The sequence below is a fragment of the Neorhizobium galegae genome (genome assembly GCF_017877135.1).
In the GTDB taxonomy this organism is placed as follows: domain Bacteria; phylum Pseudomonadota; class Alphaproteobacteria; order Rhizobiales; family Rhizobiaceae; genus Neorhizobium; species Neorhizobium galegae_A.
In genome coordinates this window covers 285823-513636 of the sequence record NZ_JAGIPH010000003.1, presented here as the reverse complement: position 1 = coordinate 513636, position 227814 = coordinate 285823, and the positions used below count along the sequence as shown (strand labels likewise).

Below are 227814 nucleotides of genomic sequence, written 5' to 3'. Positions count from 1 at the left end.
CGTTCGATATCCGGGATGAAGCCCATGTCGAGCATGCGGTCGGCTTCGTCGATGACGAGAATTTCGACACCGGTCATCAGCAGCTTGCCGCGCTCGCAATGGTCGAGAAGGCGGCCGGGGGTGCAGATCAGGACGTCTGCGCCGCGCTCCAGCTTGCGGTTCTGCTCTTCGAAGGAGACACCGCCGATGAGAAGGGCGACATTCAGCTTGTGGTTCTTGCCGTATTTTTCGAAGTTCTCTGCAACCTGCGCTGCCAGTTCGCGCGTCGGCTCTAGGATCAGCGTGCGCGGCATGCGCGCGCGGGCCCGTCCCTTTTCCAGAAGCGTCAGCATGGGCAGTACGAACGAGGCCGTCTTGCCCGTGCCTGTCTGTGCGATGCCGCAGATGTCGCGACGCTGCAGCGCATGAGGTATGGCGCCAGCCTGGATCGGCGTGGGAATGGTGTAACCCGCGTCGGTGACGGCAGAAAGGACTTTCTGGCTCAGGCCAAGATCAGCAAATGTGGTCAAAGAGAAAACTATTTCCGTTCCGGTTCACGAAGAACGCTGTGAGTCGGATCCGCTTGGCGTCCGACGATGGCCGCGACATAGGCGCAATAAGAGCCAAAGTCAAGAAAACAGCGCGTTTGCCTGCCGGATTGGTAAATCCGGCTGCACTTACAGATCAGATCGGAACAGTTTTAGCTCAATTCAAGTAGGATGTCAGTTTCAGCCCCGCATTGAGGAAGTGGATGGGATCGATAGCGGCGCCGTCGCGACGCACCTCGTAATGCACATGTGGCCCGGTCGACCGGCCCGTCGAACCGGCCCGGCCGATGATGTCGCCGCTCGACACCAGATCGCCCTCGGACACCAGAATACGCGACAGATGGCCGTAGCGGGTGGTGATGCCATGGCCGTGGTCGATCTCCACCATGTTGCCATAGCCGCTGGAGTCGCCGGCGACGGTGACCCGGCCGGCGCCGGTGGCGCGCACGGTTGCGCCGGTTTCGGCATCGAAATCGATACCCGCGTGCAGAGCCAGCCGCCCGAGGAAGGGATCGATGCGGTTGCCGAAGCGGCTGGTGATATCGTGGCCGGGGGCAGGGTTGCCATAGGGCAGGCTCACAGCCGTCTGGCGCACGGTTTCAAGCCGCGTCAGGGCGGCATCCAGCTGGTCGAGCTGGCTGTCGAAGGGGTCGGCGGCCGCCGGTTCGACAAACGGTCCGCCAATGCCGCCGTCCTCGTTCTTTGCGGCCTGCGGCGGCGGAACGGAAATGCCGGTGCGGCGCATGATCGACGTCATGGCATCGGTCGTTTCATCGGCGGTTGCCGTCAGGTCACGAATGCGCGCCAGTTGCTCATGCTCGATGCTCCTCAGCGATTGCGTCACCTGGAGCAGGGCGCGCGCTGTCTTCTCGCCGGCGGTTTTTGCCGGAAGCGGCTGGTCGCGAAGCGGCAGGAAGCCGAGTTTTGCGCCCTTGCCGTCACGTTCGCTCGCTGGCGTGATCTCGGGCATGATCAGGCGTTCGATGGCTTTCAGCGCACGATTGCGCGCGGTGGGTTCGTCCGTCGTGATCGGCTGGTAGGCCTGGGCTTGTCCTTGCGCCGTCTGCACGGTCGTCTCGGTCGTGAGGCCCGACGCTTGCGCCCGCTGCAGGAGATTGCCGAGCTTGCCGTGCTGCGACAGCAGGGCATTCTGCTGCTCGACAAGCTGCTTCACCTTGTCTTCCACCAGTTGCTGGTCGATGAGCTGGCGCGAGGTGATGCGGTCAATCTGGGCGCGCAGGCCCGATATGCGCTCCTCGTAAGCCTGCCGGATACGGCTCTGGCGGGCGAGCGATCCACCGATCAGATCGTCGCGCATCACAAGATAGGCTGTCGCGGCGAAATAGCCGGTGGAGAGAATGATGAGCAGGGTCGCGCCGGCGGCCACCATCCACGGGCGGATGGTCATGTGGCGCACTCTGTCGCCGGATGCCAGGATGAGCACAGGTCTGGAGGCTTTTTTGCCAAAGACGCGATTGTCGCAAGCTGTTGCCACGCCCGTCCCCCAGCCAATCCCCAAAGCCGTCTGCCTTGGGTAGATTAGAACCTGTTAAGGTTAATAAAGCGTTAATTTGGGGCGTTCAGGCGCTGCTGGTGGCGGTCAGCGCGCGGTAGAAGGAGGGTGTGAGGCCGGCTTCGGCGCGGGCGAGATCATTGAACGGAGGCTTGAGGGCGCCGCGGAAATTGGCGCGCACCAGGTCCTTGAAGGTCGCAGCCGGATCCTTGCGTTCCCGCGCGCAGAGGAAGCGGAACCACTTCGCGCCGATTGCCACATGACCCTTCTCGTCCGTGTAGATGACATCGAGCACGGCTGCGGTTTCATGATCGCCGGTTTCGCGCATCTTGGCCTGCAGCGAGGGCGTGACGTCAAGCCCGCGCGCTTCGAGGATCAGCGGCACGACGGCCAGCCGGGCGGTCAGGTCATTGCGGGTGGAATGGGCGGCCTGCCAGAGCCCGTCATGGGCCGGCATGTCGCCATAATCGGCGCCGAGATCGTTCAGCCGCTTGCGCACCATGCGGAAATGCTTGGCTTCTTCGAATGCCACCTGCATCCAGCCGTCGAAGAAGGAATTCGGCACCGGCTCGGTTGCGTAGCGGGCAACGATATCGAGCGCCAAGTCGACCGCGTTGAGTTCGATATGGGCAATGGCGTGCAGGATGGCGATGCGGCCCTTGGCCGTGTGCAGCGAGCGCTTTTCCACGAGCTTCGGCGGCACCAGATCCGGCTTGGCGGGGCGCCCGGGGCGGTCCGGCAGCGGCGGATCAAGCGGCGATCGCAGCGAAAGGCGTCGCTCGAACCAGCGTGTCGCGGTCTGCTGCGCCAGTTCCGTCTTCACGTCGAGATCGGCAGACGAAATGGCAAGGATTGCAGCTGCACGCAGCGACGATACCGGCGGCAGCGGGGTTTTCGGCAGGTCTTCGGGTTGGTGCGGGGCCTCTGTCATGGCCCCGTCCTTGTCACAAGGCCTTCACCGCTTCAAGCACTTCCTGCGCATGACTTTCCACCTTCACCTTCGGCCAGACGCGGGCAATCGTGCCATCGGCTGCGATCAGGAAGGTGGAGCGCTCGATCCCCATATAGGTCTTGCCATACATGCTCTTCTGTTTCCAGACGCCGTAGGCATTGGCCGCCACCTGCTCCTCGTCGGCGGCGAGAGCCACCGAAAGGCTGTGCTTCTTCACGAACTTGTCGTGCTTGGCGGCCGAATCCGGCGAAACGCCGATGACGGTGGCGCCCAGTTTTTCGAACTCGGCGGAGAGAGCGGTAAACTGCAGTGCCTCGGTGGTGCAGCCGCTGGTGTCGTCCTTGGGGTAGAAATAGACAACCACCGGCTTGCCCGCAAAGGCGGACAGGGTGATGTCACCGCCGCCATCGCGGGGAAGGGTGAAATCCGGAGCCGGCATGCCGCTTGTGAGGTCCGTCATAGTTTTCCTTTCTTTCGCCTGCATATGAGGTAAATGTCACCTTAATCGTTATATACTGGCGCTGCGTCGGTCCAGATCACCCCGGCCGACCGGTGGCATGAGCTTTGGAGAAAAATGGCGGAAATCAGAGGGGAAAAGGTCAGCTTCGGCCGCAAGGATATGGTCGCGCTGCATGAACTTCCCTCCGCGCAGGTGCATGATCCGCTGATCGTGCACTGCCCGCGCGACCGTTCGCGTGCGCAAGGCATCCTGCGCTTTTGTCTTCTGTTTCTCGCCCTTTGCGCCGGCGCCGTGATCAGCGGTTTTTTCGCCATCGAAACCGGCACGATCGATGGGGCACTGAATGCGCGCGCCCAAAGCGCGCTGTCCAACGCCATCGGCAATCGTTACAGCGCAACCGTCGGCTCGACGGCCATCCGCTTCGACCACGACTTCCGCCTGGCGCTGGAAGCCCGCGACGTGGATATTGTCGAAGTGGCGACCGGCGAGCATCTGACCCGCACTGCCGCCATCCGCCTTGCCATCGATCCTGTGGCGCTCCTCAGCGGCCGGGTCTCGATCCGCCGCATGGAAGCCGACAATATCTCGCTCGATACGGCGCTTCTGCCGGCCGGCGATCCGATGGATCTGTCAAAAACCCGCGTCGACCGCCTGCCGGCAGCGCTTGAACAGGCCTTCCAGCGCCTGGACGAGGCGCGCGGCATCATCGAGCGCACGGGGACTGCGCTCGTGCGCATCAACGGCATCAATATCCAGTTTCCGCCGAATCGCGAGGGCAAGGTTTCGACGCTTGTCATCGATGATCTGAAGCTGGCGCTCACGCAGGAAGGCATGGTGGGGCTGACCGGGATCCTGGAGCTCGACGGCCGGCGCGCCAACCTCAATGTGCAGGCAACAGCGGTCAATGGTGTCACACGGCAATTGACGGCGCATGTGGCCGGCCTCGACATGACGCCCTTCCTCCTGCAGCGGATGCCGGACGGTGAGCCGCGCGAGGGCCTGCAGGGTGCGATCGATCTTGATCTCAAGGCGACCCGTGATACGCAGGAAAACGAGCCCTCGATCGAGGCGAGCATTCACCACGCGCCGGGCTTCTTCTATTTCGATGGTGTCGGCCAGGAACTGTCCGGTGCGGAAGTTCACACGGCCTATGATTTTGCCCGCAACACCATCGAGATCCGCCCGTCGAAGTTCCGCTTCGGGCCGACTGTCCTGCCGCTGACCGGCGCGATCGTTGATCTTGATCGGCTGAATACCGCGGAAACGCGGCCGGGATTCGGCATCAGCATGTTGATCAGCGGCGGCCATGCACAGGCGGCCAATGGCGGTGAACAGCCCGTCCTCTTCGATCTCAATACCACGGGCCGATATTTTTCCGCCGATCACGTGCTCGAATTCGATGACATGCAGGTCTCGAGCCCCGCAGGCCAGATGGCGGGCGCTCTGAAGGTGCATTTCCCCGGTGTCGTTTCGCCGGAAATCAGTTTTGGCGCGCAGTTGCCCCGCATGGATGTGGCGGGCGTCAAGCAGCTGTGGCCGTTCTGGATGGCGCGCAAGGCCCGCGACTGGGCCGTGGCCAACATGTTTGGCGGCACCGTTACCAATGGGTCGATTTCGGTCTTCATTCCGGCAGGCCGGATGCATGGACCCGGCATCCCGCTGCAACTGGACAGCAACGAACTGAGGATCGCGTTCGATATTGCCGATACGAGGCTGACGCTCCCGGGTGATCTTGCCCCTGTGCGCGACCTTGGTGGCCATGTGGAGGTGCAGGGCGCGCGCGTCGACGTCGGGGTCCGCAAGGCCGCGTCCTATTTCCCCTCCGGGCGCCAGGTCGTGGTCGATGAGGGCCGGTTTGTCATCGAATCCACCTACCGGCAGCCGTTGATGGCGGATCTGTCGCTCAACGTCACCGGATCGGCGGATGCGCTGGCCGAACTTGCCAGCTTCAAGCCCATCGACGGGCTTAAAAACCTGTCGTTCAAGCCGGACGATTTCAAGGGCGATGCCGAGGCGGCGGTGACGGCACGGTTCGGCCTGGTGGCATCGCAAAATCCGCCGAAACCTGCGTTCAGCGCCAAGATCGATCTGCAGGGCGTCGATGTCGGCCAACCGATTGCCGGGCGAAAGATCGGAAATCTGGAGGGGGATCTCGACATTGACGGCAGCGCCGCCCGGCTGTCCGCCAAAGGCACCATCGATACGGTTCCCGCCCAGATCAAGCTGGTCGAGCCGATTGGCAAGACATCCGAAGTGGCGCGCGACCTGCTTGTGACGACGACGCTCAGCAACGAGCAGCGCGACAAGCTGGCGCCGGGGCTTTCCGACATCGTCAGCGGACCGGTCGGTGTCGAGGTGAAGCGTATCGATGACGATCGCCAGAGCGTGAAGCTCGATCTTGCCGCTGCCGTTCTGTCTGTGCCGGGGATCGGCTGGAGCAAGGGCAGCGGCATTCCGGCGACCGCCACGTTTGAGCTCAGCGAGAAGGACGGCAGCGCCGATATTCACAAGCTGGACGTCAGCGGTGATGGCTTTGGCGTGCGCGGCGATCTGAAAATGGGAACGGGTGGGCTGGTCTCCGGCGATTTTTCGCAGGTGCAGCTGTCGCCTGCCGATGACCTTGCCGTGTCGGTCCGCCGGTCCAAGGGTCTCTACGATATTTCGGCCTCCGGCAAGGCCGCCGATCTGCGCCCTGTCCTGCAGCAGATGCGTGCGCAGGGCGGTTCCGGTCCCGGCGGCGGCGGTGACAAGGCGTCAAGCAGCGTACGGGTGCGCGCCAAGCTCGACCGTGTCATCGGCTTCAATGACGAGAGCCTCGGGAATGTCGATTTCTCGCTCACCCTTCGCGCCAGCAAGCTGCGCCAGGTGGATCTCAACGCCGTGACCGGCAGCGGACAGGCGGTGGTGGCCCAGACGGCGGCCGGTGCCGGCGAAGGCGGCGAAACGATCACGCTCACCAGTGGCGATGCCGGCGCGCTCGTGCGGTTTGCCAATCTCTACGATCATATGCGCGGCGGCTTGCTCAATATCCGGCTGAACAACGAAGCAGCGGGTGACATGAGCGGTTCGGTCGATATCCGCAGTTTCTCGCTGGTCAATGAAAACCGCCTGCAGTCCATCGTCTCGACGCCGGTCGGCGAGGATGGGCGAAGCCTCAATGCGGCGGTGAAACGCGATATCGACGTCAGTTCGGAAAAATTCCAGCGTGCCTTTGCCCGCCTCGTCTATCGCGGGGGAGCGTTGTCCGTGGAAAACGGCGTGGTGCGCGGCGAACAGATCGGCGCTACCTTCCAGGGCATGCTGCGCGATGCGGCGGGGCGCATGGACATGACCGGCACCTTCATGCCGGCCTATGGCCTCAACCGGCTGTTTGCCGAACTGCCGATCATTGGTGCCATCCTCGGCAATGGCCGCGACCGCGGTCTGCTCGGCATCACCTTCAAGGTGGCCGGTCGTTTCGACCAGCCGAAACTGACGGTCAACCCGCTGTCGATCATCGCACCCGGCGTCTTTCGCCAGATCTTCGAGTTCCAGTAAGCCCGCTGCCTTTGCAGCCATGTTCCTGCGGGCAAACAAAAACCCGGCAGATGGCTGCCGGGTTTTCCGTTCAGGATGGCGGTGGTTGCCTCAGGCGGGGCGCACCAGAATATGCTTCTTCTTGCCGAGCGACAGCTTGATCACGCCGTCGCCGGTGACTTCACCCGCGCCGATCAGCTTGCGCTCGTCGGCCACCGGCTGATCGTTGATGCGCACGGCACCGCCCTGAACGTGGCGGCGCGCTTCGCCGTTGGAGGCGGCAAGACCTGCCTTGACGATCAAGGCGAGGAGGCCGATGCCGGCCTCCAGTTCTGCCGACGCCACCTCGATCGAGGGCAGGTTGTCGGATAGCTGTCCTTCCTCGAAGGTCTTGCGGGCCGTCTCTGCCGAGGCTTCGGCGGCCGCACGGCCATGCAGGATCGCGGTAATTTCGGTCGCCAGGATCTTCTTGGCCTCGTTGATTTCCGAGCCGCCGAGGCTTGCGAGCTTCTTGATCTCGTCCATCGGCAGCGTCGTGTAGAGTTTCAGGAAGCGCTCGACATCACCGTCCTCGGTGTTGCGCCAGTACTGCCAGAAGTCGTAGGCCGACAGCAGGTCGGCGTTCAGCCAGACGGCACCGGAGGCCGACTTGCCCATCTTGGCGCCGGACGAGGTCGTCAGGAGCGGCGAGGTCAGCGCGTAAAGCTGCGGCGTGCCCATGCGGTGGCCAAGGTCGATGCCGTTGATGATATTGCCCCACTGGTCGGAGCCGCCCATCTGCAGACGGCAGTCGTAGCGCTTGTTGAGCTCGACGAAATCGTAGGCCTGCAGGATCATGTAGTTGAATTCGAGGAAGGACAGCGATTGCTCGCGGTCGAGCCTCGTCTTCACGCTGTCGAAGGACAGCATGCGGTTGACCGAGAAGTGGCGCCCGACATCGCGAAGGAATTCAAGGTAGTTCAGGCCGCGCAGCCATTCGGCATTGTTGATCATCAGAGCGCCGCCCTTCGGGCCCGCCTCGTAGTTGAGGTAATGGGCAAAGCAGCGCTTGATCGAGGCGATGTTCTCCTCGATCTTGTCGACGGTCATCAACTGGCGGGCTTCCTCCTTGAAGGAGGGATCGCCCACCATGCCGGTGCCGCCGCCCATCAGGGAGATCGGCTGGTGGCCGGTCTGCTGGAACCAGTGCAGCATCATGATCTGGATCAGGCTGCCGACATGCAGGCTCGAGGCCGTCGGGTCGTAACCGATATAGGCCGTCACCGTCTCTTTCGCCAGCAGGTCATCCAGCCCGGTTTCGTCGGAAACCTGGTGGATGAAGCCGCGCTCGTCGAGGGTGCGGAGGAAGTCGGATTTGAACCTGGACATGATCGATCTCTGGCAGATGTTGCTTTGTGAGGATTGGCTCTTGCGTGCCGCGCCTCTAGCACTCTTTGCCCGGATAATCACTTCAAAAGTTGACGCGCGCGGTTCTGTCCAGGCGCATAAGGGGGCGACGTTGCCAGCCTATCGCGGCGACGGATGCGAATTTTAGCGTTTTGTTTGCGTTGCACATTGAAACGAACCCATGCTGCACTGTATCAAAACGACGGAGGTGGCATTATTCGCATAGCGATGGGCCGGCCTTGGCCGCAGTGCCCCTTCGGCTTTCGGGACCCGTGACCTGCGGAGGATACCGTTGTTTCGGAGGCTCGGAAGCAGCGATGGTAACCGTTCCTGCGCCCGCCGGATGGCGAAAGCGTCGAGACATGGAGGAAGGACGAGGGTTATGAACGGCGCCGACTTTTTCCTCGTCATGAATTTCTTCATCGCGATGTCATTTGCCGTGGTGTTCATCGTCGTGTCCACCCGTAGCCGTTCGCGCGAAGCCGCCCGGTGGTTTGCCGCAGGATTTGCGGTTGCCTCCCTGTCGGCGCCCGCAGAACTTCTGGTGGCGCATACGGACTTTGTGAGGTTCGGCGCCTGGCTTGCGTTTGCCACCGTCCTTGCCGGGCTTCTGCTGTTGCGGGTCGGGATCGGCAAGCTTTACGGGGCACCGGCCGACCGGGTGATGCTCGTCATCTTCTGCTGTGCGGCTTTGGCAACAGACGCCCTGATCTATCCTTTGCCGCGGGGCAGTCTGGGGCATGCGTTCCTCTACCAGATGCCCTTTGGCATCGCGCTCCTGTTCAGCGCGCTTGCGGTGATGCGGTCACCCTATCGCGCCGCCGTCGACCGCGCGCTTCTGACGCTCCTTCTCGTCACCGCCGCGCATTTTCCCCTCAAGGCGGCCCTTGCGGTGATTTTTGGGGCCGGGGTGACGGCGAAAGACTATATCGGGTCCAATTACGCGCTGATTTCCCAGAGCATGACGGCCGTGCTGATGGTGATGACGGGGCTGATGCTGCTTGCCGTTCTGGTGCTGCAGATCATGGCGGACGAGCGCAGCAATTCCGAAGTCGATGCGCTGTCGTCGCTTTTGAACCGGCGCGGTTTCGACAATCACTGCGAACGCTTGCTGCGGCGCCAGCCCAATGGACCGTATGCGCTCATCCTGTGCGATCTCGACCACTTCAAGAAGATCAACGATACCTACGGCCATCTGAGCGGCGATTCTGTGATCAGCCTGTTCGGTCAGTTGCTGACCGCCAGCGCGCCTGACAACGCCATTATCGGGCGCATCGGCGGCGAAGAGTTTTGCGTGCTGCTGCCCGGGCAGATGGCGGATGCGGCGCTCATGCTGGCGCAGGCCCTGCGTGGATCACTGGCCATGCAGGTCGTTCCCGGGCTGCCGCCGGCCTTTCGGGCAACTGCGAGTTTCGGCGTTTCCACCTTCAGTTCGTCCGCGGATCTATCGACGGCGCTGCGGCAGGCCGATCGCGCCCTTTACGAGGCAAAGGAGGCGGGACGCAATTGCGTGCGCCTCTATCGCCAGCACGCACCGATGACCCTGACGCTCGTCTGAGTTGGCTTTAGTCCTGTCCCAGAATGCCAAACGGCCCCGAAGGGCCGTTCGCTGATCAGGACGTGGAAAGCTATCGAACGTCTTAGCGGATGCGCTTGGCGGCCGGTTCCGGCACCAGTTCGCCGTTCAGGCGACGGTCCAGGTAATCCTCGCATTCGGCCATCAGCGGCTCCACCTTGCCGTTGAAGAAGTGGTTTGCCCCTTCGACGACGCGGTGGGTGATGAGGATGCCCTTCTGCGTTTTCAACTTTTCGACGAGGCCGTTCACATCCTTTTCCGGAGCCACCTTGTCGCCGTCGCCATTGATGATGAGGCCAGACGACGGGCAGGGCGCGAGGAAGGAAAAGTCGTAGATGTTCGGCTGCGGCGCAATCGACATGAAGCCTTCGATTTCCGGACGGCGCATCAGGAGCTGCATGCCGATCCAGGCGCCGAAGGAATAGCCCGCAACCCAGCAGCTCTTGGAATCGGGATGCAGGCCCTGCACCCAGTCGAGCGCGGAGGCCGCATCCGACAATTCGCCGGCGCCGTGGTCGAATTCACCCTGGCTGCGGCCGATGCTGCGGAAGTTGAAGCGCAGCGTGGTGAAGCCGCGCTTCTGGAACATGTAGAAGAGCTGGTATACGATCTGGTTGTTCATCGTGCCGCCGAACTGCGGATGCGGATGCAGGATGATCGCGATCGGTGCGCTCTTTTCCTTGGAGGGCTGGTAACGTCCTTCGAGGCGGCCTGCAGGGCCGTTGAAAATCACTTCGGGCATCGGTACTCCGGTCAGCTTTTTGATGTTTCCAACTGTTTCATGATGGCTTTGACTTGACGAAGTCGCTCATCTTTTCTAGAAACAGTTTAGAACCATTCGAAAGTGGGCTGGCGTGTGCCGCCCAGTTGGTCGTCTCATACGGCATGCGCGGCGAAAATTTCAAGGAAAATGCGTCGCACGGGAAGATCTAGACCGGGAAGCTCTGCAGGCAATGGCAACGGCACGGACATATCTGGACTGGAACGCGACGGCGCCGCTCTCTGAGGCGGCAAGAAGCGCCATGCTGGACGCCTACGCCCTGCCGGGCAACGCCTCTTCGGTGCATGCGGAGGGCCGTGCGGCCCGCGCCGGTCTCGATCGCGCCCGCCGGCAGGTGGCAGCGCTTGTCCGTGGCGATCCGCAGCATGTGATCTTCACCAGTGGTGCGACGGAAGCGGCCAATCTGGTGCTGACGCCGGATTACCGCATGGGGCGCGCGCCGCTTGCTGTCGGGCATCTGTACGTCTCGGCCATCGAACATCCGGCCGTTCGCGAAGGCGGGCGTTTTCTGCCCGGAAAGATCAGCGAGATTGCAGTGACGCCGCAGGGTGTGATCGATCTTGCGGTGCTGGAGACAGCGCTTGCGCGCCACGATATGGCAGGCGGCCTGCCGATGGTTGCGGTCATGCTGGTCAACAATGAGACCGGCGTCTTCCAGCCGGTCGAAGAGGTTGCGCGCCTCGTGCATCAAAAGGGCGGTCTGCTGGTGGTGGATGCCGTCCAGGCGGCCGGGCGCATTCCGCTCGACATCCAGGCGCTGGATGCCGATTTTCTCATTCTCTCCTCGCACAAGATCTGCGGGCCGAAGGGCGTGGGCGCCCTCGTGTCGCGCGGCGAGGTGATGATGCCAAGGCCGCTGATCCATGGCGGCGGACAGGAAAAGGGCCATCGTTCCGGCACGGAGAATTTTCCCGGCATCATCGGCTTTGGCGCGGCCGCCGAGCAGGCGTCGACTGATCTTGCCGCGAGAAACGCCGGCATCGGAGAGTTGCGCGCCGTTCTGGAGGCCGGAATGGCGGCGGCGGCACCGGATGTGATCATCCATGGAGCCGGCGTGGCGCGGGTGGCCAATACGACGTTTTTCACGCTGCCCGGCCTCAAGTCGGAAACAGGCCAGATCGCCTTCGACCTTGAGGGCGTGGCGCTGTCCGCCGGTTCCGCCTGCGCCTCTGGCAAGACCGGGCAGAGCCATGTGCTGGCGGCGATGGGATGCGATCCGGGCCTCGGGGCGCTGCGTATCTCGCTCGGACCGGACACCACCGGACAGGATATCGAAAAGGCCCTTGCGGCCTTCACCAGAATTGCCGGGCGGCGCAGGCTGCCCGGACAGGCCGCGTAATGCGGTGAACTATTCGCGGCGACCCGACCGGTCGATTGCGAAAACGCAAAAATATGCTTGCCAAACGGTGTGAAAACCGCCTTCTGGCGCCTACATAGAGGCGGACCCCCGCCACGACCGACAAGCTGCCGGACCCTTGATTCCGGCGAGATTGGAGAATGAACATGGCTGCTGTGCAGGAGACGATCGATCAGGTTCGCCAGATCGATGTGGACCAGTACAAGTATGGCTTCGAAACCGTCATCGAAGTCGACAAGGCTCCCAAGGGCCTTTCCGAAGAGATCATCCGCTTCATTTCGGCCAAGAAGCAGGAGCCGGATTGGATGCTGGAATGGCGTCTCGACGCCTATCGCCGCTGGCTGACCATGGAAGAGCCGACCTGGGCGCGCGTCGATTACCCGAAAATCGATTTCAGCGACCTGCATTATTATGCGGCACCGAAGACGACCCCCGGCCCGACCTCGCTGGAAGAGGTCGATCCGGAACTGTTGAAGGTCTATGAGAAACTCGGCATTCCGCTGCGGGAACAGGAAATCCTCGCCGGCGTCGAAAAGCCGCGCGTGGCCGTCGATGCCGTGTTCGATTCGGTCTCGGTCGTCACTACCTTCAAGAAGGAACTGGCCAAGGCCGGCGTGATCTTCATGTCGATCTCGGAAGCCGTGCGCGAGCATCCGGACTTGGTGAAGAAATATCTCGGCTCCGTGGTGCCGACGACCGACAATTATTACGCGACGCTCAATGCGGCGGTCTTCACGGACGGCTCCTTCGTCTTTGTGCCGAAGGGCGTTCGTTGCCCGATGGAACTGTCGACCTATTTCCGCATCAACGAGAAGAACACCGGCCAGTTCGAACGCACGCTGATCATCGCGGAAGAAGGCGCCTACGTGTCCTATCTCGAGGGCTGCACGGCGCCGCAGCGCGATGAAAACCAGCTGCATGCGGCGGTCGTCGAGCTTGTGGCTCTGGACGATGCCGAGATCAAGTATTCGACGGTGCAGAACTGGTACCCGGGCGATGCGCAGGGCAAGGGCGGCATCTACAATTTCGTCACCAAGCGTGGCGATTGCCGTGGCCATCGCTCCAAGATTTCCTGGACGCAGGTGGAAACCGGTTCGGCTATTACCTGGAAGTACCCGAGCTGCATCCTGCGCGGCGACGACAGCCGCGGCGAGTTCTATTCGATCGCCGTCTCCAACGGCCATCAGCAGATCGACAGCGGCACCAAGATGATCCATCTCGGCAAGAACACGTCGAGCCGCATCGTCTCGAAGGGTATTGCCGCCGGCGTTTCGCAGAACACCTATCGCGGTCAGGTCTCGGCGCATCGCAAGGCCACCAATGCCCGCAACTTCACGCAGTGCGACTCGCTGCTGATCGGGGACCGCTGCGGCGCGCATACGGTGCCCTATATCGAGGCGAAGAATTCCTCCGCCCAGTTCGAGCACGAGGCGACCACGTCGAAGATTTCGGAAGACCAGCTGTTCTATTGCCTGCAGCGCGGCATTCCGACGGAAGCGGCGATTGCGCTGATCGTCAACGGCTTCGTCAAGGAAGTTATTCAGGAACTGCCGATGGAATTTGCGGTCGAGGCCCAGAAGCTGATCGGGATTTCGCTGGAAGGGTCGGTGGGCTGAAGAAGGCTGCGTCGGTCGTCTACCCACCGTCATCCTCGGGCTTGTCCCGAGGATCTACTGACGAAAATGGGTGTTCGGCATTACGACAGGAATGCGGTGGGCCATGAACGGAGCGGCGGAGTAAACCTAGCAGATCCTCGGGACAAGCCCGAGGATGACGAAAGGGGCGCCTGGCATGACAGGCTTCGTCTACATGATGTCAGACAAGCCTCGCGGGGTCATATATACCGGCGTCACGAGTGACATTCAGGGTCGTGTTTGGGAACACCGCAATGAGATCCACAAGGGCTTTACCGAGCGCTACAAGGCAAAGGTATTGGTTTGGTTTGAGCGGCACCCGAATATCGTTCTTGCGATCCAGCGGGAGAAATCGCTGAAACGGTACAACAGGGAGTGGAAGATCAAGTTGATCGAAGGATTGAACCCAACATGGTTGGACCTTTTTGAAAGGATCGATGAGATCGATAACGCCTACATGCCGCATCGAAATACGACGAAATGGCCTGACTACAATTGATGGGCAGGTAGATCCTCGGGACAAGCCCGAGGATGACGGATTGAAGCGCCGGTTAGGCGAAGATGGAAAAACAAGCGGCCCTTGAACCGCTTTTGGACAGGACGACAAACATGCTTGAGATCAAGAACCTGCACGCCCGCATTGCCGAAGATGGCACCGAAATCATCCGCGGCCTGAACCTCACCGTGAAGGCCGGCGAAGTGGCGGCCATCATGGGGCCGAACGGCTCCGGCAAGTCGACGCTGTCCTACATCCTGTCGGGCCGCGAGGACTATGAGGTGACCGACGGCGAGATCCTCTATAACGGCGAAAGCATCCTGGAACTGGATCCGGCCGAGCGTGCGGCGAAGGGCATTTTCCTTGCCTTCCAGTATCCGGTCGAAATTCCTGGCGTTGCCACCATGCAGTTCCTCAAGGTCGCGATGAACGAGCAGCGCAAGGCGCGCGGCGAAGCGGAACTGACGACGCCGGACTTCATCCGTCGCGTCAAGGAATCGGCGGCCGAGCTGAAGATCAACCCGGACATGCTGAAGCGTCCGCTGAATGTCGGCTTTTCCGGCGGCGAGAAGAAGCGCGCGGAAATCCTCCAGATGGCACTGCTCGAGCCGAAACTGTGCGTTCTCGACGAAACCGATTCCGGTCTCGACATCGACGCGCTGAAGATCGTCGCGGACGGCGTCAACGCGCTGCGCTCGCCTGATCGCGCCGTCATCGTCATCACCCATTACCAGCGCCTGCTCGATTACATCGTGCCGGATACGGTCCACGTTCTCTACAAGGGCCAGATCATCCGCACCGGTGACAAGAGCCTGGCGCACGAACTGGAAGCCAATGGCTATGCCGACATCATCGGCGAAGCGGCCTGAGGCGCCAGCAGAAGGATTTTTGCCATGAACATGCAGACGACAGCCCGGCAGACGGCCGCGGAAGCTGCGTTGATCGAGGCGTTCAACGCCCAGGTGGGTGAGCTGCCGGGCAATGGTGCGGTGATCAGCGCCCGCGACCGCCTTGTCGATGACCTGAAGAGCAACGGTTTGCCGACACGCCGCATCGAGGCCTGGCATTACACGGATTTGAAGACGCTGCTGCGCGCCATCCCGGCGGCCGTGCCGGCCGCCGTGGTCGATACGCCGGAACCGCTGGTGGCGGGATCTGCCGTCATCACCACCCGCCATGGCCTTGCCGATCAGAAAGTCGGCATCGGCGGCGTGCTGGTGAACGCCTTTTCGGACATGCTGTCGGAAGGCACGGCAGCTCCTGGCCTGTCGGTGATCGACCGCGACGACACGATCGGCAAGATCAACGGCTCCTTCGTGCGCGATGGTTACGTGCTGGAGTTTCCCGCTGACGCTACGATCGAAAAGCCGGTCGAAATCCAGGTCCTTCATGGCGATGGACAGGTGCATACCCGCTTTCCGGTGAGCTTTGGTGCCGGATCAAAGGCAACCGTGATCGAGCGACATCTGCCGACCGCCAAGGGCGAGGCCTTCGTGACCTCCGTCAGCGATATTTCGCTGGAAGACGGCGCCGATGTGACCTGGATCATCGTGCAGCAGCAGGGTGCGGCCGATACGCATCTTGGTCAGCTGCGCGTGCGCGTCGGCTCCAATGCCAAGCTGCGGCTCTACGTCATCAATGCCGGCGGCAGACTGGTGCGCCAGGAGCTGCGGATCGACGTGGCGGGCGAAGGCTCCGATCTGCAGCTGCGCGGCGTCAACCTTCTCGGTGGCGAAACGCATACGGATGTGACGCTGGTTCTCGGCCATCATGTGCCCAACACCACCTCGACGGAAATCTTCCGCAACGTGGTGTTCGATCGCGCCCGCGGCGTGTTCCAGGGCATGATCAAGGTGGCGCTGGATGCGCAGAAGACCGATGCCCGCATGGCCTGCAACACGCTTCTGATGTCGGACGAGGCGGAGTTTTCGGCAAAGCCGGAACTGGAAATCTTTGCCGATGACGTGCAGTGCGGCCATGGCGCAACGGTTGCCGATATCGACGCCAACCATCTCTATTACCTGATGGCCCGCGGCGTTCCGAGGAACACGGGGCGCGCCATGCTGGTCAACGCCTTCGTGGCGGAGATCGTCGAGGAACTGGAAGATGGGCAGCTGGTCGAAGCACTGGAAGCGATCATTTCGAGCTGGCTCGAACGGCACGCCTGAGAGGGCCGGCCTGTGCGGCGCGACCTCTCTTGCCTCAGGCTCGGGCACGTCCCGAGCATGAGGGAGGGGTTTGCTGCACCGTGAATGGATCCTCGGCCAAGAGCCGAGGATAACGCTGAGCAAGGAGCGATGCTTGTCGGCATCAGGTGGCCTCGTGCGAGGGCTCTGTCCGAAAGCGGAAATCGAAAGGGTCTGCAATGGGCCAGTTGAATTCGACCACCTATGACGTCGAGGCGATCCGCCGGGATTTCCCGATCCTCTCGACGATGGTCCACGGCAAGCCGCTGGTCTATCTGGACAACGGCGCCTCGGCGCAGAAGCCGCAAAGCGTGATCGATGCCATTTCTCACGCCTATTCGGCCGAATATGCCAATGTCCATCGCGGCCTGCATTATCTCTCGAATGCCGCGACGGAGGCTTACGAGGCCGCGCGCGAAAAGGTGCGCCGGTTTCTGAACGCGCCGAGTGTCGATGAGATCGTCTTCACCAAGAACTCCACGGAAGCCATCAACACGGTCGCCTATGGCTGGGCGATGACGCATCTGAAGGAAGGCGACGAGATCGTTCTGTCGATCATGGAGCACCACTCCAACATCGTGCCCTGGCACTTTCTGCGCGAGCGGCAGGGTGTGAAGCTGGTGTGGGTGCCGGTCGATGAGGATGGCGCCTTTCATCTGGAAGATCTCGAAAACTGTCTGACGGAAAAGACACGGCTGATCGCGATCACCCAGATGTCCAATGCGCTCGGCACCATCGTGCCGATCAAGGATGTCTGCCGCGTCGCCCACGAGCGCGACATTCCCGTGCTGGTCGATGGCAGCCAGGGCGCCGTCCACATGCCGGTCGATGTGCAGGATCTCGGCTGCGACTGGTATGTGATGACCGGCCACAAGCTCTACGGCCCCTCCGGCATCGGCGTGCTCTATGGCAAGAAGGAGCGCCTGTTTGCGATGCGCCCCTTCCAGGGCGGTGGCGAGATGATCATTGACGTGGAGCAGGATTTCGTCACCTATAACGATCCGCCGCACCGTTTCGAGGCCGGCACCCCGCCTATCGTTCAGGCAATTGGTCTTGGCTATGCGCTCGACTATATCGAAAGCATCGGCCGCGCCAGGATTGCCGCCCATGAGGCCGATCTCGCCGCCTATGCGACCGAACGGCTGACGGCGATCAATTCGCTGCGCATCATCGGCAATGCGCCGGGCAAGGGGGCGATCTTCTCCTTCGAGCTTGCCGGCATTCATGCCCATGACGTGTCGATGGTGATCGACCGCAAGGGAGTGGCCGTGCGGGCCGGCACCCATTGCGCCATGCCGCTCTTGAAACGCTTCGGCGTCACCTCCACTTGCCGTGCATCCTTTGCGATGTACAACACGCGCGCCGAAGTGGACGCGCTGGCCGACGCGCTCGACTACGCGCGAAACTTCTTTGCCTGAGGATTTTGCCATGGCTATCGACGAACCCGAACTGAAATGGGATGCCCGCGAGGGGCTGATCCAGTCTCAAATTCCGCAGGAGGAGCTGGCGCGCCTGTCCGACGACGTCATTTCGGCGCTGAAGACGGTCTACGACCCGGAAATCCCGGCCGATATCTTCGAGCTCGGGCTGATCTACAAGATCGACATCGAAGACGACCGCATGGTGAAGATCGTCATGACGCTGACGGCGCCCGGCTGCCCGGTCGCCGGCGAAATGCCGGGCTGGGTTGAAAATGCCGTCGGCGCCGTCGAAGGCGTGTCCGGCGTCGAAGTGGAGATGACGTTTGATCCGCCATGGACGCCCGAGCGCATGTCGGAAGAGGCGCAGGTGGCCGTCGGCTGGTATTGAGGGCCGCGATGCGCTAATCTCGTGTCGGAAGCGGAGTAACCTTTCATGGCGCGCGCACATCCCATTCGCATCGAGCTTTCGCCTGACATGAGCGACCTCGTGGAGAGCGTCGTCCAGTCCGGCGATTTTCAATCGCCGGACGAGGTGGTTGCCGCGGCGCTCAATGCCTGGCAAGCGCAGCGCATGGTGGGCAATTTTTCCGTCGAAGAGCTTGATAGCTTGATCCAGCAGGGGCTGGACAGCGGCGAACCCATTGATGGTGAGGAATCCTTCCGGCGTCTTCGCGCGGAATTCGAGCGCGAGTTTGGGGTCAAGGCCTGATGGCTTATCGTCTCAGCCCGCTGGCCGAGCGCGATATCTATCAGATCATGTCCTATATCGCTCTGCGGAACCCGCGCGCCGCCTTGCGCTGGCAGATTGAGATCTATGCGACATTTGATTTTCTGGCTGCGATGCCTGGAGCTGGAACGCAACGGCAAAGTGATCGGCTGAACGTCAGCATGTTTCCGAAAGATGGGTATCTGATTTTCTATCAAATCAACGAGACGAACATCGATATTCTGCGTGTTCTGCATGCCGCGCGCGACTGGCCAAAACTGGTTCGGTGAACACAGTTATTGATCGTGCGCCCTGGTGTGCCTACATTGAGAAACGAAACCGCCGGGCCTTGAACCCGGTTGCGTGAAGGAGAATGAGCCAATGGGCTTTGCCGTGATGACCATGACCGATGCCGCCGCCGATCGCGTGAAGGCAATTGTTGACAATGCCGGGCCGCAGGCGCTCGGGATCCGCGTCGGTATCAAGAAGGGCGGATGCGCCGGCATGGAATATACGATCGATTTGGTGACCGAGCCCAATGCCAAGGATGATCTCATCCAGCATGGTGGCGCAAGCGTCTGGGTCGAGCCGTCGGCCGTGCTTTATCTTCTCGGCACGCAGATGGATTTTGAAGTCACCAGGATGCGCTCCGGCTTTACCTTCAACAATCCCAACCAGACATCCGCCTGCGGCTGCGGCGAATCGGTGGAGCTGAAACCTGCCGATCTGGCGGCACTTGCCCGGGAGAGGGCAGGGCAGGCACCCTCGGCCTGAACCCTGGCCGCGCCGCGCGAATCGTCCGGCTGCGCCGGGTGATCGGTCCATTCGTATTCTCACACACCGGCCGGGACGTCACTGTCCGCTGATCGAATCAGCTTGATCGGATCAAGTCGTCGAGCAGTTTTTCCGTGGCGACGGCGGCGCCCGCTGCATCCTGTCGCCCGATGGCGCGGATGACCCCGACATGCAGGCCGACTGATCGGTCCATCGCCTCGATATCGGCGGTGGAAAACCACAGGCGACGCGAATGGCTGCGCAAGGGCGCAAGCGCGCTGGTGATGAAGCGGTTGGTGCAGGCTTCGTCCACGATATCGTCAAACCGTTTGTCTGCCGCCAGGAACCCCGCCATGTCTGCGGTGGCTGCCGCCGTCGTCATGTCGCGCGCACAGTCTACCAGCCGCGTGCGCTGGCGCTCATCGGCGTGGGTTGCCACAAGAGATGCAGCCAGTGGCTCCAGCCGGCGCCGCACGGCCATGATGTCGGCAGCATCACCGGCCGCAATCTCGGCGACCTGCAGCCCGACGCGCGGACGCACCAGCATCAAGCCCTGCCATTCCAGCTTCTGAATTGCCTCACGCACCGGCGTGCGGCCATGGCCGGCGATCTCGATCAGCTGCTTCTCCGTTACGAGCGCGCCCGGCGCCAGGCGCAGCATCACGATCATCTGCTCGAGCGCGTCGTAGGCCTGGCGGGCAAGGGAATCGGATGCTGGAGGCGTGTCGACGGTCTTCATGACAGATCTGATATATCAGTTCTTCTGCCATCGCAAATCACGTCCAGTCTTATGCTGATATATCAGTGCTGTCTGTGCTCCCCCTCGTTGCTAACGGCCGCTTCGCATGGCCATACAAAGCAAGAGGAAACCGTTCAGAATCAGTCGCTGCCTTGGGATCTGGTCGAGCGACATGTCGGACCGCCAGACCCACGCGAGGCCGCTCCTATGCATCCTTTTCAGCCGCCAGGCGTTTGATCTCCATCGAAACCCAACGACGGAGATGATCATGATCGAGGCAGAACGTATTCGGGAACACGCAAAGGTCATTGGCGCCGATGGCATTCCGGTCGGCACGGTGGACCGGGTGGTGGACGGCCGAATCAAGCTCACCAAGCGCGATAGCGGCGAAGGAAGCCATGAAGGCCATCATCACTTCATCCCGCTCTCGCTTGTCGCCTATGTCGATGGAGATACCGTGCGGCTCTCCTCCAATGGCTCGGTCTCGGTGTCCTACGAGCAGGAAGAAAACGGCAGCAGCGCCCATTAAGATATTTCGCTGTTGAAACATCCCATAATTTCGCCTTTCGCGGGTTGACCGCGGAAGGCGCCCTGCCTATGTTCCGCGCACTTTCGAAGGGCAGTCAAAAGCCGCCTCGGGAGAGCGTAGCTCAGCCGGTAGAGCAACTGACTTTTAATCAGTAGGTCCAGGGTTCGAACCCCTGCGCTCTCACCATTTTCCAGATTGTATGCAATCGCTTCAACCCCTGCCTTGCTGATGCGGTGGGTGCACCCAATTGGTTGCGTCATAATTTTGCCGCCGGGCGGGCCGAGCCCTTGCGTCATGCGTGTACAATATTTCCTGATCGCGTTTCTTCTCAGCATGATCATGTGGGTGCTGTCGTTTGACGTTGCCCGCGACGCCTATCACGTTGCCGAATCGGCGCACTTGATTCCGAACGAGCATATCCGTCACCGGTTGAGCCACATTCTCTAGTGTGGCATGCGGCGGGCGCGTACGCGGACCCTCGACGTTCTGGCAGATGACTGTGGGGCGATGCGCCCCCAGAACCCCGCACTTGCCCGAACCCAAGCACATATTTGCGCGACACAGCCGAAAAGGCCATTGGCAGACGCAGCGGAGCCTGCTTTAGGAAGAGGGGTAGTGCGACGCGGAGAATGTCTTGTCGATTGCCGAAATATCGCTGTTCAGCGCCCTGATCGCCGGCGCCCTGTCGTTTCTGTCGCCGTGCGTGCTGCCGCTGGTGCCGCCCTATCTCTGTTACATGGCCGGCGTCTCGGTCGAGCAGTTTCGTGACGAAGCTGCGGCCCGAAGCACGTCGGTGAAACGGTCGGTGCTGCTGTCGTCACTGTTCTTCACGCTCGGCTTTGCAACGGTGTTCATCGCCCTCGGTGCCGGCGCAACGACGATCGGCGTGATGCTGCGCCAGCATATCGATCTTCTGGCGAAAATCGGCGGCGTCATCATCATCATCATGGGGCTGAATTTTCTTGGCCTGTTTCGCATCGGCCTTTTGTCGCGTGAGGCGCGGTTCCAGTCCGGCGGCAAGCCGGCCACCGTCTCCGGCGCCTATGTGATGGGGCTCGCCTTTGCCTTCGGTTGGACGCCCTGTATCGGTCCGGTGCTGGGCGCGATCCTTGGCGTTGCGGCATCCCGCCAGACGGTCGGCGATGGCGCGCTGCTTCTGTCCATCTATTCGCTGGGTCTTGCCGTTCCGTTCTGGATCGCTGCCGGTTTTTCCGGCGCCTTCATGCGGTTTCTCACGCGCTTCCGCCGCCATCTGGGGCTGGTCGAAAAGCTGATGGGCGCCTTTCTGGTGCTGACCGGGCTTGCTTTCATCTTCGGCCTGGTGAGCGACATGGCGATCTGGTTTCAGCAGAGCTTTCCAATCCTCATGCAAATCGGCTAAGCGATTCCCTGCTCGCGGTGCTCTTGCCGCGGCGGAGGATTGAAATGGCTGCCATTCTTGCTTTGCTGCTTCCCTTTTTCGGGCTGATCCTCATCGGTTATGTGGCGGCAAAGGCAAGCGGGCAGGGTGCAGAAGCACTCGGCTGGATGAACACATTCATCGTCTACGCGGCCCTGCCGGCTTTGTTTTTCAAGCTTGTCTCGCGCACGCCGATCGAGGACCTGACGCGGATCGATTTCATCGTCACGCAGCTGGCTGCCGTTTACTGCGTCTTTGCGCTGGTTTTTGCCATCGGGTTTTTCGTCCGCAAGGCCGGGACCGCCGTCTCCACGATCCAGGCCTTTGGCGGTGCCTACGGCAATATCGGCTATATGGGGCCGGGGCTTGCGCTACTGGTGCTTGGCGATACGGTCGCGGTGCCGGTGGCACTCATCGTCTGCTTTGAAAACGCCACGCATTTCGTCGTGGCGCCGGCCATGATGGCGCTTGCCGGCGGAGACAGGCGCCCGCCGCTCGCCCTCATCTCGGACGTCCTGCGCAAGGTGGCGCTGCATCCGTTCATCCTGTCGACGGCGGCCGGCTTTCTGGTGGCGGCACTTGGAATTCAGCCGCCGCTTGCCGCCATGCGGCTGGTGGATTACCTCGCGCAGGCGGCAGCGCCGTGCGCGCTCTTTGCCATGGGGGTGACGCTGGCCTTGCGCCCGCTGACGCGCATTCCGGCTGAAATCGGTGTGATTGCACTCGCAAAACTCGTCGTGCTGCCGACAGTCGTCTATCTGGCGCTGACTGCCGTCGGCGGCATTGAACCATCCTGGATCCAGGCGGCCGTGTTGCTCGCGGCCCTTCCGACCGCGACCAATGTCTTCGTCATCAGCCAGCACTACGGCGTCTGGCAGGAGAGGGCCTCGGCAACCGTGCTGATCACCACCGTCCTCTCCATCGCCACGCTGCCGGCGGTGCTTTACCTCATCTCATCCGGTTTTCTTGGCGGAGAAGGGATGCCGTAGCCCGCCTGCGAATTCGCGCAGGCTGCGACCCGGCTCGATACCTTCGCGCATCAGCACATTGCGCAGCGGCCCGATGGCCGTCAGCATGTGGAGACCGGCGGCACGCGCTACCTGCATCGGCAGGAAATCCGACAGCAGCGAGCGGTTGAGGAGATCGACCCCGAAGGTACGCGTCATGATGTCCGGCCGGCGGTGACGGTTGAAGCGGTCGCCGGTGTCGGCGGCAACGGCCGCAGTGCCATCCGTCTTCAGGAGATTGGCGAGTTCCATGACGTCGCGCAGCGATAGGTTCAGCCCTTGCGCGCCGATGGGCGGAAAGGCATGCGCGGCCTCGCCGATGAGGGCAACGCGCCCCTTGCCGAAACGGTCCGAGATGAGGCTGGAGAGCGGCCAGGATTCGACCCCTTCCTCGACCGTCACTTTGCCGAGCATGGATTGCATGCGCTGCTCGACTTCGAGCGAAAGCGTCTCCGGTGACAGCGCCAGCAGGCGCTCGGCTTCTGCCGGCTTCTCCACCCAGACCAGGCTGGAGCGGCTGCCGGGCAGCGGCACCTGCGTGAAGGGGCCGGTTTCGGTGTGAAATTCGGTCGAGACATTGCCATGCGGCTGCTCGTGGGAAAAATTGAGAACGACGGCCGTCTGCGGATAGGCCCAGCGGCGCGTGCCGATGCCGGCCTGTTGCCGCACCGTGGATCCGCGCCCGTCTGCGCCGACCACGAAACCGGCCTTCATGGTATCTGCGCCCGCAAGCGTCAAAACGGCGCCATCGCTCGCAAGGTCCAGATGCTCAAGGCTTGCATCGATCCGCGTGATATTCTTTTCGGCGGCAAGCGCTTCGCCAAGGACGGCCATCAGCGCCCGGTTTGGGATATTGTAGCCGAAAGCGGCCAGCCCGAGATCGGCTGCACGAAACTGCGCCGGCGGCGCCCGAAACAGTCGCTTGGTGCCATCGAGGATCTGCATGGTCGAGAGGGCGGAGGCGTCCGGCGCAATGGCATCCCACAGGCCGAGGCTGTCCATGAAGCGCACCGATTGATCCATCAGCGCAGTCGTGCGCCGGTCCTGCCGGTTGATCTGCGGCGCCACCAGCGCCACCTTGCGTCCGGCCCGGGCCAGCGCGAACGCTGCCACCGATCCCGCCAGACCCTCACCCACAACTGCAATGTCGAACTCGTTCATGACCTGATACTTCTTCATGTCCCGCTCCTGAGAGGGCGAACTGACCACGCGGTGTCTTGGCCCACTTTGCCGCCCCTTCGTCGCCCCAGGGCCGCCCCAGGGCCGCTAAGGAGGCCTCTACCGCCCGTCTTCTATCTAGGCAAACTTGTGACACTTATCCATGGCCGTGTCCTCCGTTTGCGACGCAGATGTTGCAAAGCGCGCCGATTGGCCGCATATCAGCCGTTCGATTTTTAAGCTCCGGAGCAGGGCGTGATCAGGCGAATCTTCAATTACCGCAAAGTGCCCTATGCCGAAATCCGGGCATTTTCGGTCCATGTGCTGACCGCATCCGGATCGTTCCTCGCCTTTCTCGGCGTCGTCGCGGCGGCTGAACACCGCTTCGTCGACATGTTCTGGTGGCTGGGGCTGGCGCTTTTGATCGATGGCATCGACGGGCCGATCGCCCGCAAGGTGCGCGTCAAGGAAGTTTTGCCCAACTGGTCGGGCGATACGCTCGACAACATCATCGACTATGTGACCTACGTCCTGCTGCCGGCGTTTGCGCTCTACCAGAGTGGCATGATCGGCGAGACCTGGTCCTTTGTCGCGGCCGGCATGATCGTCGTCTCCAGTGCCATCTATTATGCCGATACGGGCATGAAGACGGAGGAGTATTTCTTCTCCGGCTTCCCGGTCGTCTGGAACATGGTGATTCTGACGCTCTTCGTCATCAAGGCCAGCGAAATGACCGCGCTGATCGTCGTCATGGTGTCTGTCTTCTTCACCTTCCTTCCCATCAATTTCCTGCATCCGGTGCGGGTGAAGCGGCTGCGCCGGCTCAATCTTAGCATCTTTCTCCTGTGGTGCGCGCTGTCGGCCTATTCGCTTCTGCTGCATTTCGATTCACCCGCCTGGCTGGTCTGGGGCGTGGTGGTCACCGGCCTTTATCTCTACGCCATCGGCGGCGTGCTGCAGCTTTTCCCCAGTCTTGGAAAATCCAAGTAAAGCGCCGGGAAAGCTGGACTTTCCTGTTGTGCACAGCACCAAAACGAGTATCAATCGAGTTCTATGCCGCATGGAGACGGCAAACACAGGACACGCCTTGGCAGCCGTCAAAACCTCGCAGAAGGTTGGCCCAGGGTGGATGAGGGGATGTGAGTGAGCGAAGCGCAGGTTCCGGAAGCGGGTACGCTTCTGAAGGTCCGGGGACTGACCAAATATTTCGGAAGTTTTGCCGCCTGCAACGGTATCGATCTGTCGATCGCGCCGGGGGAAATCCACGCGCTGCTGGGTGAAAACGGTGCCGGCAAATCGACCCTTGTGAAGATGCTGTTTGGCGTTCTGCAGCCGAGCGAGGGGCAGATCGTCTGGCAAGGCAAGCCGGCTGTCATCGGCTCACCCGGCGAGGCACGCGCGCTCGGTGTCGGCATGGTCTTCCAGCATTTCTCGCTGTTCGAGGCGCTGACGGTCGCTGAAAATATCGCGCTCTCGCTCGATCCGAAAATCCCGTTGGCAAAGATCGCCGAGGAAGCGAAAAACCTGTCGCGTGACTATGGCCTGCCGCTCGACCCGAACGCCCATGTGGCTGATCTCTCCGTCGGCGAGCGCCAGCGCATCGAGATCGTGCGGGCGCTCCTGCAGAACCCGAAGCTGATCATCCTCGACGAGCCGACCTCGGTGCTGACGCCGCAGGAGGCCGACCGGCTGTTCGAAACGCTGTTCAAGCTGAAGGCGGAGGGGCGGTCGGTTCTTTACATCAGCCACCGGCTGGAAGAAGTGCAGCGCATCTGCGACCGGGCGACCGTTTTGCGCCACGGCAAGGTGACGGGCGCCTGCGATCCGCGCCGCGAGACTCCGGCGTCGCTGGCGCGCATGATGGTGGGCTCTGACGTGGCCGGCGTCGAACGGGCGTCCGATACGCCGCTTGGCGACGTGCTGGTCTCGGTAAAGGACCTTGCCGTTCCCGCCCGCACGCCGTTTGCCGTTACATTGTCCGGCATCTCCATGCAGGTGCGCGCAGGCGAAATCGTCGCCATTGCGGGCGTGGCCGGAAACGGGCAGGGGGAATTGTTCGACGCGCTGTCGGGCGAGGTCACGGTGCCGCAGGACGATGCGATCGAGATCTGTGGCCGTCCGGTCGGGCGCACCGGCATCAACGGGCGCCGGCTGCTGGGCGCCGGGTTCGTGCCGGAAGAGCGTCATGGCCATGCCGCCGTCTCCGACATGGCGCTGTCCGACAATCTTCTGCTGTCGCGCAGTACATCCGACCGCAAGGCATTCCTGTCGGGCGGCGTCTTTAACGTCATCCGTCATGATGTCATCCGCTCCATCGCAAAGCGGATCTGCGGCGAGATGGATGTGCGCAAGAGCGGCGACGACCCCGCCGCCGGTTCGCTGTCGGGCGGCAATCTGCAGAAATTTATCATCGGCCGCGAACTCGATCGCAAGCCGCAGGTCCTCATCGTCAACCAGCCGACCTGGGGGGTGGATGCCGGGGCCGCCAGTCGCATCCGCCAGGCGCTGATCGACCTTGCGCGCGCCGGCTCGGCCGTCGTGGTGATCAGCCAGGATCTCGACGAGATTTTCGAGGTGGCGACCAGTATTGCGGTGATTTCCGAGGGACGCATGTCGAGGCCCTATGCAGCGGGCGAACTGACGCTGGAGAAGATCGGCCTGTTGATGGGCGGCATTCATGATTCCACCAGCCCGCGGGAGGCCGTCCATGCGCATTGAACTGGAACGGCGTGCCAGCGCCTCCGGCCTGTTTTCCGTCGTCTCGCCTCTTTTAGCGCTGGTGCTGACGCTTCTGGCCGGTGCACTGATGTTCCTCATGCTCGGCAAGGATCCGCTCTACGCGCTCTACAGTTTCTTCATCGATCCGCTGCTGGAAGTGTGGTCGCTGCATGAACTGGCGATCAAGGCCGCGCCGCTGATCCTCATCGCGGTCGGCCTCTCCGTCTGTTATCGCTCCAACAACTGGAATATCGGCGCGGAAGGGCAGTTCACCATCGGCGCCATCTGCGGCTCGATCCTGCCGGTTCTGGTACCGCAGTGGCATTCGGTTCTGGTGCTGCCGCTGATGCTTGTCATGGGCATGCTGGGCGGCGCGCTTTATGCCGGCATTCCGGCACTGTTGAAGACGCGCTTCAACACGAATGAGATCCTGACGAGCCTGATGCTCGTCTATATTGCCCAGCTGTTTCTCGACTGGCTGGTGCGCGGCATGTGGCGTGATCCGAAGGGCTTCAATTTCCCCCAGACGATCAGCTTTGCGCCGGAAGCGGTGCTGCCGGAGCTTCTGGCATCGGGGCGCGCCCATTGGGCGATCGTCTTTGCGCTCGTGGCAGCGCTTGCCCTCTGGTTCATGATGCGCTTCATGCTGAAGGGCTTTGAAGTCACGGTCCTCGGGCGCTCGGAGCGGGCAGGGCGTTTTGCCGGCTTTTCGGCCCGGCGCATGGTGTGGTTTTCGATGATGCTGTCGGGGGCGCTGGCCGGGCTCGCCGGAATTTCGGAAGTGTCCGGCTCCATCGGCCACCTGCAGCCGAGCATTTCGCCCGGCTACGGGTTTACCGCCATCATCGTTGCGTTTCTCGGGCGGCTCAATCCGCTCGGCATCATCGCCTCGGGCTTCGTGCTGGCGCTCACCTATCTCGGCGGCGAGGCAGCGCAGCTGTCGATCGGCGTGTCGGACAAGGTGACGCGGGTGTTCCAGGGCCTGCTTCTGTTTTTTGTCCTCTCCTGCGATACGCTGATCCTCTACCGCGTTCGCCTGGTGTTGGGCACCGGCCGCAATGTTGACGTGAGGTCCTGACGATGTTCGAAGCCATTCTTCTGACGATCGTCACGGCTGCCACGCCGCTTGTCATTGCAGCCGTCGGCGAACTGGTGACGGAACGCGCCGGTGTCTTGAACCTCGGCGTCGAGGGCATGATGATCATGGGTGCGGTCTGCGCCTTTGCCGGCTCCTATCTCACAGGCGTACCGGTTCTCGGCGTGCTGTGCGGCATTCTGGGAGGGGCAGCCTTCTCGCTGCTGTTCGGGTTCCTGACGCTGACGCTCGTGGCAAACCAGGTGGCGACGGGGCTTGCGCTGACGCTGCTCGGTCTCGGGCTTTCTGGCCAGATCGGCGAAAGTTTCGTCGGTATTCCCGGTGTCAAGCTGCAGCCGATCGTGGTTCCGGTGCTGTCGGACATTCCCTTCATCGGCCGCCTGCTGTTTGCCCAGGATATCACCTTCTACCTGTCGATTGCGCTGGTGGTCGGGGTTCACTGGTTCCTGTTCAGGAGCCGCACGGGCCTAAAAATGCGCGCCATCGGCGACAATCACGGCTCGGCCCACGCGCTCGGCATCCATGTGGTGCGCACGCGCTATCTCGCCGTGATGTTCGGCGGTGCCTGTGCGGGGCTGGCCGGTGCGCAGCTGTCGCTCGTCTACACGCCGCAATGGGTGGAGAACATGGCGGCCGGCCGCGGCTGGATTGCGCTTGCCCTCGTTGTCTTTGCCTCCTGGCGTCCGTGGCGGGTCCTGGCCGGCGGCTATATTTTCGGCGCGGTCGGCATCCTGCAATTGCATGCCCAGGCCCTTGGCATCGGCATTCCCTCGCAGTTTCTCTCGATGCTGCCTTACGCCGTCACTATTGTCGTTCTCATCATCATCTCGCATAATCGCCGCACAACGCTCATCAATACGCCGGCTTGCCTGGGGAAACCCTTCGTTCCGGACCGCTGAGGCGGCACCATCCATACCGTAGCTTCGAGCCAAACAGGGGTTGAATATGAAGAAGCTGATTATCGCACTTGCCGCCACGGCTGCCACGCTTGGCAGCTTCACCGTGGGCGCCGAGGCGCAGGAAAAGACCAAGGTGTGTTTCATCTATGTCGGCACCAAGACCGATGGCGGCTGGACGCAGGCGCATGATCTTGGCCGCCAGGAGCTGCAGAAGGCACTCGGCGACAAGATCGAGACGCCTTATCTGGAAAGCGTGCCGGAAGGCCCGGACGCCGAGCGCGCCATCGAGCGCATGGCCCGCTCCGGCTGCTCCCTGGTCTATGCCACGTCCTTCGGCTTCATGGATGCGACCGTGAAGGTTGCGGCAAAGTTCCCGAAGGTGAAGTTCGAGCACGCCACCGGCTTCAAGGCCGCGGAAAACCTCGCTACCTACAATTCGCGCTTCTATGAAGGCCGCTATATCCAGGGCCAGATTGCTGCCAAGATGTCGAAGAAGGGTGTAGCAGGCTACATCGCCTCCTTCCCGATCCCGGAAGTCGTCATGGGCATCAACGCCTTCGAACTGGGTGCGAAGTCGGTCAACCCGGACTTCAAGTTGAAGGTCGTCTGGGCCAACACCTGGTTCGACCCGGGCAAGGAAGCCGATGCCGCCAAGGCGCTGATCGACCAGGGCGTCGACGTGCTGACGCAGCATACCGATACGACGGCTCCGATGCAGGTTGCCGCCGAACGCGGCATCCTGGCCTTCGGTCAGGCGTCCGACATGATCGCCGCCGGCCCGAAGACGCAGCTGACCGCCATCGTCGACACCTGGGGCGCCTATTACATCAAGCGCACCAAGGCGCTGCTGGACGGCACCTGGAAGTCCGAGCAGATCTGGGACGGCCTGAAGGACGGCATCCTGACCATGGCGCCCTATACGAACATGCCTGACGACGTGAAGGCGATGGCCGAAGAAACCGAAGCCAAGATCAAGTCCGGCGAACTCCATCCCTTCACCGGCCCGATCAACAAGCAGGATGGTTCGGCCTGGCTGAAGGCCGGCGAGAAGGCCGAAGACGGCGTGCTGCTCGGCATGAATTTCTACGTGCAGGGCGTCGACGACAAGCTGCCGCAGTAAAATGCAGGCGGTTCGCCGGGCTTTGCCCGGTCGCTCCCGATGAACGACTATGGAAAAGGGCGCCCCCAGGACGCCCTTTTCGCATGCCGGGAACTGATGTGCACAAAACAGACAATGCACGCAGAAAGGTAACGAGTGGAAGGATCGCACTGCCTGTTGGCGCCTGCGCGAAACTGCTGATATGAAGCGCGCACAGACGTTCATGGAGACCGCAATGCCCCGCACCTGCCTCGCCGTAATCCTCGCCGCCGGTGACAGCACCCGGATGAAGTCCTCCATGTCGAAGGTTCTTCACCCGATTGCCGGGCTTTCGATGATTGGCCATGTCATGCGCGCCGTAGGCGGCGCCGGAATGGAGAATGCCGCGCTGGTGCTCGGGCGTGATGCGCAGGCAGTGGCAAAGGCCGCCGAAACCGACGGTGTGAAGATCGAAAGCTTCCTGCAGACGGAGCGCCGCGGCACTGGCCATGCGGTGCTGATGGCGCGTGAGGCGATTGCGCAAGGCTTCGATGACGTTGTGGTGACCTATGGCGACGTGCCGCTGGTGCGCCCGCAAACCTTTCTGTCGGCCCGCGAGAAACTGGCCGAAGGCGCCGATGTCGTGGTGATCGGCTTTCATACGCAAAAGCCTTTCGGTTATGGCCGGCTTCTGGTCAAGGACGGCGAACTGGTGGCGATCCGCGAGGAGAAGGACGCAACCGACGAGGAGCGCAGCGTCACCTGGTGCAATAGCGGTCTGATGGCCATCAACGGCGCTCGCGCGCTCGAATGGCTGGAAAAGATCGGCAACAGCAATGCCAAGGGCGAATATTACCTGACGGATCTCGTGGAAATCGCGAGGGCTGATGGCGGCCGCGTCGTCGCCATCGATGCGCCGGAGGCAGAGCTTGCCGGTTGCAACACGCGCGCCGAACTTGCGCTTCTGGAGACAAGCTGGCAGCAGCGCCGCCGCCATGAGGTGATGCTGTCGGGCGTTTCGATGATTGCGCCGGAAACAGTGTTTCTCGCCCATGACACCGTGCTTCAGCAGGATGTGCTGATCGAGCCGAATGTCGTCTTCGGACCGGGCGTGACCGTCGAATCGGGGGCGGTCATCCATGCCTTTTCGCATCTGGAAGGGTCGCATGTGGCGTCCGGTGCAACGGTCGGCCCGTTTGCGCGCCTGCGGCCCGGCGCCCATCTCGGCGAGGGCGCCAAGGTCGGCAATTTCTGCGAGGTGAAGAAGGCCGAGATCGGCGCCGGCGCCAAGGTGAACCATCTCACCTATATCGGCGATGCCATCATCGGCGCCGGCAGCAATATTGGGGCCGGCACCATTACCTGCAATTACGATGGCTTCAACAAGAGCGAGACGCGGATCGGCGAAAATGCCTTCATCGGCTCCAATTCCGCGCTGGTGGCGCCTGTCACCATCGGCAATGGCGCCTATGTCGCGTCGGGCAGCGTCATCACACAGGACGTGCCGGACGATGCGCTGGCCTTCGGCCGCGCGCGCCAAGAGGTGAAGCCGGAGCGCGCGAAGGCCGTGCGCGAACGGGCACAGGCGTTGAAGGCGAGCCGCAAGGCCAGTGCCTGAACCCGGCCACATTACCGTTCGATACGGAAATTGACCGCCGGAGCGATTGCGTCTGCCACGCGCTCGGCTAGGAATTCGCGCCAGGCGCGACCAAGAAAATGAGGTTCATCTATGTGCGGTATCGTTGGCATCGTCGGCAAGGCGCCGGTGGCGGAGCGGCTGGTCGATGCGTTGCGGCGGCTCGAATATCGGGGCTATGATTCGGCCGGTGTCGCCACGATCCATGACGGCGTGATGGAGCGCCGCCGCGCCGAGGGAAAACTCTTCAACCTCGAAAAGAAGCTGTCCGTCGAACCCTTGCCCGGAGAGATCGGCATTGCCCATACGCGCTGGGCAACCCATGGCGTGCCGAACGAGACGAATGCGCATCCGCATTTCGTCGAAGGCGTGGCGGTCGTTCATAACGGCATCATCGAGAATTTTTCCGAGCTTCGCGACGAATTGTTGGCCGAAGGCGCTGTCTTCGAAAGCCAGACCGATACGGAAGTGGTGGCGCATCTGCTTGCGCGCTATACCCGCGAGGGCCTCGATCATCGGGCCGCCATGCTTGCCATGCTGAACCGCGTGACGGGCGCCTATGCGCTGGTGGTGATGTTTGCCGATGATCCGCAAACGATCCTCTGTGCCCGTTTCGGGCCGCCGCTTGCCATCGGCCACGGCAGGGACGAGATGTTTCTGGGCTCCGACGCCATCGCGCTTGCACCCTTTACCAATCGCATCACCTATCTGGTCGATGGCGATTGCGCGGTGATGACGGCGCGCGGTGTCTCGATCACGGATTACGCCGGAAAGCCTGTCTCGCGTCCGATGCAGATCTCGCAATCGGCCGCGCTGATGGTCGACAAGGGCAATCACCGCCACTTCATGGAAAAGGAAATCTACGAGCAGCCGGAAATCATCTCGCATGCGTTGAGCCATTATGTGGATTTCGCAGGCGGCACGGTGAAGACGCAAGGCGCCGCCATCGATTTTGCCAAGGTGAGAAGCCTTGCCGTGTCCGCCTGTGGCACGGCCTATCTTGCCGGCCTGATCGGTAAATACTGGTTCGAGCGCTATGCGCGCCTGCCGGTGGAAATCGACGTGGCCTCGGAATTCCGCTACCGCGAAATGCCGCTGTCGTCGGATCAGGCAGCGCTGTTCATCTCGCAGTCGGGCGAGACGGCCGATACGCTCGCCTCGCTGCGCTACTGCAAGGAGGCGGGGCTGGCGATCGGCGCCATCGTCAACGTGCGCGAATCGACCATTGCGCGGGAAGCCGATGCGGTGTTTCCGATCCTGGCCGGGCCTGAAATCGGCGTAGCATCGACAAAAGCCTTCACCTGCCAGCTCGCGGTGCTGGCATCGCTCGCCATCCAGGCCGGCCGCGCCCGTGGCACGCTGTCGGAGGCGGACGAAAAGGCTCTGGTGCGCCACCTGATCGAGATGCCGCGCGTGATGAGCCGCGTGCTGAACCTTGTTCAGCCGCAGATGGAAAGCCTGTCGCGCGACCTGTCGCGGTTCAAGGATGTGCTCTATCTCGGTCGTGGCACCAGCTACCCGCTGGCGCTCGAAGGGGCGCTAAAACTCAAGGAAATTTCCTATATCCACGCGGAAGGTTATGCGGCGGGCGAGCTGAAGCATGGTCCGATCGCACTGATCGACGAAAACATGCCGGTCATCGTCATTGCCCCGCATGACCGGTTCTTTGAAAAGACCGTTTCCAACATGCAGGAAGTGGCAGCCCGCGGCGGCAAGATCATCTTCATCACCGACGAGAAGGGGGCGGCTGCCTCGAAACTGCCGACCATGGCAACCATTGTGCTGCCCGTGGTGGACGAGGTGATTTCGCCGATGATCTTTGCCCTGCCGATCCAGCTCCTTGCTTATCATACAGCCGTCTTCATGGGCACGGATGTCGATCAGCCGCGCAATCTGGCGAAGTCCGTCACGGTGGAATAGGCGCGCGGCGTCATCACGGCTGGTTGATCGTGCGTTCGTCAGTGACAATTCGGCGGCTCTGCCCTTGCGGGGGGCGGAGCGCTCCTTCATTGTCCGGTCTCACCCGACTTTTACGGCGATGCAGCATGAATGACGGATCGAGATGACGGATAGCCCGGAACGCATAACGCTCGCCGGCCGGCTGCGGAACAATTTCCTGACCGGCCTCATCATCTGCGCCCCGCTTGCCATCACCATCTGGCTGACGTTCGCCTTCATCGACTGGGCCGACAGCTGGGTGACGCCCTATATCCCGGAGCGCTATAACCCGCAGTATTATTTCGATATAGCCATACCGGGCACCGGGCTTCTGATCGCCATGGTGTTCATCACTCTGATCGGCTTCCTCGGCAAGAACCTGATCGGCCGTTCGGTGGTCAAGTTTGGCGAATCCATCCTGCACCGCACGCCGCTGGTGCGCACGCTCTACAAAAGCCTGAAGCAGATTTTTGAAACCGTGCTGAAGGACCAGTCCACCTCGTTCAAGAAGGTCGGCCTGATCGAGTTTCCCGGCCCCGGCACCTGGGCGCTGGTGTTCATCTCGGCGCAGGCGCAAGGCGAGGTTGCCGCCCGCCTCAACGCGGACGGCGAGGAGATGATTGCCGTCTTCCTGCCGCCAACGCCGGTGCCGACGGCGGGGTTTCTGCTCTTCGTGCCGAAAAGCCGCATTATCATGCTCGACATGACGCCGGAGGATGCCGCCAAGCTTCTGATCTCGGGCGCGCTCATTACACCGCCCTGGACGCCGAAGACGCCCTTGCTGACCGAACGGCCGGGCGATGAGACACCCGAGCCCGCCTGAAGCGCTGGCGCGACAAAACCTTCATCCCGTTGTCATATTGTCCCCCTAGAGACTGGATCAGGGGGCGTTCCAGGCGGATGGAGGAGGGGTGTATCTCTTTCGCCATTCGGTCCGTCATTCAAGCCGTCAGGCAGCGTGCCCCTCCCGAAATCTGTCCAGAGGGCTCGCATCATGCGCCATTCTCCCATTCGTGTTTCGCATTGCCTGAAGATGGCGCTTGCCGCCTCCATCTCACTGTCGCCCGTTGCCGCCTTTGCCGAAGGCAGCGTCAGCGCGGCCGGCATCACCATTGCCAACAAGGGCCTTGTCGCCATCGGCCGCATGCCGGCAAACCTCAAGGACAAGTTCGGCGAGACCTTCGGCTCCGGCTCCGGCATGGCCTTCGACACCAAGAGCTGGAAGAAGGATGGCGATGCCTATACCGGCGCGCTCTGGCTGCTGCCCGACCGTGGCTATAACGTCGAAGGGACCACGGATTACAATACCCGCATCAACCGCATCGAACTGCGCCTGACGCCGGCCGCCGCCGGAACGACGCTTGCGGCCGACAAGCAGCAGACCGGCCTTCAGGCAAAGCTTGCCGATACCTTTCTGCTTCTCGACAACCAGGGCAAGAACATGACCGGGCTTGATCCGGAATCGGGCGTGCGCGCGGCAGCCGGCGATCTTCCGGCGCTTCCGGAAGCCCGCACCGGCAAGGTCTCGCTCGATCCGGAAGCCGTTGTGCTGCTGAAGGATGGCTCGATGCTGATCAGCGACGAATACGGCCCCTACATCTATCGCTTCGGTGCCGACGGCAAGCTTCTTGCCGCCACGCAGCCGCCGAAGGCGCTGTTGCCGATGCGCAAGGATGCGCTGAACTTCTCCTCCAACAATGTCGATGCCGCCGGCAAGAAGCCCGACCCGAAGGATCCCGACACCGGTCGCCAGAACAACCAGGGGCTTGAAGGCCTGTCGATCACGCCGGACGGCAAGTTCGTGATTGCCCTCCTGCAATCGGCCACCCGTCAGGATGGCGGCGATTCCTCCTCGACCCGCATGAACACCCGCGCACTGGTCTACGATGCCAGCGATGTTTCGAAGCTGAAACTGGTGCATGAATATGTCGTGCCGCTGCCGACCTTCGACAACAAGGGCAAGGTGGCCGTCGCTGCCCAGAGCGAAATCCTGGCCCTGTCCGAAAAGGCTTTCCTGATGCTGGCCCGCGACAGCAACAATGGCCAGGGCCTGAAGGGCGACACCTCCGTCTATCGCAAGATCGATCTGGTTGATCTTTCGTCCGCCACCGACATCGCCAATAGCGATTTCGACGGCCTGAAGCCGGTTGCGCCCAAGGGCGTGGTGGATGCATCGGTCAAGCCTGCGACGGTTGCGCCTTTCATCGACCTCAACGATCAGGCTGATCTGGCTCGTTTCGGCCTGCACAATGGTGCGCCGAACGACAAGAACAACCTGTCGGAAAAGTGGGAAGCCATGTCGATTGCAAGTGTTCTCGACCCGTCGGCTCCGGACGACTACTTCCTCTTTGTCGCCAATGACAACGACTTCCTGACGCAGGACGGCTTCCAGGTGGGCGCCGCCTACAAGGCCGAAGGCGGTGCGGACGTCGACACCATGTTCCAGGTGTTCCGCGTCACGCTGCCGGGCATGGCGAAGTAAGCTTCTGATCCGCAGCGGCCCTTCGCAAAGGCAAGCAAGCAATGGCCCCGGTGCGCTGCGCCGGGGCCATTGTCGTTCAGGCGGGGTTGGACGCCGAGACCTTGACCGGCACGCCCTTATAGGCCGGCGTGCCCGAACGCTTGTCATGATCGGCCATGGCGATGACCGCGTTCATCTCCGGATAGTAGCCGGCAATCGTTCCGCGCGGCAGGTCATAGGCGACGGCGGTATAGCCTTCGACGCCGCGCGCCCGGCCATCGCCCGACACAAGAGAGCGCACGTCGATCCGGTCACCCTCGGCAAGGCCGCGCTCGGCAAGATCCTCGGCATTCATGAAGACGATGTCGCGGCGCCCGAAAACACCGCGGTAACGGTCGTCCATGCCGTAGATCGTCGTGTTGTACTGGTCGTGGGCGCGCAGAGTCGTGAGCACCAGCGCGTCGTCGGCCAGGCGCTCGCCGTCCTCCTGCAGGCCGCGGGCGACGAGAAACATCGCCTTGCCGGTCGATGTGTTCCATACCCGGTCGGAGGCCCCGACCGTGAGGCGAAAGCCACCCTTCACCCGCACACGGGCATTGTAGCCGGCAAAGTCGGGAAAGACGATTTCGATCTTGTCGCGGATGCGGTCGTAGTTTTCCAGCATGCCGTCCCAGTCTATGCCGTAGCGGTCGCCAAGCGTAGCCTTGGCCATGCCGATGACGATGGCCGGTTCCGAGCGCAGCAGCGGGCCGGGCGGATTGAGGAAGCCGCGCGAGGCATGCACCATCGACATGGAATCCTCGACCGTCACCGATTGCGGACCGGAGGCCTGCACGTCGAGATCGGTGCGGCCGAAACAGGGAAGCAGGAGCGTCGTCTTGCCTGTCAGCAGATGCGACCGGTTGAGCTTGGTGGCGATATGGACGGAGAGATCAAGCTTGCGCATCGCCTCGAACGTGTAGTCCGTATCGGGCATGGCAACGGCAAGGTTGCCGCCAAGGCAGATCAGCGCCTTGGCGCTGCCCGCATGGATGGCATCGACCGCTTCGACGGCATTATGGCCCTTTTCTCCGGTCGGCCGGAAGCCGAAGGCCTTTTCCATACCGGTGAGAAGCGCCTCGGTCGGGATTTCGGTAATGCCGACGGTGCGATCGCCCTGGACGTTGGAATGGCCGCGCAAGGGGCAGATACCGGCGCCCTTGCGACCGATATTGCCGCGCAGCAGCAGGAAATTGGCCAGTTGCTGGACGTTTTCCGTGCCATGGGCGTGCTGGGTGATGCCCATGCCGTAGCAGGCGATGACATTCTTTGCCTTGATGTAGATATCGGCGGCACTCGTCAGCGCCTCGCGCGACAGGCCCGATACGTCTTCGATCTCCGCCCAGGCGGTCGCATCGATATCCTGGCGCACCGTCTCGAGGCCCAGTGTGTGCTCGGCTAGGAAGGCGCGGTCGAGCACGCCGTCTTCGCCTCTGGCGAGACTTTCGTCGTCGCGCTCGAACACGGCCTTCATCAGGCCCTTCAGCGCCGCCAGGTCACCACCGGCCTTGACCTGGTGATAGGCCGAGGCGATCGGCGTCGAGGAGAGCGTCGCCATCTCGACCGGGTTCTGCGGCGAGGCGAATTTTTCGAGCGCCCGCTCCTTCAGCGGGTTGAAGACGATGATCGGCACACCGCGGCGCGCCTGGTCATGCAGCGTCGCCATCATGCGCGGATGGTTGGTGCCGGGATTATGGCCGAAGCTGAAAATGGCGTCGCACGCATCGAAATCCTCGAGCAGCACGGTGCCCTTGCCGACGCCGATCGACTGCGGCAGGCCGACGCTGGTCGCCTCGTGGCACATGTTCGAACAGTCGGGAAAATTGTTCGTGCCGTAGGCGCGCACGAAAAGCTGGAACAGGAAGGCCGCCTCGTTGGAGGCGCGACCGGATGTGTAGAACTCCGCCTGATGCGGGCTTTCCAGCGCGTTGAGGCCCTCACCGATCCGCGTGAAGGCTTCGTCCCAGCCGATCGGCTGGTAGCGGTCGAGCGTTGAGTCATAGATCATCGGCTGCGTCAGACGCCCCTGATCCTCAAGCTTATGGTCGCTCCAGGTCCATAATTCGCTCACCGAATGCTGGTGAAAGAATTCCGGGCCGACGCGCTTCGCCGTCGATTCCCAGGTGATGGCCTTGGCGCCGTTCTCGCAGAACTCGAAGGAGGAGGCGTGGCGGGGGTCCGGCCAGGCGCAGCCGGGGCAGTCGAAACCGTCCGGCTGGTTGGCCCTGCGCAGCGTGGCGCTGCCTTGGGCGACGATTTGCTGGCTGGCGAGTGTCTTGGCAACGGCGCGAAGCGCGCCCCAGCCGCCGGCAGGTGCGTCATAGGCCTTGATGCCTATGGGTCTTTTACTGGACATGGTGAACTCCGAATGTGTCAGGCGACAGCAGGCGTTGAAAGCGTCGAAAACATGACGTTTATCAAGTCAGAGCGGCAAACCGGTCAGCTGTCTTGGCAGTTCCTGCGGCAAATAAGCCGCGTGGTGAAAATTCGGTGAGAAACGCCCGCAAATGTCACGCGTTGCAGCTGGTGACGTCTGTGTCTGGTGCGCCTTACCCGGCACGCAGAAAACGGATCGCTTCATCGCGCCGGTGCAGATAGAGCAGCACCCGCAGCGCCTGGCCCCGCTCGCCGGTCAGGTCCGGATCTTTTTCCAGAAGATAGGCGGCATCCTTACGGGCGATTTCCAGAAGATCCGCATGGGCTTCCAGGCTTGCGATGCGAAAGCCCGGAGTGCCGGACTGGCGGGTGCCGAGCAGTTCGCCTTCGCCGCGCAGCTTCAGGTCTTCTTCGGCAATCAGAAATCCGTCCTCGCTGTCGCGCAGGATGGAAAGGCGTGCCCGCCCTGTTTCGCTGAGCGGCCCCTTGTAGAGAAGAATGCAGGTGGAGGCGTCCGCGCCGCGCCCGACGCGGCCGCGCAGCTGATGCAGCTGGGCAAGCCCGAAGCGCTCGGCATGCTCGATCACCATGATCGTCGCATCGGGGACATCGACGCCCACTTCGACCACGGTGGTTGCGACCAGCAGGCGGACATCGCCCGCCTTGAAGGCTGCCATCACTGCATCCTTTTCCGCGCCCGTCATACGGCCGTGGACAAGGCCGACCCGGGCGCCGTACTGCGGCCCCAGTGCCTTGACCAGCGCCGCGTGACGCTCTTCCGCCGACATCAGCTCCGACGCGTCGGACTCTTCGACCAGAGGGCAGATCCAGTAGGCTTTCTTGCCATCGGCAAGGGCGGCCCGCAGCCGGCCGACAATCTCGTCGGTCCGTTCGGTCGGAACGGTGACCGTCTGGATCGGCTTTCTGCCGGCCGGCTTTTCGGTGAGTTTCGATACATCCATGTCGCCGAAGGCGGCCAGAACCAGCGTGCGCGGAATGGGCGTTGCCGTCATCACCAGCATGTGCGGGGAAATGCCCTTGGCGGTAAGGCGCAGGCGCTGGTGCACGCCAAAACGGTGCTGCTCGTCCACCACCGCCAGCATCAGGTCCTTGTAGACGATGGCATCCTGAAACAGCGCATGGGTGCCGACGACGATCTGCGCCTCGCCGGAGGCAATGCGCTCCATCACCGCGTCGCGCTCGCGGCCCTTGACGCGGCCGGTCAGTACCTCGACCTTCAGGCCGACAGCCTGCCCGAACCGGCTGATGGTAGCAAAATGCTGGCGCGCCAGGATTTCGGTGGGCGCCATCAGCACCGCCTGGCCGCCGGCCTCCACCGCATCGGCCATGGCCATCAGCGCCACCAGCGTCTTGCCGGCGCCGACATCGCCCTGCAGCAGGCGCAGCATGCGTTCGTCCTTGGCAATATCGGCCCGGATATCGTCGATGGCTTTGCTCTGGCTGCCGGTCAGGGAAAAGGGCAGGGCGGCGCGGATGGCCGCGGCGATCGTGCCCTTCACCCGGATCGGCCGGCCGGCAACCTTGCGCAATTTCTGGCGCACCAGCGCCAGCGATACCTGACCCGCCAGCAACTCGTCATAGGCAAGCCTGCGGCGCGATGGCGTCTGCGGATCGAGATCATGGGCGTCGCGCGGATCGTGCAGCTGGCGAAAGGCGTCCGAGACCGAGGGCAGGCCCTGTTTCTGCTGAAGCGCCAGATCCATCCATTCGGGAAATTCCGGCAGGCGCGCAAGCGATCCCTCCACCGCGCGGCGCAGGACCTTCGGCATCAGGCCAGCGGTCATCGGATAGACCGGCTCGACCAGCGGCATGTCACCGACATCCGACACCTTCATCATCAGGTCAGGGTGAACCATGGAGGGGCGGCCGTTGAACCAGTCCACCTTGCCGCTCACCATCACCCGTTCATCGATCGGCAGCACCTTTTCCAGCCAGTTGCCCTTGGCGCGAAAGAAGGTGAGCGCCAGTTCGCCCGTCTCGTCGTGCAGGAAGACGCGGTAGGGCATGTTGGAGCCGGATGGTGGCGGTTGATGACGGTCGACCCGGCCTTCGATGGTGACGATGGCGCCCTGCGGCGCAAGCGCAATCCCCGGCCGGTTGCGCCGGTCGATGATCGAGGACGGCGCATGGAAGAGCACGTCCACGACACGGCAGTCCTCGGCATCCTCCCGATTGGTGACGCGGGCAATCAGCTCGGCCAGTTTCGGGCCGATACCGGCAAGGCTTCCGACAGGGGCAAACAGGGGATCAAGCAGGGCAGGACGCATGGCCGGCAAAATGCGCTGGAATTTGGCCGCTTGGCAAGGCTGACACGGAGAAGTTTTCATCCTATATCAGCGGCTCAACAAAGGTTTTACGCTCATGACCGGACTGTCGCGCTCCAGCGCTGATCTTGATCCCCGCCGCCGCCGGATGCTCTACCGCTGCTGGCATCGCGGCATTCGCGAGATGGATCTCGTCTTCGGCCAGTTCGCCGAAAACCATATTGCCGACCTGTCGGACGCCGAACTCGATGAGTTCGAGGCGATCATGGCGGAAGAGGATCAGGACCTGAACCGCTGGATTACCGGCGCCGACCCGGTGCCTGCCCGTCTTCAGACCCCTATGTTTGCCCGCCTGATGGCCTATCGCCCGGATTTCGACATCGTCACCATCGAGGCGCTTGAAGAAAAGCACGGTCGCCCGGAATGATTTCAGGTTTCGACGCAAAGAAGATCGCTGCGTCTGCGGCGGGGCTCACCATTGCCAATGTGCAGGCGGGCATGGAGCCGCTGCTGCTGGCCGAGCTTGCGCGCACCGGCCAGCCGGTGGCCTATGTGATCTCCGACGGCCAGCGCATGGCTGATATCGAACAGATGCTGTCCTTCCTGGCGCCCGATATTCCGGTGCTGACGCTGCCGGCCTGGGACTGCCTGCCCTATGACCGCGTCTCCCCGAGCGCCTATGTCTCGGCGCGACGGCTGACGGCACTGTCGGGCCTGATTGCCCATGCCAAGAAGCCGCATCCGGCGATCGTGCTCGTCACCGTCAATGCGATGATGCAGAAGATCGCGCCGGCCGAGGTGATCGACAGCCTGGCCTTTTCCGCGCGTCCCGGCAATGTCGTCCGCATGGACGATATTGCCGCTCGCCTTGAGCGCAACGGGTTCGACCGGGTGTCGACCGTGCGCGAAGTGGGTGAATTTGCCGTGCGCGGCGGCATTCTCGATGTTTTCGTTCCCGGAACAGAGGAGCCGGTGCGGCTCGATTTCTTCGGCGATACGCTGGAAACGATCCGCACCTTCGATCCGGCAAGCCAGCGCACGACGGGCCAGGCCCGCTCGCTCGACCTCAACCCGATGAGCGAGGTGACGCTGACGCCGGATACGATCAGCCGTTTCCGCAAGGCCTACCTGTCGACCTTCGGCGCGGCGACCCGTGACGACGCGCTCTATCAGGCGGTTTCCGAAGGCCGCCGCTACGCCGGCATGGAGCACTGGCTGCCGCTGTTCTACGATACGCTGGAAACCGCCTTCGACTATCTGAAGGGCTTTCGCATCGTCACCGACCACACGGCACGCGAGGCGGCCCAGGAGCGCTCCAAGCTCATTCTCGACTATTTCGACGCCCGCCAGAACACCGGCGGCACCGGAAAGGGAACGACGGCGCAATCGGCCCCCTACAAGCCTGTGTCTCCCGGCCAGCTTTACCTGACGGGCAAGGACATTGCCGCGCAACTTGATGCTGCCGGCGCCCTTCGCCTGACGCCGTTCAACGAGCATGACGGTGAGGCGCGCCGCGTGGTGGCGCTCGATGCCCATGCCGGCCCGCGCTGGGCAAAGGCGCAAGCCGATGCGGAAGCCGAACGCGTGCAGCGCGACGAGCGCGTCAACGTCTTTGATCTCGTCGTCAAGCATATCGCCGACAAGCGCGCCGAAGGCTCCAAGGTGCTGATCACCGGCTGGTCCGCCGGTTCGCTTGACCGTCTCCTGCAGGTGCTGGACGAGCGCGGCCTGAAGCGGGTGCGCCAGATCGAAAAATTCTCCGACCTGAAGACGCTGCAGAAGGGCGAGGCGGCCGCGGCCGTGCTGTCGCTCGAGGGTGGCTTCGAAACGGGCGATCTCGTCGTCATCGGCGAGCAGGACATTCTCGGCGACCGTATGGTGCGTCGCTCCAAGCGCCGCAAGCGCGGCGCCGATTTCATCTCGGAAGTGGCAGGGCTCGACGAAGGCTCGCTGGTGGTCCATGCCGAACACGGGATCGGCCGCTTTGTCGGCCTCGTCACCATCGAGGCGGCGGGAGCGCCGAGGGCCTGTCTCGAACTGCATTATGCCGATCAGGCAAAGCTGTTCCTGCCGGTTGAAAACATCGACCTCCTGTCACGCTACGGCTCGGATGCCGCCGAAGCCCAGCTCGACAAGCTCGGCGGCGGTGCCTGGCAGGCCCGCAAGGCCAAGCTGAAGAAGCGCCTGCTCGACATGGCCGATGCGCTGATCAAGCTTGCCGCCACCCGCATCACCCGCCGCGCACCGGTTCTCGCGACGCCCGAAGGGCTCTATGACGAGTTCGCCGCCCGCTTCCCCTATGACGAGACGGAAGATCAGGCGAATGCCATCGATTCGGTGCGGGAGGATCTGGCTGCCGGCCGGCCGATGGATCGCCTCGTCTGCGGCGACGTCGGTTTCGGCAAGACGGAAGTGGCACTGCGCGCCGCCTTCTTCGCCGCCATGAACGGCGCGCAGGTGGCCGTCGTGGTCCCGACGACGCTTCTTGCCCGCCAGCATTTCAAGACCTTTCGCGAACGCTTCCGCGGCTTGCCGATCCGGGTGGAACAGGCCTCGCGGCTCGTGACCACCAAGGAGCTTAACCAGACCAAGAAGGACATATCCGAAGGCAAGGTGGATATCGTCGTCGGCACCCATGCGCTTCTCGGCACCGGCATCAAGTTCGCCAATCTCGGCCTTCTCATCATCGATGAGGAGCAGCATTTTGGCGTGAAGCACAAGGAAAAGCTGAAAGAGCTGAAGAGCGACGTGCATGTGCTGACGCTGTCGGCCACGCCCATCCCGCGCACGCTGCAGCTTGCCATGACCGGCGTTCGCGAACTGTCGCTGATCACCACGCCTCCGGTCGACCGCATGGCGGTTCGCACCTTCATTTCGCCCTTCGATCCGCTGGTCATCCGCGAAACACTGATGCGCGAGCACTATCGCGGCGGCCAGAGTTTTTACGTCTGCCCGCGGCTTGCCGACCTGCCGGAAATCCAGGCCTTCCTGCAATCGGACGTACCGGAGTTGAAGGTGGCGATCGCTCATGGACAGATGGCGGCGGGTGAGCTCGAAGACATCATGAATGCCTTCTACGACGGCAAATATGATGTGCTTCTGTCGACCACAATCGTGGAATCGGGGCTCGATGTGCCTACGGCCAATACGCTGATCGTCCACCGCGCCGACATGTTCGGGCTTGCGCAGCTCTACCAGCTGCGTGGCCGCGTTGGCCGCTCCAAGGTGCGCGCCTTCGCGCTCTTCACGCTGCCGGTCAACAAGACGCTGACAACGACCGCCGAGCGGCGCCTGAAGGTGCTGCAATCGCTTGACACGCTGGGCGCCGGCTTCCAGCTCGCCAGCCACGATCTCGACATCCGCGGCGCCGGCAATCTGCTGGGCGAAGAGCAGTCCGGCCATATCAAGGAAGTCGGCTTCGAACTTTACCAGCAGATGCTGGAGGAGGCGGTGGCCGAGGTGAAGGGCGACGATGAGGTGCACGACACCGGCTGGTCGCCGCAGATTTCCGTCGGCATCACGGTGATGATCCCTGACAACTATGTGCCGGACCTTCACCTGCGCATGGGCCTCTACCGCCGCCTTGGCGAGCTGACGGAACTGTCGGAGATCGATGGCTTCGGCGCCGAGATGATGGACCGCTTCGGACCCATGCCGGTCGAGGTGCAGAACCTGTTGAAGGTCGTCTACATCAAGTCGCTCTGCCGCACCGCCAATGTGGAAAAGGTCGAGGCGGGCCCGAAGGGGATCGTGCTGCAACTGCGCGACAAGCAGTTCCCGAACCCGGCCGGCCTTGTGGGCTATATCGCTAAGCAAGGCTCGATGGCCAAAATCCGCCCCGACCACTCGATCATGCTCTCGCGCGATCTGCCAACGCCGGAAAAACGGCTGGCCACGGCAGCTCAGATCATGGTGCAGCTGGCAGAACTGGCGCGGAAAAGCTGAGGGCTAAGCCTCAGCCGCGCGTGTCGCCCGATTCCGGCTTCACTGCAAGCGTTGCTTCGCTCTGACCGGCAACGGGCGGGGGAAGGGCGACACCGCGGGTGCGTTCGCGTGACAGGGTGAGCAGGCCCGAGCCGACGATAAGGGCGATGCCGACGCCCATCCAGAGATCCACGCCATCGCCGAAGATGAGGTAGCCGAGCAGGATCGCCCAGAGCATCTGGCTGTACTGGATGGGGGTGACGACGGCCGCAGGCGCGTAGAAGGAGGCAACCATCAGAAGCACGGTGCCGACGGCGGCGAGGAGGCCGAAGATGACGATCAGCAGGATGTCGTAGGCGCCGGGCATCATGAGGTTCGGCAGCATGGCGACCGCGCAGACGCTGATGCCGCCGAGAAGACCGGCGCCATACATCGAGATGTTCTTTTCGCTCGGTCCCAGATAGCGATAGATGATGACGGATATGGCTGCGGTAAAGCCGGAGGCGAGCGCTGTCAGATGCGCAAACGACAGCTCGCGAAAGCCGGGACGCAGCACCACCAGAACTCCCAGAAAGCCGAGCGCCACGGCCGCCCAGCGCTTTGCGCCGACCTTGTCCTTCAAGAAGATCACCGACATGATCGTGGCAAAGGACGGCAGCAGGAAGATCAGGCAGAAGGCTTCCGCCATCGACAGATGCGTGAAGGCGACAATGCTGCCGACGGTGCCGATGGCCGAGCAGAAGAAGCGCAGCAGCCAGAGCGGGCGGTTGGTGGTGCGCACCATGTCCGTCCAGCGATCGCCGGATTTGAGAAGGAAGGGCACGGCCAGGACGCCGACCAGGGTTCCGATGAAGCCCGCCTGGAAGGGCGGTACGCGCCCCTCCACCAGTTTGATGGAGGCATCGCTGAAGGAGTAGGCGGCAAAGCAGGCAAAGGCGATCAGGACGCCCTTCAGGGTCGAATCGGAGGCGCGCACACAAAAAATCCCGGCAAGGTTCTTATCCTGCCGGGATAGGTCCGATGGACGGGCCCGTCAATCGCGCTTGGCAAAAGACGAGACTGTTTCAGTTCATGCCGGCGCGGGCCTCGGCTTTGGCCTTGGCAATCTCGCGAAAGGCGTTGGCCAGCACATCCGGCGTCTGGGCGCCGCTCACGGCATATTGCTGGTCGATGATGAAGAAGGGCACGCCGTTGACGCCCATTTTCTGCGCCGCCTCGATTTCCGCAATCACCGTATCCTTGTCGGCGTCGGAGGCGAGAAGCGGTGCAATGACGCTGCGATCGAGGCCGGCCTCCTCGGCAATGGCCAGCAGCACCGCATGGTCGCCGACATTTTTGCCCTCTTCGAAGTTGGCCTTGAACAGGCGGTCGACCACCTTGTCCTGGATCTCGCGTCCCTCGATCATCGCCCAATGGATCAGCCGATGGGCGTCCAGCGTATTGGGGCCGATGCGGATCGCATCGAAATCAAAGGCGATACCCACCTCGCGGCCGAGCCCGGTCAGCATCTCGTGCCCGCGCTTCACGGCCTCTGCGCCGCCGAGCTTTGCCTCGAGTGCGGCCTTCTGGTCGACGCCTTCAGCCGGATAATCGGGATTAAGACGATAGGGGCGCCAGTTGATGTCGATGCCGACCTCGTCCTGCACCTCGGCGATCGCCAGTTCCAGCCGCGCCTTGCCGAGATAGCACCAGGGGCAGACCACGTCCGAAACGAGATCGATTGTCAGTTTTTCCATTGCAAGGGTCCTTCAAGAGGGCGAGGCGAGACCGGCGCTATTGCGCACGGACATCCCACCAGGTGGGCAGCTGGTAGCCGTAGAGCGGCACCGTATCGGGATGGGCAATGGTGCGCCAGCGCGCCACCCACTGCTCGGGGATGTGGTAGAGTGGCACCATGTAGAAGCCGGCCAGCAGCAGCCGGTCATAGGCGCGCACGGCCGTGGTGAAATCCTCTTTCGAGCGGGCGTTCAGCATGGCCTGGATGACGCGGTCGACAACCGGATCAGCAAGGCCTGCAAAATTGAAACTGCCCTGCCGGTCCTTTGAATCGGACGCCCAGCGCCCGACCTGCTCGATGCCGGGCGACAGCGACGAGGGGTAGGACTTCATGATCACGTCGTAATCGAAACTGCCCGAGCGGGCCTGGTACTGCGAATCATCGACGGTGCGGATCGAGGCTTCGACGCCGATCATCTTCAGCGTGCGCTGGAAGGCGATGGCGACCTTTTCCTGGTCGGCACTTTGCGTCATGATTTCGAAGGCAAGCGGACGCCCGCTGCCATCGACCATGCGGCCCTTGTCGATGGCGTAGCCGGCCTTTTTCAGCCGCTCCACCACCTGGCGCAGCACCTTGCGGTCACCGCCGGAGCCATCGGTCTGCGGCAGCATGGAGGTGCCGGCGAGAATATCGGCGGGTATCCGGTCCTTTGCCTGCCCCAGAAGCGCCAGTTCCTTGTCGTCGGCGGCATGGCCAAGCGAGGAAAGCTCGGAATTCTGCCAGTAGCTTTGCGTGCGGGTATAGGCGCCATCGAAGAGGTTGCGGTTGGCCCATTCGAAATCAAACGCAAGCGTCAGGGCCGCGCGCACATCCGGATTGTAGAACATCGGGCGGCGCAGGTTGAAGACGAAGCCCAGCATGCCGGTCGGCAGTTTCGGCGAAAAGACGTCCTTCACAACATCGCCGCTGCTGACCGCCGGAAAATCATAGGCGCGCGCCCAGTGGGTGGGGTTGCCCTCGAGATAGACGTTGATCGCGCCCTTCTTGAAGGCCTCGAACAGGCTGTTTTCCTGCAGGAAATATTCAACCGAAATCTGGTCGTAATTGTCAAAACCCACCTTGGAGGGAATGTCCTTCCCCCAGTAGTCGGGCCGTCGCTCGTAGACAATCTTCTGCCCCGGCTGCACCGAGGCGATGCGGTAGGGGCCGGACGCCACCGGTGTCTTCAGCGTCGACTGGTCGAAACTGGCTACATCCACCGCGTGTTTGGGCAGGATCGGCGTGCCGGTTGCCAGGATGAGCGGAAACTCGCGGTCGGCCTTGCCATTGAAGGTGAAGCGCACGCCATGCTCGCCGACCTTTTCCATTTTTTCGATCGGGACCATGCGGGCGCTGAACGGGGTGCGTCCCTTGTCGCGCAGCACTTCGAGCGAGAACATCACATCCTCGGGCGTCACCGGTTCTCCGTCGGACCATTTGGCTTTCGGGTTGAGGTTGAACTGGATGAAGCTGCGCGCCTCGTCCGTCTCGACGCTTTCGGCCAGGAGTCCGTAGAGCGTAAACGGCTCGTCGGAGGAGCGCACCATCAGCGTCTCGTAGATCAGATTGCCGAAGATATTGTCCCAGATGCCGCGGGCTGTGGTGCGGATGCTTTTCAGGTTGAAAGGGTTCAGGCTGTCGAAGGTGCCGACCACGCCGTAGGCGATGCTGCCGCCCTTCTTCACATCCGGATTGACGTAAGGAAAATGCTGGAAACCGGGTGGCAGCGCCGGCTCGCCATGCATGGCAAGCCCGTGCTGGGGTGCAGCGCCTGCGGGGCCCGTGGCAAACGGGCCGGCCAGCAGAAGGGTTGCCAGCGACAGGGTGATCAGACGGCGCATCCTATACCTCTCGGTCTTCTCGACGATTCGGGCTCAAACTAGCGCATAGGCCGGACAAAGACCAATATAGCGGCCGGAAAGTTGGAGGGGAGCCAGCGAATTTCAAAACTAGTGCTGGATATCGCAGGCGCTGCGATGTAACAGATTCGCCCGAACACGCGGGTCATTCAATTGCCTCATTTAAACGACAGGTGGTGGACCAAGACCCCGGCGCGGAGCGGTGACAACTGCTCCAAAAAACCGCTTTCAGGAGACGGATTCTGGTATGATGCTTAAGGCAAACAAGGTTCTGCGGACGGCGATGTCCGCTTTGGCACTTTCCATCGGCGCACTTCCGGTCGCCGCTTTCGCGCAGAATGCTGCAGCACCGGCAGGCGCTCCGCCGCTCGGCTGGTTCAAGACGTGCGAAAAGCAGGACGACAGCGATGTCTGCGCCGTGCAGAACGTGCTTCTGTCGCAGAACGGACAGTTGATCACCGCCGTTGGCCTGATCACGGTCGAAGGCAAGGTCAACCGCAAGATCCTGCAGGTCTCGGTTCCCTCCGCTCGCCTCATTCAGCCGGGCGTGATGATGCAGATCGATGGTGGCAAGGGCCAGAAGCTCGATTACGTTCTTTGCATCCCCGACCGTTGCACGGCTGAAATTCCGCTGACGGATCCGATGATCGCCAGCCTGAAGAAGGGCAATGAGGTGGTCTTCACCTCGATCAATTTTCGCCGTGCGCCGAACCCGATCAAGGTTGCGCTGAACGGCTTCACCGGCGTCTTCGATGGTCCGGCAATCTCGCAGTCGCAGCTCGCCGAAAGCCAGCGCAGCCTCCAGGAAGGCATGCAGAAGAAGGCGGAAGAAGCCCGCAAGAAGTTGGAAGACGCGCAGAACGCTGCCAAGGCCGGCAACTGATACGACGGACCCGACGGTCGTCGACTGAATTCCAAACGACGCTGCGGCCACCGCAGCGTCGTTTTTTAATGGCCCTATCGTGCGACAGGACCGTGTCGGTCAGTGGGCCAGGATGGCTTTCGGGCGCAGCTGCCCGGACGGGGCGCGATCGAAAATCTGCGACACATGCGGATTGCGCAGGGGCTCCCCGCTCTCATCGTGGATGAGGTTTTGTTCCGACACATAGGCGACATAGGCCGTTTCGTCGTTTTCCGCGAGCAGGTGGTAAAACGGCTGGTCCTTGTGGGGACGGATTTCGGCCGGGATCGAGTTCCACCATTCCTCGGTGTTGGCAAATTCGGGATCGACATCAAACACGATGCCGCGGAACGGAAACACCTTGTGGCGAACCACTTCACCAATCGTAAACTTTGCGCTTCTCTGTTTCATGATGCGAACGTCCTTTCGCATGACATGTGGTCATTCATCAAACTGACATCAAGAGGGCGCAGGCACCAGCACATTTGAGGTTTTGAGGCGGGAAACACCGTCTTTTTTGTGCGCCGCGGCAAAAAGCGCGTGTGGGATGTGTCCACGAAAAAACCGGCAGGCGATGCCTGCCGGTTCCACTTCTTCCGGTCTGCCGCAAGCGGTGATCAGATCGAGTAATACATGTCGAATTCGACCGGATGCGGGGTCATTTCGAAACGCATGACTTCCTGCATCTTCAGTTCGATATAGGCATCGATCTGGTCGTCATCGAACACGCCGCCGGCGGTCAGGAATTTGCGATCCTTGTCGAGGCTGTCGAGCGCTTCGCGCAGGCTGGCGCAGACGGTCGGGATCTTCTTCAGCTCCTTCGGCGGCAGGTCGTAGAGATCCTTGTCCATGGCCTTGCCCGGATGGATCTTGTTCTTGATACCGTCGAGGCCGGCCATCAGCATGGCAGCAAAGCCGAGATAGGGGTTCTGCGCGGGATCGGGGAAGCGCACTTCGACGCGCTTGGCCTTCGGGCCGGAGCCGAACGGAATGCGGCAGGAGGCCGAACGGTTGCGGGCCGAATAGGCGAGCAGAACCGGGGCTTCATAGCCTGGAACCAGACGCTTGTAGGAGTTGGTCGTCGGGTTGGTGAAGGCGTTGATGGCCTTGGCATGCTTGATGATGCCGCCGATGTAGTAGAGGCAGGTTTCCGACAGGCCGGCATATTCGTCGCCGGCAAAGGTCGGCTTGCCGTCCTTCCAGATCGACTGGTGCACGTGCATGCCCGAGCCGTTGTCGCCATAGATCGGCTTCGGCATGAAGGTGGCCGTCTTGCCATAGGCGTTTGCGACCTGATGCACGACATATTTGTAGATCTGCATCTTGTCTGCATTGCGCACCAGCGTGTCGAACTTCACGCCGAGCTCGTGCTGGGCAGACGCCACTTCGTGGTGATGCTTTTCAACGACCACGCCCATTTCGGCGAGAACCGTCAGCATTTCCGAGCGCATATCCTGCAGGCTGTCGACCGGCGGAACCGGGAAATAGCCGCCCTTGACGCGCGGCCGGTGGCCGAGGTTGCCGGTCTCGTAATCGGTGTCGTCGTTCGACGGCAGTTCCGACGAATCCAGCTTGAAGCCGGTGTTGTAGGGGTCCGCCTTGTACTTGACGTCGTCGAAGACGAAGAATTCCGGCTCAGGACCGACGAAGACCGTGTCGCCGATACCGGATGCCTTCAGATAGGCTTCGGCCTTCTTGGCGGTGCCGCGCGGATCACGGTTGTAGGCTTCGCCCGAGACCGGGTCGAGAATGTCGCACATGACGACCATGGTCGACTGGGCGAAGAACGGGTCCATGTGAACCGTTGCCGGATCCGGCATCAGCACCATGTCGGACTCGTTGATGGCCTTCCAGCCGCCGATGGACGAGCCGTCGAACATGACGCCATCGGCGAACATGTCTTCGTCAACCGCCGCGACATCCATCGTGACGTGCTGCAGCTTGCCCTTGGGGTCGGTGAAGCGCAGATCGACGAACTTGACGTCGTTCTCCTTGATCTGTTTCATGATGTCGCTTGCGGTCGTCATGGTCTCTCCCTTGGATTATGAAATAGTGGCTCTATCCGGTTCTTTGAAGCCGGATTTGTGGCGCAGGATCAGATGGCGTCCACCCCGGTTTCACCGGTGCGGATACGCACGACTTCTTCCACGTTGGATACGAATATCTTGCCGTCGCCGATGCGTCCAGTCTGGGCCGCATTGCGGATGGCGTCGATCACGGCATCGACGTTTTCGTCGGCCAGAACGACTTCGACCTTCACCTTCGGCAGGAAGTCCACGACGTATTCCGCGCCGCGGTAAAGCTCCGTATGTCCCTTCTGGCGTCCGAAGCCCTTGGCTTCCGTCACCGTGATACCCTGCAGTCCGACCTCTTGAAGCGCTTCCTTAACTTCGTCGAGTTTGAAAGGCTTGATGATCGCTTCGATCTTTTTCATGAGAAAATATCTCTCCGCTTCTCCCTTGGGAGCAGGCCATTGCCCGCTCGCCCTTGTTGATGCAGGTATCGTGCCAAACCAGGACGAGTTTGGCAGAAATCCTCTGCCGGCTGCCAAGCCATTGCAGCTTGGCTGGCATGCACATGGCAGGCTATGGTTTCGCGATGCCTGTGGCAAGACCTGTGTGGAAACTTCCCATCGTGCTTTTGACCTGTTGAGCAAACTGCGACATCGTGGTGGCGTATAATTATTCAAATGCATGAAAATAAGGCATTTATTGCCGGAAATTCGGGGTTGCGTTTTCGGCTGCCTGCGCTTGAATGGTGGCATGGTTCCATTTGCATCAATTCTGCTCACCCCCGACGAAATGGTACGAGCGGATGCGGCAGCCGCAGCGTCCGGCATCCCCTCCTTTGATCTGATGGAAAGGGCCGGCCAAGCGGTGGCGGCGAGCGCGCTTCGCGCCTATCCGGGCGCGCGTCGCTTTGCAGTTCTCTGCGGTCCCGGCAACAATGGCGGCGATGGCTATGTCGCCGCGCGGGCCCTCAGCGAGGCTGGCGCCGAGGTCATCGTCCATTCGCTTTCTGATCCGTCAGGGCTGAAGGGGGATGCGCGGCAGGCGTTCGATCTTTGCCCCATCCCCACGGCCGCGCTTGCAGCATACCGGCCGCAGGCCGGCGATGTGGTGATCGACGCCCTGTTCGGGGCCGGCCTGTCGCGCGAGGTTCCGGAAGAGGTGGCCCGACTGATCGGCACCGTAGCGGAGGCGGGATGTCCGGTCCTTGCCGTCGATCTGCCGTCTGGCCTGTGCGGGGCGCGTGGTCTGGTGCTGGGGGCGGCCTTTCAGGCTGCGCGGACGGTGACGTTCATGACCCGCAAGCCCGGCCATCAGCTGATGCCGGGGCGTGATCTCTGCGGTGAGATCGAGGTTTTCGACATCGGCATCCCACACCGCATCATTCGGGCTGTGTCCGGCGGTCTGGCGGTGAACGGCCCGGGGATCTGGGGCGAGGACCTGCCGCGTCTCAGTGCGGTCACGCACAAATATACGCGCGGGCATCTGGCCGTCTTCAGCGGCGGCCCCTCCCATACCGGCGCCGCCCGCCTGTCGGCGGCTGCGGGCCTCAGCGCCGGCGCCGGTCTGGTGACAGTTGCCGCGCCGCAGGCGGCGATGGCCGTGCAGGCCAGCGCGCTGACGGCAGTGATGCTGCGCGCCGTGGATACGGTCGAAGAACTCCGCCAGTGGTGCGAAAGCGCAAAAATCTCCGCCTTCGTGCTGGGCCCGGGGTTCGGCGTCGGCGAGCGCGCCCGGGAATTTGCCCGCGCCGTGGCCCGCTATCCGCTGGTCGCGGATGCCGATGCGATCACCTCTTTCGCCAGCCATCCGCAGGAACTGTTCGACCTGTTTCGGGAGGGACAAACACGCTTGGTGCTGACACCGCATGAGGGCGAATTCGGCAGGCTCTTCCAGGATCTTGGCGCCGACGGGCGGCGCGGCAAGGTGGAGCGGGCCCTGGCGGCGGCGGAACGGGCCGGCGGTGTCATCGTCTATAAGGGGGCGGACACGGTGATTGCAGCGCCGGACGGCCGCGTGCTGATCAACGGTACGGCGCCGCCCTGGCTTGCGACGGCCGGCTCCGGCGACGTTCTCGCCGGTATCATCGGAGCGCTTCTGGCGCAGGGCGTTCCCGCCTTCCAAGCGGCAGCGGCCGGCGTCTGGCTGCACGGCCGGGCGGCCGCGGAACTCGGTCCGGGCATGACGGCGGAAACGCTACTGGAACGGGTGCGGCCGCTGGATGGCCCGCCGCCTCTTTGTCCCTGATCCGTCTCAGGAAAAATCAAGGAGCATGGCAACCCGACGCAGCGGATCAATACCCATGCGCACCTCCCGGGCCACAATCTTTCCCAGGTGATCCGGACAGTCTTTTGCCTCGACAATGACAAAGCCGAAGCGCCGGTAGAAAGGCGCATTGAACGGCACCCAGCGATCCGTCGTCAGCGAAGCGCCGCGCAGGGGACGGACCTTTGCCGCCTCAAGCAGTGCCTCCAGCAATCGCGTGCCAAGACCCAGGCGCTGCCAGTCGGGATGGACATCCATTTCCGCCACATGCAGCCGATCGTGCAGAACCAGCCCACCCGCAAAGGCAACCGGTCTTTCGGCATCAAAGGCGGCCAGCAAAAAGCCTGAGTCGCAATAGGCTTGCAGATCGTCCTTGGCGCTTACCACCGGTTCGCCCGCCACCCCGCCCGCAGCCGCGAGCGATGCGAAGGCTGCTCTTTCAATCGTCTGCAGATCGGCAAAGTTCGATGGACCTGCTTGCGCAATCCGAATGCGGGCGGCGCGGCCGGCCAACCCGTCCACCATCACTGCGCCACAGCCTTCTGCAGCAGACGGGCGCCGTTCGGCGCATTCACCTTACCGCCGGAGATGAAGAAGGCAAAGACGTCGCGCGGTTTTGCAGGCACCTGCCGGTCCGGCGCATGGAGCGCCAGATCGTCGGGCACCTTGCCCTCTGCATAGGTTTTCAACCGCTTTGCCCAGAGATCTATGTCTTTCGGCGGGTAGCAGCTTGGCATGTCGTCCGTTCCCTTCTGCAGGCGCGCATAGACGAAGTCGGCTGTCACATCGGCAAACATCGGATAGTCGGCATGATCGGCGCAGACGGCAGCCACCTGATATTTCGACAGGAGCGCCACGCATTCCGGCGTGCAGAAACTCTCATGGCGCGGCTCCACCACATGGCGAAGCGGCAAGCCATCCAGCGTCTTCGGCAGTTGCTGCAGAAAGGCTTCGAAATCTTCCGGCTCGAATTTCTTCGTGCCCATGAACTGCCAGAGAATGGGGCCGAGATGGGACCCGAGTTCGGCAATGCCCTGCTGCAGGAATTTTTCGATGGACGGACCCGCCTCCGCCAGCACCTTGCGATTGGTGCAATAGCGGCTGGCCTTCAGCGAGAACACAAAATTCTCCGGCACCTCCGCCGCCCATTTGGCGAATGTCGCCGGCTTCTGGCTGGAATAATAGGTACCGTTCACCTCGATGGCGGTGAGTTCACGGCTGGCAAATTCCAGCTGGCGCTTCTTTGTGAGCTTTTCCGGATAGAACGTGCCCTCCCAGGGATCGAAGGTCCAGCCGCCGATGCCGGTGCGGATGATGCCGGATGTACTCATGCGTTGGCCTTTCGATCAATGGGCTGGGTCCGGCGGCAGATCCTTATTCCGCCGCCTCGATTTTCTGAACGGGCCGGCGCTCCAGGAGATCCTTGAGGAACTGGCCCGTATAGGAGCGCTTTTCCTTCACGATGGCTTCCGGCGTTCCCGTTGCGACCACTTCGCCGCCGCCGGTTCCGCCTTCCGGGCCGATATCGATGACCCAGTCGGCCGTCTTGATGACTTCGAGATTGTGCTCGATGACGACGACCGAATTGCCTTGGTTGACCAGTTCGTGCAGCATTTCCAGGAGCTTTGCCACATCGTGGAAGTGAAGCCCTGTCGTCGGTTCGTCGAGGATGTAGAGCGTGCGGCCGGTCGAGCGTTTCGAGAGTTCCTTGGCAAGCTTCACGCGCTGCGCCTCGCCGCCCGAGAGCGTATTGGCCTGCTGGCCGACCTTGATATAGCCAAGCCCCACATCAAACAGCGCCTGCAGCTTGTCGCGCACGGCCGGCACTGCCGAGAAGAAGTCGACGCCTTCCTCCACCGTCATGTCGAGCACGTCGGCGATCGACTTGCCCTTGAAGGTGACATCGAGCGTCTCGCGATTGTAGCGCTTGCCATGGCAGACGTCGCAGGTGACATAGACATCCGGCAGGAAGTGCATCTCGATCTTGATCACGCCATCGCCCTGGCAGGCTTCGCAGCGGCCCCCCTTGACGTTGAACGAGAAGCGGCCGGGCTGATAGCCGCGGGCCTTTGCCTCCGGCAGGCCGGAAAACCAGTCGCGGATCGGCGTGAAAGCACCGGTATAGGTCGCCGGGTTGGAGCGCGGCGTGCGCCCGATCGGCGACTGGTCGATGTCGATCACCTTGTCGATGAATTCGAAACCGTCGATGCGGTCGTGGTCGGCCGGAATTTCCCGGGCACCCATGACGCGCCGCGCCGCCGCCTTGTAGAGCGTTTCGATGAGGAAGGTCGATTTTCCGCCGCCGGACACGCCGGTGACGGCCGTGAAAAGCCCGAGCGGCACCGCCGCCGTGACATTTTTCAGGTTGTTGCCCCGGGCGCCGACCACCTTGATCTCGCGACCCTTCTTCGGCTTGCGCCGCTCAGCCGGCACGGGAACGCCGAGCTCGCCGGACAGATATTTGCCCGTCAGCGATTTCGGATGCGCCATCACCTCCTGCGGCGTGCCGGCGGCAATCACCTCGCCACCATGGATGCCGGCGGCCGGACCGATATCGACAACATAGTCGGCCGTCAGGATCGCATCCTCGTCATGCTCCACCACCAGCACCGTATTGCCGATGTCGCGCAGGTGTTTCAGCGTGTCGAGAAGACGGGCATTGTCGCGCTGGTGCAGGCCGATCGAGGGTTCGTCCAGCACGTAGAGCACGCCGGTCAGACCCGAGCCGATCTGCGAGGCAAGTCGGATGCGCTGGCTTTCACCGCCGGACAGCGTGCCGGAATTGCGCGAGAGGCTGAGATAATCGAGCCCGACGTCGTTGAGGAACCGCAGGCGTTCGCGGATCTCCTTGAGAATACGCACGGCAATCTCGTTCTGCTTGGACGTCAGACGCTCCGGCAGGTCCTCGAACCAGTCGCGCGCCACCTTGATCGACATCTGCGTGACTTCGCCGATGTGCAGCTTGTCGATCTTCACCGCAAGCGCTTCCGGCTTCAGGCGAAAGCCGTTGCAGGCCGGGCAGGGGGCCGCCGACATGTAGCGCTCGATCTCCTCGCGCGCCCAGGCGCTGTCGGTTTCCTTCCAGCGGCGCTCGAGATTCGGCACGATGCCTTCGAAATTCTTCGTCGTCTTGTAGGCGCGGGCGCCATCGACATAGTGAAATTCGATTTTTTCGTCGGTGCCGTGCAGGATGGCGCTCTGCGCCTCCTTCGACAGCTTCGCCCAGCGGTCGGACAGCTTGAAGCCATAGACCTTGCCGAGGCCCTCGAGCGTCTGGTTGTAATAGGGCGAGGAGGATTTGGCCCAGGGCGCAATCGCGCCGTCCTTCAGCGTGCGCTCCGGCTCCGGCACGATGAGTGCCTCATCCACCTTCTGCTGCGAGCCCAGACCATCGCAGGTCGGGCAGGCGCCAAACGGGTTGTTGAAGGAAAACAGCCGCGGCTCGATCTCCGGAATGGTGAAGCCGGAAACGGGGCAGGCGAATTTTTCCGAAAACAGAACCCGCTCGTGGGTTTCGTTGAGTGATTTGTTGGCCGAGCCGCCAGCAGAGGTTTCCTCCGGCGGCAGCGGCTTGTCGGCAAATTCGGCAATCGCCAAGCCGTCCGCCAGTCTCAGGCACGTTTCCAGACTGTCGGCCAGACGCGCGCCGATATCGGAGCGCACCACGACGCGGTCGACCACCACGTCGATATCGTGCTTGTATTTCTTGTCGAGCGTCGGGGCTTCGGCGATCTCGTAGAAGGTGCCATCCACCTTCACGCGCTGAAAGCCCTTCTTCATCAGGTCGGCGAGTTCCTTCTTGTACTCGCCCTTGCGGCCGCGCACGAGCGGCGCGAGAATGTAGAGACGGGTGCCTTCCTCGAAGGCGAGAACCCGGTCCACCATCTGGCTCACCGTCTGGCTTTCGATGGGAAGGCCGGTGGCGGGCGAATAGGGCACGCCGACGCGCGCAAACAGAAGGCGCATATAGTCGTAGATTTCGGTGACGGTGCCGACCGTCGACCGCGGGTTTTTCGACGTGGTTTTCTGCTCGATGGAAATGGCTGGCGACAGGCCGTCGATCTGGTCGACATCCGGTTTCTGCATCATTTCCAGGAACTGGCGCGCATAGGCCGACAGGCTCTCGACATAGCGCCGCTGGCCTTCCGCATAAATGGTGTCGAAGGCCAGGGATGATTTTCCCGATCCGGACAGGCCGGTCATCACGATCAGGCTGTTGCGGGGCAGGTCGAGATCGATGCCCTTGAGATTGTGCTCGCGGGCGCCGCGAATGGAAATCGTCTTGAGTTCGCTCATCGTGAAAAAGGCTCTGTGGGAGGACAAGTCCCTTATCTAGTGATCCATCGGCCGGTGTCGAGGCGAAAGGCGTTGCCGAGTGGCTTTTCGATTCGTGCTACGCATCCGGGCGTTGACAGGATCATAGCGGAATACTAGAACAAAGAAAGAACAAATTTGCTTGTGGATTACCGATCTCCAAAACCCATTCGCCGCCGGCAATGGGGTAGAGTGGGAAAGGTTTTTAAAATTCGCGTGCCGCATGCGGCAGCAGACAAGGTGAAAAAATGGCTGGCAGCGTCAACAAGGTAATTTTGATCGGCAATCTCGGCGCCGACCCGGAAATCCGTCGGACGCAGGACGGCCGGCCGATTGCCAACCTGCGTATCGCGACCTCTGAGACCTGGCGCGACCGCAACAGCGGCGAGCGCAAGGAAAAGACCGAGTGGCACAGCGTGGTGATCTTCAACGAAGGTCTCTGCAAGGTGGCAGAGCAATACCTGAAGAAGGGTGCGACGGTTTATATCGAAGGCCAGCTGCAGACCCGCAAATGGCAGGACCAGACCGGCAATGACCGCTATTCGACCGAAATCGTGCTGCAGGGTTTTAACTCCACGCTGACCATGCTGGGCGGCCGGGGTGAAGGTGGCGGGCAGGGCGCTGGCTTTGGTGGCGGCCGTTCTGGCGGCCAGCCCGCTGGCGGTGGTGATTTCGGTGGCGGCTACGGCGACGATTACGACCGTGCTCCCGCAAGCTCCGGCCGCGGTGGCCAGTCCTCCGGCGGCGGTTTCGCGCGCGATCTGGACGACGATATCCCGTTCTGATCGATCCGTTCTATCCGCGAACAAATTTACGCAACGGCCGGTGGAGGAGGGCTTCCGGCGGCCGTTTTGTCTTCCAGCATGGCCACCAGCGCATCGGATTGCGAGATGATGCCCGCAAGCCGGTTTCCGCCCCGCACGACGGGCAGATGGTGCAGGCCGCCTTCGGCAAAGGCGATAATGGCGTCGGCAATCGGCATATCGGCGCTGACCGTGCGCACGGGGGTCGTCATGATGTCCTTGACGGTATCATTGGGCGCCGATGCGCCCGCGAGCATCAGGCGAAGGCGCTGTCTGATGGCAATGCGCGGACGCCCCGCCACCCAGCGCGGCTTATGCAGGAAATCGCTCTGCGTGACGATACCGACAACCCTGGCCTGCTCGTCGGTGACGGGCAGAGCGTGGAACTGGTGGCGGCGCATCAGGGCGTAGGCTTCCTGGAGGCTGGTATCGGGCGCCACCGCCACGACATCGCGCGACATGATGCTGCCGCAGTCGGCATGCTGGGCGCGCCGGCGGTAGGAGCGCAGTTCCGTGCGCCGCAGGATGGTTTCCAGATCGCCCCGGTCGATATCCAAAAACCGGTCATAATCCTTCAGCACCTCATCAAGATCTTCCGCGAGAAAGCCGATACGGGCCAGAGGCGCGGGATCGGCCGTCGCATGGGCCTGCGGCGAGGCCTGGGGGCGGTGTGGGTAGAGGCCGCCGGTGAGGAGATGATAGGCGAGCGCGGACAGGAGAAGCAGCAGCGAACTGCCCAGAACGGGCCATAGCACGAAGCCGAAACCGAGGTTTTGTATGGCGCCGCCGCCGATCACGGCCGTGAGCGCCACGGCGCCGCCCGGTGGATGCAGGCAGCGGCAGGCCGACATCACCGCGATCGCAAGGCTGACGGCAAGTGCTGCGGCCATAACCGGGTCTGGCACGAGAAGGCAGGCGACGACCCCCATCAGCGCTGACAGGCCGTTTCCACCGATCACGGACCATGGCTGCGCCAGCGGACTGGAGGGAGCGGCAAACAGAAGCACCGCGGACGCCCCCATCGGCGCAATCAGCATGGGCGCCATCAGGCCCTGGCTGAGCGCAAAGGCACCGCCGAGCCCCGTGATCGCGATCCCGACAAGGGCGCCGAGTGAAGCACGGGTCCGCTCCTTGAGACTCAAGGGTGGCTGGGATGGCAGGAAACGCTGAAGATAGGCGGTTATTCTCATTGTGTATGCCTGGAAGAGTTGTAGAGGGCGTCGATAGCCGACGCAGATGAGCGCCCGGTCGGCCGGCGCGGGGATGAAGGCGGGCCTTGGTTTGTCAGAGCACAAAGGCCGATTTGACGCCATCCACGACAAACTGTGCTGAGAGCGCAGCCAGCAGTACGCCGAGCAGACGCGTGAGAACGGCACGACCGGAGACGCCGAGATACCGGTCCAGCCGGTCGGCGATCATCAGCGCGATGAGAACGGTCGCCATGGCCATGGCCAGCATCAGAATGAGAACGGCCCGGTCGAGCGGTTGGGCAAAGGAGCCGGCAAGCAGCACGGTCGCGGAAATGGCGCCCGGTCCGGCGATCAGCGGCAGGGCGAGCGGAAATACGGCGATGTTCTGGATATGGTCGATGGTGATGGCCGTCTTGGAGGTTTCTTCCTTGCGGTCGTTGCGCTTCTGGAAAATCATCTCGAAGGCGATCCAGAATAACAGCATGCCGCCAGAAATGCGGAAGGCCCCCATCGAAATGCCGAGCAGCGACAGGATGCCGGCGCCGAAGACGGCAAACACCGCCAGAATGCAGAAGGCGATCAGCGAGCCGCGCCAGGCGACCTGGCGTCGCTGCGCCCGCGTCAAGCCGGCGGTGAGGCCAAGGAAGATCGGCGCCAGCCCCGGCGGATCGAGGGTGACCAGCAGCGTCGTAAACGCGCTCATGATGGTATCTGCGCTCGCCATCTGTCTTCCCCCTCACGCCGCTTGCGGCGGCCCATTAACATTGTTAGGACAGTTGCGCGGGCGAGGAAAGTTCCAGATGCGCAGTCTTTCGTGCATCTGCCCCGCAAACGTCGCAAAAGCCTGTTCAAAACCTGCCGGTAAATTGGCGTTGAACCGGCCTTTCGGCTATACAGAACCAACTGATTCCGAACAGAGATCGTATCCGATTTGACTGAGCAGAGCACCCCCGGCGGCGGAAAGCTGCCCCCCGGCATCGAACCTATTTCCATCATGGAGGAGATGCAGCGGTCCTATCTCGATTACGCCATGAGCGTGATCGTGAGCCGCGCGCTGCCCGATGTGCGTGACGGTTTGAAGCCGGTTCATCGACGCATCCTTTACGGGATGAATGAACTCGGCCTGGACTGGAACAAGAAATACGTCAAGTCGGCGCGCGTGACCGGTGACGTGATGGGTAAATACCATCCGCACGGCGATTCCGCGATTTATGACGCCTTGGCCCGCATGGCGCAGGACTGGTCGCTGCGCATGCCGCTGATCGACGGTCAGGGCAATTTCGGCTCGATCGACGGCGATCCGCCGGCCGCCCAGCGCTACACGGAATGCCGCCTGCAGAAGGTGGCCCATGCGCTGCTCGACGATCTCGACAAGGAAACGGTCGATTTCCGCGACAACTACGACGGCACCATGTCGGAGCCCGTCGTCGTGCCGGCAAAGTTCCCCAATCTGCTCGTCAATGGGGCCGGCGGCATCGCGGTCGGCATGGCGACGAATATTCCGCCGCACAATCTGTCCGAAGTGATCGACGGCGTCATCGCCATCATCGACAATCCGGCCATCGAGCTGCCGGAACTGATGCAGATCATTCCCGGCCCCGACTTTCCGACCGGCGCGCTGATCCTCGGTCGTTCCGGCATCAAGGCCGCCTACGAGACCGGCCGCGGCTCGGTCATCATGCGCGGGCGCGCCCGCGTTGAGCCAATGCGCGGCGACCGCGAGCAGATCATCATCGACGAGGTTCCCTACCAGGTGAACAAGGCGACGATGATCGAAAAGATCGCCGAACTCGTGCGCGAAAAGCGCGTCGAAGGCATTTCGGATCTGCGCGACGAAAGCGACCGCCAGGGCTACCGCGTCGTCATCGAGCTGAAGCGCGATGCCAATGCCGATGTGATCCTCAACCAGCTTTACCGCTATACCCCGCTGCAGACCTCTTTCGGCTGCAACATGGTGGCGTTGAACGGCGGCAAGCCGGAACAGCTGACGCTGATCGACATGCTGCGGGCCTTCGCCGTCTTCCGCGAGGAAGTGGTTAGCCGGCGAACCAAGTATCTTCTGCGCAAGGCGCGCGACCGTGCCCACGTCTTGGTGGGCCTTGCAATTTCGGTTGCCAATATCGACGAGATCATCAGCCTGATCCGCCGTGCACCCGATCCGCAGACGGCGCGCGAGCAGTTGATGACCCGCCGCTGGCCGGCCATGGATGTCGAGGCCCTGATCCGCCTCATCGACGATCCGCGTCACCGCATCAACGAGGACGGCACATATAATCTGTCCGAAGAGCAGGCGCGCGCCATTCTGGAACTGCGCCTGGCGCGCCTTACCGCGCTTGGCCGCGACGAAATCAGCGACGAATTGAACAAGATCGGCGCCGAAATCAGCGATTATCTCGATATTCTGTCTTCGCGCCTGCGCATCCAGACCATCGTCAAGGACGAGCTGATCGCCGTGCGCGACGAGTTCGGCACGCCGCGCCGCACCGTCATCATGGACGGCGGTCCGGACATGGACGACGAGGACCTGATCGCCCGCGAGGACATGGTCGTGACCGTGTCGCATCTCGGCTATATCAAGCGCGTGCCACTCACCACCTATCGCGCCCAGCGCCGCGGCGGCAAGGGTCGCTCGGGCATGGCAACCCGGGATACGGATTTCGTTACCCGGCTATTTGTTGCCAATACCCATACGCCGGTTCTGTTCTTTTCCTCGCGCGGCATCGTCTACAAGGAAAAGGTCTGGCGCCTGCCGGTCGGCACGCCGCAATCGCGCGGCAAGGCGCTCATCAACATGCTGCCGCTGGAAGCCGGCGAACGCATCACCACCATCATGCCGCTGCCGGAGGACGAAAAGAGCTGGGAGAACCTCGACGTGATGTTCTCCACGACGCGCGGAACCGTGCGCCGCAACAAGCTGTCGGACTTCATCCAAGTGAACCGCAACGGCAAGATCGCCATGAAGCTTGAAGAGGAGGGCGATGAAATCCTCTCCGTCGAGACCTGCAATGGGGCAGGCGCTGCCGATAACGATGCCGGCGACGACGTGCTGCTGACGACCGCGCTTGGCCAAGCCATCCGCTTCCCGGTCGATGAAGTGCGCGTCTTTGCCGGCCGCAATTCCATCGGCGTGCGCGGCATTACGCTGGCGCCCGGCGACCGCATCATCTCGATGACCATCGTCGGCCATGTGGATGCCGAACCGTGGGAGCGGGCCGCCTATCTGAAGCGGTCGGCTGCCGAACGTCGTGCCAGCGGTGTTGATGAAGACGATATCGCTCTGGTCGGTGAAGAGGTCGGCGAAGTCGGCGAGCTGAAGGAAGAGCGCTATCAGGAACTGAAGGCGCGCGAGCAGTTCGTGCTGACGATCTCGGAAAAGGGCATCGGCAAGCGCTCGTCCACCTACGACTTCCGCACCTCCGGCCGCGGCGGCAAGGGCATCCGCGCCACCGATACGTCGAAGACGGCGGAAATCGGCGAACTGGTCGCCGCCTTCCCGGTCGAGGGCAAGGACCAGATCATGCTCGTCTCCGACGGCGGCCAGCTGATCCGCGTGCCCGTCGACGGCATCCGGATCGCCAGCCGCGCCACCAAGGGCGTCACCATCTTCTCCACCGCCAAGGATGAGAAGGTCGTGTCCGTCGAGCGCATCAGCGAGCCGGAAGGCGACGAGGAGGCCGCAGGCCTGCCGGAAGAGGTGTTGGCCGAGACCGGTGACCTTGGGGCAGCTGCACCGTCCGAAGACGGGGCATCCGGCGACGGCGATGAGGGGCAGGCCGAATAGGCTTTCTTCTCCGCACGAAATCCTGAAGGCTGGGCGACGGTTCGCCCAGCCTTTTTTGTTGACCTGACGGCGAGGGATGGGCGGACTGATCGGTGACTACTTCGCGGAAAAAACGCCATGAAAAAAGCCAGGGCTTTCGCCGCTGGCTTTTTCAAGACCGGGATCACCGGTCGGTCAGTCCTGGGAGCAGGTCTTCATTGCAGGATGGGTGGCTGTCGCCGCCTTCCCATCCGGTCGGCCAGCGCCTTTGTCAAAAGGCACTGTGGCGCCGGGCAAAATCGCGCAGGTTGGCGCGTTCACGCTTTAATTCCGTCACGGTGGAAGTCACAGTTGCCACAAACATGGTGCTGATCAGACCAGCAAGAACGATCAATGTGACGTACATATGCATTCCTTCCTTGACGGATGAAACTCAGTAGTACGGCTGCTCCATATAGCTGCCCGTCATCTGAGTATAGTGGACTTCGTTGACGTTGGATTTTCCCTGGTAGAGCGTGACCGTTGCAGTCATCATGACTGCAATGACTGCCGTCCACACCACATTGATCATCGTGATCGTATCCGGCATGGCAGTCTTTCTCTTGGCAAACATTTCCAACTTCCTTTTCGTTGACCAGAACGTACAATACGCTCATGGGTTCCACCCGATTTTGGCGGAACCTTACCGAGTGGCCTCTGAAGCCTGCCTGAAGACGCCGTTCATCTGGCGTTCAGGAATCGTTAAGGTTCAGCCCCGGCTGGCGTTAATCGCAAGGGCTTCAACCGCAGCGAGCGGAAGCATCTTGCGGATCATCAGGCTCGCCAGCCTTGTTTTCATTCATCTTCGTGACACAAGAGGGTGTCGCGTCGTTTCGATGATGACAGTTAATCATGGATCGCCTGAAACGGCCTTGAACGCCGCGTTCATCTGTCGTTCATCGGGCTCACCGCTTGCGAACCGGCGGCTTCCGTGACACAAGGCGTCAAATCGCCAGGCGAGGTGCAATGCGGACAGCCTTCTATCCGGGATCTTTCGACCCCATGACGAACGGTCATCTGGATGTTCTCATCCAGGCGCTCAATGTTGCCGATGCGGTGACGGTGGCGATCGGCGTGCATCCCGGCAAGGTCCCGATGTTCAGTTTCGACGAGAGAGCGGATCTGATCCGCCAGTCCTTGTCCCACGCCCTGCCGGAACGGGCAGGGCAGTTGACGGTTGTTTCCTTCGACGGACTGGTGGTGGAGGCGGCGCGCCAGGCGGGCGCAAAACTTCTGATCCGTGGCCTCAGGGACGGCAGCGATCTAGACTACGAAATGCAGATGGCGGGCATGAACGCTGCCATGGCGCCGGATATCCAGACGGTGTTTCTGCCGGCCGGCACGGCCTCGCGGCCCATTACGGCCACATTGGTTCGCCAAATCGCGGCCATGGGCGGCGACGTGAAGGCCTTCGTGCCGGCTCCCGTTCTCGATGCCCTTTCCAGGAAGCTCAAGCGCTGAGGCGCCCAGTCCAACACGGAGTTCACCCGATGAAACTTCTCACCCTTGCCTTTGCCGGCGCCATGGCGGTCGCGTCCTTCGCATCGACGGCGCTTGCGGCCGCCGACGATTTCCTGACCATCCAGCTGAAGAGCGGACCGGTTGTCGTGCAGCTGATGCCGGAGGTTGCGCCCAAGCATGTGGCGCAGATCAAGAAGCTCGCGGCCGAAGGCAAGTACAACAATGTCGCCTTCCACCGCGTCATCGACGGCTTCATGGCCCAGACCGGTGACGTGCAGTTCGGCAATATGGAAAAGGGCTTTGATGCCCGCCGCGCCGGTACCGGCCAGTCTGACCTGCCGAATATTCCGGCCGAGTTTTCCAAGGTTCCGTTCGAGCGCGGCACTGTCGGCATGGCCCGTTCGCAGGATCCCAATTCCGCCAATTCGCAGTTCTTCATCATGTTCGACCAGGGCTCGTTCCTGAACGGGCAGTATACCGTCGTCGGCAAGGTCGTGTCGGGCATGGAAAATGTCGACAAGATCAAGCGCGGCCAGGGCGGCAATGGGGAAGTTTCAAGCCCCGACCGGATGATCAAGGTCACCGTCGGAAAATAAAGGGCGCGACGCCCGTCAAGAAGGAGAGAATCATGGCCGAGATCAAGGATCCGGAAAACACCATCATCCTGGAAACCACCAAGGGCCAGGTCGTCATCGCGCTGATGCCGGACCTTGCACCCGGTCACGTGGCCCGCATCAAGGAACTGGCCCGCGAAGGTGCGTATGACGGCGTCGTCTTCCACCGCGTCATCCCCGATTTCATGGCGCAGACCGGCGACGTGAAGTTCGGCAAGAAGGGCGGCGAAAGCTTCAACCCGGCCCGCGCCGGCATGGGCGGTTCCGACAAGCCGGACCTGAAGGCCGAATTCTCCGCCGTTCCGCACGTTCGCGGCACCTGCTCCATGGCCCGTTCGCAGAGCCCGAACTCGGCCAACTCGCAGTTCTTCATCTGCTTCACCGATGCGCCGTGGCTGAACAAGCAGTATTCCGTCTGGGGCCAGGTCATCGAGGGCATGGATGTCATCGACCAGGTCAAGAAGGGCGAGCCCGTCACCGACCCGGATTCGATCATCTCGATGAAGGTTGCGGCCGACATCGCAGCCTGATCCGGCGATCGCACGCATCATCGGGCGCTCCGGCTCTGCCGGGGCGCTTTTCTTTTGCCACATCTGGCAGTATCAGCGGCGCAAGCCCGCAAAGGCCAGAGGATATCAGCACGACAGCCAGGAGCATTCGGTTCAGACCATGCGCGTAGACCTGTTCGATTTCGACCTGCCGGAGGAAAACATTGCGCTGAGGCCGGCAAGCCCACGCGATAGCGCCCGCCTGCTCGTCGTCCAGCCGGACGGGGCGGCGGTGCTGCAGGATCACGTGGTGCGCGACCTGCCATCCTTCCTGCGCCCCGGCGATGCGCTGGTGTTCAACGATACCAAGGTCATTCCGGCGCAGCTGGAAGGTGTCCGCTCGCGCGAGGGCGCGCCGGATCTGCATGTTTCGGCAACGCTGCACATGCGCGTGGCGCCCGATGCCTGGAAGGCCTTTGCCAAGCCCGGCAAGCGGTTGAAGATCGGCGATCGCATCCGCTTCGGCCATTCCGGCGAAACCTGTGCGCTCGGCACGCTGGATGCGGTGCTGGAGGAAAAGGGCGAGGGCGGCGAGGTTCTGCTGCGCTTTGATCTTTCCGGCCCGGCGCTCGACGAGGCGATCATGTCCGTCGGGCACATTCCACTGCCGCCTTACATTGCTGCCAAGCGCCCGGAAGACGAGCAGGACAGCCGCGACTACCAGACGATCTATGCCCGCGAGGAGGGCGCCGTTGCTGCGCCGACCGCTGGCCTGCATTTCACACCCGACCTCTTTGCAGCGCTCGATTCTGCCGGCATCGAACGTCACTTCGTGACGCTTCATGTCGGCGCCGGCACCTTCCTGCCGGTCAAGGCGGACGACACGACCGAACACAAGATGCATTCCGAGATCGGATATGTGTCGGCTGCCACCGCCGCGGCGCTGAATGCGGTCAGAGCCCGGGGAGGGCGGATTGTCTCGGTCGGAACCACCTCGCTGCGGCTCCTCGAAAGTGCAGCGGAAGCCGATGGCACGCTGAAGGCCTGGTCCGGCGCGACCGATATCTTCATCACGCCCGGCTATCGTTTTCGGGCCGTCGATGTGCTGATGACCAATTTTCACCTGCCGCGCTCGACGCTCTTCATGCTGGTGTCGGCCTTTGCCGGCTTCGACACGATGACGCGCGCCTATGCCCATGCCATTTCCACGGGCTATCGCTTCTATTCCTATGGCGATTCCAGCCTGCTTTTCCGGAAGACCGACACCCCATGACCAGCGAAAACTTCCAGTTCACCCTGAAGGCCACCGACGGCAATGCGCGTCTGGGCGAGATTTCCATGCCGCGGGGCACCATCCGGACGCCAGCCTTCATGCCGGTTGGCACCGTCGGCACGGTGAAGGCCATGTATCTCGACCAAGTGCGGGAAGGCGGGGCCGACATCATCCTTGGCAATACCTACCACCTGATGCTGCGCCCGGGTCCTGAGCGCGTCGCCCGGCTTGGCGGCCTGCACGAACTGATCCGCTGGCCGGAACCGATCCTCACGGACAGCGGCGGTTTTCAGGTCATGTCGCTGTCCGGCCTTCGCAAGCTCGACGAGAAGGGCGTCACCTTCAAGAGCCATATCGATGGCAGCACGCACCACATGTCGCCGGAGCGCTCGATCGAGATCCAGGGCCTGCTCGATTCGGACATCCAGATGCAGCTTGACGAATGCGTGGCGCTGCCGGCGGAGCCCAAGGAGATCGAGCGGGCGATGGAGCTTTCGCTGCGCTGGGCCGAACGCTGCCGCGTGGCCTTTGGCGAACAGCCCGGCAAGGCGATGTTCGGCATCGTGCAGGGCGGCGACCAGCCTCACTTACGTGTACGTTCCGCCGAAGGACTGAAACAGCTCGACCTCAAGGGCTATGCGGTTGGCGGCCTTGCGGTCGGCGAGCCGCAGGCGGTCATGCTCGACATGCTGGGCATCACGCTGCCGGTGCTTCCCACCAGCAAGCCGCGCTATCTGATGGGCGTCGGCACGCCGGACGATATCATCAAGTCCGTCGCCAAGGGCATCGACATGTTCGATTGCGTGATGCCGACCCGTTCCGGCCGCCATGGTCTGGCCTTCACCCGCAAGGGCAAGGTCAATATCCGCAATGCCAAGCATGCCGAAGACATGCGCCCGCTCGACGATCAGTCGAGCTGCCCGGCAACGCGCGATTATTCCCGCGCCTACCTGCACCATCTCGTGCGCTCCAACGAGGCGCTGGGTGGCATGCTTTTGTCGTGGAACAACCTCTCCTACTATCAGGAACTGATGCAGGGCATCCGCGCGGCAATCGCGCAGGGACGCTATGAGGATTTCATGGCCGAGACGCAGGAAGCCTGGGCTCGCGGCGACGACTGACGGTGAAGGCGTGCGCCACGCAAGCCGTCAGATGCCTGTGCTGGTGGTGTTTTTGATGAGGCGCACGCCGTTGACCCGGTATTCGCCGTCGTCCTGCCGGCGCAGCTCGTAGACGCAGGTCCAGTCGCTGCCCTCTCCGTCGATCATCACTTCCTGATAGACGATGGCGCCGTCCTCTACGCTTCTCGCCCGTCCGAAGGCATAGCGCCCCGCCTTGCGCAGGGGCGCGTAGCTGCGGCTGACCATGGCGCTGAACCGCGCCTGATCCGGAAAGAGGCTGCGGATGCCGGGTGCTGCCAGGGCATAGGCTGTCGCATCGTCGCCGTGCGTCAGCGCCTCGATCTGGCGGGCGATCACGGCGCGGGCGGTGTCGAGTGTCTCTTCGGCCCTCAACGGCATGGCGCCGATGAGCGTCAGAAGCAAAAGGCCAAGCACGGTTCGAAGCTTCATGATGCACCCCCTTTGCATAATGGGAATTCGTGGCAAGACGACCCTGTGTACGGCAGCAAGCTTGCGCCGACCGGAGATTGCCGCAGCCGCCACTGTTTCCCTGTGGACACTACGGCGCAAATAGCGTCGCCGATCACAGCGACATGCTCTGCCGCGTCTTGTTGATTGGCAAGAGCGGTGCCAGAGGTGATCACCTCACCCCCGCCGTTCCGGATAAATTCCCCGATGCCCATTCTTGCGCCGCCCGCGCTGCTGTTCTTTTGCAATGCGCTTCTCTTCGTTTCCCTCTTCACCCGTCTTCCCGCCATTCAGCAGGGGCTCGGCGTCGACAAGGCGGTCCTCGGCATGGCGCTGCTCGGTGCACCGGTCGGTACATTTTTGGCGCTGCCGATTGCCGGGCGGGTGACAGCGGCGCTGACCCCGCGGGTGGCAGCACCTTTGATGCTGACGATTGCCGGCCTGATGACGCCGCTCCTGACCATCGTGCCGGTCTGGGGCTTTTTTCTCGGCTTCCTGCTCTTTGGCTTTTTCCGCACCATTCATGACGTCTCCGCCAACATGATTTCGACCGGGATCGAACAGCGCACCGGCCGCAAGGTCCTGTCGCGCAGCCACGGCTTCTGGTCGGTCGGATTGCTGGCCGGCTCTCTCGTCTCGGGCTTCCTTGCCGCGCGCGACGTGAGCCCGTTCGTGCATCAGTCGGGAGCGGCCCTCTTTGTGCTTGTCTCCAGCCTCGTCGTCTGGAAGATCGCGCCGGTCGAGCCGCGCGCCGTTCCGCGCCCGTCCGGCCGACGCCCGGTCTTCGTGCTGCCGGACCGGATCATCGTCCTCATCTGTATCATGGTGTTCGGCATCGGCATCAGCGAGGGGGCGATCTATGACTGGGGCATCTTTTATTTGCGCGAAGTGCTGCATGCGGATGCGGCAACGGCGGGTGTGCTCTATGCAGGGTTTACGGTCGGCATGGGCGCCACACGCATGGTGGGCGACGTGCTGCGTGAAAAGTTCAGGCCCTTGACGCTGGTGCGCGGCTCCGCCGCCTGCGTTGCGATCGGTCTTGTGGCCCTTCTGTCCACCGGCGGGCTGCCGCTTGCGGCAGCAGCACTTTTCCTCATCGGCTGCGGTGTCGCTCTCGGCTTTCCGCTGGCGGTGGCAACGACGGTGGATCTTGGCCGCGGCCAGACTGCCGACAATCTTGCAGCGCTTTCGCTGACGCTTCTCCTCTCCAGCATCGGCGTGCCGCCCCTTCTCGGCTTTGTTGCAGAACATGTCGGCCTTGCGGCGAGTTTTGCCTTGCTCTTGCCCTTCCTCTGCGTCAGCGTGATCATGGCGCCCGTGGCAGAAGGCCGCGTGCCGCGTTTCCTGTCGGGCTTTGTCAAGGTTGCCAGGACTGGGGAAAATTCCGATCCGGCCGCCGTTTCGCCACAAGATGCCGCGAGGGGTTGAGGCTTGCACTGCGGGAGACTAGGAGAGGTGACCTTGGACGCCCCGAAACCAGGTGGAACCGTGACCGACCCATACAAGACACTCGGCGTGCCGCGCGATGCCGATGGCGCCGCCATCAAATCGGCCTATCGCTCAAGGGCCAAAAGCGCGCATCCGGATTCCGGCGGTGACGTGGAGGCCTTTGCGCGGCTGAAGACCGCCTATGAACTGCTGCTCGATCCGGTGCGTCGCAAGATTTATGACGATACCGGCTACGACCCGCAACTGACGGACGCCAAGGACCTCGAAGGTCTGCTGCTGCTCGACGGGCTGGTGAACGAGATCATTCTCGACGAGCGGCCGCCGGGCAGTTTCGATCCGGTCTCGGCCATGCGCCGCAAGCTCACCGACCGGATCGTCAATGCGCGGTTTCACATTCTGGAGCTGGAGCGCCACCGCGGCCGCATCCGCAACCACATGGACCGCATGGGAAAGCGCCCGGAAAGCGATGTGCTGGGCCGCATGCTGACGGCGCGTTGCGATGCCATCGCCGATGCCATGACCAAGGCCGAGACCGAGATCAAGGTGATCGAGCAGGCCTATGCTATGTTGGAAGGCTATTCCTACGAGCTGGAAGTCGAACTGCCGAAGGCGGCCGAATAATTTCTTTTGATGGGCACCTGGCGGGCGGGTTGGTGATACAGCCGACCGCTGACGCTGCCGACGCGCGTGCCGACACCCGCACGGTTTTAAAGAAGGTGATCCCGGGCCGGATGGGTGGGAAGCTCGCCTGCCATTTCGTTGGCCAGAGGAAGAAAGCGGAAAAATACCCCTGTTCTCCATCCCCATCACGTCCGCTTGACACGGCCCGGGTTCAAAGGACGAACCGCCACCCTCGCGATCTGTTCCAGACATTTTTGCCCTGGAGGTCTCAGGCGGGTGATGCCGGAAAGCGTCGGAGGGAACCAAACGCGGTGATGATCGGTTGAAGGAGTTTACCACCGCGCATCATCGTTCCGGACAATGCTCTCGACGGTGATGCGTCATCTTAACGCTTGAACGTCACGGCCTTTCCATCATGCCGGGACGGAACGGGAGGAGTGACCATGGCTTACAGCCCCAACGACCGCGGTCCAGACATTCCGCCGACACGCGGCAAAACCCGATCGACAGCCGTCTGGATCGGCCTTATCGCCATCGTTCTGATCGGCGGTTTACTCTGGTCGCAAAGCGGCACGCCGACGGATCCCACAACGACCTCGTCGACCACGCAGTCCCCCGCCAGCCAGTCGCCCGCAGCGCCGATGCCCGGCGCCGGCACGCCTGCGGCAGGAACGAGCGACGCCAATCCGGCACCTGCCACGCCTGCACAGCCCGCTCAGCCCTGAGCCGCGACAATCGACGCAAGAGGCCTCTTCCGCATCGCGCGGGAGGGGCTTTTTGTTGGGACGATGACTAAGCTGCGGGAGGGAAACTGGCGGAAGAGGTGGGATTCGAACCCACGGTACGGTTTCCCGCACGCCGGTTTTCAAGACCGGTTCCTTAAACCACTCGGACACTCTTCCAAAGCAATGAGGGCGAACGGATGCTCACACGTTCGCGTTTATAGCCAGGCTCGGGCGCGCGTCAACAGATGATTGGATAAGCCGGGACTTCCGCTTGATAACGCAAGCGCAGCATGATCTCTTGCGCTGCAGCAATCCTGCCCTAGATCGGCCATGGTATCCCCGTTCGATAGGGTTGCATCGGCGCCAGTATGATGGTTCCGGATGTCGTGGTGGCAGAGAAATGGAGTGGTTGAATGGCGTCGCAACGAAGGACGATCACAGGCGTTGCGTGGAGCATTTCATCCAAGATTGCCATATTCACCCTGAAATTCGTGAGCGTGCCGATCCTCGCGCGCTACCTGTCGCCCTCCGAATTGGGCATGGTGGCAAGCGGGATGATCGTCATCACCTTTCTCCTGATGTTTGCAGGCGCGGGGCTGACGGCGGGCCTCATTCGCGATGCGCGGGAAGATGCCGTCAGCGATAACACCGTCTTCTGGACGAATTTCGCCATGTCGGTTTTTCTCGGCTGCGCGGTCTATGTCTTTGCTGATCCACTGGCCGATCTTCTCGGCGCGCCGGAAGCGAGCTGGCTCCTCCAGGTGTTTTCGCCGCTTTTCGTGCTCTATCTCGTGCCGGATGTGCCAAGCTCGCTTCTGGCGCGGCGCATGGCATTCGACCGGGAGGCCTTTGTCACGGTGGTTGCCGAAGCGATCGGCGCCTTGGCCGCCATTGCCGTCGTTCTCGGTGGATATGGCATCTGGGCGCTCATCGCGCAGCTTTATGTCAGCGCCGTGCTGCGGTTCGTCGGCCTCTTCATCGCGGCGGCCTATTGGCCGCGCCTGCAGTTTGCCGCCCATGAGCTGAAGCGCCATGCGAGCTACGGCATGCGACTGGTGGGGGCCGATTTCGTCAATTTTCTCTCCTTCCAGTCACCGATCATCGTCATTACGCGGATGCTCGGCCTGCCGGACGCGGGCACGTTCAACCTGACCAACCGCCTCTCCGACCTGCCCAACCAGATCGTCCTCACGGGCCTGATGAGCGTGCTGTTTCCCTCGTTCAGCCGGATGAATGACGATACGCTGCGCCAGTCAGAAATCCTGTCGCGCACCACGCGTGCCACGACGCTTCTCCTGGCGCCGCTTCTCTTCGGCATCTGGGCCGTGGCGGAACCGGCGATGGCAGTGGTTTTTGGCGAAAAATGGCTGTTTGCCGCTCCGGTCCTCGGGCTTCTGGCGGTCTCCAAGGGCATCATGTCGCCCTGCGGCAGCTTCATTCCCTATCTGAAGGCTACCGGTCATGCCTCGGTGCTCTGGTGGTTCGGCCTTGGCCGGGCAATCACCGTGGTCAGCGCCATGGTCATCGGCGCATCGGTCGATGGGCTTGTCGGGCTTTGCCTTGCCGTCTGCATTGCCAATGTCGGCGTGCTTCTCGCCTATCTGGCGGTGGTGCTGAAGGTGGCGCGCCTGCCGCTGGCGCAGGGCATGCGCGATACGCTGCTGCCGCTCGGCCTTGCCGCAGTAATGGCGGTTGCCGTGAGGTTCCTGCTGGAAAGCGGCGCGTTCGGGCTCGATCGGCCGCTGCTGCAATTGGCCCTCGGCGTTGCAGCCGGTGGCGCCGTTTATGGAGTGCTTCTGGCGCTCACGCAGCGCCGGCTGATCCTCGAACTCGTGCGTCGAACCTGAGCGGCGACACTCGACCTCTGCGACCCGGACGATTGTCCTAGCCGGCGCTTCGCCGCGCCAGTCGGGCAGGGCTGTCAGCCCATTTTGCGCGCAGCCAGCCGATCGCGATGGCGGCAAGGCTGCCCGCCACGGCGCCGCCTGCCTTGACGCAGGCATCGGGCAACTGGGCGTGACGTGTCGGCGAAATGAGCTGCAGCGCCTCGATTGCGCCGGCGCCAAGCGCCAGCACGACCAGGAGCATCCAGGCCTTCTTCGGGTAGGCGCTGACAAACAGGAAGGCCATCACCGCAAAGGCAAGCGCCCGGTCGATGTCGACAGGAAGCGGATCATGCGGGCGAAGGCCGATCGGCGACACGGTGACGAATATGATTGCGGCAAGCGAGGACCACGCAAGAAACTTCAGGAGGCGGGATGTCATCATTCCGTCACGATAGGCGGCGGCCGGAGACGACGGCAAACCAAGAACTCGTGATCTCGAGGACCCTTCGCGTTATTTCGGGATTCGGAGAAGAACAGCCGCTTTTCGGGCCGTCTGGCGCCTGGGGATTTTAGCGATTGGTTAACCATAAGTCATTGTAATTCTAACTATCCACGGTTTTGGATCGCATTTTGGCCATGTTGCGGGCAAAACTGCAGGCCTGTGAGCCCGAAGCCGTTAACCATGCGGAGCAGAGGGCGCGGGAGAAGCCAGGACGAGGACCCGGGCGTTATCCCCAAGCGGCATGGGAACGATATTTTGACGTCTGAGAGTGGCAAACTTCATCTGGGGGCGCGTTGGCTGGGGATTACCCTCGTCTGCGTCGGCATGGCGTCCTGTGCGGCGACACCATCGACGACCGTCGCCAAGAAGAACAAACCGAAGAGCAAGGAATATTTTTCCGAGAGCGAGTACGGCGTGAAGGCAAGCCCGCGCGTCGTGGCGGAAGGCCAGCCCGTGCCGAAGGGCGGCGGACGCTTTCTCGTTGGAAATCCCTATGAGGTGAAGGGCAAGGTCTACGTGCCGAAGGAAGACCCGAACTATAACAGGTCGGGTCTGGCATCCTGGTACGGATCGGCCTTCCATGGTCGTGTCACCGCCAATGGCGAAGTGTATGACACCGAAAGCATTTCCGCTGCCCACCCGACCTTTCCGCTGCCGAGCTATGCGCGCGTCACCAATACCGATACCGGCTCCTCCGTCATCGTGCGTGTCAATGATCGCGGGCCGTTCCATCCCGGCCGTCTGATCGACGTCTCCAGCAAGGCGGCCGATCTCCTCGATTTCAAGCGTACCGGCACCGCGCATGTGAACGTGCAATATGTCGGCCGCGCGCGGATGGACGGCCGCGACATGCCGTTCCTGATGGCCTCCTATATCCGCAAGGGCGATCGGATGCCGGGCATTCATCCGGATGGCCAGGTCGCCTCCGGCGTGATGGTCGCCTCCAACCAGTCGCTGGGCGACCAGTTGCAGAGCTATGGCAATGGCGGCCCGACCGCCTATGCCGGTTCGACGCCCACCAGCGGTTCCCCCAAGCGCCAGGGTTCGGCCTTTGCGGCAGTCGCCCGCACCTATGAGGCTGCGCCTCTCACCGCATCCGGTCTGCCGCAAAGCGCGCCCGCGCCCTACAACCGTCCGGGCACGGCGCACGCTTCCGAAGGCCGCACGGCTGAGGCGAAGCCGGCGGCAAAGGCCGGCCAGTCCTATGCGGTAGCCTCGCTCCCCGCTGCCGTCGCAAAGCCGGTTGAGGCGCGCCCCGTCGTGCAGAAGCAGCCTGCCGTTTCCGCAAAGCCCGTCGCGGTCCAGCCGGTTGCGCAGGCGCGTCCCGTGATGCCGCCGATGGAAGCGCCGGTTCGCAAACCCATCCGCCAGGCGTCGGCGCCTTCCACGCAGACCGCCTATGCGGCGCCAGTGCATACGGCGGCCCAGCCGCAGGTGATTTTCGGCAATGTCATCCTGCGGGATGATGGCCGCATCGAGCCTGCCGTACCGCAAAAAGCAGCAAGGCCCTGATCCTGCGGTTGCGCCGACCGGAAGGCCTTGCTACCCACGAACTCATGCGGTTGATGAGTTTGCCGATGCGCTTTGCCTTTTCCACGTCCTTCGTCCTGGTTGCAGCCTTTGCGGCGGCCGCGCTTGCCTGCGTCCCGACGGCGCAGGCGGCGGATGAGACTCGGCTGCCGGGCCTGAAGTCCAAACAGATCTACATGGTGGAGGAGCGATCCGGCACCGTGCTTCTGGCGCAGAATGAAAACCAGGCCTTTCCACCCGCCTCGCTTGCCAAGCTGATGACGATGGACCTCGTCTTCGAGGCGCTGGCGCAGGGCGAGGTGACGCTTGATACGACCTATCGGGTCTCGGAAAACGCCTGGCGCACCGGCGGCGCGCCCTCCGGCACCACCACGATGTTTGCGGCCCTTCGCTCCGAAATCCGGCTGGAAGACCTCATCAAGGGCGTCATCATCCACAATGCCAACGATGCCTGCATCATCATTGCCGAGGGTGTGAGCGGATCGGAGCAGGGCTTTGCCGCGCGCATGACGGCCCGCGCCCGCGATCTTGGCCTGTCGCGCAGTCTCTATGCCAATGCAACCGGTCTGCCGGAGGGCGAAAGCCGCACGACGGTGCGCGACCTGGTCGAGCTTGCCCGCCATATCCGCCGCACCTATCCGCAATTTTATCCCCTCTACGCCCAGCCGGATTTCGAGTGGAACAAGATCTTCCAGCGCAACAAGAACCCGTTCCTGTCGCTTGGCATGGGCATTGACGGGTTGGGGGCAGGCTATGCCGAAGGCGCAGGCTTTGCCGGCGTTGCTTCCATCGAGCGGGATGGCACCCGGCTGTTTCTGGCGCTCGCCGGTCTTTCGAGCGACAAGGATCGTCTGGACGAAGCGCGTCGCGTGCTTGAATGGGGGCTTTCCTCCTTCACCACGCGCGTGCTTTTTGCCGAAGGTGAAACCGTCGGCCAGGCGACGGTCTATGGCGGCGACCATCACTCCGTGAACCTCTCGGCAAAGGGGCCGATCGAGGTCTACATTCCAAGCCGCGATGCGCCGCGGCTTTCCGGCCGCATCGTCTACCGCTGGCCGCTCAAAGCACCGGTCAGCGAAGGGCAGGAGGTCGGCGTCCTCAAAGTCTTCGAGGGGGAACGGCCGCTGAAGGAGGTGCCACTTTATGCCGCCTCGGCCGTCGCCTCCGGTTCGCTTGTCTCGAAGGCTACCGATGCGCTGATGGAGCTTCTGCTGTTCTGGCTCTAAAACGGGCTGCTGTTTCGCAAGCGTGCACAATGCGCTAAGGGAAGTCACCAGACAGCGTGAGAGCGGCGGCAGAGTGACGGAAATCCGGGGATTGTTCGTAAGTTTTGAAGGCGGGGAAGGGGCAGGTAAATCCACCCAGATCCGCCGGCTGGGCGATGCTTTGCGGGCAGAGGGCCATGATGTGGTGGTGACCCGCGAGCCGGGAGGATCCCGCGGTGCCGAATCGGTCCGCCATGTTATTCTCTCCGGCGCGGCCGAACCCTTCGGCGTGCGGATGGAAGCCATGCTGTTTGCGGCTGCCCGCAATGACCACGTGACGGCGCTGATCCGGCCGGCACTGGAAAAGGGCAGGGTGGTGCTCTGCGACCGTTTCATCGATTCCTCGCGTGTCTATCAGGGGATTACCGGCAATCTGGAGGAGCGCTTCATCGACCGGCTGGAGCGCGTGGCGATCGATGGCGTGCGCCCGGATCTCACCATCATTCTCGACCTTCCGGCCGAACAGGGGCTCGCACGGGCGCGCAAGCGCAGCGCCGATCAGGGCTCCACCGACGCACCGGACCGGTTTGAAAGGGAAGAGATCGACGTGCATGAAATGCGCCGCCGCGCTTTTCTCGATATTGCAGCGCAAGAGCCTGGCCGATGCCGTGTGGTCAATGCCGCACGCGACGAGGACGAGATCGCGCGCGACATTCATGCGATCGTGCGGCAATGGCTGGATGGCGAGACGAAGGCCGTGGGCGCCACCAATTCCAATTCTGGCGCGGAGAGCCTGACATGAGCGATCTGCCCTTCGGCGTGCTTGACGGCGCCATCCCTCCGCAGACCAACAGCCATCTGTTCGGCCATAACGAGGCGCAGGATTTTCTGGCGGGTTTTTACCGCTCGGGCCGCAGCCACCATGCCATTCTTGTCGAGGGGCCGGAAGGCATCGGCAAGGCGACGCTGGCCTTCCGCTTTGCAAACCATGTTCTCTCTCATCCCGATCCCGAAACGGCACCGCGATTTCTGGCGGATCCGGACCCGGCTTCGCCGGTCAGCCGCCAGATTACCTCCGGCGCATCGCACAATCTTCTGCACCTGACGCGGCCGGTGGACGAAAAGACCGGCAAGGCGAAAACCGCGATCACCGTGGACGAGGTGCGCCGGGCAGGACACTTCTTCTCGCAGACATCGGGCACCGGCAACTGGCGCATCGTCATCATCGACCCGGCTGACGATCTTAACCGCAATGCCGCCAATGCCATCCTGAAAATCCTTGAGGAGCCGCCGAAGCGGGCACTGTTCCTGGTGCTCAGCCACGCGCCCGGCAAGCTTCTGCCCACCATCCGCTCCCGCTGCCTGCCGCTGAAGCTTCAGCCTCTCGGCGAGGCGGATCTGACGCAGGCACTATCGTCGCTCGGCATTACGCTCGATGGCGGGCGCATGGCACAGGAGGTGCTCGCGGCATCGAACGGCAGCGTGTCGCAGGCGCTCAAACTCATGAACTATGGCGGCATCGATATCATCGCCGCCTTTGCCGAGGTGACTGCATCGTCGGGCCCGGCCGCCCGCAAGGCGATGCACCGGCTGGCCGATGTGCTGTCGGCCAAGGACAATGACGTGATCTTCGGCTTCTTCCTGGAGCATCTGCGTGAAAGCCTGGTCGCCCGGGCGCGTACGGCGGCTTATGCGGGGGATCTCGCCGGCGCAGACCGCGCCTCGCGCCTGTCCTCCGCCATTGCCGAGCGGATGACCATTTCGCAGGCCTATAATCTCGATCGCAAGCAGACGATCATTTCGCTTCTGGAGGATGTGGCGCAGTAGCCCGGCCGTTGCTTGCGCTGCCGATTGGAAACTTGCTGTTTCGCATCGGCGAAACATGGGTTAAGACGCGGGCCAGAGAAATTCACGAATGCTGGCCGAAATGTATTCCAAAACGCCCTATTACATCACCACTGCCATCTCTTATCCGAACGGCAAGCCGCATATCGGCCACGCCTACGAGCTGATCGCGACGGATGCCATGGCGCGCTTCCAGCGGCTGGACGGCAAGGATGTCTTCTTCCTCACCGGCACCGACGAACACGGCCAGAAGATGCAGCAGACGGCGCGTGCCGAAGGCATTTCGCCCGAGGCGCTTGCGGAGCGGAATTCCAACGAATTCCGTGAGATGGGCAAGCTTTTGAATGCATCGAACGATGATTTTATCCGCACCACCGAAAAGCGCCACCACGCGACGGTGCAGGAGGTGTGGCGCCGCATGGAGAAGAACGGCGACATCTACAAGGGTGGCTATGCTGGCTGGTATTCCGTGCGCGACGAAGCCTATTACCAGGAAGAGGAAACCGAGCTGCGGGCCGATGGCGTGCGTTACGGTCCCCAGGGCACGCCGGTCGAATGGGTGGAAGAGGAAAGCTATTTCTTCAAGCTCTCCGCCTATGAAGAGCGGCTCCTGAAGCTTTACGAGGACAAGCCGGACTTTATCGGCCCGAACGAACGCCGCAACGAAGTTATCTCCTTCGTGAAGTCGGGCCTGAAAGATCTCTCGATTTCGCGCACCACCTTCGACTGGGGCATCAAGGTGCCCGGCGACGACAAGCACGTGATGTATGTCTGGGTCGATGCACTGACCAATTACATCACCGCCACCGGCTATGTCGAAGACGAGAACGGGGCGCGGGCGAAATACTGGCCGGCGGATGCTCATATCATCGGCAAGGACATCATCCGCTTCCACGCCGTCTACTGGCCGGCTTTCCTGATGTCGGCCGGACTGCCGCTGCCAAAGCGCGTCTATGCCCACGGCTTCCTGCTCAACAAGGGCGAGAAGATGTCGAAGTCGCTCGGCAACGTGGTCGATCCGGTCAATCTCGTCACCCATTTCGGGCTCGACCAGGTGCGCTATTTCTTCCTGCGCGAGGTTTCCTTCGGCCAGGACGGCAGCTATTCGGAAGAAGCGATTGCCACCCGCATCAACGCCGATCTCGCCAATGGCATTGGCAATCTGGCGTCGCGCTCGCTGTCGATGATTGCCAAGAACTGCGAGGGCAGGGTGCCGCAGCCCGGCGAACTGACCGATGCCGACCGGGTGATCCTCGCCACGGCCGATGCCGCGATTTCCATCTGCCGCGAGGAAATGGCGCGCCAGCAGGTGCACAAGGCCGTGGCCGCTACCATCAACATCGTCAACGAGGCGGACCGCTATTTCGCCGCCCAGGAGCCCTGGGTGCTGCGCAAGACGGATGTGCCGCGCATGGAAACGGTGCTGTGGGTGACCGCCGAAGTGGTGCGCCAGATCGCCGTGCTATTCCAGCCGATCATGCCGGAATCGGCGGCCAAGATCCTCGATCTCGTGGCGGTTGCACCTGAACATCGCGGCTTCGACAGGCTGGGCGAGGCGGGTCGCCTCGTGCCCGGCACGGAGCTTCCGGCGCCTGCCCCGGTCTTCCCGCGTTATGTGGCGCCCGAGGTTTCGCCGGCATGACGGCGATGCTGATCGATAGCCATTGCCACCTGGATTTTGCCGATTTCGACGCCGAGCGCGACGAACTGGTATCGCGCGCCCATGCGGCGGGCGTTTCCCAGATGGTGACGATCTCGACGCGGGTGAAGAAGCTCGACACGCTGCTTGCGCTCACCGAGCGGTATCCATCCGTGTTCTGCTCGGTCGGCACGCATCCGAACAATGCCGGCGAAGAGCTGGACATCACCGCCGACGATCTGGTGCGGCTGGCGCAAAGTCACGAAAAGATCGTGGCGATCGGCGAGGCGGGTCTCGACTATTTCTATGATACGCAGACGCCCGCCGACCAGCAGACCGGCTTTCGCCGCCATATCGAGGCTGCGCGCCGCACTGAGCTGCCGCTCGTCATCCATAGCCGCAGCGCTGACGAGGATATGGCGCAGATCTTGACCGAGGAAACGGGGAAGGGCGCCTTCCCCTTTATCCTGCACTGCTTTTCCGCCGGCCAGGTGCTGGCCGATGCCGGCGTGGCGCTCGGCGGCTATATCTCGTTTTCCGGCATCCTGACCTTCCCGAAATCCGAAGAGCTGCGCGCCATTGCGAAGACCGTGCCGATGGACCGGCTGCTGGTGGAGACGGATGCGCCATATCTGGCGCCAAAACGCTGGCGCGGCAAGCGCAACGAACCATCCTACGTGGTCAACACGGCCGAGGTTCTGGCTGCGGTGAAGGGCGTGTCCTATGAGGAGATGGCGGAGATCACCACCGCCAACGCGTTCCGCTGCTTTTCCAAGATGACGAGGATCTGACATCGTGGCGGGTGACCGGCTTCGTTTCACCATTCTCGGCTGCTCGTCGTCTCCCGGCGTGCCGCGGCTCGATGGCGACTGGGGTGCCTGCGATCCCAACGACCCGCGTAACCGCCGCCGCCGCGCAGCGCTTCTGGTGCAGCGGCTGGCAGCCCATGGGGGCGTGACGACCCTCGTCATCGACACCGGGCCGGATTTTCGCGAGCAGATGATTTCAGCCGGTGTGAAGCGGCTGGACGGCGTCCTTTATACCCATGCCCATGCCGACCATCTGCACGGCATCGATGATGTCCGCGGCTATTTCCATTCGCAGCGCCAGCGCATTCCGATCTGGGCCGATCCCTTCACCATGGGGCGCATCCGCCAGGGCTTTGGCTACTGCCTGGAAACGCCGCCGGGCGGCAACTATCCGCCGATCGTTCTGCCGCACCTAATCGAAACCCTGGATGCGCCGGTGGTGGTGGACGGGCCGGGCGGGCCGATCCGCGCTTATCCGCACCTGCAACAGCATGGCGATATCCAGTCGCTCGGCTTCCGCTTCGAAAACGTCGCCTATTGCAGCGATGTCAGCGATTTTCCGGCAGAAAGCCTTGAGCGGCTGCAAAATCTCGACATGCTGATCATCGATGCCCTGCAATACACGTTTCACCCGAGCCATCTGTCCCTGGAACAGGCGCTCGGCTGGATTGGACGTCTACAGCCGAAGCGCGCGATCCTCACCCATATGCATGTGCCGATGGACTACCGCACCGTGATGGCGGAAACGCCTGAGCATGTGGAGCCGGCCTATGATGGACAGAGCTTCGAATGTGATGTGACCGACTGTGATGTAAACGACGAGGAATGACTGAGGGCCGCGGCGGCGGGGTTGTCGGTGTGAAATTTGGTTGGGCCATCGTGACCGGTGAACATGACGTGGTCCGGTACAGGGCAAAAAAGAGAGAAGGTGTCGGGCATGGGGGCTTTGATCTGGTACGGCACGGCTCTAGGGATCGTGGCAACACTTGCCATGGATGTTTGGGCGCTCTTCCTTTATGCGGCGCTGAAGCAGAACCGCCCGAACTGGCGCCCGGCCGGCCGGTGGTTCGTTGCGGTATCACGCGGCCGTTTCCTGCATGAAAACATCACAGCGCTTGAAACGCATCCCCAGGAAAACCTGATCGGCTGGACCGGCCATTACGCTGTCGGCATTCTCTACGGCATCGTGTTTGCAGCAATCGTCGGCATGGACTGGCGCCAGGACCCGGCATTTCTGCCGGCGTTTGTCTTCGGCATCATCACCGTCGGCGCCGGCTGGTTCATCATGCAGCCCGGCATGGGCCTCGGGATTGCCGCATCGAAAACACCAAACCCCAACAAGGTCCGCTTCCTCAACCTCGCCGCTCACACGATCTTCGCCCTTGGGCTTTATGGCGCGGGCCTCGCGCTGGCCGGTTGATCGTTCGACGACCATTGCAAACAGACTTTGTGGCGGCTTCCTATTTCGCACATGAGCAAACGGCGATAACGTGCTGCAATGGATATTATTACAACACTGCGCCTGACCTTGCGAAACTTCCAGATCGACGATGCTGCCGATCTTTTTGCCTATCTTTCCGATCCGAAGGTCAGCTGTTTCCTGTCCCTCAAGCTCGATCATATGGATGCGGCAAAGGCAGAAGCGGAAAAACGCAGTGGAAGCGATGACTACATTGCTGTCTGCCTGAAAGAGACAGACAGGGTCATCGGCGACCTGTTTGCCATACCGGAAGAAGATACATATTCGGTGGGATGGAACTTCAACCCGGACTTTGGCGGAGCGGGTCTGGCTTCGGAAGCGGCGCGTGCCTTGCTCCAGTTTCTTTTTGCCGTGAAAGATGCACGCAGATTATATGCCTATGTCGAGGACAACAATCTTCCGTCGCAGCGTCTGTGCGAACGTTTGGGGATGCGCCGGGAGGGTGTGTTCAAGGAGTTCATCTCGTTTACAAACGACGACGACGGTAACCCGATCTACGAGAATACGATGCAATACGCGATCCTTCGAAAGGAATGGGAAGCAAACCAGACCGGGTGATCGCCGGGATCCTCGTGATGGCAGCATTTGACGCATTGATGCGCCAATCGGTTTGGCATCCTCACGCGTAGGATTGGACTTATGATCAATCAAAATATTCCATAATCTAGCTTATCCCGCAAAGCACTGCAGCTGGGGCAGATTCCATGTTCAAATGCAACGGCCTCGCCTCCTGATGTGGTCAAAGGCAAAGATCTTTGCTGGGATGCCGCAGAAAAGCCGTGCTGCGACAGACTGATCAGACAGGAGTGGCGTGCGTTGATGGATGTGATCGAATGTCGGAAATGATGACGCCTGACAATGCCGATGCGGCGCTTGCCGTTCATGCCGTGGAAAAGACATTCGGGCGCGGATCCGGCGCCGTGGTGGCGCTTGCCGGGCTTTCGCTGCAGGTGCCTGCCGGTCAGGTCTATGGACTGCTCGGGCCGAACGGCGCGGGCAAAACAACGCTGCTTCGCATCGTCGCCGGTCTGGTGCGGCCGGATCGTGGCACGGTGGAGATCTTTGGAGCGCCCGCAAGTGTAGCCAGCCGGCAAAGGCTTGGCATGCTGGTGGAGGCCGCAAGCTTCTATCCGTTTTTGACGGCACGCGAGCATCTGGAGATGTTTGCCCGCCTGTCTGATACGCGCGACCGGGTCGAACCGGTGCTGCGGCGCGTCGGCATCCTATCTGCGGCCGACAAGAAAGTGTCCGGCTTCTCGCTCGGCATGAAGCAGCGGCTGGGCATCGGCTGCGCCCTGATCGGCAGGCCGGACGCCATTGTGCTCGATGAACCGACGAACGGGCTTGATCCGGACGGCATTTTGGAAATGCGTTCGTTGATCCGCGACCTTGCGACGCGCGATGGGATCACCGTTCTGTTGTCGAGCCATCTGCTGGATGAAGTGGAGCGTGTCTGCCAGAGGGTTGCCATTCTTAGGCGCGGACGCCTGGCGGCCGAGGGAAATGTGGCGGATCTTTTGGACCGTGACGGGCGCTTCTGGCTTAAGGTGGAAGAGCCGGACGCGCTGCTGGTACGGCTGGGCGAGACCGCGCAGGCCGGCGATGGCGGCATCTATCTGCGCCTGCCCCGCGAGACCGTGCCCGATCTCATCGCATCGCTTGCCGCATCCGGTGTCCGCATTCATGAAGCCAAATGGGTGAAGCCGGATCTGGAACAGGTGTTCCTCTCCGAAACGCGGGATCGGCAGCCATGAGAGCCCTTCTGTCCGGCGAAATGCTGAAGCTTATCCGCCAGCCAGGCATACTGTTCTGGGGCTTTGTGGCAGTGCCGTTCTGCGTGCTGCTGTTTCGGCTTTCCCTCGAAATGCTGGTCGTCGTGCGCACCGGGCGCGGCATGCCGGGTACGGTCGATATCCTCAGTTCGGCGGCAAAGACGCTGTCTGTGTCCGGCAATTCGGTCGCTCATCTGCTCTTTGCCATCGGCATCGCCGGTGTCTTCTTCACCGAGTATCGCTATGCGACCTGGCGGCATCTGGTGCCGCGCCGTGGCCGCCCTCACCTCTTTGCGGCGAAATTTCTCCTCTGCCTCATCTGGCTTGCCGCAGGCCTTGGTCTCGTTGTCTTCGGCGACATGGCTCTGAACCTTGCCGTGTCACTGCTGTCCGGCCGTGGATCGTCGGGCATCGTGGTATCGGTCGACGGTGGTCTTATGCTGGCCGAAGCCTTTGCCGTGGCTTTTTTCGAACTTGCTGTGCTCACCGCTGTGGTGTCTGCGGTCACGATTCTGACCCGGTCGATGATTGCAGCGGTCATTTTCGCCTTCGTGTTGACGCTCACGGTCACGCTGCTGCAGCTTTATCTGGCTCTTTCCGACACCGCGGACGTGCTGCCGCTTCCGGCATCGGCGGCTGCGGCCTTGCGCGACTGGCTCTTGTTTCACGGGAGCGCAGAAGCAGGCCAGCTCGGCCTTGTCATCCTGTTCGGCTGGCTCGCCGCCATGTCGGCTCTCGGCCTCGTCGTCTTTTTGCGCCAGGAATTGACCGTTGAGTAATGACCCGGTGCATGCGGCGCAAAAGTCTTAAAGGGCCGGTGCACCCGTTGCCGCAAACTGGAAATAGGCCCAGGCGGCCGCAAAGCCGAGGATGAGGACGGCAGCCGTCAGGACCTTGCGCAGCCAGGGCGGTGTCTGGCGCGGCGGCTTCACCGGTTTCGGCTTCTGGAACTTGATGACATTGTTCATGAAAAGGTCCTGCGCATGATGATCGACATCATGCCTAGCCGAATTTCGTGCCTTCATCCAGTCGCCGATGGCTGTGGGTCAAAAAGGAAGTGAAGAGGGCTGCAAGACCGCCGATTTACCGGTCTTCCGGAAGGTGGAAACGCAGCATTTCAGGCCCAATATAGACCCCTTCCCTCGCCTAACTTTGGGTGGAATTTCCACCGAATGGGCTAAATCCGGATTTTTTTATGGACAATTGCGGGTTTCTTCGTTATCCAGAGGCACAAATTCGCCCGGAAGAAGCGTCTGCGCCCTGTGGATCCCTTTCTTTCGAACAACGGCTTGCGTCTCGAATTGGCATTGCTGCCAACGGTCGCCTTTATCAGCAAAGCGGTCTTGTCGCCGCGTGATTTAAAATCGGAATCGCGTTTCTCCGGTCGGTCAAGCACCCTCCGGCGGTGAACCATTCCCAAAAAAGGAGCGTTCCCCTGCTGCCGAGCGGGGGCTTGAATAGCCATGGTCATGCCCACTGAAAATGACGTGCCGGCTTTGCCCGCCACGCCCAAGATCAGTCTCAAATCCGTCTTCAAGGTGTTTGGAGAGCGTCCGGAAAAGGCGCTCGAACTTTTCCGATCCGGCAGGTCGAAAGCCGATGTCCACGCCGAGACGGGACATTCCATCGGGGTTTCCGATGCCAGTTTCGACATTTATCCCGGCGAGATCTTTGTCATCATGGGCCTCTCAGGCTCGGGAAAATCGACACTGCTGCGCCTTCTCAACCGCTTGATCGAGCCGACGGCCGGTTCCATTGCCATCGACGGCTTGGATATCACGAAAATGTCGCGCAGCGAGCTGATTGCCCTTCGCCGGCGCGACATCAGCATGGTCTTTCAGTCGTTTGCGCTGCTTCCCAACCGCACGGTCTTGAACAACGCCGCCTTCGGCCTTGAGGTCGCAGGCGTTGGCGAAGAGGAACGCAAGGTAAAGGCGCTGGCAGCGCTTGAGGCCGTTGGCCTCTCCGGTTACGCCGACAGCCGCCCCGACCAGTTGTCCGGCGGCATGAAGCAGCGTGTCGGGCTTGCCCGGGCGCTTGCCAGCGAACCGACCGTGCTTCTGATGGACGAGGCCTTTTCCGCGCTCGACCCCCTCATCCGCACGGAAATGCAGGACGAGCTTGTGCGCCTGCAGTCCGAGCACAGCCGGACCATCGTCTTCGTCAGCCATGATCTCGATGAAGCCATGCGCATTGGCGACCGCATCTGCATCATGCAGGATGGCGCGGTGATCCAGGTCGGAACGCCCGATGAAATCGTCACGCAGCCGGCCAATGATTATGTCCGCTCGTTCTTCCGCAATGTCGATGTCGCCCAGGTGTTCAAGGCCGGCGACGTCGCGCGCCAGACGCAGGTGACGATCATCGAGCGTCAGGGCGTGTCGGCGGCCGCCGCGCTGGAGCGCATGAAGAATTACGACCGCGACTACGCCATCATTCTCGGTCGCGACAAGACCTATCACGGCATGGTCAGTCGCTCGTCGCTGATCGAGAACGTCAGGGCGAAGGATCCGGACCCCTATCGCCGGGCCTTCCTGGCCGACGTGGAGCCCATTGCGTCGGACGAGCCGCTGTCGAATGTGCTCGGCCGCGTCGCCGGCAGCGCCTGGCCCGTGCCGGTGGTGGACGCGCGCAAGCGCTACATCGGCTCCATCAGCAAATCCGCCCTGCTGGAAACGCTTGATCGCGCCAGCTGATCGAAGGACCGCGCGTGCCGGGCTTGCCCGACACCTTAAGCGGTCGCGATGACGAGAGGATATTTCTCCCATGACGTTTGAAATTGGTGACGGCGTCGATACGGCCGTCAATTACATACTCGACAACTATTCGCCGGCGCTGGATGTGATTGCCTCTGCCATCGGCTTCGTGACGGATGGCATCCTGAACCTCTTGACCTCCGCGCCGATGCCGCTTGGCATTGCCCTTTTCGTGCTGCTGTCGCTCTGGCGCGTCGGTATCGGCTTTGCCGTCTTCACCGGCCTGTCGCTCTGGCTCGTGCAGCACATGGGCCTGTGGCTGCCAACCATGGAAACGCTGGCGCTGGTTCTTGCCTCCACCTTCCTTGCCATGTTGCTCGGCCTGCCGCTCGGCATTGCCATGGCACGGCGCGACGCGGTGGCCGCCGCCGTTCGTCCTGTGCTCGACCTCATGCAGACCATGCCGGCCTTCGTCTATCTCATTCCGGCGGCGATGTTTTTCGGTCTCGGCGCCGTGCCCGGCACGATTGCGACGGTGATCTTTGCCATGCCGCCTGTGGTGCGGCTTACCAATCTCGGCATCCGCCAGGTGGACGCCGAATTCATCGAAGCCGGCCAGGCCTTTGGCTGCACATCGGCGCAGCTGCTGTTCAAGGTGCAACTGCCGAACGCCCTGCCCTCGATCATGGCCGGCATCAACCAGACGATCATGCTGTCCTTGTCCATGGTGGTCATCGCCTCGATGATCGGCGCCGGCGGCATCGGCAATATCGTGCTGACCGGCATCCAGCGGCTTGACGTCGGAACGGGTTTTGAAGGCGGTCTTGCCGTCGTCATCCTCGCCGTCATTCTCGACCGCATCACCCAGTCTCTCGGACGGGAAGGCGTCGGCTTCCGCCGCTTCCTGTCTCTGAAGCCCGCCAGCCAGCGCAGTCGTGCGGCATCCGCACCAGGCGTTGCCGCCTCCACCGCCGGCTGACCCATGGCGGGGTGTTCCCCGCTAAAATTGCGAACCTTTGAAAAAGGAGCATCTATGTTCAACACACTCGCCTCTTTTGGCGCCACCATCACCCTTGCCGCAGCCCTTGTCAGCGGCACGGCAACGTCAAGCTTTGCTGCGGATGCAAAGCCGGTGAAGATCGGCTGGGCCGCCTGGTCGGATGCCGAATTCGTCACCAAGCTCGCCGCCAGGCTGATCAAGGACGAGATGGGCCGCGAGGTGGACCTGGTGCAGACCGATGTCGCCCCGCTCTACCAGGGCGTTGCCCGCGGCGATCTCGACGTGATGATGATGGCCTGGCTGCCGCAGACGCATGCCGACTATTTTGCCAAGGTGAAGGACAAGGTGGATACGCTGGGCTCGGTCTACGAAGGCGCAAAGCTCGGCTGGGTCGTTCCCTCTTATATCCCGGAAAGCGAGATCGCCTCGATCGAGGACCTGAAGAAGCCCGAGGTCGCCAAGAAGCTGAAGAACACCGTGCAGGGTATCGATCCGGGTGCGGGCCTTACCCGCCTGTCGCAGGATGCGCTGAAAACCTATGGCCTTGATGACTACAAGCTGCAGATTTCCAGCGAAGCGGGAATGCTGACCACAGTCAACCGCGCCGAACGCTCGAAAAACTGGTTCGTCGCGACCTCGTGGAGCCCGCACTGGATGTTCGGCAAATATGAGCTGCGCTACATTGCCGATCCGAAGAAGGCGCTTGGTGAAGCGGAACATGTCGATGTGCTGGCCCGCAAGGGGTTTCACGAGGACAATGCCGAGGTGGCGGGCTTTCTGTCGCGCATGAAGCTGCCGATCGCGGATCTCGAAAAAGCGATGTTTACCGCCCAGGAGACGTCCTACGATGAGGCGGTTGCGACCTATATCAAGGACCACCCGGACCAGATCAAGGCATGGATAGGCAAGGACTGATCCAGACCTTGCCGGGGCCGACATTGCGGCGGCCCCGGCACCCCTATGACGATCCGGCCACAGGAGGGCTTCGATGATGGATGCACGCTATGACGGCATGTTTGGCTACGATGGATTCTCTGCCTCGGACGATACGTTCGGTGGCCGCATTTCGCTCGCGCGCGATGCGCTGGCTTTCTCCCTGGACGATGCGGCGCGCGTGATCGGTGTCGATGCGCAAACGCTGCGCCATTGGGAAAATGACCGGGCGGCACCCCCGCCCCGGCAACTGGCGGCCCTTGCCGGCGTGCTTGCCGTCAGCCTTTCATGGCTGATGACCGGGCGCGGCCATGGCCCCGATTGGGAGGATTTCACGGAGGTTCCGCCGCTTGCGCCCGGCCGGTTTGCGGGGCCGCTGCCGACCGCGCGGTACTGACCGACCTCTGATCAGACATGGAAGACGGCAGCGATCCCGGATTGCTGCCGTTTTCGCGTCCGGGCTTTGGCGCGGGCCGGATTTCTCACGCAAACGGTTGACGGGAAGCGCCGCGGACGCGATGTGTGCACGCGAAGTGATTCACGTCATGACTGCTTCGGGGCCGGATGGTGCGAAGGTGCACGGCAGCCGGAACCATGGTTTCCGTGGATCATTTCGTCGTGGCACGGATAAGCCATGCGTCCTTTGCCTCGTGCCGGCCTCGGGTCGGCCCGGCAAGCCAGACGCAAGGTGCAGACGCTATATCCGGGTGGTCAGCCGGGATGAGCCACGGCGCAGAAGGAGCATGACGATGAACGAGACGGAAAGCCAGATGGACCTCCAGGACGCCGCCCTTGCGCTTTTTCTCGAAGCCAACGACCCCGACCAGATCACCGATATTCTGGTGGCGGCTCTCGATGATGCGCTGCGCCTGATGTACGAGGATCTCGCCGGCGACACGGTTCACTGACGCCTCACCCGGCGCTTCCGCCCATCGGCGGTGTGACCGTCCGGTTCCACTTACGCAGCGGCTGCCGGAAAACGCAGGACCACCTTGAGGCCGCGCCCGTCGCGCCCCGTCTCGAGCGCCATCGAGCCGGAATGCAGCGAGGCGATTTCCTCGACGATGGGCAGGCCAAGGCCGCTGCCGTGTTCCTCCGGGCCGCTTGCCCGTTCAAACCGTTGCATCACCCGCGCCTGGTTGTCGGCGGAAATACCCGGGCCATTATCCTCCACCTCCAGAACCAGCGTCTGGTCACGGCTGAAGACGCGCACGGTCACTTCCGCGCCGCGGCCGGCATAGAGCAGGGCGTTCGAGATGAGGTTCTTGAGCATTTCGGCGAGCAGCAGCGGCTCGCCGCGCATCAGCGCCTGCCCCTCCCCTTCGAAGCCGAGATCGATATGGGCTTCGGCAGCCGGCGGCACGTGGTCTGCCGTGACGGAGCGGGCCAGCGCGCACAGATCAAGCCGCACGAGATCCGTCTCGGCGCCCTTGGAGGCCGCATCGATGCGCGACATCATCAACAGCTGCGCCAGGATGCGCTCGGCATTGGCAACGGCGGCATCGGCACGCTCGATGGCGGCCTGCGCATCGGCCGGATCGGCCGAGCGAGCGGCAAGCGCCAGCTGCGTGCGCACCACGGCAAGCGGCGTGCGCAGCTGATGGCTGGCATTGCCGGTAAAATGCCGCAGCGCCTCCAGCGCCGATTTGAGCCGCACCATGAAGGAATTGACCGTTTCGACCAGCCCTTCCACTTCGCTTGGCACCTGCTCGCCGATGGGTTCGAGATCATCGGGACTGCGCCTTTCGATGGCGCCGCCCAACCGGTAGAGCGGGCGCAGCGACAGCGACACGGCAATCCACACGATGATCGAGGCGCCTGCCATCATCAGGAGCAGCCGGATCGCCGAATGCAAGAGGATGGAGCGGCTGAGCTGGCGCCGCGCGATGGTCGTTTCGGCAACCGTGACGGTGAACGGAACGGAGGAAATTCCGGTCGAGGCGGAGCGGGCAAGGGTTGCGACCCGGATCGGCTCGCCGCGAAAGAATGCGTCATCGAAGGCGGTCGACTGGCCTTCCCGCCGCGCAAGCGCCGGCAGCGCCTGATAGCCGGTGATGAAGGTGCCGGGCGGCCCATCGACGCGGTAGAAGACCCGGTCCTGCGCCGCAGACGTCAGCATTTCGAGCGCCACATAGGGGATGTCGACTTCCAGCGAGCCGTCTTCTGCCACCACCACCCGTTCGGCAATGGCAAGCGCCGAGCCGGCCAGCACCCGGTCGGAGACGTCGTTTGCCGTCTGGCGCGCCTCCCGCCAGGTATCGACCAGCGCCAGCGACCCGAGAACGGCCGTGGCCGCCAGCAGCCAGGCGAGCAGGCGGCCGCGCAGCGAACGGGGGATGCCCCGCATCACGGCGGCGCCACCAGATCGAGATAATAGCCGATGCCGCGCGCCGTCTTGACGGTCAGCCCGTGCACCTGCAGGCGGCGCCTCAGGCGCGATACATATTGCTCGATGGCGTTCGACGAGAGGTCGTCGTCGAAACCGGTAAGCGAGCCGATGATCGATTCCTTCGACACCACCTTGCCGGCGCGCAGGAACAGCAGTTCCAAGAGCGCCACCTCGCGCGCCGGCAGGTCGAGCGGCCTGCCGCCGACGGAAAAGCTGCGCGAGGTCAGATCAAGGCTCAGGCCGCCGAACTCGACCCGCGACGAACGCAGGCCCGCCTGGCGGCGCAGCAGCACCCGGATGCGGGCCTCCAGCTCGGAAATATCGAAGGGCTTGGTCAGATAGTCGTCGGCCCCGAGATCGAGGCCCTTGACCCGCTCCTCCGGCGTGCCGCGGGCGGTCAGGATCATGACAGCCGCCTGGTTCTGGCGCGCACGGATCGAGCGCAGCACATCAAGCCCGTCCATTTCCGGCAGATTGAGATCGAGGATGATGAGGTCGAATTTTTCCGCCGTTGCCACTGCTTCCGCCGACAGGCCATCCGACACCACGTCCACGGCATAGCCGCTGCCACGCAAGATGGCTGACAGGCCCTCGGCAAGCGTGCCATTGTCTTCCACCAGCAGAATGCGCAACCCAACTCCCCCCTTTTCATGAAAGAGACTAGAGGCGAAAACTTGAGCTGTCACTTGTCTTTGCTGAGGCGGGCAGGAGCAAGGGGCTCGCGACGAGGGTTATCCCCATGCATGGGCGCAAAGCATCTCCCTGCTGCCTCACCTTGTCTCGGTCGCAGCGGTCATGCATCATGGGCATTATGGCCATTCGTCTCCTCACCCTTTGCATCGGCCTTGCCCTTGCGCCAGTCGCCCATGCGGAGGTTACCTCCTTTGCCGCGCGGTCGGGCCGCGCGGATGCGCCGGTTCTGGTGGTCTATTCCTCGCTCGATCAGCCGATTGCGCGACCGATGATCGAGGCGTTCCAGAAGGCGAATGTCGATGTGGCGGTGCGCTACGAGGACATGCTGACCGGCGAGATCCACGACCGGATCGTGCGTGAAACCGATGGCGGTGGAAAGACCGCCGATTTCGCCTTTTCCTCCGCCATGGACCTGCAGGTGAAGCTTGCCAATGACGGCTATGCCCAGCCAAGCCGCCTGCCGATGAGTGCGCGCTGGCCCGATTGGGCGAACTGGCGCGACACCGCCTATGCGCTGACCTTCGAGCCGGCCGTCTTCGTCTATCACAAGCCGAGTTTTACCGAGAAGGCGCCGCCCGCGACGCGCGCCGAATTCGTCGCCTACCTGCATGCGCAAGGCGATGCGGTTTACGGGCGCATCGGCACCTATGATATCGAGCGCTCCGGCGTCGGCTTTCTGTTCATGTCGCGCGACCAGGAGCAGTTCGACGACATCTGGTCGGTGGTCAACGCCATGGGGGAAGCCGGCGTCAAACTCTATTCGACCAGCCAGGCGATCCTCGAGCGGGTGGCGGACGGGCGATTCGTCCTCGGCTACAACATTCTGGGGTCCTATGCCGCCGACTGGGCATCGAACCATCCGGAGGTCGGGATCGTGCTGCCGAAGGATTATACCGTGGTGATGTCGCGCATCGGGCTTGTGCCGCAGGCCGCCGCCTCGCCCGACCTCGGGCGCCGGTTCCTTGACTTCTTCATGTCGAAGGAAGGCCAGACGATCCTCACGCGGCAGTTGCAGATTCCGGCCGTAAACCCTGATGTTGCTGAAGGAAACACCGCCAGCACCATGCGCGAATTGCTCGGTGGGCAGTTGAAGCCCGTGCCGGTCAGCCCTGGACTGATGGTCTATCTCGATCAGGTCAAGCGCGCCCGGCTGATTGCGCGCTGGAACGAGGTCTTGCGGCTCCAGTAGCCATTATCTCCGCAAGGTGTGCCCGCCCTGCGTTAAACGTCAGCTAAATGTCAGCATAATGTGGTCGCTTGTTCCTATCCGGGCCGTGGAGGCGTCCCGGACTGCGTGGGAGGGGGATCTGCGCGCTGGAAGCCACAAGCTCCGCGCGCCACATGTTTCGTCTTCCTTCCTGCATGGCTGATCATCAGAGCGTCGCTGCGACGCCATTGGAGGAACGACCCTTGAAACACATCATTCTCGCATCCCTGCTCGCCGGCGCTGTTGCCCTGCCCGCCGCTGCAGCCGACTATACGCTGATGGCACCGGCCGCGCCGGGCGGCGGCTGGGACCAGACGGCCCGCTCGCTGCAGACTGCCCTGCAGCAGGAAGGCATTTCCAAGAACGTCCAGGTGATCAATGTTCCCGGCGCCGGCGGCACCATCGGCCTTGCCCAGTTCGCCAGCCAGCAGAAGGGCAAGCCGAATGCGCTGATCGTCGGCGGTTACGTGATGGTGGGCGCCATCCTCACCAACAAGGCCCCGGTGACGCTCAAGGACGTGACGCCGATTGCCCGTCTTACCGGCGAAAACGAAGCCATCGTCGTTCCGGCCTCCTCGCCGCTGAAGACGGTTGCCGATCTCGTGGCCGCGCTGAAGAAGGATCCGGGTTCGGTGTCCTGGGGTGGCGGTTCGGCCGGCGGTGTCGACCACATCGCAGCGGGCCTCATCGCCAAGGCTGCCGGCGTTGATCCGACCAAGATCAACTATATCGCCTTCTCGGGCGGTGGCGAAGCGCTGGCGGCCATACTTGGCTCGCAGGTGACGGTCGGCATTTCCGGCTATGGCGAGTTCGAATCGCAGATCAAGTCCGGCACGCTGCGCCTGCTCGCCACCTCTGGTGACACGCGCATTCCCGGCACGGATGCCCCGACGCTGAAGGAAGCGGGCCTTGATGTGGCCGTGCAGAACTGGCGCATGGTGGCCGCAGCACCCGGCCTGACCCCGGAGCAGAAGGCCGCCGTGACGGCCGATATCCAGAAGCTGGTCACCTCCAAGACCTGGCAGGAGACGCTGAAGACCAAGGGCTGGCAGGATACCTATCTGTCCGGCGCGGACTTCGATGCCCAGCTCGCCAAGGATATCTCCGCCACCGAAACCATCCTGAAGGACATCGGACTGGTCAAATGAACCAAGGACCCTTGAACAAGGCCGGAGAGCGTCGCCCCGATTGGGCGGCGCTTGCCATCGCCGCCGTGCTGGTCGCGATCTCCGCCGTCATCTTCTTCGATGCTGCCCGTCTTCGCGAGGTCAGCGGCTATTCGCCGGTCGGCCCGAGCACCGTGCCGATGGCGATTGCCGTCGTCCTGCTGCTGCTGGCCGTTTGGACCGTGATTGCCGCCTTCCGGGGAGATTTCCCGGCGCGCGAAAAACAGGAAATCCAGCCGGTCGCCTGGGTGGTCGGCGGACTTGCCGCCCAGATGCTGCTGTTGAACACGGCCGGCTTCTCGATTGCCACCGGCGTTCTGTTTGCCGCAACGGCTGCCGGTTTCGGCAAGCGCAAGCTGTGGATTTCGCTGCCGGTCGGCATCGTCCTCTGTCTGGTCGTCTGGCTGATCTTTGCCGGCCTTCTCCAGCTCTCCCTGCCCGCCGGGCCGCTTGAGCGCCTCTTCCAGTGAAAGCCACGTCATGAGCACGTTTGAATTCCTGCTGCAGGGCCTGGTGATTGCCGCCCAGCCGATGAACCTCTTTTACGCCCTGATCGGCGTGACGCTCGGAACCGCTGTCGGCGTTCTGCCCGGCATCGGTCCGGCGCTCACGGTGGCGCTGCTTCTGCCGGTCACCTACCGGCTCGATGCGGCCGGCTCGCTGATCATGTTTGCCGGCATCTATTACGGCGGCATGTATGGCGGCTCCACAACCTCCATTCTGTTGAATACCCCCGGCGAAAGCGCGTCGATCGTCACAGCGCTCGAGGGCAACAAGATGGCCCGGGCGGGACGTGGGGGACCGGCGCTTGCAACCGCTGCCATCGGCTCTTTCGTGGCCGGCCTCATCGCCACCATCGGCCTTGCCTTCATCGCGCCTTACATCGTCAAGCTTGCGCTGGTGTTTGGGCCGCGAGAATATTTTGCCCTGATGGTGCTCGCCTTCGTTACCGTGTCGTCGGCCTTCGGCGATTCGACCCTGCGCGGGCTCACGGCTCTCTTCGTCGGGCTGTTCCTGTCCACCATCGGCATCGACCAGTTGACCGGCCAGACGCGCCTCGCCTTCGGTGTGCCGGATCTGCTCGACGGTATCGAGGTGACAACGCTTGCCGTTGCCATGTTTGCCATCGGCGAGACGCTGTTCATCGCAGCGCAGGGCCTGCAGGGGCCGGACAAGGTGGAAGCGGTGAAGGGCTCCGTCTGGATGAACCGCGCCGACTGGGCACGCTCCTGGAAGCCCTGGCTGCGCGGCACCGTCATCGGCTTTCCGATCGGCGCCATGCCGGCCGGCGGTGCCGAAATCGGCACTTTCCTGTCCTATGCGGCTGAAAAGCGTCTTACCAAGCATCCCGAAGAGTTCGGCAATGGCGCGATCGAAGGCGTGGCCGGCCCGGAAGCGGCCAACAATGCGTCGGCTGCCGGAACGCTCGTGCCGCTCCTCACACTTGGCCTTCCGACGACGGCAACCGCAGCCATCATGCTCGCCGGCTTCCAGCAATACGGGCTGCAGCCCGGCCCGCTGCTGTTTGCCACCAATCCGCAGCTGGTCTGGGGGCTTATCGCCTCGCTGCTGATTGCAAACTTCATGCTGCTGGTGCTGAACCTGCCGATGATCGGGCTCTGGGTGCGGCTGCTCACCATCCCGAAACCCTGGCTCTATGCCGGCATTCTCCTGTTTGCGACGCTCGGCACCATCGGCGCCAACCCGTCCGTGTTCGAGCTTGGCATGCTGCTTGGCTTCGGGGTTTTGGGCTACGGCATGCGCGTCTTCGGCTATCCGATCGCACCTGTCGTCGTCGGCCTTATCCTGGGGCCGCTTGCCGAACAGCAGCTGCGCCGGGCGCTCGCCATCAGCCAGGGGGATTTCACCGTGCTGTTCACTTCGCCGATTGCCGCCGGCCTGTTGATCGTTGCCGCCCTTGCCCTCATCGTCCCGCTCGTTCTTCGCGCCCGCGGTCGTGGTGAAGTTCTCTCGCAGATGGCGGCCAACGAGGACTGATCGGCCCCTCGATCTCTCCCCTTGCGCCTTCATATCCCGCCGGCTGAAAAGCCGGCGGAATTGCTTTTTTCAAGCCTGCGGAACCAAAGCGGCATCCTCCCGTTTACCGGCGTTCTTTTCCGGTGAATGATCATGGCCCCCGTCGCAAACCTTTCTCCCGCCTGCCCGCATTTCTGCGCGCCGCGCCCCGTCTGCCGCCTGCCTGCGTCGTGGCCGGCATGAGCGGACGCAAGCGCCTCTTCACCTATGGCACGATGATCTTCGGCTTCGGCCTTGCCGGCTATCTGGTCTATATCGGGCTCAGCCAGTTCACCTGGGACCAGATCGTCGAATCGGTCCGCGCCATCCCCATGTCGAATTTCCTGCTGGCGCTGCTCTACTGCGCCGGCTCCTATCTCTGCCTGACCGGTTTCGACTGGACGGGTGTGCGTTATGTGAAGAACGACCTGGCTTATCCGAAGATCGCGCTCGCCTCGTTCGTCGCCTTGGGGCTTGGCCAGAGTATCGGGCTTGCCGGCGTCAGCAGCGGCGCTATCCGTTATCGCTATTATGCCCATTGGGGCATGTCGACGGAGGATGTCGCCAAGATCGTCCTGATGTCCGGCATGACGGTTGGCCTCGGGCTTCTCGTCCTGTCCGGCATCGTGATGGTGGCAAACCCGGCTGATGTGGCGCAGCTCCTGCGGATTTCGTCAAGTGTCTCCATGCTGCTCGGCGGCCTCTGCTTCGTGCTGGCCATCGTCTATGTCGTCCTGTCGGGGGTGCTGCGCGCGCCTCTAAAAATCCGGAAATGGACCTTTGTCATGCCGACGGTTCGGATCGCCATCCTGCAGATCGTCGTCGGCACGGTAAATTTTGCGCTCGTCTCGGCCTGCCTGATGGAACTGATGCAGGCAACGGAGAATGTCAGCTATCTGAAGGCCGCCACGGCCTTCGTGCTGGCCAATATCGCCATCCTCGTCACCCATGCGCCGGGCGGGCTTGGGGTGTTGGAGGTCACGGTCAAGCATGTGATGGGGGATCAGGCGTCGATCGGGGCTCTGGTTGCCTTCCGCGTCATCTATTTCTTCATCCCCTTCGCCATTGCCCTTCCCGTCTCTCTGGTCACGGAGGCGGTGTTTCGTGCCCGCAAGAAGCGCCAAGGCGACACGGAAAAGACGAGCCATCCGGCAGATGCCGATCCTGCCTTGACCGCCTCATCGACCTGAGCGTCGTCCACCGGCCAGCGGCCGGTGGCGGTGATCCGGGTACGCGATGGTTTTTCCAGCAGATGAAGCGGATGCACGCGTTTCTTTTACCACGGCGGACCTTCATTTCCTGTGGACTTTGTTCTAGAGACAGTCCTTCGAACGCTCCGGCGCGCTGCCGGTGGCTGCCCCGTTTTCAAGGTAATGTCGATCGATGCTTGATACCCTCAGAAACTATTCCCGCTCCTGGGTCGCGAAACTGCTTCTTCTGCTTCTCGTGGGCTCCTTCGCGATCTGGGGCGTGTCTGCATCCCTCGTGGGCCCGCAGAGCAATGCCGTGATGACGGTGGGGGACCAGGAAGTTTCGCCGGCGGAGTTCCGCCTGGCCTATCAGCGCCAGCTGAGCGCGCTCAGCCGCCAGTTCGGCACGCAGCTGACCACGGAACAGGCCCGCGCCTTCGGCGTCGATCGCCAGGCCTTTGCCCAGCTTTCGGCCGGTGCCGCACTTGACCAGCTGTCGAAGGACATGCGCCTTGGCCTCTCCGAGGATCGCCTGGCAAACCTGATTGCCGAAGATCCCGCTTTCCGCGGCAATGACGGCCGGTTTGACCGCACGCTGTTCAGCACGCGCCTGCGCAATGCCGGACTTGCCGAGAACGATTACATCAAGGAGCGCAGCAAGGTTGCCGTGCGCAGCCAGATCGTCGATGCGGTTTCCGATGGGTTCCAGGCGCCGAAGGTTCTGGTCGATGCGCTGAAGCAGTATCGCAACGAAGCGCGCGACGTGGATTACCTGCTTCTGTCCTTTGCCAATATCGATCCGGTCAAGGCTCCGGCCGAAGACGTGCTCGCCACCTGGTTTGGTGCTGCCAAGAGCCGTTACCGCGCACCCGAACTGCGCCGTTTCGCCTATGTGACCCTGCAGCCAAGCGATGTGGCCGACCCGACGGCCGTGACCGACGCGCAGGTTCAGGCGGAGTATGATCGCCGCAAGGACAGCTACAAGTCGCCGGAAACCCGTACCATCGAGCAGCTGCCCTTCCCCAGCGTCGAAATGGCAAAGGCCGCGCTCGCGCAGATGAAGGAACGCCAGCTGGATTTCAGCGCGCTCGTCACCGATCAGGGCAAGACGCTGTCCGACGTGATGCTCGGCGATTTCACCAAGGACCAGCTGCCGGACCAGAAGATTGCCGATGCAGCCTTTGCGCTTGGCCCGCAGGGTGGCGTCACGCCGGTAGTCGAAGGGGCTTTTGGCCCGGTCGTGCTGCGCGTGACCAATGTGCGCCCCGAAACCGTCAAATCCTTCGACGCGGTGAAGGAAGAGATCCGCAACAACCTGTCGCTTGCTGCTGCTGCCCAGAACGTGCAGGCTGCGCATGACCGGTTCGAGGATCTGCGTGGCTCCGGCTCCTCGCTTGAGGAAGCGGCAGCCCAGCTGAAGCTGAAGGCCGTGACCGTGACCGCGGATCGCAGCGGCAACGATGGCAATGGCGCGCCCGTCTCCCTGCCAAAGAGCGAGAGCCTGCTGACGGACGTGTTCCGCAGCGATGTCGGCGCGGAAACCCTGCCCTCCAACCTCGGCAATGACGGCTATGTCTGGTTCGATGTGCGCGAGGTTATCCCCGAGCGCGATCGCACGCTGTCGGAAGTGCATGACAAGGTCGTGGCCGACTGGACGACCGAGCAGCAGCGCAATGCGCTGGCCGCCCGCGCCGAAGAGCTGCGCGCACGGCTCGATGAAGGCGAAACGATTGCCGCCATCGCCGGCGAGCTCGGACTTGCCGTTGAAACCAAGACCGGTCTTCGCCGCCAGAGCACGGATCCGATCTTCGGTGGCGAAGCCGTCAAGGCTGCCTTTTCCGGCCCCGTCAACACCAATGCCACCGGCCCCGCCGCCGATGGCGAAAGCCGCCTCTTGATGCATGTCACGGCCGTCAACCAGCCGCCGGCCGATGCGCTCTCCGGCGAGGAACAGCAGCTGCAGCAGATTGCCCGTGCTGCCGGCGACGACATGCTGGACCAGATGGTCACCGAGCTGCAGACGACCTATGGCGTGCAGATCAACCAGGCGATGGCCGATCAGGCGATGGTGCGCTAAGGCTCGGACAGGATTGAAGACATTGCATCGGGCCTGCCGAAACCGGTCGCCGGTTTCGGGGGCCGATGCACCGGGGGAGAGCAAGACGCATGCCCGAACTGAAACCCTTCATTGCCAAGGTGGCGAACGGCCAGGCGCTGTCGCGCGATGAAGCGCGCCTTGCCTTCGACATTCTGATGTCGGGCGAAGCGACGCCCTCGCAGATCGGCGGCTTCCTGATGGCGCTGCGGGTCCGCGGCGAAACCGTGGACGAAATTTCCGGCGCCGTGTCGACCATGCGCGCCAAAATGCTGCCGGTCAAAACCTCGAGTGCCGTGATGGACATCGTCGGAACCGGCGGCGACGGGCTCGGCACCTACAATATCTCGACGCTCGCGGCGCTGATCGTCGCAAGCTGCGGCGTGGCTGTCGGCAAGCATGGCAATCGGGCCCTGAGCTCGAAATCAGGCACCGCCGATGCACTGACCGCATTGGGCGTCAAGCTCGATATTCCGCCGGATCTGATTGCGCGCTGCATCGATCAGGCCGGCATCGGTTTCATGTTCGCGCAGGTTCATCACGCCGCCATGCGTCATGTCGGTCCAAGCCGGGTCGAGCTCGGCACGCGCACCATCTTCAACCTGCTTGGCCCCCTTTCCAATCCGGCGGGAGCACGCAGGCAACTGCTCGGCGTCTTTTCGCCGCGCTGGGTGCAGCCGATTGCCGAGGTGATGCGGGATCTGGGGTCGGAGACGGTCTGGGTCGTGCATGGGGATGGCATGGATGAGATCACCACCACCGGTGTTACGCAGGTCAGCGCGCTGGAAAACGGTACCATCCGCAGTTTCGAACTCACGCCGGAAGATTTCGGTGTCGCCCGCGCCAGCCTTGACGATCTGAAGGGTGGCGATGGCGAGGTCAATGCCAAGGCGTTGAGAGATGTGCTGTCTGGTGCCCGAAATGCCTATCGCGACATTGCGCTCTGCAATGCCGCTGCGTCACTGGTGATTGCCGGCAAGGCGGGCGATCTGCGCGAAGGCATGGCGATTGCAGCGCGGGCGCTGGACGGTGGCCACACGGCGAAAGTGCTCGATACGCTTGTCGCCGTCTCCAACGAACCTATGTGAGGTCTCATGAGCGATATCCTGAGAAAGATCGAAGCCTACAAGCGCGAGGAAATCGCCGCTGCCAAGGCTCGTGTGCCGCTTGCCGACATGAAGGCGATGGCTGCCGACCAGTCGGCTCCCCGCGGCTTCTACAAGGCGCTGAAGGCGCGCCAGCAGGCCGGCACCTTCGGGCTGATCGCCGAAATCAAGAAGGCTAGTCCGTCGAAGGGCCTCATCCGCCCGGATTTCGATCCGCCGGCGCTGGCCGGCGCCTACGAGGCCGGCGGCGCGGCCTGCCTGTCTGTCCTGACGGACGCTCCGAGCTTTCAAGGCGCGCCGGAATTTCTCACCGCTGCACGCGCGGCGTGCGCGCTGCCAGCGCTGCGCAAGGATTTCATGTTCGACACCTACCAGGTGCACGAGGCGCGTGCCTGGGGTGGCGATTGCATTCTGCTGATCATGGCCTCGCTCTCCGATGACGAGGCGCGCCGGCTGGAGGACGAGGCCCTGGCGCTCGGCATGGACGTGCTGATCGAAGTGCATGACGCGCCGGAAATGGAGCGGGCGCTGAAGCTGTCGTCGCCGCTGGTCGGCATCAACAACCGCAATCTGCGCACCTTCGAGGTGAGCCTGACGGTCAGCGAGGCGCTCGCCGCCATGGTGCCGGCGGACCGGCTGCTGGTCGGCGAAAGCGGCATTTTCACCCATGACGACTGCAAGCGTCTGCAAAAGGTCGGCATCACCACCTTCCTCGTCGGCGAAAGCCTGATGCGGCAGGACGACGTGACGTCGGCCACGCGTGCTCTCTTGTCCGGAACGAGTGCCGCACAGGCAGCGGAATGACGGAGAACGAACCCCGTCTCACCCATCTCGGCGCCTCCGGCGAAGCCCATATGGTGGATGTCGGCGACAAGGTGGAGACCGTGCGCATCGCTCTTGCCGAAGGGTTCGTGCGCATGCAGCCGCAAACGCTGGCGCTCATTCGCGACGGCAATGCCAGGAAGGGCGATGTAATCGGCACAGCGCGGCTTGCCGGCATCATGGCCGCCAAGCAGACGGCAAATCTCATTCCGCTCTGCCATCCGCTGATGCTGACCAAGGTGACGGTGGAGATTACCGAAGACGAGGAGCTTCCGGGCCTTCGGGTTCAGGCATCCGCAAAGCTCACCGGCAAGACCGGTGTCGAGATGGAGGCGCTGACAGCTGTCTCCATCGCCTGCCTCACCATCTACGACATGGCAAAGGCCGCCGACAAGGGCATGCAGATCGGCGGCATCCAGCTTGTCGAAAAGCGCGGTGGCAAATCCGGGGATTGGCGCCGGCCCGACGAGGCAAGCGCATGACTGCAAGCCTGCTGCCGGTGTCCGAGGCCCTGACGCGCCTGCTTTCCCGCGCAACGCCGGTCGATGCCGCCGAGCAGGTGCCGCTGCGTGAGGCTTCCGGCCGTGTTCTGTCTGCCGATGTCGCTGCCCGTCTCACCCAGCCGCCGTTTCATTCCTCGGCCATGGATGGCTATGCGCTCCGGGCGGAAGATGCGCCCGCCGTCGGCGCCGAGTTTTCTGTTATCGGCGAATCTGCCGCGGGCCATGGCTTTGCCGGCTCTGTCGGTAAGGGCGAGGCGGTACGGATTTTTACGGGCGCGCCGGTGCCGGAGGGTGCCGATACCGTGCTGATCCAGGAGGATGCGGAGCGCCTCGACGGCAACCGTATCCGCACGACGTTTGCGGTCGCCAAAGGCCGCCATATTCGCCCGCGCGGTCAGGATTTTGCCGAAGGCGACGTCGTGCTTGTCGCCGGAACACGCCTGGATGCGGCCCGTCTGACAGTGGCCGCCGCCATGAACCACAAGGCGCTTGCCGTCTATCGCCGCCCGCGTGTCGCCATCATCGCCACCGGCGATGAACTGGTATCGCCGGGCGAGGTGCCGCAACCGTCGCAGATCATCGCCTCCAATACATTCGGCATTTCAGCCCTTATCGAGGCGGCTGGCGGCGAGGTTTTGGATCTCGGCATCGTGCCGGATCGCGCGCCCGTTATCGAGGCGGCCATTCGCCGTGCCGTCGATGAGGGTGCCGATGTGCTGGTGACGCTCGGTGGTGCCTCCGTGGGCGATCATGATCTGGTGCAGAAGGCGCTTGTGGCGCAGGGCATGGAGCTTGATTTCTGGCGCATCGCCATGCGCCCCGGCAAACCGCTGATGGTGGGATCGCTCGGAGCCATGCAGGTTCTTGGGTTGCCGGGCAATCCGGTCGCAAGCCTTGTCTGCGGCCTGCTCTTCCTTGAGCCGCTGGTTGCAAAGCTTGCCCACCGAACCCTTGAAAACCGCAGGGGCGATGCCGTCGCCGCGGTGCCGCTTTCAGCCAATGACCAACGCCAGGATTATCTGCGGGCAACGCTCTCGCGCGATCACGAGGGGCGTCTGATGGCAACGCCTTTTGCCAAGCAGGATTCTTCGATGATGAAGATCTTTGCCGATTCCGATTGCCTGATCGTGCGCCCCCCGCATGCACCCGACCTGCCGGCCGGCGCTCCCTGCCCGATCCTGCTGCTGCGCCCGTTCTGACTTGTCGCCCGCGATGATCCGTTCGGCGTCTTCAGCCGTATCATCCGGCAAAGACACGATGATTACGGAGTTCACGGTGCCTGATGAAACCCACTCGCCCATCCTTGTCTGGTTCCGCAAGGATCTGCGTCTGGATGACAATGGCGCGCTGCTGAGCGCTGTCGCAACGGGCCGACCGATTGTCTGCGTCTATGTGCGCGAGCCGGAGCATGAGGCCGTCGGGCCTCTGGGAGCGGCCCAGCGCTGGTGGCTGCACCATGCACTTCAGGAACTCCACAAGGCGCTTCAGGCCCATGGCAACCGGCTTGTTCTCAAAACGGGCAAGGCACGCGATGTGCTTTTGGCTCTTGCCGATGAAACCGGGGCCAAGGCCGTCTATCTCAACCGACTCTACGAGCGTGACGAGATCGACGCCGAGATCCTGAAGGCCCTGCATGAGGACGGGCTTGAGGTGAAGCGCTTCAAGGGCCAGCTTCTGCACGATCCGCATACCATGCGCACCGGATCCGGCGGTCCCTACCGCGTCTATACGCCCTTCTGGAAGGCGCTGGAGGCGGATGGTGAGCCGCGCGAACCGGCCGATGCGCCAGAGACCCTACCCGCTCCTGCCCGGTTTCCGTCGTCCGAGGAACTTGCCGACTGGCATCTTCTGCCGACGCGCCCGAACTGGGCAAAGGAGTTCGAAACGCTCTGGACGCCGGGGGAAGCGGGCGCCCTCGAAAAGCTCGAAAAGTTCATCGAGCGGCCGATCCACAGCTACAAGGCGGATCGCGATCTTCCCGGTCTCACCGGGTCGACGTCGCATCTGTCAGCGCATCTCGCTTTTGGCGAAATTTCGCCGGCGCGCATCTGGCATGCGACGCGCGGGCTGCACTCTTCCGATCATGTCATCCATTTCCGCAAGGAACTGGTCTGGCGCGAATTCTGCCATCACCTGCTGGCAGCGTTTCCAAAGCTTCGTACCGACAACTGGAATGATCGCTTCGACGCCTTTCCCTGGACGGAGAACGACAAGGCGTTCGAAGCCTGGACAAAGGGGATGACCGGCTATCCGATCGTCGATGCCGGCATGCGCGAACTCTGGCGCCACGGCTATATGCACAACCGCGTGCGCATGATCACAGCCTCCTTCCTGATCAAGGACCTGATGATCGACTGGCGGCGCGGTGAAGCCTGGTTCCGCGACACACTCGTCGATGCCGATGTCGCCTCCAATGCCGCCAACTGGCAATGGGTGGCAGGCTCCGGTGCCGATGCCTCGCCCTTTTTCCGCGTCTTCAACCCGATCCTTCAGGGTGAAAAATTCGATGCCGAGGGTGATTACATCAAACGGTTCGTGCCGGAACTTTCACGTCTGCCGAAGAAATACATCCACCGCCCCTTCGAGGCGCCCGTGGAGGTGCTGCAGAAGGCCGGCGTGACACTCGGGGAAACCTATCCGAAACCGGTGGTCAATCATTTCGAAGCGCGCGACCGGGCGCTGTCAGCCTATGCCGAAGTAACCGGAAAAAGCGCACAGGCCGATCCCCGCGATTAAACGGATGGTGGCCTGCCTGGGGGAAACCAGAAAGCCATACGAAAAAATCCCCCTCCGTCGCCGGAGAGGGGTTTTTGTCTGTCGAGCAGGAGCGGCGAGAGGCCGTCAGACGAGGCGGTTCTGTTCCAGCGCCGCTTCGATGAAGCTCGAGAACAGCGGATGCGGATCAAGCGGCCGGCTCTTCAGTTCCGGGTGATACTGCACGCCGATGAACCACGGGTGATCGGGATATTCGATCGTCTCCGGCAGAAGGCCGTCCGGCGACATGCCGGAGAAGACGAGGCCGCAGTTTTCCAAACGGTCCTTGTAGTCGACGTTCACCTCGTAGCGGTGACGATGGCGTTCGGAAATATCCGTCGAGCCATAGATCTCGGCGATCTTCGTTTCGCGCTTCAGCGAGGCCTTGTAGGCGCCAAGCCGCATGGTGCCGCCAAGATCGCCGGCGGCCGAGCGCTTCTGCAACTCGTTGCCCTTCACCCATTCGGTCATCAGGCCGACGACCGGCTGTTTCGAGGGACCGAACTCGGTGGAAGACGCTTCCTCGATGCCGGCGAGGTTTCGGGCCGCTTCCAGCACGGCCATCTGCATGCCGAAGCAGATGCCGAAATAGGGCACCTTGCGCTCGCGGGCAAACTTTGCCGCATTGATCTTGCCCTGCGCGCCGCGCTCGCCAAAGCCGCCGGGCACCAGGATGCCATTGACCTTTTCGAGGTACGGTGCGGGATCTTCCTTTTCAAAAATCTCCGACTCGATCCATTCGAGCTTCACCTTCACCTGGTTGGCAATGCCGCCGTGGTAAAGTGCCTCGATCAGCGATTTGTAGGCGTCTTTCAGGCCGGTATATTTGCCGACGATGGCAATCGTCACTTCACCTTCCGGATTGCGGATGCGGTTGCTGACGGTTTCCCAGGCGTCGAGGCGCGGCTTCGGCGCCGGTTCGATGCCGAAGGCGGCCAGCACTTCCGAATCGAGGCCTTCCTTGTGGTAGGCCATCGGCACGTCGTAGATATTGGCAACATCGAGCGCCTGAATGACGGCGGAGGGGCGCACGTTGCAGAACAGCGAAAGCTTGCGACGCTCGGCCTCGGGGATCTCCCGGTCGGCACGCACCAGCAGGATATCGGGTGCAATGCCGAGCGCCTGCAACTCCTTCACCGAATGCTGGGTCGGCTTGGTCTTCAACTCGCCGGCGGCCGGAATATACGGCATCAGGGTGAGATGGAGATAGACGGCGGCGCCACGCGGCAGTTCATTGCCGAGCTGGCGGATCGCCTCGACGAAAGGCATGGCCTCGATGTCGCCGACCGTGCCGCCAATTTCGCAGATGACGAAATCATACTCGTCATTGCCTTCGACAATGAAGTCCTTGATTTCGTTCGTGACGTGCGGGATCACCTGGACGGTTGCGCCGAGATAGTCGCCGCGCCGTTCCTTGTCGATGATGTTCTTGTAGATCCGGCCGGTGGTGATGTTGTCGGTCTTGGTCGCCGAACGGCCCGTAAAGCGTTCGTAGTGACCGAGATCGAGATCCGTCTCGGCACCGTCGTCGGTCACGAAGACCTCGCCGTGCTGGGTCGGGCTCATCGTGCCTGGATCGACGTTGAGATAAGGGTCGAGCTTACGCAAACGAACCCGGTAACCGCGGGCCTGTAACAGGGCTCCGAGGGCTGCGGCCGCAATTCCTTTTCCGAGGGAAGAAACCACGCCGCCTGTGATGAATACATATCGCGCCATGGGAGTCACCGGATACCTTTTAACGATCGATTCCACCAGCCCAAAATTCGCATGGGTTGATTAAAGCTGTTGAAATCTGAACAAAAGAAAACCGGCAGGCTTTCGGCCTGCCGGCAGTTTGAAACGTCGAACGGCCTTACTGGCCGGTCGGAACCGCCTTCGGATCGGCCGGTGCCGGCTGTGCAGGTGCCTGAGCGCCGGCTGCTGCGGGGGCCGTGCCGTTGTTGGTAGGCTGGCCGCCGAGCGAATCGAGAATGCCGTTGCCCTGGCCCTGCTGGGCGGCGGGGATCCGGTCGAGAATATCGGTCGGACGCCGCTCGTAGCGGCCCATGATGCCGAGCCCGAGCGAGGTGGCGAAGAAGAGGGCCGCCAGAATGGCGGTCGTGCGGGTCAGCGCATTGGCCGTGCCGCGGGCCGACATGAAGCCGGAGCCGCCGCCGATGCCAAGGCCACCGCCCTCGGAGCGCTGAATCAGCACAACGCCGACGAGCGCCAGCACGATCATGAGATGGATAACGATCAATACGGTCTGCATATCAGTCCAGTCCTGCGCGCCGTCTGGGCGGCATCCATGAAGGGTTCGGCATCAATGGTTTGGCCGGCTCTTTACCCGAGCCGGTCCGGTATTCCAAGGGGCAAGTGCACGGCTTTGGCGTTTTGCGCCGATTTATGCCGTCAGGGCCTCGTAGACGCTGTAGATGGCGAGAAAGTCGGAGGCTTTCAAGCTCGCTCCACCGATCAGCGCTCCATCGACATTCTTGACCGACATCAGGTCCGCCGCATTGCCGGGCTTGACCGAGCCGCCATAGAGAATGCGCATTTTCCGGCCCTCGGCGCCAAAGCGGGCCACGAGCTCGGCACGCATGAAGGCATGTGCCTTTTCCACGTCGTCCAGCGTCGGCGTCAGGCCGGTGCCGATCGCCCAGACGGGTTCGTAGGCAATGACGGTGTTGTCGGCGGTAGCGCTGTCAGAGAGCGAACCGGCAAGCTGCCGCTTGAGGATTTCGAGCGTCTGGCCGGCCTTGCGTTCGTCGGCTGTCTCGCCGATGCAGACGATCGCCACCAGATCGGTGGCATAGGCAGCTTGCGCCTTCGCGCGCACCAGATGATCGGTTTCGGCATGATCGCTGCGGCGTTCCGAATGGCCGACGATGACATGCGTTCCGAAGCAGTCGGCAATCATCTCGGCCGACAGATCGCCGGTATGGGCGCCGGACTGGTCCTGATGGCAATCCTGGGCGCCGATCATCAGGGGGCTGTCGGTGCAAAGGGCGGTGGCGACATACAGCAGCGTGGCCGGGGGGCAGATCAGCGCATCGACCTTTTCCGAGAGGGGACCCTGCACGCCTTCAGCCATTGCTTTGATCTGGTCCAGAGAGGACCGCGTGCCATTCATCTTCCAGTTTCCCGCCACCAGCGGGCGAACATCCGGCGTCATCGTGCTTTCAATCCCTTCATCTCCCGGCCATCCAAACAAGAACGGCCCCCTCATCTTTGTGATCGGGGCTTTTTAGAACGTTCCGGCGGCAATTGGTATGTAAAATCTCCGCTTTGGTTCAGAAGCGTGGTTAAAAGCGGCCGGACGGCTCATCGCGGAGCGAAACTGCCGCCCGTCAGCATGAAATTGAGGATTTCGCGCCAGTCGCTCATGCGCACCGGCGTGCCGTGGCCGCCCGTTTCGAACAGACGGAAGACGACCGGGTATTTTTTCGCGCGCATTTTCTCAAACAGGCCGATCTGGTCTTCTGCCTTGTAGACCTTGTCGGCGCTGCCATGGGCGAAATAGACAGGGATCTTCAGCTTGGCGGCGGGCGTCGTCAGAAAACCCGGATCCGGCGGGCCACCCATGATCACCAGCCCTTTCAGATAGCGCACGGCTTCCTTGTCACGGCTGACGCTCTGGCAGATGAAGCCGCCCATCGAGGCGCAGGCGAGGATCACCGGCCGCCCCGCCGACAGTTCGAAGACATGGCGGACAAGCGCTGCAACATCGGCGGCACCATTCGGATCGAAGCTCTTGATGCTCGGCGCATAGTAGCTGCCACCGTTCAGCACCGCCAAATTCTTCAGGCGGTTGAAATTGCCGCCGAAGGAATAATCGTTGGCGCCGAGCCTGCGATCCCCTCCCCGGCCATGGATGAAGATGACCGTGAAGGCGGCATCCTGCAGCGGGCCGACGCGCATCACTTCGAGCGGACTGCCGGAGAGGTTCAGCGTTTCGTTGACCTGGTCCTTGCGCACGCTGGTATCGACATAGGCCGATTTCACCCGCCGTTCCGGTTCCTCGTCGCGGGCATTGATATCGCGCTGTTCCTGATAATCGATCACCTGCAAAGCGCCGCCGTCACGGCTTTCCAGCACACGGTTCTGCGAAAAAAGCGCGTCCTTGAACGGCTTGATCGGCTCCTCGGCACGCGCGATCGCCGGAGAAAGGAGGAGAGTTGCCGCCAGCGCCAACCGCTGCAGGCCAAGCTTGACGGGGCGGTTGTAAAAATGATCTGTGGACATGCCGCTTCCAATGCCTTTACCGCCGGACGTCCGGCTTGCCAACAGGCTCGCGGCGGCGCAAACCCGGATCTGACCCATGCCTTGATGCGCGGGCATCGCGAAACGGCCGGTTATCTGGCACACTCGCGGGCGATTCGATAGCCACCCAGACGCGGGACTTGCCCATCGAGAGCCCACCGCCGCTTGCTCAAAGGCCATATAGACGGACCCCATGGACGATACCACCGATCTCTTCGCCAGCCTTCCGACCTCAAGCCGCGACAGCGCCAAGACGTCTGAAGCAGCGCCGGCGCCAGCCAGCAGCGCCGGGCCTGTCACCCCCGCGCCCCCGGCGCCCGAACCCTCCCGGTCTCCGCGTGCCGCCCCGGTTGCTGCCGGATCGGACAGCTATGACGCGTCCTCCATTCGCGTGCTCGAAGGGCTTGAGCCCGTGCGCATGCGCCCCGGCATGTATATCGGCGGCACCGACGAAAAGGCGATGCATCACCTGTTCGCCGAGGTGATCGACAACTCCATGGACGAGGCCGTCGCCGGCCACGCCAACTTTATCGAAGTGCATCTCGATGCCGAAGGATTTTTGACCGTCAGCGACAACGGGCGCGGCATTCCGGTGGAAAATCATCCGCAGGTGCCCGGCAAGTCGACGCTCGAAGTGATCATGACCAAGCTGCATGCCGGCGGCAAGTTCGACGGCAAGGCCTACGAGACCTCGGGCGGCCTGCACGGCGTTGGCGTCTCCGTCGTCAATGCTTTGTCGGATCTTCTCGAGGTGGAGGTGGCGCGCAACCGCAAACTCTATCGCCAGCGCTTTTCCCGCGGCGTGCCGCAGGGCGGTCTGGAAGAACTGGGCGACGTGCACAACCGGCGCGGTACGCGCGTGCGCTTCCATCCCGATCCGCAGATCTTTGGCGACCACGCCAAATTCGATGCCGGCCGCATTTTCCGCATGGCGCGCTCAAAGGCCTATCTGTTCGGCGGCGTGGAAATCCGCTGGAGCTGCGATCCGGGCCTGGTCGTCGCCGGCGGCGATATTCCCGACAAGGCGGTGTTCCACTTCCCCGGCGGCCTCAAGGATTATCTGGCCGCAACGCTCGGCAAGGATTTCACCGTCACCCGCGAGATCTTTGCCGGCCGCACGGAAAAGACCGGCGGCCATGGCGCCATGGAATGGGCGATCACTTGGTATGGCGGCGATCCGCTGATCCATTCCTACTGCAACACCATTCCGACGCCGGAGGGCGGCACGCACGAGGCTGGCCTGCGCATCGCGCTCACCAAGGGCCTCAAGAACTACGCCGAACTGACGCAGAACAAGCGCGCCGCCCAGATCACCACCGACGACGTGATGATTTCGGCCGTGGGCATGCTCTCCGTCTTCATCCGCGAACCGGAATTCGTCGGCCAGACGAAGGACAAGCTCGCCACCGTCGAGGCACAGCGCATCGTGGAAAACGCGCTGCGCGATCCCTTCGATCATTATCTCGCCGGCAATCCGGCGGAAGCGGCAAAGCTGCTCGACTGGGTGATCGAGCGGGCGGAGGAGCGTCTGCGCCGGCGCAAGGAAAAGGAAGTCAACCGCAAGACGGCGGTGCGCAAGCTGCGCCTGCCGGGGAAGCTTGCCGACTGCTCGCAGAATACGGCCGAAGGCGCCGAGCTTTTCATCGTCGAAGGTGATTCGGCCGGTGGCTCCGCCAAGCAGGCGCGCAACCGCGCCAACCAGGCGATCCTGCCGTTGCGCGGGAAAATCCTCAACGTCGGCAGCGCCAGCCGCGAAAAGCTCTCCGCCAACCAGCAGATCGCCGATCTCATCCAGGCGCTCGGCTGCGGCACGCGGACCAAATATCGCGACGAGGATCTGCGCTACGAGCGCATCATCATCATGACGGACGCCGACGTCGACGGCGCCCATATTGCCTCGCTGCTGATCACGTTCTTTTATCAGGAAATGCCCGAGCTCATCCGCGGCAATCACCTCTATCTCGCGGTGCCGCCGCTCTACGTCATCCGCCAGGGCGCCAAGATCGTTTACGCCCGCGACGACCGGCACCGCGCCGAACTGATGGAAACCGAGTTCAAGGGCAAGAAGGTCGAGATCGGACGCTTCAAAGGCCTTGGCGAAATGATGCCGGCGCAGCTCAAGGAAACCACCATGGATCCGGCCAAGCGCACGCTTTTGCGTGTCGCCATCGATGATGTGGATTTCGAGGGCACCCGCGAGGCGGTCGACAACCTGATGGGCACCAAGGCGGACGCCCGCTTCCGGTTCATCCAGGAGCGTGCAGCCTTCGCCGACAATCTTGATATCTGACTGAGAATTCAGTCCAGTTTTGACCGTCAAGGTAGCGCCCGCAGGTCCATTGGATCTGCGGGCGTTTCCATGTCCAGGTAACGAACCCGCGGCGTTGTCAGTTCTGCGGCACCGGCTCGCGTGCCGCCAGCACGCGGATGACGGCGCCGATAAGGGCTGTTGCCTCATAGGGCTTGCGTACCACGGGCGCATCAAAGCTTGCCGGGATCACCGACTGGTCGCTGTAGCCTGTGGCAAAGATGAAGGGCACGTCGCGGCGCACCAGCTCCTCCGCAATCGGCAATGACGTGCCCGATCCGAGATTGACGTCGAGGATTGCCACATGCGGCGTAAAACTCTTTAACTGGCGAAGCGCTTCGGCAGCGGACGGGGCGGTCGTCACCTTGCTGATGCCGTGGTCGAGCAGAAGCGTCTCGACATCGGCGGCTACCAGCATCTGATCTTCCACCAGAAGAAGTTCCAGATCGCCCAGCAGGGCTGCGATTTCGCTTGCCGACGCGGCATCGAGCTCCACCTCCTGATCCACGGTCGGCCCGTCCGATCCGTGAATATGCTTGGCCGGGATCAGGAAATGCGCGTGAAGGCCGGAGGGGCGGTAATCGACCCGGCTTTCGCCGCCGAGCTCGTAAGGGATGCTGCGTTCGATGAGAACCGTGCCGAAGCCGGCGCGCTTGGGGGCATGGACCAGCGGACCACCCTCTTCCGCCCAGTTGAGCCCATAGCTGCCGTCCTCGTTGCGGCTCCAGGTGATGTCGAGCCGGCCGCCATTGGCCGAGAGCGCGCCGTATTTTGCCGCATTCGTCGACATCTCGTGAAGGACGAGGGCCATGACGGAAAATCCGCGGCTGTCCAACCAGACATGCGGACCTCTCAGAGAAACCTGCCTATCACCGTCGCGATAGGGTTTCAGCTCCGCCTCCAGCAGGTCTTTCAGCGCGCCGCCATCGCCGCCGCGCACCACCTGGTCATGGGCAAACGCCAGTGCCTGGATGCGGCCCTTCAATGTTGCTACGTAATCGCTGATCAGCCGACCTTCCTGGACCGGGTGGCCGACAAGAGCCTTGATGACGGCAAGGATGTTCTTGACGCGGTGGTTCAACTCCTCGTTCAGCATGCGCTGGCGTACATCCGCCTTGCCGCGCTCATCGGCCAGAAGCTCGTTATGGTGCAGCACCACTTCGACCAGCACCGAGCGGATAGCTTCGGCAATTTCGCGCTCGCTTTCGGTCCAGCGCTGGGATTTCAGGTGAACGGTTTCCTTCCACAAGGCAAAGCTCTTGCGCGGCGTCAGGCGGTCGCCCATCGGGCCGGTTGTGTAGGATTTGTCGGGGTTTCCGGCCCAATCCAGCATCTGCACCAGTTCCCGGCGGAAAAAGAACAGATAGTCGCGCGGCCGTTGCGAGAGCGGAATGGCCAGCAAGCCGCTGACATCCGACGCATAGTCTATCGCCTGCGGCAGGTGCAGGGACAGTTGGTCGGTTCCCCAGATCCGCCCGCCGGACACGGAGGCGACGAAATCGCCAAGTCCGGCAATGGCATCCTGCGGCGGCACCGCGCCGTGTCCGGTCCAGATGCCGTCCAGCCACAGGCCGATGCCGTCGCAGGGCATGATTTTCGAAAACTCGTTGAGGGACTGGCGCAGGAAGCCGGCCACTTCAACCGTATGCGATGCCGATTGCAAAAACCGGTCGAGCGATTTGCGGGCGTTGTTGGCCGTGTCGAGGATCTGCTTCTGTTTCAGCGCGCTCAGATGCAGTGAAAAGAATTCGCCGAACATTTCCGCAGCGATCCGTTGCGACATGGCAAGGGATTTCGGCGCATAATGATGGCAGGCGATCAGGCCCCACAATTCCCCATCGATGATGACAGAAATCGACATGGAAGCGGCAACGCCCATGTTGCGCAGATATTCGCAGTGGATGGGCGAGACCGAGCGCAGATGGGCAAAGGAAAGGTCCAGCGGGGCCGCGGTGTCGTCGAGTTCCGGCAGTACCGGCACGCGTGTGCCGCTCGCATCCGAAATGATGCGGATGGTGTTTTTAAGATAAAGGGTACGTGCCTGCTTCGGGATATCGCTTGCCGGAAAATACTGTCCCTTGAAGCTTTCCAGATCCCGGCGTTTGTATTCGCTCACCACCTTGCCGGCGCCGTCATGCTCGAACCGGTAGATCATCACCCGGTCATAGCCGAGCATGGCAAAGACGAGCCGCGCCGATTTCTCGACCAGTTCGTCAATCCCGCTGATCGCACGGATGCGGCTGATCAACATGCGGGCGTTTTCCAGCGGCTGATCGGAATGGGCACTGGCCGGCTCGAATTCGATGATGGCCATGTCGTTCAACCGATGCACCGAAACATCGAAGGCGCCGGCGGGAAGCGGCACCGCCATGCGCAGCGCCGGCCGCGCCGGGTCGTCTGTCGTGGCAAGCGCATTGCGCAGCGTATGGGCCACCTCGTCTCCCACCACCTCGTCCAGGCGCGCGCCGTTGATGACGCCGGTGAGGCCCAGCATCGCCGGCAGGTTGGCGGAGTGACGCAGCACGGTTCCCCCCGACATGTCGGTGACAAGAAGACAGCCATAGGGCTGGATGCTGCCCGGCGTATGAATCGGCTCACGGTCGCAATTCGTCAGGTCGACCTGAGAGTTATGGGGCATAGAGAAGTTCCTTGGGCGCGATCACGGCAGGTGTCAGAATGGCGTACCAAGTCTTGATCACTCTATCCAGATGGAAAACGGCTGTTGATTTTGCAGCGACCGGCATAGCGCCCATCCTTGCGGTGCGCCTCTGTCTGACCGGTGCGGCGGACGCGGTTTCGGGATCGGGCGGCGGTCGGCAGTCGACTGGCCAGCAAAGGCAATCGTCGCCCGGCGGCCACCCTTCTTCAGCAGGAATCTAGGACAAGCGCACCGTCTTTCCAGTGCCTCTGGCGCCAAAATGGTCGGGTTCCGGCGTGACAGCGTCATATGCTGATCACGCAGCCATGCCAGAATGTTGCGCGCCGCCCCTGCCCCGGCACGCCCGGTCGCGCGCAAGGCTGGATCCCGATGTTGCAAAACAAGGTCTTGCCCTTTCGCCTGCCGCCCGCAAAGGAAACAGAATGCTTGCCAACAGTGTGCGTAATGTTTCAATGTAACCAGACGATCGGCGGCGCCGTACACTTCATCGGATCTGCCAGATATGCGCTTGTGCAATGACAAGCGTCGGTGAGGTACGGGCATTCGGGTGGACGGAAACTTAATTGACGATGGTCATAGTACTATCCCATTCGAGATGCTCGGAAAACCACAATCTTCGCACATGCTGATAAATGCTCACTTGCACCCCTTGGCCGGCCGGACCATATGGTGCGAATGCGCGAACAAGGATGACTGACCCATCGTGACCGAAAAAGAGAAAATCGCCAAGGAACCGCGCTGGCTCGGACCGGTGACGCCGACGCGAATCGCCCTTGTTCCGCCCATCTCCGCTGCCCGCTGGCTCCTGGTGCTGATTGTCTTTGCCGGCATCTATTTCTTTCACGGTTTCGTGGTTCCGGTTCTGGCGGCACTGGTGGTGGGCTTTGCCAGCTGGCCGCTCTACCGCGATCTTTTGCGCCGCACCGGCGGCAACACGACGCTCGGCGCGACGATTGCCATCATCCTTGTCATCGCCTTCCTGGTCGTTCCGATCGGGATTGCGATTTCCTATACGATCGGCGAGACGCGCGGCTGGATCGCCTGGGCTCTGCAGGCAAACCGCCTTGGGTCGCCGCCGCCAAAATGGATCATCGAACTGCCGATGGCCGGCACCTGGCTTGGCCAGCAATGGGAACGGCATATCGGCGAACCGGGCGCCATCGGCGAATTGGTGCAGATCGTCAGCGGTGCCAATATCGGCAATATCTACCGAGCGGTGATCGCGGCCGGCGACGGCGCGTTCCACCTGCTTCTGTCTCTGCTGTTCATGCTGATTGCGCTGTTTTTCGTCTATCGCGACGGCGCCTCCTTCTCTCACCAGATCGACATGCTGGGCGAGCGCATCCTGCCGGCGCGCTGGGAGCGTATTTCGCGCGTCGTGCCGGCGACCATCAGCTCGACCGTGACCGGAATGACGCTGATTGCGATCGGCGAAGGCATCGTGCTTGGCCTCGCCTACTGGGTGGCCGGCGTCCCCTCACCCGTGACGCTCGGCGTGCTGACCGGCATCATGGCGCTCGTGCCGGGGGGCGCGCCGCTCTCTTTCACGCTGGTGTCGATCTATCTGGCGGCAAGCGGCTCCTATGTCGCGGGCCTGGCACTTCTCATCTGGGGATCGGTGGAGCTTTTCATCGTCGACAAGACCATCCGCCCCCGCCTTGTCGGCGGACCGATCAAGCTGCCTTTCCTGCCGACCTTTTTCGGGCTGGTCGGCGGGGTCAAGACCATGGGCTTTCTCGGCCTGTTCATCGGCCCGGTCCTGATGGCGCTTCTGGTTGCCATCTGGCGGGAATGGATGCGAGAGATCGAACTGTCCGAGCCGGCCGAAAGCGCCGACTCGCTGACGGGGCTTGCCGCCAAGGATCGGCGTTCCGCCTGATCCGCTTTTAGTCCTTCTTGAGGACGTCCCCCGGCTGCAGTGTCTTTTCCATGAATAGGCTCAGCGGATCGGGGCGATAGCTGCCGAACGGTTCGATCTCGCTGTAACCGGCCTTGCGGTAGAGCCCGATGGCTTCCGGCTGGTAGATGCCGGTTTCCAGTCGCACAACGGAAATATCTTGGGCGACGGCTTCCTCTTCCAGTGCCGCAAGCAGCCGCTTGCCAAGCTTGAGGCCCCGTGCCGCATCATCCACATACATGCGCTTGATCTCGGCGGTGCCATCCTCATGGCGCACCAGCGAGGCGCATCCGAGCACCGTCTGCCCCTGGCGTGCGACAAAAAACGAAACCGTCGACAGTTCCAACTCTTCAAGCGGCAGCATATGATTGCTTTCGGCGGGATAGAGCGAAGCCATGTATGTATTCGAGAGTTCCAGAAGCCGGATGACATCCGGTTGCCGGGGAGGTTCGCGCTCTATGGTAATGTCCTGCTGCATGCCTGCCTCATGATTTCTGCCTTAACGGCGTCACGATCCTCCTCATAAAGGGAGGTCCCGCCCATGCCAAGGATCTCCCATGCGCACCGCTCTTGTGATGATGACGATTCTGGGTTGCGACGACAGCGCGACGGACTGCCGCTATGTCGCAACGCTCGAACAACGCTGGCCGACGCTGGAGCTCTGCAATGCGGTTTCGGAGAAGGAACTGGCCGCCTTTGCCAATATCTCCTATCCGGTGGTGATTGCCGTTTGCCAGGATCCCAGCATCGTCAAAGCCGAAAAGGCGGTGCCCGCGCAAAAACCGGCCGCCCCCCCACCGGCCGAGCCCGCCACGCCGCAGGAGCAGCGCGCGCAGGAGGAAAATCTCGCAAGACAGGCCCTGGGCCGGGTGCGCAACATCCTTCCGAGTGGCGAGAGCGTGCGCAACCTCGTGCAAAGCCCGGTGCGCCTCATGGAAGACGGTTATTCCTGGGTGGCCCGCAAGCTGCGCTGAGCAGGACCCCGTCAGGCGGCAAGGGAGCGCGCAGCCGCGCGTGCACGCCGGCGATGGTCCAGATGGCCCATCTCCTCGACCAAGTCCAAAAGTTCATTGATCGGCGCGTTCGGGTCTGCCGGGCGCTCGACAGTCTCTGTCAGCATGTCGAACATGCCCGTGATCGGCTGGCCGCCGGACCTGCCGGCCTGATGGCGCCAGATCAGCGTCGCCTCAACGAAAAGTGGCGAGATGTCGCGGCTAAGGCCGGCTGATTCGTAGAGTGCCCGCAGGCCATGGCTCCGGCCCGTGGCCATCACGGCGCGCACGCGACCGTGCGACAGCCCACAGAGGTGCGTGATAGAGGCGGCAAAGAGGTCGATGCGCCCGCAGACCAGAGCCTGCATCAGGAAGGTGGCGGTCAGTCGGCGATCGACGGCAAGATGGGCCGCAAGCCGCGCCACGTCCTCTTCTGTCGCGTGATCACACAGTTGCAGGGTCGCGGAATCGGCCGCCTGCCGTGTTACATGTGCCAGCCGCACCGGATCGATGAGGCGCGAGACGAAAGGATTGCTCGCCAAGGCTTCGCCGACATGCCGCACCAGCCGTTCGCGCGCTTCGGCAGGCAGATCGCTCCGACAGAGAAGCTTGCCGCGAACCTGACCATGGCCCGCATGCCGGGCTGCGATGCGCAGCAGGCTGTAGCGCGTGAGGCAAGCCGTGTCGTTGTCGAGGAGCAGAAGGATGTCGCCGATCGCGCCGATTTCGGCAATTGCGGCGGCGGCACCGGCGCCGAGACGGGGGCGTGCGGCAATGAGGCCCCGAACCACGCGGCTGCCGCGCCCGACCAGATCCACCAGGTCGCGGTCGGTCAGGACGGGCGAAAGGGTGAGGATGTGACAGGCGATATCCGGCAGGTCTTCGGCAAGCGCCAGGATGAGGCTGCGCGGTGCGTGCGCTGCCGGCGCAAGCGTCTGCGCCAGCGTGCGGCGAACGCCTGCGGCCGGATCGTCCAGCAGATGGGTGAGCGCTGCAAGGGCGGGCTGGTAGCGGTCGTGGGCAGGCGAGAGCGTCAGGAAGGTGCTGGACAGCGCTGCAGCCGCCTTTTCCCGCTCACCGACACTGGCGTTTTCGGCCCATCGAAGGAAAGTCTGTACGATCACCGATGACGCGCCCCGAACATTAGGAGTAGTCTGCTGCAGACCTCTTCTTGAAGTTGAGGCTAGAGAGAAATGGTTTATGTTCCGTTCACCATGTCCCTTAACTTTTGACAGGGGGTTCCGCTGACCCAAGCGATCGTGCTGCCAAGCCATGCCGCCGTGCCCCGCTGCTGGCAAAGACTGACGGCGGATGCCCTCCAGACGCTTTCGACCTCCAGCCCCCGCAGACCTCTGGTGGATTGGATGGACCTGCACGGCCGCGCGTTGTCCCGAAAAGGCGAGCCGGTCGGCGAGCACAAAAGCCTCGCCGTTCTCCTGCCGCCGCTCACCGATGCGGGCATCGAGGATGCGATTCGCGCCGCCATGCGCTGGCATGCGCGCACCGTCATCCTGCCGCAGGTGACGCAAGCGGCCCTGCTGCAGCATCTGGATGTTTTGCTCACCGTGATCGAGGCGGAGGAAAACCTGCCCGGCCCTCCGCTTAGGATCGCAGCCTGTCCGGCCGACACGCCGGAAGGTGCCGCCTTCGTGCGCGATTTTCGCCGGATGAGCGCGCGGCTGGAGGCGCTGATCTGGGATGGTCCGGCCTTTTGCCGCGCCATGGGTCTTTCCTCGCCCCTGACCGCCGGCGAGGAACCGCAGACGCTCCGCACCGCGCGCAGCCTGTTCCTGATGTCCGCCAAGGCAGCCGGCGTCCTCGTCGTCGATACCGGGTCCAACATTGAGGATGCCGATGCCTTTGCCGCGGAATGTCGTTTTGCCAAGGAACAAGGCTTCGAGGCGATGATCTCCACCTCGCCCATGCAGGCAGAGGTTATCGACGAGGTGTTTGGCGTATCCGCCTAGCCTGCCGCCGGACGCTCGATCTGAAAGACGTCGGTGCCGCCATCGGCGTAGTCCATATAGCCCATGCGCGCCACGGGGCGGGCAAGGCCCATGTCGATGCGGCCGTTGCGGATGATCGATTCGCTGATGTGGATGGCGACCACCTGCCCGAAAACCATCACCTGCTCGCCGGTCGTTCCATCGAGCCCGATCGGCTGGATCACCTGCGTGACCCGGCATTCGAGCGCGGCATGCGCCTCCTCGACAAAGGGCGCATCAACCTCTTTGCCCATTTTCGCCGTCAGGCCGGCCAGTTCGAATTCATTGACGCCATAGGCAACCGGTGCCGATGAGGCATTCATCGGCCCCACGATGAAGCGGCTGACGAGGCTTGCGGTAAAGACGCCGGTTTCCTCGGCGTTCTGGGCGCTGTGCTTTCGGCCGCTCGAGGAAAACATGACGATCTTCGGCCGGTCGGAAACGATGTTGAAGAAGGAATAGGGCGACAGGTTGAGCGAGCCGTCCCTGCCCTTCGTGCCGATCCAGCCGATCGGACGCGGCGCAACGATCGCCTTGAACGGATCGTGCGACAGGCCGTGGTGGTTTTCGTCGGTGGTGTAGAACATCAGTTCGTCTCCTCGCCGACCCAGGTGACGATCTCTGCAAGATCAGGCCGGGGGCGATCCGTCTGCGGAAAGGTGGTCGAGCCGATATAGAGGAAGCCCGCCACCTTCTCCTGCGGTGCAATGCCGAGCACGGCCTTGGCCGCATCGTCATAGGCAACCCATTCCGACAGCCAGTTGGCTGCAAAGCCGTGCGCATTGGCGGCCATGAACAGGTTGAGGCAGACGGCGCCGGCCGAAAGCTCCTGCTCCCAGACGGGGATCTTGAAGTGTTCGGTCGCCGTGCTGACGACGGCGATGACGACTGGCGCGCGGGCAAGCCGGGTCCGCTCGACCGCCTGCAGCTCCGCCGACAGATCGGGCGTCTTCGACAGCGCGATGTCGAGCAGCCGGGCGCCGAGCCGCAGCCTTTCCTCGCCGCGATAGACGATGAACCGCCAGGGCGCCAGCTTGCCATGGTCGGGAACGCGGGAGGCCAGTGTCAGGATGGAGGTGATGGCAGCGCGATCCGGCCCCGGATCGGTCATCTGCGGCGCCGGGATCGAGCGGCGGGTGGCAAGATAGTCGAACAATGTCTTTTCAGTGCTCATGGCAGACAGAAGATCCGTGTTTTGCCGGGCATGACCGATGGTCGAGCTGTCCGGCGGCTGTTGGTGGACGGGGTTTTCCGCCCGGGACTTTTTTCCGGGGCAAACTGCGCCGCTTGGCACGCCTTATGGCTGCAAAAGAAGCGCCGGGCTGTGCGAGGTCTTGAATTTGCCGTCTGGTTGGTCTTGAAGTGGCGGTTCAATCTCAAAGAGTCAACGGTCGCCACGGCATGAAATCATCTCCCTTCGCGGTCGCCTTTCTCGCAACGCTCCTGGTGATCCCGGGCGCTGGCGTCGTCGTGCCCGGCCAGGCTCTGGCGGAAGACGCCTTCAAGACCTTCAAGCAGCTGGACAGCACGGCGAAGATGCCGAAGCTGAATGCGTTTTCGCCAAGTTCCGGCCGCGCCGCGCCGGTTGCCAAGGATGTGACGCTGCAGGCGACGCTGACGCCGAACGGCGAGACGATGAAGACCGGCCTCACCTGGCGCGTGTTCAGCCCCATTCCCGGCCCGGATGGCAAGCTGCCGATGGTGGCGAGTTCCGAAGGCGGGCCGGCCAATTTCATGCTGCCGCCCGGCGATTACTTCGTCAACGTCGCCTTCGGCCGCGCTGGCGTGACGAAGAAGCTGGAAGTGCCGGCCGAGGGGCCGGTTGAAAAGCAGACGCTGGTGCTCGATGCCGGCGGCTTCGTGCTGAACGCCGTTGCCGGAAGCCAGCAGCGCATTCCGGCCAACAAGCTGAAGTTTTCCGTCTATTCCGCCGATGTGCGCGAGGATGGCGAGCGCGGCCTGGTAATGGCCAATGTGACGGCAGACACGATCGTCCGGCTGAACGCCGGAACCTACCACATCGTCTCCGAATACGGCGACATCAACGCGGTGGCGCGGGCCGACATCCAGGTCGAGGCCGGCAAGCTGACGGAGGCGACGCTGCAGCATCGCGCCGCCCAGATCACGTTGAAGCTCGTCTCGCAGCCCGGCGGCGAGGCGATTGCCGATACCGCCTGGTCGGTGCTCACCTCCGGCGGCGACGTGGTGAGCGAAAGCGTGCGCGCCTTCACGACGATGGTGCTGGCGGAAGGCGATTACACCGCCATTGCCCGCAACAAGGACAAGATCTACCAGCGTGACTTCACCGTCACTTCCGGACGCAACGCCGATGTGGAAGTGCTGATGCGCGAGCAGCAGGCGACCAATGTCGACGCCGACTGAGGTTTTCGTCCTACCCCGTCTTGCGAAAGCGTGATCTCGGGATCTCGCGCATGACGAATACGGCTTGATAAAGCTCGGCCAGAAGATCCTTCCGATCCGGAAAAGCCGCCATTTCCTCCCAGCTCCGCAGCGGCCCGATCTTGGCGCGGATCGAGGTGCCCGACAGGCGCTTGAATTCGCGGATCAGCAGCGACAGCCGCAGCGTCAGCGAAATGCGGCTTGCCAGGTGAAACAGCCGGCCGTTCTGGCCGTGGAAATAGACGGGGATGACATTGGCGCGCGCCGCCTGGATGAGGCGCGCCGGAAACATCTTCCACGGCAGGTCTTCAGCGCGTCCAAAGCCTTTTTTGGCTGTTGCAACACCGCCGGCCGGGAAGATAATGATGGTGACGCCCTCCTTCAGGAGCCGCATCGCCTCCCGGCGCGTTTCCATGTTGATCGCCATCGCCTCGCGGGTCTCCTCGAAGCAGACCGGAAGCGCATACGGCTGAAGTTCCGGCACTTTCAACAGTTCGTTGTTGATCATCACGCGGAACGGACGGTTGAGCTGTTCGGCAAGGGACAGGATCGCAATGCCATCGCCAATGCCGAAGGGATGGTTGGCAACGATGACGAGCGGCGCATCCGGCAGGTTTTGCGGCGGCCAGGTGCCCTCCACGTCGAGGCGGACATTGATGAGGTCGAGCATCCGGCCGAACACCCGGTCGGTGCCGATGGAAACATCATGGCGCCAGGCATCGTAGAGACGCACATAGCGGTTGCGGCCCGACAGGCCCTCGATGGAACGAATGACCCAGCGCTTCAGGCGTGGATCACGATCATTGGCGTATGACAATTCCTTGAAACGCAAGGGGCCTCTCCGGGCAGCGGCTTGATGCTGATGGCAGGATTATTGCATTTACATGACAGAATGCTGACAGCCCCTGCACCGGCGGGTACAGGGGCTGTCATGTCAGGCATCAGCTCTGTGCAGCAAGACGCTTTGCAGCACGCCGCTTCAGGTCCGGCGGTGTTGCTTCTTCGCGCAGCGACGCGACGGCTTCATCGAGCGTCATCGAGGTTTGCGCCTGCGAGCCGAGACGGCGGATGTTGACCGTGCGGTTTTCCGCTTCCTGGCGGCCGCAGACCACGATGACCGGCACCTTGGTGACGGAATGTTCGCGGACCTTGTAGTTGATCTTCTCGTTGCGGAAGTCGGTCTCGACGATGAGGCCCGCCTCGCGCAGCGTTTCGGCCACTTCGCGACCGTAGTCGTCGGCATCCGAGGTAATCGTTGCGACAACAACCTGCTGCGGCGCAAACCACAGCGGCATGTGGCCGGCAAAGTTCTCGATCAGGATGCCGAGAAAACGCTCCATCGAGCCGCAGATGGCGCGGTGGATCATCACCGGCTGCTTCTTTTCGGAATTCTGGTCGATATAGAAGGCGCCGAACCGATCCGGCAGGTTGAAGTCCACCTGCGTCGTGCCGCACTGCCATTCACGGCCGATGGCATCCTTCAGCGTATATTCGAACTTCGGTCCGTAGAACGCGCCCTCGCCCGGCAGGATGCCGGTCTTGATGCGCCCGCCAGACTGCGCCTCGATCTCCTTCAGAACCTCCATCATCACGCTTTCGGCGCGATCCCAGAGGTCGTCGGTGCCGACACGCTTTTCCGGCCGGGTGGACAGTTTCACCACCACTTCCTTGAACCCGAAATCCTCGTAGACGGAGAGGATCAGGTCATTGATGCGCAGGCATTCCGCCGCCATCTGCTCTTCGGTGCAGAACACATGCGCGTCGTCCTGCGTGAAGCCGCGCACGCGCATCAGGCCGTGCAGCGCGCCGGAGGCCTCGTAGCGATGCACCAGCCCGAATTCGGCAAGGCGAACAGGCAGTTCGCGATAGGATTTCAGCCCGTGCTTGAAGATCTGCACGTGACCGGGGCAGTTCATCGGCTTCAGGGCAAAGACGCGGTTGTCGGCTTCCTTGTCGTCCGCATGGGTGAAGGCATAGGCCGATTTCACCGCAAACATGTTTTCCTGATACCAGCCCCAGTGGCCAGACGTCTCCCAGAGCGAGGCATCGAGCACCTGCGGTGCATTGACCTCTTCATAGGTGTTGGCAAGCCGGCGGCGCATATAGGCCGTCAGCGTCTGGAACATGCGCCAGCCCTTGCCGTGCCAGAAGACGACGCCGGGGCCCTCCTCCTGGAAATGATAAAGGTCCATTTCGCGGCCGAGCTTGCGGTGGTCGCGCTTTTCGGCTTCCGCGAGCACATGCAGATACTGGTCAAGTTCTTCCTGGGTGGCCCAGGCGGTGCCATAGATGCGCGTCAGCATGGGGCGGGTGCTGTCGCCGCGCCAATAGGCGCCGGCCACCTTCATCAGCTTGAAGGCCGTGCCGATCTGGCCGGTGGAGGCCATGTGCGGGCCACGGCACAGGTCGAACCAGTCACCCTGATAGTAGATCTTCAGATCCTGGTCTTCCGGGATCGCATCGACCAGCTCCACCTTGTAGGCCTCGCCCTTGTCGGCAAACACATCGCGCGCCTTGTTGCGCGACCAGATTTCCCTGGTGAACGGCTTGTTGCGCTGGATGATTTCCTTCATCCGCTTTTCGATCTTCGGCAGATCTTCGGGCGTGAACGGCCAGTCTTCGCGGCTTTCAGGGTGGACGCGCTTGAAATCGTAATAAAAGCCGTTCTCGATCACCGGGCCGATGGTCACCTGCGTACCGGGCCACAGTTCCTGCACGGCTTCTGCCATCACATGGGCAGCGTCGTGGCGAATGAGTTCCAGCGCGCGCGGATCGGTGCGGGTGACGATCTCGATCCGGCCATCGGTGACGGCGTCGGAGAGATCGCGCACAGTGCCGTCGATGGCGATGGCAACGGCCTTCTTGGCGAGCGATTTCGAAATGGATTCGGCGACCGCAAGGCCGGTCGTGCCGGGCTCATAGCTGCGGATCGAACCATCGGGGAAGGTAAGGGAAACTGACACGCTTTTCTCCTGTTATCCAGTCCCGCCAACGAATGCGGGTGGTGATATCGGACCGCGCGATGCGGTCGCTTTTGACCCGGGCGTGATAGGTGAAAAACGCCGGCGCGTAAAGATCAGGCGATCTTTGTGGACGTGCCGATCGAAAGCCCTCAGAGCTTGTTCAGTCGGGCAGGCCCCAGAAGGCGCAGGCACCCGGCGGCAGGGAACTGAGGAATATCTCCAGACGGCGCGCATCGACATGGTGACGGATGGCGCTCGTCACGTCCTCGATGGCGCTCGGCGTTGAAAAATTATGGTTGTGGCGCAGTGCCCTCACCTCGTCCATCATGGCCTCCCGATCCAGAAAAGGCCTTACGGGTTCGCGTATATCCCAATCGCTGACGAAGATCGCGCGCAGCACTGCCGGCAGAAGATTGGCAAAGGCGATCGCCTGTTCCAGAGAGAGCCTGCGGCGAAACACCTGGAGGACGGCTTGCAGCATGGTGTAGCCCTGATGCCGGGTTTTTAGCAGCGAGATCGCCAGAAGGTCCTTCATGAAGGCTTCGAATTCGTCTGTGGCGTGGTGATATTCCATTGGTATCGGCATGGTCAGGCAGCTTTTCGGACAGCATTGCGATAGCGCCACGGCATCCACCAGCGTTGGTGGGCAGCCAGCGTTTCCGGCACCGGGTCGAGCCCGGACGACCCAAAGGGACCACAGCTTGAAAACCGTCTGGCCGTCATCCAGAAGCCGAACCACAGGCCGTGGCGGGCAACGGCTTCATAGCCGAATTCCGAACAGGTCGGGATATGGCGGCAGGAATTGCCAATGAAGCCGGAGAGTGTCAACTGATAAAGGCGGATAAAGCCCATGCCCAGGAGACGGTCGGGCGTCTTTCGAAACGGCCCCTGCCAGTTGCGGCCGCGATGTCGTGTCTTGAGGTTCGGCCGCTGGTCGTCCTCGTCGTCCTCAAGCGCCTCGCAGTGCTGGCACATGGGGTTCAGCCCGCCATGGCCTGGGTTTTTGCCTCGATCTGGTCGAGACAGTCGATGACGGCATCGAAGGTCAGCATGGTGGAGGCGTGGCGGGCCTTGTAGTCCTTCACCGGTTTCAGGATGCGCATCTCCTCGAAACGGCCCTCCGGTCCCTCGCCGCCCTCCTTCAGCATCGACAGCATGGCATCGCGCGCGGCCCGCACATCCCTGGCGCTCGCGCCGACCACATGGCGGGCCATGACGGAAGACGAGGCCTGGCCAAGGGCACAGGCGCGCACCTGGTGGGAAAAATCGTCGATGACGCCGTCCTTCATCTTGACGAAGACGCGCACCTTCGAACCGCAGAGCTTGGAGTGCTTTTCCGATGTCGCATCGGCATCGTCCATCGCGCCGGTACGCTCGATATTGCCGGCGAGTTCGAGGATTCGGCTATTGTAGATATCGTCCATCATTCTCTCTCGCGGCTTGCCGGCTTTTGTCTCACGCTGCACGCAGCGCTTATCAGCGCCGGGTCTGCATGCGGATCGCGAACGGATTGTCTATGGTCCGGTGCTGGTCGCGCAGCCTTCCCGACTATATATGATGATCGAAGCCTTACGCATCAAGGCGGAAAGTTTTGCCGGAATGCCGTGAGAAAGCGGTAGGCTTTATCTTGTAAAAACCGATCCGTCAGGCCAGAAAGCCCGTAATGCCAGATCGGCACCGGACTTTGAGACAACCGGAGACGCCAGCCGACAGGCTTTGGTCAGGTGCGGCCTTGAACCGCATCAGGAGACGAGAAGATGGACGCCATCGTGAAAAATTTCCCTGCTGGCAACAGCGAGGCTCGCCCCACCCAGCAGGAAGCCGAGGACGCCGTGCGCCTTCTGTTGCGCTGGGCTGGCGACGATCCGAGCCGCGAAGGCCTGATCGATACGCCCCGGCGCGTTGCAAAATCCTATCGCGAGCTGTTCAGCGGTTATGGCGAGGATCCGCATGAGGTGCTTGGCCGCACCTTCGAGGAAGTGGCCGGCTATGACGATATCGTGCTGGTGCGCGATATTCCGTTCTATTCCCATTGCGAACATCACATGGTGCCGATCATCGGCAAGGCACATGTCGCCTATCTGCCCAAGGGCCGCGTGCTGGGGCTTTCCAAGATCGCCCGGCTGGTCGAGGTGTTTGGCCGGCGCCTGCAGACGCAGGAGGCGATGACGGCGCAGATCGCCCATGCCATCCAGTCGGTGCTGGAGCCGCGCGGTGTGGCGGTGATGATCGATGCCGAGCATCTGTGCATGTCGATGCGCGGCATCCAGAAGCAGGGTTCCTCGACGCTCACCACCACCTTTACCGGCGACTACCAGAACAATGCGGCCGAGCAGGCGCGTTTCCTCACCATGATCCGGCGCTAGCGCGCGCCGGACAGTTTCAGAGTATCTATCATGACGATCGAATTTGAAGCGGCGCCGCGCGACAAGGCGGCGCTGGAAGACAAGGGCCCGTTTACCCCCCGCTTCGACGAGGCCGGCCTCGTCACCGCCATCGTCACTGACATCCGTGACGGCCATCTGCTGATGGTGGCGCACATGAACCGGGATGCGCTGGCGCTGACCATCGAAACCGGCATTGCCCATTACTACAGCCGCTCGCGGGCAAAGATCTGGAAGAAGGGCGAAACCTCCGGCAATCTGCAGAGCGTGGTCGAGCTTCTGACCGATTGCGATCAGGATGCCGTCTGGCTGAAGGTGTCGGTGGCAGGCCACGATGCGAGCTGCCACACGGGGCGCCGGTCCTGCTTCTACCGCGCCGTGACGCTGGTCGACGGTCAGCCGCAGCTGCACATCACCGACACGGACCGACATTTCGATCCTGAAACGGTTTATCACGACGGACATTAGTCAAAGTCGTTTACGACCGCCTTCCATTTGGCCATAACATCAACGAATTCTCAACCGAAACCGGCGCTAGATGAACGTCCGGGGGATGTTCAGCTGAAGGACGGATGCAGGCATGCTGAACTGGGGTTGGAATCGCGGCGATGTGCCGGCAGCAAACGCGGAGGGAAGTGCAAAGGCACCCGCCGCGCTCGTTGCCACTGAACGGCCGGTGCGCAAGGCAAAGCTTGCGCTGGCGCTGGGCGGCGGGGCTGCGCGCGGCTGGGCCCATATCGGCGTGCTGCGCGCGCTCGAAGAGGAAAACATCGAGATCGGCATGATCGCAGGCACCTCCATCGGTGCGCTGGTTGGCGGTTGCTATCTGGCCGGCAAGCTGGATGCACTGGAAACATTTGCCCGCTCGCTTACCGTCCGGCGCATTGCCGGTCTTCTCGATCTGACGATCGGCGGCGGCGGGCTGTTCGGTGGCCTGCGGCTCACCAAACGCATGCAGGAGGATCTCGAGGATATCGCGATCGAAAACCTCGACCGGCCCTTCGTTGCCGTCTCGACCGAACTCAATACCGGCCACGAGGTGTGGATCACCAGCGGTTCGCTGATCACCGGCATGCGCGCCTCCTATGCCCTGCCCGGCATTTTCGAGCCGGTGAAATGCAACAACCGCACGCTGGTCGATGGGGCGCTGGTGAACCCGGTGCCGACATCCGTCTGCCGCGCCTACGAGCAGCCGCTCGTGGTGGCGGTCAACCTGAACTACGATATTTTCGGCCGATCGGCCGTGGTCAAGCACAATGCCAGCGTGATGCCTGTGGTCGAAGGTCAGCACACCAAGGTGCGCGAGGCGCGGATCGGTGTGACCAGCGTCATGGTGCAGGCCTTCAACATTATCCAGGAGAGGATTTCGCGTGCGCGGCTGGCGGGTGACCCGCCGGATCTGGCGCTGCATCCGCGCCTGAGCGATATCGGGCTGTCCGAATTCCACCGGGCCGGCGAAGCCATCGATCGCGGCTATACCGAAACCAAGGCCCGAATCGCTGAACTGAAGCGCATGCAGGACGTGTTTGCCAGCTGACGGCCGCTTCCTCGCAGCCGTCAGCCCCAGGATGCCTCAGCCGGCGATATAGGCCATCATGTGTTCGCTTTCGGCTTCCACCTCGCGAATGCGTGCTTTCACCACATCGCCGATCGAGATGATGCCGATCAGCTTGCCGCTCTCTTCCACGGGGACATGCCGGAAGCGGCCGGTGCTCATGATTTCCATCAGTTCGTTGAGACTGGTCTCTTCGCGACAGCGGATGACATTGGCCGTCATGCCGGATGACACCGGCTTTTCCAACCCGGCAGCCCCATCTTGCGCCACGACGCGGACCAGATCGCGTTCGGTGAAGATGCCGGCAATGCGGCCCTCAAGGCTCGTGATGACGGCGGCACCGATTTTATGTTCGGCCAGAATGGCAGCCACCTCGGCCACCGTCTTCTCCCGTCCGACGGAGATGACGTCGCGGCCCTTGGTATCCAGAATGTTCTTGACGGAGACAGGCATCAATTCCTCCTATTGACTGTGTCTGGATGCGCCCTCGACCAAACTCCCCACACGCCACGGCACACCCACACAGGAATGGTGCGCCTGCTTCCGCCGCTTTGCAACCGCCAAGCGGGCCCTTACAGGCTTTTGTTAAGCAACTTCTTTTTCACTCACCAGCGGATCGAAGAGGCCAAACAGCAGGTAGCCGAAGAGGAAGCCGCCGATATGGGCGTCCCAGGCGATGGCGCCTGCGTCCGAGCCGACCAGCGGCATGCCGACGGCAATCAGGACGTTGCCGAGGAACCAGACCACGGTAAACACCAGCACCGTGCGGTTCTTCATCGCCGTCACAATGCCCTGGCGCGGCAGGAAATGCGACGAATCGCGCCGCATGCCGCCGCCATGCCGTGGAAAGGCGAAGCGGCAGGCCGCGCCCATCAGCGCCGACACCACGCCGGACGCACCGATGAGGAGCGTTTCCTGGCCCCAGTTGAGGGCCGCGTGGAAAAAGGCGGCTGCGGCAGCCGAACAGATCCAGAAGGCAAGATAGCGCACGGTGCCGATCCGGCGCAGCACCGGCGCGCCGAAGGCCGTCAGCCACAGGCCGTTGAAGATCAGGTGTTCCAGACTGCCGTGCAGCAGCGAATAGGTGACCGGCGTCCACAGCCATTCCAGTCCCTGGTCGGTCAGCGGATAGACATAGCGCAGCGGCGTGAAGGCCAGTTCGAACAGCACGATGTCACGCCACTGGTCACTCAACAGATAGGCGTCCACCAGATAGAGCACGACCAGCAGACCAAGCGTCAGGACGAGTAGTCCCGGCAGGTTGAAGATCGGCTGCGAGGCGGCCCGCGGTCTTTGTATGCCCGGCACCGACGTCTGGACGCCCGGCGACCGGACCGTTTCCTCCCGCCGTGGCTGTTCGCCTGAGCCTGGCGCGTTGGGCGAATCGTCCATCGGTGCATCCTTCGCGTTTTCGATCCCCGACATATAGGCGTGTCACCGACCGAGGGAAAGATGAACCGGGGAAGATGACCTTGCGCCTGGAGAGGCCACGCCGAGCGCCGGAAACAAGGACAGGGGGTGAAAATGTAACTCCTGCTCCGCTTGTAAGAAAACTGTTGCACGCATGGACTAAAGGCGGAGCGCGCGATGCCGGCGCCCGAACGCTGCATCTCTTGTTCGTCCACCGTTTACAACGTCCCGGACAGGATCGACAGCACGGCGACTGCCCGGTGCCGGATTGTCCTGCTCCAGAAAGGCCCTCCGCCATGCGTGCTTTTGTCCCTGCCCGCCCGACCGCCGCCCTCACCGTTCTGCTCCTCCTGTCGAGCGCCCTGACGCCGGCCTTTGCCGATACTCTGGTTCTGCCGCCGGCACCGGCGGGCCTTGGCCATGCAGACAGCGCGCCTGCGCCCGCCGGCATCCCGGCCTATGTCGATACCGGCGCCAGTAACCAGCGTGGCGATGCCTGCCTTTCGACGCTTGAAACCAATGCCGGGGTGCGGCTTCTCTCCGGCTTCCTGGAGATCTGGACACCGCGCACGCCTTTCGTCGATGCTGATCAGGATGCACCGGCAAAAGACGGCTGCGCCGCCGTCACCAAATCCGATTGGGACGGCCTGCCGCGTAGTGCAACGGATGGCACGATGAAGAACCCTGCGGTGCATGCCGCAAACCTTGCCTATGTCATCCGCACCACGGCCGCCAACACGCCTGAGGACGATCTCGAAGCCTATCTGGATGACCGCCGCGGCAAGAGCGTCAGCATCACCGACGGGCTTGGGCCGCTGGCTGACGCCTGGCGCAAGGGCGTGCAGCAGACGACGACGGTGACCGACATGCCCGCCGATGCGACGAGCGTCAAATATGATGACAAGGGCAACAATCGCGGCGTCGGTAGCAAGGATGGCAATGCGGCGATGGGCAAGGCCGTGGATCTGGTCGAAGCCGGCAGCAAGGATGGCTCCACCGAACCCGCCAAGCGCTATTACAAATATGCCCGCCCTTATCGCTGGAGCGAGGAGGTGCGGGTCGTGCCGCAGCTGGAGCCGGCCAAGAGCACCAAGCCTGCCGGCGATGGCGGCTTTCCGAGCGGCCACACCGCCGAAGCCTGGCGCGATGCCCTGGTGATGGCCTATCTGGTGCCGCAGCGTTACCAGGAAATGGTTACCCGCGCCGTACGCATGGGCGAGAATCGCATCCGGGCCGGCATGCACCAGCCCTTCGACGTGATCGGTGGGCGCATGCAGGCAACGGCCGTTGTCGCCTATAACCTCAACCGCGCCGACTATGCGGGCCTGAAGGCGGAGGCCTATCAGCAGACCCAGAGTTTTCTGGCAACCGATACCGGTGCCGCAGGCTTTGACGGCCTGATGGCTCTTGCCCATTCTGCGCCCGCTGGCACCGATCCCTTTGCTGACCGGTCCGCAAACGCTGCCTTCGTTGCGCCCCGCTTCAGCTACGGCCTGCCGAAGATCTCCGCTGGCGATGCCGCCGCTGTGGTGCCGAAGGGTGCTGAAGTCCTGCTCGAAACGCGGCTTCCCTATCTCGATGCAGCCCAGCGCCGGCTTGTCCTGAAGAGTACGGCGCTTCCCGCCGGCTACCCGATCATGAGCGATGCGGAAGGCTGGGGCCGCTTGAACCTCTTTGCCGCTGCCGATGGCTTTGCAGCCTTTGACGGCGACGTGACGGTCACCATGGACGCGGCAAAGGGCGGCTTCAACGCAGCCGACAGCTGGAAGAACGATATTGCTGGCGTAGGCCGACTGGTAAAGACGGGCAGCGGCAGCCTGACCCTTTCGGGCAATAACAGCTTTTCCGGCGGCGTGATCGTCGAAGACGGAACGCTTGTTGCCAAATCCTCGCGCGCATTCGGCACGGGCGATCTTTACGTCTCCGGTGGCCGGGTCGTGGTCGCCGACGCGCATCCTGCCGTTTCGGGCAACCTCGTCCTGCGTCGCGCCGGTGGGCTTGATGTTGCCCTGTCCGGCAAGGATGGCGGCATCACCGTCGCAAAGAGCGTTGCCGTCGAAGGCGGAACGCTGCGGGTGAGCCTTGCCGCAGGCTATACGCCGTCTGTCGGCGACGAGCTTTCGCTCATCCGCTCCGACAGCTTCAACGGGACGTTCGAGGCGATCGTGCTTGAAGGACATGACACGGTTCCCGTCTATGGCAAGACCGGGCTTTCGCTGCGCATCACGAAATAAGCTTTCGGCCACTAGCCAGAAAGAGACACCGGGCGGCCCGCATTTTGCGGGCCGTTTCCATTGCGTCGGCCCCCTCTTTCCGCCCTCTGGTCGCCGCTCCCACCATGTTGGCACGATTTTCGCTCCTACTATCCATATCGCGCAAAAAGCGCCGCGGACGGGATTGAAACGAAACACATGGTGTCAATGCGAAACGAGCGCAGCAAGGAAGTCTTCAGCTATTGGGACAGCTTGCGTCTGGGAGAGCCGGCGCCGAAGCGTGCGCAGGTCAATCCGGCAGAGCTGCGCCACCGTCTTTCCGATCTTTTTATCCTCGACCAGGAGGGCGAAAGCCTGAACTTCCGACTGGCGGGTACGCGCATCTGCGACCTCTTCGACAGGGAGCTTCGGGGCAACCCGTTCGAGGTATTGTGGGATGGTCCCTCACGGGCCGTCGCCAACCGTGCGGCTCAGCTTTCGCTTTGCACCGAACGGCCGGTGGTGATGACCCTCTCGGTTGCGGCTTGGCCCGATTATCCGGTTTTCGAGACGCTGTTGCTGCCGCTGCGATCCGGAGCCGGCCGCGCCGACCGGTTGCTGGCAAGCCTTCTGCCGCTCGGGCGTTTGCCGACGCTGCGGCCGCTGGCGCTGGGCGCCTTTCGTGTCGACCATTGGCAGATGATCGACATGCTGGCGCTGGCAGAGAAACTGGAGGCAATGGCTTCCGCGGATCGTCGTCAGTAAGCCCTCCTCGACCAGCCTTGTCCGACCCCGGCCAGCACACGTAACGGCTGCCGAACGCTGCCGGTTTTCGCAGGCCCCCGGAACCATATGTTAACCGCCCCGGCTGTATCGATGGCATGTTGCGCCAGACGAACCCTGCGAAGGACGGTGATGTTCACGTTCCGGAACGCCCCATCTCAGAGCCGCCCGATGCCGATGCACGGTTTCCAGCGTGTCTCGGTCAATATGCCGGGCCGCCTGATGCTGGACAGTCACGAGGAATATCCCTGCACCGTCACCGAAATGTCGCCGGGCGATGTGGTCATGACCTGCGTTGGCGCCCCTGTCGAAGGCGAGCGCATCATCGCCTATATCGATCATCTTGGCCGGCTTGAAGGCAAGGTGCTGGAGCTAAACAATACCGGCTTCGTCATGTCGGTCATTGCCACCGGCCGCAAGCGCGAGAAACTGGCCGCCCAGCTGATCTGGCTTGCCAACCGCCATGAACTCGGCCTGCCGGAAGACCGCCGTCACGATCGCCTGAGCCCACGCGTCACGCGCGCGGAACTCACCCTGGAAGATGGCAGTCGCTACCCGTGCCGTCTGGTCGACCTGTCGCTGTCCGGCGCGGCCATCGATATCGAGATGCGGCCGAAGATCGGCAGCCCGGTGATGCTCAATCACCTGCGTGGTCGCGTCGTGCGCCATTTCGCCGAAGGCGTGGCCATCGAATTCGCAAGCATCCAGACCCGCGAAAGCCTCCGGGCCTTTCTCTGATCCTTCCGCCGTTTCCGGATGAGGCGACCGCAGCCTGCGCCATGCGTTGCGCCGGCACCGATGCGTTCCACATCCATCGTGTGTGCGATCTCTCGCCCCGATGCCGGCCATGCGGCACCTGCCTCAGCGAAAAAAATCCTGTTCCGGCACATTTTTTTGAGGGTTGCCGAGGGCCTTGATGATCGCAAAAGCCGATCTCATGGACCGTGCATTCATGGACATCGCCGGCTCCGAACGGCGCCAAGCCCAGCAAAACTGCCACTGGTGCCGTTATCGGAAGGCCGAGCTTGATCAGAAACTGCAAGCGCTTAGCGGGAAAAGGATCGAATTTTATCCAATTCCATCCCGGTTTCCAGCGGAGACCGCGCGGTGGCTGCGGTTCCCGGTCGATAAAACTTTAGCCGAATTCGAGATAAGTTTGATTAAAACAAGCATCTGATTTGACAGCGCAATTTCGTCCAAGATCAAGACGACGGTGCCATTATCCTCCTGTCCAAGGAGAGAATGTGCATGTCGTACACAAAGATCATCGGCGCGGGTTTTGTCGCTCTTTGCCTGACCTTCCTGTCCACACAGGCCGCCTTTGCCTTCGCCGGATCCATGCGCATCACCGGCAAGGCGAATCCCCCGATTGGCCATTATGAATTCTGCCAGAGCAATCCGGGCGAATGCTCGGTGCGCACGGCCGACACCGGTCCGCTGACGCTGACCGAAGAGCGCTGGCGCACGATCCTTGAGGTCAACTATACGGTCAACACTGAGATTGCCCCGATGACCGACCAGGAGATCTATGGTGTCGAGGAGCGCTGGGCCTATCCGACGACGGTCGGCGATTGCGAGGATTTCGCCCTCTTGAAGCGCAAGATGCTGATCAACCAGGGATTCAACCCCTCCAACCTCCTGATGACCGTCGTGCTGCAGCCGAATGGCGAAGGTCATGCCGTCTTGACGGTGCGCACCGATCGCGGCGACTTCGTGCTCGACAACATGCGCAACAAGGTCATGCTCTGGTCCGAGACCGAATATACCTTCCTCAAGCGTCAGGCGACGGACAATCCCGCCAACTGGGTCAAGCTGCAGGATGGCCGTGCGACAGCCGTGAGCAGCGTCCATCGCTGAGACCCCGTCCCGACCGAATTCATTCATCAAGGGCCTGCCGTTATCGCGGCGGGCCCTTTTTGCATTTTGGACGACACTTTGCTTTCTGCGGGACGGCCAGCACTGAAGGCGGTGCGCGCGCCGCCGCAGGCCCTTCTTCCCGGTGAAGACTGTGCATTTCCGACGTTTATCAGGACATCATCATATTGAGGCCGCTATTGCCGTCTCTGACGGGGCGCAGAGCGACGGCCACCGGACATGGTCGATAAAACGGACGCGAAAATCCTAATCCTCTGTTCATCATAAACCACTTGGTAACGCTAGCCACCTAAAGTGGCCGGAACGGATGCTGAGGGGGCGCCCGGAAATAACAACTGAAATGCAATGAGTGAGTGCAGCCGTGCTGAATGACGTCAACACAACATCCTTCTCGAAGGATGGTGCCTCGATTTTCAACAAGGTCGTTGGTTTTCTCCTTATGATCATTGCGGTGCTGGCATTTGGGCTTGAGCCAGCTGCCGCCAACCCGAAATATGCCGGCATCGTCGTCGATGCCAAGACGGGCAAGGTTCTGTACAGCGAGGATCCCGATTCGCTGCGCTACCCGGCGTCGCTCACCAAGATGATGACGCTCTACCTCACCTTCGAGGCGCTGGAGGCCGGCCGGCTTTCGCTTGATTCGAAGGTGCCCGTTTCAGCGCATGCCGCGGCCGAGCCGCCCTCGAAGCTTGGCGTGCGCGCCGGCGGTTCCGTAACCGTCGAGCAGGCCATTCTTGCCCTCGTTACCCGTTCGGCAAACGACATGGCAACGGCGCTCGGCGAACAGATCGGCGGCTCCGAAGCCCGGTTTGCCCAGATGATGACGAGCAAGGCACGCGCGCTCGGCATGACCCGCACCACCTATCGCAACGCAAACGGCCTGCCGAACACCGCGCAGATGACGACGGCGCGCGATCAGGCCCGTCTCGGCATCGCGCTGCGTCAGCACTTTCCGCAGTATTACGGCTACTTCTCCACGCGCGTCTTCAAGTTCGGCAACCAGACCATCGGCAATCATAACCGCCTGGTCGGCAATGTGCCGGGCGTCGACGGCATCAAGACCGGCTATACGCGTGCAGCCGGCTTCAACCTCACGACCTCTGCCCAGCTCAATGGCCGCTCCATCGTCGGCGTCGTTCTCGGCGGATCGAGCACCGCCTGGCGCGATGCGCAGATGCGCAAGCTCGTGGCAACCTACCTGCCCAAGGCCTCCCAGGGCGGCAACAGCAACCTGATTGCCCAGACGAGCAGCGTCACCCCGCCGGCCGAAGCCGCCGTGCCCGTTCCGGTGCGCACCTCCCGTTCGCCGGCGGTCGCAGCTGCTACCGAAACAGTCGCCTCGCTCGACCTGCCGAATGCCGGCCCGATGCCGTCCGATCGCCAGAGCGAGAAGATGCCGGGGGCTGCTGCCTATGCCGCAGAGCCCAAGGCCCGCAGCGCCGCAGACGCCGTCACGGCTGCCATGACCCGCACGCCCGTCACCGCACCGGTTCAAGCCACCGGCTATGCGCCGCAGGTGGCGTCCCGCGACGAAAGCCCTGTCGAGACCGATTCCGTCACCACCGCCTCCACGCGCCCGTCGTTTGAAAAGACCGCGTCGGTTGCCAAGGCGGCGCCGGAAGGCTGGGTCGTGCAGATCGGCGTGTCGCCTGACCGCGACCGTGCCATGGACCTTCTCGAAACGGCCCGCGGCAAGGCAGGCCCTGCCCTTCGCTCTGCCAAGCCGTTCGCCGTTGCCGTCAATACCAATGGCAGCCAGATCTATCGCGCCCGCTTCGGCGGCTTCGATGATCAGAAATCTGCCGTCAATGCCTGCAATGCCTTGAAGAAGAAGGGCGTCCAGTGCTGGGCGTCGCAGCAGTAATACAATGTGCCGGGCCGGTTCCGCCGGCCCTGCATGGCGGCTAAACCCGCACCCCACACCCTCGATTGTTTTGCGTTACGAGGTCGTTATGGCGATGAATGAGAATAACATCGAATTCCATCTGCCCCCGGGCAGCAAGGGAAAGCTGATGCAGGGTGCACTCCACCCGCTGCATGAAGCCGCGATGCGGCTGGCGAGCATCGGCATCACCAAGCCGAAGGAGCGGACGCGTGATCTCGTCGGCCTGCTTTTGTGCCACGGCGCCCGCGCCTGGCGCCATTCGCAGCCGGAAGCGCAGATCCATCTGCACGTATCATCCCGCTCGGGCCGCGCGCCGGTTCACATCAAGCTGCGCTGACCGTGTCCTGAAACTTCAGAGCCCGCTCACGGCCAATCCGGCCTTGGGCGGGCTCTTTGCATGAGAGGAAAGCTTGCGGGTCACGTCCGGCAGGGAACGCGCAAAGCTGGTCAGAGCAGGCCGAGTTCCGTCAGTTCCCGCCGCAGATCTTCCGGCATGGCGGCGACATCCTCGCCAAGGGTGCCGAGATCGCGCGGAACATCCTCCGGCTTCAGGTAGCGCCAGCCCTGGAAGGGCCGCTTCGGCTGCGTCGCCGTCTCGATGACTTCCGGCGCGAGAACCAGGTTGCAGCGGGAAATGCCGTCGCCGCCGGTGAAGGTGGTGATGTCGAGAAGCACCTGCCGGGCCGCGACCTGCCCCTTGATCACCCAGTAGAGCGATCCGCCGTCCAGCAGTTCATCGAGCCGCTTCGGCACCATGCGGGTGGTGTGCGTGGTGTGTGGCTGAAGTCCGGCGGCCATGGCCGACAGCGCCCGTTCCGCCACCCACTCGCGCAGGTCCTGAATTGAGTCTGCGCCGACGCAGAGTTTGATGAGATGGAGTGCCATGGCCTGCTTGAAACCCGTAACCGCCGCCTCGTCAAGCCCCAGCAGGCGGCATCAGCACTCGACGACGTTGACGGCAAGGCCGCCCGTCGAGGTTTCCTTGTATTTCTCGCTCATGTCATGGCCGGTCTGGCGCATGGTTTCAATCGCGGCATCGAGCGGCACGAAATGTGAGCCGTCCCCTTTCAGCGCCAGCGAAGCGGCGGTGACGGCCTTGACGGCGCCCAGCGCATTGCGTTCGATGCAGGGCACCTGCACGAGGCCCGCGACCGGATCGCAGGTCATGCCGAGATGATGCTCCAGCGCAATTTCGGCGGCATTCTCGATCTGTTCGGGTGATCCGTCCATGACGGCGGCAAGGCCTGCGGCCGCCATCGCCGCTGCAGACCCCACCTCGCCCTGACAGCCCACTTCGGCGCCGGAAATCGACGCATTGTGCTTGATGATGCCGCCGATGGCGGCGGCCGTCAGCAGGAAGGTCCGGATGTCCTCGGTGGTGGCCGTTTCATGGAAGTGCAGGAAATAGCGGATGGTGGCCGGAATGACGCCGGCCGCTCCATTTGTCGGGGCGGTTACCACGCGTCCGCCGCCGGCATTTTCCTCGTTGACGGCCATGGCATAGACCGACAGCCAGTCATTGGCGAGAAGCGGGTTCATCCGGTTGCTGCGCCATTCGGCATTCAGCTTGTCGTGGATGGATTTCGCCCGCCGCCTGACCTTCAGCCCGCCGGGCATGATGCCATCCACCTTGAGGCCGCGGTCGATGCAGCTTGCCATGGCAGCCCAGATCCGGTCGAGGCCGGCGTCCAGATCCTCACCACTCATCTTGGTCAGTTCGTTGGCGCGCTTCATCTGGGCAATGCTCAGGCCGGAGCCGCGCGCCATGTCGAGCATCTGGCGGGCCGAGGCGAAGGGATACGGGACCTTGTCCAGCGAGGGCGCCTTTGGCCCGCGCATGGCCTCAAGTTCCGTATCGGTGACGACGAAACCGCCGCCGATGGAATAATAGATACGCTTGACCAGCAGACGGTCCTGCTTGTCGAAGGCGGAAAAGCTCATGCCGTTGGCATGGCCAGACAGAGGCTGCTTGCGGTCGAAGACGAGATCCGTCTCCGGCTGGAAGGCGTAAGGCGGATGACCGGGTGGCGTGACGCGGCCTGTGCGGTCCACCTCCGCCAGGATTTCCTCCATACGATCGGGATCGACGCGGTCGGGCGCCTCTCCCATCAAGCCGAGGATCACCGCCCTTCCCGTGCCATGGCCGATCCCGGTGTAGGCCAGCGAGCCATGCAGGCTGACCTTCAGCCGCGTGACAGCCGCGCCGGACGGGCGGGGCCAGTCATCCGACAGAAGAAGATCGAGAAATCGGTTGGCGGCCGACATCGGGCCCATGGTGTGGGAACTGGAGGGGCCGACGCCGATCTTGAACACATCGAATACGGAGAGGAACATGAACTCGGGACCCTTCGGGCTTGCGTGTCATCAAGAGCGCAGCCTAACCTTCGTCATGGCACGATTGCGGCGGCCTGCCGACACGCAGTGGAACGGATGCGACAGGACGCGTCCGATGTCGGCAGCTTGCGTGTCCATCACGGGCCGGAGAAGAAAGAGCGACGTTCGATCAGATGCGTCCGAAGATATAGGCCAGTGCCAGGAGGGCGGCAAATCCGGCAAGCGCCTTGAGTGTCACGCCCCAGCAGGATTTCTGAACGCTGTCTTCCATGAAGTCTCCATTGCGGGCACACGCTCACCGTGACCCCAAGCGTTTAACCCTATATTAACGGCGTTCACATTTCGCAACGGTGAAAAATGCATGGCTCCTGCGTTTTGAGCACGGGGCCGGGGTCATCCACCGGCTACGTCGCCGGATGGTGCGGTCATTATGCGTGGCTTGGCAGATGACCCTGCCGCTGCGAAAAATCCCCCGCTCCTGTCCTCAAAATCCGTTTCGATTTTTGAGATCGATGCTGTAGCCATGCAGATCATTGCCGGATTCGCGAACGGACACCCGATGACAACGCTCGACTATGTCGCCCTTGCCCTCTTTGCCGTCCTCTGGATCACCTATTCCTGGCTGACCAGCGGTGAGCCGGTGCTGTCGCGCCGCAGCCTCAACCAGGTGATGGCGGACAGGCGTCGCCAGTGGATCTATAATTCCTTGAAGCGTGACCTCAAGATGATCGACACGCAGATCATGGCGGGTCTGCAGAACGGCACGGCTTTCTTCGCCTCGACCTCCATCTTTGCCATCGGCGGCTGCTTTGCGCTGCTGGGCGCCACGGACCGGGTCGACGTGGTGTTCCGCGACCTTGCCTTTGTCGATTATGCCGGTCGTGCCGCCTTCGAGGCGAAGGTCGCAGGCCTGACGGCGCTGTTTGCCTATTCCTTCTTCAAGTTCGGCTGGTCCTATCGCTTGTTCAACTACTGCACCATCCTCTTCGGGGCGCTGCCGATGACGCATGAGGTGCAGCACGATCCGGCAGCGGCCGAGCGTGCCGCCGATCAGGTGATCCGCATGAATGTAATTGCCGCGCGCCACTTCAATGCCGGGCTCAGGACGATTTTTCTCTCCATCGGCTATCTCGGTTGGTTCATCGGGCCCTATATGTTCATCGCATCGACGCTGTTCGTCATTTTCGTTCTCTTGCGCCGGCAGTTTTTCTCCGAGGCGCGCCGGGCGATCATGGATCGATAGGCCGTACCACGGCGGATCATGGCAGGCTTTCTCTGCCGTCATCGCTTCACTCATGTCGGGAAGGCCGGGACGGTTTTGCCCGCGTCAAAACGCCCAAGGATTTCGCTTGTCCTCCACCACAGCCTTTGATGACGACGCTTCGCAGGTTGCCGCTTCCGGCGGCCCGTTGCGGACGCCGCGTATCCCGCTCATCGATACATTGCGCGGCGTGGCACTAATTGCCATGGCCTCCTACCACTTCACCTGGGATCTCGAATTCTTCGGCTATCTGGAGGTCGGAACGTCGACGCAAGGGGCGTGGAAGATCTATGCCCGGCTGATCGCCACCTCGTTTCTGATGCTGGTCGGATTGAGCCTCCTGCTGGCGCATGGCCAAGGCATCCGCTGGCCCTCGTTCCGCAAGCGGCTCCTACTGGTGGCCGGTGCTGCGGCCGTCATCAGCATTGCCACGCGCATAGCGATGCCGCAGGAGTGGATTTTTTTCGGCATCCTGCATCACATCGCGCTCGCAAGCCTTCTGGCGCTGGCATTCCTCAGGGTGCCGCCGCTGTTGACTGGACTTTTGGCCGTCGCCCTGTTTATCGCGATGGTGCTCGATACCTGGATCATGCCCGGCCTTTTGAGCTTTCCGCTGTTTGACACGCGCCTGCTGGCCTGGACAGGCTTTGCCGAAACCATCCCGCGTTCCAACGATTTCGTCCCGGTCTTTCCCTGGTTTGCCGCCGTGCTGGCGGGTGTCGCGATCGGTGGCCTGTTGCGCGACCATGGCGGGTTTGCACGGCTTGCGGCATGGCAGCAGCGCGACAACCTGCTGACGAAAGCGGGACGCCACAGCCTTGCCTTCTACCTCATTCACCAGCCGGTGCTGATCGGTCTCGTCTATCTCGCCTCGCTCATCCATCCGGCGCCGGCGGTCGATCCAATTGTCGGCTACACGCAAAGCTGCGCGCGCTCCTGCGTGGCGGAAGGCAATGACGCCGGTCTTTGCGACCGCTTCTGCGACTGCACGGCAAACAAGCTGGTCGAGCAATCTCTGTTCATGCCGATGCAGCGCGGCGATATCAATCCGGCGACGGATCCGGGCGTTCAGTCGATCGCGCAGGAATGCACGATCATTAGCCGCTGATATCGGATGTCATTTCGGGCTTAGACCCGAACAGCGGTTCAGCCGTTTCGGCTGAACCTTCAGCGCCGATCAGGTGCCGACGCCGATTTCGGCCAGCCGCGTCAGGCAGGCCTCCTCGACATTGTCGAGTTCGTTCAGCGTGTCATCGATGTCCTTGCGCTTCTGGCGAAGCTCGTCGCGCTTCTCGTCGATGCGCTTCATCAGCAGTTTCAGCTGGCCAAGCTCGCCGGGCGGCTCGCGATAGACCTGGATGATTTCGCGGATTTCGGCAATGGTGAAACCAATGCGGCGACCGCGCAGGATTTCCTGGATCAGTCGGCGATCGGCCATGCGAAACAGCCGGGTGCGACCGCGCCGCTCCGGGTGGATCAGCCCCTCATCCTCATAGAAACGCAGGGTCCGGGTCGAGACCCCGAATTCCCGCGTCAGTTCCGTGATGGTATAATACTTGTTCACGCCGCCATCCTGTCTGGTGGAAGCACGTTAATTGACTTTTACGTAACAGTCAATTTTGAGGGGTCCTGTCTCCTGGCCGGCGGCGCTTGCTGTTGCGCGACCATGCCGGGCCCGTCCGGCTAGCTGATGGCAAACCACCAGCTGGCAAGACCGAGGAAGGAAAAGAAGCCGGTGACATCGGTGACGGTCGTCACGAAGACGGCCGACGAGACGGCCGGGTCGGCGCCGATCTTGTCGAGGAGCAGCGGGATCATGATGCCGGCAAGCGCTGCGGCCATCATGTTGATCAGCATGGCGGCGGCGATAATGCCGCCGATATTGGCATCCTGAAACCAGAGGCCGGCGGCAAGCCCGATCAGGATGCCGAAGATGACGCCGTTCAACAGCCCGACGCCCGCTTCGCGGCGCACCACGCGCCAGGCATTGTGAATGTCGAGATTGCGCGTGGCGAGCGCCCGCACCGTCACCGTCATGGTCTGCGATCCGGCGTTGCCGCCCATGCCCGCGACGATCGGCATCAGCACGGCAAGCGCCACGATCTGTTCGATGGTTGCCTCGAAGAGCGAGATGACGGAGGCGGCAAGCAGCGCGGTAAACAGGTTGACGAGCAGCCAGGGCACGCGCGAGCGCGAGGTTTCCGGAATCGTGTCGGACAGTTCTTCGTCGCCGACGCCGCCGAGGCGCATGATATCTTCTTCCGCCTCTTCCTGGATCACGTCCACCACGTCATCGATGGTGAGCACGCCGACGAGCCTGCCATTGTCGTCCACGACGGCGGCCGAGATCAAGTCGTACTGCTCGAAAAGCTGGGCGGCCTCCTCCTGGTCCATGTCGGCCGGGATCGGGTAATTCGTCTCGCGCATCACCTGTTCGATCTTCACCTGCCGCTTGGTGCGCAGGATGCGATCGAGATCCACCATGCCGAGCAGCTTGAAGGTGGGATCGATGACGAAGATCTGGGTAAAGCTTTCCGGCAGATCCTCCTCGTCGCGCATGTAGTCGATGGTCTGGCCGACGGTCCAGAACGGCGGCACGGCGACGAATTCCGTCTGCATGCGCCGGCCGGCCGAGCTTTCCGGATAATCCAGCGCGCGCCGCAGCCGCACCCGCTCGGTAAACGGCAGCTGTGCCAGGATCTCTTCCCGGTCCTCCTTGTCGAGGTCTTCGAGAATGTAGACGGCATCGTCCGAATCGAGATCGCCGATGGCGGCGGCGATCTGCGCATTCGGCATCTGGTCGACGATCTCGAGGCGGATGGCTTCATCCACCTCGGTCAGCGCCGTCAGGTCGAAATCATTGCCGAGCAGGCGCACCAGCGCCAGGCGCTGGTCGGGCAGAATCGATTCGAGCAGGTCGCCCAGTTCGGATTCGTGCAGGCTTGCCACTTTCTGGCGCAGGAACAGCAGGTCGCGGTCGGCAATGGCTGCACCGACCATGGCCAGGAAATCGGCGCGAATCGAGCCGTTCTCGGCGTAGATGTCCTCATTGCGCTCGTCGGCATGCGGGCGAACGCGGTCCTCGTCTATATTCGTCATGCCGCGCCCTCGTCTTGCATCTGCTTTCTGCCGCCTTCCCCGGGACGGATGACGGCGAACCGCAGAATGGCCTTGAAAAACCGAATGTCAACAATTGGATACCGTGTTCTTCCGGCAAGTGCTGGACACCGGTGCAATCCTCCGGCAGATGGGATTTCTACACCGGTTCCGGTTTACAAACGCATACGAAACCCGTCTGACAGAAATGCGACACCGGGATGCGCGGCCGGTGTCGAGATCCTGTCTTGCCTTGCGCCTGAGGAACTGCCGTGACGGTCAGAACCATTCTTCGCTATCCCGATCCCAGGCTGTCGATGCCGTGCGCGCCGGTCACCCGCTTCGATGCCGACCTGAAGGCGCTCGCCGGGGATCTTCTGGACACGATGCAGGCGGCGCCGGGCGTCGGCATCACGGCTGCCCATATCGGGGTCATGCAGAGGGTCTCGGTCATCCGGCTTTCGCCGGAAGCGCCGCTTCTCGTCCACGTCAATCCGGAAATCCTGTCCCGCTCCGTCGATCTGCAGCGCTTCACCGAAGGCAGCGTGTCGATGCCCGGCATGACCGACGAGGTGGAGCGCCCGTCCGCCATCCGTCTGCGCTACCGCGATCTCGACGGAGAACTGCATGAGGACGAGGCCGACGGCTTTCTCGCCACCTGCATCCAGCACGAGATCGACCAGCTCGACGGGATCTTCTGGCTGAAGCGCCTGTCGCGGCTGAAACGCGATCGTCTGATCCGTCGCTTCGAAAAGGAAGGACGCGCATAAGGCGATCGAACCAACGGCCTCTCCGCACGTTATGGCAGCACCAAATCACCGAGGAGCCACAGATGACGTCGAAAAAGCCCGTGAACGATATCTCCCGCGAAGAAGATTACCGCGATTACGACACCCGCAATATCGATGAGGGCTGGCCCTATGCGGACCAGGCCGGCGCCGGTGCCGCCCCCGTCGGCAACGCCGCCTATAGCGATGCCAAGGCCAATTTTGACCGCGAGCGCAACCGCGGCTACGGCGTCGATACCGTCGACGAAACGGGAGAGGAAGAGCCGGTCAAGGATGGCAATACCCCGGCGACCCTTGGCGCCGAGGAGAGTGACGACCTCGAGGAACGCGTGAGCGATGCCATCGAAGCGCTTGATATCGTTGCCATGGAGACGATCGACATCCGCGCCGACGGCTCCACTGTGACTATCGAGGGCGAGGTGGACGACAACCAGACGGCGCGCAAGATCGTGGCCCATGTCAAGCGTGTGCCGGGTGTCTCGCGTGTGGTGAACGAACTCACCCTGCTTGGTATCGACAGCCTGATCCCCGACGACGAATGATCGCCGCCCGCGCAGCCGGTGTCACATCGGCTGCGTCGTCACCGTGAAGGTGGGCGTCTGCACCAGCGTGTTGCTCACCGTGCACAGTTCCTTGGCGAGCGCCACGATCTGGTGCCGCTCCTCCTCGCTCAAGTCTCCGCCGATCTGGATATCGGCCGAAATCTCCGCCACGCGCGAAGGACCTTCGGGTGCCTTCTGTCCCGTGACATGCACGCGAACGCCGGAAAACTTCTCCAGCAGATGCAGCTTCACCACGGCGCCCTTGACGCTGAGTACCAGGCAGGCAGACAGCGATGAGTAGAGCAGGTCGAGCGGATTGAAGCCGGGATCGGACACGCTGGTCACGACGTCCAGCGTCCCGCCTGTTTCCGTGACAAGCGAGGCCGGCCCATGCTGGGCCATGCTTGCGGTCGAGCCTGTCGCCCGCGTTTTCACCTTGAATTCCACCATGATCCATTCCTGTCGACACTGTTTGCGGGGAGCGGACAAAGGTGCACCCTGACTGCCCCGTTTCCTTCCTATTCCTCCGCTTTTCCATGCCGCGTCAAGCAACCTCTGCGCACCGCGTCGCAATCCCGCAGCGCCCATTGTGAGGGGCAACGGGCGGCATGCCCTCGCCCACCATTTTCAAGCTTGACGGACGCCGCCGCAGGCTATTACTTTAAACCTAAAATAATAACGGAACACCGCGTCATCCCTGGGAAGGAAATCGGAACATGCGCATTGTCTGTATCGGCGGCGGTCCGGCCGGCCTCTACTTCGCGCTCCTGATGAAGAAGCTTCATCCCGAGCATCATATCCGCGTGGTGGAGCGCAACCGGCCCTACGATACCTTCGGCTGGGGCGTCGTATTTTCCGATGCGACCATGGTTTCCATGCAGGCCTGGGACGCGGAAAGTGCCGCCGAAATCAAGCAGGCCTTCAACCATTGGGACGATATCGAGGTGCTGTTCAAGGGCACCCGCCAGCGCACCTCGGGCCACGGCTTTGTCGGCATCGGCCGCAAGAAGCTTCTCAATATCCTGCAGCGGCGCTGCGAGGCGCTCGGCGTCGAACTGGTCTTCGAAACGGATGTCGCGGGCGATCAGGATTTTCCGGATGCGGACCTGATCATCGCCTCGGACGGGCTGAATTCGCGTATCCGCCAGAAATATGCGGACATCTTCGAGCCGGACATGGTGGTGCGTCCCAACCGCTACATCTGGCTCGGCACCAACAAGCTGTTTGACGCCTTCACTTTCGATTTCCGCAAGACCGACCACGGCTGGTTCCAGGCGCATATCTACAAGTTCGACGAAAACACCTCGACCTTCATCGTGGAAACCACGGAAGAGGCCTATCAGGCCCACAAGCTCGGCGAGATGGACCAGCAGGGCTCGATCGATTTCTGCCAGAACGTGTTTTCAGAAGTTCTGGATGGCGCACCGCTGATGACCAATGCGCGCCATCTGCGCGGCTCGGCCTGGCTTAATTTCTCGCGCCTGATCTGCGGCAAGTGGAGCCATTTCAACGGAAAAGCCCATGTCGTTCTGATGGGAGACGCTGCCCACACGGCGCATTTCGCCATCGGTTCCGGCACCAAGCTGGCCATTGACGATGCCATCGAGCTTGCCAACCAGTTCGAAAAGCACGGCCACGACACATCGGCCATCCCGGGCGTGCTGGAGGTCTATGAGCAGATCCGACGCGTCGACGTCGCGCGCATCCAGAATGCCGCCCGCAATGCCATGGAATGGTTCGAGGTTGTCGGCACCCGTTATGCCGATACGCTGCCGCCGGAACAGTTCATGTATTCCATGCTGACGCGCTCGCAGCGCATCAGCCACGAAAACCTTCGCCTGCGCGACAAGACCTGGCTCGAGGGCTATGAGCGCTGGTTTGCCGAGCAATCCGGTCTCGTCGCCGCCAGCAATGGCTCCGTGCCGCCGCCGATGTTCACGCCCTATACGGTGCGCGATGTGACGCTGCCGAACCGTATCGTCATGTCGCCCATGGCGATGTATTCGGCGGAAGATGGCCTGCTTGGCGATTTTCATCTCGTCCATCTCGGTGCCCGCGCGCTGGGCGGCGCCGGTCTCGTCTTTGCAGAAATGACCTGCGTGTCGCCGGATGCCCGCATCACCCCCGGCTGCCTTGGCCTCTGGAGCGATGAACAGATCCCGGGCTGGAAGCGCTTTGTCGATTTCGTGCATCAAAACAGCGCCGCAAAGGTTGGCGTTCAGCTCGGCCATGCCGGGCGCAAGGGCTCGACGAAGCTGGCCTGGGAGGGCGCCGACCAGCCGCTTTCCGACGGCGCCTGGCCGCTCATTTCCGCCTCCGCCCTGCCCTACCTCCCGAACAGCCCGGTGCCGAAGGCGATGGATCGCGCCGACATGGACCGGGTCAAGGCTGACTTTGTCTCCGCCACCCGCCGCGCGGCCGAAACCGGTGCCGACTGGCTGGAATTCCACGCAGCCCACGGCTACCTGATGTCGGCCTTCCTGTCGCCGCTCACCAACCGGCGCACCGATGAATATGGCGGCTCTCACGAGAACCGCGCGCGATTTCCGCTCGAGGTCTTTGCGGCAATGCGCGCTGTCTGGCCGGATAACAAGGCCATTTCGGTGCGTCTCTCATGCCATGACTGGACGGAGGGCGGCAACACGCCCGACGATGCAGCGATTTTTGCGCGCATGTTCAAGGAGGCCGGCGCCGATGTGATCGACTGCTCCTCCGGCCAAGTGTGGAAGGAAGAAAAGCCGGTTTACGGCCGGCTGTTCCAGACACCGTTTTCCGACAAGATCCGCAACGAGGTGGGCATTGCGACGATTGCCGTCGGCGCAATCTCCGAGGCCGATCATGCCAACTCGATCATTTCGGCCGGCCGCGCCGATCTCTGCGCCGTGGCCCGCCCGCATCTCGCCGATCCCGCCTGGGTTCTGCACGAGGCAGCACGGATCGGGCTCACCTCCGTTGCCTGGCCGAAGCAGTATTTTTCCGGCAAGCGTCAGTACGAGACCAATCTTGCGCGTGCGGCCCAGCCCGCGCCCGCCGGCAAATAGGAGGTGGTCGTGGCAGAGGTTTCGACCGGTCGGCTTCTTGGCCGCCACGCATGCGTGACCGGTGCCGGCTCCGGCATCGGTGCGGCCATTGCGAAAGCGCTTGTCGGTGCCGGCGCTCATGTCACGCTGGCAGGGCGTCGCGCCGAGCCGCTCGAAAACCTGTCGGCACAGCTGGGCAGAGAAGGAACCCTTGCTCTGCCGGGCTTCGACGTCACCGATCCGGCAGCCATCGCCGCCTGTCTGGAAACCGCCCGCTCCCGCTTCGGCCCTGTCGATATTTTGATCAACAATGCCGGAGAAGCACCGACGGCCGCATTCGAAAAGACCTCGCTCGATATGTGGAACCACGTGCTTTCGGTGGATCTGACGGGGGTCTTTTCCGTCACTCAGGCGGTTCTTGCCGATCTCAAGGCAAAGGGGAACGGCGCCCGCATCATCAACATCGCCTCGACGGCGGGCCTCACCGGCTATGCCTATGTCTCCGCCTATGTGGCGGCAAAGCATGGCGTCGTCGGCCTCACGCGCGCGCTTGCGTTGGAACTTGCCCGCACCGGCGTCACCGTCAACGCAGTCTGCCCCGGCTTTACCGATACGCCGCTGGTGCGCGGCGCGCTGGACACCATCGTTCAAAAGACCGGCCGCACGCCTGAGGAGGCGCTGAAGGAGCTGACCAGGCATAATCCGCAGGGGCGGCTGGTGACGCCGGAGGAGGTCGCAGACGCCGTTCTGTGGCTGGCGTCACCATCGGCCCAGTCCGTGACCGGACAGGCGATCGCGGTTGCCGGCGGGGAAATCATGGCGGGATGAACTCGTCATGGGCAATGGGAACGAAAGCTGGGAGCCTGCGATGACGCTGGAAAAGGGCATTACTGAAAACGGCAGTGGGTACAAAGGTGTAAGCTGGAACATATTGGGCCAGGTGTATTTTCCAAAGGCTGTCTGCGACGACACCTTTGCCTTCGAGACCAATAGCGAGCCGGGCCAATACGTGCCGGTCCATATCCACCCCAACCAGGACGAGTTCATCCTGGTGCAGGAGGGCGAACTCGATCTGAAGCTCGACGGAGAATGGACGAAGGCGCGAGCCGGCGATCTTGTGCGCATGCCGCGCGGTGTGCCGCATGGCTATTTCAATAAATCCGACAAGCCCTGCCGTGCGCTGTTCTGGGTGGCACCGGCGGGCAAGCTGGAGCAGCTGTTCATCGGCCTTGACCAGATGACGGATGTCGAGGCGATCGTAAAACTGTCTGCGGACCATGAGGTCGACTTCCTTCCGCCGGAGGCGAACGACTGACAGACGGACAATGCCCGGCTGCGAGACATCGCGGCCGGACTTCAGAACGCTTTCGGGAGGAGACGAGATGGGCAATGCGATGCAAGAGACGAAACGCAGTTTCAGCGACTACCGGCCGGAGCATTTCCTCTGGGACCTTGATGAAGAAACCCGCGTCGCCACCGTCCGTCTCAACCGGCCGGAGCGCAAGAACCCGCTGACATTCGAGAGCTACCGGGAGATGCGTGACCTTTTCCGCGCGCTGGCGGATGCCTCTGACGTGCGCTGCGTCGTGCTGACCGGTGCCGGCGGCAATTTTTCCTCCGGTGGCGACGTGTTCGACATCATCGAGCCGCTGACGAAGATGGCAATGCCGGATCTTCTCGCCTTCACCCGCATGACCGGCGATCTGGTGAAGGCCATGCGCAAATGCCCGCAGCCGATCATCGCCGCGGTCGATGGCATCTGCGCCGGTGCCGGTGCCATTCTCGCCATGGCATCCGATTTGAGGCTCGCAACGCCGGAGGCCAGAACCGCCTTCCTCTTTACCCGCGTCGGATTGGCCGGCGCCGACATGGGCGCCTGCGGCATTCTTCCGCGCCTGATCGGACAGGGGCGCGCGGCGGAACTCCTGTTTACCGGTCGCACCATGAGCGCCGCCGAGGGCCATGCCTGGGGCTTTTACAACAGCCTTTATCCGGCAGAAGATCTGGAGGCCGAGGCGCAGAAGCTCGCGCGATCGCTGGCTGACGGCCCTTGGTTTGCCCACACCATGACCAAGACCATGCTGAACCAGGAATGGGCCATGGGCCTCGACGAGTTGATCGAGTCGGAAGCGCAGGCCCAGGCGATCTGCATGGCCACGCATGATTTCCGTCGCGCCTTCGAAGCCTTTGCGGAAAAGCGCAAGCCCGCTTTCGAGGGGAATTGAGGCAATGGCAGAGCACGCTTCCGGCGGTCTCCCCACTGCCCCACCCTCGCGCGACCATTTGGACTGGCCGTTCTTTGACGAGAGCCACCGTGCTCTTGTTGCAAAGCTCGATACCTATGCCGCCACCGGCACGCTTGCCGCCATCGACCATGCCGACACCGACGGTGCCTGCCGAGCGCTCGTGCGCGATCTCGGCAAAGCGGGCCTCCTCGATGCCGCAACGGGCTCGGGAGGCCGGGCCGCAATCGACAGTCGCGCGGTCTGCCTCACGCGCGAGACGCTGGCGTTTCACGATGGTCTTGCCGACTTTGCCTTCGCCATGCAGGGGCTCGGCACCGGCGCCATCGGCCTCTCCGGCTCGGATGCGCTGAAGGCGACCGTCCTGCCAAAGGCGCAGAGCGGCGAATGGATCGCCGCCTTTGCTTTGTCGGAAAAAGAGGCCGGTTCTGACGTGGCGGCCATGGCCTGCGCCGCCCGTCGCGATGGCGACCATTATGTGCTCGACGGCGAAAAAACCTGGATTTCCAACGGCGGCATCGCGGACGTCTACACCGTCTTTGCCCGCACCGGCGAAGCGCCGGGAACACGCGGCATTTCCGCCTTCGTTGTCTATGCCGATGATCCCGGCTTTTCGATTGCCGAGCGTATCGATGTGATGGCGCCGCATCCCCTCGCCACCATCCGCTTCGATGCCTGTCGCATTCCGGCAGACCGGCTGCTCGGCGCGTCCGGCGAAGGTTTCAAGATCGCCATGCGCACGCTCGACATTTTTCGCGCGTCCGTTGCCGCAGCAGCGCTCGGATTTGCGCGCCGAGCGCTCTTTGAGGCCCTCGCTCACGCCAAGGCGCGCAACATGTTCGGGGCCAAGCTTGCCGACCTGCAATTGACGCAGGCAGCGCTTGGCGACATGGCCGCTGCGATCGATGCCGGCGCCCTCCTCACCTACCGCGCCGCCTGGCGCCGCGACGTGCAAAAGCTGGTCGCGACCAAAGAAGCGGCGATGGCCAAGATGGTCGCCACCGAAAATGCCCAGACGGTCATTGATCGCGCCGTGCAGATGTTCGGCGGGCGCGGTGTCCGGGTCGGCGAGATCACCGAAAAACTCTACCGCGAAATCCGGGCGCTGCGCATCTACGAGGGCGCCACGGAAGTGCAGAAACTCATCATTGCCCGCGAACTGTTGAAGAACGCCTGACCTGGAGACCAATGCCATGCACACAATCCTGCAGCCGGAAGGCTGGGCCAAACCGATCGGCTATGCCAATGGCATGTCCGCCACCGGCCGCCAGGTCTATGTCGGTGGCCAGATCGGCTGGAACAGTCAATGCGTCTTCGAAAGCGACGATCTGGTCGATCAGGTGCGCCAGACCCTGCAAAACATCATGGCGGTTCTTTCCGAAGCCGGCGGGCGGGCCGAGCACATCACCACGATGACCTGGTATTTTGTCGACAAGGCCGACTATCTCGCCAACCTCAAAGGCATCGGCCAGGTCTATCGCGAGGTGATCGGGCGGCATTTCCCCGCCATGGCGGCCGTCCAGGTGGTGGCGCTCATCGAAGACCGCGCCAAGATCGAGATCCAGGCAATCGCCGTCATTCCCGAATAAGGACGTCTTCATGCCGGATATCACCTTTTCCGCCACCGTCTCCGGCTCTGTCATGCAGGGCGTGCTTGTCGTCACCATCGACAATCCGCCGGTGAATGCAACCGGCGCCGCGGTGCGGCAAGGGCTGATGGCGGCGCTCGACTTTTCAGCCAGCCATGCCGAAATTGTCGGGCTTGTGTTGACCGGTGCGGGAAAGATCTTCATCGGCGGCGCCGATATCCGCGAGTTCGGCAAGCCGCCGGTCGATCCTATCCTGCCGGATGTGGTGGCGGCGCTGGAGGCGCATGACAAGCCGATGGTTGCCGCCTTGAATGGGGCAGCACTCGGTGGCGGGCTGGAAGTGGCGCTCGCCTGCCACCACCGCATCGCCCTGCCCCAGGTCAGCTTAGGCCTGCCGGAAGTGAAGCTTGGTCTCGTGCCGGGCGCCGGCGGCACGCAGCGGCTTCCGCGCCTCGTCGGTGCGCTCGCAGCCGTCGATCTCGTCGCAAGCGGCCGCACGATCAAGGCCGATGAGGCCCTGACACTTGGCATCCTCGATCAGGTGGTGACGGACGATCTGCTGGACGCCGCCTGCACCCTTGTCCAGCAATCATCCGGAAAATCGCTGCGGCGCACCGGCTCGCGTCCCGTGCCTGCCTTCGACGTGCAGGCTTTCGAGGCCGTCGCCGAAAAACTGCTCGCCAAGGCGCGCGGCCAGAACGCCCCGGCAAAGGCCGTCGACCTGGTGCGGCAAAGCAGCGAGCTTTCGCTCGATGAAGGCCTGCAGAGCGAGCGCGCGACGTTCCTCGCGCTTCGCGACAGCGATCAGGCAAAGGCGCTCTCCCATGTCTTCTTTGCCGAGCGACAGGCAGGCAAGGTGGAGGCGCTGGAGGGCGTCATGCCCCGCACGCTCTCCACCATCGGGATTGCGGGCCTCGGTCTGATGGGAAGCGGGATTGCCGTGGCAGCGCTTGCCGCCGGCTATACGGTCATCGGGCTCGACCAGAACGACGAGGCTGCGGAAAAGGGCCGCGAGCGCATTCTGGGGCTCATCGAGCGCTCGGTCAAATCCGGTCGTCTGACCGCGGCTGAGGGTGAGGAACAGGCGGCGCGGCTGACGGTGACGGCGGAGGATCAGGGCCTTGTGAGCGCTGATCTCGTCGTCGAGGCGGTGTTTGACGATCTCGACGTGAAGACCGATCTCTTTCGCCGGCTGGATAAGGTGCTGCGGCCCGATGCCATTCTCGCCACCAATACCAGCTATCTGAACCCGGATGAGATTGCCGCGACAACCGCCCACCCTGCCCGCGTGCTCGGCCTGCATTTCTTCTCGCCAGCGCATGTGATGCGGCTGGTCGAGGTGGTGTGGTGCAAGGATACTGCGCCCGATGTGCTGGCAACGGGGCTTGCCTTTGCGCGACGCCTGAAAAAGCTCGCCGTCGTTGCCGGCGTCACCGAAGGCTTTATCGGCAACCGAATCTTTTCCGCCTATCGCCGCGAAGCCGAGTATCTGATCGAGGACGGTGCAGCGCCGCACGAGATCGACGCGGTGCTGGAAGACTACGGCTTCCCGATGGGCCTGTTCGCGGTCTATGACATGGCCGGCCTTGAGATCGCCTGGAAACGCCGCAAGCGGCAGGCGGCGAGCCGCAATCCGGCCGAGCGCTATGTGGACATTGCCGACCGCCTCTGCGAGGCGGGCCGCCTTGGCCAGAAGGTCGGGCGCGGATGGTATCGCTATGAGGCGGGACAACGCCTCGTCGACCCGGAGGTCACCGCCATCATCGAGACCTGCCGGGCAGCAAAGGCAATCACGCCGAAAACCTTTACTCCGCAAGGGATTCTGTCACGCCTGCTTGCGGCGATGGCGGACGAAGGACGGGCGCTCCTTGCCGAAGGCATCGCCGCCCGCGCAAGCGATATCGATCTCGTGATGATCAATGGCTACGGTTTTCCCGCCCACAAAGGCGGCCCGATGTTTGCCGCAGGCCTGTAACCGGGGCAGTGCTCTGCTGCTCCTTCAACCGCCGCCGTCAGCTTCCTGAGCCAATCTTCCGCTTGCGGCCGGGAACCATTCGCCGCAAAAGCGCATTCGTGGCGCATGCGGAGTGCAGCGATGAAAATACGGATGATTCTTGTGCTGGGGCTTCTGGCCGGGTGCAGCACGCAGCAAAGCGTTCTTGAGCCTTTTCCGAACAGCCTCACCTATGGCGGCCGCTCACCCATCGTGCCCTATCCCGTCGGCAGTTCCTTCAGCCGCGAGGTGCGCGACGAATTCCTCAACCGCTACGAGGAGCTTTATGAGGTCCAGCCGGACCACACCGTGCGTCTGGTCACCCGCTTCCGCCGCTCTCAGCCTTGAGAGAGTGAGACCGCGCCAGGCTGGATGGCACTTCTCAACCGAAGTGCAGGTCCGCCCGTAAAATATTGCCAGACAACAAAAAACCCGGCTTGCGCCGGGTTCTTTTGGTGCGGTCGAGAAGACTCGAACTTCCACGGGTTGCCCCACAGCGACCTCAACGCTGCGCGTCTACCAATTCCGCCACGACCGCATCGTGGTAGGCCGGTTTGTTGCCGGCGAGGGAGCATCTAGCAAAGGGATTTGGCCGACGCAAGTGTGCCGTGACAGTTTTTTGAAAGATAAAATTCGCGGAAGAATGCCTATATAGCGAAAGCCATGATTTGCGGGCTTCCGTGCCTGTGGATAGTGTCCGCCCTTCGACAATCCTGTTTCGCATCAACGAGTCTCCCATGCCCGAGCGTACCGATCTCAACTTGTCCATGCTGCCGAAGGATGGCTCTCCCGCCGTTCGCTGGCGCATTTCCGATTCTCCCGTGCCTTACGAGGAGGCGCTTGCCGTCATGGAAGCGGAAGTGGCGGCCATTGCCGAGGGGCGTGCGGATGAACTGGTGTGGCTTTTGGAGCATCCGCCGCTCTACACGGCCGGCACAAGCGCCGATGCCGGAGATCTCATCGAGCCCGACCGATTCCCGGTCTTTGCCACCGGCCGCGGTGGCGAATACACCTATCACGGTCCCGGCCAGCGGGTGGCCTATGTGATGCTGGATCTGAAGCGTCGCCGCCAGGATGTCCGCGCCTATGTGGCAGGCCTTGAGGAGGTCATCATCCGCTGTCTGGAAAAGATGAACGTGCGCGGCGAGCGGCGTGAGGATCGCGTGGGCGTCTGGGTGCGCCGGCCGGAAAAGCCGCTTCTGCCGAATGGCACGCAGGCGGAGGACAAGATCGCGGCGCTCGGCATCCGCCTGCGCCGCTGGGTGAGCTTTCACGGCCTGTCGATCAATGTCGATCCGGATCTTTCGCATTTTTCCGGCATCGTGCCCTGCGGGATTTCCGCCTATGGCGTGACCAGCCTGGAAGATCTCGGCATGCTGGTGTTGATGACGGATGTCGATGTCCGGCTTCGAGAGGCGTTTGAGGAGGTGTTCGGGCAGACGGTGAGTGAAGCCTTGCCTTTGGGCGTGGCGGTTTGAGCGCATCGGGTGGCGCGGCTGCGCCTTGCCTTGCCATCCCACCCGTGGTTGAACGGACAGCCACAGGAAATATGCCATGCCCGCTGCCGCCGTGAAGACGCCCCTCTCCTCCGACCGATCCGTGAAGGGCATGGCGCTGATGGCCTGCTGCATGGTCATCCTGCCGATGATGGATGCGATTGCCAAATACATGGCAACGTTTGAAACCATGTCGCCGGGACAGGTCACCTTCTATCGGTTCTTCGTGCAGCTTGTGGTGCTGGCGCCGCTGTTCTTCTGGACGGTGGGTGGGTTTTCTAAAGTGCAGCGGCCGTGGATGAACATGCTGCGCGGGGCCCTGCATGCGGCAGCAAGCCTCCTCTTCTTCACCGCCGTCAAATACATGCCTTTGGCGGATGTCTTTGCCATCTATTTCGTCGAGCCCTTCATGCTGACGATGATGTCAGCGCTCTTCTTGGGCGAAAAGGTCGGATGGCGGCGCTGGCTTGCCATTCTCGTCGGTTTCGGCGGCGCGATGATCGTGATCCAGCCGAGCTTCGAGATTTTCGGCTGGACCTCGCTTCTGCCGGTCGCCTGCGCCTTTCTCTTTACGCTCTATCTGTTCTTGAACCGGGCGCTGGGGAATGGCGATTCGCCGCTTACCATGCAGATGATGTCGGGCGTCGGCGGCACGCTGTTCATGGGCATCGTGCTTGTTGCCGGCAATGCCGCCGGCATTGCGGATTTCGAAATGTCGCTGCCCTCCTCCGGTCTCGGCCTCATCCTTCTCATCATCCTCGGCTCGCTGTCAGGCTATGTGCACCTGCTCGTCGTGCGCGCCTTCCGCATGGCCTCGGTATCGCTTCTGGCACCCTTCCAGTATTTCGAGATCATTTCGGCAACCGTGCTCGGCTACCTGCTGTTTGCCGATTTTCCGACGCCCTCCAAATGGCTCGGCATTGCCGTCATCGTGGCGTCGGGCCTGTTCATCATCTGGCGCGAGCGTGTCCAGAGCAGACGCACGCTGGCGCCAGCGTGACCGCGCTCCGGGTGCTTTGCGCTTGAGCCGCCCGGCCCCGCATGCCACAAACTTTTTAAGAATCACACAGTCAGGGAGATTACATCATGGACGTCCGCGCAGCCGTTGCCGTACAGGCCGGAAAGCCGCTCGAAGTCATGACCGTTCAGCTGGAAGGTCCCAGAGCCGGCGAAGTTCTGATCGAGGTGAAGGCCACAGGCATTTGCCACACCGACGATTTCACCCTGTCCGGTGCCGATCCGGAAGGCCTGTTTCCGGCCATTCTCGGCCATGAGGGCGCCGGCATCGTCGTCGATGTCGGTCCGGGCGTCACCTCGGTGAAGAAGGGCGATCACGTCATCCCGCTCTACACGCCCGAATGCCGCGAATGCTATTCGTGCCTCAGCCGCAAGACGAACCTCTGCACTGCCATCCGCTCGACCCAAGGCCAGGGTCTGATGCCGGACGGCACGTCGCGCTTTTCCATCGGCAAGGACAAGATCCATCACTACATGGGCTGCTCGACCTTCGCCAATTACACGGTGCTGCCGGAAATCGCTCTCGCCAAGGTCAACCCGGACGCGCCCTTCGACAAGATCTGCTACATCGGCTGCGGCGTGACGACCGGCATCGGCGCCGTCATCAACACGGCAAAAGTCGAGATCGGCGCGACCGCCATCGTCTTCGGTCTCGGCGGCATTGGCCTCAACGTCATCCAGGGCCTGCGTCTCGCCGGCGCCGACATGATCATCGGCGTTGACCTGAACAACGACAAGAAGGCCTGGGGCGAACGCTTCGGCATGACGCATTTCGTCAACCCGAAGGAGGTCGAGGGCGATATCGTGCCTTACCTCGTCAACCTGACGAAGCGCGCCGGAGACCATATCGGTGGCGCCGATTACACCTTCGACTGCACCGGCAATACCAAGGTCATGCGCCAGGCGCTGGAAGCCTCGCATCGCGGCTGGGGCAAGTCCGTCATTATCGGCGTTGCCGGTGCGGGCCAGGAAATCTCGACGCGTCCTTTCCAGCTGGTGACCGGACGCAACTGGATGGGCACCGCCTTTGGCGGCGCGCGCGGCCGCACCGACGTGCCGAAGATCGTCGACTGGTACATGGAGGGCAAGATCATCATCGATCCGATGATCACCCACACCATGCCGCTCGACGACATCAATAAAGGTTTTGAGCTGATGCATTCGGGTGAAAGCATCCGCTCGGTCGTGCTATACTGAGAACGGATCGCGCCGCGGCAGGCTCTCGCGAAGGACGCCCTCGGGCGTCCTTTTGCGTGGGGCTTCGGCTCTGGCGCGGCCATAGGCAGCCGCTTCGGACACTAGCAACGGTGCCGCGGGAGACAGAATGACGGATCGCATCGTTTCAGGAACGGTAAAGGCCGATGGCAGCGTCCTGCAGGGCCAGGGCTTCCAGGTCAGCCGCAAGGCGGCCGGCCGCTACCTGCTCGTCTTCCAGCCGCCGCTCAACGATGTGGCGGGCGGCATGACGCAGTTGTCCGGCGCAGACAATGCCAGGGGCTGTCGGGCAAACGTGCTCTCGGTCGATGGCCTGCATGCCTCGATCGCCATCAGGAACGACCAGGGCAGGGATTGCGACTGCGATTTCTCCTTCCTGTTTTCCGGCAGCATGCATGCGATCACCCCGCCGCGCCCGGCGCTTGGCACGCCCGCCGGCAGCGAGTCCATGCCGGATCTTGCGATCGGCAGCCCCTCGCCCACGCCGCCGGTCGTATCCTTTCCGCTAACTGAGCGCGTTCGCCGCGCCATGACGCCGGACCCTTTGCCGGAGCCTGCGCCGCCCGAACGCCCGGTCGATCCGCTCATCAGCGCCCAGCAATCCCAGATCGATCGGCTGAAGCAGATGACGCAGCAGGTGCTGCAACGGCTGCAGGTGGAAAATCGCATGCTGAAGGCAAAGCTGCACTTGCGCGATCAGGCGCCGGAGCCGTCGGTGCCGCCGATCGGCGTCACGCCGCAGTTCGTCGCCATTCCCGGCGGGCCGGCCCTTGCGCGCCTGCTGGTTCAGGAAAATTTCGACAGCGTGCTCGATTATGGCCCTGGCTGGCAGAAACGCACACGCCTTCTCGCCGAGGCCGGCAAGACCGTAACCGTTCTGGTTCCGGCCGCAGAGCCCCTCGATCGAACCCCAGGCGTTTCCATCCGTCATGACGGCATTCAGTCGGAAAATTTCGGTGGGCCGTTCGACTGCATTCTCATGAGCCATGTGCTGCAGCGGACGCCTGATCCGCAGCGTTTTCTGCGTCGTCTTCACGCTTTGTTGCCGGAGGGCGGCGTTCTGGCCCTTGCCGTGCCGGCCCTCAGTTTTCCGATGGTCAACGGCGATTTGAGCATCTGGAGCGCTGGCCTCCTGTTGCAGCATCTTGTCCTGGCGGGCTTTGACTGTCGCGATGCGGCCGTGCTGACCGAAGGAGACGAAATCTGTCTCGTGCTGCGCAAGTCCTCCATTCAGCCCGTCGCCATGGATGCCGATCTGCCGTCCCTTGATAGCCTTCGCGCCTTCCTTCCCGCCCGCCTCGATTTCATTTCAGAGCCCGAGGGTTGCTGTTTCAACGGCGACATCCGGAACCTGAACTGGTAAGCCGCAACAGACCGAAATCTGACAACCGCCGCACACGGAGAGCTGCCCGTTGATCTATGTGGATGCCGATGCCTGCCCGGTAAAGCCCGAAATTCTGAAGGTGGCCGAGCGTCATGGTCTGGAAGTCACCCTGATTGCCAATTCCGGCCTTCGCCCCTCGCGCGATCCGATGGTGAAGAACATCATCGTGTCCGGCGCTTTCGATGCGGCCGATGACTGGATTGCCGAGCGGGCGGGACGCGGCGATATCGTGGTGACGGCGGATGTGCCGCTTGCGGTGCGCTGCGTGGCCGCGGGCGCCCAAGTGACTGGTCCGACAGGCCGGGAGTTCGATGAGGGCAATATCGGCATGGCCAGCGCCATGCGGGATCTTGGCGCGCATCTTAGGGAGACCGGCGAAAGCAAGGGCTATAATGCCGCCTTCTCGGCGCGGGACCGCTCGGCCTTTCTCTCCACGCTTGATCGCCTCTGCCGGCGGGCAAAGGCAATCGCCGCGCAGGCGAAGGATGATCCGGCATGACCGACGTTTTACCGCACTGGCGGCACCGCAGGCACAGCCCGTTCTATGCCGCAGGCCTTTCAGGCCTGTTGTCACTGCCGGTGCTCTGGCTTGCCGCCCGCCATCTGGCCGTCGAAATATCGGCAATCGTGTTTTTCGTGGTCTATCTGGGGATGATGGCACTGCGTATTCCGCGGCTTACGGTTGGCCGGCTGAAGACCAGTGCCGAACGCGACAATGCGCCGGCCTATGTCATTCTGATGGTGACGCTTCTGGCCGTCATCACGGTGATTGCCGCGCTCTTCAATGCCTTGAACCGCAGCGCCAATCCGAGCATCTTCGAGGTGTCCATCGCCTTCCTGTCGGTGATTGCCGGCTGGCTGACCATCCACACCATGTTTGCCATGCACTATGCCCATCATTACTGGCGCCGCGTCTCGAAGGACGATGGCAGTCTGAGCACCCAGTGTGGTCTGGAGTTTCCGCGCACGCCGGAACCCTGCGGTTACGATTTCCTCTATTTCTCGCTGGTGATCGGCATGACGGCGCAGACCTCGGATGTCGTCATCACCACGACAGTGATGCGGCGCATCAATCTCTGCCATGCGGTGCTGTCGTTCTTTTTCAATACCGTGCTCGTTGCGGCCGCGGTCAATGCCGTCGTGTCGCTGGCCGGCTAATCCTGCAACGGAGAGTGTGTAACCATGAAGGTCCTGTCCCAGAATACGGCATTTGGCGGAATGCAGGGTGTGTTCCAGCACCGGTCGCAGGTCTGCAACAGCGACATGACATTTGCCGTCTTCGTGCCGCCTCAGGCAACAACGCAAAGGCGTCCGGTGCTCTGGTATCTCTCCGGCCTCACCTGCACGCATCAGAACGTCATGGACAAGGGCGAATATAGGCGCATGGCCGCAAGGCTTGGCCTGATCGTCGTCTGCCCCGATACGAGCCCGCGTGGCGATGACGTGGCCGACGAGGCGACCAACTGGCAGATGGGCAAAGGGGCCGGCTTCTATCTCGATGCCACCGAAAAGCCGTGGAGCGATCACTACCGCATGTACTCTTACGTGACGGAGGAACTGCCGGCGCTGATTGCGGAGAACTTTCGCGCCGACATGGACCGCCAGGGCATTTTCGGCCATTCCATGGGCGGGCACGGCGCCATGACGATTGCACTGAAGAACCCCGGGCGCTTCACAAGCTGCTCGGCCTTTGCCCCGATTGTCGCGCCCTCGTCCGCGGACTGGTCGGCGCCGGCATTCGAAAAATATCTCGGCAGCGACCCTGCCCTCTGGCGGGCCTATGATGCCTGCGCACTGGTGGAAGGTGGGGCGCGCTTTCCGGAATTCCTCATCGATCAGGGCAAGGCCGACAGCTTTCTCGACAATGGCCTGCGGCCCTGGCTGTTCGAAGAGGCGGTAAAGGACACCGGGATTGCTCTCACGCTTCGCATGCATGAGCGCTACGATCACTCCTACTATTTCATCTCCACCTTCATGGATGATCACCTGCGCTGGCATGCCGAGCGGCTTTGCTAAGCCGCATCCGGTCTGTCCAGCTTGAACCGGCGGCAAAACGCCCCAGATAGGGGCTCGTGCGGACGACCGCCGCAGCCTAACCCGGCTGCCATTGACCTTGCGGGGACGACCTCGCTCTTTTCAACACAGAAGGAGCGTAATCATGCCCTGGATCTATCTTGTTTTGGCCGGTCTTCTCGAATGTGGTTGGGCCATCGGGCTCAAATATAGCGAGGGCTTCACCCGGCTCGTCCCCTCGGTTCTCACCGTCGCCTGCATGGGTGTCAGCATCGGCCTGCTCGGCCTTGCCATCCGTGATCTGCCCATGGGCACCGCCTATGCGGTATGGACGGGGATCGGAACGGTCGGGGCCGTCGGCCTCGGCATGATTCTCTTTGGCGATCCGGCAAATTTTGCCCGGCTCGCCTGCATCGGCCTCATCGTCGCCGGCATTGCCGGGCTGAAACTGACCAGCTGACAGCAAAAAGCCCCTGCCGGGATCATCCCCCAGGGGCTTTCCGTTGGTCGAACCTTCGGCTGATCAGGCCTTCTGGCGGTTATCCACCGACCAGGCGCCGGCGCCGGTAAAGATGAAGGCGAGGAAGATGAAGCAGAACAGCACGGCAGCATCACCGCCGTTCAAGCCCGGGAAGAAGTTTTTCGGGAAATGCGCCATGAAATAGGCGACGGCCATCATGCCCGACAGAAGGAATGCCACCGGTCGCGTCAGGAAGCCGATGGCGAACAAGGCACCGCCCACCAGTTCCAGAATGCCGGCCACCAGCATCAGCGGCGGAAGCGACCCCTCCATCTGGGGAGCGGGAAAGTGGAAGAGCTTCATCGTGCCATGCTCCAGGTACAGCAGCCCGGTCATGATGCGCAGCACGGCAAGCGCCTGCGGCTGATAGGTGTTGAGACGTTGTGACATTGGTTGGAAAATCCCGCTCCAGTAATTTCAAATACCGGATTGCCTTAGCGCTGCAGTGCAGCATTTTTAAATCAACAGAAGTCGCGTTTTATCACATCCTATTGATCCGGAAAAACAATCCGGTCTGCGCACCTGCTTGTTAGCAAGCGTCACGGAAAGAGTGCCGTGGCCAGTGTGGAGGGGGTGCGCTCCTCAAGATTGAATTCCCGCGCAATCCGGGCCGCGATCTTCGATGCGACGAGGGCGTCTCCGTCACCGGCATCGAATGCGAAAGCGCTGACGGTGAATGTGCCGATCGCCACGCTTTCACCATTGCCGACAGCGGTTGCCTCCACCTGCACCTTCGCCCGGTAGCGGGCACCGATGAGCAGCGGAAAAGACCCGCTCTCGGTGATGCGGACGGTGAGCACCGTGCGCGGCATGGAGGTCTGGCGGAACGTGGCGCGGATGGCGTCGTTGACCAGCCTGTCGGTGTCTGCCAGCAGGCGGCGCGACACGGTGGCCTGGGCGCTCACGAAGGCACCACGCACGTCATAGAGGAGATGCGCCTGCTCCGTTGCTTCCGGCGGGGCCATGCGAAAGCCGCCGAGCATCAGCCAGCAGACAGCCAGGACAGTCAGGCGGAAGAAGGAAGTCGACATGGATCACCGGGAGACGCTTTCCCCGATCATCCGCCAACAGGGTTAGCAACCAGTTAAGCGACCGGCTGCAATGCCTCGAACGTGGACGCGGCCGCCTGCATTTCGCGGTAGCGCTTGGTGCGGCGCAGTTCTGCATCCGCATCCGCCCCCCAATGCTCATTGGTCCAGTCTTCTTCAAGATGCGCAAGCCGCCAGGCTTCCTCGACGCCGATGACGCGGCCGGCAAACGCAAGGGCGAGAAGCGCCGAGCCGGTGAGCGTCGTGATGGTGTGAAGGGCTGCCAGTTCAAGCGCAGTGTCGTGCTGACGAAGTCTTGCGGCAAGCGCTGCCACCGCCTCCGGCGGCTGTTCTGCCGGCATCACACCCGCGGCCAGAATGAAATGCGCGCCGAGATCTTTCGCCGCCCATTCGAGAACCGGATCCCAGTCGCGCGCCTGTCGCTCCACCAGTTCGGCCGGTGCATCGGCGCGGTAGCACAGCATGTCGCTCTCGGAGAATTTCAGGATGTCGGCAAATACCGGCTGTCGATCCGGTGCAATTCCGTCGATGGCCGTATTTGCAAGTCGCGTCACGGGCATGCTGAGGGGATCGATCACCTCGACCTGGGCCGACCATTCCGCGCAGATGATCTCGGCCAGCGCTTTCGTCGGCACGGCGAGCATGTTCTTGGCCGGCGTCTTCACCGGGCGCCCGTCCAGGAGGATTGAATAGCCTTGCGCGTCCTCGCCGATGGTCGCCTTCTCATAAAAGCGCTTCGGCAGCGGGCGATGCATCTGGATCTGCGCCCGGCGTGTCGGATCGGCGTGGCTCAGGCCCGCATGGCCCTCGGGTAAATCGAACGGATCGCGCATGGGTCTCGAAATTTCCTCAGCCGATATGGCTTAACAATTCGCTTGGATGATGAACGATGGCATCGGCGCCGGCGGCGTTCAGAAGGTCGACGGAGGCGTAGCCCCAGGAGACGCCGACCGCCTTTGCGCCGGCCGCCTTCGCCATCTGCATATCGTAGATGGCGTCACCGATGACAAGGGTATCGGCGGGCTCAACGCCCATGGCATCGCAGCACTCCGTCACCATGGCCGGATGCGGTTTTGACGGGCAGTCATCGGCGGTGCGGCCGATGCGAAACCACTTGCGGAAATCATGCGTGTCGAGAATGAGGTCGAGACCGCGGCGGGATTTGCCCGTCACCGCGCCGATCAGAAGCTCCTCGCGCGGGCCGATCTCGTCGATCAGTGCGCGGATGCCGGGAAACAGCGGCTCCTCGAATCCGGCTTCTGCGCGCGTCTGCTGAAAGATCGACTTGTAATAGGCCATCATCGCCACGGCTTCCTCGTCCGCATGGGGCTTGCCCTGAATACGGGCAATGGCAATGTCGAGGGTGAGGCCGATGATGGATTTGGTGGCCGCAAGCTCGGGATGCGCATAGCCGAAATGCGCGAAGGTCCGGCACATCACCTCATGGATGAGCCGCGCGCTGTCGACCAGCGTGCCGTCGCAATCGAAGAGAACCAGTTTCATGCTCAATCCTCTTCCCCGATGCCATCGGCCTGGTCCAGCCCCAAAAGGTTCCAGGTCTGCACCATGTGCGGCGAAAGCGGCGCGGTCACGCGCAGGCGGCCACCGCTTGGATGCGGAATGTCGATATGACGGGCATGCAGGTGCAGGCGCTTTTGCACGCCGCCCGGGAAATCCCAGTTGGGATCGTCGTCGAAATATTTCGGATCGCCGATGATCGGGTGACCGATATGCAGCGCATGGACGCGCAGCTGGTGGGTGCGGCCCGTATAGGGCTCCATTTCCAGCCAGGCGAGGTTTTGGGCGGCCGTATCGATGACGCGGTAATAGGAAACGGCGTGATCGGCGCCCTCCTCGCCATGGCGGGCAATGCGCATGCGGTCCCCGTCCGGCGTCTGTTCCTTGACGAGCCAGGTGGAGATCTTGTCCTCGTGCTTGCGCGGCACGCCCTTCACCAGCGACCAGTAGGTCTTCTTGGTGTCGCGCTCGCGAAAGGCAGCCGTCAGCTTCTGGGCGGCGCCGCGCGTGCGGGCAATCACCAGAACGCCCGAGGTATCGCGGTCGAGCCGGTGGACGAGACGCGGCTTTTCGCCCTTCGGGCTCACGAAGGCTTCCAGCATCTGGTCGATATGACGTGCAACGCCGGAGCCGCCCTGCACGGCAAGACCGGCCGGCTTGTTCAAAACGATGACCTTGTCATCCTCATGAATGATCATGCGCGACAACAGTTCGAAATCGCTGGAATGCTTGAGGTCCCGTCCGGCGATCGGCCCGGCCTTCTTGGCGTCTACGTCCATGGGCGGTACGCGCACCACCTGCCCCGGCTGCACGCGCGCATCCGATTTCACCCGTCCGCCATCGACCCGCACTTGCCCGGAGCGCAGCAGTTTCTGCAGCGGACCGAAGCCCAGCCCGGGATAGTGCACCTTGAACCAACGGTCGAGGCGCATGCCAGCTTCATCCGCTTCGACGCGGATATGCTCGATGCCTGCCATCTCAAATCTTTCATTCTGGAATGGGCGCTGCGGCCCTTTGATCTGAGCCTTTAGATGATTTCGCCGCGCAAGGGAAAGAGAAATGGCAGGGAAGGTTTATCCTGTTTGCGCAATCGGGCGTCAGAGAACGGCACGACCAAGCGCCAGACCGCCAAATGCCGCCAGCAAGGACACCAGAACGCTGGCGAGCACATAGGCCAATGCCGCCGCTGTCGCACCCCGCTCGATGAGAACCATCGTGTCGAGCGAGAAGGACGAAAACGTCGTGAAGCCGCCGAGAAAGCCGACGATGATCAGCAGGCGCAAATCGAGCGAGGCATCGAAACGGCGCGCCAGAAGCTCCGTAAGGAAGCCGATGGCAAAGCAGCCGGCAATGTTGATTGTCAGGGTGCCCCAAGGAAAGTTGAAGCCGAGGAGCCGCGTTACGGCAAGCCCGGCCAGATAGCGGCAAACCGAACCGACAGCGCCGCCCACTGCGACAAGCGTAAGCTGCATCAGCAAGACATCAATTCCCTAAAAAGACAATTATCGCTAAACCTTGAGCAATTTGTTTAAAGAGGAACAAAAGCAACGTCTCTATCGTTTTCGGTTTCAGGAGATGGTCGCAGCATGACTCAGGTTCCCTCAGTATCGGCGATTACGGCCGCCTACGCAATGGATGCGGCGCGCCCGGCACGCCGCGTGGCAACCGTAGACCAGGTGAAGGAGCAGCGGATGGTGGCGGAAAAGGAGCGACGTCGTGTCGAAGGCGCCGATGCCACCGATATCGCCGCACTGCTCCCCGCCGTGCCGCTTGCCTTCGACATGACCGATAGCCACCAGCAACAGCAACAGGCCAGTCTGAAACAGGCGCGCGACGCCTACGAGGAAATCTGAGGGCGTGATGTCCGGCAGCCCGACGTTTTTCGGGCGACGACAAAATACATGCCGGCTGCGACATTTGCCTCTTGCCAACAGGGGGGGCGCCCTCATAATGAGCGCATCCCGCTGGGAGAAACCGCTTTGATGCGGCGCCGAAGGAGCAACCGCCCCGGAAACTCTCAGGCAAAAGGACCAGCGGGACGAACAGGACTCTGGAGAGAAGCCTTTTCATGCGCAAAGGCTCGCCGAAGGGATAACAATCTCAGGCGCGAAGGACAGAGGGGGCTCATGAACGGCGTAAGGACGCCACACTGAGCACCCGTGCGAATAATTTTGCACAGACCTGGAGGTTTTCTTGACCGATACCGGCCCTCTCCTTTCCACACCTCTTCACGCGCTTCATCTGTCGCTCGGCGCCCGCATGGTGCCGTTTGCCGGTTACGACATGCCGGTGCAATATCCGGCCGGCGTGATGAAGGAACACCTGCACACCCGCGCCAAGGCGGGCCTGTTCGATGTGTCCCACATGGGCCAGGTCATTGTGAAAGCCCAGTCCGGCACCTTCGAAGACGCAGCGCTTGCGCTCGAAACGCTGGTACCGGTCGATATTCTCGGGCTGAAACCCGGCCGCCAGCGCTATGGCTTCTTTACAGACGAGAAGGGCGGCATCCTGGATGACCTGATGCTGGCCAATCGCGGCGATCACCTCTTCGTCGTGGTCAACGCTGCCTGCAAGAGTGCCGATATCGCCCATATGCAAGCGAACCTTGCCGGCTGTTCCGTCACGCCGATCAAAGATCGGGCGCTGATTGCGCTTCAGGGACCCGCCGCCGAAGCCGTTCTGGCATCGCTCAATGCCGATGTGACGGCGATGAGCTTCATGGACGTGCGCGACGTGACACTTGTAGGTGCTGACTGCATCGTCTCACGCTCCGGCTATTCCGGCGAGGACGGGTTTGAAATCTCGGTGCCGGCCGACAAGGCCGAGGATCTTGCCCGGGCGCTTCTCGCGCATTCCGACTGCGAGCCGATCGGTCTCGGCGCACGCGATTCGCTCCGGCTCGAAGCTGGGCTTTGCCTGTACGGAAACGACATCGACACGCTCACAAGCCCCATCGAAGCATCGCTCGAATGGGCGATCCAGAAGGCGCGCCGCCTCGGCGGCGCACGCGAAGGCGGCTTTCCGGGCGCCGACCGCATTCTCCGGGAAGTGACGAACGGCACGCTGCGTCGCCGCGTCGGGCTGAAGCCGGACGGCAAGGCGCCGGTGCGCGCCCATGCGCGCCTGTTTGCCGATGCCGAAGGCGCTCACGATCTTGGCGAAGTGACATCCGGCACCTTCGGTCCCTCCGTCGAAGGACCCGTGGCCATGGGCTATGTGCCCGTCAGCCACGCAAGTCCCGGCACCCAGATCTTTGCGGAAGTGCGCGGCAAGTATCTGCCCGTCACCGTCAGCGCCCTGCCCTTCATCACGCCGACTTATAAGCGGTAGTTTATGATGGTCCTGCCAGCCAAAGCCCCCCTCTGGCCTGCCGGCCATCTCCCCCACAAGGGGGGGGAGATCAGCAGGCAGCAGCCTCTCGCCTTTCATCGGCGTCGAGGCTGGCAGACGGGCGCGCCCATCTGATCTCCCCACCCGTGGGGGAGATGGCCGGCAGGCCAGAGGGGGGCGCGCTTGCTCCCCGCATCTGACCAATTTCAAATTTCCTTCAGAGAGGACTGAACATCATGCTGAAATTCACCGCTGAACACGAATGGCTGAAGCTCGAGGGCGATGTCGCAACTGTCGGCATCACGCAGCACGCCGCAGACCAGCTGGGCGATCTGGTTTTCGTCGAACTGCCGGAAGTGGGTGCCAGCTTCGAGAAGAACGGCGAAGCCGCCACCGTCGAAAGCGTCAAGGCTGCATCCGACGTCTATTGTCCGCTGTCCGGCGAGATCGTCGAGATCAACGAAGCGATCACGTCCGATCCGTCGCTGGTCAATTCCAATCCGCAGGGCGCCGGCTGGTTCTTCAAGCTGAAGCTTTCCAACGTCGCCGATGCCGACGACCTCATGGACGAAGCGGCCTACAAGGAGCTGATCGGCTGATGTCAGACACACGCGATTTCCATTTCACCGACTACCAGCCCTACGATTTTGCCAATCGCCGGCATATCGGCCCCTCGCCGTCCGAAATGGTGGAGATGCTGAAGGTCGTCGGCTACCGCTCGCTCGACGCGCTGATCGATGCAACCGTCCCCTCCACCATCCGGCAGCGCGAGCCGCTGGCCTGGGGTGCTGCACTCACCGAACGCGAAGCGCTCGACCGGTTGCGCGAGACTGCCAACAAGAACCAGCCGCTCACCTCGCTGATCGGCCAGGGCTATTATGGCACCATCACGCCGCCGGTCATCCAGCGCAACATTCTGGAAAACCCCGCCTGGTACACAGCCTACACGCCCTACCAGCCGGAAATTTCTCAAGGGCGCCTTGAGGCTCTGCTGAACTTCCAGACGATGATCTGTGACCTGACAGGCCTTGATGTCGCCAACGCCTCGCTGCTCGATGAGGCAACCGCTGCGGCCGAAGCCATGGCGCTCTGCCAGCGCCAGGCAAAATCGAAGGCGACCGCCTTCTTTGTCGATTCCGCCTGCCATCCGCAGACGATCGCGCTCATCGAAACGCGTGCGGCCCCGCTCGGCTGGAGCGTCGTCATCGGCAATCCCTTTACCGATCTTGATCCGGTCGATGTCTTCGGCGCGATCTTCCAGTATCCGGGCACGCATGGTCATGCACATGATTTCTCCGGCCTGATCGCCCGCCTGCACCAGACGGGTGCCGTGGCAGCCGTCGCCGCCGATCTGCTCGCGCTGACGCTGCTGAAGTCTCCCGGTGAAATGGGCGCCGATATCGCCATCGGCTCCTCGCAGCGTTTTGGCGTGCCGATGGGTTATGGTGGCCCGCATGCGGCCTTCATGGCGGTGAAGGATGCGCACAAGCGCTCCATGCCCGGCCGTCTGGTCGGCGTGTCGGTCGATGCGCGCGGCAACCGCGCCTATCGCCTCAGCCTGCAGACCCGCGAACAGCATATCCGCCGCGAGAAGGCGACATCGAACATCTGCACCGCACAGGTGCTGCTTGCCGTCATGGCCTCCATGTACGGCGTCTTCCATGGCCCCGAAGGCCTCAAAGCCATTGCCCAGCAGGTGCACAAAAAGGCCGTGTTGATGGCGAAGGGCTTGGAAAAGCTCGGCTACAGCGTGGAGCAGGAAACCTTCTTCGACACGATCACCGTCGAGGTCGGCCATATGCAGGGCCTCATCCTGCGCGCCGCCGTTGCCGAAGGCGTCAACCTGCGCAAGATCGGAACCACCAAGATCGGCATGTCGCTCGATGAGCGCACGCGGCCGGTGACGCTCGAAGCCGTCTGGCGCGCGTTTGGCGGCAATTTCGAAGTGTCCGATTTCGAGGCCGATTACCGCCTGCCGACCGATCTGCTGCGCACCTCGCCCTACATGACGCATCCGATCTTCCACATGAACCGTGCCGAAAGCGAGATGACCCGCTATATCCGCCGGCTCTCGGACCGCGATCTTGCCCTCGACCGGGCAATGATCCCGCTCGGCTCCTGCACGATGAAGCTCAATGCAACGGCGGAAATGCTGCCGATCACCTGGCCGGAATTTGCCGATATGCATCCCTTCTGCCCGGCCGACCAGGCGCTCGGATACAAGGAGATGATCGAGGATCTCTCGGCAAAGCTCTGCCAGATCACCGGCTATGACGCGATCTCCATGCAGCCGAATTCCGGCGCGCAGGGCGAATATGCCGGCCTCCTCACCATCCGCAACTACCATATCGCGGAAGGCAATGCCCACCGAGACGTCTGCCTCATCCCGACGTCAGCCCATGGCACCAATCCGGCCTCTGCCCAGATGGCCGGCATGAAGGTGGTGCCGGTGAAGGCTAAGGAGAATGGCGACGTCGATCTTGATGATTTCCGCGCCAAGGCCGAGCAGTATTCGGCCAACCTTGCCGCCTGCATGGTGACCTACCCCTCGACGCATGGCGTGTTCGAGGAGACGGTGAGCGAAATCTGCACCATTACCCATCAGCATGGCGGCCAGGTCTATCTCGACGGCGCCAACATGAATGCCATGGTCGGCCTGTCGCGCCCGGGCGATATCGGCTCGGACGTCTCTCACCTCAACCTGCACAAGACCTTCTGCATTCCCCATGGCGGTGGCGGTCCCGGCATGGGCCCGATTGGCGTGAAGGCGCATCTGGCAAAGCATCTGCCCGGCCACGTGGCGACCGACGGACGCGATGGTGCCGTGTCTGCGGCTCCCTTCGGTTCTCCGTCGATCCTGCCGATTTCGTGGTCCTATTGCCTGATGATGGGTGGTGAAGGCCTGACGCAGGCAACCAAGGTTGCGATCCTCAACGCCAACTATATCGCAGCCCGCCTCGCAGGCAGCTATGATGTTCTCTACAAGTCGGCCGCCGGCCGTGTGGCGCATGAATGCATCATCGACACCCGCCCGCTGGCGGCCTCTGCCGGCGTGACGGTTGATGATGTCGCCAAGCGTCTGGTCGATTGCGGTTTTCATGCCCCGACCATGAGCTGGCCGGTTGCCGGCACGCTGATGATCGAGCCGACCGAATCGGAAACCAAGGCGGAGATCGACCGCTTCTGCGATGCGATGCTCGCCATCCGCGAGGAAGCCCGCGCCATCGAAGAAGGCAGGATGGATCGCAACAACAACCCGCTGAAGAATGCACCGCATACGGTGGAGGATCTGGTCGGCGAGTGGGATCGCCCCTACTCGCGCGAACAGGCCTGTTTCCCGCCCGGCTCGTTCCGCGTCGACAAGTACTGGTCGCCGGTCAACCGCATCGACAATGTCTATGGCGACCGCAATCTGGTCTGCACCTGCCCGCCGATGGAAGACTACGCGGAAGCGGCCGAATAGAACGGCCACCCCGCGAGTACGGCAGGCAATCTGGTCTGCACCTGCCCGCCGATGGAAGACTACGCGGAAGCGGCCGAATAGAACGGCCACCCCGCGAGTACGGCATAAGACAAAGAAATCCCCGGCTCATCACCGGGGATTTTTTCGTCTCGCATGCAGGTCATGGGACCGCTTAGCGGCACTGCTGGCGCGGACCGCTCAGCGGCTGATAGGTGTTGTCATAGGCGCGGTAGGAGCGATATTTGCTGGCGCAGTACTGCTCATGGGAGCCGCTCACCGTCCGGCTGCCCTGCTGCTGCGAGGCAATGATGCCGCCGATCACCGCACCGGCTGCGAGGCCGCCGATGACGGCGCCGGCATTGCTGTGGTGGCGCCGATCGCGGTCACGATAGTAGCGGCGATCGCTGCGGTAATCCCGGCGATCCCAACGATAATCGCGGTCACGATCCCAGCGGCGATGGCCATTGGTCCAGCGCGGGTTCTCCTGCGGACAATTGGTCAAGTTGTTGCAGCCGACGGTCTGGAACGTCGCGTCGGGTGCAGACGTGGTCATCTGACCCATCGGACGCGCCACAAAGGCGGGCGCAGCCATCGCTGGCAGGCTGGTCAGGGCTGTTGCCAGCGACACAACGGCGATCATCAATTTTTTCATCTCGTTCGTCCAAGCTGATATCAAAAGGTGCCGGTCAACGTGCAAGGCCCGGCAAGGTTCCAGTGACGGTTCCAGGCTTGGTTCCTGCCTTCACAGGTTTGTCCGGCGGCGAGACGGGCGGCACTGGGTTTTCGGCCCCAGGGGCCCTTCAGGATGCTGTCAGCTTCGCGCCCTACTGGGTGGGTGACCGTCAACCCAAGGAGAACAGTCATGGCCCTTTCCGTCCGCCTTTCCGCACTTGTCGCCCTTTCCCTCACGCTTTCCACCGAGGCATTCGCCGCCAGCACCATCATGGTCAAGGAAGATGGCGAAGCCGGAGGCCCGATGACAATCAGCCTCGATCACGCCAGCGTTCCGGCCGGCGACGTGATCTTCAAGGTTCACAACGACGCCTTGAGCGAAGAACACGAGATGGTGCTGGTCAAGCTGAAGTCGGCTGACGAAACCGTGCCGGTCAATGCCGCCAAGCATCGTGTAGACGAATCCAAGCTGAAGAGCCTCGGCGAAGTGGCAGACCTGAAGGCTGGCAAGGACGGCCAGCTGAAGGTGAAGCTTGCCCCCGGCAACTACCTGCTTCTTTGCAATATCAAGGGCCATTTCGAAGCCGGCATGAAGGCAAAGCTGACGGTCACGCCGTAATCATCAGCATATCCTGCTTCGTCGCCTAAAAGAAACGGCAAAACCCCTAACATTCCCCAGGGTTTTGCCAGTTCTTCTGTGAGTGTAAATCAATTACGCTTCTCCGCAAATCGGAGGGTGTGGTGATGACTTTCAAACTCGGCGCGAATTCATTGCAGGAACTGCACAATGTTCATCCGGATCTGGTCGGTGTCGTTAACCGGGCGATCCTGATCTCGATCGTGGACTTTGCGGTCCATGATGGCTTGAGAACACTGGATGAGCAGAAGGAATATGTGAAAACCGGTGCGTCGCAAACGCTGAAGAGCCTTCATCTGCCGCAGGCGGACACCGGCTACGGCCACGCTGTCGATCTTGTGCCTGTGATCAACGGCAAGCTGCGCTGGGAATGGGGGCCGATCTATCATATCGCCGCCGCCATGCATCACGCGAGCCGTGAGCTTGGGGTCAACCTGATCTGGGGCGGCGTGTGGGATCGTCCGTTCAGTGAACTCGGTGACACCGCGGCCGATCTGGAACACGAAGTCGAAGCCTATACGGCGCGGCGCAGGCAAATCGGGAAAAAAGCCTTCCTCGATGGCCCTCACTACCAGATCGCATAGCGCAGGCCGGAGTCTGCGTATAAAGCCCCGGTTGAGCAGAGCACCCGATCCGGCAATACCAGCCGGATCGGCGGCGCGACCCTGCGATGGCAAGGCGGCGCAGCGGTTGCCGGGGTTCAGCCGACGAAAGCCCGCTCGATGACGAATTCGGCGGGCTTGTTGTTGGCGCCTTCGGTGAGACCGGCCTTTTCCAGCAAGTCCTTCGTTTCCTTCAGCATCGCGGTCGAGCCGCAGATCATGCCGCGGTCGATTGCCGGATCAAGCGGCGGCACGCCAAGATCGGTGTAGAGCTTGCCGCTTTCCATGAGGTCGGTGATGCGGCCCTGGAACGGATAGGCTTCGCGCGTCACGGTCGGATAGTGCTTCAGCTTGTCGCCGACGATTTCTGCCAGGAACTCGTGATTGCGGATCTCTTCCATCAGGTCAAAGCCGTATTTCAGCTCGGCGATCTCGCGGCAGGTATGGGTGAGGATGACTTCCTCGAACTTTTCATAGGTTTCCGGATCGCGGATAAGGCTTGCAAAGGGTGCAATGCCGGTGCCCGTGGAAAACATGTAGAGGCGCTTGCCCGGCGTCAGTGCGTCGAGCACCAGCGTGCCGGTCGGCTTCTTGCGCATCAGAACCGTATCGCCCGGCTTGATAGCCTGCAGATGAGAGGTCAGCGGCCCATCCGGCACCTTGATCGAGAAGAATTCCAGTTCCTCGTCCCAGGAGGGGCTGGCGATCGAATAGGCACGATAGATCGGCTTGTCGCCCACCATCAGGCCGATCATGGCAAACTCGCCGGAGCGGAAACGATAGCCGGCCGGACGCGTCATACGGAAGCGGAACAGACGATCGGTGTAATGCTCCACCGCCAGCACCGTTTCGGCATAGACGCCGTCCGGAATCTTCGCCTCAGGCTTTGCCGCAGTATTGGCTTCAAACGCATCGGTCTTGGCAGGAGCATTCATACCGGAGGTCTCGTCTGTTATCGTTTCGTCTCGCGCATGCGAAATATACCATGCGCGGCGGTTTTTGAAGACAGGCGCGTGCATATGCCGCGCCCGGCGCGAAAAATATGTCCTTTCGGATCAGCTTTTCAGCGGATTGAGGAACGGATCAGGCCGAGCGGCGGCGCCAGCTATAGGCCTCACCGGCCTTGGCGGGACGCGCCGTCGGCTGGTAATGCACATCGATCCCCGGCAGGCGGTTTTCCGAAAGCCGCTTCAGGGCTGTGGCATTGGTCACGGCAAAGCTGTCGAAGCCGCAGCGCAGCATCAGCGGAATATGGTCGATCAGCACGTCGCCCACAGCGCGAAGCTCGTTGCGGTAGCCCAGTCGCTCGCGCAGGAGGGAGGCATGGCTGAACCCGCGCCCGTCGCTGAAGGCGGGAAATTGCACCGCCACCAGTTCCAGTCGGTAGAGATAGGGCTCCAGCCGGCGCACATCGTCGGCAGGCTTGATGAGAACGCCAAAGCCCCCTTCGTTCGAGGCGTCGGCCTCCTCCAGAAGCTGGTCGACGGAGAGCAACCGACGCTGATCTCCCGTGGCCTTCACCTCGTCGGTTTCGATGACCCACGGATCGTTGTCAACGAAACCGGCTTCGGTCCAGATACGTGTCATGGCTTGTGTCCCCGCCCCTTCAAGCCGCAGCTGCCGCCGAACCGTAGAGCGCGTCCTTGAACGGCTGCGGCCCGACGCGGCGATAGGCTTCGATGAAAATTTCGTCCTTCGACAGACGAAGCGAGAGGTAAGTATCGACGATCTTCTCGACCGCGTCCGTCACCTTTTCCGGCTCGAAACCGCGCCCAATGATTTCGCCGATCGAGGTGTGCTCGTCGCCGGAGCCGCCAAGCGTGATCTGATACAGTTCAGCGCCCTTCTTTTCGACCCCCAGAAGCCCGATATGGCCGACATGGTGGTGGCCGCAGGCATTGATGCAGCCGGAAATCTTGATCTTCAGCTCGCCAATTTCCGCCTGCCGTTCGGCGGAGCCGAAGCGGTTGGAGATCGCCTGCGCAACGGGGATGGACCGCGCATTGGCAAGCGCACAATAATCCAGCCCCGGACAGACGATCATGTCGGTGATGAGGCCGGCATTGGCTGTCGCAAGGCCGTGCGCGGCCAGCGCCCGGTAGACGGGCTCCAGATCGGCCAGCGCCACATGCGGCAGGATGACGTTCTGCTCATGGCTGATGCGGATTTCGTCGAAGGCATATTCCTGGGCAATGTCGGCAATGGCCTCCATCTGCACATCGGTCGCGTCCCCCGGAATGCCGCCGATGGGCTTCAGCGAGATCGTCACCATGCCGTAATCGGGATGCTTGTGCGGCTGCACGTTCTGGTCCACCCAGCGGGCAAAGGCCGGGTCGGCCTTTTTCCAGCCGGCCAGCTGGGCCCAGCCTTCCGACCGCTCGCCAAGCGGCGGCGGCGCGAAATAAGCACTGATGGCGGCGATATCGCCCGGCGGCAGCGTCAGTTCGGCGCCGTGAAGATGGGCGAATTCCTCGTCCACCTGGCGCGCCAGTTCCTCGGCGCCCGTTTCGTGCACGAGGATCTTGATGCGGGCCTTGTATTTGTTGTCGCGCCGGCCATGCAGGTTATACACGCGCATGATGGCCGTGGTGTAGGACAGGAGATCCTCTTCGGGCAGAAAATCGCGGATCTTCTTCGCCACCATCGGCGTGCGCCCCTGCCCGCCGCCGACATAGACGGCAAAGCCGATGCGGCCCTCGTCGTTTCGCTTCAGGTGTAGGCCGATGTCGTGCACCTGAATGGCCGCGCGGTCGCGCTCGGCCCCGGTCACGGCAATCTTGAACTTGCGCGGGAGATAGGAAAATTCCGGGTGCACCGACGACCACTGGCGCAGGATTTCCGCGTAAGGCCGCGGATCGGCTACTTCGTCTGCGGCAGCACCGGCGAAATGGTCGGCCGTGACATTGCGAATGCAATTGCCCGAGGTCTGCAGCGCATGCATCTCGACGGATGCGAGTTCGGAAAGAATGTCAGGCGTATCGGAGAGCTTTGGCCAGTTGTACTGAATATTCTGGCGCGTTGTGAAATGGCCGTAGCCACGGTCATATTTGCGCGCGATATGGGCGAGCATGCGCATCTGGCGGCTGTTCAGCGTGCCATAGGGAATGGCGACCCGCAGCATATAGGCGTGCAATTGCAGATAGACGCCGTTCATCAGGCGCAGCGGCTTGAAAGCATCCTCGGCCAGCTCACCGGAAAGGCGGCGGGCCACCTGGTCGCGAAACTGGTCCACGCGCGCGGAAACGAAAGCGTGGTCGAACTCGTCGTAACGGTACATGATATCCTCAGGCTGCGATAAAGGCCGGGTCGGCGGACGGGTAACCGGCGGCATAATCCATGCTCGGGCCGGCGGCACGGATGCGTTCGCGCAGACGCAGCGGCCGCAGCTGGCCGTTGACCTCTTCCACCTCGACGACATTGACATCCACGACGAGATTGGCGGAAAAATCCCGCTTGCCGATTGCTTCCAACGCGGCCACCGCTTCGGCATGGCGTGCGACAAGCGCTTCCTGCAGTTTCTCGTTCCAGGTGCCGCCTGCATCCAGCCAAACGGCGATGCCGTCGGTGAGGCGATTGGCGGTCAACACCTTGTCTGTCATGTCTCCATTCCCGTCATCACGTCTGCGGCAGACGCCGCACTGCAACCCAATGCCTCATTATGACAGAGGGTCCGGATGGTTAGAAGAAACGCAAATTCACATGGGCCGAAAGCCGGGTATTTCTGTTCTGAGATCGGCCCGGCGAGGGAAAAATAAGCCTTTGGACGTTGCGCTTTCATCCGTGACCTTGCCATAGAGCAGAATGACGAAAAATCGTTCCCCTTCCAAGTTTGACGGCCTATGATGGCCATCATCATCCTCATCCAGGGACAGTTGCCGTGACCACACCCGCCCTTGCCTCGCGCCTTCTCGACGTGATCGAACAGGATATCATTCCCTTGACGGCGCGCGGAGTGGAGACCGGCAACAAGCTGTTCGGCGCCGCCATCCTGCGCAAATCGGATCTGTCGCTGGTGATTGCCGAAACCAATAACGAGCTGGAAAATCCGCTCTGGCACGGTGAAGTGCACACGCTGAAGCGCTTTTACGAGATGGGGGAAAAGCCGGATACCCGCGACCTCATCTTTCTTTCGACCCATGAGCCCTGCACCATGTGCATGTCGGCGATCACCTGGGCCGGTTTCGACAATTTCTATTATTTCTTCAGCCACGAGGATTCGCGCGATGCCTTTGCCATTCCGCACGACCTGAAGATCCTGAAGGAAGTGTTTGATCTGGAACCGGGCGGCTATCGCCGCAAGAACGCCTTCTGGAGCGCTTTCGCCATCACCGATCTGGTGGAGGGCGCAGAGGGCGACGAGCGCCAGCGCATGCGGGACAAGGTGGCGGTCCTCAAAGCCCGCTATGACGCGCTCTCGGCCACCTACCAGGCGAGCAAGAGCGGCAACAGCATTCCGCTTGCCTGACCCCCATCTCCACCGACACGTTTTCGCCACGACACAAGGATGCCGCCATGCAGCCCTCGCAGGATATTCTGCGCCTCCTCGACCTGATGTCCGCCCTTCGAGATCGCCAGACCGGCTGCCCCTGGGATGTCGAACAGACGTTTGAGACGATCAAGCCCTACACGATCGAGGAGGCCTATGAGGTCGCCGATGCGATCGAGCGCAACGATATGGAAGACCTGAAGGACGAGCTGGGCGATCTCCTTTTCCAGGTGGTGTTTCACGCGCAGATGGCGTCGGAAGCGGGCGAATTCCAGTTCGGCGATGTGGTGGAGGCGGTGATGACGAAGATGATCCGCCGCCATCCGCATGTCTTTGCCCGCTCGGACGTCTCGACGCCCGACGCCGTCAAGGTACAGTGGGACGAGATCAAGGCGGCCGAAAAGCGCGAGCGGGCGGAACGCCGCGCCCGGCGGGGCCTCACCGATGATTCAAAGTCAGGCTTTCTCGGCAGCGTCCAGCGCAGCCAGCCGGCGCTCACCGAAGCGCTGAAACTCCAGGAACATGCTGCAAAGGTGGGCTTCGACTGGTCGGACGCCGAACCGATCCTCGACAAGATCGAGGAGGAAATCGCCGAGCTGCGCGAGGCGCTGAAGGGCGGTGAAGCCCACAAGGTGAAAGACGAGCTGGGCGACCTGATCTTCGCGCTCGTCAATATCGGCCGCCATGTCAAAGCAGATCCCGAGCAGGCACTGCGCGGCACCAATACAAAATTCCGACGCCGTTTCAGGTATATAGAAAAATCACTTCAGGAAGTGAATGTTTCACTTGAAGAGGCCTCGCTGGATCAGATGGAAGAACTTTGGCAGGCCGCGAAGGCTGAAGAGTAAAGGCAGCGCCCGCCCAGACTATTCATCGGGACACTCAATAAATCGGCATCACGGTTCTGACAGATCAATTTGTCGACCGCGATGAAACAGTCTAATGATGGTCACCGTGTCATCATGCACCTGAAAGGCAATCGTCGCGTGTCGACGATAGCCAACAGTGCGAAGGCCATTTCGCTCTTTGCGCCTGCGGCCCCGCTCCGGGAATGTCGCGAACCCAAGGCAATAGGCGTAAATGTCGGCAACATAACGCTCGGCGTCCATCGCACCGGCGCGGGGCAACAGATAATCGTAGAGGTCCTTAAAGTCTGCGACAGTTTCCGGTGAAAACGTCACCTTGTGTGTCACTGGGTGTGTCACTTCGTTGAGTGAGAAGAACTGCGGCGCTGATCCATATGCGCCTTTATCTGCCCCCAGGCTTCCCCGTCAGGAACTGCACTGGATGGATTAGCGGCAAGGCGATCGACCGTTGGAAGAACCTGCTCGTTGATCCAGTCCTCCAGCCCGGCACTTTCGGCTGCAAGCGATCGAAGGCTTTCGGTGATCACCTCTTCTTCAGAGGCGTACTCTCCGGACCGCACCTTCAAGTCCACCATCTCCGCCAGATCGGGCGGCAGTGTTATCGTCAAGGCGTGGTTCGATTTCATCCGGGCCGTCCTCGTCTGAAGGCATCATCACACCACAACGCCACTGGTAAGGCAAGATCTGCGATGCGCCTGCCAAATCGGTCCCCGGGACAAGGCCAGCTATCAAATGCGGGGTGGGCTCAGCTGGCCTATCGCTCCCAATCTTCCTTTTCCGCCACCGTCAGCACGCCGAGCTTGCGCTCCAGCGCCTGCGCCTGGTCGCCCGAGAGCCGCAGGTCGAAGGAGACGGATCCGTCTTCGCGGTCTTCGCGGCCGTCGACCAGCGCGTTGTCGTAGATCCACGAGACCAGCGACAGCTTTTGTGGCGGCACGATGATGGTCGTTTCGGTCAGCACGCCAGACAGGCGCTTGGAGATTTCGTCCATCAGCGGATCGACGCCCTCGCCGGTGACGGCCGAGACGGCCATGACATTCTGGCGGCCGGCGGCTTTTTCCGTGATGGCGGCATGGGCTTCCGGCTCCAGCCGGTCCACCTTGTTCCACACCTCGATGATGCGCGCGTCGCGCTCCTTCTCGTCGATGCCGAGATCGGCCAGAATGCGCAGCACGTCGCCGGCCTGCGCGCCATTGTCCGGGTCGGACATGTCGCGAACGTGGAGAATGAGATCGGCTTCCAGCACTTCTTCCAGCGTCGCCCGGAAGGCGGCCACCAGATGCGTCGGCAGGTCCGAGATGAAGCCGACGGTATCGGAGAGGATGACGGTGCGGCCATGCGGCAGCTTCATGCGGCGAAGCGTCGGATCGAGCGTGGCAAACAGCATGTCTTCGGCAAGCACGCCGGCGCCGGTGATGCGGTTGAACAGCGTCGACTTGCCGGCATTGGTATAGCCGACCAGCGCCACGATCGGATGCGGCACCTTGCGGCGCTTGGCGCGGTGCAGCTGGCGCGTACGCACCACCTGCTCCAGCTCCTTCTCGAGCTTGACGATCCGGTCCTGCAGCATGCGGCGGTCGGCTTCGATCTGGGTTTCACCCGGACCACCCATGAAGCCCGCGCCACCGCGCTGACGTTCCAGGTGGGTCCAGCTGCGAACCAAGCGGCCCTTCTGGTAGTTCAAATGCGCCAGATCCACCTGCAGCGTGCCTTCCTTGGTGGACGCGCGCCGGCCAAAGATTTCAAGGATGAGGCCCGTGCGGTCAATGACCTTGGCGTTCCATTCCTTTTCGAGGTTGCGCTGCTGCACGGGCGTCAGCGGGTGATCGACGATGACGAGACCGGCATCATGCTCATCGAGAAGGCTTGCGATTTCCTCGATCTTGCCGCTGCCGATCAGGGTTGCCGGACGCGGCTGCGCGACGGGAATGATCAGCCCCTGGGCGATCGTCAGGTCGATGGCGCGGGCAAGGCCGATGGCCTCTTCCAGGCGGCTTTCGTCGGTGCGGCGCGGTGCAAAGGCGATCGTTTCGGTCTGCTGCGCGCGGGCGCCCTTGTTCTGCTTGAGAACCGGCACCAGCACCAGCGCCCGCATGTCGTCGCGGTGCTTTTCCGTTTCCGGCACGAGGGATTCGTTGGATGTGTCGCGCGTCGTGGTAATGGTGATCGTCCTTCAGTCACAGGCGGCGCCGGCCGCCCTCTTCAAGATGCCAGATTGAGCGATGGAGACCCCCGAAACGCCGAAGCGGCGGGTAAGGGACACGGGCGCCGACCATGATGCGCGCACGCAGCTGGCGACGGGCCGTCGATCCGCCGATGATGTCGTGGCGCACTCTGCGAGGCCACGCATATCCGGAATCGCAGCCCGCTCGTGTCACAAATGGGACAAGCGGGCCCGCAATTCAACCGGCAGGACGGGAAATTGCCGTCATTGTGCCGCTCAGGCCGCGCTCTCTTCGCTTTCGAACATCTGCATCGGCTGGCCCGGCATGATGGTCGAGATCGCATGCTTGTAGACCAGCTGCGAATGCCCGTCGCGGCGCAGCAGCACGCAGAAATTGTCAAAAGAGGTGACGACACCCGTCAACTTGACGCCGTTGATGAGAAAGATGGTGAGAGAAATTTTCTGCTTCCGGACCGTGTTGAGGAAAAGGTCCTGAAGATTTTGAGAACGTTCCGCCATAGCGCCGCTTCTTTCTTTTTTGCCGGCTTAAGCGCCGGAATATTGATCACGCGTGGAAAAAGCGATGGCAAACCCTCTCCTGCCATCCCTATCCGCATGATTGGTTATCAAATCGCCGTCTTTTCCGCAACGCCGAATACTCGACGGTGGCGAGATGGCGAAAAGCCGCCACAACTGTGGGGAAGCGCGGTCCAAAGCCCTTTGGGAGGCCTGCAGCCGCGGCTGCAGGCGCGGCATCAACAGTCCCGGCGTTCCCCTCTGCATACAGACGCCATGCGCCGTTGCGAATCGCCGGGCGGTGTCCTGCACGGATTGATCCTGCAAGGTAAGCGGGCGCGCCCGGCCTCTCAGAAATACTGGATGGAGACGCGAAACAGCTGCTCGACGTCCTTGACCGCCTTTGACGTGGCAAACAACACGACCCGGTCCTTGGCGCGGATGCGGGTATCGCCGCTTGGACGCAGGACCGTTCCATTGCGCATGATGGCGCCGATGCGGATGCCGGCCGGCAGATGGAGTTCGCGAAACGGCCGCCCAACCAGCGGGGACGTGTCCAGCGCCTCGGCCTCGATCACTTCGGCTGCGCCGTTCTGTACCGCATAGACCGAGCGGATGCGCCCCTTTCGCACATGCTGGAGAACGCGCGAAATGGTCACGGCGCGCGGATTGATCAGCGAATCGATGTTGAGCGAGCCGCTCACCTCGCCCAGCGACGACGAGTTGACCAGCACGAGGTTCGACTTGCAGCCAAGCGCCTTGGCCATGGCGGCACTCAGGATATTGATCTGGTCGCTGTTGGTCAGCGTCACCATCAGGTCCGCGTCCTGGATATCGGCCTGCTGGAGAATGTTCTGGTCAAGCGCCGAGCCATGCAGAACGATGGTATGGCGCAAGTGCTCGGAGACGGCCACGGCCCGGTCACGGTCGCTCTCGATGATCTTGATGCGTGTCTTCGGCTGCATTTCCTCGATGCGCCGCGCAACATAGGTGCCGATATTGCCGGCGCCGGCGATGATGATGCGACCGGCCTCCTGCTCCTCGTGGCCGAAGAGGCCGAGCGTGCGGCGCGTATGGTCGCGCTGGCAGATGACATAGGCAAGATCGCCGGCCTGCAACTGGTCGGCCGAGCGCGGCACAAACAGGCGCCCCTGGCGATAGACGCCGACGACCGTGGCAATGAGATCCGGAAACAGCTGGCTCAATTGCTCGAGCGGCGTGCTGATGACCGGGCAATCCTCCATGCATTCGATCGCCACCATGGCGATATGGTCGTCGGCAAAACGGGCCACATCGGTAGCGCCGGGGAAGGAGATGCGCCGCAGAACCATCTTGCCGACCTCGATTTCCGGCGAGATGGTGACGTCGATCGACATGTTCTTGCTGCTGAACAGGTCGGCATATTCGGGCAGGAGATAGCTCTGGGAGCGGATGCGGGCAATCTTCGTCGGCACGCTGAACAGGGCATGGGCCACTTCGCAGGAAACGATGTTCACCTCGTCATACAGCGTGACGGCAATGATCATGTCGGCCTGCTCGGCGCCTGCTTTCGCCAAAACATCCGGATGGGCCCCGTGGCCGACATAGCCGCGCACATCGAGCGTCTCGGTAATGGCATTGATCAGCGTGGCCGAGGTGTCGATCACCGAAACTTCGTTGTCTTCCTGCGAAAGACGTTCGGCGATCCCGTAGCCCACCTGGCCCGCGCCGCAGATGATCACCTTCATGGCGTTTCCCCAAAAGGCCGGCGCTTGGGCGACACGGCGTCCGCGATGCGCATCAGACGCCGAGCGACTTCAACTTGCGGTGCAGGGCCGAACGCTCCATTCCGACAAATTCCGCCGTGCGGGAAATATTGCCGCCGAACCGGTTGATCTGGGCGACCAGATAATCGCGCTCGAACATTTCGCGTGCCTCGCGCAGCGGCAAGGTCATGATGTGATGATCGCCCTTGCCCGACATTTTCGGCAGCATGTCGCCAAGATCGGTCGGCAGCATGTCGGCGGAAATCGGGGTGTCGGGGCCATCGGTGCGGGCCAGAATCATCAGCCGTTCGATATTGTTGCGCAGCTGGCGGATATTGCCCGGCCAGTCATGCGCCTGCAGCACGGCCATGGCGTCGTCGCCGATCTTGCGCGGGCGGATGCCGGCCTGTTCGGAGATCTGGCGCATGAAGCCATCGACGAGAAAGGGAATATCCTCGCGCCGCTCGGCCAGTGCCGGCACCTTGACGGGCACGACGGCGAGGCGGTGATAGAGATCCTCGCGAAAGATCCCCTCGCCGATCAGGCTTTCGAGGTTGTAGGCGGTGGAGGAAATGATGCGCACATCCACCTTTACCCGCTTGTTGCCGCCGAGCCGCTCGAACTGCTGGTCGACCAGCACGCGCAGGATCTTGTTCTGCGTCTCGCGCGGCATTTCGCCTACCTCGTCGAGGTAGAGAATGCCGCGATGGGCCTCTTCCAGCGCACCGATCTTGCGCGGCTGGCCGGGGCCGCCTTCAGTGCCGAACAGCGCCATTTCCATGCGCTCGGGCGTGATCGTTGCGGCATTCAAGGCAACGAACGGACCTGCCGCCCGCGAGGAGCGACGGTGGATCATACGCGCCACCAGTTCCTTGCCGGAGCCGGAGGGCCCGAGAATCATGATGCGGCTGTTGGTGGGCGAGACCTTTTCGATCGTCTGGCGCAACTGCGAGATCGCAACGGAGGTACCGACCAGTTCGGCCGCATCGCCGGTGCGCTTCTTCAGTTCCGTCACCTCGCGGCGCAGCTTGGAATTTTCGAGCGCCCGCTCGGCAATCAGGATCAGCCGGTCAGCCTTGAACGGCTTTTCGATAAAGTCGAAGGCGCCGCGCTTGATGGCCGAGACGGCCGTCTCGACATTGCCGTGGCCGGAGATCATCACAACCGGCAGGTCCGGATGGCGCGCCTTCACCTCGTCCAGCAGCGCCAGCCCGTCCAGCTTGCTCCCCTGCATCCAGATGTCGAGGAAGACGAGACGCGGCACGCGGTCAGAAATCGCCGCCAGCGCACTGTCGCTGTCATGGGCAACGCGCGTCTCATGGCCTTCGTCGGACAGAATGCCGGAGACGATGTCACGGATGTCGGCCTCGTCATCCACGACCAGAATATCAGACGCCATAGGACACTTCCTTTTCATTGTCTGTTTGGGGTGCCTCTGCCGCCCGGGGATGCGGCAGAATCACCCGGATCATGGCGCCTTTGCCATGATCGAAATCGGCAGGCGCATCGTGCAGTTCGAGCTGCCCGCCATGTTCCTCGATGATTTTCTTGACGATGGCCAGGCCAAGGCCCGTGCCCTTTTCGCGCATCGTCATATAGGGCTCCAGGATACGGTGGCGGTTTTCCACCGGCAATCCCTTGCCATTGTCGATCACCTCGACCTTGAACTCGTCGCGCGTCTCGTCGAAGGCGGCGCGCACCAGGACGCGGCGCCCGTCGCGCTCCTCATCGCTCGCCACGGCTTCGATCGATTCCACCGCATTCTTGATGAGATTACCAAACGCCTGGCCCAGCATGCGCGAATCGAACAGGCCCTCCAGCGGCTGATCGCCGAGTTCGCGCTGAAACGTGACGTGGCTGGTGCCCATCTCCCGCAGAAAGATCGCGTCGCGCACGATGTCGCGCAGGTCGGCCCGTTCCTTGGCGGGTTTCGGCATGCGCGCAAAGGCGGAGAACTCATCCACCATGCGGCCGATATCGCCGACCTGTCGCACGATCGTATCGGTGCACTGGTCAAACACGGCGCGGTCGCTCTCGTCGATCTGCTTGCCATAGCGGCGCTTCAGGCGCTCGGCCGACAGCTGGATGGGGGTGAGCGGGTTCTTGATCTCGTGGGCGATGCGGCGCGCGACATCGGCCCAGGCGGTGGAGCGCTGGGCGATCACCAGGTCCGTGATGTCGTCCAGCGTGATCACGTAGGATTCGGTCGAGTTGCGCTGCTCTTCGCGTGTCACCTGCACCGACAGCGTGCGCTCCTTGCCGCCGCGCATGAGGTAGACCTCCTTGCGGAAATCGGCCCGCGCGCGCCCGGTTGCTTCCTTCAGCACCTGGTCGATTTCGGGCGCTACCTCCGACAGCGGCTGGCCGAGCAGTTCGGCGGCAGGAAGCGCCAGAACGTCTTCGGCGGATGGGTTGACGATGGTGATCCGGTTGTCGTCCTCGACGCCGATCACGGCCGCCGTCACGCCGGACAGCACCGCCTCGATAAAGCGGCGCCGGTCGTCGACCTCGTCCTTGGCAACGAGGATTTCGTCGCGCTGGCTGCGGATCTGCGAGATCATCTTGTTGAACGTTCGCGACAGGTTGCCGACATCGCCATCGGCCGAGCGCACCGGCACGACGACGGAAAGATTACCGGTCGCCACGCTGTCGGCGGCGCTGATCAGGAGGCGGATTGGGCGCACGATGCGGTCTGCGACGGCAATGGCAGTCCAGATGGCGGCCAGAAGAACGATCAGCGCAAAGCCCAGATAGAGCACGGCAAACGCCACCTGCAGGCTCATCCGGCCCGCTTCCATCGCCTGGTATTCGGCGCGGTTGTCCTCCATCAGCCGCATGGCGGCCATCACCTTCGGATCGACGGCGCGGATCGTGTAGAGGAAGGCACCGGATATCGCATCGAGCCGGATGATGGCGCCGACGAGGTTCGTCACGCCCGGCGGGATCAGCGTCGGCTGCCCGGCTGCGGAACTCGCCAGTGCATCCTTCGGAATGGCCGGCAGCGGCCGCTCGGTTTTGATATCGGCCTGGGCAATCGCGGTTCCGTCCTCGCGCACCAGAAAGGCGCCGAGCAGGCCGCGGCCGCGGGCCTGGCGGGTCATCAGGTCGATGAAGCCGGTCCGGTCGAGGTAGAACATCGGGCGGTTGCGCTCGAGGTCATTGGCCATCGAGACGGTCTGGCCCTGCAGGTAGCTGGCGTTTTCCAGCATATAGGCCTGCGCGACATCGAGCGAGGACTGCACGATCGACTGCGTGCGCAGCGAAAACCAGCGATCAAGACCGACATTGAGGGTGAGGCTGGCAAAGATCGCGACCAAGACGGCCGGCGTGATCGCCACGAAGGAAAACAGCACGACGATGCGCACATGCAGCCGGGCCGCCGCCCTGCCCCGCCGGCGCGCCTTCAACAGCCGGCCGACCTCGCGGGCAATCAGGTACAGGAGGCCGAGCACGAACAGTGCGTTGAGAACGGCCGAGGCAATCACCACATTGGTGGTCGGTGCAATCGGCGTCAGGCCCAGCAGCACCAGCAGGGTGAAGATTGCACAGGACAACGCGCCACCAGCCAGCAGCAGGCCAGGCAGGGCAAACGACGCCCTGCGGTCCTGCACCAGCATCGCCGGATCTTCTCCGGCGTCGGTTGCCAAGTCGTCTGTCATTCCGAAATCCACTCCTGATCCCGCAGGACGCGGGATCTATGCACGTCACCGGCCGCACTCGCCGACCGTAAAGCCGAGAACCGACCATGGCGCTGCGTGACTATTGAGCAACGCATTGTGGCGAAAATGCAACGAAGATGGTCTTGGTGTCAAGCAGCAAAGGCTCACGTACCGCGCGAACTGCGGTACACGGAGACGCCCAACTCGCGGATTTTCTTGCGCAATGTATTGCGGTTGAGGCCGAGAAGATCCGCCGCCTTGATCTGGTTGCCACGGGTGGCGGTCAGGGCAGCGAGGATCAGCGGATACTCCATTTCGGTCAGCACCCGGTCGTAGAGGCCGGGCGGCGGCAGGTTGTCGCCAAAGCTTGCGAAATAGCTGCGCATGTTCTCCTCCACCGCCTGCGCGATGGTGAGATTGCCGGAACGGGCGCCCATCTTGTCAATGGGGCTGTCGGGCACGTCGGAACGCAGCTCCGAATCCATGATCTCGCGCGTAATGACTTCCTGTGGATAGAGCGCCATCAGGCGGCGCACGAGGTTTTCCAGTTCGCGCACATTGCCCGGCCAGGCATAGGCCTTCATCACATCCAGCGCTTCATTGTCGAAACGCTTGGCATCGAGGCCTTCCTTTTCGCCGAGCTGCATGAAATGGCGCACCAGATCGGCGATGTCTTCGGCGCGGTCGCGCAGCGGCGGCAGGCGCAGTGGCACCACGTTCAGGCGATAATACAGGTCCTCACGGAACAGACCCTGATTGATCAGCTGCTTTAAATCCTTGTTGGTGGCGGCGACGATTCGCACATCGGTGCGGATCGGCGTGCGTCCGCCAACGGTGGTATATTCGCCCTGCTGCAGCACGCGCAGAAGCCTGGTCTGCGCATCCATCGGCATGTCGCCGATTTCGTCGAGGAAGAGCGTGCCGCCTTCGGCCTGCTCGAAACGGCCGGTGGAGCGATTCTGCGCGCCGGTGAACGCGCCCTTCTCATGGCCGAACAGTTCCGATTCGATGAGGTCGCGCGGGATCGCCGCCATGTTGATGGCAACGAACGGGCCGTTGCGGCGCTTGCCATAGTCATGCAGCGCGCGCGCCACCAGTTCCTTGCCGGTGCCCGACTCGCCGGTGATCATCAGCGTCAGGTCCGTCTGCATCAGGCGGGCCAGCACGCGGTAGATTTCCTGCATGGCGGCGGAGCGGCCAACCAGCGGCATGCCGTCCTGCATGTCGTCATCGAGCTTGGCCGGCTTGCGCTTCGGCTCGGCCAGCGCCCGGCCGATAATGGCGATCAGCTCGGTGAGGTCAAAGGGCTTGGGCAGATAGTCATAGGCGCCCTTTTCCGAGGCCTTGATCGCCGTCATGAAGGTGTTCTGCGCGCTCATCACCAGAACCGGAAGCTCCGGCCGGGACTTCTTGATGCGGGGCAGAAGGTCGAAGGCGTTCTCGTCGGGCATTACCACGTCGGTCACCACCAGATCACCCTCGCCGGCCGAAATCCAGCGCCAGAGCGTAGCAGCGTTGGAGGTGATGCGGACATCGTAGCCCGCGCGGGTCAGCGCCTGGTTCAGTACGGTGCGGATGGCCGCGTCGTCATCGGCGACAAGGATCGTAGCGGTCATTTCAAGTTTCCTGTCGTGTTCAAGCTGCGGCCATCATCGGGGTAGCCGTCATCCTTGTGCATGGGCATCAAAACGCGGAAAATCGTACGGCGGGCCTGGCTGTCGCATTCCACGATGCCACCATGGGCGCCGATGATCTTTGCAACGAGGGCAAGGCCAAGGCCCGAGCCATTGGTCTTGGTGGTGATGAAGGGATCGAAGAGGTGCGGCAGGAGATCGCTCGGCACGCCCGGTCCGTTGTCGATCACGCAGAATTCGAGCGGCAGCGAGATTTTTTCGCGGGTGCCGGCAACCGATAGCCGGATACCGGGACGATAGGCGGTCGTCAGCATGATCTCGCCATCCTGCTGGTCGCCGATCGCCTCCGCCGCGTTCTTGATGAGGTTGAGAAACACCTGCACGAGTTGGTCGCGATTGGCATAGACCGAGGGCAGCGAGGGGTCGTAGTTTTCCAGAATCTTGATGTCTCGGGCAAAGCCGGCCTTGGCGATCGCCTTCACATGGTCGAGCACCGAATGGATGTTGAGCGGCAGGCGATCCACCGGGCGTTCGTCGGAAAACACCTCCATGCGGTCGACCAGCGAGACGATGCGATCGGTCTCGTCGCAAATCAGCCGCGTCAGCGAGCGATCCTCGTCGGGTACGACGGTTTCCAGAAGCTGGGCGGCGCCGCGAATGCCCGACAGCGGGTTCTTGATCTCATGCGCCAGCATGGAGGCAAGGCCCGTCACGGAGCGGGCAGCAGCGCGGTGCGTCAGCTGGCGGTCGATCTTGTCGGCCATGCTGCGTTCCTGGAACACCACCACCACCGAGCCCGGCTCGCTGACGACGGGGGCGACATAGAGATCGACCAGCTTTTCCTGGCCAAGCCGAGGCGAGGACAGATCGACGCGGTATTCGTTGACCGGCGCGCGACGGTCGCGCACCTGATCGATCAGCGCCAGAAGCGGACTGCCGAAGGGGATGAAGGTGGAAATCTTGTTGCGCGCCAGATGCGCGGCACTCGCGCCAAAAAAGGCTTCCGCCTCCCAGTTGGCGAAGGCAATGCGCCCGGTGTCGTCGACGAGGATGACCGGGTTCTGCACCGAGTTCAAGACCGCCATGGCCAGCGGATTGTTGCCGCTGCCATCGTGCGAGGTCGTGCTCATGCTGCCTCCCTGCTGGCATTGCCGGCCCCTGTGGCAATCGCGTCCCAGAGGGTGCGCGCAACCACGGCGGCATTTTTCTCCGTCATCAGTGCTGCCTTTCGTTCCGCCGGAAAATCCGGCGCACAGCGGTCGAGATACCAGCCCACATGCTTGCGGGCATGGCGAAGACCGGCTTCGTGTCCATAAAATTCAAGCATCGATTCGTAGTGTTCGCAGGCGATATCCGCTCTTTGGCGAGCCGCCGGCAGGGGATGGCCGGCAAGCACGCCCGGATGCCATGGACGCCCCTCCGCACCACGGCCCAGCATCACGGCATCGGCGCCGGAGCGGCGAACGATCTCATGCGCGTCGCCAAGCGTTTCCACGTCGCCATTGGCAACCAGCGGAATGGCAATCACTTCGCGCACGCGGGCAATCGCATCCCAGTCGGCGCGGCCCTCGTAAAATTGCATGCGGGTGCGGCCATGCACGGTGATCATCGATACGCCGGCCTGTTCGGCGCGGCGGGCAATCTCCGGAGCATTCAGCGAATTCTCGTCCCAGCCGAGCCGCATCTTGACCGTGACCGGAACCGATACGGCAGCCACCACCGCCTCGATCAGCGACAGCGCGTGGTCGGGATCGCGCATCAGGGCCGAGCCGGAATAGCCGCCGGTTACCTTCTTGGCCGGACAGCCCATGTTGATGTCGATGATATCGGCTCCGTGCGCTTCCACGATCCGGGCAGCCTCTGCCATCCAGTAGGCTTCGCGCCCGGCAAGCTGTACCATGTGCGGGCGGATGCCGGTGCCCTTCAGACGCTCCCATGATTCGCCGCGATTGTGGACAAGCTCGCGGCTCGCCACCATTTCGGTCACCACCAGCCCTGCCCCGTGGCGCCAGGCAAGCTGGCGGAAGGGCAGATCGGTCACGCCCGACATCGGCGCAAGCACCACGCGATTGCGAATGGCGACGGGCCCGATGGCAAAAGGACTGGCAAGATCCGGAGAATTCAAGTGATGATCTTTCGGGCACATGAGATTTCTGCACTATTTTTATTCACAGATTGTGCGTTTGCCAAGAGCAATTCCCAAACTGCGTTATTTCTGAGCGACGTGCTGGAAATGGGCGTTTTGAGTCTATAGTTCTGCCCCTGTCAACTCATCACGTCCCGCAATTCCGCCAATCCCATCAGTTAGCGACCCCGGCAGGCAGTTTCATGACAATCGGCATCGTTATCGTGGCAGCAGGACGCGGAGAGCGCGCCGGCTCGCCGGAGGAAGGCCCCAAGCAGTATCGCCGCATCGGCGGCGAGGCGGTGATCCGCCATACGCTGAGGCAGTTTCTCACCTGGCAGCGCTCCGGCCCCATCGTAGTGGTGACCCATCCCGATGACGGCGCGCTGTTTGCCGATGCGGTGCTGGATTTGCCCGGCGCGCACGCGCTGATCACCACGCCGGGTGGGGAAACGCGCCAGCAATCGGTGTTTGCCGGCTTACGGGCGCTCTCCAAAACCTCGGCAACGCATGTGATGATCCATGATGCCGCCCGGCCCTTTGTCGATCACGCGCTGCTTGAGCGGATTGCCGAGGCCTTCGACGCAGGCGAAGACGCCCTTCTGCCGGCGATGGCTGTCACCGATACGCTGAAGCGGGCGGGTGTCGATGGTGTCGTGCATGAAACCGTGCCGCGCGCCGGGCTTTATGCGGCCCAGACGCCGCAGAGCTTTTCGCTTTCGGCCATTCGCGCCGCCCATGAAAAGGCCGCCGCGCTCCGGCGGGACGATTTTACCGACGATGCCTCGATTGCCGAATGGGCCGGACTGACGGTCCGGCTGATCGAGGGCTCACCCGACAATGTGAAACTGACGATCAAGCGAGACCTTGCCATGGCCGACGAAAAACTCTCCGCAGCGCCGCAGCTGCCCGATGTGCGCACCGGCAATGGCTATGACGTGCATCAGCTGGTGCCGGGCGACGGCGTGACGCTCTGCGGCGTGTTCATTCCCCATGACCAGAAGCTCAGCGGCCATTCCGATGCGGATGTCGCGCTGCATGCGCTGACCGATGCGCTGCTTGCCACCTGCGGCGCCGGCGATATCGGCGATCATTTTCCCCCTAGCGACATGCAGTGGAAGGGGGCGGCCTCCCGGATCTTTCTGGCACATGCGGCCGATATCGTGCGCCAGCATGGCGGCATCATTACCAATGCCGATATTTCGCTGGTGGCGGAAGTGCCGAGGATCGCGCCGCACCGCGAGGCCATGCGTCGCAATCTTTCCGAAGTTCTCGGCATTTCCCTCGACCGCTGTTCGGTGAAGGCCACCACCAACGAAAAGATCGGCTTTATCGGTCGCAAGGAAGGCATTGCAGCGATTGCCACGGCAACCGTCGTTTACGGCGTGCTGAAGCCATGAGCCTGTTTCCCGCCACCATCGAGACGCTGGCTGAAGAGGTCATCCGCCTTTACGCGGCACGCGGCTGGCAGGTGGCGACGGCCGAATCCTGCACCGGCGGGCTGATTGCCGGGGCGCTGACAGGCGTTTCCGGATCGTCTGCGGTGGTTGACCGGGGTTTCGTCACCTATAGCAATGCGGCAAAGCAGGAGCTGATCGGTGTCGATACGGCAACGCTTGCCACCTATGGCGCGGTGTCGCGCGAGACCGCACTGCAGATGGTCCGGGGCGCGCTCTGGCGCTCGCGCGCGACGGCCGCGGTCGCCGTCACCGGCATTGCCGGTCCCGGTGGCGGTTCTGCGGAAAAGCCGGTCGGTCTTGTGCATATCGCCGCGATGACGAAATCCGGCGCCCTCCTCCACCGCGAGATGCGCTACGGCGATCTGGGGCGCAACGCCGTGCGTCTTGCCACGGTCGAGACGGCGCTCAGCCTGCTCGTTTCCCTTGCTCAAGCATAAATGTTGTAGGCGCGGGCTTCGAACGCCTCGGCAAACATGCGGAATGCCCGGTCGAACATCGAGCCCATCACGGCGCCGAGAATGCGGCTCTTGAACTCGTAGTCGATGAAGAAATCGACCACGCAGCCCTCCGGCGTCGGCGAGAATTGCCAGCGGTTGTCGAGATACTTGAACGGACCCTCGATATATTTGACGTCAATCGTCAACTCGGCCGGATTGAGCAGGACCTGGGTCGTAAACGTCTCGCGGATCGCCTTGTAGCCGACGGTCATGTCGGCCACCAGCAGCGTCTTGCCGTCGCGCTCCTTGCGCGAGCGCACGCTCAAACCATCGCAAAGCGGCAGGAACTCGGGGTATTTCTCGATATCCGCCACGAGCGCGAACATGTCTTCTGCGGAATGCCGGACGGGGCGGTGATTTTCAAACTTTGGCATGGCACTGAGCTAGTGGGCGTAAGAGGGATTGGCAAGTGGCAGTTGGTCGCGCGTCGCTTGGAGTTTTTCTAGAGAGCCCTAATGCGAATTTAACTTTTATCACCAAGAATTGTGGCACACGTTTCGCGCAGAACGCCACGTCCGGTTGATGGATGATCAGCCGGCATGCCTGTCCGCGTGACAGACGCGAAGCCGGCGGGCGTAAGCCTGTCGAAGAGCAATCGGCATATCCATGCGACCAAACAATGCGGCAAGAATGACGGACGATTTCACCCAGGTTATGCGACTGCTCGAATCCGCCCGGCAACTGGCTGAAATGAACAATCTGTCGATGCTGGTCTATCTGGTGGAGGTCGCCAAGGCGGAGGCGCGCAGCCACCGCTTCGAACTGCGCGAGCGCAAGCGCGGCCAGATCGTCACCGACGACTAGGCCTATTCGGCCGCTACCAGCAGCTTCTTCTCGCGTGCCGCCTTCAGACGGGCGAAATCATCGCCGGCATGGTGCGAGGAGCGGGTCAGCGGGCTTGACGAGACCATCAGGAAGCCCTTCGTATAGGCCACCGTCTCGTAGGACTTGAACTCTTCCGGCGTGACGAACTTTTCCACCTTGTGGTGCTTGCGCGTCGGCTGCAGATACTGGCCGATCGTCAGGAAATCGACGTCTGCGGTGCGCAGGTCGTCCATCAGCTGCAGCACTTCGTTGCGCTCCTCGCCAAGGCCGACCATGATGCCGGACTTGGTGAACATGGTCGGATCGAGTTCCTTCACCCGTTGCAGCAGGCGCACCGAGTGGAAATAGCGCGCCCCGGGCCGCACCGTCAGATAATTGCCGGGCACCGTTTCCATATTGTGGTTGAAGACATCGGGCTTGGCGGCCACGACGCGTTCCAGCGCGCCCGGCTTCTTCAAAAAGTCCGGCGTCAGGATTTCGATCGTCGTCAGCGGCGAGGCCGCACGGATCGCCCATATCACCTTTTCGAAATGCTCGGCGCCGCCATCGTCCAGATCATCGCGGTCGACGGAGGTGATGACGACGTGGCTGAGGCCCATCTGCTTGACGGCCTTTGCGACGTTTTCCGGCTCGTCCTGGTCGAGCGCGTTCGGTTTGCCGGTTGCCACATTGCAGAAGGCGCAGGCACGGGTGCAGATCTCGCCCATGATCATGAAGGTCGCGTGCTTCTTGTCCCAGCACTCGCCGATATTTGGGCAGCCGGCCTCCTCGCACACGGTCACAAGCTTGTGGCTGCGCACCAGTTCACGGGTCTCCTGGTAGCCCTTGGAGGTCGGCGCCTTGACGCGGATCCATTCCGGCTTGCGCATCACCTCCGTATCGGGGCGGTGCGCCTTTTCCGGGTGGCGGGCACGCTTGGTCTCGTCGGCGGGCGAGATCCTGTCAAGAATTGTAACCATGACGAATTGCTTTCCTGACCGCTTCGGGCGGCTTTAGCGTCTCACAAGTTTGGCGACAAATAGCAGAGCGCAGGCGCCGATGAAACCGGTGACCAAACCACCCCAGGCACCGGGCTCCACCCATATGCCGGCACGCTCCAGAATGGCGGTCGCCAGGGCCGCCCCGACAACGCCGATGACGATATTCATGAAGACGCCGAAGCGCAGATCCATCAGCATGCCGGCCAGCCAGCCGGCCAGACCGCCAATGATGATCGTTCCCAAGAAGCCCAAGCCTTCCATGATCGCCCTTTCCGTATGTGCATGTTCCATATGGCCCCTGCGGAACCAAATCGCAATGCATGCCGTGATGGAGCCCGGATGAGAGACGAACGCCCTTCATCCTCAGACACCACCGTCTTCCCGCCTTGCCGGAAAGACCGGATTCTTATCTTTCCTCACGCACCGGCGCATCCTCGCGCCGGGTCTGCGGATATGTCCGCCCTCAGGCGTTCAAGACCTTGCCATAGGCGTCGAGCACGCTTTCCTTCATCATTTCCGACAGCGTCGGATGCGGGAAGATGGTGTGCATCAGCTCTTCCTCGGTCGTCTCGAGGTTCATGGCGATGACAAAACCCTGGATCAGTTCGGTGACTTCCGCGCCGACCATATGCGCGCCGATGAGTTCGCCCGTCTTCCTGTCAAAAATGGTCTTCACCATGCCCTGGTCCTCGCCCAGCGCGATCGCCTTGCCGTTGGCGGCAAAGGAATAGCGGCCGACGCGGATGTCGCGGCCTTCCGCCTTGGCCTTGGCTTCCGTCAGGCCGACCGAGGCGACCTGCGGGTTGCAATAGGTGCAGCCGGGGATCTTCGCCTTGTCCATCGGGTGGACGCCCGGAACGCCGGCGATCTTTTCAACGCAGATGACGCCTTCGTGCTCGGCCTTGTGGGCCAGCATCGGCGGACCGGCCACGTCGCCGATCGCATAGAGGCCCGGCACGTTCGTCTTGCCATAGCCATCGATGACGATGCAGCCGCGATCGGTCTTTACACCGAGCGCTTCAAGGCCGAGATTTTCGATATTGCCCTGCACGCCAACGGCCGAGATCAGGCGATCGGCGGTGATCGTCTGGGTCTTGCCGTCCTTGGTCTCGATATGCGCCGTGATCGAATCGGCGCCCTTCTCGACCTTGGACACCTTGGCTTCGGTGATGATCTTCAGGCCGCGCTTTTCCAGCTGCTTTCGGGCGAAGGTGGAGATTTCCACGTCCTCGACCGGCATGATGTTCGCCATCAGTTCAACCACCGTCACATCGACGCCCATGGAGCGATAGAAGGAGGCAAACTCGATGCCGATGGCGCCTGAGCCCATGACGACCATGGATTTTGGCATGAAGTCGGGCTTCATCGCCTCGAAATAGGTCCAGATCAGCTTGCCGTCCGGCTCGATGCCGGGCAGCGCCCGCGGGCGGGCACCGGTTGCAACGATGATATGCTTGGCCGTGTAGGTGCCCTCGCCCAGCACGCCCTTCGGCACCGGGTTCTGCGGCTGAACGACCGGCTTCGTCATCGGGCCGACCACGATCTCGCCGGGCTTGGTCAGCTTTGCTTCGCCCCAGATCACGTCGATCTTGTTCTTCTTCATGAGGAAGCCGACGCCGCCGTTGAGGCGTGCGGAGACGCCGCGCGAGCGGGCCACGACATCCTTCACATCCGCCGTCATCGAGCCGTTCAGCGTCAGGCCGAAGGATTTTGCATGATTGGCATGATCCAGGATCTCGGCGGAGCGCAGCAGCGCCTTCGTCGGGATGCAGCCCCAGTTGAGGCAGATGCCGCCCAGATGCTCGCGCTCGACGATGGCCGTCTTCAGCCCGAGCTGGGCTGCCCGAATGGCGGTGACATAGCCGCCCGGACCCGAGCCGATGATGATGATGTCGTAGGACTGAGCCATGGCGCTTCCACTCCTTGGATGATCTCGAAATACGGCCAAAGCCGTTTCCTGTTCTTTTATCCGGGAGCGGGCGCTGCCTTAGCCGCCTAGACCTCGATGGTCTCGGGCCTCGGCTCGGCCAGCGTCAACATCCCGTACAGTTCGTCCTTCACTGCCAGGCGCTGCTTGCGCAGCTCTGCCACGAAAAGATCATCGCTGGGCTCGATATCGGTTTCGGCCCGATGAATGCGATGATTGATGTCTTCATATTCCACCGCAAGCCGGTGGAAATGACCGTCCGTCTCCCTCAAGTGCCGCATCAGCACCAGATGATCCGGAAATTCTTCCGCAAGGTGATGGGGTGTGTTCGACATGACATGTCCTCCGTTCGGGATGAGATGTCATAGTGCAACCACAGGCTTTTCCTCTCCTTGACCCTGATCAAACCGACTGGGCCTCAAAGCCCCAGCATCATGCGCACGACCGGCTCCAGACCCCGTCCGAGCGCCCGGGTATTTTCTGCATCGAGGTGAATGCCATCGAGCGGCGTGGTCTGGCACACCGATCCCGCATCAAAAAAGCTGCAGCCCATCTCGTCGGCGAGATCGCGGTAGAGGCTCGCCAGCATGGCGGACTCTTCCAGCGCATCGCGAAACATTGCCGCAAACGGCACATTGGCCGTCTCGCAAATTTTCGGCGGCGAAACGAGCAGGATGTCCGGTGCGTCGAAATCGCTGCCCCAGACATGGTAGTAGACCAGATTGACCAGCCGCTTCATGCCGCGCACCGCCGCAAAGGCCGATCCGGCCGGCCCCCGCTTCAGATCATTGGTGCCCAGCATGATGATGATGAGATCCAGAGGCGCATGCGTCTCCAGAAGGCTCGGCAGAAGTTTCGCGCCGTTCCTCTCGCAATCGGCGAGATGATCGTCATAGGCGGTGGTGCGCCCATTCAGGCCCTCGGGTATCACCCGGACAGACGGCCCGAGCGCGCCTTCCAGCACGCTCGGCCAACGGTCCTCATAGGCGTGGCGCGACAGTGTGTCCGGGTCATAGCCCCAGGTCAGGCTGTCGCCGAAGGCGAGAACGGTTTGCATCGGCCGCTCCCGGGTCAGACCAGCATGCCCATCGGATTTTCGATGTAGCGCTTGAAGACACCGAGCAGTTCGGCCCCGAGCGCGCCATCGACGCAGCGATGGTCAGTCGACAGTGTCACGGACATGACGTTGGCGATCTTCATCTCGCCGTTCTTGACCACGACCCGCTCCTCACCCGCGCCGACGGCCAGGATGGTGGCATGCGGCGGGTTGACGACGGCTGCGAAGTTCTTGACGCCCATCATGCCCATGTTGGACACGGCGGTGGTGCCGCCCTGATACTCTTCCGGCTTCAGCTTGCGATCCTTGGCCCGCTTGCCGAGATCCTTCATCTCCGCCGAAATGGCAGACAGGGTCTTGGTTTCGGCCTTGCGGATGATCGGGGTGATCAGGCCGCCGGGGATCGACACGGCCACGCCGACATCGGCATGCTTGTGCTTGACCATGTTGGCTTCCGTCCAGGAGACGTTGGCATCCGGCACGTCGCGCAGCGCAAGTGCCATGGCCTTGATCACCATGTCGTTGACTGAGAGCTTGTAGGCCGGTGCGCCATCCTTGCGGGGGGCGGCATCGTTGAGCTGCGCACGCAGTGCCAGCAGCGCATCCAGTTCGCAATCGACCGTCACATAGAAATGCGGGATCGTCTGCTTGGATTCGACGAGGCGCTTGGCGATCGTCTTGCGCATGCCGTCATGCGGCACAAGCTCGTAGGAGCTCGGGTCGAACAGCTTGAGCACGGCATCGTCGGAAGCGGGCTTTGCAAGCGTCGGCGCAGCAGCCGGTGCCGGAGCAGCAGCCGGTGCGGCAGAAGGCGCCGCCTTGGTGGAACCGCCGGCCACAGCCTTTTCCACGTCGGCCTTGATGACGCGGCCCTTCGGACCGGAGCCGGAAACCTTGGCAATATCGACGCCGGCTTCCTTGGCAACGCGGCGGGCGAGCGGCGAGGAGAAGACGCGCTCACCGGACGATGCGGGTGCAGCTTCAGCCTTTGCAGCAGCCGGGGCAGCTTCCACCTTTTCGGCTGGCGCTGCGGCCTCGGCCTTCGCTGCCGGAGCAGCCTCCGCCTTCGGCGCCGGTGCTGCAGAACCGCCACCGGCGGCAGCCGTCGCCACATCCTCGCCGTCTGCGGCAAGAATGGCAATCAGCGCATTGACCTTCACGCCTTCGGTGCCGGCGGCAACGACGATCTTGGCAACAGTGCCTTCATCGACCGCTTCGACTTCCATCGTGGCCTTATCGGTTTCGATCTCGGCGATGACGTCGCCGGACTTCACCGTGTCGCCCTCCTTGACCAGCCACTTGGCGAGGTTGCCCTCTTCCATCGTGGGAGAGAGGGCGGGCATCGTGATGTTGATTGGCATCTTTCCGCCCTTCCCTTATTTGTAGCAGACGGCTTTGACGGCCTGAACGACTTCGCCGACATTCGGCAGAGCCAGCTTTTCGAGATTGGCCGCGTAAGGCATCGGCACGTCCTTGCCGGCAATCGTCAGCACCGGCGCATCGAGATAGTCGAAGGCTTCGCGCTGCACCCGGTTGGCGATGAAATCGCCGACGGAGGCCTGCGGATAGCCTTCCTCGATGGTGACCAGACGGCCGGTCTTCTTCACCGATTCGATGATCGCCGGCAGGTCCATCGGACGGATGGTGCGCAGGTCGATCAGTTCAACGTCGATGCCGGCCTGTTCCAGCTCGGCAACAGCCTTGACCGCATAGGTCATGCCGATGCCCCAGGAGACGATGGTGACGTCCTTGCCGGCGCGGTGAATGCGCGCCTTGCCGATCGGCAGAACGAAATCATCGAGCTTCGGCACTTCGAAGGACTGGCCGTAGAGAATTTCGTTTTCGAGGAAGACAACCGGGTTCGGATCGCGGATGGCCGCCTTCAGGAGGCCTTTCGCGTCGGCTGCCGTGTAGGGCATGATGACCTTGAGGCCCGGAATCGAGCTGTACCAGGCGGCGTAATCCTGGCTGTGCTGGGCGGCAACGCGGGCGGCCGCACCGTTCGGACCACGGAACACCATCGGCGCGCCCATCTGGCCGCCGGACATGTAGAGCGTCTTCGCTGCCGAGTTGATGATCTGGTCGATCGCCTGCATGGCGAAGTTGAAGGTCATGAACTCGACGATCGGCTTCAGGCCGGCCATGGCGGCGCCGACGCCGACGCCGGCAAAGCCATGCTCGGTGATCGGCGTGTCGACGACGCGGCGGGGGCCGAATTCCTGCAGGAGGCCTTGCGTGATCTTGTAGGCGCCCTGGTATTCGGCCACTTCCTCGCCCATGACGAAGACATCGCCATCGCGGCGCATTTCTTCGGCCATGGCGTCGCGCAATGCTTCGCGCACCGTCGTCATCACCATTTCGGTGCCGGCCGGAATGTCCGGGTCGCTTGCAACATCAACCTTCGGGGCTGCCGGAACCTTGGCGGTGTCCGTGGTGGCCGTCGGCTCTTCCGTCGACTGGCGGGCCTTGCCGCCGGCAGCGTCGGAGGTGGCGGCCGGCGTGTCGGCATCGGCCTTCGGTGCCGAAGACCCAATCGAATCGGCGCTTTCACCGTCCTGCAGCAGCACGGCGATCGGTGTGTTGACCTTGACGTTCTCCGTGCCGGCGGAAATCAGCAGCTTGCCGATGACGCCTTCGTCGACGGCTTCCACTTCCATGGTGGCCTTGTCGGTTTCAATTTCGGCGATCACGTCGCCGGAGACGACCTTGTCGCCCTCGTTTTTCAGCCACTTGGACAGCGTGCCTTCTTCCATGGTCGGAGAGAGGGCGGGCATCAGGATATTGATAGGCATGAGGTTCCCTCCCCGAATTACAGCAGGATGTCGGTGTAAAGCTCGGATACATCCGGCTCCGGATCGGCCTGGGCGAAATCGGCACTGTCGGCCACGACGTCACGGACGTCCTTGTCGATGGCCTTCAGCTCGTCTTCCGAGGCCCAGCCCTTTTCCACCAGACGCAGACGCACCTGCTCGATCGGGTCATGTTCGGAGCGCATCTTCTGCACTTCATCCTTGGAGCGATACTTCGCCGGGTCGGACATGGAGTGACCACGGTAACGGTAGGTCAGCATTTCCAGAATGATCGGACCCTTGCCAGAGCGGCAATGCTCGACAGCTTCGTCAGCAGCAGCCTTCACCGCGCGCACGTCCATGCCATCCACCTGGATGCCGGGAATGCCGAAGGAGGCGCCGCGCTGCGAGAAATCGGTCTGGGCGGAGGCGCGCGAGACGGCCGTGCCCATGGCGTAGCGGTTGTTCTCGATCACGTAGATGACCGGAAGCTTCCACAGCTGCGCCATGTTGAAGCTCTCATAGACCTGGCCCTGGTTTGCCGCGCCATCGCCGAAATAGGCGAGCGAGACATTGTCATTGCCGCGATACTTGTTGGCAAAGCCGAGACCGGTGCCGAGCGACACCTGTGCACCGACGATGCCGTGACCGCCGTAGAAATTCTTTTCCTTGGAGAACATGTGCATCGAGCCGCCCTTCCCCTTGGAAAGACCGCCGCGACGACCGGTGAGTTCTGCCATGACGCCGCGTGCACTCATGCCGCAGGCCAGCATATGACCGTGGTCACGATAACCGGTGATGACCTGATCGCCATCCTTCAGCGCCATCTGCATGCCGACGACGACAGCTTCCTGGCCAATGTAGAGGTGACAGAAACCGCCGATGAAGCCCATGCCGTAGAGCTGGCCGGCCTTTTCCTCGAATCGGCGAATGAGGAGCATCTCCCGATAGGCCTTCAGTTCCTCGGCCTTGTCGAACTCGGCGATTGCGCCGCCATTGCTCTTTGCAGGCTTCGCTGCCATCTTTCGACCGGCCGCGGACGCGACTTGCTTGGGCGCCATGCACTAACCTCCCTGCGTGTTTGTTTGGTTGCCATCAACATAGGCAAGAAAACACGCCCCAGCAATGCCATAAATGCATGGCTCACATGATATATAAAACCATGAAAAATCAGGGAAAAAGGAAGATTAACCAGATTCCGGTTAATTCAGAAGTAGCTGTTGAACACAACGATTTCGTCCGCGCGCGACACGTTCAGCTGATAGCGCGCCGTTTCATCGAGCATATCTTTTTCCAGTGAGCCATCGCTCAGCAATTCGACCTGCCGCTCCAGCGCCTTGCGCTTGGTGGTGAGCTTTGCCAGTTCGCCGGCGCGCTCGGCGCGCATCTTCTCGAACTTTTCCGTGGCGATCAGGCCGAGGTCGCCATGCACCGAATGATATCCGAAATAAGAGAGGAAGGCGATCGTGATGACGGGAAGCACCAGACGACCGAATTTCCGTTCCTTGTGATGTCTCGTCCACATGCGAGCAAGATCCTGAAACGCATTACCAGGACCTCACATTCGCACAACTTGCTTAATCAATCGTTGAACCCGGGCCACTTGCGACACCCTGTCGGAAATATTGGCGGGTCTTAGATGCGGCCGTCAGCCGGTGCCAAAGCGTGTAAAACGCAAACGGGCGGCAAACCCACCGGTCACCGCCCGTTCCATGATCATGTCTTCTGCGTCAAAGCCGTCGGATCAGGCCTTCAGCACCGAACGGCCGGCAAAGGTTGCCTGCGGTCCGAGTAGTTCCTCGATGCGGATCAACTGGTTGTACTTGGCAATCCGGTCCGAACGCGACAGCGAGCCGGTCTTGATCTGCCCGCAATTGGTGGCAACGGCGAGATCGGCAATGGTCGAATCTTCCGTTTCGCCCGAGCGGTGCGACATGACGGCGGTGTAGGCGGCCTTGTGCGCGGTTTCCACGGCATCCAGCGTTTCGGTGAGCGAGCCGATCTGGTTGACCTTGACGAGGATGGAGTTGGCAACGCCCATCTTGATGCCGTCGCGCAGGCGCGCGGAATTGGTCACGAACAGATCGTCGCCGACCAGCTGCACCTTGGAGCCGATTTTGTCGGTGAGGTACTTCCAGCCGTCCCAGTCGTCTTCGGCCATGCCGTCTTCGATCGAGATGATCGGATACTTGGCGGCCAGTTCTGCGAGGTACTCGGCCATGGCTTCCGGCTCGAGCGTGCGGCCCTCGCCTTCAAGCGCGTACTTGCCGTCCTTGAAGAATTCCGTCGAGGCGCAGTCGAGCGCCAGCTGGATGTCGTCACCCGGCCGATAGCCAGCCTTTTCGATCGACTTCATGATGAAGTCGAGCGCTTCCGGGGCGCTCTTCAGGCCCGGCGCAAAGCCGCCTTCGTCGCCGACGTTCGTGTTGTGACCACCGGCAGCCAGTTCCTTCTTCAGAACGTGGAAAACTTCGGAGCCCATGCGGACGGCGTCACGGATGCTGTCCGCACCGACCGGCATGATCATGAATTCCTGGAAATCGATCGGGTTGTCGGCATGGGCGCCGCCATTGATGATGTTCATCATCGGCACCGGCAGCAGGCGGGCATTCGGGCCGCCGACATAACGGAACAGCGGCAGGCCGGCCGATTCGGCTGCGGCCTTGGCAACGGCGAGCGACACGCCGAGGATGGCGTTGGCGCCGAGGCGCGACTTGTTCGGCGTGCCGTCCAGCTCGCTCATCAGCGTGTCGATGAGGATCTGGTTTTCCGCATCATGGCCGCCGATGGCATCGAAGATCTCGCTGTTGACGGCTTCGACCGCCTTTTCGACACCCTTGCCGTGATAGCGCTTGCCGCCATCGCGCAGTTCAACCGCTTCGTGCGCGCCCGTCGAAGCACCCGACGGAACGGCCGCGCGGCCGATGCTGCCGTCCTCGAGATGGACATCGACTTCGACGGTCGGGTTGCCGCGGCTATCGAGGATTTCGCGGGCGATGATGTCGGTAATGGCTGTCATTGGCTATTCCTGCTCTGATGCGGTGGAAATCACCGACTGTCTTAATCCAAGAGACGGAAAATACAATGGCAGGCGTATGACAGTGTCTCGCCGGCGCGCGCCGCGAGAGCTGTCTACCGGGGTGAAGGCGGCTGATGCAGTTGCATTTTCTCGCGTCAATCCAATAAGTTGGGCCCAACAGTAAATTTGGCATTTGTCATTTGGTAACGGCTCCGATGCATAGTTGCTGATAGGCTCAGCCTGGCCAGGCGTGCGCCTATGGTCGACACGCTTATTGCAACCGGATCCTTCATGACCCTCACCATCTCGCGCAGCCTCCTCCTGTTCGGCCTTCTGGTCGGTACCGGTGTTTCCGCCGCCATCGGCATCCAGAATTCCGCTTTCGACCGGCTGCGGGTGAACGGTCCCGTCTATGAGCAGATCATCCATGGCAAGGATCTCGTTGCCGATATTCTACCGCCACCCCTGTTTCTGGTGGAGACCTATCTTCTGGCAACGGAAGGAGCCTACCATCCGGAGCTTGCGGCGGAAAATCTGAAGCGGATCGCGCTGCTGCACAAGGACTATGATGCCCGAAAGACATTCTGGGCGACATCGACGCTTGGCACGCAGTTCAAGCAGCAGCTGGCTGAAAAAGTGCAGCCCAGCGGCGACAGGTTTTGGAATATCCTCGATAACGACTACGCGCGCGCCGTTGCCGGCGGCGATCCGGCTGCGATCCGCGCCGCCGTCAACAGTCTGAAGTCCGCGTTCGAAGTCCATCGCGCCGAGGTGGATGCCCTGGTGGCCGCAGCCAATCAGCGGCTTTCATCGACTGAAAAGCAGGCCGCAGAGGAAACCGTCACCCAGAACGCGGCCTCATATGCCGCGGGTCTGGCGGCGCTTGGCCTTCTGGTGGCAGGCCTGATCGGCCTCCACCGGCGCGCAATCCGGCCATTGCGCGGCATGCGGGATTACATGAGCATCCTTGCCGGCGGCGATTATTCGAAACCGGTTCCCTATGATGGGCGTGGTGATGAGATCGGCGAAATGGCGGCCGCCGTAACGGTCTTTCGCGGCAACGCCCAGGAGCGCATTGCCGCGCGCCAGCGGCAGGAGGTGGAGCGGGAGCGCGGATTAAGTGCCGAGCGCCAGCAAAATGCCCGTCGCGCCGAGGAAGATGCCACCCGCGCCGGCGTGATCACGGCGCTCAGCGCCGGCCTCGGGCGGCTGGCCACCGGCGATCTCACCAACCGCCTTTCCGCTCCCTTTGCCAGCGACTATGAAAAGCTGCGGCAGGAATTCAACGGCAGCCTGCAAACGCTTGAAGACGCGATGATTGAAATCGGCGATGCCATGCGGTCCGTTGAAACCGGCGCCCTCAGCATCGCCCATGGCACCGACGACCTGTCGAGGCGCACCGAATCGCAGGCCTCCTCGCTGGAGCAGGCGGCATCGGCGCTTGCCGAAATTACCACCACCGTCCGCACCACGACCGACCGCGCGCGAGAAGCCAGCAACCGCATGTCCGGCACCCGTGCAAGCGCGGAAAACTCCAATCTGGTTGTGCGGGAAGCCGTCGATGCCATGGCAAGAATCGAAGATTCGTCGAACCAGATCCGCCAGATCATCGGCGTGATCGACGAGATCGCCTTCCAGACCAACCTTCTGGCGCTGAATGCCGGTGTCGAGGCCGCCCGCGCCGGGGAAGCAGGCAAGGGCTTTGCCGTGGTGGCGCAGGAAGTGCGCGAACTGGCCGGCCGTTCCGCCGGCGCTTCCCGGGAAATCCGCCAGTTGATCGATACTTCGTCAAAACAGGTGGATGCCGGGGTGGCGCTGGTGCACCGCACCGGCCAGTCCCTGGGCGACATCGAGCAGCAGATCCAGTCGGTCAACGACCTCATCGGCAACATCGTGTCAGCCGCCGGCGAACAGGCACATGCGCTCGCCGAAGTGAGTGAAGCGGTCAACCGGATGGACCAGGTGACGCAGCAGAACGCCGCGATGGCGGAAGAAACCAGTGCCGCCTGCGGGGACCTCAATCGCCACACCGCACGGCTTGGCCAGCATCTCGCCCGCTTCAACGTCGGTGGCCAGAGGCAGGCAGGCCGCAGCCGGATGGCCTCTTAGGGCGACGCGGCCGGACAAGAGCGAATTGTTGACGGGGCGAGCATCGGGCCGCCCCGTCTCATCCGTCAGGATTTAGCAACGGCGTCGAATGCGAGAAGCTTTTCCAGAAGCCCCTTCAGGTTCTTCAGGTGCACCATGTTGGGTCCGTCCGATGGGGCATTGTCCGGATCTTCGTGCGTTTCAATGAAAACGCCGGCGACGCCGACCGCAACGGCTGCCCGCGCCAGCGTTTCGACGAATTCGCGCTGACCGCCGGTCGAGCCGCCCTGCCCGCCCGGCTGCTGCACCGAATGCGTCGCATCGAAGATGACCGGTGCCCCAAGCGATGCCATGATGGGCAGCGAGCGCATGTCGGAGACCAGCGTGTTATAGCCGAAGGAGGCGCCGCGTTCGCACAACAGCACATTCGGGTTGCCGCTTTCGGTGAACTTCGCCAGTACGTTCTTCATGTCCCAGGGCGCCAGGAACTGGCCCTTCTTGACATTCACCACGCGCCCCGTCTTTGCCGCAGCCACCAGAAGATCGGTCTGGCGGCACAGAAATGCCGGGATCTGCAGAATATCCACCGTCTCGGCCACCACCGCGCACTGTTCTTCGGTGTGGATGTCCGTCAGCACCGGAAAGCCGTATTCCTTCTTGAGGTCGGCGAAAATCTCCATGGCGGCATCAAGGCCGATGCCGCGCTTGCCGGCAATCGACGTGCGGTTGGCCTTGTCGAACGAGGATTTGTAGACAAGACCGAGGCCCAGTTCGTCGCAGATCTCCTTGATGGCGCCGGCCATCATGAAGGCGTGATCGCGGCTTTCCATCTGGCAGGGACCGGCAATCAGCGACAGGCGGCCGGTGTTGGAAAATACGACGCGGGCCGAGCCTTCGCCGACGGAAACCTCTGGATTGGCTGTGACGGTCATGATCACTCCTCAAATACGAAGGCAGCACCCTGACCGGGGGCTGCGGCAACGACAATGCGCGTGCCACTCTTCTCGAAAGCCACGTCCTTATCAGCAAGCCATTGCGCTGTCACGGCAAGATCCCCCGTGGCAAAGATGAGAGCAGCGCCCTGCAGAGGCTCTGCGACCTCAGTCGTGCCCCCCACAGAGGCGGCCGCGCTGCCCAGATGCGCTTCGACGGCCCGAGGCTCCTCGACAGACACAAAGCCGTTCGGGGCCTCTATCAGGAAACCATGCTCGACCGGTCGTGCCGCGGCATCCAGGATGGTTTCCAGAACGGCTTGCACGGCCTTCGGCCGCTCGGCGACGAGCAGCAGGCCGCGAAGGCCGAGCACGGCGTTGGCATGCCGCTCCAGATGCGCTCGGTCTGCCGGCAGCGGGTTCAGCCGCTCGCAGGCAAACAAGAAGAAGGCTTTCGATTCCGTTTCGGCAAAGGCAAGGCGAAAACTTGCGACCACATCCCGCCCGTCTGCCGTGCGTGCGCCGCGGGAAAACTCAAGCAAATCGCCGCCGCCGATGCCGGCCGATGCGAACCGCGCGCGGTCGGCCACGGCATCCTGTGACGATACCACCAGCGCGGAAAACCCGTCCTCGCCCACCGCGTCGCGGAAGATGCGGTCGCGGCGGGTAAACTCGTTGCCCTGCGCAGCTGTCTCCGCGGCCTTGACCGGATCTCCGACGGACAGCGGCTCGAGATAGGTGCCGTCCGCCAGAAAGACGCAGGCGTTCTGCGTGCCGAACGGGTGGACGGCATCGGGGGCTACGGTGAAGCCCAATCGCTCCAGCCGCGCGCGAGCGATGACAAGCGAGGAGACCGGCAGGACAAGATGATCGATAAGACGCGGCATGATTCTCTCCAGAATGGATCGGCGCAAGCTTAGCGCTCGCTGCTTGCCGCGACAAACCGCGGCTAGACAGCGTTTTCACCGACTTTTCAGGGCTTGCGGAACACATGTGGAACATATAGTGTTCGTTCTGGATTTGTTTCCCTTCGAGGTTGTCTTCATGCTCACACGCAAACAGCAGGAACTGCTCCTGTTCATTCACGAACGAATGAAGGAAGCGGGCGTGCCCCCCTCCTTCGACGAGATGAAGGATGCGCTCGATCTCGCCTCGAAATCGGGCATTCACCGGCTGATCACGGCACTCGAGGAACGTGGCTTCATTCGGCGGTTGCCGAACCGGGCGCGGGCGCTCGAGGTGATCAAGCTGCCGGAATCCTATGTGCCGCCGGCCCAACCTCGGCGCGGCTTTTCGCCGAGCGTCATCGAAGGCAGCCTTGGCAAGACGCCGGCCGCGCGCCCTGCCCCGCCCGCGCCGCCGGTGGAAGAGTATAGCGGTTCTGCCACCGTTCCCGTCATGGGACGCATCGCAGCCGGCGTGCCGATCTCGGCCATCCAGAACAATACGCATGCCATCAGCGTGCCGATCGAAATGCTGGGCACCGGCGAACATTATGCGCTGGAGGTCAAGGGCGATTCGATGATCGAGGCGGGGATTCTCGACGGCGATACCGTCATCATCCGCAACGGCAGTACGGCAACGCCCGGCGACATCGTCGTGGCGCTGGTCGATGACGAGGAAGCCACGCTGAAGCGGTTTCGTCGCAAGGGCGCCTCGATTGCGCTCGAGGCGGCAAACCCTGCCTATGAGACCCGTATTTTTGGTCCAGACCGGGTCAAGATCCAGGGCAAGCTGGTCGGTCTTATCCGTCGCTACCATTAAGCAGGGCGGAGACGGGTTGCGGGAGCGTGTCGTCGAAACGGCGCGTCTTCCAGTCGTAGCTGCGGTGCAGGCTCCACGGGCGTGAATGGCCGACATTGGCGGCTGTTGCCGTCCAATTGGCGCGCGTGGCGCTCTGCGCAAAGCGGATTTCCAGGGCACCCGTCTTGCGGAGCGTCTTTTCCGTCAGCATTAGCGCGCCGGAGCGGCAGGTTTCGAAACGGGCGCGGGCGGCAATGACGATGTCGGAGGTGTCGCAGGCGGTTCCGGCATAGCGGGCATCCTCGATTACCGCGATGCGGATCTTGTCTGCGGAGCGGGCAAAGCAGCCGATCCGGGCGAGGCAGGCGAATCGGCCAGCCGGCGCGGTACGGAATGCATCGGCCATCGCCACCGCCGCCTCGCGCCGTTCCTGCGTGCTGAGCGCCCGCGCTTGATTGTCTGGATTGTCGATATTTTCTGGCGCACGGCCGTCGCGCGCCGGCGGTTCCGGCGGCGGGATGTCTTCGGCGAGCAGGTCGATGGCGCCGGCTGCGGGCGTTCGATCTGCGCGGTCCTCAGCCGATGCTTTCGATGGGTTGTTTTTCGCGCCTGCAAGCGGCCGCATCGCGGGCTTTGAGGATAGGTCGGATGATGCCGGGAGCGGTCCGGCGGAGGATTTCGCCATGATGGGATGCAGGGTCTTGTCGATCATCAAGGCATTTTGCCATTGGCGATAGGTGAATTCGGGTGGCGTGCGGCGGCTGACGGCCGCCTCATTCTCCTCGACGAGGGCCACGAGGGTCGCATCGTCGGACACCAGGAGGTCGGGACGCGCTGCACCTCTGGGCCAGAAAGAGACGGTCAGTGCTACGGCCATAATCGCCGCACCGACCAGCTTCAATCGGGTGCGCAGGAGAACGAGGAGGAGAAAGCCAATCGACGCAAGAGGAAGCAGCCAGACGCTCTGGCGCCCGACAGCCGCATCGCCGCCCCAGCCCGCCACCGTTTCTGCAATGGCAATGACCAGCTGCACGCCATAGCCCATGATCTTGATGAACGGAGCCTCCAGTCCGAACGGCATCATCAGCATGCCCAGCATGCCGGCCGGCATGACGATCAGCGAGATCACCGGCATGGCCGCGAGGTTGCCGGCAAGGCCGTAGGTTGCGATGCGATGGAAATGGGAGATCGAGTAGATCGAGGTGGAGAGCGATCCGATGAGCGACGTCATCACCACCCCTGCCACCATGCCCGATACGGCAGCGGTGACGGCAAGCACCGGCGGCTGGCGGGCGCTGAGCGGATTGTGCTGGTCGCCCCGAAAGCGCGACCAGGCGGCGTAGCCCGCCACCAGCGCGACTGTTGCGGAAAACGACATCTGGAAACTCGGGCCAAGCACCGCGGAAGGGGTGAGCACCAGAATCACCACGGCCGAAAGCGCCACGTTGTGCAGGCTGATCGACGGACGGTCGAACAGCACGGAGGCGAGCATGATCACCATCATCACATAGGCACGTTCGGCCGACACGCCAAAGCCGGAGATGAGGTAATAGGCCGTCACCATGGCGATCGCGCCAAGGGCGGCGATCTTCTTGATCGCCACCTCCTGGGCAAGACCGGAAAATGCGCTGAGCAGCAGGCGCGCCCCGACAAAGAAGATGCCGGCGGCAAGCGCCATGTTGAGCCCGGAAATGGCGATGATATGCGCGAGACCCGCCACCCGCAGCGCCTCGACGGTCTTGTCGGAAATGGCGCGGCGCTCGTCGGTCACGATGGCTGCGGCAAACGCACCGGCGTCTCCGGGCACGAGCGTGCGAATGCGTGTGCCGATGTCGCTGCGCAACTCGAACAGCTTGCCGATGACGGTGGTCGTCCAGCTTTGCGTGATGCCGGTGCCAAGCCTCTGCGGCGGGCCATAGAAATAGCCCACGGCGCCGGTGCCTTGAAAATAGGCAGAGAAGGCGAAATCGGCCAGCCCCGGAAGTGCAGGGCCCGAGGGGGGCGACAGCCGCACCTTGCCGGCGATGCGGTCACCGGTCTCGAACGGTCTGTGTGCAGCGCGGGAGAGGATCACCGCGCGCTCCGGCGGGCGGGCAATCACCGGTGCGGCAGTGGAGATGAGGCGCACCGTATAGCGCCAGCGCCCGCTTGCGGCCGCCTCGCGTTTTTCGACAATGCCTTCGATCTGTGTGGTCACGGGCGCGTCCAGGAGGATGGTCGAGTTGCGCAGGCTTTCGATCTCGGCAAGGGCCGCACCCGCGCAGATCAACCCGGGAACCAGGAGGCAGCAGGACATGACGCGACGGCCCGCTCTTGCCAGCAAGACAGCCGCAAGGATCAGCGGCAGGGCGCAGAAGGCGGGAACGGTGGATGGCGTCGTGGGAGACGTCAGCCAGAGGATGGCGCCAAGCCCCAGAAACACCGGGAGAAACAGGAAGGCGCGCCCATGCGCCTCCTCTTCCGCGCACCATGCCGCCACCTTCGCAGGCCAGGGCGCGCGATCACTTTCGCGTGCGTCTAGAACCGTCGCGTCGAGATCCCGGTTGTGTTGAATGGACGGGAGAGGAAGGGATTCGAAGGCTCTCACGGGCAGCCGGAGACTGCGCGAAAACGCCATCGTCTCGCGCACCGATTCGCCTGCCGGGATGTCCGCCTGCGCCACCGCGCCTCCTCGGAAATCGGGTCATCCACCTTAACCGAAACACAACCTGCACCTGTTTAACTCGCCCGGTCAATCGCAGCTTTCGGCCGCGATTGACCGCCCGCCCTGATTGGATCGATTTAATCGAGCCTGCTGCCGGCCCGCTGCCGGAATGTGGTCTTGCCTGGCCGCGAAGCTGCCGTATGCCGTCGGTTTTCGCGCTGCACAATTACCCGCGCCAAGCGCTTGGCAGCACGCTTTAGATCATATAGCTACTTTCAGAGGCTTCACTCATCTGGCGCGTTTTGCGCCATTCCGCCCATCGGAGGATCAGTATGACGGACACAAGCGCACATCTGGGATTGGGAGATAAAACGGTCGACCTTCAGGTCAAGAAGGGAACGATCGGGCCGGACGTGATCGACATCGGCGCACTCTACAAGAACACCGGTGCCTTCACCTACGACCCGGGTTTCACCTCGACCGCATCCTGCGAATCCAAGATCACCTTCATCGACGGTGACGAAGGCATTCTCTTGCATCGCGGTTACCCGATCGAGCAACTCGCCGAACACGGCGACTTCCTGGAAACCTGCTATCTTCTGCTGTACGGCGAACTGCCGACGGCAGCCCAGAAGAAGGATTTCGATCATCGCGTCACGCACCACACCATGGTGCACGAGCAGATGAGCCGCTTCTTTACCGGTTTCCGCCGCGATGCCCACCCAATGGCCGTCATGGTCGGCACGGTTGGCGCGCTGTCGGCCTTCTACCACGACTCGACCGACATCACCGATCCGCACCAGCGCATGGTCGCCTCGCTGCGCATGATCGCCAAGATGCCGACGATCGCGGCCATGGCCTACAAGTACCACATCGGCCAGCCCTTCGTGTATCCGCAGAACAATCTCGATTACGCATCGAACTTCCTGCGCATGTGTTTTGCCGTGCCGTGTGAAGAGTACAAGGTGAACCCCGTTCTGGCCCGCGCCATGGACCGCATCTTCATCCTGCATGCCGATCACGAGCAGAACGCGTCCACCTCCACGGTGCGTCTGGCCGGCTCCTCCGGTGCCAACCCGTTCGCCTGCATCGCGGCCGGCATTGCCTGCCTCTGGGGCCCGGCTCATGGCGGCGCCAACGAGGCGGCTCTCAACATGCTGATGGAAATCGGCACGCCGGACCGTATCCCGGAATATATTGCCCGCGCCAAGGACAAGAACGATCCGTTCCGCCTGATGGGCTTTGGTCACCGCGTCTACAAGAATTACGATCCGCGCGCCAAGATCATGCAGAAGACCACGCATGAAGTGCTGAACGAGCTTGGCCACAAGGACGACCCGCTGCTGCAGGTTGCCATGGAGCTGGAAAAGATCGCGCTCACCGACAGCTACTTCATCGAAAAGAAGCTCTATCCGAACATCGACTTCTATTCGGGCATCACGCTGAAGGCGATGGGCTTCCCCACCACCATGTTCACGGTTCTCTTCGCGCTTGCCCGCACCGTCGGCTGGATCGCCCAGTGGGCCGAAATGATCGAAGATCCGCAGCAGCGCATCGGCCGTCCGCGCCAGCTTTACACGGGCGCTGCCCAGCGCGATTACGTGCCGGTTTCCAAGCGCTAAGACGCCGGCCCACATTTATCCTGACATCAAGGCCCGCGAATTTTTCGCGGGCTTTTTCGTGGCGGAATGATTCTCTCGTTGGGACAAGCTATCGTGAGAATGTGCGCTACAGTCGCAGCGGGATACCGGAGGAAAAGCATGGATTTCATGAAGCTGTTGAAGTCTCTTGAAGAGCTTCTTTACGAGGTCGTGTCCTGGCTGATCTTCTATCCGCTGACGATCCGGCGTTCGCTCGTCAACCCGCTTTACATGATGCGCTATGCCGATGAGGAACTGGCAGACAAGCCGCAGGACCAGTATGACGATATGCTGAGCCCGCCACTTTTCCTGCTTCTGACGCTGTTGCTGGCCCAGTCGATATCCCACGCGATCCCATCGCTCTACGACGATTCCACGCTGCCGCCGATTCTGTCGTCAACCGCCAATCTGCTGATTGCACGCGGCGTGATCTTTAGCGTGCTGCCTCTGGTGATGGCCGTGACGCTGGTCAGACGCAAGAAAATCAGGTTGACGCGGGAAACACTGCGACCGCCGTTTTATAGCCAGTGCTATGTGGCGGCGCTCTTTGTCTTGGTGGCCGGCATTGGCCTCGATCTCATGCTTATCCCGCATCAGGCGGGGCTCACGACAGGCGCCATCCTGTTTGCGGCAGCCGTCACATGGTATGGTCAGGCTGAGGTGCGATGGTTCAAACGCGATCTGCATATCACCACGGCCGCGAGCATCGGTTTGTTCGTGACACGGTTCCTGGTTGCACTCATCGTCATCCTGGTGGTAGCCCTTGCCCTCGGATTGACCCTGAAAAGCTGGAAGTGAGGGCCCATGCGGCTTTGTCCCAGGCCGTCGGATGTCTTGATCAGGAAGCGCCGCTGCCAGTGGGATACCGACTTGCCAGAAGCTCCAGCACCAGCCGCGCGCCTGCTTCGCCGGGCGCCACGACCGTCGACAACCTGTCCCAGACCACTGCAAAACCTTCGAGCATGGCCCGCCGCTGCGGCGTGTCGAAGGACAGGCATTCGGCCCAGCGGCAGAGATAACCTGGGCGCACCATGTCGTTGATATGCTCCGGAATGACCGGCTGGTCGGCAATCAGGTTCGGCAGCGCCGCCGACCATATCTTTATACGGTTCGCCATCATGCGGATCAGGAAATCCGTCTTGTAAATGGACACGGTCGGCACGCCGCAGAGCGCCAGTTCCAGCGTGACGGTGCCGGATGCGGCAATGGCGGCATCGGCTTGGGCAAAGGCCTGCCATTTATCGGGTGCGCCGATGGTGATCTCCGGCTTGACCGCCCAGTCGGCAACGAGGCTGCGCACCAGCGCCTCCTGGCGGGGCACGGTCGGCAGCAGGAGGCGCAGCCTGTCATGGCGCGCGGCAAGCAGTGCTGCGGTATCTTTAAGGGCTGGCATCAGCGCACGGATTTCAGTCCCGCGCGAGCCGGGCAACAGGAGAATTGTTTTCTGCGTGTCTCCTGCCGGCACCGAGGAGCTCAGGCGCCGCGTCTCGCGCACCGATACCACATTGGCATCAGCCGTCAGCCTGTGGCCGATGAAGTCGGTCTTCGGCCCTCCGAGGCGCCGCATCGCCTCCGGTTCGAAGGGCAGAACTGCCAGCACCTGGTCGACATAGTCCAGCATCTGCGTGGCGCGATATTCCTTCCAGGCCCACACGCTTGGGCACACATAATCCACCACCGGCAGATCCGGCAGGACCTTTCGCACACGCTTTGCCACCCGATGGGTAAAATCGGGACTGTCGATGATCAGCAGCACATCGGGTCGTGCGGCGATGATGGCATCGGATGCCTGCTTCAGCCTTTTGATCATCAGCGGCAGGCGTTTCAGAACCTGCGTGAGCCCCATGATCGACAGATCGGAAAAATCGAAGATCGACGCAAGGCCTTCGGCCTCCAGCGCCTCGCCGCCGACGCCGACCAGTTCCACCGGCCCCGGATAGGCGCGTTTCAGTTGTGCAATCAGGTCAGCGCCCAACAGATCGCCCGAGACTTCGCCGGCCACCACCGCCACTTTCAGCCTGCGCTTGCTCATCTTATTCCCTGTCCCGGAAGGCCCGCATCGATGCCGCACACGAAGACGCCGGCCTCATCGGCAAGCGCCAGCATTTCCTGCTTGTCGAGCACCAGCGCCCGCCCCGCTTCCACGGCAATGCCGCCGAGGCCAGCCGCAATAACAGAGCGAATCGTCGAGGGCCCGATGGTGGGAAGGTCGGCGCGCACATCCTGCTGCGGCTTGCAGAGTTTTACCAGCACGCCGCGACGCCTGGCGGAAATCCGGCCCTCGCCGCGCAACTCCGCCACTCGCAGCAACATGCGGTCGGTGCCTTCGACGCCCTCCAGCGCAACAATCCGCCCGCCGACGCTCACGGCGCCCTGCCCGACATCGAGTTCGCCAAGCAGCCGTGCGGCCGTCGCAGCGGTCTGAATATCCCCCTCGTCGTCTCCCGTCGGATGGTGGCGGGTCATGACGCCGGTGTCGGCCAGAAGTGCGGGCACGATATCATGCACGCCCACCACCTGGCAGCCCATGCCCTCGAACAGGCCGATCACCATCTGTAGAACCGTGTCGTCACCCCCCGACAGCAGCGTCTTGACCACATGCGGCACCTGGATCAGCGTGCGCCAGGTCGGGTGGATATCGCGCCACTCCGGGCGCCGGCGCACGGCACCGGACATCACGACCCGGCGAACACCCTTTTCCCGTACCAGCTTTTCGATGCGTGCCAGATCCCCCACGCCGGCGATGGCATGGTCGAAGGAAGAGAAATCGCGGTCGGTTTCGTTCTTCAGGCAGATGACGAACGGCTCGTCGCCGGCCGCACGCGCGGCTTCTGCGACATAGAGAGGCAGAAAGCCGCCGCCGGCGATGATGGCAAGCCGTCCCGCCCGGTCTCGAACCGAAACCGGCACCACCGTCTCAGGCCTTGCCGCGATGGGGCGAGGAAATGGCCCGGTCACTGTCGACACCGATGAAATCGATGATTTCCAGTGCTTCCCTGCAATCGAGATAATCGTCGCGAAGGGCGGCCGCCTTGGCGCGGATCGAGCCCTCGCCTTCAAAAATGTCCTTGAAGACGCGGCGCACGCGGTGAATGACGGCGCGATCGATGCCAGCGCGCGTCATGCCGACCACGTTCAGGCCGCCGAGAAGTCCCGGATTGCCGTTGAGCATGCCGTAGGGAATAACGTCGTAATTGACGGCCGAAAGGCCGCCGACAAAGGCCTGGCGGCCGATGCGGGTGAACTGGTGAACGGCCGCCCCGCCGCCCAGAATGACGCGGTCTTCCACCTTCACGTGGCCGGCCAGCATCACATTGTTGGACATGATGATATGATTGCCGAGCTGGCAATCATGCGCCACATGGGAATTGGCCAGAAACAGACAGTTGTTGCCGACGACCGTCGTGCCGCCGCCATCCACCGTCCCGGTGTTCATGGTCACACCTTCGCGCATGGTGCAGTTGTCGCCCACGAAGAGCGTGGTTTCCTCGCCAGCGTGATGCACGCTCTGAGGATCGCCCCCGATGACGGCCATCGGAAAAATGCGGGAACCGCGACCGATCACCGTGCGACCGGTCACCACCGCATGCGAGACAAGCTCGACGCCCTCACCCAGCACCACTTTCGGGCCGACCTGGCAAAACGGCCCGACGACGACATTTTCGCCGATGACCGCGCCATCTTCGACAACGGCCATCTTGTGAATGCGGGCGCTGGCGGCGATCGTGCTCATGCCGCGTCCTTCGGGCGGATCATTGCCCCGATATCGGCCTCGGCCACCAGAACGCCATCGACCTTGGCATCACAATGGAATTTCCAGATATTGCCGCGCTGCTTCTGCTTGACGACATGGAATTCGACGCGGTCGCCCGGCACGACGGGCTTGCGGAAACGGGCATTGTCGATCGTCATGAAGTAGACGAGATTGCCGGTTTCGCCCTGCTTGCGCGCGCAGATCGCGCCGGCCGTCTGCGCCATCGCCTCGATCAGAAGCACGCCCGGCATGATCGGCCGTTCGGGAAAATGGCCGGCGAAATGCGGCTCATTGGCCGTCACATTCTTGATGCCGATCGCGCTCAGGTCACCATCGATGTCGATGATGCGGTCAACCAGCAGGAACGGATACCGGTGAGGCAGCAGCTTCATGATTTCCAGGATATCCACGGAATCAAGCACGACCTGTTCCTGATCAGCCATTCCTCTCTCCTCTTTTCTTTGCGCGCTCATCCGAACGCGTCATGATCTCGGCGAGGTCACGCAGGAAATCGGGCATCGGGCGGGCTGGAATGCCGCCATATCGAGCCCCTGCGGGGATGGAAGCGACAACGCCGCTCATCGCCGCAATCTGCACGCCGTCGCCGATCGTGATATGTCCATTGACGCCCGACGCGCCGCCGATCTGCACGCCGTCGCCGATTTTCGTCGAGCCCGCTATACCAGTCCCGCTGGCGATGGCGCAATGGCGGCCGATCTTTACATTGTGGGCAATCTGCACCTGATTGTCGATCTTGGTGCCCTCACCGATCACCGTATCGTCCATGGCGCCGCGGTCGACCGTCGTATTGGCGCCGAGCTCGACATTGTCCTGGATGATGACGCGGCCAATCTGCACGATCTTCAGCATGCCGGCAGGACCGGGCGCAAAGCCGAATCCGTCCTGACCGATGCGTGCGCCGTTATGAATGATCACGCCATTGCCGACGAGTGCGCAGATCACCGAGGCGCCGGCGGCAATCGAGCAGTTGCGCCCGATGCGCACATCCGCGCCGATCACGGCACCGGCGCAAATGCGGGTGCCCCCGCCGATTTCGGCATTTGCTCCGATCACGGCCATAGGCTCTACGGTCACGCCCTCTTCCAGGCGCGCCGTCGGATCGATGTACGCGGCAGGCGAAATGCCGCTTCCGGAGACGGTTGCCGGCGATTGCATCGCCTTGGGATGCAACAGCGACCCGGCCCGCGCAAACGCGGCGTGCGGCTTTGCCGTCAGGAGAACCGGAATATGGGCAGGGATAGCCGAGCGCAGCGCTTCATCGCACAGTATGGCGGATGCCCGGCAGGTTTCGAGTTCGGCACGGTGCTTGCGCGACAGAATATAGCAGACGTCGCCCTCGCCCGCCCGCCAGACCGGAGAGACGGAGCGGACGAGCCGCTCCGACTGTGTCGGGTCGAGAAGTTCCGCCCCAAGATGCGCTGCCAAGTCACCCAGGCTTACGCCATCATGCGGCGGAAAGAAGTCGTTCTTGTCCATCAGCCATTGCTCCAGAACAGTTTAAAGTCCGCGGTTCTGGATGCAGAAGATCAGAACTGGTTTGCCATGCTGAAGCGGAAGCGCTGCTCTTCGTCGTAGTCTTCCTTGGCAACAGGCACGGCGTAATCGAAGCGGAGTGCACCAAACGGCGAAGCCCAGGTGATGCCGGCGCCGACCGATGCACGGATGGAACTGTCGGTTCCATTGACCGTACCGCTCGTGACCGGAACATCGTTGCCGTACAGCGAACCGGCGTCTGCGAACAAGGCTGCGCGCAGGCCGAAATCTTCCGGCACAGCCGGCATCGGCATGGTCACTTCCGCCGAAGCGTTGAAGTAGGTGGTGCCGCCGATGGCATCTTCACCAACACGCGGACCGATACCATCGTTCTTGAAGCCGCGTACCTGGCGTCCGCCGAAGGTGAACTGGTCGAAGACGTGCAGGTTGTCGCCCGTCGACATCACATGACCCGCACCGACCGACAGCTGGCCGATAATGTCCAGCTCATCCGACAGGAGGTGGAAGTAGCGGGCACGACCGTAGATCTTGTAGAACTCCGAATCGCCGCCGAGGCCGGCATATTCATGCGTGACGGTTGCGTAGATGCCTTCGCGCGGCAGCGTCTTGTCGTCCAGCGTGTTGTAGGTCAGCGTCTGCGAGACCGACGACTGGTCGTAAGTTCCGCCGCGAACCAGATCCTGGAACGGCTGCGACAGGTTGGTCTGCCAGTCATCCGTGCCCTCGTATTTGATTTCCTTGTAGGTGTAGCGGAAGGTCGTCGCCAGATTTTCCGTGATCGGCGCCGTAACGCGCAGGGTGATGCCCTGTTCGTTATAGTCGTAATAGTCGTTCGACGACGTCTGGCTCTTGAACAGGTCAAAACCGGCCGCCAGGCGATAACCGAGGAAATAGGGCTCGGTGAAGTTCAAGGAATAGGTGCGGGCGTTATCGAGGCCGCCACCGGCTGCCACGCGGATGTACTGGCCGCGTCCGAGGAAGTTCTTTTCCTCGATGGAGGCTTCCAGCACGACGCCATCATTGCCCGCATAGCCGGCACCGATACCGAACGAACCGGTCGGCTGATCCTCGACATCCACCACGATCACGACGCGATCGCCAGACGAACCCGGCTGCGTGGTGATGTTGACCTTGGTGAAATAGCCCAGCGCTTCCAGGCGGCGCTTGGCGCGCGTGATCATCGTCTGGTTGAAGGCATCGCCTTCGCTGATGTCGAATTCGCGACGGATGACGTAGTCGCGGGTGCGGGTGTTGCCGCGAATGTCGATCCGCTCGACATAGGCGCGCTCGCCCTGGTCGACCAGGTAGGACAGGCCGATCGTGCTGGTCTGGAAGTTGCGGTCGCCGCGCGGAGTGACGCGGGCAAACGGATAGCCGGCTTCAGCAACCTTCTTGGAGATGGCTTCCATCGACTTCTGGACGTCGCTCGCCTTGTAGACATCGCCGGACTTCGTCTGCACGAGACCCTGCAGGTCCGCACCATTGATGCCGTCGACCGTCGATTCGACGGAGACATTGCCGAACGTGTAGCGCGGGCCTTCCTCGACCGTGAATGTCAGCGTGTATTCGTTCTTCGCTTCGTTGAGAACGGCATCGGACGACACGATCCGGAAATCCGGATAACCGTGGTTGTAGTAGAACTGGCGCAGCGCTTCTTCATCAGCGCGCAGCTTGTCGTCGGTGAAGACGTCCTTGCGGGTCAGGAAGGACAGCGGACCGGATTCCTTCGTCACCAGCACGTCGTGCAGGCGGCGGCTGCCATAGGCCTGGTTGCCGATGAACTTGATGTCGGCGATCTTGGTGCGATCACCTTCGTTGATGACGAAGGCAATGTTGACGCGGCCCTGGCCGACCGGAACCACCTGCGTGGTGATCTGAACGTCGCCGCGGCCGATGACCTTATAGGCTTCCTTCAGGCGCGCGATGTCTGCCGTGACCAGCGCTTCGCTATAGGGGCCGAGCGGCTGCGTGTTGACGATGCCCTGCAGCTTGTCGTCCTTGATCTTGCGGTTGCCGTTGAACACCACCTGGTTGACCAGCTGGCTTTCATTGACCGTCACCACGAGGGTCGAACCGGAGACTGCGATCTTGACGTCGGAAAAATAACCGGTGGCGTAAAGACGCTTCACCGATTCATCGATATCGGAATTGGAGAAATTGACGCCTGGGCGGATCGTCAGGTTGGAGCGAACAGCTTCCTGCCCGGACCGCTGCGCACCACGCACCTCGACACGCTGAATGGTCGCAGCCTGCGCAGACAAAGGCGAGCTCAGAACGACTACACCTGCACCCGACGCAGCAACACCAGCAGACAGCGCAAACGCCGAGACTGCGTTCAAAAACTTTGAACCAGCTTTCATTTTCAATTCTTACCTTTTTCCGTTGTCCTCGGCGGGGGGAACCCCGACTCCGGCCACGTGTGTCGTTTTACCTGCTTTTGCCCTACAAGCAAGGTATCCCGTTAATTTCTATTTACTTCCTTTAAAGGCGTGACCCAATCGCCACGGCTTTTTTCGATTAGGGTAAACAGTTGGTTTACAACCGACTTTGTCAACCAATCAAATTACTGATATCATTCCAGGTTGCAAACACCATCAGGCTCAGCACCATGGCCAAACCGATGCGAAATGCAACCTCCTGCGCGCCGGCGCCCAGTGGTTTTCCCCGGATCGCCTCGATGGCGTAGAAGACCAGATGCCCGCCGTCGAGCACGGGCACCGGCATGAGGTTCAAAAGGCCGATCGACACCGACAGGACCGCCGCCAGCTGAATGACGGCCGAAATGCCAAGCGAAGCCATCTGGCCGGATGCCTGCGCCACCCTGACCGGCCCACCCAGTTGGTCCGCCTTCATGCGGCCGGTCACCAGGTTGCCGATGTAATGGAAGGTGCCGGTGATGATGTTGCCGGTTTCCGCTATGCCCTCACCCACGGCCTCGAGCGGCGAATAGGTGATGTGGCGGAAGTTGCCGCTCTGCTCGTTGGTGACGATGCCGATCAGGCCCATTTCGACCTTGTTGCCGAACTGGTCGGTAATATCGGTGCGCTTCGGCACCATCGGCAGATCGATGCTTTTTCCCTGGCGCTCGACCGTCACCACGATCGGCGTTTCCGGGCGGATGCTGACATAGCGGCGCACATCGTCGAAGGTGCGGATGGCGGTTCCGTCCAGCGCCACCAGACGGTCGCCCGGCAGGACGCCGGCTTCCGAAGCCGCACTGTCGGGGCGCACCTCGGCGACGACCGGGTCGGAGATCATGCGGCCATAGACGCCGAACAGCACGGCGAAGATCGCAATGGCGAGGATGAAATTGGCAATCGGGCCGGCGGCAACCGTTGCGGCGCGCTTCCAGAGAGCGGCTCCCGCCAGCGTCTGTGCGCGCTCGGCCGGGCTCAGCTGTGCAAGATTTTCCGAATCGGGGCGGCTTGAGGCATCCTCGTCACCAAAAAATTTCACGTAGCCGCCGAGCGGCACCAGCGACAGCTTCCAGCGAGTGCCATGGCGGTCGGTGAAGCCTACGAGTTCCGGGCCGAAGCCGATCGAAAAGGCGGTGACGCGAATGCCGCTCCAGCGACCGACGAGATAGTGGCCCATCTCGTGCACGAAGACGAGCAGCGACAGCACCAGCACGAAGGGGATGATGTAGCCGGTAAGAAAACCGAGGATTGCCATCTGTTGATCCACTTCCCTCTATGCGGCCTTCAAAGACCGAACAGGAACGCTGCCACGGAGGTACCACCTTCTTCGGACCATGCCGCATGCATGATTGCAAGAAGAAATGCCGCAAAGCCGGCAAAAACGAGACCGTCAACCCGGTCCATCACGCCGCCATGGCCGGGGATAAGGTGGCTTGAGTCCTTTACGCCGAAGCGGCGCTTGATGAAGCTTTCGAAAAGATCGCCCACCTGGCTTGCCACAGACAGGCTGAAAGCAAGGATGGCGGTGCGCAGCGAAAGGCTCGGGAAAAAGGCCAGCGACACAAGGCAGCCGGCGGCAATGCCCGACACCGTTCCTCCGATGGCGCCCGACCAGGTTTTTCCGGGTGATATGCGCGGCGCAAGCTTTGGGCCGCGCAGGGCGCGCCCGACGAAATAGGCCAGGATATCGGTTGCCCAGACGACGGCAAAGACGAACAGCATGGCCACGAAGCCCGGTTCGTCGGCGCCGCGGATGGCAGCAAGCGATATGCCGCTGAAGGCCGAATAGGCAATGCCGGCGGGAAGCCAGCCGGATCCACCCCTCACCGCAATCAAGAGGATAGCCGTCAGGGTGAAGCCACCGGCGAGCGGTACCCCCATCCCCTCGTCGCCAACGACCAGGTTGACGGCGACCGACACGACGGCGAGCCAGCCCAGTGCATTGCCGCGAAAATCCACTTCCGAAAGCCGCGTCATGCGCGACCATTCGTAGTAGACGAGGACGGCGATGAGCGCCGAGAAGCTGCGGAAGGAGACCCCGCCTGCCCATGTCGCGATCAACGTGACCGCCATCATGACAATGCCGGAGAGAATGCGCCGTCTGAGTTCGACCGACATCAGCCAGCCACCGCAGCGGGTGTGGCGGCCGCGAGGCCACCAAAGCGCCGGTTGCGGGCCGAAAAGGTCCGAAGAGCCGCATAAAACAGGTCGCGGTCGAAGTCTGGCCAGTATTGTGGCACGAAGACGAATTCGGAATAGGCCGCCTGCCAGAGCAGGAAGTTCGACAGGCGCTCTTCACCGCTGGTGCGGATGATGAGATCGGGATCGGGAATGCCGGCGGTATCGAGATTCGCGGCAATAAGATCCTGCGTCACGTCCGACGCTTTCAAACGTCCGGCCTCCACCTCGGCCGACAGACGCTTCACCGCGCGCGTCATCTCGTCACGCGCGCCGTAATTGAAGGCGATGATCAGCGTCAGGCCCGTATTGTTGCAGGTGGTCTCTTCCGCCTCAAGCAGAAGCGGCAGGATATCGCCCTGCAGGCCGTCGCGCTCGCCGATGATGCGGATGCGCACGTTGGAGCGATGGAGTTCGGCAAGATCGCGCCGGATGAAGCGGCGCAACAGCCCCATCAGCACCGACACCTCGTCCTGCGGCCGGCTCCAGTTTTCCGAGGAAAATGCAAACAGGGTGAGGAATTCGATGCCCACGTCACCCGCCGCCTCCACGGTGCGCCGCACCGCTTCCACGCCCTTGCTGTGGCCGATGGTGCGCGGCAGGCCGCGTTCATTCGCCCAGCGTCCGTTGCCGTCCATGATGATGGCAACATGTCTGGGTATAGAGGGCAGCTCACCTTGCACCATGGAACATCCACTCGCTTCAACGTTGAAAACAGTCAATCAGCAGGTCTTTATACCTGCATGATCTCCTTTTCCTTGTCGCCAAGCAAACGATCGACATCGGAAATCGTATCGTCAGTCATTTTTTGCACACGCTCCGACTGCGCGCGGCTGTCATCCTGACCGATCGTGCCGTCTTTTTCCGCCTTTTTCAGCGAATCCATGCCGTCGCGGCGCACGTGACGGATGGCGACCTTGGCCTTTTCTGCATAGTCATGTGCCACCTTGACAAGCGACTTGCGGCGCTCTTCGTTGAGTTCCGGCAGCGGAATGCGCAGGTTCTGACCGTCCATGATCGGGTTGAGGCCGAGATTGGCCTCGCGGATGGCGCGGTCGACGGCGTTCACCATCGACTTGTCCCAGACGGAGATGCCGAGCATGCGTGGTTCCGGCACGGTCACGTTCGCCACCTGGTTGAGCGGCACGCGCGAGCCATAGGCCTCGACCACCACCGGATCGAGAATGTTGGCAGACGCACGGCCGGTGCGCAGCGATGCGATATCGTTCTTGAAGGCCGAAATGGCGCCGTCCATGCGCCGCTTGATATCGTTGAGGTCGATGGCTCCGCTCATCTTCTACTCCGTTCTCTCAGGATTTTTGGGCAACAGCGTGCGCCAAAAGGCCTTTAGTTGTCTGTCACGATGGTCTTGAGACCACCGCCGGTCAAGATCTCTCCGAAGCCGCCCTTCTCGTGGATCGAGAAGACGATGATCGGAATGGAATTTTCGCGCGCAAGGGCAACGGCTGCGACGTCCATGACAGCGAGGCCCTTTTCGAGCACTTCGCTGTGGGTCAGCTTGTCGAAGCGGGTGGCGGTCGGGTCCTTCTTGGGATCGGCCGAATAGATGCCGTCGACCTGGGTGCCCTTGAAAATGGCTTCGGCGCCGATTTCAGCGGCCCGCAGCGCACCGGCCGAGTCGGTCGTGAAGAAGGGATTGCCGGTTCCGCCGGCAAAGATCACCACGCGGCCCTGGGACATGTGGTGCAGCGCCTGGCGCTGCGAGAAGCTTTCGCAGATTTCCGGCATGGCAATGGCCGACAGCACGACCGTATCGATGTCGAGCTTGCGCAGCGAGGTACCGAGTGCGAGCGCATTGATCACGGTTGCCAGCATGCCCATGTGGTCGCCGGTCACCCGGTCGCCGCCCTTGGAGGCAACGGCGACGCCACGGAAAATATTGCCGCCGCCAACGACGATGCCGACCTCGACGCCCATCCGGCGCGCCTCGGCGATATCGGAGGCAATGCGGTCGGCAACGGTAACGTCGATGCCAAAGCCCTGGCTCCCCATCAGGGCCTCGCCGGAGACCTTCAGGAGCACACGTTTGTAGACGGGATTGGAGGATGACATGGAAACTCCTTCGAGGATCGCACCGAGTGCCGGATACACGAAGGGCGCCGCGTTGTCACGCGACGCCCTGACGCTATCCCAATATTTCAGGAAGCGGATATCAACGCTTGACGGTTGCAGCCACTTCGGCCGCAAAATCCGTTTCTTCCTTTTCGACACCTTCGCCGAGAAGCAGGCGCACCATGCCGGTGATCTCGATCGGCGCACCGACGTCCTTTTCGGCTTCCTTCAGGGCAGCCGCAACGGTGAGGTCAGGGTTGATGACGAAGGACTGCGACAGAAGTGCGACTTCCTCGAAGAACTTGCGCATGCGGCCTTCCACCATCTTTTCGATGATGTTTTCCGGCTTGCCCGATTCGCGCGACTGCTCGATGAAGACGTTGCGCTCGCGCTCGGCAACCGCTGCGTCCACTTCCTCGGCGCGGACGGCAAGCGGGCTGGTGGCGGCCACGTGCATGGCGACCTGACGGCCGATTGCCGTCAGCGCTTCCTTGTTGCCGGTCGACTTCAGCGCGACGAGAACGCCGAGCTTGCCGAGGCCGTCAGCGGCAGCATTGTGCACGTAGGTGGCCACGACGCCATCTTCGACGGACAGCTTGGCGGAGCGACGCAGGGACATGTTTTCGCCGATGGTGGCGATGGCGTCCTTGATCGTCTCGGAAACGGACTTGCCGGTTGCCGGGTAGCTGGCGTCCGAAATGGCAGCGACGGAACCGTCGGTCGACAGGGCAACCGAAGCAATGCCGCGCACCAGATCCTGGAAGGCGTCGTTGCGGGCAACGAAGTCGGTTTCCGAGTTCAGCTCGACGACCACGGCGCTGGTGCCGGACGACGCAATGCCGACGAGGCCTTCAGCGGCGGTGCGGCCCGACTTCTTGTCGGCCTTGGCAATGCCCTTGGCGCGCAGCCAGTCGATCGCGGCTTCCATGTCGCCAGCGGTCTCGGCGAGCGCCTTCTTGCAGTCCATCATGCCTGCGCCGGTCTTTTCGCGCAGTTCCTTCACCATTGCGGCTGTGATTTCGCTCATGTTTGCCTCTTGTCCAATCTGGGGATGCGCCTGCCGGAGTTTCACGGCCGGCGCCCGTTGGGGCACGAATGTACCCGGAAATATGACAGCGTGATGAATGGTCGTCCGCGCAGTTTCACGGCAACAGTGGCAGAACAGGTTCCGCCGGCGCAGGACGCCTGGAGTGGAGACCGCCCTTCGGCGATCTCCCGTATTTCACGACCCGGCACCGACGGCCGGATCGTTTGACGCCTTCAATCAGGCTTCGGCAGCTTCGTCCGAGAGAGCCGGCTCGATCGGAGCTTCGGCAGCAGCGCCGATGTCGCGACCGGAAGCGCCCTGCTGGCGAGCGATACCGTCGATGGCAGCGCGGGCAACCAGGTCGCAGTAGAGAGCGATGGCGCGCGATGCGTCGTCGTTACCCGGGATCGGGTAGTCGATGAGGTCCGGATCGCAGTTCGAGTCGATGATGGCAACGACCGGGATGCCGAGGCGCTTGGCTTCGTCGATCGCGATCTTTTCCTTGTTGGTGTCGATGATGAACATCAGGTCCGGAGTGCCGCCCATGTCGCGGATACCGCCGAGAGCCTTTTCAAGCTTTTCGCGTTCGCGCTCGAGGTTGAGGCGTTCCTTCTTGGTGAAGCCCGAAGCTTCCGAAGCCAGGATCTCGTCGAGCTTGCGCAGGCGCTGGATCGAGTTCGAAATGGTCTTCCAGTTGGTCATCATGCCGCCGAGCCAGCGGGAGTTGACGTAGTACTGGGCCGAACGCTTCGCCGAATCGGCGATCAGTTCGGAAGCCTGGCGCTTGGTGCCGACGAACAGAACGCGGCCGCCACGGGCAACGGTGTCCGAAATGACCTGCAGGGCGCGCGACAGCATCGGAACGGACTGAGCCAGGTCGATGATGTGGATGTTGTTACGATCGCCGAAGATGTACGGCTTCATCTTCGGGTTCCAGCGGTGCGTCTGGTGACCGAAGTGAACGCCAGCTTCCAGAAGCTGACGCATGCTGAAATCAGGCAATGCCATGCCTTTTTCTCCTTGTTTCCGGTTTAACCCCCGCGAAACGAACAGCCGCCCGGAAGGGCAGGCCACCGGCGGAACGGACCGGATTTCTCCCGGCCAATCCCAAGTTTCGCGTGTGGAATGGTGGTGCGCATAACGGTGTTTCGGCCCAAATGCAAGCGCTTGCCGTGAAAAAGCGCCGCAAGGGCTGTGTCACGCCGTAGACGAGGGCCGGTGAGGCTCAAGGATCAGCGGCAGGTCTCGGGCGCCTTGTCCAGAAGTTCAAGCTTCGAGAGCGTGCCCGACAGGACGAAGTCGCCGTAATCCATCGTGAGATCGCGGGTGATGCCGTTCGCATAGAGCTTGAAGGACATGCGGTAGATCGGCAGCGAATCGGCCTTCTGGTCTTCGTTGAAATAGGCGATCGTCACCGGCCAGTAGGGCTCCTTGCCGAATTCGCCAGCACTTGCGGCATCCGCATCATCCGGTTTCGGCATCTGCTGCGTGCCCACCACCGTGGTCGTCAGCAGGCTCTGGTCGCCGTTTTCGGAGCCATCGAAAAGGCGGGCCTCGAAAAAGCGCTTGCCCTCGCGGGCATGATCTATGACCTCCAGCATGTGTTCGGTCGGAAATTGCGCCGGCGTCAGGTCCACTTCCCGCCGGTCAGGCTTGGCGAGCGCCACCTTGATGCCGCCGTCGCGGTCGCTGGCCTCGCCGGTCACCTGCTTGTCCAGCTGCTCGTCGGTGAAGGATTTCGTGTCGAAACGGAACTCGCCGGACGATGCGTTTTCAAACGTCGTGGTCTGCTGGTCGGTGACCCGCATCTCCTCGCCGGTATCGACGCGGGTGACGAAGCGGAAATTGGTGGTGAAGCCGGAACAGACATTGCCGGTGAATTCGTAGACCATGCGCCCGTACATGCCCTCGATGCCCGAGCGGTCGGAGACATCCTTCAGCTTCAGGTCATAGATGGCGCGGTGGGGTATCAACGCGCGCGCGCCCTCCATGCCCGCCTGGGCGGGGCTCACGGCGGCAAGCGTGCTGCCTGCCAGAAGGATCGCTGCAAAGCTCTGCTGCAACATCCACAATCTCCTATGGGACTCGACGCGCGATGTTATAAGAACGCCATCGAGTGATGCTTAGCGTCATGTGTGACGGAATCGAGTCAATTTTACAATCAAACCGGAGAATGAAATGTCGGATGCGATCGAAGCCCGCCTGAAGGAGATGGGGATCAGCTTGCCGGTGGCGGCCGCGCCTGCCGCCAATTATGTTCCCTATACGCAAAGTGGAACCACGCTCTACATTTCCGGCCAGCTGCCGATGGAGGCCGGCAAAGTGGCTGTAACCGGCCTTGTGGGCGCAGATGTCGATGTTTCGACCGCCCAGCGCGCGGCCGAACTCTGCGCAATCAATATTCTGGCGCAGGTCAAGGCGGCCCTTGGCGGCGATCTCGGCCGCGTGCGCCGCGTTCTGAAGCTCAATGGCTTCATCGCATCGGCTCCGGGATTTGTCGAACAACATGTCGTGATGAACGGCGCCTCCAACCTCATCGCCAATGTGCTGGGCGAGGCCGGCAAGCATGCGCGCGCTGCCGTCGGCATGGCTGCCCTGCCCTTCAACGCCGCCGTCGAGGTGGATGCCATCCTGGAAGTCGAAGTCAGCACGGATGCTACAGCATGAGCGCCGATCTCACCTGGCTGAAGGAAACCCCGGTCGCGCATCGCGGCTATCACGACATGAACAAGGCGGTGTGGGAAAATACGCTTTCGGCCTTTTCCCGGGCCGTCGAAGCGGGCTTTGCCATCGAATGCGACATCCAGCTGTCGGCCGACAGCGTGCCGATGGTGTTTCACGATCATGACCTGCAGCGGCTCTGCGGCATTGCCGGTGAAGTGCGCGAGCGCATGGCCAACGAGCTGCAGGCACTCTCCGTCGGCGGCACCAATGACCGCATTCCGACGCTGAAGCAGATGCTCGCCCTCGTCAAAGGACAGGTGCCTATCGTCATCGAACTGAAGGGCATTGATGCCGAGCAGGACGACGGGTTCATCGAAAGCGTTCTGGAGGTGCTCGAAGCCTATGAGGGGCCGCTGGCGCTGATGAGCTTCGATTATCATCTCCTGCGCGCGCTGAAGGCGGCACACTGCCCCTACCCGGTCGGCCTCACCGCCATGGGCACGAAACCCGAAGAATTCTTCGCTCATGACGAGGCCATGCAACTGGGGCTCGATTTCATCTCCTACCACTATGCCGACCTGCCTAACAGTTTCGTCAGCGGCCAGCGCGCCCGTGGCGTGACGGTGATTACCTGGACGGTGAGGGATGAAAATGCCCGCGCCCATACCTATACTCATGCGGACCAGATGACCTTCGAGGGTTTCGACCCGCGAGAAAGCAAAGCCTCTGCCGCATGAGCCAGACCGTCACTCTCCGCGTCGAAAAGTCCTTCACCGCGATCAGCCCCGATAGCTGGTCGCAGCTGTCGGGAACACGGCGCGGGGGTGATACGCCCTACAACCCCTTCCTCTCGCATGCCTATCTGTCATCGCTGGAGGACTCCGGCTCGGCGACTGCGAAGACCGGCTGGCTCGGCCACCATCTCCTCATGGAAGATGCAGACGGGCGGCTGATCGGCGCCGTCCCCGGTTACCTCAAGAACCACAGCCAGGGCGAATATGTCTTCGACCACGGCTGGGCGGATGCGTTCGAGCGCGCCGGCGGGGCGTATTATCCCAAGCTGCAATGCGCCATCCCGTTTACGCCTGCCACCGGCCCGCGGCTGCTGGTGAGAGAGGGCGACGATCCGGAAAGCTTGCGCCAGACACTGGCCGCCGGCCTTGCCGAAGTGACGCGCCAGCTTGGTATTTCGTCAGCCCATGTCACCTTCCTGCGCG

At 62.4% G+C, this 227814-nt stretch carries 219 protein-coding genes, 3 tRNA genes and 1 riboswitch (2 of these 223 cut by a window edge); of the genes, 122 read left to right on the top strand and 100 right to left on the bottom strand.

Features of this window, described 5'->3' with window-relative positions; genetic code table 11:
- From J2858_RS12680 to bcp, 4 genes are all read right to left on the bottom strand, one after another.
- Window positions 1-509, bottom strand: the start of a protein-coding gene (locus tag J2858_RS12680) for a DEAD/DEAH box helicase (RefSeq protein WP_210105158.1). The gene continues 1006 nt to the left of window position 1, outside the view; 509 of the gene's 1515 nt are visible here — the first part of the coding sequence; its start codon is at window positions 507-509; the stop codon falls past the left edge of the window.
- A 175-nt stretch (window positions 510-684) separates the two neighbouring features.
- Entirely contained in the window at window positions 685-2022 is a 1338-nt protein-coding gene (locus J2858_RS12675) for a M23 family metallopeptidase (protein ID WP_432443346.1), read from the bottom strand.
- Window positions 2023-2107: 85 nt separating this feature from the next.
- A complete protein-coding gene (locus J2858_RS12670) occupies window positions 2108-2971 on the bottom strand; it encodes a ferritin-like domain-containing protein (RefSeq protein WP_210105156.1) in 864 nt (287 codons plus the stop codon).
- Window positions 2972-2984: 13 nt separating this feature from the next.
- The gene (gene bcp / locus J2858_RS12665) at window positions 2985-3452 is read right to left on the bottom strand and encodes a thioredoxin-dependent thiol peroxidase (RefSeq protein ID WP_210105155.1); all 468 of its coding nucleotides are present in this window, start codon (window positions 3450-3452) and stop codon (window positions 2985-2987) included.
- 114 nt (window positions 3453-3566) lie between these two features.
- Between bcp and J2858_RS12660 the strand changes: the two genes are divergently transcribed.
- Window positions 3567-6989 carry an AsmA-like C-terminal region-containing protein gene (locus J2858_RS12660; protein WP_210105154.1) on the top strand — a complete coding sequence of 1141 codons (3423 nt, stop codon included), beginning with the start codon at window positions 3567-3569 and terminating at the stop codon, window positions 6987-6989.
- A 90-nt stretch (window positions 6990-7079) separates the two neighbouring features.
- Here the strand turns inward: J2858_RS12660 and tyrS are convergent, their stop codons facing one another.
- A complete protein-coding gene (gene tyrS, locus J2858_RS12655; RefSeq protein ID WP_210105153.1) occupies window positions 7080-8336 on the bottom strand; it encodes a tyrosine--tRNA ligase in 1257 nt (418 codons plus the stop codon).
- A gap of 400 nt (window positions 8337-8736) precedes the next feature.
- Here tyrS and J2858_RS12650 point away from each other — a divergent pair, with 400 nt between their 5' ends.
- Complete coding sequence (locus J2858_RS12650) at window positions 8737-9912, top strand: GGDEF domain-containing protein (RefSeq protein ID WP_210105152.1); 1176 nt, start codon at window positions 8737-8739, stop codon at window positions 9910-9912.
- 82 nt (window positions 9913-9994) lie between these two features.
- On the opposite strand, the gene J2858_RS12645 is transcribed toward J2858_RS12650, so the two are convergent.
- The gene (locus J2858_RS12645; protein WP_210105151.1) at window positions 9995-10672 is read right to left on the bottom strand and encodes an alpha/beta hydrolase; all 678 of its coding nucleotides are present in this window, start codon (window positions 10670-10672) and stop codon (window positions 9995-9997) included.
- Between the two features lie 211 nt (window positions 10673-10883).
- Between J2858_RS12645 and J2858_RS12640 the strand changes: the two genes are divergently transcribed.
- The 10 genes from J2858_RS12640 to sufA all read left to right on the top strand — a co-directional run bounded on the left by J2858_RS12640 (window position 10884) and on the right by sufA (window position 19285).
- Window positions 10884-12050: a cysteine desulfurase family protein gene (locus tag J2858_RS12640; protein WP_210105150.1), complete on the top strand. Its 1167-nt coding sequence runs from the start codon at window positions 10884-10886 to the stop codon at window positions 12048-12050.
- A gap of 164 nt (window positions 12051-12214) precedes the next feature.
- On the top strand, window positions 12215-13684 hold the full coding sequence (gene sufB, locus J2858_RS12635; protein ID WP_210105149.1) for a Fe-S cluster assembly protein SufB: 1470 nt from the start codon (window positions 12215-12217) through the stop codon (window positions 13682-13684).
- 175 nt (window positions 13685-13859) lie between these two features.
- Window positions 13860-14201: a GIY-YIG nuclease family protein gene (locus J2858_RS12630; RefSeq protein WP_210105148.1), complete on the top strand. Its 342-nt coding sequence runs from the start codon at window positions 13860-13862 to the stop codon at window positions 14199-14201.
- Window positions 14202-14311: 110 nt separating this feature from the next.
- Window positions 14312-15067 carry a Fe-S cluster assembly ATPase SufC gene (sufC, locus tag J2858_RS12625; protein ID WP_210105147.1) on the top strand — a complete coding sequence of 252 codons (756 nt, stop codon included), beginning with the start codon at window positions 14312-14314 and terminating at the stop codon, window positions 15065-15067.
- A gap of 24 nt (window positions 15068-15091) precedes the next feature.
- Window positions 15092-16366: a Fe-S cluster assembly protein SufD gene (sufD, locus tag J2858_RS12620; RefSeq protein ID WP_210105146.1), complete on the top strand. Its 1275-nt coding sequence runs from the start codon at window positions 15092-15094 to the stop codon at window positions 16364-16366.
- 197 nt (window positions 16367-16563) lie between these two features.
- Complete coding sequence (locus J2858_RS12615; RefSeq protein ID WP_210105145.1) at window positions 16564-17802, top strand: cysteine desulfurase; 1239 nt, start codon at window positions 16564-16566, stop codon at window positions 17800-17802.
- Window positions 17803-17812: 10 nt separating this feature from the next.
- Window positions 17813-18193 (top strand): SUF system Fe-S cluster assembly protein, encoded by a 381-nt coding sequence (locus J2858_RS12610; RefSeq protein ID WP_210105144.1) that lies wholly within the window; start codon window positions 17813-17815, stop codon window positions 18191-18193.
- 45 nt (window positions 18194-18238) lie between these two features.
- Window positions 18239-18514: a ribbon-helix-helix domain-containing protein gene (locus tag J2858_RS12605; protein WP_210105143.1), complete on the top strand. Its 276-nt coding sequence runs from the start codon at window positions 18239-18241 to the stop codon at window positions 18512-18514.
- Window positions 18514-18801 (top strand): type II toxin-antitoxin system RelE/ParE family toxin, encoded by a 288-nt coding sequence (locus tag J2858_RS12600; RefSeq protein WP_210105142.1) that lies wholly within the window; start codon window positions 18514-18516, stop codon window positions 18799-18801. The genes J2858_RS12605 and J2858_RS12600 overlap by 1 nt, the downstream gene beginning before the upstream one ends.
- Before the next feature lie 91 nt (window positions 18802-18892).
- A complete protein-coding gene (sufA, locus tag J2858_RS12595; protein WP_210105141.1) occupies window positions 18893-19285 on the top strand; it encodes a Fe-S cluster assembly scaffold SufA in 393 nt (130 codons plus the stop codon).
- 97 nt (window positions 19286-19382) lie between these two features.
- Here sufA and J2858_RS12590 read toward each other — a convergent pair whose 3' ends face one another.
- A complete protein-coding gene (locus J2858_RS12590) occupies window positions 19383-20024 on the bottom strand; it encodes a GntR family transcriptional regulator (protein WP_210105140.1) in 642 nt (213 codons plus the stop codon).
- A gap of 268 nt (window positions 20025-20292) precedes the next feature.
- Here J2858_RS12590 and J2858_RS12585 point away from each other — a divergent pair, with 268 nt between their 5' ends.
- From J2858_RS12585 to J2858_RS12565, 5 genes are all read left to right on the top strand, one after another.
- Window positions 20293-20553, top strand: a complete 261-nt coding sequence (locus tag J2858_RS12585) for a DUF2171 domain-containing protein (RefSeq protein WP_210105139.1) — start codon at window positions 20293-20295, stop codon at window positions 20551-20553.
- Window positions 20554-20663: 110 nt separating this feature from the next.
- Window positions 20664-20739, top strand: a tRNA-Lys gene (locus J2858_RS12580).
- A 108-nt stretch (window positions 20740-20847) separates the two neighbouring features.
- Window positions 20848-21000, top strand: coding sequence for a hypothetical protein (locus J2858_RS12575; protein ID WP_210105138.1), 153 nt, complete (start codon window positions 20848-20850; stop codon window positions 20998-21000).
- 187 nt (window positions 21001-21187) lie between these two features.
- Window positions 21188-21934 carry a cytochrome c biogenesis CcdA family protein gene (locus tag J2858_RS12570; RefSeq protein WP_210105137.1) on the top strand — a complete coding sequence of 249 codons (747 nt, stop codon included), beginning with the start codon at window positions 21188-21190 and terminating at the stop codon, window positions 21932-21934.
- A gap of 44 nt (window positions 21935-21978) precedes the next feature.
- The gene (locus J2858_RS12565; RefSeq protein WP_210105136.1) at window positions 21979-22941 is read left to right on the top strand and encodes an AEC family transporter; all 963 of its coding nucleotides are present in this window, start codon (window positions 21979-21981) and stop codon (window positions 22939-22941) included.
- On the opposite strand, the gene J2858_RS12560 is transcribed toward J2858_RS12565, so the two are convergent.
- Window positions 22906-24120 (bottom strand): UbiH/UbiF family hydroxylase, encoded by a 1215-nt coding sequence (locus tag J2858_RS12560; RefSeq protein WP_210105250.1) that lies wholly within the window; start codon window positions 24118-24120, stop codon window positions 22906-22908. The genes J2858_RS12565 and J2858_RS12560 overlap by 36 nt on opposite strands.
- Window positions 24121-24372: 252 nt before the next feature.
- On the opposite strand from J2858_RS12560, the gene pcsA reads away from it, so the two are divergent.
- From pcsA to J2858_RS12515, 9 genes are all read left to right on the top strand, one after another.
- Window positions 24373-25107: a phosphatidylcholine synthase gene (gene pcsA, locus J2858_RS12555; RefSeq protein WP_210105135.1), complete on the top strand. Its 735-nt coding sequence runs from the start codon at window positions 24373-24375 to the stop codon at window positions 25105-25107.
- A gap of 153 nt (window positions 25108-25260) precedes the next feature.
- On the top strand, window positions 25261-26835 hold the full coding sequence (locus tag J2858_RS12550; RefSeq protein ID WP_210105134.1) for an ABC transporter ATP-binding protein: 1575 nt from the start codon (window positions 25261-25263) through the stop codon (window positions 26833-26835).
- Window positions 26825-27913, top strand: coding sequence for an ABC transporter permease (locus J2858_RS12545; RefSeq protein WP_210105133.1), 1089 nt, complete (start codon window positions 26825-26827; stop codon window positions 27911-27913). Before J2858_RS12550 ends, J2858_RS12545 begins: the two co-directional genes overlap by 11 nt.
- Complete coding sequence (locus J2858_RS12540; RefSeq protein WP_210105249.1) at window positions 27910-28830, top strand: ABC transporter permease; 921 nt, start codon at window positions 27910-27912, stop codon at window positions 28828-28830. Before J2858_RS12545 ends, J2858_RS12540 begins: the two co-directional genes overlap by 4 nt.
- Window positions 28831-28876: 46 nt before the next feature.
- On the top strand, window positions 28877-29950 hold the full coding sequence (locus tag J2858_RS12535) for a BMP family ABC transporter substrate-binding protein (RefSeq protein ID WP_210105132.1): 1074 nt from the start codon (window positions 28877-28879) through the stop codon (window positions 29948-29950).
- A gap of 214 nt (window positions 29951-30164) precedes the next feature.
- Window positions 30165-31526 (top strand): bifunctional UDP-N-acetylglucosamine diphosphorylase/glucosamine-1-phosphate N-acetyltransferase GlmU, encoded by a 1362-nt coding sequence (glmU, locus tag J2858_RS12530; protein WP_210105131.1) that lies wholly within the window; start codon window positions 30165-30167, stop codon window positions 31524-31526.
- Window positions 31527-31637: 111 nt separating this feature from the next.
- Entirely contained in the window at window positions 31638-33464 is a 1827-nt protein-coding gene (gene glmS, locus J2858_RS12525) for a glutamine--fructose-6-phosphate transaminase (isomerizing) (RefSeq protein WP_210105130.1), read from the top strand.
- Between the two features lie 142 nt (window positions 33465-33606).
- Window positions 33607-34305, top strand: a complete 699-nt coding sequence (locus tag J2858_RS12520) for a DUF502 domain-containing protein (protein WP_210105129.1) — start codon at window positions 33607-33609, stop codon at window positions 34303-34305.
- Window positions 34306-34476: 171 nt separating this feature from the next.
- Window positions 34477-35964 carry an esterase-like activity of phytase family protein gene (locus J2858_RS12515; protein ID WP_210105128.1) on the top strand — a complete coding sequence of 496 codons (1488 nt, stop codon included), beginning with the start codon at window positions 34477-34479 and terminating at the stop codon, window positions 35962-35964.
- 76 nt (window positions 35965-36040) lie between these two features.
- Here the strand turns inward: J2858_RS12515 and J2858_RS12510 are convergent, their stop codons facing one another.
- Window positions 36041-38338 (bottom strand): FdhF/YdeP family oxidoreductase, encoded by a 2298-nt coding sequence (locus tag J2858_RS12510; RefSeq protein WP_210105127.1) that lies wholly within the window; start codon window positions 38336-38338, stop codon window positions 36041-36043.
- Window positions 38339-38531: 193 nt separating this feature from the next.
- Entirely contained in the window at window positions 38532-40646 is a 2115-nt protein-coding gene (gene recG / locus J2858_RS12505) for an ATP-dependent DNA helicase RecG (RefSeq protein WP_210105126.1), read from the bottom strand.
- A gap of 94 nt (window positions 40647-40740) precedes the next feature.
- Here recG and J2858_RS12500 point away from each other — a divergent pair, with 94 nt between their 5' ends.
- Together J2858_RS12500 and mfd are read left to right on the top strand one after the other, a co-directional pair.
- Window positions 40741-41070, top strand: coding sequence for a succinate dehydrogenase assembly factor 2 (locus tag J2858_RS12500; RefSeq protein WP_210105125.1), 330 nt, complete (start codon window positions 40741-40743; stop codon window positions 41068-41070).
- On the top strand, window positions 41067-44588 hold the full coding sequence (gene mfd, locus J2858_RS12495) for a transcription-repair coupling factor (RefSeq protein WP_210105124.1): 3522 nt from the start codon (window positions 41067-41069) through the stop codon (window positions 44586-44588). The genes J2858_RS12500 and mfd overlap by 4 nt, the downstream gene beginning before the upstream one ends.
- Window positions 44589-44598: 10 nt before the next feature.
- Here mfd and J2858_RS12490 read toward each other — a convergent pair whose 3' ends face one another.
- The 3 genes from J2858_RS12490 to J2858_RS12480 all read right to left on the bottom strand — a co-directional run bounded on the left by J2858_RS12490 (window position 44599) and on the right by J2858_RS12480 (window position 48164).
- Window positions 44599-45543 carry a DMT family transporter gene (locus J2858_RS12490; protein ID WP_210105123.1) on the bottom strand — a complete coding sequence of 315 codons (945 nt, stop codon included), beginning with the start codon at window positions 45541-45543 and terminating at the stop codon, window positions 44599-44601.
- A gap of 88 nt (window positions 45544-45631) precedes the next feature.
- Window positions 45632-46303: a DsbA family oxidoreductase gene (locus J2858_RS12485; protein WP_210105122.1), complete on the bottom strand. Its 672-nt coding sequence runs from the start codon at window positions 46301-46303 to the stop codon at window positions 45632-45634.
- Between the two features lie 37 nt (window positions 46304-46340).
- Entirely contained in the window at window positions 46341-48164 is a 1824-nt protein-coding gene (locus J2858_RS12480; RefSeq protein ID WP_210105121.1) for an extracellular solute-binding protein, read from the bottom strand.
- Between the two features lie 265 nt (window positions 48165-48429).
- Here J2858_RS12480 and J2858_RS12475 point away from each other — a divergent pair, with 265 nt between their 5' ends.
- Window positions 48430-49065, top strand: a complete 636-nt coding sequence (locus J2858_RS12475) for an invasion associated locus B family protein (protein ID WP_210105120.1) — start codon at window positions 48430-48432, stop codon at window positions 49063-49065.
- Between the two features lie 99 nt (window positions 49066-49164).
- Here J2858_RS12475 and hspQ read toward each other — a convergent pair whose 3' ends face one another.
- The 3 genes from hspQ to J2858_RS12460 all read right to left on the bottom strand — a co-directional run bounded on the left by hspQ (window position 49165) and on the right by J2858_RS12460 (window position 51517).
- A complete protein-coding gene (gene hspQ, locus J2858_RS12470) occupies window positions 49165-49494 on the bottom strand; it encodes a heat shock protein HspQ (protein WP_210105119.1) in 330 nt (109 codons plus the stop codon).
- 206 nt (window positions 49495-49700) lie between these two features.
- A complete protein-coding gene (glnA, locus tag J2858_RS12465) occupies window positions 49701-51110 on the bottom strand; it encodes a type I glutamate--ammonia ligase (protein WP_210105118.1) in 1410 nt (469 codons plus the stop codon).
- Window positions 51111-51178: 68 nt separating this feature from the next.
- Window positions 51179-51517 (bottom strand): P-II family nitrogen regulator, encoded by a 339-nt coding sequence (locus J2858_RS12460; RefSeq protein ID WP_062554525.1) that lies wholly within the window; start codon window positions 51515-51517, stop codon window positions 51179-51181.
- On the opposite strand from J2858_RS12460, the gene J2858_RS12455 reads away from it, so the two are divergent.
- Complete coding sequence (locus J2858_RS12455; protein WP_210105117.1) at window positions 51495-51764, top strand: hypothetical protein; 270 nt, start codon at window positions 51495-51497, stop codon at window positions 51762-51764. The genes J2858_RS12460 and J2858_RS12455 overlap by 23 nt on opposite strands.
- Window positions 51765-51845: 81 nt before the next feature.
- Window positions 51846-53339: an NAD(P)H-hydrate dehydratase gene (locus J2858_RS12450; RefSeq protein WP_210105116.1), complete on the top strand. Its 1494-nt coding sequence runs from the start codon at window positions 51846-51848 to the stop codon at window positions 53337-53339.
- A 6-nt stretch (window positions 53340-53345) separates the two neighbouring features.
- Here the strand turns inward: J2858_RS12450 and J2858_RS12445 are convergent, their stop codons facing one another.
- Genes J2858_RS12445 through uvrA form a run of 3 tightly spaced genes read right to left on the bottom strand, consistent with a single transcriptional unit; the run spans window position 53346 to window position 57653 of the window.
- Entirely contained in the window at window positions 53346-53882 is a 537-nt protein-coding gene (locus tag J2858_RS12445; protein WP_210105115.1) for a GNAT family N-acetyltransferase, read from the bottom strand.
- Window positions 53882-54688 (bottom strand): DUF72 domain-containing protein, encoded by an 807-nt coding sequence (locus J2858_RS12440; RefSeq protein WP_210105114.1) that lies wholly within the window; start codon window positions 54686-54688, stop codon window positions 53882-53884. Before J2858_RS12440 ends, J2858_RS12445 begins: the two co-directional genes overlap by 1 nt.
- 43 nt (window positions 54689-54731) lie before the next feature.
- A complete protein-coding gene (uvrA, locus tag J2858_RS12435; protein ID WP_210105113.1) occupies window positions 54732-57653 on the bottom strand; it encodes an excinuclease ABC subunit UvrA in 2922 nt (973 codons plus the stop codon).
- A gap of 266 nt (window positions 57654-57919) precedes the next feature.
- Between uvrA and J2858_RS12430 the strand changes: the two genes are divergently transcribed.
- Window positions 57920-58456: a single-stranded DNA-binding protein gene (locus J2858_RS12430; protein WP_210105112.1), complete on the top strand. Its 537-nt coding sequence runs from the start codon at window positions 57920-57922 to the stop codon at window positions 58454-58456.
- A 26-nt stretch (window positions 58457-58482) separates the two neighbouring features.
- Here J2858_RS12430 and J2858_RS12425 read toward each other — a convergent pair whose 3' ends face one another.
- Both J2858_RS12425 and J2858_RS12420 read right to left on the bottom strand, forming a co-directional pair.
- Window positions 58483-59658: an HPP family protein gene (locus J2858_RS12425; protein ID WP_432443350.1), complete on the bottom strand. Its 1176-nt coding sequence runs from the start codon at window positions 59656-59658 to the stop codon at window positions 58483-58485.
- A 100-nt stretch (window positions 59659-59758) separates the two neighbouring features.
- Window positions 59759-60388 carry a MarC family protein gene (locus J2858_RS12420; RefSeq protein ID WP_210105110.1) on the bottom strand — a complete coding sequence of 210 codons (630 nt, stop codon included), beginning with the start codon at window positions 60386-60388 and terminating at the stop codon, window positions 59759-59761.
- Window positions 60389-60595: 207 nt separating this feature from the next.
- On the opposite strand from J2858_RS12420, the gene gyrA reads away from it, so the two are divergent.
- Window positions 60596-63445, top strand: a complete 2850-nt coding sequence (gene gyrA / locus J2858_RS12415) for a DNA gyrase subunit A (protein ID WP_210105109.1) — start codon at window positions 60596-60598, stop codon at window positions 63443-63445.
- Between the two features lie 250 nt (window positions 63446-63695).
- Here gyrA and J2858_RS24245 read toward each other — a convergent pair whose 3' ends face one another.
- Both J2858_RS24245 and J2858_RS12410 read right to left on the bottom strand, forming a co-directional pair.
- Window positions 63696-63830, bottom strand: coding sequence for a hypothetical protein (locus J2858_RS24245; RefSeq protein ID WP_281067731.1), 135 nt, complete (start codon window positions 63828-63830; stop codon window positions 63696-63698).
- 27 nt (window positions 63831-63857) lie between these two features.
- Window positions 63858-64037, bottom strand: coding sequence for a hypothetical protein (locus J2858_RS12410; protein ID WP_210105254.1), 180 nt, complete (start codon window positions 64035-64037; stop codon window positions 63858-63860).
- Window positions 64038-64429: 392 nt separating this feature from the next.
- On the opposite strand from J2858_RS12410, the gene coaD reads away from it, so the two are divergent.
- The 5 genes from coaD to tgt all read left to right on the top strand — a co-directional run bounded on the left by coaD (window position 64430) and on the right by tgt (window position 68420).
- The gene (gene coaD / locus J2858_RS12405; protein ID WP_210105108.1) at window positions 64430-64924 is read left to right on the top strand and encodes a pantetheine-phosphate adenylyltransferase; all 495 of its coding nucleotides are present in this window, start codon (window positions 64430-64432) and stop codon (window positions 64922-64924) included.
- Window positions 64925-64953: 29 nt separating this feature from the next.
- Complete coding sequence (locus J2858_RS12400; protein ID WP_210105107.1) at window positions 64954-65520, top strand: peptidylprolyl isomerase; 567 nt, start codon at window positions 64954-64956, stop codon at window positions 65518-65520.
- A gap of 32 nt (window positions 65521-65552) precedes the next feature.
- The gene (locus J2858_RS12395) at window positions 65553-66068 is read left to right on the top strand and encodes a peptidylprolyl isomerase (RefSeq protein WP_210105106.1); all 516 of its coding nucleotides are present in this window, start codon (window positions 65553-65555) and stop codon (window positions 66066-66068) included.
- A 139-nt stretch (window positions 66069-66207) separates the two neighbouring features.
- Window positions 66208-67299, top strand: coding sequence for a tRNA preQ1(34) S-adenosylmethionine ribosyltransferase-isomerase QueA (queA, locus tag J2858_RS12390; protein ID WP_210105105.1), 1092 nt, complete (start codon window positions 66208-66210; stop codon window positions 67297-67299).
- Window positions 67296-68420: a tRNA guanosine(34) transglycosylase Tgt gene (gene tgt, locus J2858_RS12385; RefSeq protein WP_210105104.1), complete on the top strand. Its 1125-nt coding sequence runs from the start codon at window positions 67296-67298 to the stop codon at window positions 68418-68420. Before queA ends, tgt begins: the two co-directional genes overlap by 4 nt.
- Window positions 68421-68447: 27 nt before the next feature.
- On the opposite strand, the gene J2858_RS12380 is transcribed toward tgt, so the two are convergent.
- Window positions 68448-68870, bottom strand: a complete 423-nt coding sequence (locus tag J2858_RS12380) for a DUF4864 domain-containing protein (protein ID WP_210105103.1) — start codon at window positions 68868-68870, stop codon at window positions 68448-68450.
- A 225-nt stretch (window positions 68871-69095) separates the two neighbouring features.
- Between J2858_RS12380 and J2858_RS12375 the strand changes: the two genes are divergently transcribed.
- The 3 genes from J2858_RS12375 to J2858_RS12365 all read left to right on the top strand — a co-directional run bounded on the left by J2858_RS12375 (window position 69096) and on the right by J2858_RS12365 (window position 71683).
- The gene (locus tag J2858_RS12375; RefSeq protein ID WP_210105102.1) at window positions 69096-70316 is read left to right on the top strand and encodes an MFS transporter; all 1221 of its coding nucleotides are present in this window, start codon (window positions 69096-69098) and stop codon (window positions 70314-70316) included.
- A 60-nt stretch (window positions 70317-70376) separates the two neighbouring features.
- Window positions 70377-70958, top strand: a complete 582-nt coding sequence (locus tag J2858_RS12370) for a J domain-containing protein (RefSeq protein WP_210105101.1) — start codon at window positions 70377-70379, stop codon at window positions 70956-70958.
- 443 nt (window positions 70959-71401) lie between these two features.
- The gene (locus tag J2858_RS12365) at window positions 71402-71683 is read left to right on the top strand and encodes a hypothetical protein (RefSeq protein ID WP_210105100.1); all 282 of its coding nucleotides are present in this window, start codon (window positions 71402-71404) and stop codon (window positions 71681-71683) included.
- Between the two features lie 87 nt (window positions 71684-71770).
- Here the strand turns inward: J2858_RS12365 and J2858_RS12360 are convergent.
- Window positions 71771-71860 (bottom strand) — tRNA-Ser (locus tag J2858_RS12360).
- Between the two features lie 236 nt (window positions 71861-72096).
- On the opposite strand from J2858_RS12360, the gene J2858_RS12355 reads away from it, so the two are divergent.
- Window positions 72097-73530 carry a lipopolysaccharide biosynthesis protein gene (locus J2858_RS12355; RefSeq protein WP_210105099.1) on the top strand — a complete coding sequence of 478 codons (1434 nt, stop codon included), beginning with the start codon at window positions 72097-72099 and terminating at the stop codon, window positions 73528-73530.
- Between the two features lie 37 nt (window positions 73531-73567).
- Here J2858_RS12355 and J2858_RS12350 read toward each other — a convergent pair whose 3' ends face one another.
- Window positions 73568-73951, bottom strand: a complete 384-nt coding sequence (locus J2858_RS12350) for a VanZ family protein (protein ID WP_210105098.1) — start codon at window positions 73949-73951, stop codon at window positions 73568-73570.
- Between the two features lie 315 nt (window positions 73952-74266).
- Between J2858_RS12350 and J2858_RS24240 the strand changes: the two genes are divergently transcribed.
- The 11 genes from J2858_RS24240 to J2858_RS12295 all read left to right on the top strand — a co-directional run bounded on the left by J2858_RS24240 (window position 74267) and on the right by J2858_RS12295 (window position 85070).
- Complete coding sequence (locus J2858_RS24240) at window positions 74267-75523, top strand: septal ring lytic transglycosylase RlpA family protein (protein ID WP_432443344.1); 1257 nt, start codon at window positions 74267-74269, stop codon at window positions 75521-75523.
- A gap of 65 nt (window positions 75524-75588) precedes the next feature.
- A complete protein-coding gene (locus J2858_RS12340) occupies window positions 75589-76767 on the top strand; it encodes a D-alanyl-D-alanine carboxypeptidase family protein (protein WP_210105096.1) in 1179 nt (392 codons plus the stop codon).
- A 73-nt stretch (window positions 76768-76840) separates the two neighbouring features.
- Window positions 76841-77548: a dTMP kinase gene (tmk, locus tag J2858_RS12335; protein WP_210105095.1), complete on the top strand. Its 708-nt coding sequence runs from the start codon at window positions 76841-76843 to the stop codon at window positions 77546-77548.
- Window positions 77545-78573 (top strand): DNA polymerase III subunit delta', encoded by a 1029-nt coding sequence (locus J2858_RS12330; RefSeq protein WP_210105094.1) that lies wholly within the window; start codon window positions 77545-77547, stop codon window positions 78571-78573. Before tmk ends, J2858_RS12330 begins: the two co-directional genes overlap by 4 nt.
- Before the next feature lie 100 nt (window positions 78574-78673).
- Entirely contained in the window at window positions 78674-80233 is a 1560-nt protein-coding gene (gene metG / locus J2858_RS12325; protein WP_210105248.1) for a methionine--tRNA ligase, read from the top strand.
- A 5-nt stretch (window positions 80234-80238) separates the two neighbouring features.
- Complete coding sequence (locus J2858_RS12320; RefSeq protein WP_210105247.1) at window positions 80239-81021, top strand: TatD family hydrolase; 783 nt, start codon at window positions 80239-80241, stop codon at window positions 81019-81021.
- A 4-nt stretch (window positions 81022-81025) separates the two neighbouring features.
- Complete coding sequence (locus J2858_RS12315; RefSeq protein WP_210105093.1) at window positions 81026-81868, top strand: MBL fold metallo-hydrolase; 843 nt, start codon at window positions 81026-81028, stop codon at window positions 81866-81868.
- A gap of 108 nt (window positions 81869-81976) precedes the next feature.
- On the top strand, window positions 81977-82459 hold the full coding sequence (locus J2858_RS12310; RefSeq protein WP_210105092.1) for a DUF2938 domain-containing protein: 483 nt from the start codon (window positions 81977-81979) through the stop codon (window positions 82457-82459).
- Window positions 82460-82537: 78 nt separating this feature from the next.
- On the top strand, window positions 82538-83077 hold the full coding sequence (locus tag J2858_RS12305; RefSeq protein WP_210105091.1) for a GNAT family N-acetyltransferase: 540 nt from the start codon (window positions 82538-82540) through the stop codon (window positions 83075-83077).
- A 275-nt stretch (window positions 83078-83352) separates the two neighbouring features.
- On the top strand, window positions 83353-84273 hold the full coding sequence (locus tag J2858_RS12300; protein WP_245365736.1) for an ABC transporter ATP-binding protein: 921 nt from the start codon (window positions 83353-83355) through the stop codon (window positions 84271-84273).
- Window positions 84270-85070, top strand: coding sequence for an ABC transporter permease (locus tag J2858_RS12295; protein WP_210105090.1), 801 nt, complete (start codon window positions 84270-84272; stop codon window positions 85068-85070). Before J2858_RS12300 ends, J2858_RS12295 begins: the two co-directional genes overlap by 4 nt.
- Window positions 85071-85097: 27 nt before the next feature.
- Here J2858_RS12295 and J2858_RS12290 read toward each other — a convergent pair whose 3' ends face one another.
- On the bottom strand, window positions 85098-85259 hold the full coding sequence (locus J2858_RS12290) for a hypothetical protein (protein ID WP_210105089.1): 162 nt from the start codon (window positions 85257-85259) through the stop codon (window positions 85098-85100).
- Between the two features lie 495 nt (window positions 85260-85754).
- On the opposite strand from J2858_RS12290, the gene proV reads away from it, so the two are divergent.
- The 5 genes from proV to J2858_RS12265 all read left to right on the top strand — a co-directional run bounded on the left by proV (window position 85755) and on the right by J2858_RS12265 (window position 89828).
- On the top strand, window positions 85755-86987 hold the full coding sequence (gene proV / locus J2858_RS12285; RefSeq protein WP_348635483.1) for a glycine betaine/L-proline ABC transporter ATP-binding protein ProV: 1233 nt from the start codon (window positions 85755-85757) through the stop codon (window positions 86985-86987).
- A gap of 70 nt (window positions 86988-87057) precedes the next feature.
- Window positions 87058-87966, top strand: coding sequence for an ABC transporter permease (locus tag J2858_RS12280; protein ID WP_210105088.1), 909 nt, complete (start codon window positions 87058-87060; stop codon window positions 87964-87966).
- Between the two features lie 54 nt (window positions 87967-88020).
- Window positions 88021-88902 (top strand): glycine betaine ABC transporter substrate-binding protein, encoded by an 882-nt coding sequence (locus J2858_RS12275; protein ID WP_210105087.1) that lies wholly within the window; start codon window positions 88021-88023, stop codon window positions 88900-88902.
- Window positions 88903-88975: 73 nt separating this feature from the next.
- Window positions 88976-89317 carry a helix-turn-helix domain-containing protein gene (locus tag J2858_RS12270; protein WP_245365735.1) on the top strand — a complete coding sequence of 114 codons (342 nt, stop codon included), beginning with the start codon at window positions 88976-88978 and terminating at the stop codon, window positions 89315-89317.
- Between the two features lie 352 nt (window positions 89318-89669).
- Window positions 89670-89828, top strand: coding sequence for a hypothetical protein (locus J2858_RS12265; RefSeq protein ID WP_210105086.1), 159 nt, complete (start codon window positions 89670-89672; stop codon window positions 89826-89828).
- Window positions 89829-89878: 50 nt separating this feature from the next.
- On the opposite strand, the gene J2858_RS12260 is transcribed toward J2858_RS12265, so the two are convergent.
- Complete coding sequence (locus J2858_RS12260; RefSeq protein ID WP_210105085.1) at window positions 89879-91267, bottom strand: sensor histidine kinase; 1389 nt, start codon at window positions 91265-91267, stop codon at window positions 89879-89881.
- Window positions 91267-91941: a response regulator transcription factor gene (locus tag J2858_RS12255; RefSeq protein WP_210105084.1), complete on the bottom strand. Its 675-nt coding sequence runs from the start codon at window positions 91939-91941 to the stop codon at window positions 91267-91269. Before J2858_RS12255 ends, J2858_RS12260 begins: the two co-directional genes overlap by 1 nt.
- A 179-nt stretch (window positions 91942-92120) precedes the next feature.
- On the opposite strand from J2858_RS12255, the gene J2858_RS12250 reads away from it, so the two are divergent.
- The 11 genes from J2858_RS12250 to J2858_RS12200 all read left to right on the top strand — a co-directional run bounded on the left by J2858_RS12250 (window position 92121) and on the right by J2858_RS12200 (window position 104843).
- Window positions 92121-93191, top strand: coding sequence for an ABC transporter substrate-binding protein (locus J2858_RS12250; protein ID WP_210105083.1), 1071 nt, complete (start codon window positions 92121-92123; stop codon window positions 93189-93191).
- A gap of 221 nt (window positions 93192-93412) precedes the next feature.
- Window positions 93413-94357, top strand: a complete 945-nt coding sequence (locus J2858_RS12245) for a Bug family tripartite tricarboxylate transporter substrate binding protein (protein WP_210105082.1) — start codon at window positions 93413-93415, stop codon at window positions 94355-94357.
- On the top strand, window positions 94354-94845 hold the full coding sequence (locus tag J2858_RS12240) for a tripartite tricarboxylate transporter TctB family protein (RefSeq protein WP_210105081.1): 492 nt from the start codon (window positions 94354-94356) through the stop codon (window positions 94843-94845). The genes J2858_RS12245 and J2858_RS12240 overlap by 4 nt, the downstream gene beginning before the upstream one ends.
- A gap of 10 nt (window positions 94846-94855) precedes the next feature.
- Complete coding sequence (locus J2858_RS12235; RefSeq protein ID WP_210105080.1) at window positions 94856-96373, top strand: tripartite tricarboxylate transporter permease; 1518 nt, start codon at window positions 94856-94858, stop codon at window positions 96371-96373.
- A 218-nt stretch (window positions 96374-96591) separates the two neighbouring features.
- Window positions 96592-97581, top strand: coding sequence for a lysylphosphatidylglycerol synthase transmembrane domain-containing protein (locus J2858_RS12230; RefSeq protein ID WP_210105079.1), 990 nt, complete (start codon window positions 96592-96594; stop codon window positions 97579-97581).
- A gap of 193 nt (window positions 97582-97774) precedes the next feature.
- The gene (locus J2858_RS12225) at window positions 97775-99658 is read left to right on the top strand and encodes a peptidylprolyl isomerase (protein WP_210105078.1); all 1884 of its coding nucleotides are present in this window, start codon (window positions 97775-97777) and stop codon (window positions 99656-99658) included.
- 89 nt (window positions 99659-99747) lie between these two features.
- Entirely contained in the window at window positions 99748-100764 is a 1017-nt protein-coding gene (gene trpD, locus J2858_RS12220) for an anthranilate phosphoribosyltransferase (RefSeq protein WP_210105077.1), read from the top strand.
- Window positions 100765-100770: 6 nt separating this feature from the next.
- Complete coding sequence (gene trpC, locus J2858_RS12215) at window positions 100771-101586, top strand: indole-3-glycerol phosphate synthase TrpC (RefSeq protein WP_210105076.1); 816 nt, start codon at window positions 100771-100773, stop codon at window positions 101584-101586.
- The gene (moaC, locus tag J2858_RS12210) at window positions 101583-102086 is read left to right on the top strand and encodes a cyclic pyranopterin monophosphate synthase MoaC (protein ID WP_210105075.1); all 504 of its coding nucleotides are present in this window, start codon (window positions 101583-101585) and stop codon (window positions 102084-102086) included. The genes trpC and moaC overlap by 4 nt, the downstream gene beginning before the upstream one ends.
- Window positions 102083-103306: a molybdopterin molybdotransferase MoeA gene (locus J2858_RS12205; protein WP_210105074.1), complete on the top strand. Its 1224-nt coding sequence runs from the start codon at window positions 102083-102085 to the stop codon at window positions 103304-103306. Before moaC ends, J2858_RS12205 begins: the two co-directional genes overlap by 4 nt.
- 58 nt (window positions 103307-103364) lie before the next feature.
- Entirely contained in the window at window positions 103365-104843 is a 1479-nt protein-coding gene (locus J2858_RS12200; RefSeq protein ID WP_210105073.1) for a cryptochrome/photolyase family protein, read from the top strand.
- A 105-nt stretch (window positions 104844-104948) separates the two neighbouring features.
- Here the strand turns inward: J2858_RS12200 and J2858_RS12195 are convergent, their stop codons facing one another.
- The 4 genes from J2858_RS12195 to J2858_RS12180 form a co-directional block, all read right to left on the bottom strand.
- On the bottom strand, window positions 104949-106586 hold the full coding sequence (locus J2858_RS12195; protein ID WP_348635481.1) for a CTP synthase: 1638 nt from the start codon (window positions 106584-106586) through the stop codon (window positions 104949-104951).
- A gap of 127 nt (window positions 106587-106713) precedes the next feature.
- The gene (secG, locus tag J2858_RS12190) at window positions 106714-107112 is read right to left on the bottom strand and encodes a preprotein translocase subunit SecG (RefSeq protein ID WP_210105071.1); all 399 of its coding nucleotides are present in this window, start codon (window positions 107110-107112) and stop codon (window positions 106714-106716) included.
- Window positions 107113-107244: 132 nt separating this feature from the next.
- On the bottom strand, window positions 107245-108015 hold the full coding sequence (gene tpiA, locus J2858_RS12185) for a triose-phosphate isomerase (RefSeq protein ID WP_210105070.1): 771 nt from the start codon (window positions 108013-108015) through the stop codon (window positions 107245-107247).
- Between the two features lie 149 nt (window positions 108016-108164).
- Window positions 108165-109085, bottom strand: coding sequence for an alpha/beta hydrolase (locus tag J2858_RS12180; protein ID WP_210105069.1), 921 nt, complete (start codon window positions 109083-109085; stop codon window positions 108165-108167).
- 211 nt (window positions 109086-109296) lie between these two features.
- Between J2858_RS12180 and parE the strand changes: the two genes are divergently transcribed.
- A complete protein-coding gene (gene parE, locus J2858_RS12175) occupies window positions 109297-111393 on the top strand; it encodes a DNA topoisomerase IV subunit B (RefSeq protein ID WP_210105068.1) in 2097 nt (698 codons plus the stop codon).
- Window positions 111394-111490: 97 nt separating this feature from the next.
- Here the strand turns inward: parE and J2858_RS12170 are convergent, their stop codons facing one another.
- A complete protein-coding gene (locus J2858_RS12170) occupies window positions 111491-114049 on the bottom strand; it encodes an HWE histidine kinase domain-containing protein (RefSeq protein WP_210105067.1) in 2559 nt (852 codons plus the stop codon).
- Between the two features lie 724 nt (window positions 114050-114773).
- Between J2858_RS12170 and J2858_RS12165 the strand changes: the two genes are divergently transcribed.
- Window positions 114774-115949: an AI-2E family transporter gene (locus J2858_RS12165; RefSeq protein WP_210105066.1), complete on the top strand. Its 1176-nt coding sequence runs from the start codon at window positions 114774-114776 to the stop codon at window positions 115947-115949.
- A 7-nt stretch (window positions 115950-115956) separates the two neighbouring features.
- Here J2858_RS12165 and J2858_RS12160 read toward each other — a convergent pair whose 3' ends face one another.
- Complete coding sequence (locus J2858_RS12160; protein ID WP_210105065.1) at window positions 115957-116445, bottom strand: GNAT family N-acetyltransferase; 489 nt, start codon at window positions 116443-116445, stop codon at window positions 115957-115959.
- A 79-nt stretch (window positions 116446-116524) separates the two neighbouring features.
- Between J2858_RS12160 and J2858_RS12155 the strand changes: the two genes are divergently transcribed.
- Window positions 116525-116941, top strand: a complete 417-nt coding sequence (locus tag J2858_RS12155) for a hypothetical protein (RefSeq protein WP_210105064.1) — start codon at window positions 116525-116527, stop codon at window positions 116939-116941.
- Between the two features lie 11 nt (window positions 116942-116952).
- Here the strand turns inward: J2858_RS12155 and J2858_RS12150 are convergent, their stop codons facing one another.
- A complete protein-coding gene (locus tag J2858_RS12150) occupies window positions 116953-118083 on the bottom strand; it encodes a DUF2336 domain-containing protein (protein WP_210105063.1) in 1131 nt (376 codons plus the stop codon).
- A gap of 240 nt (window positions 118084-118323) precedes the next feature.
- Here J2858_RS12150 and J2858_RS12145 point away from each other — a divergent pair, with 240 nt between their 5' ends.
- Window positions 118324-118926, top strand: a complete 603-nt coding sequence (locus J2858_RS12145; protein ID WP_210105062.1) for an aldolase/citrate lyase family protein — start codon at window positions 118324-118326, stop codon at window positions 118924-118926.
- Here J2858_RS12145 and J2858_RS12140 read toward each other — a convergent pair.
- Together J2858_RS12140 and J2858_RS12135 are read right to left on the bottom strand one after the other, a co-directional pair.
- Window positions 118923-119531 carry a flavin reductase family protein gene (locus tag J2858_RS12140; protein ID WP_210105061.1) on the bottom strand — a complete coding sequence of 203 codons (609 nt, stop codon included), beginning with the start codon at window positions 119529-119531 and terminating at the stop codon, window positions 118923-118925. The two genes, J2858_RS12145 and J2858_RS12140, sit on opposite strands and share 4 nt — an antisense overlap.
- The gene (locus tag J2858_RS12135) at window positions 119531-120118 is read right to left on the bottom strand and encodes a nitroreductase family protein (protein WP_210105060.1); all 588 of its coding nucleotides are present in this window, start codon (window positions 120116-120118) and stop codon (window positions 119531-119533) included. The genes J2858_RS12140 and J2858_RS12135 overlap by 1 nt, the downstream gene beginning before the upstream one ends.
- Before the next feature lie 227 nt (window positions 120119-120345).
- On the opposite strand from J2858_RS12135, the gene J2858_RS12130 reads away from it, so the two are divergent.
- Window positions 120346-121326 carry a hypothetical protein gene (locus J2858_RS12130; RefSeq protein WP_245365733.1) on the top strand — a complete coding sequence of 327 codons (981 nt, stop codon included), beginning with the start codon at window positions 120346-120348 and terminating at the stop codon, window positions 121324-121326.
- A gap of 10 nt (window positions 121327-121336) precedes the next feature.
- Here J2858_RS12130 and J2858_RS12125 read toward each other — a convergent pair whose 3' ends face one another.
- The 5 genes from J2858_RS12125 to J2858_RS12105 all read right to left on the bottom strand — a co-directional run bounded on the left by J2858_RS12125 (window position 121337) and on the right by J2858_RS12105 (window position 125734).
- The gene (locus J2858_RS12125) at window positions 121337-122176 is read right to left on the bottom strand and encodes a lysophospholipid acyltransferase family protein (RefSeq protein WP_210105059.1); all 840 of its coding nucleotides are present in this window, start codon (window positions 122174-122176) and stop codon (window positions 121337-121339) included.
- A 109-nt stretch (window positions 122177-122285) separates the two neighbouring features.
- Window positions 122286-124307, bottom strand: coding sequence for a threonine--tRNA ligase (gene thrS, locus J2858_RS12120; protein ID WP_210105058.1), 2022 nt, complete (start codon window positions 124305-124307; stop codon window positions 122286-122288).
- Window positions 124308-124467: 160 nt separating this feature from the next.
- On the bottom strand, window positions 124468-124893 hold the full coding sequence (locus tag J2858_RS12115) for a DUF2267 domain-containing protein (protein ID WP_210105057.1): 426 nt from the start codon (window positions 124891-124893) through the stop codon (window positions 124468-124470).
- A 2-nt stretch (window positions 124894-124895) separates the two neighbouring features.
- Window positions 124896-125282 carry a membrane protein insertion efficiency factor YidD gene (yidD, locus tag J2858_RS12110; RefSeq protein WP_210105056.1) on the bottom strand — a complete coding sequence of 129 codons (387 nt, stop codon included), beginning with the start codon at window positions 125280-125282 and terminating at the stop codon, window positions 124896-124898.
- 5 nt (window positions 125283-125287) lie between these two features.
- Window positions 125288-125734 (bottom strand): iron-sulfur cluster assembly scaffold protein, encoded by a 447-nt coding sequence (locus J2858_RS12105; protein ID WP_210105055.1) that lies wholly within the window; start codon window positions 125732-125734, stop codon window positions 125288-125290.
- Window positions 125735-126064: 330 nt separating this feature from the next.
- On the opposite strand from J2858_RS12105, the gene folE reads away from it, so the two are divergent.
- From folE to J2858_RS12090, 3 genes are all read left to right on the top strand, one after another.
- Window positions 126065-126673, top strand: coding sequence for a GTP cyclohydrolase I FolE (gene folE, locus J2858_RS12100; RefSeq protein WP_210105054.1), 609 nt, complete (start codon window positions 126065-126067; stop codon window positions 126671-126673).
- A 30-nt stretch (window positions 126674-126703) separates the two neighbouring features.
- Complete coding sequence (gene hisI, locus J2858_RS12095) at window positions 126704-127159, top strand: phosphoribosyl-AMP cyclohydrolase (RefSeq protein WP_210105053.1); 456 nt, start codon at window positions 126704-126706, stop codon at window positions 127157-127159.
- Between the two features lie 112 nt (window positions 127160-127271).
- On the top strand, window positions 127272-128228 hold the full coding sequence (locus tag J2858_RS12090; protein WP_210105052.1) for a patatin-like phospholipase family protein: 957 nt from the start codon (window positions 127272-127274) through the stop codon (window positions 128226-128228).
- A gap of 36 nt (window positions 128229-128264) precedes the next feature.
- Here the strand turns inward: J2858_RS12090 and J2858_RS12085 are convergent, their stop codons facing one another.
- Both J2858_RS12085 and J2858_RS12080 read right to left on the bottom strand, forming a co-directional pair.
- Window positions 128265-128699: a CBS domain-containing protein gene (locus tag J2858_RS12085; protein WP_210105051.1), complete on the bottom strand. Its 435-nt coding sequence runs from the start codon at window positions 128697-128699 to the stop codon at window positions 128265-128267.
- Between the two features lie 132 nt (window positions 128700-128831).
- Window positions 128832-129638 carry a rhomboid family intramembrane serine protease gene (locus tag J2858_RS12080; RefSeq protein ID WP_210105050.1) on the bottom strand — a complete coding sequence of 269 codons (807 nt, stop codon included), beginning with the start codon at window positions 129636-129638 and terminating at the stop codon, window positions 128832-128834.
- A gap of 314 nt (window positions 129639-129952) precedes the next feature.
- Between J2858_RS12080 and J2858_RS12075 the strand changes: the two genes are divergently transcribed.
- The 7 genes from J2858_RS12075 to J2858_RS12045 all read left to right on the top strand — a co-directional run bounded on the left by J2858_RS12075 (window position 129953) and on the right by J2858_RS12045 (window position 136728).
- Window positions 129953-131890 (top strand): acid phosphatase, encoded by a 1938-nt coding sequence (locus tag J2858_RS12075; protein ID WP_210105049.1) that lies wholly within the window; start codon window positions 129953-129955, stop codon window positions 131888-131890.
- Between the two features lie 177 nt (window positions 131891-132067).
- Window positions 132068-132613 carry a PAS domain-containing protein gene (locus tag J2858_RS12070; RefSeq protein ID WP_210105048.1) on the top strand — a complete coding sequence of 182 codons (546 nt, stop codon included), beginning with the start codon at window positions 132068-132070 and terminating at the stop codon, window positions 132611-132613.
- Window positions 132614-132763: 150 nt separating this feature from the next.
- Entirely contained in the window at window positions 132764-133369 is a 606-nt protein-coding gene (locus J2858_RS12065) for a PilZ domain-containing protein (RefSeq protein ID WP_210105047.1), read from the top strand.
- Window positions 133370-133547: 178 nt separating this feature from the next.
- On the top strand, window positions 133548-133808 hold the full coding sequence (locus J2858_RS12060; protein WP_210105046.1) for a hypothetical protein: 261 nt from the start codon (window positions 133548-133550) through the stop codon (window positions 133806-133808).
- A 71-nt stretch (window positions 133809-133879) separates the two neighbouring features.
- Window positions 133880-134488, top strand: a complete 609-nt coding sequence (locus J2858_RS12055) for a transglutaminase-like cysteine peptidase (RefSeq protein WP_210105045.1) — start codon at window positions 133880-133882, stop codon at window positions 134486-134488.
- Window positions 134489-134945: 457 nt separating this feature from the next.
- Window positions 134946-136370, top strand: a complete 1425-nt coding sequence (locus J2858_RS12050) for a D-alanyl-D-alanine carboxypeptidase (RefSeq protein WP_210105243.1) — start codon at window positions 134946-134948, stop codon at window positions 136368-136370.
- An 88-nt stretch (window positions 136371-136458) separates the two neighbouring features.
- On the top strand, window positions 136459-136728 hold the full coding sequence (locus J2858_RS12045) for a hypothetical protein (protein WP_210105044.1): 270 nt from the start codon (window positions 136459-136461) through the stop codon (window positions 136726-136728).
- Between the two features lie 110 nt (window positions 136729-136838).
- Here J2858_RS12045 and J2858_RS12040 read toward each other — a convergent pair whose 3' ends face one another.
- Together J2858_RS12040 and J2858_RS12035 are read right to left on the bottom strand one after the other, a co-directional pair.
- Window positions 136839-137276: a DUF1489 family protein gene (locus tag J2858_RS12040; protein WP_210105043.1), complete on the bottom strand. Its 438-nt coding sequence runs from the start codon at window positions 137274-137276 to the stop codon at window positions 136839-136841.
- Between the two features lie 51 nt (window positions 137277-137327).
- Window positions 137328-138725, bottom strand: coding sequence for an L-serine ammonia-lyase (locus J2858_RS12035; RefSeq protein WP_210105042.1), 1398 nt, complete (start codon window positions 138723-138725; stop codon window positions 137328-137330).
- Between the two features lie 559 nt (window positions 138726-139284).
- Here J2858_RS12035 and J2858_RS12030 point away from each other — a divergent pair.
- Together J2858_RS12030 and J2858_RS12025 are read left to right on the top strand one after the other, a co-directional pair.
- The gene (locus J2858_RS12030; protein ID WP_210105041.1) at window positions 139285-139968 is read left to right on the top strand and encodes a DUF599 domain-containing protein; all 684 of its coding nucleotides are present in this window, start codon (window positions 139285-139287) and stop codon (window positions 139966-139968) included.
- A gap of 166 nt (window positions 139969-140134) precedes the next feature.
- Window positions 140135-141094 carry a heparan-alpha-glucosaminide N-acetyltransferase gene (locus tag J2858_RS12025; RefSeq protein ID WP_245365939.1) on the top strand — a complete coding sequence of 320 codons (960 nt, stop codon included), beginning with the start codon at window positions 140135-140137 and terminating at the stop codon, window positions 141092-141094.
- Window positions 141095-141163: 69 nt separating this feature from the next.
- On the opposite strand, the gene J2858_RS12020 is transcribed toward J2858_RS12025, so the two are convergent.
- Together J2858_RS12020 and mgtE are read right to left on the bottom strand one after the other, a co-directional pair.
- Complete coding sequence (locus J2858_RS12020) at window positions 141164-141550, bottom strand: MerR family transcriptional regulator (protein ID WP_210105039.1); 387 nt, start codon at window positions 141548-141550, stop codon at window positions 141164-141166.
- Between the two features lie 119 nt (window positions 141551-141669).
- The gene (gene mgtE / locus J2858_RS12015) at window positions 141670-143085 is read right to left on the bottom strand and encodes a magnesium transporter (RefSeq protein WP_210105038.1); all 1416 of its coding nucleotides are present in this window, start codon (window positions 143083-143085) and stop codon (window positions 141670-141672) included.
- 269 nt (window positions 143086-143354) lie between these two features.
- On the opposite strand from mgtE, the gene J2858_RS12010 reads away from it, so the two are divergent.
- Together J2858_RS12010 and J2858_RS12005 are read left to right on the top strand one after the other, a co-directional pair.
- On the top strand, window positions 143355-143852 hold the full coding sequence (locus J2858_RS12010; RefSeq protein WP_210105037.1) for a peptide deformylase: 498 nt from the start codon (window positions 143355-143357) through the stop codon (window positions 143850-143852).
- Window positions 143853-143914: 62 nt separating this feature from the next.
- Entirely contained in the window at window positions 143915-144412 is a 498-nt protein-coding gene (locus J2858_RS12005; RefSeq protein WP_210105036.1) for a BON domain-containing protein, read from the top strand.
- Between the two features lie 21 nt (window positions 144413-144433).
- On the opposite strand, the gene J2858_RS12000 is transcribed toward J2858_RS12005, so the two are convergent.
- Window positions 144434-144862: an OsmC family protein gene (locus J2858_RS12000; RefSeq protein ID WP_210105035.1), complete on the bottom strand. Its 429-nt coding sequence runs from the start codon at window positions 144860-144862 to the stop codon at window positions 144434-144436.
- A gap of 266 nt (window positions 144863-145128) precedes the next feature.
- Between J2858_RS12000 and J2858_RS11995 the strand changes: the two genes are divergently transcribed.
- From J2858_RS11995 to J2858_RS11960, 8 genes are all read left to right on the top strand, one after another.
- A complete protein-coding gene (locus J2858_RS11995) occupies window positions 145129-147453 on the top strand; it encodes a bifunctional salicylyl-CoA 5-hydroxylase/oxidoreductase (RefSeq protein WP_210105034.1) in 2325 nt (774 codons plus the stop codon).
- 9 nt (window positions 147454-147462) lie between these two features.
- Window positions 147463-148260, top strand: a complete 798-nt coding sequence (locus J2858_RS11990) for an SDR family NAD(P)-dependent oxidoreductase (RefSeq protein ID WP_210105033.1) — start codon at window positions 147463-147465, stop codon at window positions 148258-148260.
- 7 nt (window positions 148261-148267) lie between these two features.
- On the top strand, window positions 148268-148747 hold the full coding sequence (locus J2858_RS11985) for a cupin domain-containing protein (RefSeq protein WP_432443343.1): 480 nt from the start codon (window positions 148268-148270) through the stop codon (window positions 148745-148747).
- A 67-nt stretch (window positions 148748-148814) separates the two neighbouring features.
- Window positions 148815-149657, top strand: coding sequence for an enoyl-CoA hydratase family protein (locus J2858_RS11980; protein WP_210105032.1), 843 nt, complete (start codon window positions 148815-148817; stop codon window positions 149655-149657).
- A 4-nt stretch (window positions 149658-149661) separates the two neighbouring features.
- Complete coding sequence (locus J2858_RS11975; RefSeq protein WP_210105031.1) at window positions 149662-150852, top strand: acyl-CoA dehydrogenase family protein; 1191 nt, start codon at window positions 149662-149664, stop codon at window positions 150850-150852.
- A gap of 16 nt (window positions 150853-150868) precedes the next feature.
- A complete protein-coding gene (locus J2858_RS11970; protein ID WP_210105030.1) occupies window positions 150869-151264 on the top strand; it encodes a RidA family protein in 396 nt (131 codons plus the stop codon).
- A 10-nt stretch (window positions 151265-151274) separates the two neighbouring features.
- Complete coding sequence (locus J2858_RS11965; protein WP_210105029.1) at window positions 151275-153239, top strand: 3-hydroxyacyl-CoA dehydrogenase NAD-binding domain-containing protein; 1965 nt, start codon at window positions 151275-151277, stop codon at window positions 153237-153239.
- Between the two features lie 120 nt (window positions 153240-153359).
- Complete coding sequence (locus tag J2858_RS11960; RefSeq protein WP_210105028.1) at window positions 153360-153605, top strand: hypothetical protein; 246 nt, start codon at window positions 153360-153362, stop codon at window positions 153603-153605.
- Between the two features lie 105 nt (window positions 153606-153710).
- Here J2858_RS11960 and J2858_RS11955 read toward each other — a convergent pair.
- A tRNA-Leu gene (locus tag J2858_RS11955) sits at window positions 153711-153795 on the bottom strand.
- Window positions 153796-153994: 199 nt separating this feature from the next.
- Between J2858_RS11955 and lipB the strand changes: the two genes are divergently transcribed.
- The 8 genes from lipB (at window position 153995) to sugE (ending at window position 160842) form a co-directional block, all read left to right on the top strand.
- Window positions 153995-154735, top strand: a complete 741-nt coding sequence (gene lipB / locus J2858_RS11950; protein ID WP_210105027.1) for a lipoyl(octanoyl) transferase LipB — start codon at window positions 153995-153997, stop codon at window positions 154733-154735.
- A gap of 76 nt (window positions 154736-154811) precedes the next feature.
- On the top strand, window positions 154812-155753 hold the full coding sequence (locus J2858_RS11945; protein ID WP_245365732.1) for a DMT family transporter: 942 nt from the start codon (window positions 154812-154814) through the stop codon (window positions 155751-155753).
- A gap of 86 nt (window positions 155754-155839) precedes the next feature.
- Window positions 155840-156967, top strand: a complete 1128-nt coding sequence (locus tag J2858_RS11940; protein WP_210105026.1) for an S-(hydroxymethyl)glutathione dehydrogenase/class III alcohol dehydrogenase — start codon at window positions 155840-155842, stop codon at window positions 156965-156967.
- A gap of 127 nt (window positions 156968-157094) precedes the next feature.
- Window positions 157095-158348, top strand: a complete 1254-nt coding sequence (locus J2858_RS11935) for a class I SAM-dependent methyltransferase (protein WP_210105025.1) — start codon at window positions 157095-157097, stop codon at window positions 158346-158348.
- 49 nt (window positions 158349-158397) lie between these two features.
- Window positions 158398-158868, top strand: coding sequence for a YaiI/YqxD family protein (locus J2858_RS11930; protein ID WP_210105024.1), 471 nt, complete (start codon window positions 158398-158400; stop codon window positions 158866-158868).
- On the top strand, window positions 158865-159527 hold the full coding sequence (locus J2858_RS11925; protein WP_210105023.1) for a DUF1345 domain-containing protein: 663 nt from the start codon (window positions 158865-158867) through the stop codon (window positions 159525-159527). Before J2858_RS11930 ends, J2858_RS11925 begins: the two co-directional genes overlap by 4 nt.
- Before the next feature lie 24 nt (window positions 159528-159551).
- Window positions 159552-160385, top strand: coding sequence for an S-formylglutathione hydrolase (fghA, locus tag J2858_RS11920; RefSeq protein ID WP_210105022.1), 834 nt, complete (start codon window positions 159552-159554; stop codon window positions 160383-160385).
- 142 nt (window positions 160386-160527) lie between these two features.
- The gene (gene sugE, locus J2858_RS11915) at window positions 160528-160842 is read left to right on the top strand and encodes a quaternary ammonium compound efflux SMR transporter SugE (protein WP_210105021.1); all 315 of its coding nucleotides are present in this window, start codon (window positions 160528-160530) and stop codon (window positions 160840-160842) included.
- A 63-nt stretch (window positions 160843-160905) separates the two neighbouring features.
- Here the strand turns inward: sugE and J2858_RS11910 are convergent, their stop codons facing one another.
- The 6 genes from J2858_RS11910 to crcB form a co-directional block, all read right to left on the bottom strand.
- On the bottom strand, window positions 160906-161292 hold the full coding sequence (locus tag J2858_RS11910; protein ID WP_210105020.1) for a DoxX family protein: 387 nt from the start codon (window positions 161290-161292) through the stop codon (window positions 160906-160908).
- A gap of 149 nt (window positions 161293-161441) precedes the next feature.
- The gene (locus tag J2858_RS11905) at window positions 161442-161933 is read right to left on the bottom strand and encodes a hypothetical protein (protein ID WP_210105019.1); all 492 of its coding nucleotides are present in this window, start codon (window positions 161931-161933) and stop codon (window positions 161442-161444) included.
- Window positions 161934-161986: 53 nt separating this feature from the next.
- The gene (locus J2858_RS11900; RefSeq protein ID WP_210105018.1) at window positions 161987-162784 is read right to left on the bottom strand and encodes an ATP12 family chaperone protein; all 798 of its coding nucleotides are present in this window, start codon (window positions 162782-162784) and stop codon (window positions 161987-161989) included.
- 16 nt (window positions 162785-162800) lie between these two features.
- Window positions 162801-163454: an HAD-IA family hydrolase gene (locus J2858_RS11895; protein WP_210105017.1), complete on the bottom strand. Its 654-nt coding sequence runs from the start codon at window positions 163452-163454 to the stop codon at window positions 162801-162803.
- 2 nt (window positions 163455-163456) lie between these two features.
- Window positions 163457-164446: an RluA family pseudouridine synthase gene (locus J2858_RS11890; RefSeq protein ID WP_210105016.1), complete on the bottom strand. Its 990-nt coding sequence runs from the start codon at window positions 164444-164446 to the stop codon at window positions 163457-163459.
- A 120-nt stretch (window positions 164447-164566) separates the two neighbouring features.
- Window positions 164567-164944: a fluoride efflux transporter CrcB gene (gene crcB / locus J2858_RS11885; protein ID WP_210105240.1), complete on the bottom strand. Its 378-nt coding sequence runs from the start codon at window positions 164942-164944 to the stop codon at window positions 164567-164569.
- Window positions 164945-165055: 111 nt separating this feature from the next.
- Between crcB and J2858_RS11880 the strand changes: the two genes are divergently transcribed.
- The 4 genes from J2858_RS11880 to gcvP all read left to right on the top strand — a co-directional run bounded on the left by J2858_RS11880 (window position 165056) and on the right by gcvP (window position 170262).
- Window positions 165056-165322, top strand: coding sequence for a hypothetical protein (locus J2858_RS11880; RefSeq protein ID WP_210105015.1), 267 nt, complete (start codon window positions 165056-165058; stop codon window positions 165320-165322).
- 102 nt (window positions 165323-165424) lie between these two features.
- Window positions 165425-165512: riboswitch (glycine riboswitch) on the top strand.
- Window positions 165513-165662: 150 nt separating this feature from the next.
- Window positions 165663-166799 (top strand): glycine cleavage system aminomethyltransferase GcvT, encoded by a 1137-nt coding sequence (gcvT, locus tag J2858_RS11875; protein WP_210105014.1) that lies wholly within the window; start codon window positions 165663-165665, stop codon window positions 166797-166799.
- A gap of 236 nt (window positions 166800-167035) precedes the next feature.
- Window positions 167036-167398: a glycine cleavage system protein GcvH gene (gcvH, locus tag J2858_RS11870; protein WP_210105013.1), complete on the top strand. Its 363-nt coding sequence runs from the start codon at window positions 167036-167038 to the stop codon at window positions 167396-167398.
- Window positions 167398-170262: an aminomethyl-transferring glycine dehydrogenase gene (gene gcvP, locus J2858_RS11865; RefSeq protein ID WP_210105012.1), complete on the top strand. Its 2865-nt coding sequence runs from the start codon at window positions 167398-167400 to the stop codon at window positions 170260-170262. Before gcvH ends, gcvP begins: the two co-directional genes overlap by 1 nt.
- A 172-nt stretch (window positions 170263-170434) precedes the next feature.
- Here gcvP and J2858_RS11860 read toward each other — a convergent pair whose 3' ends face one another.
- Complete coding sequence (locus tag J2858_RS11860; RefSeq protein WP_210105011.1) at window positions 170435-170914, bottom strand: BA14K family protein; 480 nt, start codon at window positions 170912-170914, stop codon at window positions 170435-170437.
- A 210-nt stretch (window positions 170915-171124) separates the two neighbouring features.
- Between J2858_RS11860 and J2858_RS11855 the strand changes: the two genes are divergently transcribed.
- Window positions 171125-171553: a plastocyanin/azurin family copper-binding protein gene (locus J2858_RS11855; protein WP_210105010.1), complete on the top strand. Its 429-nt coding sequence runs from the start codon at window positions 171125-171127 to the stop codon at window positions 171551-171553.
- Between the two features lie 119 nt (window positions 171554-171672).
- Complete coding sequence (locus J2858_RS11850) at window positions 171673-172155, top strand: M15 family metallopeptidase (protein WP_210105009.1); 483 nt, start codon at window positions 171673-171675, stop codon at window positions 172153-172155.
- A 116-nt stretch (window positions 172156-172271) separates the two neighbouring features.
- Here J2858_RS11850 and J2858_RS11845 read toward each other — a convergent pair whose 3' ends face one another.
- The 4 genes from J2858_RS11845 to J2858_RS11830 form a co-directional block, all read right to left on the bottom strand.
- The gene (locus tag J2858_RS11845) at window positions 172272-173108 is read right to left on the bottom strand and encodes a ferredoxin--NADP reductase (RefSeq protein ID WP_210105008.1); all 837 of its coding nucleotides are present in this window, start codon (window positions 173106-173108) and stop codon (window positions 172272-172274) included.
- A gap of 148 nt (window positions 173109-173256) precedes the next feature.
- Window positions 173257-173760: a DUF934 domain-containing protein gene (locus J2858_RS11840; protein WP_210105007.1), complete on the bottom strand. Its 504-nt coding sequence runs from the start codon at window positions 173758-173760 to the stop codon at window positions 173257-173259.
- Between the two features lie 19 nt (window positions 173761-173779).
- Window positions 173780-175450, bottom strand: a complete 1671-nt coding sequence (locus J2858_RS11835; RefSeq protein ID WP_210105006.1) for a nitrite/sulfite reductase — start codon at window positions 175448-175450, stop codon at window positions 173780-173782.
- A 7-nt stretch (window positions 175451-175457) separates the two neighbouring features.
- The gene (locus J2858_RS11830; RefSeq protein ID WP_210105005.1) at window positions 175458-175772 is read right to left on the bottom strand and encodes a DUF2849 domain-containing protein; all 315 of its coding nucleotides are present in this window, start codon (window positions 175770-175772) and stop codon (window positions 175458-175460) included.
- Between the two features lie 278 nt (window positions 175773-176050).
- Here J2858_RS11830 and J2858_RS11825 point away from each other — a divergent pair, with 278 nt between their 5' ends.
- Complete coding sequence (locus tag J2858_RS11825) at window positions 176051-176638, top strand: nucleoside deaminase (protein WP_210105004.1); 588 nt, start codon at window positions 176051-176053, stop codon at window positions 176636-176638.
- 47 nt (window positions 176639-176685) lie between these two features.
- Window positions 176686-177507: a nucleoside triphosphate pyrophosphohydrolase gene (gene mazG / locus J2858_RS11820; protein ID WP_210105003.1), complete on the top strand. Its 822-nt coding sequence runs from the start codon at window positions 176686-176688 to the stop codon at window positions 177505-177507.
- A 48-nt stretch (window positions 177508-177555) separates the two neighbouring features.
- On the opposite strand, the gene J2858_RS24235 is transcribed toward mazG, so the two are convergent.
- From J2858_RS24235 to dusB, 10 genes are all read right to left on the bottom strand, one after another.
- On the bottom strand, window positions 177556-177852 hold the full coding sequence (locus J2858_RS24235) for a type II toxin-antitoxin system RelE/ParE family toxin (protein ID WP_210105002.1): 297 nt from the start codon (window positions 177850-177852) through the stop codon (window positions 177556-177558).
- An 8-nt stretch (window positions 177853-177860) separates the two neighbouring features.
- Window positions 177861-178151: a ribbon-helix-helix domain-containing protein gene (locus tag J2858_RS11810; protein ID WP_210105001.1), complete on the bottom strand. Its 291-nt coding sequence runs from the start codon at window positions 178149-178151 to the stop codon at window positions 177861-177863.
- Window positions 178152-178279: 128 nt separating this feature from the next.
- Window positions 178280-179620 (bottom strand): GTPase HflX, encoded by a 1341-nt coding sequence (gene hflX, locus J2858_RS11805; RefSeq protein ID WP_245365924.1) that lies wholly within the window; start codon window positions 179618-179620, stop codon window positions 178280-178282.
- A 345-nt stretch (window positions 179621-179965) separates the two neighbouring features.
- A complete protein-coding gene (gene hfq / locus J2858_RS11800) occupies window positions 179966-180208 on the bottom strand; it encodes an RNA chaperone Hfq (protein WP_056335505.1) in 243 nt (80 codons plus the stop codon).
- 347 nt (window positions 180209-180555) lie between these two features.
- Window positions 180556-181932 carry a Trk system potassium transporter TrkA gene (trkA, locus tag J2858_RS11795; protein ID WP_210105000.1) on the bottom strand — a complete coding sequence of 459 codons (1377 nt, stop codon included), beginning with the start codon at window positions 181930-181932 and terminating at the stop codon, window positions 180556-180558.
- 52 nt (window positions 181933-181984) lie between these two features.
- Complete coding sequence (locus tag J2858_RS11790) at window positions 181985-183349, bottom strand: sigma-54-dependent transcriptional regulator (RefSeq protein WP_210104999.1); 1365 nt, start codon at window positions 183347-183349, stop codon at window positions 181985-181987.
- Window positions 183339-185609: a sensor histidine kinase NtrY-like gene (locus tag J2858_RS11785; RefSeq protein ID WP_210104998.1), complete on the bottom strand. Its 2271-nt coding sequence runs from the start codon at window positions 185607-185609 to the stop codon at window positions 183339-183341. Before J2858_RS11785 ends, J2858_RS11790 begins: the two co-directional genes overlap by 11 nt.
- Window positions 185610-185773: 164 nt before the next feature.
- A complete protein-coding gene (gene ntrC, locus J2858_RS11780; RefSeq protein ID WP_210104997.1) occupies window positions 185774-187225 on the bottom strand; it encodes a nitrogen regulation protein NR(I) in 1452 nt (483 codons plus the stop codon).
- Window positions 187222-188373 (bottom strand): two-component system sensor histidine kinase NtrB, encoded by a 1152-nt coding sequence (locus J2858_RS11775; protein WP_210104996.1) that lies wholly within the window; start codon window positions 188371-188373, stop codon window positions 187222-187224. Before J2858_RS11775 ends, ntrC begins: the two co-directional genes overlap by 4 nt.
- A complete protein-coding gene (dusB, locus tag J2858_RS11770; RefSeq protein ID WP_210104995.1) occupies window positions 188370-189389 on the bottom strand; it encodes a tRNA dihydrouridine synthase DusB in 1020 nt (339 codons plus the stop codon). Before dusB ends, J2858_RS11775 begins: the two co-directional genes overlap by 4 nt.
- A gap of 182 nt (window positions 189390-189571) precedes the next feature.
- Here dusB and J2858_RS11765 point away from each other — a divergent pair, with 182 nt between their 5' ends.
- Together J2858_RS11765 and J2858_RS11760 are read left to right on the top strand one after the other, a co-directional pair.
- Window positions 189572-190768 (top strand): bifunctional 2-C-methyl-D-erythritol 4-phosphate cytidylyltransferase/2-C-methyl-D-erythritol 2,4-cyclodiphosphate synthase, encoded by a 1197-nt coding sequence (locus J2858_RS11765; protein WP_210104994.1) that lies wholly within the window; start codon window positions 189572-189574, stop codon window positions 190766-190768.
- Window positions 190765-191265, top strand: a complete 501-nt coding sequence (locus J2858_RS11760) for a CinA family protein (protein ID WP_210104993.1) — start codon at window positions 190765-190767, stop codon at window positions 191263-191265. Before J2858_RS11765 ends, J2858_RS11760 begins: the two co-directional genes overlap by 4 nt.
- On the opposite strand, the gene J2858_RS11755 is transcribed toward J2858_RS11760, so the two are convergent.
- Window positions 191256-191699 (bottom strand): type II toxin-antitoxin system RatA family toxin, encoded by a 444-nt coding sequence (locus tag J2858_RS11755; protein ID WP_210104992.1) that lies wholly within the window; start codon window positions 191697-191699, stop codon window positions 191256-191258. The genes J2858_RS11760 and J2858_RS11755 overlap by 10 nt on opposite strands.
- A 256-nt stretch (window positions 191700-191955) precedes the next feature.
- Here J2858_RS11755 and J2858_RS11750 point away from each other — a divergent pair, with 256 nt between their 5' ends.
- A complete protein-coding gene (locus tag J2858_RS11750) occupies window positions 191956-192129 on the top strand; it encodes a hypothetical protein (RefSeq protein ID WP_210104991.1) in 174 nt (57 codons plus the stop codon).
- 2 nt (window positions 192130-192131) lie between these two features.
- On the opposite strand, the gene lipA is transcribed toward J2858_RS11750, so the two are convergent.
- The 10 genes from lipA to eno all read right to left on the bottom strand — a co-directional run bounded on the left by lipA (window position 192132) and on the right by eno (window position 201922).
- Complete coding sequence (gene lipA / locus J2858_RS11745; RefSeq protein ID WP_210104990.1) at window positions 192132-193109, bottom strand: lipoyl synthase; 978 nt, start codon at window positions 193107-193109, stop codon at window positions 192132-192134.
- 33 nt (window positions 193110-193142) lie between these two features.
- A complete protein-coding gene (locus J2858_RS11740) occupies window positions 193143-193391 on the bottom strand; it encodes a GlsB/YeaQ/YmgE family stress response membrane protein (RefSeq protein ID WP_210105238.1) in 249 nt (82 codons plus the stop codon).
- Between the two features lie 202 nt (window positions 193392-193593).
- Complete coding sequence (gene lpdA / locus J2858_RS11735; protein WP_210104989.1) at window positions 193594-195039, bottom strand: dihydrolipoyl dehydrogenase; 1446 nt, start codon at window positions 195037-195039, stop codon at window positions 193594-193596.
- An 86-nt stretch (window positions 195040-195125) separates the two neighbouring features.
- A complete protein-coding gene (locus J2858_RS11730; RefSeq protein WP_210104988.1) occupies window positions 195126-195392 on the bottom strand; it encodes a YdcH family protein in 267 nt (88 codons plus the stop codon).
- A gap of 83 nt (window positions 195393-195475) precedes the next feature.
- Complete coding sequence (locus tag J2858_RS11725; protein WP_210104987.1) at window positions 195476-196114, bottom strand: SGNH/GDSL hydrolase family protein; 639 nt, start codon at window positions 196112-196114, stop codon at window positions 195476-195478.
- Between the two features lie 14 nt (window positions 196115-196128).
- Window positions 196129-197475, bottom strand: coding sequence for a pyruvate dehydrogenase complex dihydrolipoamide acetyltransferase (locus J2858_RS11720; RefSeq protein ID WP_210104986.1), 1347 nt, complete (start codon window positions 197473-197475; stop codon window positions 196129-196131).
- Between the two features lie 15 nt (window positions 197476-197490).
- Entirely contained in the window at window positions 197491-198906 is a 1416-nt protein-coding gene (locus J2858_RS11715) for a pyruvate dehydrogenase complex E1 component subunit beta (protein ID WP_210104985.1), read from the bottom strand.
- A gap of 17 nt (window positions 198907-198923) precedes the next feature.
- Window positions 198924-199925, bottom strand: coding sequence for a pyruvate dehydrogenase (acetyl-transferring) E1 component subunit alpha (gene pdhA, locus J2858_RS11710; RefSeq protein WP_377298895.1), 1002 nt, complete (start codon window positions 199923-199925; stop codon window positions 198924-198926).
- A gap of 185 nt (window positions 199926-200110) precedes the next feature.
- The gene (locus tag J2858_RS11705) at window positions 200111-200428 is read right to left on the bottom strand and encodes an FtsB family cell division protein (RefSeq protein ID WP_210104983.1); all 318 of its coding nucleotides are present in this window, start codon (window positions 200426-200428) and stop codon (window positions 200111-200113) included.
- Between the two features lie 219 nt (window positions 200429-200647).
- Window positions 200648-201922 carry a phosphopyruvate hydratase gene (gene eno, locus J2858_RS11700; RefSeq protein WP_210104982.1) on the bottom strand — a complete coding sequence of 425 codons (1275 nt, stop codon included), beginning with the start codon at window positions 201920-201922 and terminating at the stop codon, window positions 200648-200650.
- 258 nt (window positions 201923-202180) lie between these two features.
- Here eno and J2858_RS11695 point away from each other — a divergent pair, with 258 nt between their 5' ends.
- Window positions 202181-204031, top strand: a complete 1851-nt coding sequence (locus J2858_RS11695) for a methyl-accepting chemotaxis protein (protein ID WP_245365731.1) — start codon at window positions 202181-202183, stop codon at window positions 204029-204031.
- Window positions 204032-204096: 65 nt separating this feature from the next.
- Here J2858_RS11695 and kdsA read toward each other — a convergent pair whose 3' ends face one another.
- The gene (gene kdsA / locus J2858_RS11690) at window positions 204097-204942 is read right to left on the bottom strand and encodes a 3-deoxy-8-phosphooctulonate synthase (RefSeq protein WP_210104981.1); all 846 of its coding nucleotides are present in this window, start codon (window positions 204940-204942) and stop codon (window positions 204097-204099) included.
- A gap of 2 nt (window positions 204943-204944) precedes the next feature.
- The gene (locus tag J2858_RS11685) at window positions 204945-205829 is read right to left on the bottom strand and encodes a VOC family protein (RefSeq protein WP_210104980.1); all 885 of its coding nucleotides are present in this window, start codon (window positions 205827-205829) and stop codon (window positions 204945-204947) included.
- 157 nt (window positions 205830-205986) lie between these two features.
- Here J2858_RS11685 and lexA point away from each other — a divergent pair, with 157 nt between their 5' ends.
- Window positions 205987-206706, top strand: a complete 720-nt coding sequence (gene lexA / locus J2858_RS11680; protein WP_210104979.1) for a transcriptional repressor LexA — start codon at window positions 205987-205989, stop codon at window positions 206704-206706.
- Here the strand turns inward: lexA and J2858_RS11675 are convergent.
- The gene (locus J2858_RS11675) at window positions 206687-209347 is read right to left on the bottom strand and encodes a ComEC/Rec2 family competence protein (RefSeq protein ID WP_210104978.1); all 2661 of its coding nucleotides are present in this window, start codon (window positions 209345-209347) and stop codon (window positions 206687-206689) included. The two genes, lexA and J2858_RS11675, sit on opposite strands and share 20 nt — an antisense overlap.
- Before the next feature lie 314 nt (window positions 209348-209661).
- On the opposite strand from J2858_RS11675, the gene gltA reads away from it, so the two are divergent.
- Both gltA and J2858_RS11665 read left to right on the top strand, forming a co-directional pair.
- Window positions 209662-210951: a citrate synthase gene (gene gltA, locus J2858_RS11670; RefSeq protein WP_210104977.1), complete on the top strand. Its 1290-nt coding sequence runs from the start codon at window positions 209662-209664 to the stop codon at window positions 210949-210951.
- 138 nt (window positions 210952-211089) lie between these two features.
- On the top strand, window positions 211090-211767 hold the full coding sequence (locus J2858_RS11665; RefSeq protein WP_245365730.1) for a permease: 678 nt from the start codon (window positions 211090-211092) through the stop codon (window positions 211765-211767).
- A 40-nt stretch (window positions 211768-211807) separates the two neighbouring features.
- On the opposite strand, the gene lpxB is transcribed toward J2858_RS11665, so the two are convergent.
- The 14 genes from lpxB to J2858_RS11595 form a co-directional block, all read right to left on the bottom strand.
- Window positions 211808-213001 (bottom strand): lipid-A-disaccharide synthase, encoded by a 1194-nt coding sequence (gene lpxB, locus J2858_RS11660; protein ID WP_210104976.1) that lies wholly within the window; start codon window positions 212999-213001, stop codon window positions 211808-211810.
- A complete protein-coding gene (locus J2858_RS11655) occupies window positions 212998-213879 on the bottom strand; it encodes an LpxI family protein (RefSeq protein ID WP_210105235.1) in 882 nt (293 codons plus the stop codon). The genes lpxB and J2858_RS11655 overlap by 4 nt, the downstream gene beginning before the upstream one ends.
- A gap of 7 nt (window positions 213880-213886) precedes the next feature.
- Complete coding sequence (gene lpxA, locus J2858_RS11650; protein WP_210104975.1) at window positions 213887-214702, bottom strand: acyl-ACP--UDP-N-acetylglucosamine O-acyltransferase; 816 nt, start codon at window positions 214700-214702, stop codon at window positions 213887-213889.
- Window positions 214699-215166: a 3-hydroxyacyl-ACP dehydratase FabZ gene (gene fabZ / locus J2858_RS11645; RefSeq protein ID WP_210104974.1), complete on the bottom strand. Its 468-nt coding sequence runs from the start codon at window positions 215164-215166 to the stop codon at window positions 214699-214701. Before fabZ ends, lpxA begins: the two co-directional genes overlap by 4 nt.
- On the bottom strand, window positions 215159-216220 hold the full coding sequence (lpxD, locus tag J2858_RS11640; protein WP_210104973.1) for a UDP-3-O-(3-hydroxymyristoyl)glucosamine N-acyltransferase: 1062 nt from the start codon (window positions 216218-216220) through the stop codon (window positions 215159-215161). Before lpxD ends, fabZ begins: the two co-directional genes overlap by 8 nt.
- 50 nt (window positions 216221-216270) lie before the next feature.
- The gene (bamA, locus tag J2858_RS11635) at window positions 216271-218598 is read right to left on the bottom strand and encodes an outer membrane protein assembly factor BamA (RefSeq protein WP_210104972.1); all 2328 of its coding nucleotides are present in this window, start codon (window positions 218596-218598) and stop codon (window positions 216271-216273) included.
- 190 nt (window positions 218599-218788) lie between these two features.
- On the bottom strand, window positions 218789-219910 hold the full coding sequence (gene rseP / locus J2858_RS11630; protein ID WP_210104971.1) for an RIP metalloprotease RseP: 1122 nt from the start codon (window positions 219908-219910) through the stop codon (window positions 218789-218791).
- A 29-nt stretch (window positions 219911-219939) separates the two neighbouring features.
- Window positions 219940-220773 (bottom strand): phosphatidate cytidylyltransferase, encoded by an 834-nt coding sequence (locus J2858_RS11625; RefSeq protein WP_210104970.1) that lies wholly within the window; start codon window positions 220771-220773, stop codon window positions 219940-219942.
- Complete coding sequence (locus J2858_RS11620; RefSeq protein ID WP_210104969.1) at window positions 220773-221519, bottom strand: isoprenyl transferase; 747 nt, start codon at window positions 221517-221519, stop codon at window positions 220773-220775. The genes J2858_RS11625 and J2858_RS11620 overlap by 1 nt, the downstream gene beginning before the upstream one ends.
- Before the next feature lie 47 nt (window positions 221520-221566).
- Window positions 221567-222127, bottom strand: coding sequence for a ribosome recycling factor (frr, locus tag J2858_RS11615; RefSeq protein ID WP_210104968.1), 561 nt, complete (start codon window positions 222125-222127; stop codon window positions 221567-221569).
- 53 nt (window positions 222128-222180) lie between these two features.
- A complete protein-coding gene (pyrH, locus tag J2858_RS11610) occupies window positions 222181-222906 on the bottom strand; it encodes a UMP kinase (RefSeq protein ID WP_210104967.1) in 726 nt (241 codons plus the stop codon).
- Between the two features lie 100 nt (window positions 222907-223006).
- On the bottom strand, window positions 223007-223933 hold the full coding sequence (gene tsf / locus J2858_RS11605) for a translation elongation factor Ts (RefSeq protein ID WP_210104966.1): 927 nt from the start codon (window positions 223931-223933) through the stop codon (window positions 223007-223009).
- A 237-nt stretch (window positions 223934-224170) separates the two neighbouring features.
- On the bottom strand, window positions 224171-224941 hold the full coding sequence (gene rpsB / locus J2858_RS11600; RefSeq protein WP_210104965.1) for a 30S ribosomal protein S2: 771 nt from the start codon (window positions 224939-224941) through the stop codon (window positions 224171-224173).
- Between the two features lie 224 nt (window positions 224942-225165).
- On the bottom strand, window positions 225166-225999 hold the full coding sequence (locus J2858_RS11595) for a cell envelope integrity EipB family protein (RefSeq protein WP_210104964.1): 834 nt from the start codon (window positions 225997-225999) through the stop codon (window positions 225166-225168).
- Between the two features lie 112 nt (window positions 226000-226111).
- Between J2858_RS11595 and J2858_RS11590 the strand changes: the two genes are divergently transcribed.
- The 3 genes in view from J2858_RS11590 to J2858_RS11580 are tightly spaced (each overlapping or abutting the next) and all read left to right on the top strand, a layout consistent with a single transcriptional unit that may run on beyond the window.
- Window positions 226112-226600: a RidA family protein gene (locus tag J2858_RS11590; RefSeq protein WP_210104963.1), complete on the top strand. Its 489-nt coding sequence runs from the start codon at window positions 226112-226114 to the stop codon at window positions 226598-226600.
- Window positions 226597-227334, top strand: a complete 738-nt coding sequence (locus J2858_RS11585; protein WP_210104962.1) for a glycerophosphodiester phosphodiesterase — start codon at window positions 226597-226599, stop codon at window positions 227332-227334. Before J2858_RS11590 ends, J2858_RS11585 begins: the two co-directional genes overlap by 4 nt.
- Window positions 227331-227814: the 5' portion of a GNAT family N-acetyltransferase gene (locus tag J2858_RS11580; RefSeq protein ID WP_210104961.1), read on the top strand. It continues 704 nt past the right edge of the window; 484 of the gene's 1188 nt are visible here — the first part of the coding sequence; the start codon lies at window positions 227331-227333; its stop codon lies beyond the right edge, outside the window. The genes J2858_RS11585 and J2858_RS11580 overlap by 4 nt, the downstream gene beginning before the upstream one ends.

Coding starts and splice junctions, on each gene's coding strand:
- J2858_RS12605 (WP_210105143.1), top strand. CDS start 18,239: ATGGCGCGCGCACATCCCATTCGCATCGAGCTTTCGCCTGACATGAGC.
- J2858_RS12575 (WP_210105138.1), top strand. CDS start 20,848: ATGCGTGTACAATATTTCCTGATCGCGTTTCTTCTCAGCATGATCATG.
- J2858_RS12030 (WP_210105041.1), top strand. CDS start 139,285: ATGACAACGCTCGACTATGTCGCCCTTGCCCTCTTTGCCGTCCTCTGG.
- J2858_RS12060 (WP_210105046.1), top strand. CDS start 133,548: ATGATCGCAAAAGCCGATCTCATGGACCGTGCATTCATGGACATCGCC.
- uvrA (WP_210105113.1), bottom strand. CDS start 57,653: ATGAGCGAACTCAAGACGATTTCCATTCGCGGCGCCCGCGAGCACAAT.
- J2858_RS11940 (WP_210105026.1), top strand. CDS start 155,840: ATGGACGTCCGCGCAGCCGTTGCCGTACAGGCCGGAAAGCCGCTCGAA.
- J2858_RS12310 (WP_210105092.1), top strand. CDS start 81,977: ATGGGGGCTTTGATCTGGTACGGCACGGCTCTAGGGATCGTGGCAACA.
- glmS (WP_210105130.1), top strand. CDS start 31,638: ATGTGCGGTATCGTTGGCATCGTCGGCAAGGCGCCGGTGGCGGAGCGG.
- J2858_RS12080 (WP_210105050.1), bottom strand. CDS start 129,638: ATGGACGATTCGCCCAACGCGCCAGGCTCAGGCGAACAGCCACGGCGG.
- hisI (WP_210105053.1), top strand. CDS start 126,704: ATGACGATCGAATTTGAAGCGGCGCCGCGCGACAAGGCGGCGCTGGAA.
- J2858_RS11985 (WP_432443343.1), top strand. CDS start 148,268: ATGGGCAATGGGAACGAAAGCTGGGAGCCTGCGATGACGCTGGAAAAG.
- frr (WP_210104968.1), bottom strand. CDS start 222,127: ATGAGCGGAGCCATCGACCTCAACGATATCAAGCGGCGCATGGACGGC.
- J2858_RS11775 (WP_210104996.1), bottom strand. CDS start 188,373: ATGAGCACGACCTCGCACGATGGCAGCGGCAACAATCCGCTGGCCATG.
- trpC (WP_210105076.1), top strand. CDS start 100,771: ATGAGCGATATCCTGAGAAAGATCGAAGCCTACAAGCGCGAGGAAATC.
- J2858_RS12340 (WP_210105096.1), top strand. CDS start 75,589: ATGCGCTTTGCCTTTTCCACGTCCTTCGTCCTGGTTGCAGCCTTTGCG.
- J2858_RS12240 (WP_210105081.1), top strand. CDS start 94,354: ATGAACCAAGGACCCTTGAACAAGGCCGGAGAGCGTCGCCCCGATTGG.
- eno (WP_210104982.1), bottom strand. CDS start 201,922: ATGACAGCCATTACCGACATCATCGCCCGCGAAATCCTCGATAGCCGC.
- J2858_RS12565 (WP_210105136.1), top strand. CDS start 21,979: ATGGCTGCCATTCTTGCTTTGCTGCTTCCCTTTTTCGGGCTGATCCTC.
- parE (WP_210105068.1), top strand. CDS start 109,297: ATGGACGATACCACCGATCTCTTCGCCAGCCTTCCGACCTCAAGCCGC.
- sufA (WP_210105141.1), top strand. CDS start 18,893: ATGGGCTTTGCCGTGATGACCATGACCGATGCCGCCGCCGATCGCGTG.
- bamA (WP_210104972.1), bottom strand. CDS start 218,598: ATGAAAGCTGGTTCAAAGTTTTTGAACGCAGTCTCGGCGTTTGCGCTG.
- J2858_RS11725 (WP_210104987.1), bottom strand. CDS start 196,114: ATGCAAACCGTTCTCGCCTTCGGCGACAGCCTGACCTGGGGCTATGAC.
- J2858_RS11905 (WP_210105019.1), bottom strand. CDS start 161,933: ATGTCGACTTCCTTCTTCCGCCTGACTGTCCTGGCTGTCTGCTGGCTG.
- sufB (WP_210105149.1), top strand. CDS start 12,215: ATGGCTGCTGTGCAGGAGACGATCGATCAGGTTCGCCAGATCGATGTG.
- J2858_RS12380 (WP_210105103.1), bottom strand. CDS start 68,870: ATGAAGCTTCGAACCGTGCTTGGCCTTTTGCTTCTGACGCTCATCGGC.
- sugE (WP_210105021.1), top strand. CDS start 160,528: ATGCCCTGGATCTATCTTGTTTTGGCCGGTCTTCTCGAATGTGGTTGG.
- J2858_RS12440 (WP_210105114.1), bottom strand. CDS start 54,688: ATGAGTACATCCGGCATCATCCGCACCGGCATCGGCGGCTGGACCTTC.
- moaC (WP_210105075.1), top strand. CDS start 101,583: ATGACGGAGAACGAACCCCGTCTCACCCATCTCGGCGCCTCCGGCGAA.
- J2858_RS11715 (WP_210104985.1), bottom strand. CDS start 198,906: ATGCCTATCAATATCCTGATGCCCGCCCTCTCTCCGACCATGGAAGAA.
- J2858_RS12460 (WP_062554525.1), bottom strand. CDS start 51,517: ATGAAAAAGATCGAAGCGATCATCAAGCCTTTCAAACTCGACGAAGTT.
- J2858_RS12230 (WP_210105079.1), top strand. CDS start 96,592: ATGAGCGGACGCAAGCGCCTCTTCACCTATGGCACGATGATCTTCGGC.
- J2858_RS12065 (WP_210105047.1), top strand. CDS start 132,764: ATGTTCACGTTCCGGAACGCCCCATCTCAGAGCCGCCCGATGCCGATG.
- J2858_RS12290 (WP_210105089.1), bottom strand. CDS start 85,259: ATGAACAATGTCATCAAGTTCCAGAAGCCGAAACCGGTGAAGCCGCCG.
- J2858_RS11695 (WP_245365731.1), top strand. CDS start 202,181: ATGGTCGACACGCTTATTGCAACCGGATCCTTCATGACCCTCACCATC.
- J2858_RS12105 (WP_210105055.1), bottom strand. CDS start 125,734: ATGATGGACGATATCTACAATAGCCGAATCCTCGAACTCGCCGGCAAT.
- lipB (WP_210105027.1), top strand. CDS start 153,995: ATGCCCGAGCGTACCGATCTCAACTTGTCCATGCTGCCGAAGGATGGC.
- J2858_RS12250 (WP_210105083.1), top strand. CDS start 92,121: ATGGCCATTCGTCTCCTCACCCTTTGCATCGGCCTTGCCCTTGCGCCA.
- J2858_RS12180 (WP_210105069.1), bottom strand. CDS start 109,085: ATGTCCACAGATCATTTTTACAACCGCCCCGTCAAGCTTGGCCTGCAG.
- bcp (WP_210105155.1), bottom strand. CDS start 3,452: ATGACGGACCTCACAAGCGGCATGCCGGCTCCGGATTTCACCCTTCCC.
- lpxB (WP_210104976.1), bottom strand. CDS start 213,001: ATGAGCAAGCGCAGGCTGAAAGTGGCGGTGGTGGCCGGCGAAGTCTCG.
- J2858_RS11625 (WP_210104970.1), bottom strand. CDS start 220,773: ATGTCGGTCGAACTCAGACGGCGCATTCTCTCCGGCATTGTCATGATG.
- lipA (WP_210104990.1), bottom strand. CDS start 193,109: ATGGTTACAATTCTTGACAGGATCTCGCCCGCCGACGAGACCAAGCGT.
- J2858_RS11840 (WP_210105007.1), bottom strand. CDS start 173,760: ATGACACGTATCTGGACCGAAGCCGGTTTCGTTGACAACGATCCGTGG.
- J2858_RS12280 (WP_210105088.1), top strand. CDS start 87,058: ATGACGTTTGAAATTGGTGACGGCGTCGATACGGCCGTCAATTACATA.
- J2858_RS12400 (WP_210105107.1), top strand. CDS start 64,954: ATGAAACTTCTCACCCTTGCCTTTGCCGGCGCCATGGCGGTCGCGTCC.
- J2858_RS12480 (WP_210105121.1), bottom strand. CDS start 48,164: ATGCGCCGTCTGATCACCCTGTCGCTGGCAACCCTTCTGCTGGCCGGC.
- J2858_RS12040 (WP_210105043.1), bottom strand. CDS start 137,276: ATGGCACTCCATCTCATCAAACTCTGCGTCGGCGCAGACTCAATTCAG.
- J2858_RS12645 (WP_210105151.1), bottom strand. CDS start 10,672: ATGCCCGAAGTGATTTTCAACGGCCCTGCAGGCCGCCTCGAAGGACGT.
- mgtE (WP_210105038.1), bottom strand. CDS start 143,085: ATGACGAATATAGACGAGGACCGCGTTCGCCCGCATGCCGACGAGCGC.
- J2858_RS12260 (WP_210105085.1), bottom strand. CDS start 91,267: ATGCGGGGCATCCCCCGTTCGCTGCGCGGCCGCCTGCTCGCCTGGCTG.
- queA (WP_210105105.1), top strand. CDS start 66,208: ATGCGCGTAGACCTGTTCGATTTCGACCTGCCGGAGGAAAACATTGCG.
- J2858_RS12070 (WP_210105048.1), top strand. CDS start 132,068: ATGGTGTCAATGCGAAACGAGCGCAGCAAGGAAGTCTTCAGCTATTGG.
- J2858_RS12000 (WP_210105035.1), bottom strand. CDS start 144,862: ATGGTGGAATTCAAGGTGAAAACGCGGGCGACAGGCTCGACCGCAAGC.
- J2858_RS11855 (WP_210105010.1), top strand. CDS start 171,125: ATGGCCCTTTCCGTCCGCCTTTCCGCACTTGTCGCCCTTTCCCTCACG.
- J2858_RS11895 (WP_210105017.1), bottom strand. CDS start 163,454: ATGAAACTGGTTCTCTTCGATTGCGACGGCACGCTGGTCGACAGCGCG.
- J2858_RS12130 (WP_245365733.1), top strand. CDS start 120,346: ATGAAATCATCTCCCTTCGCGGTCGCCTTTCTCGCAACGCTCCTGGTG.
- sufD (WP_210105146.1), top strand. CDS start 15,092: ATGAACATGCAGACGACAGCCCGGCAGACGGCCGCGGAAGCTGCGTTG.
- J2858_RS12430 (WP_210105112.1), top strand. CDS start 57,920: ATGGCTGGCAGCGTCAACAAGGTAATTTTGATCGGCAATCTCGGCGCC.
- J2858_RS12320 (WP_210105247.1), top strand. CDS start 80,239: ATGCTGATCGATAGCCATTGCCACCTGGATTTTGCCGATTTCGACGCC.
- glmU (WP_210105131.1), top strand. CDS start 30,165: ATGCCCCGCACCTGCCTCGCCGTAATCCTCGCCGCCGGTGACAGCACC.
- J2858_RS11970 (WP_210105030.1), top strand. CDS start 150,869: ATGCACACAATCCTGCAGCCGGAAGGCTGGGCCAAACCGATCGGCTAT.
- J2858_RS12670 (WP_210105156.1), bottom strand. CDS start 2,971: ATGACAGAGGCCCCGCACCAACCCGAAGACCTGCCGAAAACCCCGCTG.
- J2858_RS11910 (WP_210105020.1), bottom strand. CDS start 161,292: ATGTCACAACGTCTCAACACCTATCAGCCGCAGGCGCTTGCCGTGCTG.
- dusB (WP_210104995.1), bottom strand. CDS start 189,389: ATGTGCCCGAAAGATCATCACTTGAATTCTCCGGATCTTGCCAGTCCT.
- proV (WP_348635483.1), top strand. CDS start 85,755: ATGGTCATGCCCACTGAAAATGACGTGCCGGCTTTGCCCGCCACGCCC.
- J2858_RS12295 (WP_210105090.1), top strand. CDS start 84,270: ATGAGAGCCCTTCTGTCCGGCGAAATGCTGAAGCTTATCCGCCAGCCA.
- J2858_RS12050 (WP_210105243.1), top strand. CDS start 134,946: ATGATCATTGCGGTGCTGGCATTTGGGCTTGAGCCAGCTGCCGCCAAC.
- J2858_RS12265 (WP_210105086.1), top strand. CDS start 89,670: ATGAACGAGACGGAAAGCCAGATGGACCTCCAGGACGCCGCCCTTGCG.
- tpiA (WP_210105070.1), bottom strand. CDS start 108,015: ATGACGCCGGATGTTCGCCCGCTGGTGGCGGGAAACTGGAAGATGAAT.
- J2858_RS11810 (WP_210105001.1), bottom strand. CDS start 178,151: ATGAAATCGAACCACGCCTTGACGATAACACTGCCGCCCGATCTGGCG.
- J2858_RS11960 (WP_210105028.1), top strand. CDS start 153,360: ATGAAAATACGGATGATTCTTGTGCTGGGGCTTCTGGCCGGGTGCAGC.
- J2858_RS11590 (WP_210104963.1), top strand. CDS start 226,112: ATGTCGGATGCGATCGAAGCCCGCCTGAAGGAGATGGGGATCAGCTTG.
- J2858_RS11935 (WP_210105025.1), top strand. CDS start 157,095: ATGACGGATCGCATCGTTTCAGGAACGGTAAAGGCCGATGGCAGCGTC.
- J2858_RS12275 (WP_210105087.1), top strand. CDS start 88,021: ATGTTCAACACACTCGCCTCTTTTGGCGCCACCATCACCCTTGCCGCA.
- J2858_RS12350 (WP_210105098.1), bottom strand. CDS start 73,951: ATGATGACATCCCGCCTCCTGAAGTTTCTTGCGTGGTCCTCGCTTGCC.
- J2858_RS12560 (WP_210105250.1), bottom strand. CDS start 24,120: ATGAACGAGTTCGACATTGCAGTTGTGGGTGAGGGTCTGGCGGGATCG.
- J2858_RS12485 (WP_210105122.1), bottom strand. CDS start 46,303: ATGGAAAAACTGACAATCGATCTCGTTTCGGACGTGGTCTGCCCCTGG.
- J2858_RS12035 (WP_210105042.1), bottom strand. CDS start 138,725: ATGTTCCTCTCCGTATTCGATGTGTTCAAGATCGGCGTCGGCCCCTCC.
- fabZ (WP_210104974.1), bottom strand. CDS start 215,166: ATGGCTGATCAGGAACAGGTCGTGCTTGATTCCGTGGATATCCTGGAA.
- J2858_RS12650 (WP_210105152.1), top strand. CDS start 8,737: ATGAACGGCGCCGACTTTTTCCTCGTCATGAATTTCTTCATCGCGATG.
- hflX (WP_245365924.1), bottom strand. CDS start 179,620: ATGCGGGCGCTGGTGCTGGTGCCGGTTCTCAAGCAGAACAAGGGCGCC.
- J2858_RS12500 (WP_210105125.1), top strand. CDS start 40,741: ATGACCGGACTGTCGCGCTCCAGCGCTGATCTTGATCCCCGCCGCCGC.
- sufC (WP_210105147.1), top strand. CDS start 14,312: ATGCTTGAGATCAAGAACCTGCACGCCCGCATTGCCGAAGATGGCACC.
- coaD (WP_210105108.1), top strand. CDS start 64,430: ATGCGGACAGCCTTCTATCCGGGATCTTTCGACCCCATGACGAACGGT.
- J2858_RS11585 (WP_210104962.1), top strand. CDS start 226,597: ATGAGCGCCGATCTCACCTGGCTGAAGGAAACCCCGGTCGCGCATCGC.
- rpsB (WP_210104965.1), bottom strand. CDS start 224,941: ATGGCATTGCCTGATTTCAGCATGCGTCAGCTTCTGGAAGCTGGCGTT.
- trkA (WP_210105000.1), bottom strand. CDS start 181,932: ATGAAGGTGATCATCTGCGGCGCGGGCCAGGTGGGCTACGGGATCGCC.
- J2858_RS12235 (WP_210105080.1), top strand. CDS start 94,856: ATGAGCACGTTTGAATTCCTGCTGCAGGGCCTGGTGATTGCCGCCCAG.
- J2858_RS11785 (WP_210104998.1), bottom strand. CDS start 185,609: ATGACAGACGACTTGGCAACCGACGCCGGAGAAGATCCGGCGATGCTG.
- J2858_RS12300 (WP_245365736.1), top strand. CDS start 83,353: ATGTCGGAAATGATGACGCCTGACAATGCCGATGCGGCGCTTGCCGTT.
- J2858_RS12140 (WP_210105061.1), bottom strand. CDS start 119,531: ATGTTCTACACCACCGACGAAAACCACCACGGCCTGTCGCACGATCCG.
- J2858_RS11860 (WP_210105011.1), bottom strand. CDS start 170,914: ATGAAAAAATTGATGATCGCCGTTGTGTCGCTGGCAACAGCCCTGACC.
- J2858_RS12420 (WP_210105110.1), bottom strand. CDS start 60,388: ATGGCGAGCGCAGATACCATCATGAGCGCGTTTACGACGCTGCTGGTC.
- J2858_RS11760 (WP_210104993.1), top strand. CDS start 190,765: ATGAGCCTGTTTCCCGCCACCATCGAGACGCTGGCTGAAGAGGTCATC.
- J2858_RS12475 (WP_210105120.1), top strand. CDS start 48,430: ATGATGCTTAAGGCAAACAAGGTTCTGCGGACGGCGATGTCCGCTTTG.
- recG (WP_210105126.1), bottom strand. CDS start 40,646: ATGCGTCCTGCCCTGCTTGATCCCCTGTTTGCCCCTGTCGGAAGCCTT.
- ntrC (WP_210104997.1), bottom strand. CDS start 187,225: ATGACCGCTACGATCCTTGTCGCCGATGACGACGCGGCCATCCGCACC.
- J2858_RS12055 (WP_210105045.1), top strand. CDS start 133,880: ATGTCGTACACAAAGATCATCGGCGCGGGTTTTGTCGCTCTTTGCCTG.
- J2858_RS12160 (WP_210105065.1), bottom strand. CDS start 116,445: ATGCAGCAGGACATTACCATAGAGCGCGAACCTCCCCGGCAACCGGAT.
- J2858_RS12205 (WP_210105074.1), top strand. CDS start 102,083: ATGACTGCAAGCCTGCTGCCGGTGTCCGAGGCCCTGACGCGCCTGCTT.
- J2858_RS11740 (WP_210105238.1), bottom strand. CDS start 193,391: ATGGAAGGCTTGGGCTTCTTGGGAACGATCATCATTGGCGGTCTGGCC.
- J2858_RS11720 (WP_210104986.1), bottom strand. CDS start 197,475: ATGCCAATCAACATCACGATGCCCGCCCTCTCTCCCACGATGGAAGAG.
- J2858_RS11620 (WP_210104969.1), bottom strand. CDS start 221,519: ATGGTGCAAGGTGAGCTGCCCTCTATACCCAGACATGTTGCCATCATC.
- glnA (WP_210105118.1), bottom strand. CDS start 51,110: ATGACGACCGCAAGCGACATCATGAAACAGATCAAGGAGAACGACGTC.
- J2858_RS12590 (WP_210105140.1), bottom strand. CDS start 20,024: ATGAAGACCGTCGACACGCCTCCAGCATCCGATTCCCTTGCCCGCCAG.
- J2858_RS12630 (WP_210105148.1), top strand. CDS start 13,860: ATGACAGGCTTCGTCTACATGATGTCAGACAAGCCTCGCGGGGTCATA.
- lpxD (WP_210104973.1), bottom strand. CDS start 216,220: ATGGACAAGAACGACTTCTTTCCGCCGCATGATGGCGTAAGCCTGGGT.
- J2858_RS12135 (WP_210105060.1), bottom strand. CDS start 120,118: ATGAGCACTGAAAAGACATTGTTCGACTATCTTGCCACCCGCCGCTCG.
- J2858_RS11975 (WP_210105031.1), top strand. CDS start 149,662: ATGGCAGAGCACGCTTCCGGCGGTCTCCCCACTGCCCCACCCTCGCGC.
- J2858_RS12450 (WP_210105116.1), top strand. CDS start 51,846: ATGGTTCCATTTGCATCAATTCTGCTCACCCCCGACGAAATGGTACGA.
- yidD (WP_210105056.1), bottom strand. CDS start 125,282: ATGTGCCAGCACTGCGAGGCGCTTGAGGACGACGAGGACGACCAGCGG.
- lpxA (WP_210104975.1), bottom strand. CDS start 214,702: ATGAGCACGATCGCCGCCAGCGCCCGCATTCACAAGATGGCCGTTGTC.
- metG (WP_210105248.1), top strand. CDS start 78,674: ATGTATTCCAAAACGCCCTATTACATCACCACTGCCATCTCTTATCCG.
- J2858_RS12610 (WP_210105144.1), top strand. CDS start 17,813: ATGGCTATCGACGAACCCGAACTGAAATGGGATGCCCGCGAGGGGCTG.
- lexA (WP_210104979.1), top strand. CDS start 205,987: ATGCTCACACGCAAACAGCAGGAACTGCTCCTGTTCATTCACGAACGA.
- J2858_RS12005 (WP_210105036.1), top strand. CDS start 143,915: ATGACGTCGAAAAAGCCCGTGAACGATATCTCCCGCGAAGAAGATTAC.
- J2858_RS12520 (WP_210105129.1), top strand. CDS start 33,607: ATGACGGATAGCCCGGAACGCATAACGCTCGCCGGCCGGCTGCGGAAC.
- J2858_RS12355 (WP_210105099.1), top strand. CDS start 72,097: ATGGCGTCGCAACGAAGGACGATCACAGGCGTTGCGTGGAGCATTTCA.
- tyrS (WP_210105153.1), bottom strand. CDS start 8,336: ATGTCCAGGTTCAAATCCGACTTCCTCCGCACCCTCGACGAGCGCGGC.
- tgt (WP_210105104.1), top strand. CDS start 67,296: ATGACCAGCGAAAACTTCCAGTTCACCCTGAAGGCCACCGACGGCAAT.
- pyrH (WP_210104967.1), bottom strand. CDS start 222,906: ATGTCATCCTCCAATCCCGTCTACAAACGTGTGCTCCTGAAGGTCTCC.
- pdhA (WP_377298895.1), bottom strand. CDS start 199,925: ATGGCAGCGAAGCCTGCAAAGAGCAATGGCGGCGCAATCGCCGAGTTC.
- mazG (WP_210105003.1), top strand. CDS start 176,686: ATGCAGCCCTCGCAGGATATTCTGCGCCTCCTCGACCTGATGTCCGCC.
- J2858_RS11900 (WP_210105018.1), bottom strand. CDS start 162,784: ATGCGCGATCCGTTCGATTTACCCGAGGGCCATGCGGGCCTGAGCCAC.
- J2858_RS11845 (WP_210105008.1), bottom strand. CDS start 173,108: ATGAATGCTCCTGCCAAGACCGATGCGTTTGAAGCCAATACTGCGGCA.
- J2858_RS12600 (WP_210105142.1), top strand. CDS start 18,514: ATGGCTTATCGTCTCAGCCCGCTGGCCGAGCGCGATATCTATCAGATC.
- J2858_RS12545 (WP_210105133.1), top strand. CDS start 26,825: ATGCGCATTGAACTGGAACGGCGTGCCAGCGCCTCCGGCCTGTTTTCC.
- J2858_RS12170 (WP_210105067.1), bottom strand. CDS start 114,049: ATGCCCCATAACTCTCAGGTCGACCTGACGAATTGCGACCGTGAGCCG.
- J2858_RS12270 (WP_245365735.1), top strand. CDS start 88,976: ATGATGGATGCACGCTATGACGGCATGTTTGGCTACGATGGATTCTCT.
- J2858_RS11750 (WP_210104991.1), top strand. CDS start 191,956: ATGACGGACGATTTCACCCAGGTTATGCGACTGCTCGAATCCGCCCGG.
- gcvH (WP_210105013.1), top strand. CDS start 167,036: ATGCTGAAATTCACCGCTGAACACGAATGGCTGAAGCTCGAGGGCGAT.
- J2858_RS11705 (WP_210104983.1), bottom strand. CDS start 200,428: ATGTGGACGAGACATCACAAGGAACGGAAATTCGGTCGTCTGGTGCTT.
- J2858_RS11995 (WP_210105034.1), top strand. CDS start 145,129: ATGCGCATTGTCTGTATCGGCGGCGGTCCGGCCGGCCTCTACTTCGCG.
- J2858_RS11980 (WP_210105032.1), top strand. CDS start 148,815: ATGGGCAATGCGATGCAAGAGACGAAACGCAGTTTCAGCGACTACCGG.
- lpdA (WP_210104989.1), bottom strand. CDS start 195,039: ATGGCTCAGTCCTACGACATCATCATCATCGGCTCGGGTCCGGGCGGC.
- J2858_RS12455 (WP_210105117.1), top strand. CDS start 51,495: ATGATCGCTTCGATCTTTTTCATGAGAAAATATCTCTCCGCTTCTCCC.
- J2858_RS12515 (WP_210105128.1), top strand. CDS start 34,477: ATGCGCCATTCTCCCATTCGTGTTTCGCATTGCCTGAAGATGGCGCTT.
- J2858_RS11595 (WP_210104964.1), bottom strand. CDS start 225,999: ATGTTGCAGCAGAGCTTTGCAGCGATCCTTCTGGCAGGCAGCACGCTT.
- J2858_RS11755 (WP_210104992.1), bottom strand. CDS start 191,699: ATGCCAAAGTTTGAAAATCACCGCCCCGTCCGGCATTCCGCAGAAGAC.
- J2858_RS12075 (WP_210105049.1), top strand. CDS start 129,953: ATGCGTGCTTTTGTCCCTGCCCGCCCGACCGCCGCCCTCACCGTTCTG.
- J2858_RS12330 (WP_210105094.1), top strand. CDS start 77,545: ATGAGCGATCTGCCCTTCGGCGTGCTTGACGGCGCCATCCCTCCGCAG.
- J2858_RS12155 (WP_210105064.1), top strand. CDS start 116,525: ATGCGCACCGCTCTTGTGATGATGACGATTCTGGGTTGCGACGACAGC.
- J2858_RS12365 (WP_210105100.1), top strand. CDS start 71,402: ATGGCTTACAGCCCCAACGACCGCGGTCCAGACATTCCGCCGACACGC.
- J2858_RS11925 (WP_210105023.1), top strand. CDS start 158,865: ATGACCGACGTTTTACCGCACTGGCGGCACCGCAGGCACAGCCCGTTC.
- rseP (WP_210104971.1), bottom strand. CDS start 219,910: ATGGCAATCCTCGGTTTTCTTACCGGCTACATCATCCCCTTCGTGCTG.
- J2858_RS11965 (WP_210105029.1), top strand. CDS start 151,275: ATGCCGGATATCACCTTTTCCGCCACCGTCTCCGGCTCTGTCATGCAG.
- J2858_RS12090 (WP_210105052.1), top strand. CDS start 127,272: ATGCTGAACTGGGGTTGGAATCGCGGCGATGTGCCGGCAGCAAACGCG.
- J2858_RS12375 (WP_210105102.1), top strand. CDS start 69,096: ATGCCCATTCTTGCGCCGCCCGCGCTGCTGTTCTTTTGCAATGCGCTT.
- kdsA (WP_210104981.1), bottom strand. CDS start 204,942: ATGACCGTCACAGCCAATCCAGAGGTTTCCGTCGGCGAAGGCTCGGCC.
- J2858_RS11790 (WP_210104999.1), bottom strand. CDS start 183,349: ATGGCGTCTGATATTCTGGTCGTGGATGACGAGGCCGACATCCGTGAC.
- J2858_RS11945 (WP_245365732.1), top strand. CDS start 154,812: ATGCCCGCTGCCGCCGTGAAGACGCCCCTCTCCTCCGACCGATCCGTG.
- mfd (WP_210105124.1), top strand. CDS start 41,067: ATGATTTCAGGTTTCGACGCAAAGAAGATCGCTGCGTCTGCGGCGGGG.
- secG (WP_210105071.1), bottom strand. CDS start 107,112: ATGCAGACCGTATTGATCGTTATCCATCTCATGATCGTGCTGGCGCTC.
- J2858_RS11835 (WP_210105006.1), bottom strand. CDS start 175,450: ATGTACCGTTACGACGAGTTCGACCACGCTTTCGTTTCCGCGCGCGTG.
- J2858_RS11685 (WP_210104980.1), bottom strand. CDS start 205,829: ATGCCGCGTCTTATCGATCATCTTGTCCTGCCGGTCTCCTCGCTTGTC.
- J2858_RS12200 (WP_210105073.1), top strand. CDS start 103,365: ATGATTACGGAGTTCACGGTGCCTGATGAAACCCACTCGCCCATCCTT.
- J2858_RS12640 (WP_210105150.1), top strand. CDS start 10,884: ATGGCAACGGCACGGACATATCTGGACTGGAACGCGACGGCGCCGCTC.
- J2858_RS11765 (WP_210104994.1), top strand. CDS start 189,572: ATGACAATCGGCATCGTTATCGTGGCAGCAGGACGCGGAGAGCGCGCC.
- J2858_RS12615 (WP_210105145.1), top strand. CDS start 16,564: ATGGGCCAGTTGAATTCGACCACCTATGACGTCGAGGCGATCCGCCGG.
- J2858_RS12045 (WP_210105044.1), top strand. CDS start 136,459: ATGGCGATGAATGAGAATAACATCGAATTCCATCTGCCCCCGGGCAGC.
- J2858_RS12445 (WP_210105115.1), bottom strand. CDS start 53,882: ATGGTGGACGGGTTGGCCGGCCGCGCCGCCCGCATTCGGATTGCGCAA.
- J2858_RS12225 (WP_210105078.1), top strand. CDS start 97,775: ATGCTTGATACCCTCAGAAACTATTCCCGCTCCTGGGTCGCGAAACTG.
- J2858_RS12510 (WP_210105127.1), bottom strand. CDS start 38,338: ATGTCCAGTAAAAGACCCATAGGCATCAAGGCCTATGACGCACCTGCC.
- trpD (WP_210105077.1), top strand. CDS start 99,748: ATGCCCGAACTGAAACCCTTCATTGCCAAGGTGGCGAACGGCCAGGCG.
- J2858_RS11830 (WP_210105005.1), bottom strand. CDS start 175,772: ATGACAGACAAGGTGTTGACCGCCAATCGCCTCACCGACGGCATCGCC.
- J2858_RS12410 (WP_210105254.1), bottom strand. CDS start 64,037: ATGTTTGCCAAGAGAAAGACTGCCATGCCGGATACGATCACGATGATC.
- J2858_RS12585 (WP_210105139.1), top strand. CDS start 20,293: ATGATCGAGGCAGAACGTATTCGGGAACACGCAAAGGTCATTGGCGCC.
- J2858_RS12660 (WP_210105154.1), top strand. CDS start 3,567: ATGGCGGAAATCAGAGGGGAAAAGGTCAGCTTCGGCCGCAAGGATATG.
- J2858_RS12395 (WP_210105106.1), top strand. CDS start 65,553: ATGGCCGAGATCAAGGATCCGGAAAACACCATCATCCTGGAAACCACC.
- hfq (WP_056335505.1), bottom strand. CDS start 180,208: ATGGCGGAACGTTCTCAAAATCTTCAGGACCTTTTCCTCAACACGGTC.
- tsf (WP_210104966.1), bottom strand. CDS start 223,933: ATGAGCGAAATCACAGCCGCAATGGTGAAGGAACTGCGCGAAAAGACC.
- fghA (WP_210105022.1), top strand. CDS start 159,552: ATGAAGGTCCTGTCCCAGAATACGGCATTTGGCGGAATGCAGGGTGTG.
- J2858_RS12305 (WP_210105091.1), top strand. CDS start 82,538: ATGGATATTATTACAACACTGCGCCTGACCTTGCGAAACTTCCAGATC.
- J2858_RS12145 (WP_210105062.1), top strand. CDS start 118,324: ATGGACCTGCACGGCCGCGCGTTGTCCCGAAAAGGCGAGCCGGTCGGC.
- gltA (WP_210104977.1), top strand. CDS start 209,662: ATGACGGACACAAGCGCACATCTGGGATTGGGAGATAAAACGGTCGAC.
- J2858_RS12085 (WP_210105051.1), bottom strand. CDS start 128,699: ATGCCTGTCTCCGTCAAGAACATTCTGGATACCAAGGGCCGCGACGTC.
- J2858_RS11890 (WP_210105016.1), bottom strand. CDS start 164,446: ATGGCAGGCATCGAGCATATCCGCGTCGAAGCGGATGAAGCTGGCATG.
- J2858_RS11880 (WP_210105015.1), top strand. CDS start 165,056: ATGACTCAGGTTCCCTCAGTATCGGCGATTACGGCCGCCTACGCAATG.
- J2858_RS11665 (WP_245365730.1), top strand. CDS start 211,090: ATGGATTTCATGAAGCTGTTGAAGTCTCTTGAAGAGCTTCTTTACGAG.
- J2858_RS11730 (WP_210104988.1), bottom strand. CDS start 195,392: ATGTCGAACACACCCCATCACCTTGCGGAAGAATTTCCGGATCATCTG.
- J2858_RS24245 (WP_281067731.1), bottom strand. CDS start 63,830: ATGTACGTCACATTGATCGTTCTTGCTGGTCTGATCAGCACCATGTTT.
- hspQ (WP_210105119.1), bottom strand. CDS start 49,494: ATGAAACAGAGAAGCGCAAAGTTTACGATTGGTGAAGTGGTTCGCCAC.
- folE (WP_210105054.1), top strand. CDS start 126,065: ATGGACGCCATCGTGAAAAATTTCCCTGCTGGCAACAGCGAGGCTCGC.
- J2858_RS12535 (WP_210105132.1), top strand. CDS start 28,877: ATGAAGAAGCTGATTATCGCACTTGCCGCCACGGCTGCCACGCTTGGC.
- J2858_RS12115 (WP_210105057.1), bottom strand. CDS start 124,893: ATGCCGATACCAATGGAATATCACCACGCCACAGACGAATTCGAAGCC.
- gcvP (WP_210105012.1), top strand. CDS start 167,398: ATGTCAGACACACGCGATTTCCATTTCACCGACTACCAGCCCTACGAT.